We start from the raw sequence: 208,787 nt of genomic DNA on the forward strand, positions 1-208,787 counted from the left end.
CGAGCGGATCACCCGAGGAGAGGTCCGGGACTTTGGGCTGTCCCACCGAATACGACAGATCGACGTCCGAGAATCTGCTGACGCGCGTGCCAGGCGCGGGCTCGACGGCCATCACCTGGTCGACCGGCAGCTCGTTGTCGTAGGTCGGCTTCTCCACCACGTCCAGTCCGGCGTCTTCGATCGCCTCGGTCGCTGCCACGCGGTCCATCCCGTTCAGTTCCGGAACGGTGGTGAAGCGACCCGACCCGAGCCACCACCCGGCGACGCCGAGCGTCGCCGCGAGCAGCACCACCACGAGCACCCAGATCAGCGCATTGCGGCGCGACTTGCGCCGGCGTTCCTCGAACTCGGCTGCATGCGACAGCAACATGGGTGAACCGGACGGCGGGCCCTGGGCGTAGGCGGGTGGGGGCGTCGGTGGTTGAGGCGGTCCGTGACCTTCGGGATGCCGGGTGTCCGGTGGAAGTGTCTGCACACGAGTCGGGTTACGGACATCGGGTTGCGCGGCCGCCCTCGCCGGCAACGGGTCGGTGAGGTCCGGGTCGACGGCGGCCCCGGGACGGTGTTGCTGACGGTCGCGAAACGCGACCATGGTCTCGCGTTCGGCGGAGCGGGTCGGCGCCGGGACGGTGAACGCGGGCAGCTGCAGATCGTCCGCGATCTCGTCGAGTACCTCGCGCATGTGATGTCCGTCGCGGTAGCGATCCGCAGGGTTGCGTGCGGTCGCGGTGAGGACGAACTCATCGAACTCGCGGGGCACACCTGGGATCACCGAACCCGGCGGCGGGACGTCGTTGTGCAACCGCTGGTAGGCCAGACCCAGTGCGGTGTCACCGGTGAAAGGTGTTCGGCCGGTCAGCATCTCGAACACGAGAATGCCTGTTGAGTACACGTCGGAACGAGCATCGGCCGACGCGGTTTCCACCTGTTCGGGGGAGAGGTAGGCAGCTGTTCCCAGGATCACGCTGTTGGAGGTGATCCCGGCGGCCGCGATCGCCCGGACCAGCCCGAAGTCGACGACCTTCACCTCCCCGTCGTCGGAGATGAGGACGTTCTCGGGTTTGACGTCGCGGTGCACCAGCCCGGCACGATGCGCGGCACCGAGTGCTCCCAGGACCGGCGCCGCGACCGCGGTGACCGCGTGGGGTGGCATCGGTCCGCGCTCACGTAGCAACTCGCGCAGGGTGCCGCCCTGGACGAGTTCCATCACCAGGAATGCGTAGTCGCCGTCCGCGCCCTGGTCGTACACCGCGACCAGGCCGGGGTCCTTCAGCCGGGCAACGGACCGGGCCTCGAACTCCAGGCGGGCAAGGAACTGTGGGTCGGCCGAGAAACGCGGATCCATGACCTTGACCGCCACCGGACGATCGAGGCGCAGATCCATGCCCAGGTACACACTCGACATCCCCCCGCGGGCGATCAGCGCATCGATCCGATAGCGACGCTCGATCAGGACGCCGAGCAACACGTCGGACGGGGCGTTCACCAACTTGGGCCTTTCTCGGCAGGGCGGGACACGAACAACGAGTCCACCCTAGCGAGGGAGTGTCGAGAAAAGATCACGGAACATGTGTGGCGCCCGCGCCCGGAACGGTGATTCGACGCGTCGACCATCGCCTGGGTACCCTCGTCCCCGTGGGTTCCGTACCGCTTTCCGAAGACACGCTGCCTGCTGACGTCGAAGTGTTGTCGGTGTCACAGGTCTCCTCCCGAATGGGATTCTCGAACAGCAAGATCCTCAACCTGATCACCGACCACCAGTTGCTCGCGGTTCGCCGTGACGGGCAGGTGGCCATTCCGGCCCTGTTCTTGGACGGCCCGGAGATCACGAAACATCTTCCCGGGCTCATCGACGTCCTCCTCGACGGCGGCTTCAGCCGCGACGAGGCCTTGCGTTGGCTGTTCACGCCGCACGACGACCTCGACATCACCCCGGCTCAGGCACTGCACGGTCATCAGGCCCGTGAGATGGTGCGTCGGGCCCAGGCAGAAGCGTTCTGACCGGTCCCTCCTGATCAGGCCGGTCGGGTACCGGTGCCTAGGACCGAGCAAGCGTGCGGCCCCGGGTGCTCACGGCACGGGCCACGTGACCGAGGCGGGCCGGTTTCGACACCCGCACGCGTTCGGTGAGTACGCGGTAGCCGCTACGTTCGACCTCGTCGAGGATCGCGCGGTACATGGTGAATGCTGCTCGGATGCCCGGCCGGCTCGACGGCGACAGCATCTCGATTCCTGGTTCGGCCCGGCGGTATTCGGCACGGGTCAACGCGATCAGATGCGCCAGGGCGCGGCGTAGTTCACCCGGTACCTGACCTGTGCGTCGGCATCGTCGCAGCATGGATTCGTCCACCCCGAAGACCGCGAGTTCGTCGGTGGGTAGATAGATGCGGTCGCGATCGAGGTCTTCGCCGGCGTCCCGGATGAAGTTGGTCAGCTGGAACGCGTCGCCGAGCGCTCGCGCGGGCGTGATGGCGACATCCCCGGCGACCACCGTGCCGAGGATCGGCAACATCTGCAATCCGATCACGCTTGCCGACCCGTACATGTAGTCGCGCAGTTCAGCCATCGTCCGATACCGCGCGACGTGGATGTCGCTGTCGGGGATGTCCATCCTCATCGAGCGCATGAACGCGTCGAAGTACCGGTGGTCGATGTCGAATGTGGTGATGGTGTCCGCGACCGCCAGCACTTCGGGCCGGCGGGGGAGATGCCCCGGATCGGACAGAGCCGCGTGCAGGTCGGCCTCGATCGCGTCGAGTGCGGACAGTCGGTGTTGCCCGGATCCCGTGTCGACGATGTCGTCGACCATGCGCGCGAAACCGTAGAGCGCATAGACCCCGGCGCGTTGTCGCCGCGAGAGCAGTTGCGTACCAAGGTAGTAACTGCGGCCGTGGGTGGCGGTGAGCTTGCGGCAGTGCTCGTAGGCGGGTTCGAGTCGCCCGTCACCGATCATGCGGGCGCTCCGGTGACGGGGGCCGGGGAGGGTCCACGGGTCACCCGGCGCAGACGCAAGGGGTCCTCGCGGATCAACGACCAACCCGCAAGTGCCGAGAGGGCAACGGCGACAACCACATCGGTCAGCTTGTACATGAAGATCTCGTCGTCCGGGCCGAACACCTGGAGGAGGAACACCGAATAGAACACGATGGCCGCCACTGCCCATCGCTCGATGGTGAAGGCGGCAGCCAGCACAAGCGCCCAGGTGTAATACCAGGGCAGCGTGGACGGTTCGAGTAACAGGACGGCGAGCATGGCCCACGCCATCCCGGTGACCGCGGCACGCTCACCTCGTCGAAACCACAACCAGAGACCCACCAGGGTGAGCGCCAGGACAACCGACCCCACCGCGCGCGTCACCTCGAGCACCGGCAACAGCGGCAGGGCGGTGAATGGTGATGCGGCAAAAGTGATGAGGTGCGCCACCGCGGTGGGAATGGTCAGCCAATTGATGATCTTTGCGGCCCACGTCAGCCCCAGCAGCCAGCCGAACCCGTGGCCGACGAGCAACGTCAGCAGCCCGAAGACGGCCACGGACACCCCGATGATCGAGGCGAGAACGCGAGCCACGTCCTTGGCACGGACGTCACGCTCATCGCGGATGTGGGACAACCAGATCCACAACACGAAGGGGATGGCGACACCGGCGGTGATCTTGATCGACATGGCGAGGGCGAGAACGCCGGCGCCTGAAACGTGTTTGCGTGTCACCACGAGCGTGACCCCGGCAATGAGGACGCCCATCATCAACAGCTCGACGTGCGGTCCTCCCACCAGGTGCACCAGCACAAGAGGATTGAGGACCGCGAGCCAGAGCGCCAGAGCGGGGTCGGTGCCGAAATGTCTGGCCAGCTTCGGAAGCGCCCACAACGTCAAGAACAGCCCGGGCACGAGGACCAGCCGCATGACCAGCACACCCACGACGGGCTCGTCGCCGGTCACCCGGGTGACCGCGCCCGTGAGCGACATGAACGCGGGACCATAGGGAGCTGTGGTGGTCGCCCATACCTGGGCCATCGAGTCGAGCAGGGCCCCGGGCTGTACAGCAGGCCCATCGGCATACGGGTTGAATCCGTCGCGTAACAACGCCCCCTGGGCGAGATACGCGTATACATCCCGGCTGTAGAGCGGCACGGCGACCATCAGGGGCGCCGACCACGCGATGGCCGCCCAGCCGACTGTGCGGGCGGCGCCGTCGGTCGGGGTTGCGGCGCGGAGCGTGCGACCCACGCGTACCCAGGCGACCACCATCACCGCCACACCCAGCCAGAACGACATTCCCGCCATGGTTTTACCGTGTCCGAACGACAGCCACGACAATCCCAGATCCTGCAGTGAGGTCTGGTTCCGAGGGATGTCGCCGACCCCGAAGCTCCCGATGGTGACGAGCAATGATCCGGCGAAACCGAGCAGGACGGATCCGCCGATCGCCGTCGCACCGAACTCACGCAGCCGACGGATGTTGTCGCCCACCGACGTGTGCGGACGTGCGGTGTCAGAGCGAGCCATTCAGGTCTGCCGCCGGGTCATGGCCGTTGCCAGGTCCGTCAATTCGGACTTGGCGGCCGGGGTCGCGTTGCTGGCGGCCAAGGTCGTCAGAGCCGAGTCGACGAGACCGTCGATCTGCTGCTCCACAGCCTGCACTGCACCACTGTTCTCGATGATCCCGGTGATCTCCGCCAAGTCCGCTGGACCGAGGTCGTGCCCGATCCCGTCCCGAAGCTTCTGTGCGGCAACCGGATCGTTGGTGTCGGCGAAATCGAGTGCGGCGGCCAGCAGTGCGGTGCGCTTGCCTGCCCGGAGGTCGTCACCCGCCGGCTTACCGGTCACCGACGGATCGCCGAACACCCCGAGCAGGTCGTCGCGAAGCTGGAACGCCACGCCGATGTCGGTGCCGAACGAGCGCAGTGCATCCACCAGGGCGTCATCGCCGCCACCGATCACGGCGCCGAGCTGCAGCGGCCGTTCCACGGTGTACGCCGCCGTCTTGAACCGCATCACCCGATGAGCAGCGGAAGGAGATTCGTCCCCCGACGCCTCGGTCCGGATGTCCAGCAGCTGCCCGGCCAGTACCTCTGTCCGCATCCCGGACCACACCGGTGTGACCTGGCCGAACACGTCGGGGCCGAATCCGGCGCCCGCGAGCAGATCGTCCGCCCACGCGAGTGCGAGATCGCCGAGCAGGATGGCCGCGCCTTCGCCGTAGTGGTCCGCCGCACCGAGCCAGCCGGCAGCCCGATGTCCTTCTTCGAAATGGCGGTGGATGGTGGGGTGACCCCGGCGGGTGTCGGAACGATCGATGATGTCGTCGTGAATCAGGGCGCAGGCCTGTACGAGCTCGAGGGCCGCGCACACGGTCAGCATCTCGTCGGGAAGTGTCCGGGCCGGGCCGGCAGCGCGGTAACCGGCCCAGGCAAAGGTGGGCCGGGCCCGTTTACCGCCACGCAGTACAAAAGCCTCCATCGCATCCACCGCTTCGGCGAAACCCGGGGAGATGGCAGTCACCGTGGGCCTGCGATCTTCGAAGACCTGCCGCAACAACTCGGTCGTCGCCATCGGGACGTCGCGCAGGAACTCGATTGCCACGGCTTCACCTTAGCGGTGGCGCGATCGGTGTCGTGTTGTCGCGGGTTGACCACGTCCGTGGCACCACATGGTCTCGACCACGGCGCCGACCGTATGCTTGTCAGGTGAGTTCGCAGCAATCCCACCCGTCGATCGTGCAGCGACTGGCCGAGCCACATCCGGGGCCGGTGCCGTTTTCGGTCGAGTTCTACCCGCCCCGCGATGAGCAGGCCGAGGCGCGTCTGTGGCGTACGGTGCGGATCTTCGAACGAATGGGCCCCGCTTTTGTGTCCATGACCTATGGGGCGGGCGGGTCCACCCGCGACCGCACGTTGCGTATCACCGGCCAGCTCGCCCGGGAGACCACATTGCTGCCGGTGGCGCACCTGACCGCGGTCGGCCACAGCGTCGCCGAACTGCGCGCGATGATCGGTGGGTACGCGGACAAGGGCATCACCAACATCCTCGCGTTGCGCGGTGACCCCCCGGGCGATCCGCTCGGCGAGTGGGTCAAGCACCCCGAGGGCGTCGAGTACGCCGAGCAACTGGTGCGGCTCGTGCAGGAACTCGGCGACTTCAACGTCGGTGTCGCGTCGTTCCCGGAAGGCCATCACCGGGCGCCCGACCTCGACCACGACACCAAATATCTGGTGTCGAAACTCCGGGCCGGAGCCCAGTATTCGATCACGCAGATGTTCTTCGACGTCGACGACTTCCTGCGGCTGCGCGACCGGGTCACCGCCATGGACCCCGAACAGGGTGCCAAACCGCTGATTCCCGGGATCATGCCGATCACGTCACTGGCGTCGGTGCGGCGGATGGTCGAGCTGTCGGGGTCGGTGCTGCCCGAGGCCGTCGACCGGCGGCTCGCCGCGGCGGCGGGCGACGGTTCGGAGGAGAACCGTGAAGCTGTGCGGGCCGTCGGGATCGACCTGGCCACGGAGATGGCCCAGCGGTTGATCGATGAGGGCGTGCCGTGTCTGCACTTCTGCAGTCTCAACTTCGCCAAGGCCACCAGCGAGGTCCTCGAGCGCCTCGGTATGAACGTGATGGCTGCCTGACAGTCCGACCGGCTCGCCTGTAGATCAGCGTGGCGAGAGACCGCGACCTTTCCAGTCGAGTGTGCCGCGCCGGCGGGCTCGCAGTGAGTCGCCCACCGCTGCAACGGCCAGTGCGGTGGACACCGGATGTGCGACGGCCGAGACGATGTCGACCGGGCTGAGCGCTCCGGTTTCGGCATGTCGGGCGACCATTCGGGACGCAGACGCCGCGGTCAGCGTCAGCAACGCACGGGACCGTCGTCGACCCCGGACCAGGTGCACCACCGGCAGTACATAAACGGCACCGGCGACCAAGGCGACGATGCTCGCGCCCGCAGGGCTTCCGAACTCGGTGCTCAGCCACCGCCGGTATCCGCCCCAGGTGTCTGCCGCACCCTCGTACATCCGGCACCAGACGACCCCACGACCGCTGCGGATCGCCGACGACATCCCGGCGGAGCGGTAGCGGCGGGCCAACGCGAGGTCCTCGGTGATGGTGGCGCGAACCGCGCTGTGGCCGCCGGCGCGGCGGTAGTCATCCAGCGACGTCACCAGGAACTGCCCGTTTGCCACGGCCATCGACCGGGGTAGCAGACGCTCGGAGATAGCCAACGGCACCGAGCTGAGCCAGGACCAGCTGAGCAGTGGTTGAACCAAGTACTCCAGCAGCGATCCGGCCTGCTGCGACGGCCACACGGTGAGGAGTCCGCCTCCCGACCTGGCCAGTGTGCCGATCGCGCGGTGCAGTGCCGCAGGGCCCAGACGTACGTCGGCATCCACGAACACCAGGGTTCCGTCGGTGATCTGGGCGGTCAAGAGATCCAGGGCGTGGTTCTTGCCGGTCCATCCGGCCGGTGGCGGCTGTTGGTTGCGGACCACCGTGAAACGCGGATCATCGGCCGCTGCTGCGACGGCAACTTCCGCGGTGCCGTCGGCGGAATCGTCATCACAAATCAGCACGCGCAGGTCCGCGATCGCGTGCTGGACTTTCAAGTCGTCTACCAGGTCGGCGATCCGCTCGGCCTCGTCGCGTGCCGGCACGCACACCCACACCGCCCCGACCACCGGGTCGGCGTCGGCTGCGAGATCGGTGAACCGCCGGGTGTTCACCACTGTCAGAACAAGATTGACGATGGGCACCGCCGCCGCGAGGTTGCCGATCAGCGGGATGATCCCTGTTTGTCGCGTGGTCTCTTCGCCGGGGCACCTGGACGGGGGGACTGGTCCCGGTTGACCCAGGCCAGGGCGACGACGAGGACGGTCACCGCCAGAGCGATGCCGGCCATCAGGCCAGTCCAGCCGGTGAAGGCCGCCGTACCAGGTTCGTCGTAGCGCGCTTCCGCGGTCATCGGGGAGGCCTTGCCGATCTCCGGCTTCCACGACACCGCGTCGTCGCCGTCCTGTTGTCCGTTGGTGGCGCTGACCGGCCCGGCGAACTGGACCGAGAACTCGACATAGTCGCGGCCAGGCGCCAGACCCAACAGGTCGGCGGTACCGCGGAACGTGACCGCGTCGCCGCGACGCTGCGCCTGCAGGTCCATGGCCACGGCCGCGTCGGGATATGCATCTTCGACGAGTTCACCCAGCTGGGTGAACTGGCCCAGAGTCGCCTCGGTGAATGTGGCACGGGTGCCGATCAGTCCGTCGCGTTTGAACTCGGTCGCGCTGACCACGGTCTCCAGCGACTGGGGCACGTCGATCTGGGGACCCTTCTCCTGGCCGACATCCTTCTCCGCGAGGACAAGAGCGCCCCACATGCGGTCACCGAACTGGGCGGGGGAGTCCGAACACGCCGCCAGGAGTGGGACCCCGACGAGGGCCATCAGCAGCATGACCAGCGTGAGGCCGCCGGTACGGCGACCACGGGGGCGGGTTTGGATCACAGGCACGCGATCATCTTTCCATCAGGCCAGTGCATCCGGGCACCGGTGCGCCATTTGCACTCACAGCGTGTCCCGCGAACGGTTTCGCGTCCGCCGCCACAGTGCCGACCCGGCAGGCACACCGAGTACTCCCATCACTGCCAATCCGTAGGGCACCGCAGGTGGCAGGTCCGGATCATCGAGGAACACCAGAAAGGCCAGGGCCGAACCGAGCCAGGTCCAACAGAACCAGCCGACCGGGGTGATGGGGGCCGGCGGCGTGGTGTCGACGGGTTCGCGATCGAGTGTGGCGAGCAGTACGAACATCAGCGCAGCCACGCCCGCCCAACCCGCATAGTTGGTCAGTGGGATCTGGTCGACTCCGGGTAGCCCGCTGTCGCGGTCATCCCACGTCCACAGGCCGGCACTGACCATCTGAGGGTCCAGATAGAGGTCCCAGCCCACCATCCCGACGGTCGCGAGTGGAATCCGCAACGCCGGGTTCGAGGTCACCAGCGAGCTGACCCACCACATGCAGTAGCCCCCGGCCGTCCAGGCCAGGCCGATGACAATCGGTACGTCGAGAACGGATGGGCCGATGCGCCCGGTTGCGTACTCGTACGCCCCGAACGGGAAAGATGTTGCGGTGCCGATGATCTCGGCAGTCCAGCCGACACCGGCGGTGGCCGCGAACACACCCACGGTGCGCAGAGCGCCCAGCCGGGCTGCCGAATGGGCGATCATGGCTGCCGCGGAGGCCAGCACCACCACCACGGTCGCGCGGTCGCGGCCGACGCCCTCCACCAGGGGGTAGACGATCTGGGCGGCTATGGATGTTGCCAGCAATGCGGTGGACAGCCACAGCAGTGCTGCGCCCGGAGTCGACGCCCGCGCCGGGGTGTCGTCGCCGGATGTCATCCCCATCGGCCGCGAGTGATCCTCGCGAGGGGCGACCGTCGATCGACGAGTACGGCAGATGCCGCGATCCTGCCGCTTGCGCCGCAGACGCCGCCGCCGGGGTGGGTCGAGGCGCCTGCAAGGAAGAGCCCGGCCGCACCGGGTACCCGGTGACGGGCCAATTCGGGATGGGGGCGCCAGATCATCATCTGGTCGAGCGACATCTCGACGTGCATGATGTTGCCGCCGGTCAAACCGAGCTCGGACTCGAGATCTGCGGGTGTCTGGACATGGACGTGCTCGATGGAGTCGGTGAAACCCGGTGCGTGGCGTTCCAATTCGGCGATGATCGCGTCAGAGGCCTCGCCGGCGTGGTCGGTCCAGCTGCGCCCACCCGACAACCGGTAGGGGTGCCACTGTGCCCAGAGGCTGGTCATGTGGCGTCCCGGCGGTGCCAGCGTCGGATCGATCGCGGAGTAACTCATCGCGATGAGGGCCGGGCGCGTGGGTAGATCGCCGGCGGAGGCGTCTGCGTACGCCCGCGCGAGATGCCCCCGGTCGGTGACCAGCAGACCGAGTGCCGCGTGTACGTCGGTGTCCGCAGGCAGGCCCGGGTAGGTCGGTACGTCCGTACCGCCGAGCCGCACCGCCATCCCGATGCCGTTGCCGATCCGGATCTGCGATCGCCAGCGGTCGAGTGCCGTGCGATCGAAACCGCCGGCCCGCAACAAACCCAATGTGGTGAGTACGTGGCAGGCGCTCACCACGGTTCTGGTGCGGTGCTCGCCGCCGTCGGCGCTGCGGACCAGCCAGCCGTCGCCGCGGGGCTCCAGAGCCGTTGCGGCAGCGGACAGGAGCACCTGGCCGCCGTCGGCGTCGAGTTTGCGCAGTAGCGACTCGCTCAGTGCTCCGCTGCCGCCGATGGCCCGGCCGGGCGGAATGGTGTGCATCGCAGCGCAGAAGCCGACCATCGGTGCACTTCCGGGCTCGTTCATCGGAGGCCCGGATTGTGCCCCGAACCAAGCCAGCGCAGCCTTGAGGTGCTCGGACTCGAACCAGTTGTCCAGCAACGCATTCCCAGACATCAGGAATTCCTGGGACAGGCCGATGCCGGCTGTTCCGCCTCCGCCCGGTATCCGGCCGGTCAGTCCCCAGAAGGCCCGGCCCAGGGCCATCGGCGAAGGCGAGGAGGTGAACGCCGACATCATCGCGTCCGACCTGGGCCCCCACACGGCCACGAAGCGTCGGTAGGCATCGGCGTCAGCCGCACCGCACGCCGCCTCGATCGACGCACACGTCCGGTCGAGACTCTGGTGGAAGACGATCGGCGGCCCATCCGCGGTCCCGGGGGAGAACGCCCACGGATCGCAGTCGACGTAGCGCAGTCCGTGGTCGGCCAAACCCAGCTCGTCGATGATCGGTGTGTGGCGGATCATCAGGTGTGCCGACGACCCGCGGTCGACCTTGTAGCCGGGGAATCGCTCCACGGTGGACACCGCACCCCCGGGCACACTGTCGCGTTCGAGCACCACGACCCGTTGTCCGGCCGCGGCAAGGTAGCACGCCGCGATCAATCCGTTGTGCCCCGCGCCGATGACGACAGTGTCGATCATGCCGGCGGTCATCGGCCGAGGGGGAGGGTTCGGCCGAGGACCGCAAACGGCCTGGGATCTCCCGAAAAGGTGAAGCTGCGCAACACGTCCACGAACCCGAGCCGTCGGTAGAGCCGCCACGCGCGGTTGTTCTCCTCGGTCACCTCCGGGGTGGACAGCAAAACCTGAGGTTCCGGCCGGTCGGACAGGAGTCGGGACAACATGGCTTCTCCCAGCTGCCGCCCTTGGGCAGACGGATGGACGTGCAATTCGGTCAGTTCGAAATAGTCGCCGGTGATCGCTTCGATCCGTTCTGGACTGCAACCGGCCCGAGCCAGCCCCGAACGTACCTGCTGGTTCCACCATTGGTCTCGTGCACCGCGGTAGCCGTACGCGATGCCGACCAGCCTGTCGCGGGCTCCGGCACGGTCGGGCGAGTCGACGGCAGCGACCGCTTTCCACCCGGGCCGGTGCACGTGGTCTTCCCACAGCGGAGAACGCTGCATCTCGGTGCCGGGGGGATAGTTCATCGCTGTGACGTACACCGTCAGGGCGTCGGGGAGCCACGTCCGAGCATCTTGGGCCGCGAGGTCCACGAGCCGGATGGCCACTGAAGTTTCCGCCTTCTTCGCTTGAGGGTTCACACCGTCGTAGGTATATTGAATATGTCGAACGGGTGTTCGAGGCTTCAACCTCCGCAAAGGCTACGCCGCATCGTTGCCCGCACGACGTGAGGACGGTCCGATGGTCGACGAGGGAAGCGTGGGCCATCGGACCGAACCCTCCACAGTTCACCTCCGGGAGAAGGGAGTAGAGCAGATGTCGCCGACAAACACCCAGCGTTCACGTGGCACAGCTCGCAACCGGACGTCCGAAGCCTCGAGGCTCGAGCCGTCGCAGATCATCGCGGCACGCGATCTCCTGGAGCGCGCCGAGGTTCGGCTGCGCGAGTCCGACATCGTCGCAGATCCCACCGACGGGTTCAGTGCCCTCTATCAAGCCGCTCTTCGGGGCGCCGGCGCCGCGCTTGCGGTGGCCGAACGGCCCACCCGTCGTCGCGGCTCACGCAGCGCCTGGTCCCGTCTGCCGCATGCCCTCCCGGAAATGACCGGTTGGGCAACCTACTTCGCGGGACTGTCGCGGCTACGCGCTGACGCCGAAGCCGGCATCCGGGCCGTCGATCCAGCCCAGATCGACGAGTTGCGCGCCCGTGTCGACGAGTTCCTCCACGTTGTCGAGATGGAAATCGTGCGTCGCGAGCAAGGAAAGCCGTCAAATTTTCCGGCCGGAGCGGCTTGATGTCGCAAATTTCGGCCGTTCAGAGCCTTCTTCACCAACTCGTGCCAGGGAATGGTGGTCGAGAATCCCAACACCTCGTATCATTTCAGGTGAGCCCACCACAGTGGACTCGGGCAACCGGAATCTGCCTCCCCGTGAGCCCTACCGAAACCATGTGCTGAAGGAGGGGCGGGTGCCACTCTCAGAGCACGAGCAGCGCATGCTCGAACAGATCGAAAACGCTCTGTACGCCGAAGACCCGAAGTTTGCTTCGAACGTACGGTCGCGTCGCTTCGGCGGTTCCACTGCTCGGCGTCGTCTACAGGCCTCTGTGTTGTTCCTCGTGGGCTTGTTCCTGCTGATCGGCGGAGTTGTCGTCGAGGTTCGACTCGGCGGCTTCCCCATCATCAGTCTGATCGGCTTCCTCGTGATGTTCGGTGCCGGACTGCTGGCTCTGTGGGGATCGCGTGCCGGATCAACTCCGACTCGTGATGCTGCTTCGGGACCCCAGTCGCCACGTGGTGGCTCGTCCGGACGGGAGCAACGGGGGAGGAAGTTCTCCGAGCGGATGGAAGAGCGTTTCAATCGTCGGTTCGAAGAGGAGTAGGCCGCAAGCCCCTCGGTAGACCTCAAAACCGCGTATCGCATCAGCGATACGCGGTTTTTGTTTGTCTTAAAGGGCTGAACGCCCACTCTCCACCCCATTCCCCACTTTCTCCCACCGTGGCCGACTTTTCCTGCAGTTGTGACTGGAGGGGCGCCTGTGTCGCGCTTTCGAGCTGGTCAACGGGCTCTGACACGCCGTGAGAGGTTTCGCCCCCCACCGTCGATTTGGTTTTCACCTGCACGTTTGGGTGAGCAGTCGGGCTCGGCGCGGACTTTGGGGTGGAAAGTGGAGTGTTGTGGGGTACAGTGGTGATCGTTGGTGGGAGAGAACCGGACTTTCCCCACTGACCTCGGGCTGGAGGTGTCGACATGGCTGACGCTATGTTTCTCGGCACCTACACGCCCAAGCTCGATGACAAGGGGCGGCTCACGTTGCCCGCGAAGTTCCGAGACGTACTGGCAGGAGGCGTGATGATCACAAAAGGTCAAGACCGCAGCCTCGCCGTGTACCTGCGAGATGACTTCTACGAGTTGGCCAAACGAGTTCTGGCCGCCTCGAAGAACGATCCCGCTGCCCGGGCCTTCCAGCGGCAACTCAGTTCGGCGACCGATGAGCAGCGCCCCGACGGGCAGGGCCGGATAACCCTGTCGGTCGACCACCGCAGATATGCGGGGTTGGCCAAAGAGTGTGTGGTGATCGGCAACATGAGCCACTTGGAGATCTGGGACGCGCAGACCTGGCGCGATTACCAGGACGAGCACGAGGAGAACTATTCGAGCGTTGGGTTCGACGCTCTGGACACGGTTCTGTAGGCCGGGACCAGAAGAGAACTCACGTGGGTGCATCGAGGCCTCTGCCCGATCCGACCCTGACGCACTTCCCCAGCGCCAGGTTCGCCGATCGGGCAGGGACCAGGATCCACCCGCCACTCGAGCTTCGGCTCTACGCGGAGTTCGGCATTCCATCGACGCCGCGGTGCCGGTCCTTCCGGTACCCACACCGCACGAAGGGCAGCAGTACCGTGGATCACGTCGAGGGCCGATTCGGGCATGTCCCGGTGATGGCGACGCGAATGGTCGAACTCCTCACTCCCGCACTCACCCGTCATCACGATGACGGCACAGGCGCGACCTATCTGGACGGCACCCTCGGGGCCGGCGGCCACACCGAACTCGTGGCCGAGACCTTCCCCGGTGTCGCGATCATCGGTATCGATCGTGACGAGAATGCTCTCGAACTCGCCCGCGACAGATTGTCGGCGTTCGGTGACCGCATCACTTTCGTTCACGAGCGCTACGACGCCGTGGCCGAAGCGCTCCGGCAGGCGGGTGTCGAATGGTACGACGCGGGATTGTTCGATCTCGGTGTCTCCTCCATGCAGCTCGATCAACCCGAACGTGGGTTTGCCTACTCGGTTGACGCGCCCCTGGACATGCGGATGAACCCGTCCGACGACCTCACCGCCGCCGACGTGCTCAATACGTATTCACACGGGGAGATCGCGCGCATACTCTCCGAATTCGGCGATGAACGGTTCGCAGGCAAGATCGCTTCGGCCATCGTGCGCGAGCGTGAGACCGAGCCGTTCACGACGAGCGGACGGCTCGTCGAATTGCTGTACCGTGCCATCCCCGCAGCCACGCGTCGAACCGGTGGACATCCCGCCAAACGCACATTCCAGGCACTGCGGATCGAGGTCAACAGTGAATTGACGTCGCTACGCAACGCTCTGCCGGCCGCCTTGGACAACTTGGCCGTCGGGGGACGGCTGGCCATCATGTCTTACCAGTCACTCGAGGACAAGATCGTCAAACGCGAGTTCGTCGCCAGGACCACATCGACGTCGCCCCGTGGGCTGCCCGTCGACTTGCCCGGTACCGCACCCGAATTCGAGCTCATCACCCGCGGAGCTGAGCGTGCCTCGGACACCGAGATCGAACAGAATCCGCGCTCGGCCTCGGTGCGTGTACGTGCAGTCGAACGAATCGCCAGGAGGAATCCGTGACCGTAGTCGATGATCAGCCCGGTGCCCGGAGCCGTCGTACGGCCGAGCCCGATACCCGGCAGCGATCGGCGGCCGCGCAGAGGGCCCTCGAGCGTCGACGCAAACGCCTTGTGCGCGAGCCGAATGCGTCAGAGCGGTCGCGTGACCGACGCGATGCCCTGCGGGGGTCGGGTGAAACCGTTGCGAATGAACGAGATTCGAATGTCGTCGCTCGCCTTTTCACGTCGCCGATCAAGGCCGCACGGCGGATCCCCTTTGCGGTGGTGGTGGTGGGGTTGCTGTTGGCCGGTTTGGCCCTCACCTTGTGGCTGTCGACGAAATCGGCTCAGGACTCGTATCAACTCGGTGTGGCCAGGGAGCAGAACGAGCAGCTGTCGGACCGTCTCAACGCCCTCGTCAAGACCTACGAGTCAGGCGATTCCGCGCCCGAATTGTCCGACAAGGCAGGGCGTCTCGGGATGATCCCCGTCACAGACGTACCGCGCCTGGTCGTCGGCACCGACGGCAGATCGACGGTTGTCGGCGACATAACGCCTGCGGACGGTCCAAAAGCGCCCTCGCTCAACGACACTCCGCGTTCGACCTCCCCGGCGACTTCGGACCGATCGCCTGAGTCGCCTGCCCCGACTCCGGGCCAGCAGGGTACCCCGGTTCAACAGGGCACCCCGGTTCAACTGGGCGCTCCGGTCGAGCAGGGTGCCCCGGTGAACGGTGCGTCGCCGGAGGAGCCGACCGGCGGCCCGATACCGGCCCAGCCGCAGACTCCGGCAAATCCGGCCACCACGCCCGGATTCACCAATGTTCTTCCCCCAACCGGCGGCGCGCCGGGATCAAATTCGGGGCAAACCCGTTAGCGGAGCAGAGAATTGACAACCATGACGTGCTCCCGAGCGACGAACGCCACCGCCGACGGGCGTCGTGGCCCCGGGTGCCCGCGATGACGCGCCCCACACGCGATCACGATCGGCGCGCCCGTCAGCGGGCCACCGGCCGAGACCGCGCCGGGGCGGCCCGGCGGCCCCGGGGTCGGCAAGGCAAGAGTGGAACTGGTGCCCGCGAGGGCGACAATGTGGCGGCGGGTCGGTCGGCAGCAACTCGGACCGGCTTCCCGATCGGCGGTTCCCAGCATTCGAATCAACAGGCGCTTCGGGCCGGACGCCAGTTCCTGGTGCGGCATCGACTCGCCAGCCTGGTGATCGTCCTGATCGTGGCGGTGGTCGCGATCAAGATGGTGATGCTGCAGGTCGTGGATGCCTCGGGATTGTCTGCAGAGGCGGCGAGTCAGCGGGCGGTCACCGAGGTGCTCCCGGCCAAGCGTGGCGCGATCGAGGACCGCAACGGGAAGGCGATCGCGTACACCGATGACGCCCGTGCCCTGACCTTTCAGCCTGTGAAGGTCCGCAAAGAGATCGAAGAGACGAACAAGAAGAACCCCAGTCTGCCCGGTGTCGACGAACGCATCGACCAGATCGCGGCGGGCATCAGTGGGGAACTGGGTAGTGAGTACGACCAGGATTCGATCAAAGAGTTGTTGCGCAGCAACGAAACTTTCGTTTACCTCGCCCGGGCAATCAGCCCCGAGGCGGCAGGCAAGATCATCGACGAATTCCCGGAGGTGGGATCCGAGCGACAGGACGTGCGCCTCTACCCGGGTGGGTCACTGGCGGCGAACATCGTCGGCGACGTCGACTTCGACGGCAACGGACTGATCGGGCTCGAGTCGTCCATGGATGCGATCCTCTCGGGCACCGATGGATCGCGGACCTACGACCGCGGCTCCGATGGCGCAGTGATCCCCGGCAGCTCGAGGAACCTGCATCCTTCGGTCGACGGTGGCACCGTCGAACTCACCATCGACTCCGACATCCAGTGGTACGTCCAGAACGAGGTCGAGAAGGCCAAGAAACTGTCGAAGGCCAAGAACGCCTCGGCGGTGGTGCTCGACGCGAAGACGGGCGAGGTCCTCGCGATGGCGAACGACGGCACCTTCAACCCCGCCAAGCCGCTCGATGAGCAGGACAACGCGCAGCTGGGTGACCTGCCGATCACCTCGCCCTTCGAACCGGGGTCGGTGAACAAGATCATCACGGCGGCTGCTGCCATCGAATACGGGATCACCAACCCGACCGAGGTGCATCAGGTGCCGGGCAGTATCGACATGGCCGATGTCACGGTGAAGGACGCCTGGTCGCACGGTGTCGAGCCCTACACCACCACGGGAATCTTCGGTAAGTCGTCGAACGTCGGAACACTCATGCTCGCCGATGAGGTGGGTGAGGACCGATTCGCCGACATGGTCAAGCGTTTCGGCCTCGGTCAGCGATCAGACGTCGGGCTCCCCGCCGAAAGTGCCGGCGTGGTGCCGGCACGGTCCCAGTGGTCGGGAGGCACCTTCGCGAATCTGCCCATCGGACAAGGCCTCACGATGACCTTGCTGCAGATGACAGCGATGTACCAGGCGATCGCCAACGACGGTCTGCGCGTTCCGCCCCGCATCATCAAGTCGATCGAGGGGACAGGCCAGGACGGCCAGCTGCCGGCGCCCGAGGGTGTGCAGGTGGTGAGCCCGCAGACAGCTCGGACGGTGCGGGACATGTTCCGCGCGACCATCCAGAACGACCCGATGGGCGTTCAGATGGGTACGGGCGCCAAAGCCGAGGTCCCGGGCTATCAGATCAGCGGGAAGACGGGTACCGCCCAGCAGGTCGACCCCGATTGCGGTTGCTACTCGCAGTCGAGCTACAACATCACGTTTGCCGGGATAGCCCCGGCCGACAACCCCCGGTACGTGATCGGGATCATGCTCGACGCGCCCACCCGCAGCAGTGACGGCACCGGCGGTCAGAGTGCTGCTCCGCTCTTCCAGAGCATTGCGTCCTGGATGCTGCAGCGCGAGCAGGTGCCGATGTCGGCGCAGCCGACGCCGCCGCTGGTGCTGCGAGCCGAGTGACCCGCCGGCGGTATGTTGATCGAATGTCTTCTTCCGATGACTCGGTGTTGCGCCCTGCCGTGGTCGCCCCGACCGAAGTGTCGGTGCTGTCGGCTGCCTGCCACGCACGGATGGATCTGATCGGTTCGGTCGACGAACGCACGCCGGTCACCGGGGTCACCCTGCGTGCCCAGGATGTGCGTCGTGGAGATCTGTTCGCGGCGTTGCCCGGCAACCGTTTCCATGGCGCCCAGTTCGCCGCAGATGCACTGGCAGCCGGCGCCACCGCTGTGCTCACCGATCCGGCGGGCAGCGCGATCATCCAGGGTCTCGACGGCCCGCTGGACTGTGTTGTGCTGGTACACCCCGATCCGCGGCAGGTTCTCGGCGATCTGAGTTCCCGGATCTACGGGCAGCCGTCGCGGCGTCTGACCGTCATCGGGATCACCGGGACCTCCGGCAAGACCACCACCAGCTATCTGACAGAAGCAGCGTTGATGGCGTCCGGGCAGTCGGTGGGGCTGATCGGAACGGTCGAGACGAGAATCGCGGGCATTCGGCAGCCGAGCGCCCTGACGACCCCGGAAGCACCGGAACTGCAGGGCCTTCTCGCCGCGATGGTGGAGCAGGGGGTGGACTCGGTGGTGATGGAGGTGTCCAGCCACGCGCTGGCACTCGGCCGGGTCGACGGCTGTGCGTTTGCCGTAGGCGCGTTCACCAACTTGTCGCAGGATCATCTGGACTTCCATCCGACGATGCGTGACTACTTCAACGCGAAATCCCTGCTTTTCCAGCCTGATTCACCGGTACGCGCCCTGCGGTCGGTGGTGTGTGTCGACGACGAGTGGGGCAGGGAGATGGCCGGCGTTGCCGGGCCTGACGCGATCACCCTGTCGACCACCGGTGTCGCGGCCGACTGGCACGCGTCCGACTCGCAGGTCGCCGCCGACGGCAGCCAGAGCGTCACCGTCACCGGCCCGTCCGGCGACACCTATTCGATGACCGTTCCGATGCCTGGGCGCTACAACGTCGCCAACGCGTTGACCGCGCTGGCGATCTGCGACCACATCGGCATCTCGGTCCGGACGGTGATCGACGCGATCGCCGGAGTCGCGGTGCCCGGGCGGGTGGAGAAGGTGGATCGCGGCCAGGCTTTTCTGGCCGTGGTGGACTACGCCCACAAGCCCGCAGCGCTCGAGGCGGTGATCGCCACGTTGCGGAGCCAGATCGACGGGCGGCTGGCCGTTGTGGTCGGGGCAGGCGGTGACCGGGACACCGGGAAACGGCCGTTGATGGGCGCAGCTGCGGTTCGTGGCGCCGAACTCGTTGTCATCACGGACGACAATCCACGCACCGAACGTCCCGACGACATCCGCGCGCAGGTGCTGGCGGGGGCTCACGAAGTGGCAGAGGCCGAACGGCCGGCCGGCGCCGCGCCGGTGCGCGAGATAGGGGACCGGCGTGAGGCAATCCGCGCTGCGGTGGCCTGGGCGGAACCGGGCGACGTGGTTCTGATCGCGGGCAAAGGCCATGAGGCGGGGCAGGAGATCGATGGCGTCAAGTACCCGTTCGATGACCGGCAGGTGTTGGCCGAGGCCATCGACGACCTCGTCATCCGGCCGGATTCACCGCCGGGAGGTGGGTCATGACATCGGGTGCGTTTGACACCGCAAGCGTGCGGGCGGGGTTGCGACAGCTCGCCGATGCCGTACATGCAGCACCCGGTCGGCGCAGCTGGGCCGTGCTGGGCGAACTCGACAAACCCGCCGGGTTCGACCCCGACGATCGATCCGCGATGACGTCCTGGGTTGTCGCCCACGACGAATTGGGACGGCTGGCCGTGCGTCTGGACATCGGTCAGATCATCTGTGTGGGGACATCCCGGGCCATGCACGGCCTGCACCAGGGTGCGGTCATGGAAGGATCGTGGGGCTCTGAAGCGGTCCTGGTGTCGGCAACGGAGCAGGCGATGGAGATACTGGACGCTCAACTCGGCGAGCACGACGTGGTGCTGGTGATGGGTGGACGCGAGTTGGGGCTGGTCGAGGCGTTGGACGAGCACGTCCCGGCCGACAAACTCCTGATGCGACAAGGGTCCGAATAACTGATGGCATTTGAACAGGTGAGGACTTATAGGTGAGGCAGATCCTGATTGCGGGCGTGATCTCGCTGGCTGTGGCGATTCTGCTGACGCCGGTGCTGATCAAGGTCTTCTCGAGGCAGGGATTCGGCCAGGAGATCCGGGTCGAGGGCCCCAAGAGTCATCAGACCAAACGCGGTACGCCCTCGATGGGCGGCGTCGCCATTGTCGCGGCACTCTGGGCGGGCTACTGGGGCGCGCATCTCGTCGGTCTCCTGACCGATGGGAGCGGACCGACGGCCTCTGGTGTCCTCGTGCTGTCGCTCGCGACGACTTTGGCCATCGTCGGTTTCCTCGACGACTTCATCAAGATCCGTAAGCAACGCAACCTGGGCCTGAACAAGACGGCCAAATCGGTCGGCCAGCTGATCGCGGCCCTGCTCTTCGGCATCCTGGCACTGCAGTTTCGCAACGAGGCCGGCTACACGCCCGCCAGCACCCAGCTGTCGTATGTGCGTGACATCGACGCCATCACGATGAGTTCGGTGTTGTTTGTCGTCTTCTGCTGGCTGGTGGTGTCGGCGTGGTCGAACGCGGTGAACTTCACCGACGGTCTCGACGGTCTGGCCGCAGGATCGATGGCGATGGTCCTCGGCTCGTACGTGCTGGTCACGTTCTGGCAGTACCGAAATGCCTGCGTGGGTGGACCCAAGACGGCCGAACCCGGCTGCTATACGGTCCGCGACCCTCTGGACCTGGCGTTGATCGCGGTCGCCGGTGGCGGCGCGTGCCTCGGCTTTCTGTGGTGGAACGCCGCTCCGGCCAAGATATTCATGGGCGACACCGGATCGCTCGCGCTCGGAGGGATGCTGGCCGGGCTGTCCATCACCACGAGCACCGAACTGCTGATGGTTGTGGTGGGCGCACTGTTCGTCGCCGAGATCATCTCGGTTGTCATCCAGATCGCAGTGTTCCGGACCACCGGTAGACGAGTGTTCCGAATGGCGCCGTTCCACCACCACTTCGAACTGTCGGGGTGGGCGGAGACAACGGTCATCATCCGGTTCTGGTTGCTCACGGCCATCGCCTGTGCCTTGGGATTGTCGCTGTTCTACAGCGAGTTCCTGGCGGCCAGCGGAGGATGACCGTGCCCGTCTCCGGCACCGGCACGCCGTGGGGACAACGTGTCCTGGTGGCAGGCGCCGGCATTGCCGGCGCTTCCGCTGTCCGGTTCCTGCTCGGCCAGGGCACATCGGTGACGGTGTGCGACAACAACAGCAAGGCCACACGTCCACTCGTGGAGCTCGGAGCCGCAGCATCCACGGTGGACGAGATCCTCGCGCGGGACGCGTGGGTTGATGACTTCGATCTCGTGGTCACCTCTCCGGGCTTTCGTCCTGACAATCCGATGCTGGTCGCCGCGGCGGATGCCGGTCTACCCGTGTGGGGTGAGGTCGAACTGGCCTGGCACGTCGACCGGTCCGGCATCACCGGGCCGCCGCGGCAGTGGCTCGTGGTGACCGGGACCAACGGCAAGACCACCACCACAGGCATGGTCGAGGCCATCATGACCGCTGCGGGCGCGTCGGTGAGCGCGTGCGGCAACATCGGTCTGCCGGTGCTCGATGCCCTGGTGGCCGAGCCGCGATCGGACGTCCTGGCGGTCGAACTCTCGTCGTTCCAGCTGTACTGGGCGCCATCGGTGCAACCGACCGCAGGTGCCGTGCTCAACATCGCCGAAGATCACCTCGACTGGCACGGTTCCATGTCGGCTTACATCAAGGCGAAGTCGGTCGCGTTGTCCGGGCCGATTGCCGTTGTGGGGCTCGACGACCCGGTCGCCGGCATCCTTGCCGCAACAGCCGAAGGTGCTCGGACCGTGGGGTTCCGGCTCGGCACCCCGCACCCTGGCGAGCTCGGGGTCTCCAACGGACAACTCGTTGATCGGGTGGACTGGGACGAGAGCGGCGACAACTCTGTTGTCGCGTTGATCGCCTTGGACAAGGTCCGGCCGACCGGCCCGTCGGGACAGTTGAATGCGCTGGCAGCGGCAGCACTGTGCCGGGCTATCGGTGTCGGACCAGAGGCAGTGGAAGAGGGCCTCGAATCGTTCACCGTCGGCGGTCATCGCAGCACGCCGATTGCGGTCATCGACTCCACGACCTTCATCGACGATTCCAAGGCCACCAATCCTCACGCCGCGCTCGCGTCCATCAGGGGACATCGCCGTGTTGTGTGGCTGGCCGGAGGGCTCCTCAAGGGGGCTTCGGTGGACGACCTCGTCGTCGCGGTTCGCGATCGGCTCGCCGGGGTGGTGATCATCGGAGCCGATCGCGACATCATTGCCGACGCAATGACACGACACGCCCCTCTGGTACCAACAGTCACAGTAGTAACAGGGGAAGATGGGGCGGTGAACACTGCTGACCCCACTGCCGTCATGGCCAGGGCGGTGCGCGCCGCCTGGGAGATGTGCGTTGCCGACCCGGACACACCGGACGCGGTCCTGCTGGCTCCCGCCGCGGCCTCACTCGACATGTTCGCCGGTTACGGAGTCCGTGGTGATGCGTTTGCCGCCAGCGCTCGCGCCCTACCGGGTGCGCGTGTGTTGGGGGCATCCTGATGCCGCGCGGACTCGATCCCGAAGAACCCACAACAACCGGGCTTTCGCCCGACGATCAGGCTGCCGACGACTCGACGTTCGACGAGGCCGCCGATGCCGACGGCACGGAGTCGGATTCAGCGACCGGTGAGAAAGATTCTGCCGGAACGGATTCTGTCGCCGACGACAAGCCGGCGGCCGGTGCATCGACTACCCGCAGTCGTCCCGAACGCAGGGTCATCACGTTCGCCGAAGGCATCGGCAACGTCGTCACGGCGATCTCCGGAGTCTTGAGCCGCCCGCTCGCCTCGTTCCATCTCATTGTCACGCTGACCGTGCTGTTGACCTCGTTCGGTCTGGTGATGGTGTTGTCGGCTTCCTCGGTCGAGGGGTACTCGAAGACCGGATCGTCCTATGGGCTGTTCACCACGCAGCTGGTGTTCGCCGCGCTCGGTGTGGTGCTGTTCTACCTCGCCGTCCGGATGCCGATCAGGTTGATGCGCAGGTTGGCTGCGCCCGCCATGATCGTCGCGACGATCATGCTCATGCTCGTTCTGGTGCCGGGCATCGGCAGTCTGGTCCAGGGTTCGCGGCGGTGGTTCACCGTCGGTGGCTTGTCGGTCCAACCGTCGGAACTCGCCAAAGTCGCCCTGTGTGTATGGGGCGCTCACCTGTTGGCGTCGCGTCGGCGTGACAACGCATCGCTTCGCGAATTGCTGGTCCCGCTGATTCCGGTCTCCTTCTTGGTCTGCGTGCTCATCATCCTCGAGCCGAACCTGAGTACCACCATCACCATCGCGGTCATCGTCGGTGCGCTGCTGTGGTTTGCCGGCCTGCCGGTGAAGGTGTTCTTGTCATTTGCCGCCACCGGTGTGCTCGCGGCCGGTGTCCTGGCGATGACCGCCGGATACCGAAGTGAACGCGTGCAGAGCTTCCTCGGACACATCGACGACCCGCAGGGCGCGGGATATCAAGCGCGACAGGCAGGTTACGCCCTCGCCAACGGAGGTGTCTTCGGTGAAGGACTCGGCCAGAGTCGCGCCAAATGGAACTACCTCCCGAACGCCCACAACGACTTCATCTTCGCGATCATCGGTGAAGAGCTCGGACTCATCGGCGGCGTTGTCGTCCTGCTCCTGTTCGGACTTCTCGCGTACGTGGGTCTGCGCATCGCCTCACGCTCGGTGGACCCGTTCCTGCGGCTGCTGACAGCAACAATCACCGTGCTGGTCACTGCCCAGGCTTTGATCAACATCGGTTACGTTGTCGGTCTCCTGCCGGTCACAGGTATCCAGCTGCCCCTGTTGTCGGCCGGTGGCACGTCCACTTTCACCACGTTGGTGATGTTCGGCCTGCTCGCGAACGCAGCACGACACGAACCCGAGGCGGTTGCCGCGTTGGCTGCCGGGGGAGATGGTCGTTTCGGTCGGATGTTGCGACTGCCCAATCCGGTCCCGTACTCGCAAACGCGCGCCGAGGTGCTCCGCGAACGACTCGATCGTCGCAGGGGGAAGCAGGATTCACGCCCGGCCGCCCGCGCCCGTAGGGCCGCGGTCGCCGAACCCGCTCGGCGTCGGACCCGTGGTACGCAGCCGCCACGCAGTTACCCGCCACCACAGCGGGCCGGGCGCGGGCGTGGGGTCCCGAGGCAGCAGGACTGGGGATATGGCGGTACCGCCAGCCCACCGCAGACACGGGCTCGGCCCCTGCGCAAGCCTGCAGATGCCTCGGCCGCCAGCCCACCGCAGACACGGGCCCGACCCCTGCGCAAGCCTGCAGATGCCTCGGCCGCCAGCCCACCGCAGACACGGGCTCGGCCCCTGCGCAAGAATGACCCGTATGCCCGACAGCGTCAGCAACAAGATCCTCGCCGTGGGAGCACCCCGGCACCGCGTTACCGGGATCCGGAACGGTGGCGGTGACCGGACCCGCATCTGCGGCGGTACCCGAAGTGAGTGAGTCGACCCGTCCGTTGTCGATCGTGGTCGCAGGCGGTGGGACCGCCGGACACATCGAGCCGGCGATGGCTGTCGCCGATGCCGTGCGCGACCTCGATCCGGGTATCGAGGTCACAGCGCTCGGCACCGCTCGCGGTCTGGAGACCACCCTGGTCCCGGAGCGCGGCTACCGGCTCGAACTGATCCCGCCCGTCCCGCTGCCCCGCAAGCCCAACGCCGATCTGGCCAGGCTGCCGCTACGGCTTCGCGCTTCGGTGGCGGCCACCCGTCGAGTTCTCGACGAGGTGAACGCCGATGTGGTGATCGGATTCGGCGGATACGTGGCGCTACCGGCCTATATCGCTGCCCGGATGCGCCCGCGTTCGCGGCGGGTGCCGGTGGTCATCCACGAGGCCAATGCACGTGCAGGCGTGGCCAACAAGGTCGGCGCTCGGCTGGCACAGCGGGTGCTCGCCGCCGTGCCCGGCTCGGGTCTGGATGCGGAAGTCGTCGGCATTCCGGTACGGGCATCCATCTCGGACCTGGACCGCGCAGGTCTTCGTGCGCAGGCCCGTGAGTTCTTCGGACTCGACCCCGATGCACCGACCCTGTTGGTGTTCGGGGGATCGCAGGGCGCCCTGAGTTTGAACACTGCGGTGCGGGGCGCCGCTGAGGTGTTGGCGGACAACAAGATCGGTGTGTTGCACGCTTACGGCAAGAAGAACACGCTCGAACCGTTCGAGGCCGAGTGTCCCTATGTGGCGCTGCCGTACATCTCGCGGATGGATCTGGCCTACGCCGCCGCAGACCTGGCGATCTGTCGATCGGGAGCGATGACGGTTGCCGAGGTGTCGGCCACCGGACTCCCCGCGGTCTACGTGCCCCTGCCACATGGCAATGGGGAGCAGCGGTTGAACGCAGCACCGCTGGTGTCGGCCGGTGGCGGGATCTTGGTCGACGACGCCGATCTCACGCCTGACTACGTGGCCCGCACCATTCCACCCCTGCTGACCGATCCCGGCCGGCTGGCCGCGATGTCGAAGGCTGCGGCCGGCGCAGGAGCTCGGGGTGCTGCCCAGGCCGTGGCTAGGGCCGGCATCGAGCTCGCACAGGCGCATCGCTCCGGGGGGTCGACATGAATGAGACCTCGACCACCGATGTCGAGCAAGCTCTGCCACCGCAACTCTCACGTGTGCACATGGTCGGTATCGGTGGGGCCGGAATGTCCGGGTTGGCACGCATCCTGCTGGCGCGCGGGGGACAGGTGTCGGGTAGTGATGCCAAGGATTCACGCGCCGTCATCGATCTCCGGACTCGCGGCGCCAAGATACAGATCGGTCACGACCGCTCGGCACTCGAATTGCTCGAGGGTGGGCCCACCGTGGTCGTCACGACCTTCGCGGCGATCCCGAAGACGAATCCCGAACTCGTCGCCGCGCGTGAACTGGATATCCCGGTGCTGCTGCGGCCGGCGGTGTTGGCGACGCTCATGGAAGGTCATCGCAACCTGCTCATCGCGGGCACCCACGGAAAGACGTCCACCACTTCGATGGCCGTGGTCGCGTTGCAGCACTGCGGCTTCGAGCCGTCGTTCGCCGTCGGAGGCGAGCTGAACGAGTCCGGTACCAACGCTTATCACGGCTCCGGCGACGTGTTCGTCGCCGAAGCCGACGAGAGCGACGGCTCGCTGCTCCAGTACAGCCCGGACGTCGCGGTCGTGACCAACGTTGAGTCCGACCACCTCGATTTCTTCGGGACCACCGAGGCCTACGTGCAGGTGTTCGATGACTTCGCCGACCGGATCAACCCCGGTGGCGCTTTGATCGTGTGCCTGGACGATCCCGGCTCGGCTGCGCTGGCCGGCAGGGTGGCTGCGCGGATGGCCGAGCGTGGGGTGTCCGTGCTCGGATACGGCGAAGGTACCCAGGCGCACCTGGCCGGTGGTGTGGGACTCACCGTCCAGTTGCTCGATTGGCAGAGCCGGGCCAGCGGTGGCATCGCGAAGGTGCGGTTCACCGATGTCGACGGCGATGTACAGGAGCGGTCCATCATCCTGACCGTTCCCGGCAAACACATGGCGCTCAATGCAATTGCCGCGATGATCGCGGGTGTGTGCCTGGGGGCGCCGGTCTCGGGCGTCATCGAGGGTGTCGAGGGTTTCGCCGGAGTACACCGTCGTTTCCAGCTCCGTGGCCGAGTCGGACGCATACGCGTCTTCGACGACTACGCCCATCACCCCACCGAAGTGCGCGCTGTGCTCACCGCGGCCCGGGACATGGTGGACGCAGACGGCGGCCGCGTGGTGGCGATATTCCAGCCGCACCTGTATTCGCGCACCGAAACCTTTGCCCGTGAGTTCGCCGAGGCGCTGAGTCTGGCCGACCAGGTGATCGTGCTCGACGTCTACGGTGCTCGGGAGGAACCGATCCCGGGCGTCTCGGGTCTGACCATCGCCGACCAGATCACCAAACCCGTTGCCTTTCAGCCCGATGTCTCGGCGCTGCCCGGTCAGGTTGCCGACATGGCTGCTCCCGACGATGTGATCCTGACCATCGGCGCCGGCGATGTGACGATGCAGGCCGCCGAGATCGTGGAGGCTCTGCGTGATCGGGGGCATCACAGAGCTGATGGCGGGACGCCGAAAGGTGGCCGATGAGCGAGCGGCGCCGGCCCCACCGGGGCAGCGGCAGACGCGGCGATCATCGAGATGCCAAGGGATCGGGCGGCGTTCCGGTGGACCCGAAGGGCCAGTCGCACCCTGACGAACTGACCGAGCCCGACGATCTCACGGACCTGGCCGACGTGACAGTCGACGGTGGAACCGACCGCGAACCCGACGAGCCGGCCGACCGCGACGAACCCGGTTCGGTCGAGCGGAAGCCTCGCCGAGGAGCCGGAGCCTCCCGTCGCGCACGGGGCGTCAGTGGTCTGCGACTACTGCTGCTCACAGTGGGCGCCATCGTCGTGGTGATCGCACTGACGGCAGTGGCCTACTTCTCTCCTCTGATGTCGGTTCGAACCATAGAGGTGACGGGTAACTCGATTGTGCAGTCTCCGGAGATCGTTGCCGCAGCAGCACTTTCGAAGGGCGAGCCGCTGATGCAGGTGGACACCGCAGCTGCGGCCCAAAGGGTGTCGATGATCCCGCGCGTGGCCACGGTGCGGGTCAAGCGCGAGTATCCGTCGACCATCACCGTCTCCGTGGTCGAACGCCAGCCGGTGGTCTTCACCGAGCGAGACGGCAAGCGATACCTGATGGACAAGTTGGGCTTCGAGTTCGCGCAACAGGATCCACCGCCGGGCCTGGCCGAACTGGTCACGTCGAATCCCGGTTCCGGAGATCCTTCGACCCGCGCGGCGCTCAGTGTGATGACCGGGGTCCCCGCCTACGTGGCCGACCAGGTCGCCCGTATCGAGGTCACTTCGCCGGTGAACATCGTGCTGCAGCTCAAGGACAATCGCACCGTGGTGTGGGGCGACGACGAACGCAACGGTGAAAAGGCGGAGACACTCCGGCACGTTCTGGGGCAGGAAGGCACCGAGTACAACGTGTCGAGCCCACAGAATCCGACCTTCAAGTAGATTTCGAGCCCGATTTCTTCGGTTCTTGGCGACACGCCGCAGCGCTTGCTGGCTCCGCAGTCCGATGGTGCCTAGCGTTTCCCCCAGCACGTGACTACTTGACATAACTCTAAGCCTGTGGTTTAGGTTGAGGGTTTTGGTCCCGGTGGGTGCGAGCAGTAGAGCCAGATGGTTCGGATCGAAACAAAAGGAAGGCGAGCGCTATGACGCCCCCGCACAACTACCTTGCCGTGATCAAGGTCGTCGGTATTGGCGGCGGCGGAGTCAATGCCGTCAACCGCATGATCGAACAAGGCCTCAAGGGGGTCGAGTTCATCGCGATAAACACCGACGCACAGGCCCTGCTGATGAGCGACGCCGACGTCAAACTCGACGTCGGCCGCGACTCGACGCGTGGCCTCGGCGCCGGCGCCGATCCGGAGGTGGGACGCCGCGCCGCCGAAGATGCCAAGGATGAGATCGAGGAACTGATCAAGGGCGCCGACATGGTGTTCGTCACCGCGGGTGAGGGTGGCGGTACCGGAACCGGTGGCGCTCCTGTCGTCGCGAGCATCGCGCGCAAACTGGGTGCACTCACGGTCGGTGTCGTGACCCGCCCGTTCTCCTTCGAGGGAAAGCGCCGTGGTGGCCAGGCAGAGGTCGGTATCGCCGCACTGCGTGAATCATGCGACACCCTCATCGTGATCCCCAACGACCGGCTGCTCCAGATGGGTGATGCCGCAGTCAGTTTGATGGATGCCTTCCGCAGCGCCGACGAGGTTCTCCTCAACGGTGTGCAGGGCATCACCGATCTGATCACCACGCCGGGTCTGATCAACGTCGACTTCGCCGACGTCAAAGGTGTGATGAGCAATGCAGGCAGTGCCCTGATGGGCATCGGTTCGGCGCGGGGCGAGTCGCGGGCGACGAAGGCCGCCGAGTCGGCGATCAACTCCCCGCTGCTCGAGGCCTCCATGGAAGGTGCTCACGGCGTGCTGATCTCGATCGCCGGCGGAAGCGATCTCGGCCTGTTCGAGATCAATGAGGCAGCGACGCTGGTGCAGGAAGCCGCACACATCGACGCGAACATCATCTTCGGCACGGTCATCGACGACAACCTCGGCGACGAGGTGCGGGTGACGGTGATCGCCGCCGGCTTCGACAGTGGTTCGCCCGCACGCAAACCGGTCGAATCTGCTGCGACCGCTGCCGCACGTACGAGTGGCTCGGTCGGTTCGGCACGTGCCGGGTCGGTGTCGGCAGGTGGCAACACCACCGAACGGCGTGACCCGCTGTTCGCGCAGGTGCCCGCCGGTGACCCGTTCACCGACGACCGCTCGTCGCGCAACGGCTCGTCGCGTCCGGCTCACGGTCTCGACGAGGCCGACGACGAGGTGGATGTCCCACCGTTCATGAAGCGCTGAGCCCCGCAGTGGGGATACGGATCAGGCGGGTTGTCACCGCCCGGTCCGGTGGTGTCTCCACCGGTCCGTACGCGTCGTTCAATCTCGGTGACCACGTGGGCGACGATCCGGATGCGGTGCGCCGCAATCGGCTTCGCCTCGCCGAGAAGATTGGCGTGGACCCGGCACGCATGGTGTGGATGGAGCAGATCCACAGCCGCAACGTGACTCGGGTAGACGAGCCGGTGACGGGCGCAGTGCCTGCCACCGATGCGTTGATCACCACCACGCCCGACCTCGCGTTGGCCGTCCTCAGTGCTGATTGCGTGCCGGTGATGCTCAGTGACGAGACGGCGGGTGTGATCGCCGCGGTGCACGCCGGCCGGGTCGGAGCGCGCATCGGGATCATTCCCCGCACGCTCGAGGCCATGGAGGAAGCCGGCGCCAAGGTGAGCCGGATCGGTGCGTTCCTCGGCCCCGCCGCCAGCGGTCGTCAGTACGAGGTGCCCGCGCAGATGCAGGCAGATGTCGAAAAGCACCTCCCCGGCAGCGCCACCCGCACCGCCAAGGGGACTCCCGGACTGGACCTGCGTGCCGGGATTCGCCGTCAGCTCCTGTCCTCGGGCGTCTCGGCGGTGGCCGAGGACCCGCGGTGCACCATCGAAGACCCGGCGCTGTTCAGTCATCGCCGCGACAATCCCACCGGCCGGCTGGCCTGTGTGATCTGGATGGACAGTGGCAGTGCCTGATCAGGAGCCGGTGTCCCCTGCACGGGCGTCGCAACTGGCGGCCAATCTGGCCGGCGTCCGCCTGCGGGTGGACGAGGCGTGTGTCGCGGCCGGTCGTTCTCCCGCCGATGTCGCACTGCTGCCGGTGACGAAGTTCTTCCCTGCAGCGGACGTGCTGGCGCTGATCGAGGCCGGTGCCAGCGAGTTCGGTGAGTCCCGTGAACCCGAGGCCGGCCGGAAGGCCCAAGATGTGCGGACCGCCACCGGCCGCACGGACCTGCGCTTCCACATGATCGGTCAACTGCAGCGCAACAAGGCCAAGTCCGTTGCGCGCTGGGCTGATCGAGTGCATTCGGTGGACAGCCTGAAGTTGGCGCAAACCCTCGACCGCGCCACCGGCGTCGCCCTCGACAATGGTGACCGCGCTGCCGCGTTGGAGGTGCTGATTCAGGTCGGCCTCGACGATGACGAGGCGAAAGGCCGTGGGGGAGTAGCGGAAAGCGACCTCGCCGAGCTGGCCGAGTCGATCGCCGAACTACCCAACCTGGTGCTGTGCGGGCTGATGGTCATCGCTCCGCTGCACGGTTCGGCGGACCGATGGATGGCGGCGTCAGCAACCATCCATCACGATTTCGTGGCGCAGCACCCCGAGGCGCGGGAGCTGTCCGCCGGTATGTCGGGGGACCTGGAGATCGCAGTGCAACACGGATCAACCTGCGTGCGTGTCGGTACCGCGATCATGGGGGACAGGCCGCTAATCTCGCCATAACGGTTAGTCACATCAGTAACAGCGACAACATGACTAACAGTGGCAACAGGACTGCAGGAGTTGTCGAGTACCGGCCGCGGCTGAAAGAGGAATTGCGATGAGCACCATCCACAAGTTCAAGGCGTACTTCGGCATGGTCCCTCCCGGTGACTACGAAGACGACTACCTTGACGATCCCGCTCCGGCGCGGTCGCGCCGCTACGAGCGCGACTACCGTGACGAGGCAGACTTCCGCGAGAGCGATTACCGCGCCGAGTATCGCGACGACGTGGACGACCGCGACTACCGCGAAGCTGACTTCCGGGACGGTGAATACGAGCGCGTTCCCGAGTACGCCTACGCCGGCTCCCGGCGCCCGCAGTTCGAATCGATCGACCGTTACGCGGCTGCCCCCGCGCCGGCACGGATGACGGGCCGCCTCGAACCGCTCGCCACACGCACGGTCGGCACCCGGCCCTCCGCGGTCGGTGGCCCCTCCACCCGCGGCGCCCTCGCCATCGACCCGCGCGCAGAACTCGACCGGGTCTTCGAAGAAGGCAACCCGCTCGGCAAGATCACCACTCTGCGGCCCAGCAGCTACGCCGAGGCACGCACGATCGGCGAGCGGTTCCGCGACGGTAGCCCTGTGATCATGGATCTCGTGGAGATGAGCAACGCCGACGCCAAGCGCCTCGTCGACTTCGCCGCCGGCCTCGCGTTCGCGTTGCACGGCTCGTTCGACAAGGTGGCCACCAAGGTGTTTCTGCTGGCTCCTGCCGACATCGACGTCTCGCCCGAGGATCGCAAGAGGATCGCCGAAACCGGTTTCTACAACCACCAGTAGGTCGGCCGACGGGCCCGCCGGCCTGTCGTTTTCACATCCGGGACCGAAATCGGGCAGAGTTGTGGCGTGACGATCGCACGCGAAATTATTTACTACCTCCTTTTCATCTACTGGCTGCTTCTGCTCGGTCGGTTGGTGATCGAATTGGTGCGAACCTTCGCCCGAGAGTGGCGACCCACCGGAGCCTCGGTGGTGGTCATCGAAACTGTCTTCACCACGACAGACCCACCCATCAAGGCCCTTCGCCGAATCCTGCCGCCGATCCCGCTCGGACCCGTTCGCCTGGACCTCTCGCTGATGATCACGATGATCGTTGTTCTCATCGCGATGTCGTTGGTCGCCGCTTAGTCGGATTCGACTGCGGGTCGTACCCCCGGATGGCAAGCGGGGGCATTAGTATCGAGTAGGTTGATAACGAACGGGTCACAAACTCGGGACGCGCCGAAGTAAATAGTGCGTTTTGACACCCGTTTGATTTCGACATAGCAACCAAAGGGTGCGACGAACGGTTCTAGTGTGACAGGATGGACGCCAGTTACAGGCTAGATGTCGATCGTGAATAATATGGCTGACTGATCCATGATCTGGGTCGCGTCAGAAGTGAATTCATGGGCGGTGACTACGCCAGCCAGCACCTCCAGACAAGCAGACCAATGTTCGATACAAGGTATAAGGGGACCGACCAATGCGGCTGACACCAGCTGATGTGCACAACGTCGCGTTCAGCAAACCGCCGATCGGTAAGCGCGGCTACAACGAGGACGAAGTCGATCAGTTCCTCGACTTCGTAGAAGCTGAACTGGCGCGTCTGATCGAAGAGAACTCCGACTTGAAGCAGCGCGTCGAGGAGCTCGAAGGCGAGGTGGACCAGGCCAAGAAGGCTGCGCCCGCGCAAGAGCCCGCGACACAGACCTTCGCCAAGCAGCAGCCCCCCGCTCCTGAGCCGGTGGCGCAGCAGCAGCCACAGCAGTCCTCCAACGAGGACCAGAGCATCCGGGCAGCCCGCGTGCTGGGCCTGGCCCAGGAGACCGCGGATCGTCTGACCAACAACGCGCGCAGCGAATCCGAGGCCATGGTTGCCGACGCACGCGCACGTGCCGATGCTCTCGTCGGCGACGCCCGCTCGAAGTCCGAGGCGATGCTGAGCGATGCCCGTCAGCGCTCCGAGGCGATTCTGGCCGACGCGCAGTCGCGCGCCGAGACCCAGACCCGGCAGGCGCAGGAGAAGGCCGACGCTCTGCAGGCCGACGCCGAGCGCAAGCACACCGAGATCATGGGCACGATCAACCAGCAGCGCTCGGTGCTCGAGGGTCGAATCGAACAGCTCAAGACGTTCGAGCGTGAGTACCGCACGCGGCTCAAGACGTACCTCGAATCCCAGCTCGAAGAGTTGCAGCAGCGTGGAAGCGCCGCACCGGTGGACAACGCACGTGGTGGCGACGCTTTCTCGTCCGATCCCGGCAATGGTGGTTTCACCAACTCCGGCGGATTCAGCAAGCCGAACAACTGATTCTCGTCGGGGTCTGATCCGTGCTGGTGCTGGCGCTGGGCGCCACCCTGGTGGGATTCGTCCTGTTGGTGGCGGCGCTGATCAGCGGGGTCCTCTGGCTCGCGGTCGCGTGCATCGTGGTGTGCGTGATCGGAGTCGGATTCCTGCTGGCTGACCTGATCGGGCTCGGCCGCCGGTCGAACTCTGATGAGGCCGACCACGACGCCCGGCCAGAATCGGGCGCGGACGACCAGGCAAGTCCCGGGTCCGCCGATAAGGTGCGAGACCAGAGCGGGCATCAGCAGGACTCGGATGCACAGGGTCACTCGGATGTGCCGGGTCACTCGGATGTACAGGGTCACCGTTACGACGATGACCCGCCCACCGAGGAAATACATCTCGACAAGCCGCGTTAGACTTGTCATCAGCGTTGATCCGGCCATCACCGGGGAGCTCTCGGAAGAACAGGACAGCCCTGGCGGTCCCCAGTAGAACCGGGCGGGTGAGGTCCGTCAACGCCTCGACGATTACCGGCGTCTCGCCGGCAGATCGACCGAGTGGCGTCCCACGGACGCAAGCGGGGTGGTACCGCGGCCGATGAATCATCGGTTCGTCCCCGTGCCAGGCAGCAAAGCCGACGCACGAGGAGACGGTAGTGACCACACAGGACCCGATATCAGCCCCATCGACGAGTGGCTCAGCAACTCGCGTGTACCCGCTGGTCGATCTCACCGGGGGAACCAAGGCCGGAGCGCCGTCTTTTCCCGAGGTCGAGAAGCGAGTACTCGACTACTGGCAGGCCGACGACACGTTCCGGGCGTCGATCGACAACCGGGCCGACGCGCCTGAGTTCGTCTTCTACGACGGGCCCCCCTTTGCCAACGGGCTGCCGCACTACGGCCACCTCCTCACCGGGTACGTGAAAGACCTCGTTCCGCGTTTCCAGACGATGCGAGGCAAGAAGGTCGATCGCCGCTTCGGCTGGGACACCCACGGCCTGCCTGCGGAACTGGAGGCCGAACGCCAGCTCGGGATCACCGACAAGTCCCAGATCGAGACCATGGGCGTCGCAAAGTTCAACGACTACTGCCGCGCATCGGTGCTGCGCTACACCGACGAGTGGCGGGAGTACGTGACGCGCCAGGCTCGATGGGTCGACTTCGACAACGATTACAAGACCCTCGACATCGACTTCATGGAATCGGTGATGTGGGCGTTCAAGGCGCTCCATGACAAGGGCCTGATCTACCAGGGCTACCGCGTGCTGCCGTACTCCTGGTACGAGCAGACTCCGTTGTCGAATCAGGAGAGCAAGCTCGACGACGCCTACAAGATGCGCCAGGATCCGGCTGTCACGGTGCGAATGACCCTGCGTCCCAGCGATACCGGTCCTGCTGCGCTCGACGGGGTGGAAGCCCTGATCTGGACGACCACACCATGGACACTGCCGTCGAACCTGGCCATCGCCGTCAATCCGGAGTTCGAATACAGCCACGTTCGCGGGGAGGACGGGCAGCAGTACCTGCTCGCCACCGCGTTGCTCGGCAGCTACGCACGTGAGTTGGGTTCGGAGCCCGAGGTTCTGGGGACCTACCTGGGTGCCGAACTGGAGAACGTGCACTACACCCCGCCATTCGACTTTTTCGCGGGTCATGAGGGTGCGCACCGTGTTCTGCTGGGTGACTACGTCACCACCGACAGCGGTACCGGAATCGTCCACCTCGCACCGGCTTTCGGTGAAGAGGACATGGAGCTCGCGACCGCGTACGGCATCGAGGTGGTGCAACCGCTGGATGCAGGCGGGCGATTCACGAGTCTGGTAGCTCCCTACGAGGGCCTGCAGGTCTTCGACGCGAACCCGGTGATCATCAAGGACCTCAAAGCCGCGGGCAAGATCCTGCGCCACGAGACCATCGAGCACTCCTATCCGCATTCATGGCGGTCGGGAAAGCCGTTGATCTACATGGCGGTGCCCTCCTGGTTTGTCGCGGTCACCACATTCCGCGACCGGATGGTGGAGCTCAACAAGCAGATCGAGTGGTCGCCGGAGCACATCCGGGACGGCCAATTCGGTAAGTGGCTCGAAGGGGCCAAGGACTGGAACATCAGCCGCAACAGGTACTGGGGTGCGCCCATCCCCGTATGGGTGTCCGACGATCCCGAGTACCCGCGGGTCGACGTGTACGGCAGTCTCGACGAGCTCGAGCGTGACTTCGGCGTGCGTCCCGACAACCTGCACCGCCCGTTCATCGACGAGCTCACTCGCGCCAATCCTGATGACCCGAGCGGTGAGTCGACGATGCGCCGGGTTCCGGAGGTGCTGGACTGCTGGTTCGAGTCCGGTTCGATGCCGTATGCACAGGTGCATTACCCGTTCGAGAACACCGATTGGTTCGAGGGAACGGACTCTGTACCGGAGACGGAGCGGAGCGGAGCTCGACCAGCTGTACCGGGCCACAGCCCGGGTGACTTCATCGTCGAGTACAACGGGCAGACGCGCGGATGGTTCTACAACCTGCACGTCCTGTCGACCGCACTGTTCGACCGGCCGGCGTTCCGTACCGTCGCCGCCCACGGCATCGTGCTGGGCGACGACGGCCAGAAGATGTCGAAGTCGAAGCGCAACTACCCCGACGTGAACGAGGTGTTCGACCGTGACGGCAGCGATGCCATGCGGTGGTTCCTGATGGCCTCTCCGATCCTGCGGGGTGGCAACCTGGTGGTGACCGAGCGCGGCATCCGCGAGGGTGTTCGGCAGGCGTTGTTACCGCTGTGGAACGCGTACAGCTTCCTGCAGTTGTATGCGGACCGGCCTGCGCAGTGGAGTACCGGCTCGGCCAATGTGCTCGATCGGTACATCCTGGCCAAGGCAGCCGCCACTCGCGATGTGATGACCGGGCAGATGGAGACCTATGACATCGCGGGGGCGTGCGACGAGTTCCGTCACTTCTGCGACGCCCTCACCAATTGGTATGTGCGCCGGTCCCGTTCGCGTTTCTGGGCAGGCCAGGACGATGCGCCCGAGGCCTTCGACACGCTGTACACCGTGCTCGAGGTGGCCTGCCGCCTTGCGGCGCCGCTCTTGCCACTCGCCACGGAGGCGATCTGGCGGGGCCTGACCGGAGGTCGCTCGGTCCACCTCACCGATTGGCCGGCCGATGACGAATTGCCGGCCGATCCTGATCTGGTTGCGGCGATGGATGATGTGCAGGCCGTCTGCTCGGTGGCCTCGAGTCTGCGCAAGGCGAACAAGCTCCGGGTACGCCTGCCGCTGCCGTCGTTGACCGTGGCATCCGCCGATGCCGAGCGGTTGCGGCCGTATTCCGATCTGATCGCCGACGAGATGAACGTGAAGTCCGTGCGTCTGACCGATGATGCGGACCAATACGGCCGGGTCGAGCTCGCGGTGAACGCCAGAGTTGCCGGACCCCGTCTGGGCAAAGACGTCCAGCGCGTCATCAAGGCGGTCAAGGCGGGCAACGTCACGATCGACGAGCGTGATGGTGTCGACGTGGTCAGTGCTGACGGCATCGAGCTGCTCGAAGGTGAGTACACGCGCAAACTCGTTGCAGTGCAGCCGGAGTCGACCGCAGAGCTGCCTGCCGGGGCGGGTCTGGTGGTGTTGGACACGTCCGTCACCGAGGAACTCGAGGCCGAGGGCTGGGCCAAGGACCGCATCCGCGAGCTGCAAGAAGCGCGCCGCGCGGCAGGGTTGGACGTATCCGACCGCATCCGTGTGACACTCGCAGTGCCCGACAACCATGTCGAGTGGGCGCAGCGGCACCGCGATCTGATCGCCAGGGAAGTTCTTGCGGTCGAGCTCGACCTGGTGGCCGGTCACGACGGCAATGCCGCCGGCGAGTGGGTGGCCTTGGGTGACGGTGTGCAAGCGACGCTGGTGAAGGCGAACAAGGCCGATTAACCAACTGTCGGCTGCGCGTGGCCGAGTCCGATCCGATCGAGTACGCCGCCGATCTGGAGGTCGAACAGGACCTCCGGATCGGTTGGCGGTTCGGATCCGAACTGGCCGAACACTTCCAGGCTCGTCAGCCCAACCGTGGTGGCCCACAGCAGGATCGCCGTATGAACGTGCTGGTCGTCGATGTCGAGGGCGAACTCGTCTCTGATCGGCGCGAAGCCGGCACCTGGTAAATCGCCGTAGCTCGGTTGATCTCCGATCCGCCCGGCAGTTGCCGCCTGCTGCAACGTCTTCAGCAGCAGGCCGACAACGCGCGTGCCCGGCTCGGTGGTCAACTCCGCGGGTGCCTGGTAGCCGGGCACGGGGCTGCCGTACAGCAGTGCGTAGCGGGCCGGTTCGGCCACTGCCCATCGTCGGAAAGCTTGGCAGCTGACCATCAGTCGTTCCCGGAATGCGTCCGAGGCGGCCGATTCGTGGGCTTCCACCACGTGGTCTGCCAACTCGGTGTACGCATCCACCACCAGCAGCGTCAACAACTGGTCGCGGTTGGCGACGTACCGGTAGACGGCGGACGAGACCAGGTCGAGGTCGCGTGCGATGGCACGCAGCGACAGCGCCGCAGCGCCATATCGAGCCAGATGAGCGCGGCCGAGTTCGAGGATGCGTTCCTGGGTACGGGCACGGGCCATCGCGCGCGGTGTCGACTCCGTCGCGGTCTTCTCTCGGTGGGGCGATTGCGGGGGCACTCGTCCATCCTCACACAAAAGAGAGCAGTGCTCTTGCATTCTCGGCGACTGGGGCGCACACTCGGAGAAACAGAGAGCAGTGCTCTCATCGACTCGAGACACCCAGGAGCCACCATGACCGCCACGACCCACTACAACAAGCCTGGTAAGTCCGTTGCCGTGTTCAACTCGGTTGTCGCCTGGATGGCTGACCGTGGGATCACACTCGCCGGCGCCCGCACGCTCGAGGTCCGGGGTCGCAAGACCGGTGCGATCCAGCGCATCCCGGTCAACCCGTTGCGTCTGGACGGCCGGACATTCCTGATCGGTGCTCGCGGAGAGACGCAGTGGGCGAGGAATGTGCGGGCGTCGGGGGAGTGCACGCTGCGCGGTGGCCGGACTTCGACGACCTACCGCGTCACCGAGCTGGCCCATGCGGACAAGCCGTCGGTACTTCGCCCATATCTCAAGCGCTGGGGTTGGGAGGTTGCGTCGTTGATGCCCGTCAAGATCTCCGCAGGCTCGAGTGATGACGAACTGACCGCTGCGGGCCCGGCCATTCCCGTGTTCGAGCTGACGCCGGTGCACGTCCGCTGATCAGCCGGACGGGGCATACCATCACTGTGTGCGGGTGCAGGACGGGAACATCAGTTCCCGGTGGGTGATGCATATCGACATGGACGCGTTCTTCGCATCCGTCGAGCAGCTCACCCGTCCAACACTTCGAGGCCGCCCGGTGCTGGTCGGGGGACTGGGCGGCCGAGGAGTGGTCGCCGGCTGCAGCTATGAGGCGCGGGTCTTCGGAGCTCACTCGGCAATGCCGATGCACCAAGCGCGCCGATTGGTCGGTCCGGGCGCCGTCGTCCTCCCGCCCCGCGGATCCGTCTACCGGGCGGTGAGCCTGCGTGTCTTCGGCCTGATTCGCGCCCAGGTTCCTGTCATCGAGATGTTGTCGTTCGATGAGGCTTTCGCCGAGCCGGTCGAACTGGCAGGCGCGCCGGCCGACGTCGCCGCAGCTTTTGCCGAGCGCCTCCGGGCCCGTATTCGGGACGAGCTGGGTCTGGCCGCCTCGGTCGGCTTCGGGAGTGGCAAGCAGATCGCAAAGATCGCGTCGGGTATGGCGAAACCGGACGGTGTGGTGGTGGTGACGCCGGGGGAGCAGCGCGAGTTCCTCGCCCGGCTGCCCGTGCGCAAACTCTGGGGCATCGGCCCGGTCGCCGGGGAACGATTGCAGCGCTTGGGAATCGACACCATCGGAGACCTCGCTCGGATGTCGACGCTGGAAGTGTCGTCGGTTCTCGGTGCCACTGTGGGGCCCGGGTTGCACCTGCTGGCTCAGGGGATAGATGACCGGCCGGTCGCTGAACGGGCATCGGCCAAGCAGATCAGCGCCGAATCGACGTTTGCCGAGGACATCACCGACCTCGGGCATCTGCGCGGTGCTGTCGAGCGGGCTGCGACGTCTGCGCATCGGAGGCTGCTCGCCGACGGGCGGGGCTCGCGCACGGTGGTGGTCAAGCTGAAGAAGTCGGACATGTCGGTGCTGACCCGGTCGACCACGCTCGCTGCGGCGACCACCGAATTACCCGTACTCGCTGCTGCCGCGCAGCGGCTGGCGTTGGACCCCCAGGAGATCGGGCCCATCCGGCTTGTCGGCGTCGGTTTTTCGGGATTGACGGCGGTGCAGCAGTTTGCGATGTTCCCAGAGCTCGACTCCACCTTCGACGCCCCCGAGTCGAGCGCGGAATCGACATCGGAGGAGATGTACCACCCGGGCGGTCGCGACCCCAACGCCGACCGACTGCGTTGGACCACCGGTAATGACGTGCACCATCGCGAGTTCGGGCACGGGTGGGTTCAGGGCAGCGGTCACGGACGGGTCACGGTCCGGTTCGAAACACGAAGTCGCGGTCCGGGATTCGCCAAGACGTTCTCGCTGGACGATCCGCAGCTGGAAGTGGCGGACCCTCTGCTCAGCCTGGATTGGCCTGAGGAATTCCTCCGGTTTGCGAACGAAGACGAGTAGTGGTTACTGCTCGGCAGCTGCGTGTAGGTGGACAAACACCGCGTCGGTCAGCAGAGCCTCCACGTTTGTCTCGAACACGTCGAGCGCACGAGTCGCGGTCAGCATGGCGATTCCGTGTATCGACGCCCACAGCAACAAGGCTCGGCGGCTCGTCTGCTCGCGCCCGACACTGTCCGCAAACAGTTCTTCGACGGTTGTGAGCATGGGGATCGTCGTAACGCGCAGGTTTTCGCCTCCGCCTTCGAGTAGATCGTGGCGGAACAGGAGTTCGAACATCCCGGGTCGGCGTGCGGCGAAATCGACGTAAGCGCGAGCCATCGCTGACAGTCTTGTATTCGGTGAAGTAGACGGCTCAGAATCTGACTCCGCCATAGCTGTTTTCAGATCGTCCAGGCCGACCGCTGCGATTGCCGCCAACAAACTTCGGTGAGTGGGGAAGTAGCGCCTCGGCGCTCCGTGTGACACGCCCGCGTGTCGCGCAATCGATCTGAGTCCGACCGAAGCGAGACCCGCAGTGTCGACGAGTTCGATGCCTGCCTGCACCAAGAGCGCCCTTGTATCTGGAGGATCCGCCATGTAGACAGTGTCTACCAGCGATGTAGACACTGTCTACAGGAGGAGGGTCAATCCATGTGGTACTGGCTTTTCAAATATGTCCTGATCGGCCCCTTCCTGCGGCTCGTCGCCCGTCCACACGTCGTCGGGTTGTCGAACTTCCCCACCACCGGACCCGTCATCGTGGCGGCGAACCACTTGGCGGTGGTCGACTCTCTGGTGATGGTTCTCGTGTTGCCGCGCCGGGTCACCTTTGTCGCCAAGGAGGAGTACTTCACGGGCACGGGTATTCGCGCTGTGTGCAGCGGTGGTTCTTCTCGGCCACCGGACAACTTTCCATTGACCGCCGAGGGGGTGTCGCGAGCGTCTCCGCACTCGATGAAGCTGTTTCCATCGTCGGTGCCGGCGGCGTGTGGGGCATCCACCCTGAGGGCTCGCGGTCGAGAGATGGGCTGCTGCACCGGGGAAGAACCGGCGTGATGCGTGTCGCCTTGGCGACGGGTGCGCCGGTTGTGCCTCTGGCACTCAAGGGAACCGACCGCGTGAATCCTCCTGGCGCGCGGCTGTGGCGGCCTGGCAAAGTGCACGTCGTCGTCGGGCAGCCCCTCGTATTGTCGACATTCTCCGCTGATAGTCCAACGGATGTCCGTGAGGCCACGGACCATCTGATGGCGACCCTCTCGCGATTGTCGGGCCAGCAGTACGTCGACAGCTACACGCAACGCGCTGCTTGAATATTCTCTCTGTCAACACATTTGATTCTCTCCCAACGCGAATAGGCGATCGAGACGGGTTCGAAAATATGTTCGACAATGTCGGGTTCTGTTGGTAGACTTGGTGAAAGGGGTTCGAGGGCTGGGGGGCTTGTCGATGAGTGATTCTGTGACGGTGGATCCACCGCCAATGCCGGTGTTGGTGGGGTTGTATCGCGATCTCGATGCGGTGTTGCAGCGGATTGCTGGTGCGTCATCAGCTGATGTTGATGATGTGCAAGTTGCTGAGTTGGTGCGGGTGAACGAGAGAGTTGTTCGGGCACTTGCGTTTCAGGGTCTCAAGCGGTTGCAGGAGGTGAATGATCGGGGTTTGTTTCGTAAGGCTGGTCATTCGACGTTGCACCGGTTTGTGATGAGTGAGCTGCGGGTGTCTCGTGGTGATGCCTCGTCACGGTTGAAAGCGCTCGATGCTGCCGGTGTGTTGTTGTCGATGCAGGGTGAGGCGTTGCCACCTAAGTGTCCGGCCGCATCCCAAGCGTTGGCCGACGGTGCAATCGGGTTGGCGCACACGGACGTGATGCTCAAAGTCCGCGACAAAATCCCGCACAAGTCAGCGCCAGAAGTGTACGACCTGGTCGACGCGTGGATGACCGACAACGCCCGCACCCTGGGCCCCACCGAACTCGAGGTGTGTGGGCGGGAAGTGTTGGCCCGGGTCGATCCGGACGGGACGCTCACCGATGACGTCGACCGCAAACGCAACCGGGGTTTGTCCGACGGTCCCCAAGGGTTGGACATGATGAGCAAGCTCTCCGGAAATCTGGATCCGGCGACGTTGGCGCTGTTTCGGACGGTGATGGATGTGTGGGCAGCACCCGGGATGAACAATCCTGACGACCCGAACTCACCCACCGGGGCCGTCGATGACCCGACCATGGACCCAGCAATCATCGAGGCCGCGGCCGGGCGTGACACCCGCTCCCGTGCCCAACGTCAACACGACGCGTTCAAAGCAATCCTCAAAACCATCCTCGAGTACAAACTGCTCGGCACCTCCCACCGTGGCCTGCCAGTGCAGGTCATCATCACGATGACCAAACAACAACTCGACGAGGCCGCCGGGATCGCCCACACCGCCTCCGGCGTCGACCTGCCGGTCAAAGATGCTCTCGAACTCGCCTCCCGCGCGGAGTGGTCGTTGGCGGTGTTCGCCAACCACTCCGCCGACGTCCTGTACTTCGCACGCGCCAAACGCACCGCCCAACAAGGCCAACGGATGGCACTGTTCGCCAAAGACCGAGGCTGCACCAGCCCGGGTTGTCGTAACCCGATCTCCTGGACCGAAATCCATCACACCACCGCCTGGGCCGACGGCGGACACACCGACATCGACGAACTGGCCCCGGCCTGCATCCCGCACCACGCGATGATCGGACCCGGCGAGGATCAATGGCAAACCATCATGCTCCGCGACGGACCCGACGCCGGCCGAGTCGCATGGATCCCACCGAAATACATCGACCCGGACCAACAACCAAGAATCAACCGAGCCCACCACACCGACCACACCATCGAAGCGGCATGGCAAAAAATCATCGCCGAACGCCAACAGGCACTCAACGAACGGGAACAACGCATGCAGCTCCAGCAACACAACCCGGCCGAGGCAATGGCGAACCCAGAGAGCAACGGCACGGGTGACTGCGACGACACGGGTGACTGCGACGATTCAACGAATTGATCCGAGAAGTAAGCGGCCCGAGCGCACATGAGGCACGGCGCGCGAGCTCCGGGGCCAGACGTCTATTCCGCGGCGAAAAACGCCGCGACATCGGCATGCCCTGCGCCACCGGCGAGCAACGCCTGCAAGGTAATTCGCGCCTGGGGCCCCCGCAACCACGGCGAGATGATCGCACCACGGGCGGCCAGATCAACAGCGCCACCGCCGCCGCTATACGTCGCGACGATCTCTCCCCGCGGAACACGGGAAGACACGACCACCACAACGCCACGGCCGATGACGTCGGCCACCGCATCCACCACCCGCGGGTGCGTGTTACCGGAACCCGTGGCAATCAACACGATTCCCGCCGAGCCCGCGTCCGCGCACCAACCAACGATCGAGGGGTCGACGCCGGGATACAACATCACGATGTCCACCCGCGTGCCGGCGATGAGAGCCGGCGTGAGCAGAGGCCGCGGGAGATTCGGACGCACGGTGGCAAAAGGAGCATCTGCAACGCTGTCGAACTTGGCGGTGCCACGAGCCGGTACCAGCGTGCCACCCATCGCGATGAGAACTCCGCGGTCGCGAGACACGGGATCGACCGCCGCAGCGATGGCAGCAGACAGGTTCGCCGGACCATCGGCGTCAGGTGAATCCGCCGGACGCTGGGCCCCGGTCATGATCACCGGCCGGGGATCGGCGTGCATCAGATCGATGAGCATCGCCGTCTCCTCCATGGTGTCGGTGCCGTGAGTCAGCACCACGCCCGTCACCGATGGATCATCGAGCTCGGCCACCACCGCCGACCGCACCGCGTCGAGGTCCTCCGGCAACAGAGACGATGAATCGAGGTGGAGTACGTCGCGGGTCCGAAGCTCGAGACCCGCCTCGGTGTGGTGTGCCACCAGCGCTTCTGCGGCGACCGCCGGACGTGCGCCATCGGCGAATCGACGACTGGCGATGGTGCCACCAGTGGTGAGAATCGACACCAGAGGTTGTGTTCTGACCACGCCGCCAGCTTCGACGGCTAAACCGCTATGCGTCAACTCGGCATGTTTTTGGCATAGTGGGGCAGGACCGACGGCCCAAGCGGCCGACCGACTAGTTCTCACGGCCTCCATTTCGGTGGTAGCGGTGACAATGAGTAAGGACGGATTTTGAAGCTTCGCAAGTTCGTGACCGCCGGCGTCGCACTATGCGCCTTTGTTTCCATCGCTGCCTGTTCAGACGACGGCGGTAGCGACGACCCCACCACCACAACGACCACCACCTCGGTCGCCGGGCCGAGCGACTCGGCCGACCCTAGCGGCGCTCCGGGCCTCACCGACCCCAAGAAGCCGCCGACGGCCGCCGCGCTCAATGACATGTTGACGGTGGCGCTCGATCCCAACATCCCGAATACGGAGAAGACCGAACTGGTCGAGGGATCGGATGCGGATCCAGAGATCTTCGACAAGCTGATCGCGGGTATGAAGGCCAACCCCGACGTCACCTACGAGATCGTCGCCCCCGTGCGTCCCGCCGGAGCCAACCAGGCCAAGGCCAACGTGAAGATCAACTTCCCTGACCAGCCGCAGACGCAGGTCGAGGCGCTGATCGCCTATAACGAGGGACGTTGGAAGCTGTCCAAGACGACGGTGTGCCTGCTGCTCAGCGGAGCCAACGAGAAGAGCCCGATGTGCCCAGCAACTAGCTGACACCCACATCAGAACAAGAAGCGCCGCAGACTAACGTCTGCGGCGCTTTTTCGTGTCGGCGTCAGTTGGCCGGCGACCACGCCGAATCGAACCCGAGAAGCTGACTGAACGGTTGTGCTCCCTCGGCGCCGACGAGGGTCCGGCCCCCTGAGATCTTCAGCTGGCCCGAAACCGGCACGCCCCTGGCCAGGTCGATCACCACTGAACCGGCCCCGGTCATCGAGTAGGCGTCGATGGTCAACACCCCACCATCGGGGAGCCGGAACGCTGAGTCGGTGGGCGATTCGTCGATGCTGTAGTCGATGGTCAGCCGCTCGCCCTCGCGGGCGGTGAGAGTGGCGGTGATCGTCTGACGCACCGTCGCCCCGGCGTTCACCGTCCGCACGGCCTGCCAGCGCGCCCCGACCCCGATCGGCTCGGTCGGCAGGGTCACAGACCGCTGCAGCGTCGCGACCAGCGCTTCTTCGACGGCCTGACGGGCACTGTCGTCGGCTTTCTCGGTAGGCAGGATCCGCAGCGAGATGGGCGCCACGCCGGGCCCGATGCTCATGCCCGCCCGCGAGCCGTTCTGGGCCTCGAGCGCCTGGTCCAGGGCAGTGTCGGGGGAACCTGCATCTCCGATCCGGAGATCGATGTCGGTTGCGTCCGTGCAATTGACCCTGACCGTCATCGGCAGATCCACTGTGGTCGCGCCCGACTCGGCATCCTGCTGCCCGCTCGCCGAAGCAAACGTCGACGTGGTGACCAACTTCGCCGACTGCGCGGTCCCGCGATCGAATCCCGCCACCGGCACCGACCTTGGCTCGGCGCCGTTCGTCTCCACCGTGACCTTCGCCGGAGGCACCGGCAAGAGCGCCGCAGAGCTGGAACCGGCCGTCGAATCGGTGGCGCACCCCGACGGCGGCGGAGGCGGCGGTTCGTCATCGGAACCGCAGCCGGCGAGCCCGATCGCCACAACCGTCACCGCCGAGATCACAACCGGCGTGTTGAGCAGACGGGACGACAGGGGGCCGGAGGTGGCGCGGGCGAGAGCTGGATGGGACACGGCAGCCAGCGTATCGACCGGGTCATGGATGATGGACAGGTGACAAGCGAGAAAGGGTCCAGACCGTCGAGCGAACCCCGACCGTCGAACGAGCCCTCCCCGTCGGACAACCCGGCCGACAGCACGTCGGGCAACCCCACCCGTCCCAGGATGTGGTTGATCCTCTTGGTCGTGGCGGTCACCGTGCTGGTTGCCGATCTGATCACCAAGATCGTCGCGGTCGCCCTGATCGAACCCGGCGACCCGGTGGAGATCATCGGCGACACCGTCACCTTCAAGCTCGTACGGAACAGTGGCGCCGCATTCTCGATGGCCACCGGCTATACGTGGATCCTTACGCTGATCGCGCTCGCCGTGGTCGCGGGCATCATCCGCTACAGCCATCGGCTCGGATCGATCTGGTGGGCGCTCGGTCTCGGTCTTGTGCTCGGCGGTGCTCTCGGTAACCTGATCGACCGCATCTTCCGGGCGCCAGGCCCGCTGCGCGGCCATGTGGTCGACTTCGTGTCGGTGGGCTGGTGGCCCGTGTTCAACGTCGCCGACTCCGCCGTGGTGTGCGGCGCGATCGGTCTGGTGGTGCTCACCCTGTTCGGATTCGAGTTCGACGGAACGCGTTCGGGCGGAGCAGAAGACGCCGTCGACCCTGCCCGGTCCGACTCCAACTCCGACACCGCGACCGGCTCGGCGCAGAGCGACCGTCAGGCACCCGATGCGTGAATCACGGTCGATGCCGATCCCGGATGGGATCGACGGAATGCGCACCGACGCAGGCGTTGCCCGCATGCTCGGATTGTCGAGGACGGTGGCGGCTCAACTCGCCGACGACGGGGACATCAGCGTCGACGGTTCGCCGGTCGGCAAGTCCCACAAGCTTGTCGGCGGTCAATGGCTCGAGGTGCTGTTACCGGCACCGGCCCGCGTGCTCACCATCGAGGCGCAGCCGGTCGAGGGCATGGAGATCATCTACTCTGACGACGACATCGTGGTGGTCGACAAACCGGTCGGCGTCGCGGCACACGCGTCGGTGGGATGGACCGGACCTACGGTGATCGGCGGACTGGCTGCCGCAGGTTTCCGGATCTCCACATCGGGGTCGCACGAACGGCAGGGCATCGTGCACCGCCTCGACGTCGGGACTTCCGGGGTGATGGTCGTCGCCACGTCGGAACGGGCCTACACACTGCTCAAACGGGCGTTCAAACAGCGAACTGTGGACAAGCGCTATCACGCTGTGGTGCAAGGTCATCCGGACCCGCCCACCGGCACCATCGACGCCCCGATCGGTCGTAGTCGTGGCAACGACTGGAAGTTCACGGTGTCCGCGGCGGGCAAGCCCAGCATCACCCACTACGACACCATCGAGATGTTCCGCGCGGCAAGCCTTCTCGACGTTCATCTGGAAACAGGGAGGACGCACCAGATCAGAGTGCACTTCTCGGCTCTCCATCATCCGTGCTGCGGCGACCTCACCTACGGTGCCGATCCGGTACTGGCCAAACGGCTGGGGCTGGAGCGCCAATGGCTGCACGCTCGCGCCCTGTCGTTCGCCCACCCCTCCGACGGTCGTTTGGTGGAGTTCACCAGCCCATACCCCGACGACTTGCAGCATGCACTTGATGAATTGCGTGCCGGCTAGCAGGTGAAGGTCCCAGCTCGCACCACCGTCCTGGCGGTCGCCGTCCTGGTGTTCGTCGTCGGCGGCCTCTATGTGGTCGGGCGGCTCAATCCTGCGCCGTCCGCCCCGGTCACCACCGACATCTTGGGTCCTGAGAATGGCGAGCAGGTGTCGGACTACATCGTTCGGGCCGCGCAGTCGCTTGAGGGGACGAGTTCGCCGGACTCGGCACGCTGGGCCATGGTTTCGTTGTCGGCGCCGGTGAGTGTCGGTGCAGCGTGGGATCTGGTCGGTTCCAGGCAACGGGTCATGCTGTCGCAGAACATCTTCAACGTGCCGATCGATCGCGTGCAGACGCCCACCGTGGTGGTGCCGACCGGCAACACCAGCGAGTCGTTCGCGGCGTCGGTGCAGGTGGGCGCGCAGGCCGTGACGAGTCGGACACCCGGTACGCCGAGGGCCGAGCAGGTGAACGAGGTCGCGGCGCGACGGCTGCAGGCGAGCTGCTCATGCCTGATCGGAATCGTCGTGAGGGCAGACGTCGCGCAACTCCGATCGATCGCTGGGAAACCGGGTATTCGCGCGGTCCAGGCACTGCCCCCTGATGCGCTCGCCGGCTTGTTCACCGTCATCCCGCTGCTGCCCTCGGCCACCACGGTGGTCGGTCCGGGGCCCGACGATGGCGAGGTCCCGGCCGCCTAGGTCGTTATATGGTGTCTTCCGAAGACGGCCCTCCGCGGACGGAGGCCGGTTAGGGGAGATCATGTTGCAGCCGGGATCCTGGATAGCGGGGTACCGGGTGGAGCGCGCTCTCGGTAGTGGCGGCATGGGCGCCGTCTACCTGGCCAAACACCCCGAACTTCCCCGCAGCGATGCCATCAAGGTCCTCGGCGAGCAGGTCGGCGCCGACGAACAGTTCCGCAAGCGATTCCTGCGCGAGGCCGAAGTCGCGGCCGGACTGGACCATCCCAACATCGTCACCATCTACAACCGCGGCCGCGACGACGGCATGCTGTGGATCGCGATGCAGTACGTCCCCGGCACCGACTGCGCGCAGGAACTGCATCGGGCACAGGAAAAGGCCGGTTCGGACGTCGGTCTGCCCCCTGCGCGCGTGGTGCGGATCGCCGGTGAGATCGCCAGAGGACTCGACTACGCCCATCGCAAGGGTTTGTTGCACAGGGACATCAAGCCGGCCAACATCCTCCTCTCGGAGGTGGAGAGCGACGAATACGGCGACGGTATCGAGCGGCGCTACTCGCTCCAGGATGACGAGCAGCGCGTGCTGCTCACGGATTTCGGCGTGGCAAAGGCAGCCAACGAAACCGAGTCGCTGACCGTGGTGGGCACTGTCCTGGCGACACTGTCGTACGCCTCACCCGAACAACTCAAGGGTCAGCCCGTCGATCCGCGCACCGACCAGTACTCGCTGGCCGCCACCGTCTTTCATCTGATCGCAGGCCGAGTGCCCTTCCGTGGCGACAGCACGGCGGACGCGATCAGTGGTCATCTGAGCAAGCCGGTCCCGAAGCTGTCGGAACTGATTCCTTCGGTGCCGCCTGCCGTCGACTCGGTGATCGCGAAGGCCATGGCCAAGGAAGCCGATGACCGTTTCGCGAACTGCCGCCAGTTCACCGATGCGTTGCAGTCCGCGTTGCGGCAGGCAAACGGGCCCGTCGGGTACCCGGCCCAAGCGGCACGCCGACCCATCACCTCCACGCCACCTCCGATGCCCGTCGCACGCCCTGACTCTGGAACGCCCCCGACCCACCAGCGGTTTCAGCCGTCACCGCCCGCGCAGCATCTCGTCTCCCAGCAGTACGATCAGGGATTCCAGCAAACCCCGGCCCCGACGGCTCATGGAAGGTCCGTGCACCCGCAGGCAGGCCAAGGCACTGCCGGACACGACACCGGTGCGCCGTCGGGTTCCAATGCGGTGATGATCGCGCTGCTCGTGGGACTGGTGGTGGTTGCGATCGCGATACTGATCGCCATCCTGCTCGTGGCCTGAGTTGTCACATCTGCACCATGCGTCACCACTACGGGAGGCGTCGGACGCGCCTGCCCGCCGGCGTCGGTACCCCCGCCTAGACTGAAGACCTTGCGTCACGGCCCCGTCTCCGGTGGCCGGCGCAGGCGTTCGAGAGTTCGAAATGAGAGGCGACGCGTGTCGGATTCGTTTGTGCATCTGCATAACCACACTGAGTACTCGATGCTTGACGGGGCGGCGAAGGTCAAACCGATGATCGCCGAGGCCACGAGGTTGGAGATGTCCGCGATCGGCATGACCGACCACGGAAACATGTTCGGCGGCAGCGAGTTCTACAACGTCGCCACCGACATGGGGGTCAAGCCCATCATCGGTATCGAGGCCTACATCGCGCCCGAGTCGCGCTTCAACACCAAGCGGGTCCTCTGGGGAAGTCGAGAGCAGAAGGGCGACGACGTCTCGGGTTCGGGCGCCTACACCCACATGACGATGGTGGCCGAGAACGCCACCGGTCTGCGTAATCTGTTCAAGCTGTCGTCGCTGGCATCCATCGAAGGCCAGCTCGGCAAGTGGTCACGTATGGACGCCGAGCTGATCGCGGCTCACGCCGAGGGCATCATCGCTACCACCGGCTGCCCGTCCGGCGAGGTCCAGACGCGTCTGCGTCTCGGCCACGAGCGTGAAGCGCTCGAAGCCGCCGCCAAGTGGCAGGACATCTTCGGGAAAGAGAACTTCTTCCTCGAATTGATGGAACACGGCCTCGAGATCGAAGGCCGGGTCCGCGACGGGCTGCTGGAGATCGGCCGCAAGCTCGGGATCCCGCCGTTGGTCACCAACGACTGCCACTACGTCACCAAGGGCCACGCGGCGAGCCACGAGGCCCTGCTCTGCGTGCAGACGGGCAAGACCCTGTCCGATCCCACGCGCTTCAAGTTCGACGGCGATGGCTACTACCTCAAGTCGGCCGCCGAGATGCGCGAGTTGTGGGACAAAGAGGTGCCCGGCGGCTGCGACAACACCCTGCTGATCGGCGAGAGGGTGCAGAGCTACGCCGAGGTGTTCGAACACCGTGACCGGATGCCGGTGTTCCCGGTGCCCGAGGGCGAAACGCAGCAGACGTGGTTGCGCAAAGAGGTGGCCCAAGGTCTCAAGACCCGGCGGTTCCCGGACCGCGAGGTGCCGCAGGAATACCTCGAGCGAGCGAACTATGAGCTGGACGTCATCATCCAGATGGGCTTTCCCGCGTACTTCCTGGTGGTCGGGGACCTCATCAGGCACGCCAACGAGGTCGGCATCCGGGTGGGGCCCGGTCGTGGTTCGGCCGCCGGTTCGCTGGTGGCCTGGGCGTTGGGCATCACCAACATCGACCCGATCCCGTACGGGTTGCTCTTCGAGCGATTCCTCAACCCCGAGCGTGTGTCGATGCCCGATATCGACATCGATTTCGACGACCGCCGCCGCGGCGACATGGTGCGTTACGCCACCGAGAGGTGGGGTAGCGACAAGGTCGCCCAGGTCATCACGTTCGGAACCATCAAGACCAAGGCCGCGATCAAGGACTCCGCCCGCGTCCAGTTCGGTCAGCCCGGATACGCCATCGCCGACCGCATCACCAAGGCGCTGCCGCCGCCCATCATGGCCAAGGACATCTCGATCGCGGGCATCACCGATCCCACACACGATCGGTACAAAGAGGCCAGCGAGGTACGCCAGCTCATCGAGACCGATCCCGATGTCAAGAAGATCTACGACACCGCACTGGGGCTCGAAGGGCTGATCCGGAACGCCGGTGTGCACGCCTGCGCGGTGATCATGTCGTCCGAACCGCTGACCGAGGCGATCCCGGTGTGGAAGCGTCCGCAGGACGGCGCCATCATCACCGGCTGGGACTACCCCTCGTGTGAGGCCATCGGCCTGTTGAAGATGGACTTCCTGGGGCTGCGCAACCTCACGGTCATCGGCGACGCGATCGACAACCTCAAGCTCAACCGCAACATGGATCTGGACCTGGATTCGTTGCCGTTGGATGATCCCAAGACCTACGAGTTGCTCGCCAGGGGAGACACCCTCGGCGTGTTCCAGCTCGACGGCGGGCCGATGCGTGAGCTCCTCAAACGTATGCAGCCCACGGGATTCGGCGACATCGTTGCGGTGCTCGCGCTGTACCGTCCCGGCCCGATGGGCATGAACGCCCACAACGACTACGCCGACCGCAAGAACAACAGGCAGCCGGTCACCCCCATCCATCCCGAGCTCGAGGACCCGCTCAAGGAGATCCTGGCCGACACCTACGGCCTGATCGTCTACCAAGAGCAGATCATGCAGATCGCCCAGAAGGTCGCCGGTTACTCGCTCGGACAGGCCGACCTGCTCCGTCGCGCCATGGGCAAGAAGAAGCTGTCCGAGCTGGAGAAGGCCTACGCCGGCTTCCGACAGGGAATGCTCGACAACGGATTCTCCGAAGCCGCGATCAAGGCACTGTGGGACACCATCCTCCCGTTCGCCGGATACGCCTTCAACAAGTCGCACGCAGCCGGCTACGGGCTGGTGTCGTTCTGGACCGCCTACCTCAAGGCCAACTACCCGGCCGAGTACATGGCCGGTCTGCTCACGTCGGTTGCCGACGACAAGGACAAGGCCGCGATCTACCTGGCCGACTGTCGGCGCCTCGGCATCACGGTGCTGCCGCCCGATGTCAACCACTCTCAGCAGAACTTTGCGGCCGTCGGTGACGACATCCGATTCGGACTCGCTGCGGTGCGCAACGTCGGAACCGGAGTGGTCGCTTCGATTCTCGCTGCGCGCGAAGAGAAGTCGAACTTCTCGAGCTTCTCGGACTACCTCGCCAAGATCAACGTCACGGCCTGCAACAAGAAGGTCACCGAGTCGCTCATCAAAGCAGGTGCCTTCGACTCGCTCGGTCACGCCCGTAAAGGGTTGTTCCTGGTCCACGCCGATGCGGTCGACGCTGTCCTGGGTACCAAAAAAGCCGAAGCCGTCGGCCAATTCGACCTGTTCGGCGACGCCGGCGGTGACGGCGGCGCAATGACCGACGACGCCTTCGCCGTCAAGGTCCCCGACGAGGAATGGGACACCAAGCACAAGCTCGCGCTGGAGCGAGAGATGCTGGGACTGTACGTGTCCGGCCACCCACTCAACGGTGTCGAGCACGTCATCTCTGCCCAGACCGATACCTCGATCAGCTCGCTCCTCGAGGGCAACGTCAAGGACGGGGCCCAGATCGTGATCGGCGGCATCATCTCCGCGGTGACCCGACGTGTCAACAAAAAAGGCGAGTCCTATGCGGTGGTGCAGATCGAGGACATGGTCGGTGGGGTCGAGGTCTACTTCTTCCCGCGCGCCTACCAGGCGTACGGCATGGACATCGCCTCGGACGCGGTGGTGCTGGTGAAGGCACGGGTCAATCTGCGCGACGACAGCATGATGATCTCCGCCAACGACCTCGCGGTTCCGGACTTGTCTCACGTGGGCGTCGGGAAGCCGATCTCCCTGACGATGCCCACCAGGCTGTGTACCGCGGACCGCGTCAGTGCGCTCAAGCAGGTACTGGTGCGCCATCCCGGCACCGCCGATGTGCACGTGCGCCTGATCAGCGGCGACAAGGCCACCACCCTCAAACTCGACGACCAACTGAGGGTCAACCCCACGTCGGCTCTGATGGGTGACCTCAAGGCGCTGTTGGGGCCCTCCTGCCTGGCTACCTGACCTTGCCGGGGGAATAACCCCCCGCAATCTCGAGGTTGTAGCTGCTCGAACCGTAATCTCTCCACCGGAAAGAAGAAAAGCTGATGCCACTTCAGGGCGAGTACGAACCCGGTCCCAGCAATTGGGTGCGCGAGCAGACCGAGAAGATCGAGGCCTCCGGCGGAACCGAGGGAAACGAACTCAACGGTATGCCGGTGGTGGTCCTGACGTCGGTGGGTCGCAAGTCCGGCAAGCTCCGCAAGTCCCCTCTGATGCGTGTGGAGCACGAGGGAAAGTACGCCGCAGTCGCCTCTCTCGGAGGCGCACCGAGGAACCCGGTGTGGTACCACAACGTGGTGGCCAATCCACATGTCGAATTGCGTGACGGCACGGTGGTCAGGGACATGGTCGCCCGCGAGGTCACCGGCGATGAGAAGGCCGAATGGTGGGAGCGCGCCGTCGCAGCTTTCCCGCCCTATGCCGAATACCAGGAGAAGACCGATCGGCAGATCCCGGTGTTCGTGCTCGAACCCGCTGAGTAATTCCCTGGAAGTTCAGTGAGACCATAGGGAACGTGACCACACGACACACCACTGACCCGACGCCGCACGCCGCCGCTCCCGATCTGGACGCCGATGCGATCGAGGCGGCGGCGGAGCGAATCGGCAACGTGGTGGTGGCGACCCCGCTGCAGCTCAGCGAGCGGTTGTCGGCGAACACGGGCGCACAGGTCTACCTCAAACGGGAAGATCTGCAGTCGGTCCGTTCGTACAAGATCCGCGGTGCCTACAACGTGATGTCGCTTCTCACCGAGGCCGAGCGTGCCGCCGGTGTGGTGGCGGCGAGCGCGGGCAACCACGCCCAGGGCGTCGCCTACGCAGCGCGCACGATGCAGATCCACAGTCGTATCTACGTTCCCACGAACACGCCGAAGCAGAAGCGGGACCGTATCCGTTGGCACGGAGGCGCTTTCGTGGAGCTGATCGCGGTGGGGGACACCTATGATGCCGCGGCTGCGGCTGCGCAGGCCGATGTGCTGGAGACCGGCGCGACCTGGATCCACGCGTTCGACGACACTCGTACGGCCGCAGGTCAAGGCACCATCGCCAAGGAAATCGTCGAGCAACTCGGCGTCACCCCCGACCTGGTGGTGATACCGGTCGGCGGTGGTGGGGCGCTCGCAGGCATGGTGACGTATCTGCGTGCGCACAGCCCGCAGGTCCGTATCGTCGGGGTGGAACCCACCGGTGCGGTGTCGATGTCGGCCGCTCTTGTCGAGGGCGGCCCGGTCACCCTGACCGACATCGACCCTTTTGTCGATGGTGCTGCCGTCAAACGCATTGGTGCACTGGGTCATCGGGTGATGGCGGACGCCGGGGCAACGGTGGCCCAGCATCCCGATCTGCCACCGTCCGGCACCGTGCATCGAGGGCACGAGCAACTGCTCGCCGGAGCCACGCACATCACACACGTCGACGAGGGTGCGATCTGTTCGGCGATGCTCGAGCTCTATCAGAACGAGGGCATCATCGCCGAGCCCGCCGGGGCACTCGCGGCGACCGTACTCGAAGATCTTCCGATCGAACCCGGCTGGAACGTGGTGTGCCTGCTTTCCGGCGGCAACAACGACGTGTCGCGGTACGGCGAGATCATCGAACGTTCACTGGTCCACCGTGGCCTCAAGCATTACTTCCTGGTCGACTTCCCGCAGGAGCCCGGTGCCCTTCGCCGGTTCCTCGACGAAGTCCTCGGACCCGACGACGACGTCACCCTGTTCGAGTACGTCAAACGGAACAACCGTGAGACCGGAGCCGCGCTCGTGGGTGTCGAACTCGGGGCACCGGAAGGTCTCGGCCCGCTGCTCGCCCGGATGGACGCTTCGCGACTCAAAGGCGAACGGCTCGAACCGGGTTCGCCTGCATACCGCTACCTCACCTGACCGCCTGTCGGGCAGTCAGATGAGGCCGCGCTACGTCAGTCGCGCCGGATGATCAGCACACTGTGCCCGGCCAGGGTCGGTGACGTGACGTTCCTGCCCGGTTCGATCCCATCGGACACGCCGTTCTCGAATGCGAGCAGAACGGTGCCCGAGAACGGTGGTTCCGCGGGCGCTTCGGTCAGGGTCACGATCGTCGAGAGTGCTCCACGGTGCATAGCGAACCAGGTGTTGCTTTCGTCGAAATCGATTGCGACCGAGTCGAAGTCGTCGTCGGAGTACTCGAGCTGACTCTTGCGGAGCGTGATCAGGTCGCGATAGAACCCCAGCAACGCGGCGTGTGGCTGCTCGGTGAGTTCGTCCCAGTTCAGTTTCGACCGCGAGAAGGTCTCCGGGTCTTGCGGATCAGGCACGTCGGCCGCATCCCACCCGTGCTCGGCGAACTCGGCCTTGCGGCCGTTCGCCGTGGCCTCACCGAGTTCTGGTTCGGGGTGGGAGGTGAAGAACTGGAACGGGGTGCTGGCTGCCCACTCCTCACCCATGAAGAGCATCGGCGTGAACGGTGAGGTGAGCACCAGCGCTGCCTTCACCGCCAGCTGGCCCGGATCGAGGTAGTGCGAGGGCCGATCGCCGATCGCGCGGTTACCGATCTGGTCGTGATTGCAGGTATAGACCACCAGCGACGTGGTGACCACCCGTTGATGGTTGATGGGCCTGCCGTGCCTGCGCCGCCGGAAGGACGAGTAGGTGAGGGCGTGGAAGAAGCCTTCTCGCAGAACCTTCGACAGGCATTCGAGACTGCCGAAGTCGGCGTAGTAACCCTGTCGTTCCCCCGACACGGTGGTGTGGATCGCATGGTGGCCGTCGTCACTCCACTGGGCGGCGAGGCCATACCCGCCGTCATTGCGGGAGGTGATGAGTTTGGGATCGTTCAGGTCGCTCTCCGCGATCAAGGACAGCGGCCTGCCGACCCGGTGTGACAGGGTGTCGGTACGCATCTGCATTTCCTCGAGGAGATGCAGCGCGGTGCGGTCGACCAGGGCGTGCACGGCGTCGAGTCGCAGTCCATCGACATGGAACACCTCGAGCCAGCGCAGTGCCGAACCCAGGATGAACTCGCGGACCTCGTCGGAGTCGGCTTCGTCCAGGTTCACCGACTGTCCCCACGAGGTGGCACCTTCGGTGAGATACGGGCCGTAGTTCGGAAGGTAGTTGCCGGACGGACCGAGATGGTTGTACACCGCGTCGATGATCACGCCGAGCCCCCGCAGGTGGCAGGCATTGACGAAGCGAGCGAGAGCGTCGGGACCCCCGTAGGTCTCTTGTACCGCGTACCAGCCGACGCCGTCGTAGCCCCAGTTGTGGGTGCCGTTGAAGGTGTTGACCGGCATCAGCTCGACGAAATCCACGCCGATGTCCACCAGGTGGTCCAGTTTGGCGATCGCAGAATCGAGGGTGCCGTCGGCAGTGAACGTGCCGACGTGCAATTCATAGATGACTGCGCCTGCAACGGGCCGGCCTTGCCAGTCCGAATCAGACCAGATGTCCGGGTCGATCTCGTGCACCTGGGACAGTCCGTGGACGCCATCGGGTTGTCGCGGCGAGCGAGGGTCAGGGAGTGGGTCGGTGCTGTCGTCGATGAGATAGCCGTAGCGGGCGCCGGGCGACGCAGGTACAGGACTTTCCCACCAGCCATCCCCGGTCTCGCGCATCGAATGGATGTCGCCGTCGATCGTCACTCGCATCTGCTGCGCCGTCGGCGCCCATACCGGTAGGGAGGTCACCTCTAAACCGTAGGTGCTATCCATCCGCGACGCCGTGGTGGTCTCCCGGCGCGTCCATGATGTGGACCGCGCGGATCGACGCCGAAACGGCTTAAGTTAACGACAAATCACGGCAATGGTAGGACTGCGAGAGCTTTTGGGCTAATGTGAGCACGCGCGCTTCCAGATCGTGGTGAACACGATCGTCGCTGCGTACGGCAGCGGTGGGACGAAAGAACATCGTGTCGGGTCGGAAACGTTGGTTCGTCGGCGATTTCGTTTAGCTATATGGCACTATGAGCGAACTCATACGCAGGGTGGCGTATGACGGGGATCACTGAGGCAGGGTGTGAGTACAGAAACCGCGGCGTCACGCAGCAGGCGAACAGCCTCGGCTCGTAGTGCAATGCTGCCCGCCAAGCGCTGGTTCCGCGGCCACGTGATCGCATCGTTCGAGACCTTCGGGCGGCAGATGACGCTGTTCCTCGAGGTCTTCAAGGTGCTGATCGTCGACATCGTCAAGCGACGGTTCCCATTCGGTGAGTTCATCCGCCAATGCGCGTTCATGGCCAACACCTCCGTCATCCCCACTCTTCTGGTTGCCATCCCGGTCGGTGTGATCGTCTCCATCCAGGTCGGCAACATCGCCAACCAGATCGGTGCCACCTCGTTCTCGGGCGCGGCAACCGGTCTCGGCGTGATCAGGCAGGGCGCTCCGCTGGTCACCTCTCTTCTGCTTGCCGGCGCGGTCGGGTCGGCCATCGCTGCCGACCTGGGCTCGCGAACCATCCGCGATGAGATCGACGCGATGCGGGTGATGGGAGTCAATCCCACCCAGCGGCTCATCTCGCCGCGACTGCTGGCCACGATGGTCGTGAGTTTTCTGCTCTGCGGATTCGTGTGCTTCATCGGCTTCGTCACCGGCTACGTCTTCAACGTCTACTTCCAGGGAGGTACGCCGGGTAGTTACACCGGCACCTTCGCGTCCTTTGCATCCCCGGCCGACCTCGCGTTCGCCATCACCAAAGCAGTGATCTTCGGCGCGATCGTCGCCGTGGTGGCCTGCGACCGCGGGCTCACCACGAAAGGGGGACCCTCAGGTGTCGCCAACTCGGTCAACGCGGCGGTGGTCAATTCCGTGATCCTGTTGTTCACGGTCAACGTCATCCTCACCCAGATCTTTGCGGTGGTCGTCCCGGCCAGGGTGGTCTGATGGTCGCCTCCAAGTACACGCCGCCGGCCCTCAAGCCAATTGAATGGGGCAAGAAGGTCTATCAGTCACCCCGCGACACATTGGTGTTGATGGGCCATCAGGTCACCTTCCTGGTCCGGTCGGTCGGTGCGGTCCCGATTGCCTTCAAGCACTACAGCAAAGAGATCTGGCGACTGCTCTCCGACGTCACCTGGGGTAACGGCGCCATCGTTGTGGGCGGCGGAACGATCGGCGTGATCATCCTGCTCGGCATCATGGGCGGTGCAACCGTGGGTATCGAGGGCTATACAGCCCTCAACCTGTTGGGCATGTCGCCGGTCACCGGCGCCATCTCGGCATTCGCGACCACCCGCGAATTGGGACCCCTGCTGGCTGCGGTCGCCTTCACCGCGCAGTCCGGGTGTCGATTCACCGCTCAATTGGGCTCGATGCGGATCAGCGAGGAGATCGACGCACTCGAATCGATCGCGATCCGGCCGATGCCGTACCTCGTCACCACCCGCATGATCGCCGCCGTGATCGCCATCATCCCGCTGTATTCGGTGTCGCTGGCCGCGAACTACCTGGCCTGCCAACTCATGTTCCAAGTGCAGAGCGGGCAGGGCCGCGGCGCATACCTGTCGTACTTCTACCAGTTCATCCTGTCCAAGGACATGGTGTTCTCGGTGATGAAGGTTGTGGTGTTCGTACTGCTCACGACGTTCATCCAGTGCTACTACGGCTTCTTCGCATCAGGCGGGCCAGAGGGTGTGGGGGTGGCAGCCGGCCACGCAATTCGGCTGTCGATCATCGTGCTGGTGTTCGCGAATCTTCTTCTGACACTTGTTTTCTGGGGCCTGTCGCCCGGCATCAGGATTTCGGGGTAACGCATGTTCGTCGACACGACCGGACGCAATCCGTCTGTGACCCAGTACTTTCTGCGCGGCGTCGCATTTGTTGTCGCGCTCGCGCTGATCCTGTTCGTCCTCATGCTCAGGTACCAGGGCACTTTCGAGGAGAAACTCGAGGTGACGGCGACGCTCGACGACGTCGGCGACGGTCTCACGGGCCAGGCGGACGTGCGGTACAACGGTGTCATCATCGGCAGCGTCACGTCGATCGAGACCGCGAACAACGACCTGTCCGACGTCCTCATCGAGGTGGCCCCTGAGCAGGCGCAGGGCGTACCCGCCAACGTGACGGCACGAACGGTGCCCAGCAACCTGTTCGGCGTCAACTCGGTGGAACTCATCGCACCACCTGATCCCAAGGGACACCTGTCGAACGGGAGCAAGATCACCGCGGACGAGTCCAAGGAGACCATCGCCCTGCAGACCGTGCAGAACGATCTACGCGAGCTCTTCGTCGCCGTCCCGCCGGAGGAGATCGGTCGCGTCCTCGGGACCATCGCCGATGCGCTGCGTGGCGGTGGAAACGTGTTCTCTGCCTTCGTGGGCACACTCAACCAGTACTGGCAGCAGATCAATGCCCAGTTCCCCGATGGCGCACCTCCCGGATTCGACAACTTCAACCGGGCCATGCAGGGGATCGAACAATCGACACCTCAATTACTCGACACCATGGGGCGTGCGGTGATCCCGTCCATCACGATCATCGAACGCCAACGCGACCTCGCGAGCACGCTCACCGCGGCCCAGTCGATGATCGACCGGATCCAGGAGTTGTTCGCGCGCAACGGTGATTCGGGCATACAGATCGTGCAGAACCTGAACACGATGACCGGTGCGGTGGCCGTGGACTCAGAGGCGCTCCCAGGCGGCATCCGTGCACTCAACCAGCTGGCCGGCAAGGTCCTGACCGTTTTCACCGGAACAAATGGGAAGCCGCAGTTGAACATCGGCGTCAGCCTCAGCCCGTTCTTGCAGTACAACCGACAGAACTGCCCTGTGTACAACGGTGGCGAGTACGGCATCACCCGGGGACCGGGATGTACCGGGCCCGGGACCGGTACCGGACCGACGAACTCCGGACCCCTTGTGGTGCGGCCCGCCGGAGCCGAAACCGGGACGAACACCAACGAATCCTCACTTCCCAGGGCGGTCACGACGGGCACCGACAACGAGACGCTGCGCGCAGCACTCGATCGCGAACCCTCGGCAGCCGACACACTGATGCTCGGCCCGCTGGTCCAGTCGGTGCGGGTACAGCAGAACACCGGCGGTGAGGGCTGATGGGTTACCGCAAGCCTCTCATCGGGTTCAGCCTGTTCGCCGTGCTGGCGCTACTGCTCACGTACACGATCTGGTCGACGCTGGAACGAGCAGTGCCGGGTCAGACCAACGAATACACCACTTATTTCAGCGATGCCTCGGGGCTGCACTCGGGTGACGACGTGCGGATGGCCGGGGTCCGGGTCGGCCGCGTCTCGGACATCGCCCTCGATCGAAACCGGGCCAAGGTGACGTTCGACCTGCAGACCGACCAGACCATCTTCTCCAACACGCAGGCGTCGATCCGCTACCAGAACCTGATCGGACAGCGCTATCTGGGACTCGACCTCGTCGAAGGCGCAGAACAGAAGAAGCTCGAGCCGGGGTCCACCCTCGAAGAACCGTCACAGGATTCGTTTGACGTCTCGGCGTTGCTCGCGGGCTTCCAGCCGGTGTTCGACACCCTCGAACCCGAGCAGGTCAACCAGCTGTCGGAGAGTCTTGTGCAGACCTTCCAGGGCAACCAGGTATCGCTCAGCTACACGATCGAACAGATCGGAAAGCTGGCCGCAGACTTCGGAAATCGAGATCAGGTCATCGGAGCCCTCATCACCAATCTGAGCGCGGTGATGGGAGACCTCAGCTCGCAGGGCGATCAGATGCAGGTACTGGTGAAGAACCTCGCTGGATTGATCGAGGGGCTGAACGGCAACTCGACGTCGCTGGGTGCCTCGGTTGACAGTATCGGTGACGCGACGAGCCGCCTCGGTGGGCTGCTCGGCCGGATCCGTCCTGATGCCGAGCAACTCGGGCAGAGCTTGCGGGACACAACCGGCCGGATGATCGGCATCGGGTCCAAACTCGACCAGCTGGCAATCGATCTGCCGCTGTTCCTGGTGCACTTTCCCATGGTTATGGGACAGGGCGCCTACCTGAACATCTACGCCTGCGAACTGGACGTATCAATCGGTGGTGTTCTCTTCCCGCCGGGGTTGATCAGCCAGATCGGCGGCACCCAGCACTCGGTGGTGTGCCGATGAGCCCCGGGGAGGCACATGCTGTGAAGTCGAACATGTTGCGCCGCAGCTGGTCCGAGCATCGATATTTTTGGCTCGGAGCTATCGGGTCGGTGGTGCTGGTCTTGATCGTGGTGTCCACGTTCGCGATCTCGGAGTCGGGAATCGGTAAGCGGGAGTACACCGCCGACTTCTCCCAGGCCGGCGGTATCCGCCCCGGTGACAAGGTTCGCGTTGCCGGCATCGACGTGGGGGAGGTCTCGAAGACCACCTTGGCCGGCGACCACGTCGCAGTGGCCATGGAGGTCGAGAAGGACGTCGAGGTGATGTCGGACGGTTCCGCCGAGATCAAGCTCTCGACGCTGCTCGGACAGCGTTACGTCGACATCAAGGTCGGTGAATCGACGGCTCGACTCAGTGGCTTGAGGATCGCCCGCACCCAGGTGCCGTACGACCTGCAGGAGACCATCGAGCGTGGGACCCCGATCCTGTCGGGGGTGAACGCCGAAAGCCTCAGCGACAGTGTGGATGCGCTGAACAAACAGTTGGCCGGCGCGCCGGGGATCACCCGCACCACGTTGGATTCCCTGACCGAGATGTCCAGGGTGATCAGCAACCGCAGTGATCAGATCAACCTGCTCATCAAGGACACCAATTCCGTCACCGAGATCGTCAACAGCAGCCAGTATCAGCTGTCGGTGATCGTCGGTCAGGGCCAGCTGCTGGCTCAGAAGATCGCCACCCGGCAGCAATTGGTGATCAAGATGCTCGATGGCGTCGCGGACCTGTCGAACCAGATGTCAGCCATGGGCGCGGAGAACAACAATCAGTTCGCGCCCCTGATCGCCAACCTCAACACGATCTCGGAGGGTATGGAAAAGAACCGCGACAACCTCCGTCACATGCTCGAGGTCCTGCCGCTCACCGTCCGGGCGATCGCCAACACCACCGGATCCGGTCCTTACGCAATGGGTTACCTCCCGTGGGGCATCTTCCCCGACAACTGGCTCTGCGCGGCGAGGGTGGTCGACGGATGTTGAGCACCCAGCATGTCTCGCGCCGGGGCGCGAGCACGATACGCCGCTCTGTGGTGATGACGGCTCTGCTCATCACCACCGCACTTCTCGGCACCGGATGCACGCTGATTCCCGCCGAATGGCGCCACGCAGCGGGCGAGTCGATCAAGCTGACCGCCTACTTCGACAGTGTGGCAGGGCTTTACAACGACAACGACGTGGATGTGTTGGGCATGCCCGTGGGTCGGGTCCTGTCGATCACGCCTCAGGGCGACCGGGTCAAAGTGGAGTTCACCGTCGACAATTCGATACCCATCCCGGCAGACGCCACCGCCGCCATCATCAACACCTCGTTGGTGACCACCCGCCACATCGAGTTGTCGCCCACGTACACCGAAGGTGCGAAGCTGGAAGACGGTGACACCGTGGCCAATGCAAAGAGCCCGGTGGAGATCGGAGAGCTCTTCGACACCGTGGACAACCTCGTGGAGGAGTTCCAGGCAGACCCGGATGGCAGTGGACCGCTCGGCGACATGCTGACGATCTCGTCGGGGATCTTCGGCGGCAACGGCGAGCGGATGGCCGTTGCGCTCGAAGAACTCAACAAGGTCGCGCAAGTCGGCGTCGACAACGGGGATGCACTCGTCGAGATGATCAAGAAGATCTCGATTCTGACGACGGCGCTGGTAGACAACTATCCGAAGATGACGGCGTTCTCGTCGGCCATCACCCAGGTCTCGCAGATGCTGGGTGACCAGTCGCCGGGTCTGCAGGCAACCATGCAGGCGCTGAACCAGACATTGAACAACACCGCCACCTTCATGGAGGGGAACGTCAACGTCGTCGACAGCTCGATGGGCCGGCTCGCCGCACTGATCAGCAATCTCAGTGACTACTCGCGTCAGCTGGTCGACACGATCGATGTCGCGCCGTTGGCTTTCGACAACTTGGCCAACTCGGTATCGGTGGAGCAGAGAGCGTGGCGCGCCCAGTTGCTGATCGACAAGTCGTTGCTCGACACCGAACTCCTGTCCACGTTCTGTGAAGCAATCAACTTGCAGGAAAACGGCTGCCGAACCGGCAAATTGAAGGATTTCGGCCCCGATCTGGGTGTGTTCTCGGCGCTGGTGGAGATGACAAAATGACGCACAGACGATCGGCGATGCAGGTCAGGGGAGCAGTGGTGGCGGGCCTGGCGGCGACGATGTTGCTGTCCGGTTGCGGCTCCATCCCCGGCCTGACGATCGACCAGATCCCGCTGCCGGCGCCGGGAGGGGTCGGTGACGGTTACGAGATCAAGGGTTCGTTCGGCAACGCGCTGAACCTGCCGTCGCAGGCAAAGGTGAAACTGAACGGCAACGACATCGGTCTGGTCGAATCGATTTCGGCGAACAACTACGCGGCCGACGTCACGATGAAGATCCGCAAAGACATCACGCTGCCGGTGGGCACCGGGGCCGAACTCCGTCAGGGCACACCTCTCGGTGACGTGTTCGTCGCGTTGAAGCCACCGGAAGGTGATGACACCCAAGGGTCCATGGCGCCCGGCGACGAACTGTCAGGCGAAACGTCCGAGGCCGCAACCGTCGAGGATCTGCTGGTCACCGCGACCGCATTCGTTGACGGTGGCTCCATCAAGAACCTGACCGAGATCATCAACGAGTTGTCGGATGCGCTCGGCGGCAAGGCGCCGGAGCTGACCGGCGTGATCGAGGGCATGACCACAGGCATCAGCCGCCTCGCCCAGAACACCGTCGAGTTCGACACCGCACTCGAATCGTTCAACGGACTGGCCGAAGACCTGTCGAACGGACGGGAACAGCTGGTCGCCTCCATCAACACGGTCGGCCCTGCACTGGACGTGGTCAACGGGCAGATCCCGGCACTGGTCACAACATTGGACAAGACCAGCACGGTCACCGATGCGCTCAACGATTTCCTCGACACCCAGACCGAGAACGCGGCGGAGATGACCAACAACCTGCTGGTGGACATCGATGCCCTGGGCGAAGCCGTCGGAGAACTCGGTCCGTTGGCCGACAAGCTACGTGTCCTCACTCCGAAGTGGGTCGACGCCACCCCAGGCACGGCGGCCACCGTGAGCGCCAGGCTCTGGTATCTGTCACCAGGATTCGGTTTCGACTCGGGTAGCCGGCTACCGGAGATGGAGGATTTCAATCAGGGTGTCAACAGCTTGAACCAGACGCTCACCCGAGTTCTCGCCCGGCTCACCGGAACCCGCGGATGTTGTGGGTGAGGGGACGATGATGACATTTCTCCGTACTCACCGGATCCTGCTGTCCAACCTCGCCTTGATCCTGGTGATGGTGATCGGGTTCGGCTATCTCACGCTGGGTGTGCTTCGCTGGCGTCCGTTCGACGACAGTTATTCGCTCACAGTCGAATTCGCGAACTCCGGAGGTGTTCAGGAGACTTCCGAGGTCACGCTCCGGGGCTCGCGGATCGGTGAGGTGGACACTGTTCGGGTCACCCCGGCCTCTGTCGAGGTGAAGGTAACGATCGACAGCAAGTACAAGATCAACACCGATTCCGAGGTAAAGGCACTCGGGCTCTCGGCGGTCGGCGAGCAGTACGTCGACTTTCAGCCCCCCACCTCTGACGGCCCGTACTTCTCGAACGGCGACAAGATCTCGTCGGTTCAGACCTCGTCGACGGTTGCTTTCCCGAAATTGCTCGAGTCGACGGTCGGAGTGGTCAAACAGATCGATCCGGTCAAGCTGAAGACGACGATCGACGAACTCGACATCGCACTCGACGCCGGTGGCAAGAACCAGCTCCGCGCCTTGTTCAACAGCGGCGGCGTGATCTTCGCTGACCTCTACCGTGTGCTGCCCGAGACGGTCACGTTGATCCAGAACACCGGCACCATCCTGGAGACCACAGCAGACATTCAGCCCGATCTCGGCCGGCTCACCGGCGGGATGAGCGGGCTTATCGACGCCCTGGTGGCCTCGGACAACGAACTGCGTACGTTCCTCGGTACCGGGCCGGCGCGGCTGACGACACTGGCGGGCTCACTCAATCAACTGCAGGATCCGCTGACCGATGTGCTCAAACAGTTCCTCGACATCGCCCAGCAAGGCGCGCTCCGTGCTCCCGCGATGGTGAACCTGCTCCCGTCGATCCGTGATGGTGCCACCACCGCGCAGGCGATGTTCCACGACGGAGCGTGGTGGGCTTTCGGCTCGATCTATCCGCGGCCGTATTGCGAGTACCCGACGATGCCGCAGCGGCCGACCCAGATCCTGGAGAGCTCGGTTCCGGTGAATATGTACTGTGTCACCGAAGATCCGACTCAGCAGATCAGGGGAGCCGCGAACGCACCACGGCCGCCGGGCGACGACACCGCCGGGCCACCGCCCAACATGGACCCCAACGCGCGCACCGCTCCGCTGGGCTGACAGCCGACCGCTTCACGGTCCCGGCAGATGCCGTCACCGTTCTCGAGACCTGTTGTGAGGTAGAAACGCCGTTATGGCAGACAAAGATGTATCAACGCCCACCGGCGACGGCGATGACGCCGACACACCGTCGGCGAAGAGGGTGCCATCGGGCAAGTCCCGCCGGGCGAAGCCGGTTGTCGCCGAGTCCACCGCCGGAACATCGGGATCGGCCGCGTCGTCGTCCGCGAAGAGTTCTGCCGCCTCCTCCGCGGCGTCGACCGGAGCGGACACCAAGCAGGCCAGGCAGATAACCATCAGTGTCTCGGCAATCGGCAAGGTGGCAGCCGGAGCATTGCTGATCGCCCTGATCGCGGTGACGGTGTTCTTCGGGCTGAAGTGGAAATCCGACCAAGACAAGATCGCGGCGGCCGAAGATGCCAAACAGGCCTCCGACTACTTCGTCACCCAGTTGCTCAACTCCATGAACACCACCACCGCGGGCGAGTACGTCGACACGATGTCACCGCTGACCACCGGTCAGTTCAGGGACAACCTGCTCAAGGAGCGGGAGAAGACCCAGGCCGACATCACGCAGATGCAGTTGAAGATCACGCCGTCGATCTGGTCGTCGGGTGTGGTGTCGGCCGAAGGGGATACGGCGACCACACTGATCATCGCCGAGATCACCGGAACCAGCAGCGTTGCCACCACACCGGTGACCAACGTCGGCATGTTCCGTCTGACGTTGGAGAAGCACGACGGTAAATGGCTGGTGTCCCAGATGGATCCGGGTCCGTCCAGCTCAGGTGCGGGATCGGCGGATTCGGGAGCACCGGTTGATCCGAATGCTCCCGCGGATCCGAACGCTTCGGTCGTGCCGAATGCACCGGTGGAGCCGGCGCCGGTGACCCCGGCGCCCGTCGGCTGACCGCTGATCGTCCAGCGCTAGAGGCTGATCCGCTCGCCGGTCTCGGGATGGAACAGGTGCACCTTTCCGCTGTTCTGCCGCAGCCGGACCGCTTCGCCCAGCTTCGCAGGTGACCGCTGGCCCGATCGTGCCACCAGTGTCAGCGGCCCGCCCTCGAGACTTCTGACATGCGGGTCGTCGAGCGTGGCGTACACGTACGTCTCGCTGCCCAGTTCTTCCATGAGCGCCACCGTCACACCGAGTCCGTCGCCAGCGTCGCCGAGGGAGAGTTCTTCGGGTCGAATGCCTACGGTGACCTCCTGCAGACCGGACTTCTCGATCAGCGTGGTCGAGTCCGCGTCGAGGTCGATTCTGGACCCGGCGACGGTCACTGCACCGTCGCGCACCGGCGCGGTGAACAGGTTCATCGCGGGCGACCCGATGAAGCCGGCGACAAATGCGTTCTTCGGTCGGTCGTAGAGCTCTGTCGGTGTGCTGAACTGCTGCAGCACACCGTTTTTGAGCACCGCAACGCGGTCACCCATGGTCATGGCCTCCACCTGGTCGTGGGTGACGTAGACGGTGGTGGTGCCGAGTCGTCGCTGCAACGCGGCGATTTGGGTGCGGGTCTGCACGCGCAACTTCGCATCGAGGTTCGACAGAGGTTCGTCCATGCAGAACACCTGCGGTTCGCGGACGATGGCCCGACCCATCGCCACCCGCTGGCGCTGGCCGCCGGACAGCTTGCCCGGCTTGCGGTCGAGGTAGTCGGTGAGGTCGAGGACCTTGGCGGCCTCGGCGACCTTGCGCTTGCGTTCCTCGAGCCCGACACCGCGCATCTTCAGCGCGAAGCCCATGTTCTCGCCGACAGTCTTGTTCGGGTAGAGCGCATAGTTCTGGAAGACCATGGCGATGTCACGGTCTTTGGGGGCCACACCGACCATGTTGTTGCCGCCGATCTTGATCGCCCCGCTGTCGATCTCCTCGAGACCGGCGAGCATGCGCAGGGCGGTGGACTTACCTGAACCCGAGGGGCCGACGAGGACAACGAACTCGCCGTCTTCGATGTCGAGGTTGAGTGAGTCGACGGCCAGTGAATCGGCGCCCGGGTAGACGCAGCAGGCGTTTTCGTAGCTGATGGTTGCCATTGTGTGCTCCTGTTTATTTGATGGCCCGGGCGAAGCCCGAATGATGTGCTCTGCCGAAGCTCACTTGATGGCTCCGAAGGAGAGGCCGCGGACGAGTTTGTTCTGAGCGATCCAGCCGCAGATGACCACCGGCAGAGCGGCTATCACCGAGGCGGCGGACAGCTGGGCCCAGAAGAGCCCCTGTCCTGACATGAACCCGGTGAGGGCCACCGGCATCGTCTGGGCGTTGACGGCCGTCATGTTCACCGCGAAGAAGAACTCGTTCCACGAGAAGATGACGCAGATCAGTGCGGTGGCCGCGATTCCGGGAGAGATCAGCGGAAGGATTACCTCACGAACCGAGGTCCAGAGACTGGCACCGTCGATCTCGGCGGCCTCCAACAGTTCGCTGGGTACCTCGAGGAAGAACGACCGCATCATCCACACCGCGATCGGCAGGTTCATCGAGGTGTACAGGACGATGAGTGTCCAGACGTTGTCGAGCATCCCGATCTGGCCCACGATGACGTACAGCGGGATGATGACGGCGACCACGGGAAGCATCTTGGTGCTGATGAAGAAGAACAGGGCATCGCTCGTCTTCTTCACCGGCCGCAGCGAGAGTGCAAACGCGGCTGGGATGCCCAGCAGCAGAACGATGATCGTCGACACCGTCGTCACGAACAGTGAGTTCAGCAGCGCGGTCCCGACGCCCGCGTCGAAGACCGCCTTGAATTGGTCGAGCGTCGGGGTGAATAAGAACGTCGGGGGATTGGTTGCCGCATCGCTCTCCTGCTTGAACGCGGTGAGCACCATCCAGGCGACCGGAAAGAAGAACCCGATGGCGATGATCCAGGTGAAGGCGGTCAGCAGACTCCCGCCTCGATTGCGCCGCTTCTTGATGTCCTTGATGTCGGTATGTGCTTGTGTCGGTGTGTTGTTCACTGCGGTGGACATCAGGCTGCCTCCTCTTTTCCGCTGAAACTCTTGAAGATCAGGCGAAGGGCGAGGCTCGACAAGATGATGGTCGCAATCACGGTGACCACGCCCATCGCGGCCGCCTGTCCGACATCGAAACCGAGGAACGCGCGTTGGTAGATGTAGAAGGGCAAGTTCGAACTGGCGACGCCCGGACCTCCTGAGGTCATCATGTACACGGCGTCGAAGGTGTTGACCAGGTAGATGGCTCCGAGGACAGATCCCAGTTCGATGAACCTGCGCAGGTGGGGCAGCGTCAGTTCCCGGAACAGCCGAAAGCTGGTGGCGCCGTCGACGCGGGCGGCCTCCTGGATGTCCTTCGGCATCGACTGCAGGCCGGCCAGGATCAGCAACATCATGAAAGGTGTCCACTGCCAGACCAGTTCGGCCATCACACTGGCGAGTGGGAACTCGCTGAGCCAGTCGACGTCGCCGAGACCGAACGGGCTCAGCGCCCAGTTGACCAGTCCGTTGGTGGGGGAGAGCAGGCTCGTCTTCCACAGCAGCGCGGCCGCCACCGGGGTGACCAGGAACGGGGTGATCAATAACGTGCGGACAATGCTGCGCCCGATGAACTTGCGGTCGAGGAGGATGGCGAAGAACAAGCCGAGCAGAACCGAGATGACAACGGTCCCGACGATGAGGATCACCGTGTTGAGTGCCACCGTCCGGAACTGGCTGTCGGTGAAGACATCGACATAGTTGTTGAGCCAGTTGAACTCCCGAGACCCGGGACGGACCAGGTTCCATGACTGGGTGGAGTAGTACAGCGTCACGATGAAGGGGATCTGCGTGACGATTATCATGAATATCAACGCCGGTAGCAGCGGCCCCCGTCGTCGCCATCCCTCGGCGCGCGAGATCCTGTCCCGTTTGGACGTTATCGACGGCGGCGCGGAACCCGGATCGGGCTCGGTGCCTCGCTCTGCGAGTGCGGTGGCCATGTCCTCACTGCTCCTTCTTGTAGGACTCGCCGACTACCTCGGCGTACTTCTGGGACTGTTCTAGCGCTTCGTCGACGGAGATCTGTCCGGCGATTGCGGCGCTGATCTGCTGGCTCACCCGGGTGCCGAAGTCTTGGAACTCGGGGATGGCGAGGAACTGGATTCCGGTGTATGGCACGGGGTCCACTGTCGGTTTGTTCTGATCGGCGGCCTGCATCGATTTGAGGGTCGGCTCGGCGAAGGCGCCCGAGATCTCCTTGTACGCCGGCAGGTCATAGGTGGAGAGCCGGCTGCCGGGCGGGACGCTGGCCGCGCCGAGCTGCTCGGCCACCATCTTGATGTAGTCCTTGCTGGTCATCCATTCGATGAACTTCCAGGCGTCGTCCTTCTTCTTGCTGCTCTCGGGGATACCGAGCGACCAGGCGTACAGCCAGCCGTTGCCGCCCTTGGCCATGCTGGGAGCCATGGCGTACCCGACATTGCCCGCGATATTGCTGTCGTCCGGGCTCTCGAGCACCGAGACCGCTGAGGTCGCGTCGTACCACATCGCAACCTGGCCCTGTGACATCAAGTTGGCGCATTCCTGGAAACCTGTTGAGGCAGCACCGGGTTCGCCATACTGACGGACGGTGTCGACGTAGAACTCGACTGCTTCTCTGACCTGGGGACTGTCCAGCTGAGCATTCCAGTCCTCGTCGAACCAACGTCCACCGAAGGCGTTGATCACGGTGTCCAGCGGTGCCAGGGTCTCACCCCATCCCGGCTTGCCGCGCAAGCAGATCCCCGACACCTCGCCCTTGTTTAGGGTCTTGGCGGCCTCCTGGACCTCGGGCCACGTCGGCTCCGCGGGCATGTTGATGCCCGCGTCGGCGAGCATCTGCTTGTTGTACATGAGGAACGAGGACTCACCGTAGAACGGTGCCGAGTACATGTTGCCCTCGTAGGACAGCGCCTCGCGGAGGGTCGGGATGAAGTCGTCCTGGTCGTAGCCGGGGCTGGAGACCATGTACGGGGTGAGATTGACGAGCCACCCGTTCTCGGCCCAGGTCGCCGTTTCGTAGTTGCTGATCATCACCACGTCGAACTCGCCGCCGCCGGTTGCCACCGAGGCGGTGATCTTGGCGCGTGCCTCGTTCTCGGACAACGTGACGAACTTGAGCTTGACGCCGGGGTTCTCCTTTTCGAATTGCGGAGACAATGCGATCGCATCTTGCATCTGGGAGTTGGAGACCAACGCGATCGTGACCGCTTCGCCACCGCCGTCAGTGAAAGATCCGGCGCCACTGCAGGCGGAGGCCGTCAGCGCAACGGTTCCCGCGAGGGCAAGGGGCGCAAGGGCTCTCCGCCATCTCGCCCGTGTTCTTGGCTTCGTCGAGTCAGTCATCTTTGACCTTTCTCTTGCGTGATGAGCCAGTGCGCAGTGCCCAGATCGGTGATCAGTGTGGTGGCGAGGCCACCTCGGAGGGCGCCCAGGATCGACTCCCGGCGGTGGTTTCCACCGGAGATGAGCATGGTGGTGGGGCAGGAACGGACGGCCTCGAGTGGAACGGAGACCGTGCGGTCGACGAGCGAGGATTCGACGGTGACCCCGTCCTTGTCGTAGAACCGCCCGCCGATCTCGCCGACCGCCCCGAGTCCGGTCAATTCGTCGAGGATGGCGGCGTCGATGTACGCCCCTTCGAAGAGGGTGGTGGACGTGGTGACCGACCCGACACCGAACACCATCACATCGGCTTCTTCGGCGGCTTTGAACGACTGCGACAGGATGGAGTCCCGCTGCAGCGCCTTCACGGTGTCGGGATCGGCGTAGAGCGGGGCAACAAGCCGAAGTGGTTGTGCGCCCAGACGTTCGGCGAATCGGGACAGTGCGTGATCAACGCCGGTGTGGTACTCGACAGACGTCATGGAGCCGTCCATCTGCACCACCCGCCGGCAGCTGGCAGAGCGGGGAGTGATCGAGTCGGCCACGGCGACCGTTTCCGGCCCCCATGTGAAGCCGAGTGTGCTGTTCGGCTCGAGTCTGCGGATGAGAACCGACGCTCCAGCCCGTCCGAGCGCGGAGTCACCCGTCTGCGTCCCGTCGGCGAGCTGATCGATGATCAGGGCCTCCTTGAGCCCGAACGCGGTCTCGAGATCGCGCTCCTCGTCGGTGTGGATGGAGCCGGCCAGATGCGGGGGTGCGTCGATGACCACACGCACCAGGCCCTGGGCACGCGCCCTGGCAATGAGTCGGCCTGCGGTGGGACGGGAGAGGCCCAACCGCGCGGCGACCTCCGCCTGGGTGAGCCCTTCGAGGTGGTACATCGTGGCCGCACGAACAAGTAGGCGCAGGTCTTGCCCGGTGTCGGCGGTGGGCTCCAGCGGTGACGCGTTCACGCGCCCTCCTCATCGAGGTGTGTGAGCAAATGCTCACTGGTGGTGCATATGCTCAGTAAGCTAACATCCTGAATGTGACCCACGCAACACCCACAGAGGACCGGCGAATGACTCCAGCCACCATGACCGCGAGTGTCCTGACCGCACCCGGCAGTCTGACCGTCGAGCAGCGAGAGGTTCCGTCGCCCGACCCCGGCGACGTGTTGGTCCAGGTGAGCGCGGTAGGGGTGTGCGGATCCGACACCCACTACTACCGACATGGACGGATCGGTGACTTCGTCGTGTCGTCGCCGTTGGTGCTGGGACATGAAGCCGCCGGGCGGATCGTGGCGGTCGGCAACGGAGTGCCGGAGTCGCGGATCGGGGAGCGGGTGTCCATCGAACCCCAACGACCGGACCCCGACGACGAGCCGACGCGACGCGGGCAGTACAACCTGTCTCCGCACATGCGTTTCTACGCAACTCCACCGGTGGACGGTGCGCTCGCCGAGTTCGTGACCATCGGGTCGGCCTTCGCCCACCCTGTGCCCGACTCGGTGAGCGATGAGGCGGCCGCGTTGTTCGAACCACTGTCGGTGGCGATCGCCGCTTGTCGCAAGGCGGAGGTCGGGATCGGTGACGGCGTGTTGATCACCGGTGCGGGTCCCGTCGGGCTGCTCTGTGTCCAGGTGGCGCGGGCGGCGGGTGCCACCCGGATCGTGGTGACCGACGTGAACCGCACACGACTCGCGGTCGCGGCCGGATTCGGGGCAACGGACGTGCTCACCCCGGATGAGCTGGACACCACGATCGGCGTCGACTCCTTCATCGACGCATCGGGTGCGGAATCGGCGATTTCATCCGGCATCGCCGCCGTCCGGCCCGGTGGCCGCGTGGTCCTGGTGGGCATGAGTGCGAACTCGACGATGGCGTTTCCCATCTCGCTTGTCCAGAATCGGGAACTCGTTGTGACAGGGGTGTTCCGGTACGCCAACACCTGGCCGATCGCGCGCGAGCTGGTCACCTCGGGCAAAGTAGATCTCGACTCGATGGTCACCGGGCGTTTCGGTTTGTCCGAGGTGGCCGAAGCCCTGGATGCCGACCGGCAACCGGGCAGTATCAAAGCTGTTGTCTACCCGGGCAGGCTCGGTGGATCGGCAGGGGCGGGGGCATCGTGAAACTGGACAACGCAAGTCTGGCCGATCTCGTGGCGGTGCCGAAACCCGAGTACGACCGGACCCAACTGGGCTGCGGCATCGTGCATTTCGGTGTCGGCGGATTTCATCGTGCTCATCAGGCCATGTACGTCGACGCGTTACTCACCTCGGATCCTGCCTCGCGGAATTGGGCGATCTGCGGCGTAGGAGTGCTACCGGGTGATGTGCACATGCGAGATGCGCTGGTACCGCAAGATGGGCTCTACACGTTGACCCTCAAGCATCCCGGCGGGGCCGTGCAGACCTCGGTTGTCGGCTCCATCGCCGAGTATCTGTTCGCACCCGACGACCCGGCAGCGGTGATCGACAAGCTCGCCGACCCGGCCACCCGAATCGTGTCGCTCACCATCACCGAGGGCGGGTACAACTTCTCGTCCGCGACAGGGGAGTTCGATCTGGCCAACCCGGCGATCCAGGCCGATCTCCAGCCGGGTGCTGTTCCTTCGACGACGTTCGGCCTCGTCGTCGAGGCCCTCGGCCGTCGTCGCGACGCCGGGCACCGCTCGTTCACGGTGATGTCGTGCGACAACATCGAGGGCAACGGAGACATCGCACGTAGAACATTCACGGCCTTCGCGTGCAGCAAGGACCCCGGTCTGGCCGAGTGGATCAGCGAGAACACCGCTTTCCCGAATTCGATGGTCGACCGGATCACCCCGGCCACGCCACCCGAACTCGGCGATGAGGTGCAGGCGCGCACCGGCATCACGGACCGGTGGCCCGTGGTCGCCGAACCTTTCACCCAGTGGGTTCTCGAGGACTCGTTCTCGGCCGGCCGTCCTCGACTCGAGTCTGTCGGTGTACAGGTGGTTTCCGACGTGGGTCCGTACGAGCTGATGAAGCTCCGGCTGCTGAACGCGGGTCACCAGACCCTGTGTTACTTCGGCCATCTGATGGGCTACCGGCTTGTGCACGACGCAGCGCAGGATCCGTTGATCCGCCGTCTCCTGCTGGGCTACATGAACAACGAGGCTCGGCACACGCTGTTGCCCTTGGCCGGTGTGGATGTCGATGCCTACATCGAGACGCTGATCGAAAGGTTCTCCAACCCGTCGATCGCCGACACCATCGCGCGGCTCTGCCAATACTCGTCGGACCGGATACCGAAGTGGTTGTTGCCCGTAATCCGTCAGCAGCTCCAGGCCGGTGGTGACGTGGTGTTGGCTGCGGCGGTGGTGGCCAGCTGGACCCGCTACGCAGAAGGGGTGGACGAAGCAGGTGAGCCGATCGACGTGGTCGACCCGCTCGTGGATTCGTTGGTCCCCCTTGCGGTCCGGAGCCGCAACGAGCCGCTGGCGTTTGTGCAGAATCGTGAGCTGTTCGGTGACCTCGCCGACGAGAACCGATTTGTGCGCCCCTACCTGTGGACGTTGGAATCGTTGCGCCGCAACGGCGCTCGGGAGACGTTGCAGCAACTGCTGGTGGAGAACAACGACCCCCGAGGAGTCTGACGGGGCCGCCTGGAGTTACTCGGATGCCGCGTCGTCGTCGTGGCTGACGATGTTGATGACGTTGCCGTCGGGTGCCCGGACGAAGAACCTGCGCACGCCCCACGGTTCCGTGGTCAACGGGTGGACGATCTCGAACCCGCGTCGTTGTGCTTCGGCATAGGCCTCTTCCACCTGGTCGCCCACGTGTACCGAGATCACCGAGTCGACAGGTGAGGTCGCATCCTCGGTGACGAGCTGAATCGCCGCCCGGCCGTCTGCGGACTGGTAGTTGGCCACCCAGCCCAGATTGAAAGCCTCGATACCGAGGCCGAGGTAGTCAGAGTAGAAGTCGCGCGCAGCGGTGATGTCGGGCACCGACAGATTCGCTGTACACCGGTGGGTTTCATGGGCACTCCTTCGGCTGTGTTGTGGTGACAGTGTGGGGCGAAGGGCCTGTGAGGGCAAGGGTCCCCGCTCTTGACGTCAAGTCGCGTTGAGGTCCTATCGTTGACCTGATGATGAACACGCAGCCATGGTCTGCTGACGATCCGCCCGAGCAAGGGCTCGGACTCATGCGATTGACGGAGGCGGGTACCGACCCTGATCGTGATCCGACGGCGGTGGTGCATGCCGCACTGGACGTCGGCGTGACCCTGCTGGACACCGCCGAGATGTACCGCAACGAGGAACTGGTCGGGCGTACCATCGCCGGACGCCGCGAAGAGGTCATCCTGTGCTCGAAGTTCGGTGTCAGATGGGGTGATTCAGGTCGATTCGATGACTGGAGTGTGCACGCCGACGCCGCGACGGTGGTCTCCTCGTGCGAGGGCAGCCTGCGCCGCCTGGGGGTTGAGGTCATCGATCTCTACTACTTGCACCACCGCAGTGAGCACACCCCGATCGAGGAGACGGTCTCGGCCATGGCCGGGCTGATCGAGGCGGGCAAGATCCGCTCGATCGGCCTGTCGAACGTCACTGTGGAGGACGTTCGCCGAGCGCACGCGGTCCATCCCGTCCTCGCTGTGCAGGAGGCGTGGTCGCTGTCGACACCCATACCCGGGTCGATGTCGGAAACATTGGCGGAGTTGGGTATTGCGCTGGTCGCGCATTCACCGACCGGCCACGGCGCGCTGCGTGCGGAAGATTCCACATCTCTCGGTGTGGCGCTGGGCCACATCGCCCGACACCGCGGGGTGTCGCCGGGGCAGGTGGCCCTGGCCTGGGTGCACTGTCAGGGCCGGAGACGAGATGAGGTCGTCGTACCGCTTCCGGGGACCACGAGTGTGCGCCATCTGCACGACAACGTGGCCGCCATCGGCATCGAGCTCGATGACAGCGAACTCGATCGGCTCACCGAAGCGGCAGCGCCGACATCAGTCGCGTGAGAGGTAGCCGAGGGCACCATGCCCTCGGCGCGTAGCCACGGGGACTATTTCGGTGTGGGTGCGCGGTCGGTCCCAGCCGGCGGTCAGTTCCGGCCGACAGTCAGTCCGGATGCCTCGTGGTACTGCTCGACGACGTGAGGGGTCGGATCGGCCTCGTAGACACGTTCGTCGGCGGCCGACCAGCGAGGTGGTTCAGACGTGGGGTCGAGCGACCAGGCGGCCTGACGGGCGGCGCCGAGCGCGACGTATTCGCCTGGTTCCGGGACCACGACGGGGCGGGCGAAGATTGCCGGGGCCAGCTCCCGGACGGCTGCAGAGCGCGCGCCGCCACCGACGAGGATGATCCGGTTGATCTCGATGCCTTGGTCGCGAATCCGGTCGGCGCAGTACTGCAGGGAACACAGCAGACCTTCGACGCCCGCCCGGGCGATGTTGGCGCTGTTCAGGTTTCGTCCGGTCATGCCGTGCAGGGCTCCGCGCGTGCGCGGCAGGTTGGGGGAGCGTTCCCCTTCGAAGTACGGAACCAGGGACAGCCCGTCGGCGCCCGCAGGTGCAGACAGGGCAAGGTCGGACAACGTGTCGAAGTCGACGTCGAGCATCCTGGCCACAGCCGCCAGTACGGGGGCCCCGTTGAGAGTGCACACCAGCGGCAATTGCCGGCCCGTGGCGTCGGCGAAACCGGCAACCAGTCCGGCGTAGTCGGTCGGCGCACTGTCACTGACCGCGCTGACAACTCCAGAGGTGCCGAGTGACACGATGCAGTCGCCGGGGGCGGCGCCGAGCGCCAGCGCCGCCGCTGCGTTGTCGCCGGCGCCCGCGCCGATGCCCGCGCCCGACCGCATGGCGCCACCGTTCTGTGCTGGGCCGACGATCCGGGGCACCATCGGCGCCCGGCCTCGCATCGCCAACTCCAGCAACCGAGGCTGGTACTCGTCGGCCGCTGCGCTGAAATAGCCTGTGCCACTTGCGTCGCTGCGATCGGTCCACAGGTCGGCCAGGTCGGTACTTCCGGTGAGCCTCCAGCTGAGCCAGTCGTGGGGGAGACACACCGCGGCGGTGCGATCGGCGTTGGCGGGCTCGTTGTCGGCGAGCCACCGCAGCTTGGTGGCAGTGATCGCCGCGACCGGGACCACCCCCACCTCGTCCACCCACTGCTGCGGCCCGCCGAGGTCGGCGATGAGCTCGTCGGCAGCGGGACCGGAACGGGTGTCGTTCCACAGCAGCGCGTCTCGCACCACCTCACCGGCCTCATCGAGACACACCATGCCGTGTTGCTGCGCTCCCACGGATACCGCCGCGACGTCGTCGAGACCGCCGGCTGCCTCGACCGCTGAACCCAGGGCCTGCCACCAACGATCTGGATGCACTTCGGTGCCTGCCGGGTGCGGCGCGCTACCCGAGCGCACGACGCGGCCGTCGGCTACGTCGCACACCACCACCTTGCTGGATTGGGTCGACGAATCGATTCCTGCGACCAACATGGTGTCCAACTCCTCAGTGCGCGCTCGCGTTGGTGAAGCCCGCAACCAGGACGCTGGTCACTCCCTCACACGCTCGAAAATGCCGACCGGCGTGGCCAGCCCCGACAGCGTCACATTACCGTCGACGTCAGTGCCGGTGATCTGCTCCCGCCACGTACCGGCGGGGAGATCGAGATGGGTCTGGGCCCATTGCTCGGCGTCGAGGCCGACGGTCCAGCGAGCTGCCGCGACGATCACTTCGATCACCCCGGCCGTCGAGGTGCGACCGAAGGCCACCAGATGATCGGCGGCCGGACCGGTGCCCGACAGCGGCTCGTACCCACCGTAGACGAACACCTCCGGTCGGCGCCGGCGAAGGGTCAAGGCCGCCCGCACCATACGAGTCTTCGGGTGTTCGCCGTCGCGGGTGTAGTCCACCGCCCGGCGATTGTCCGGGTCGACGAGGGAATCGTCGAACCACTCGGTGCCCTGATAGACGTCCGGGATTCCGGGCAGCAACGACGCCAGCGCCTTCTGCGACAGAGCGTCGGATTCGATGTGAGGCAACATCTCCTGTACGAGCTGGGTGTACTCGGGCGCACACCGGCCGTCGAACGAGGCATCGATCCACGCATGTACGGCGCTCTCGAACTGTTCGTTCACGTCGGTCCACGTGGTGCCCACCCCGCCTTCGCGGATCGCCTTTGTGGCGTACTCGTGGAAACGGGTACGAAGGGCCCCGGTGATGACGCCGTCGACCGGCCAGATCCCGAACAGGTTCTGTCGCAAGAAGAGTCCGGTGACCCCGGCGGGCGCGGGGTTGCGGGACTCCGAGCGGTCGACAAAGTCGGTCCACCTCTGCGGGATCTGGGACAAGATGCCGATGCGTGCCCTGACGTCCTCACTCCGCTTGGTGTCGTGAGTCGACAATGAGGTCAGTGCCCGCGGCCAGTTCTCCGCCCGGGTCACGTTGGCGGCGTGGAAGTCGTCGATCAATTCACCGAAGGCAGCCGGGTCGCCGCCGACCTCCTGCAGGCTGACCAGCCGTGCGGTCCGGTAGAACAGGCAGTCCTCGACGCTCTTCGCGGTGACGGCGCCGCACACCTGGGCGAGCCGGCTGCGCGATTCGTCGTCGGTCGCCACTGCCGATGCGAGCAGTTCGAAAGCAGTTGCCAGGGCCGGCAACCGTTCTCGCTCACTTGCGATGACCGAATCCAGAGTTCCGGCGAGTATCGGATAGTCGGCGCGATAGACGCCCAGACCCGCGATCACCGCGCCGATCGCCGAATCGAGGTCGTCGTTCGAGAACACCTCGCCATCACGGGCCGTTGCGGTGATCGCTCGTCGCAGGCGGGCCCGTTCGGCAGGGAAGGTCTCGTCGAGGATCGACAGCTTGAGCTGTCGTTCCGCCGCGTGCAGCCACAGCTTGTCACCGCGATCACCGGTGTATTTCTGATGCAGCTGCCCGAGACCCGATTCACCGGTCGGGTCGATGAGCACCGCGCCCACCGACCGCATCGTCTCGTAGCCGGTGGTGCCGTCGACCGGGAGGCTCGGATCCAGAGGCTCGTCATGGGCAAGGATCTTCTCGATCAACAGGATCCGGTCCGGTCCGATGTCGGCACGCAGTCGGCGGAGATAGTCCTGGGGGGCCGCCAGACCGTCTGGGTGGTCGACGCGAAGACCGTCCACGAGGTCTTCCGCGACGAGTTGACGGATCAGGTCGTGGGTGGCCTGGTAGACGGCGGGGTCTTCCTGTCGCAATCCCGCCAGACCATTGACGGAGAAGAAGCGGCGATAGCCGATGACGCCGATGTTCCACGGCACCAGCCGGTAATGCTGCCGGTCGTGGACTTCCTGGGCCGATTGGCCGCCTTCGGTGCCGGGGGCGAGAGGGAACCGGTGGTCGTAGAACGAGAGTTCTGGCTCGTCCCCGCTTGTGTCCACCTCGAGTGATGCCACGTCGTCGGCGGACCCGAGAACCGGCAACGCGATCTTGCCGTCGGCCCCGTTGTCCGCCGACCAGTCGATGTCGAAATAGTCGGCGTAACGAGACGTCCGACCGTTTCGCAACACGTCCCACCACCACGGGTTCTGCCGTGGGTCCTCGACGCCGGTGTGGTTGGGGACGATGTCGACGATCACACCGATGCCGCGTTCGGCTGCCGCCGAGCGCAGATCCCGCAATCCCTCGATTCCACCGAGCGACTCGGCGACCGCCGGCGGCGGAACCCAGTCGTACCCGTGGGTCGACCCCTGTTGGGCGGTCTGGATCGGCGACAGGTACAGATGGCTGACGCCCAGCCCTTCGATGTGGTCGAGCTGTTCAATTGCGTCGGCGAAGGTGAACTCGCCGTGCAGCTGAAGCCGGTAGGTGGCCGTCAGCGGCAGGATCATGGGTACTCCAGCGGTTGTCGAGTTTGGCCGGTATCGGTGTCCGGCCAAGGCGGTGGCACAAGATCGAAGATCAATTCACTTTGCGGAGTACCAACAACGACCGTTCCCTAACCAACAGTGCGCTGCCGGCTTTCGCGTTGACCGTGCTCGAGCCGGTCGGGTGGGCGGTGTCGAGTTCGCCGGTCCACTCGTTGGCGTAGAAATCGGTCGGCACCCGGAAGACGATCGGTTCGTAGTGCGCGTTGAAGCACATCAAGAAATCGTCGTCGACAACCAGCCGTCCACGGACGTCCTTCTCGTTGATGCCGGATCCGTTCAGGAAGACGGCCAGGGATTTGCCGAAACCGCTGTCCCAGTCCTCCTCGGTCATCTCCTCGCCGCTGGGTGTGAGCCACGCGATGTCACGTGCCTGGTTACCCGACCGGATCGGCCGACCGGCGAAGAATCGGCGCCTGCGGAACACCGGATGTGACGATCGCAGGGCGATGACCCGTCGGGTGAACTCGAGCAGATCCGAGTTCTTCTCTGCCAGTTGCCAATCCATCCATGCGATCGGGCCGTCCTGGCAGTAGACGTTGTTGTTGCCGTTCTGGGTCCGGCCGATCTCGTCACCGTGGGCGATCATCGGGGTGCCCTGGCTCAACATGAGGGTGGCCAGAATGTTGCGTTGCTGTCGCGCACGAAGGCGCTCGATGTCGGGGTCGTCGGTGGGACCTTCCACACCGCAGTTCCACGAACGGTTGTGACTTTCTCCGTCCCGGTTGTCCTCGCCGTTCGCCTCGTTGTGTTTCTCGTTGTAGGACACCAGGTCTCGCAGGGTGAAGCCGTCGTGCGCGGTGACGAAGTTGATGCTCGCGCTGGGGCGGCGCCCGGTTGCCTCGTAGAGGTCTGACGAGCCTGTCAGCCGCGATGCGAACTCTCCGAGTGTCGCGGGCTCGCCGCGCCAGTAGTCACGCACGGTGTCGCGGTACTGCCCGTTCCACTCGGTCCACAGGCCTGGGAAGTTGCCCACCTGGTAGCCGCCCTCGCCCACGTCCCACGGCTCCGCGATCAACTTCACCTGGCTGACCACGGGATCCTGTTGCACCAGATCGAAGAAGGCTGACAACTTGTCGACGTCGTGCAGCTCGCGGGCGAGTGTCGAGGCGAGGTCGAAACGGAAACCGTCGACGTGCATCTCGAGCACCCAGTAACGGAGCGAGTCCATGATCAGCTGCAGCGTGTGCGGATGGCGCACGTTCAGACTGTTTCCGGTACCCGTGTAGTCCATGTAGTGCCAGGGTTCGCCGTCGACGAGTCGGTAATACGCCGCATTGTCGATGCCGCGGAATGCGATGCTCGGACCGCGATGGTTGCCCTCGGCAGTGTGGTTGTAGACCACATCGAGGATCACCTCGATCCCGGCCTCGTGGAATGCCCGCACCATCGCCTTGAACTCCGGAACCGCACCGCCGGCCCGCTGGTTGGCCGCGTAGTCGGCGTGGGGTGCCATGAAGCCGAAGCTGTTGTACCCCCAGTAATTTCGCAGACCCTGATCAAGCAGGGTCTGGTCCTGCAGGAACTGATGCACGGGCATCAGTTCGATGGCTGTGACACCCAACGAAGTGAGGTGGTCGATGATCGCCGGGTGGGCGAGCCCGGCGTAGGTTCCGCGGAGCTGTTCGGGCACTTCGGGATGGGTTGCCGTCATGCCCTTGACGTGGGCTTCGTAGATGATGGTCTCGTAGTACGGGCGATTAGGAGACCGATCGTGCTGCCAGTCGAAGAACGGGTTGATCACCACCGACGTCATCGTGTGGCCCAGCGAGTCGAGCCTGGGAGGTTCGCCGAACAGGGGGTCGGGCGTAGATTCTGGCCGCGGTCGGGGTGTGCGCTCCTGTGCGGGTGCTGCCGTGCCAGGGACTGTGTCATCCAGGGACTTGGGAGTGGTTGCGTCCGAGTCGGTTTCGCTGTCGGCGGACGAGTCTGTGAGCTGGTCTGACGGGGCGGCGTCGTCTGTCGACGCAGCGACATCAAGCGAAGCCCGCGTGTCGGTGTCGGTGTCGGTGTCGGGCTGAGGACTCGGGTCGTTGCCGCCGTCCGTGTCGGCCGTGGGCTCGGTCAGCACCTGTTCCTGCGGATGTTCCTCCAGCACGATCGGGTACGAGTACAGGGAAGCGTCGCCGTCGAACTCGCCATGGAATGCCTTGCCGTACGGATCGACCAACAGCTTGGAGGGGTCGCAGCGATGGCCCTGACGAGGGTCATAGGGGCCGTGGACCCGATAGCCGTAGAGCTGACCGGGCGATATCGACGGCAGGTACGCGTGCCAGACGTAGCCATCGACCTCCTCGAGGGGTACGCGCGTCTCAGACCCGTCAGGACCGATCAGGCACAGGTCCACGGCGGTGGCCACCTCGGAGAAGAGCGAGAAGTTGGTACCCGCTCCGTCGAACGTCGCGCCGAGGGGATATGCACTACCCGGCCACACCATCAGCTCCTCGATCACGCCGCCCGTGGCGCCGGCGGTGGTGCCGTGAACCGCCACCGCGACGTCGTGAGAGGCGGTCGAATCGTCCACGGTTCTGGCGGACGACGCGTCGCTTCTGGGGGTTGATGTCATGGGCACCCTCGCATTTTCATGTTGATGACCCTACTGTTCGCGGAGGCCCGCGGCACTGTCAGTGCGGAGCCATCGCACCAGATCACCGGAAGAGTAGAGGGTGCTTCAGGTCCAGGGCAGCGCGGCTTGCATCTGACGTTGCAGTTCGGCTGTGAGACTGCGCACATAGGTCGCGCTCAGGTGATGCCAGTCGTGGTAGACGGTGATGTTCCCGACCACGGCAGGGCAGGTCGTGTCGTTGCACATGCCGTCCGTCAGGTCGAGCGGCAAGACGTTCGGGTGGTCCGCGACGATGTCGAGCGTGGGGTTCGTCGGCGCGAAGGAGGCGGAACGCGCGGTGTCGCAGTTGTCGCTGTCGCGGGTGTTGGCCAGGCAGTCCGGGGTGTTGATCGGTCCGTCGGCGTTGTGGGGCCACGAGCTGTCGCGTATCCCGAGGATGGGGATGTTCGCCTGGGCGAACTGGTCGAAGATCGGCAGGTAGTCGCCGGGCACCCAGTCGCCGGGGCCGTCGTCGCGCGGCCGGGTTGTGTTGGTGAACAGTGCATCCGGCTTGTCGGCGATGATCTGCGGGACCACTTTCTGGACCCAGTCATGACACTGCGGATAGGGAACTCCGCGTTGCTTCGGCACCAGCTCGGTGGACAGCGGACAGCCCATCTTCAGATATGTCTTCACCTTGAAGTGGTTCTGTTTGCCGATGATGTCGAGCGCCGTGATCCAGTATTCCGCGTGCGAGCCACCTGCAAGCGCAATCGTCTTGGTGGCCAACGGATCGCCGTACACCCCGACGTGCACCCCGGTGTCGTCGAAGTCGCTGATGTGGCCGTTGAACGAGGTCACCGGCAGGTCGTTGACGACCTGTAGTGCAGATGGCTGGGGGTCGACGTGGGGGACCGGGGCGTTGTCGAGGAGCGCCCGGGCACCGGGATAGACACGGGGATCGAGCTTCGTGGTGTCTACCGTCATGTGGGTGACGTGGTAGTCCCAGGCCTTGAAACCGACCGTCATCACCACCGCGCTCACGATCAGCACGCTGGTCACCACGGTGGTGTAGTCCAGGAGTCTGGACCGCCACGGGTTCACCGTGGCTGCGTGCGCCGGGTGGTGTTGACGCGTCGGGGTGCCCTTGTGCGGCGGATCTTCTTTGTGGATCGACACCGACCGGGGTGCTCGCAGTGGCTCTTCGATGTACCGCTTGGTCAGCCACGCCATCGCGATGGACACCGCGATGAGAGCGGTTCCCTCGACGATCGACGCATGGTTCTTGTCACGCCACGTCAGGTAGAAGATCAGCAGCGGCCAGTGCCACAGGTAGAGGGAATAGGAGATCGACCCCAGCCACACCATCTGTCGGGCGGACAGTGCGTGATTGACAACCGGTTGTCCCGACTTCGGGCCGTGCTGCAGCGCTGTCGCACCCGACCAGATGATGGCGAGCGTCGACAGCACGGGAACCAGCGCCCACGGTCCGGGATACTGCTCGACACCCACGATCCACCAGCCACAAGTGATGATCAGTCCCAGGGCGGCGACTGCGACGACATTGCGGATGACATTGGGAACCCGGAACTTCGGCATCCAGACGGCGAGCAGACCGCCGGCGAGCGGCTCCCACACGCGGGAGATGGTGTCGTAGTAGTTGAACTGCTGGTTGACGTCCATCCGCATGTGCGCCCAATAGAACGACACGGCGGCCACCCCGAGGAGCGATACGCCGATCAGGATGCGGATGACCGTGGGGTCGGCCAGCTTGCGTACTCCGGCACGCACCAGCACCGTGATGATCCCGGCGACCGCCAGGGCGGTGAGCATGGTCAGCACGAAGAACTGGCCCTGTACCGACATCGACCACAGATGCTGCAGAGGACTGTTCGCCGAACTGGCCGCCGTGTAGTCCTGCGAATTGAACGCCAGATGCCAGTTCTGGTAGTAGAACAGGCTCGCTATGACCTCTTGGCCCGTCGCCCGCCAGCGGGTCTCGGGGAAGATGAGCAACGTACCGAGGCTGATGACGACCAGGATCGCGACCAGCGCGGGCAGCAGTCGCCTGCCGAGCCGGGTCAGTCGTTTGACCGGGTTGATCGCGGGCCAGAGTCCGGCCTGATCGTTCTGTGCGCTGACGATGACGTGCCGCAGCAGCGAGCCGACAAAGAAGTACCCCGACAGGGTGAGGAACACGTCGACACCGCCGGACACCCGCCCGAACCAGATGTGGAAGCACGCCACCAGGACGATGGCCAGGCCCCGCAGACCGTCGAGGTCGGTGCGGTAACTGGGGACCGTGTCGGCGGGTACCGCCGGTGGCCTCTTCTCAACGCTGGGTGCGGCTGTCAACTGCTCTCTAGTCTCACTTGTCCGGTGGCGCTGAAATCGGTGTCGTCACAGCATCGGGGTGGGCGGTTCCGGCACGTAATCTACCTGCTGCACCTTAGAATCCCCGGCCTGGAACGCCGCGGCGCGCTCATTAGGGTGGGTAGGTGCCCACATTGCCCGAATCTCAGATCAATCGGCCTCCCATGGCGGAAGAACAGATCACCCGGGTCGACTCGGAGATGATCTGGCATCCGTACGGGACCATGCCCCATCCGGACCCCGTTCCCCGCGTCGTCCGATCTGCGTCGGGTGTCCGCCTGACCTTTGCGGACGGGACCACGGTCGTCGACGGTATGAGTTCGTGGTGGGCCGCGATCCACGGCTACCGGAACCCGGTGCTCGACGCTGCGGCACGCACCCAGCTCGACTCGATGGCGCATGTGATGTTCGGTGGCCTCACCCACGAACCTGCAGCCAGGCTCGCCGAGCTGCTCGTGGAGATAACCCCCGATCCGTTGCAGACCGTGTTCTTCTGCGACTCCGGGTCGGTGTCGGTCGAGGTCGCGGTCAAGATGGCCCTGCAGTACTGGCGGGCCCGGGGTGAAGCCGGCCGCACCCGCCTGCTGACGTGGCGCGGCGGCTACCACGGCGACACGTTCACCCCCATGAGCGTCTGTGACCCCGACGGCGGGATGCACTCGCTGTGGACCGACGTGCTCGCCAGTCAGGTGTTCGCATCGGCGCCGCCGTCCGAGTTCAGCGTGGAGTACGTCACAGAGCTCGAAGACCTCGTGTCCGAGCATCGTGGTGAACTCGCCGCCGTGATCGTCGAACCGGTGGTCCAAGGTGCCGGCGGGATGCGATTTCACGATCCCCGTTATCTCGGCGAACTGCGCCGGATCTGTGATGAGCAGGGAGTGCTCCTCATCTTCGACGAGATCGCCACGGGGTTCGGCCGGACCGGAGAGTTGTTCGCCGCCGACCATGCCGGCGTGTCCCCGGACATCATGTGCATCGGCAAAGCGCTCACCGGTGGCTATCTGTCCATGGCAGCAGCGTTGTGTACCCGCGACATCGCCGACACGATCTCGAGGTCCGATGTCGGGGTGCTGGCACACGGGCCCACATTCATGGCGAACCCGCTCACGTGTGCGGTGGCCGTGGCATCCACCGAACTGCTACTCGCGTCCGGGTGGCGCGATCGGGTCGCCCACATCGCCGATCGACTACGGGAAGGACTCGGCCCTCTCGCCGACCTCCCTGGCGTCCGTGACGTCCGGGTGCAGGGCGCGATCGGGGTGGTGCAACTCGATGACCCCGTCGACATGGCTGCGGCGACGAACGCCGCGGTGTCGGCGGGGGTGTGGCTACGGCCGTTCCGCGACAACATCTACACGATGCCTCCGTATGTGTGTACCGACGAGGACCTGGACGTTCTGATCGGCGGGGTGTCGGCTGCGGTCCGTGCCTGCACGACTCAACCCTCGCCCGCCGCAGCCGAAGCGCTGTGAGACTCTGTTCGTCAGTGAAACCACTTGCCCCGACCGACAGAAGCACCGATTCGGACAGCGCCCTGGACTGGCTGGCCGAGGCTGCCGACGTCCGTGAGGTCGCGGGGTTGCACCGCACGTTGGTGCCTCGCGCGGCCGATAACGCGCTGATCAATCTGGCGTCCAACGACTATCTCGGTCTCTCCTGCGATCCCCGGGTCCTGGCCGGCGCACACGCGGCGCTCGACACCTGGGGTGCGGGCTCCACGTCGTCGCGCCTGGTCACCGGCACCACGTCCCTGCACGAGGCGCTGGAGAGGGATCTGGCCGAGTTCCTCGGTTACCCGGCGGCGCTGGTCTTCTCGTCGGGCTATCTCGGCAACGTTGGCGCGGTGGCCGCTCTGATGGGCCGGGGAGACGTGATCATCAGCGACGGTGGCGCCCACGCATCGCTGATCGATGGCTGCCGGCTCTCACGCGCACGAGTGGTGGTGGTCGATCGTGGCGACCACGAGGCCGTCAGGCGCGAGCTTGCCGAACGCAGCGAACAGCGGGCCATGATCGTCACCGATTCGGTCTACTCGATCGACGGTCAGATCGCGCCGGTTGCCGAGTTGTACGCCGCGGCCCGCGAGCACGGAGCGATTCTGTTGGTGGACGAGGCGCATGCGTTGGGCGTCCGTGGCTCCGGCGGGCGCGGCGTGCTGGACGAGGTGGGTCTGGCCGGCGCCCCTGATCTGGTGACCACCACAGTGCTCTCGAAATCCCTTGGCGCACAAGGGGGAGTGGTGCTCGGTACAGAGGCGGTCCGCGACCACCTCATCGACCGGGCCCGTAGCTTCATCTTCGACACCGGGCTGGCGCCGGCCGCGGCGGGAGCCGCCCAGGCCGCCCTCGCGGTGCTCCGCGACGAACCGGGTCTGTCCGAACGGGTACGGGCGAACGCGGCACTGCTGGCGCACTTGTGTGGCGGCGAACCGCCAGAGGCCGCGGTCGTCTCCATCATTGTGGGCGATCCGGCGCAGGCTCTGCTGGCGGCGCAACGGTGTCGCGAACAGGGCGTGCTGGTCGGGTGTTTCCGGCCGCCGTCGGTACCGCCTGGAACTTCTCGCCTGCGTCTCACCGTGCGCGCCGACCTCACCGACGACGACATCCGCACGGTGGCCGGCGCGGTGACCTCCGTGCTGAACGGACTCTGACCCGTGAATCTGGTCATCACCGGTACGTCCACCGAAGTGGGCAAGACCATCACCACTGCAGCCCTCGCCGCGGCGGTGATGGCTCGTGGCCTCGACGTCGCCGTGTGCAAACCCGCCCAGACCGGGGTCGGTCCGGACGATCCCGGCGACATCGATGAAGTCGTGCGTCTCGCCGGGGTCAGGACAACGGCGGAAGGTGCCCGTTTCCGCGATCCACTGGCCCCCGAGCGTGCGGCTCGGAACGAAGACGCCCAGCCGGTCCAGTTGTCCGACATCGTCGCGGCAGTGGACGGTCTGGCCGGGTCCGATCTCGTCCTCGTGGAGGGCGCCGGCGGTGTGCTGGTCCGGCTGGCTGCCGATCTGACCATCCTCGACGTCGCCGCGGCCATCGGTGCGCGTGTACTCGTGGTCGCTGCACCGGGACTGGGGAGTCTGAACCACACCGAGCTCACCGTCCGCGCGATCACCGGGGCGGGACTCGAGTGTGCCGGGGTGGTGATCGGGTCCTGGCCCGTCGAGCCGGATCTTGCCGAACGGTCCAATCTCGAGGACTTGCCGCAGGTCACCGGCGTGCCCATCGTCGGGAAAGTGCCCGCAGGGGCGGGTACTTTAGACCGCCAGGCCTTCGTGTCGCAGGCAGTTGGATGGTTCGATCGCGATTGGCTGACTGCCATGTGTCCCACCCCAAACTGACCGTCCACGGTGATAGGGCACACTGAGACCGCAATACTCATGACAAGAGGGAGGCCCCACGTGACCCAGGCACCAGTACGCACAGACATTCTTGACGTCGCGCGCGAGCAGGTGTTGGAACGCGGTGAAGGGCTCGACAAAGAGCAGACACTGCAGATCCTGCAGCTGCCCGACGAGAAACTGACCGATCTCCTGCAGCTCGCGCACGACGTGCGGATGAAGCACTGCGGGCCGGAGGTCGAGGTCGAAGGAATCATCTCGCTCAAGACCGGCGGTTGCCCCGAGGACTGCCATTTCTGCTCGCAGTCCGGCTTGTTCGCATCACCGGTGCGCAGCGCGTGGATCGACATCCCTGCTCTCGTGGAGGCTGCCAAGCAGACCGCCAAGTCCGGCGCCACCGAGTTTTGCATCGTTGCGGCGGTACGTGGTCCGGACAAGCGCCTGATGACGCAGGTTGCTGCCGGCATCGAAGCGATCCGCGCCGAGGTCGACATCCAGATCGCCTGCAGCCTGGGCATGTTGACGCAGGAACAGGTCGACGAGCTCAAGGCGATGGGTGTACACCGCTACAACCACAACCTGGAGACCGCGCGTTCGCACTTCCCGAACGTGGTCACCACCCACACCTGGGAAGAGCGGTGGGGCACCCTGCGAATGATCCGCGATGCCGGCATGGAGGTCTGCTGCGGCGGCATCCTGGGCATGGGCGAGACGCTTGAGCAGCGCGCCGAGTTCGCAGCGGATCTGGCCTCGCTCGATCCCGACGAGGTTCCGCTCAACTTCCTCAACCCGCGTCCGGGCACCCCGTTCGGTGACCTGGAGGTGCTGCCGGCGGCAGAGGCGCTCAAAGCTGTGGCCGCCTTCCGCCTGGCGCTGCCGCGCACCATCCTGCGGTTCGCCGGTGGCCGGGAGATCACGCTCGGTGACCTCGGCGCCAAGCAGGGCATCCTCGGCGGGATCAACGCGGTCATCGTCGGTAACTACCTGACCACCCTCGGTCGTCCGGCCGAGACCGATCTGGATCTGCTCGAAGAGCTGCAGATGCCGATCAAGGCCCTCAACGACTCGATCTGACAGTTCGCATCTCAAGGAACGCTCCGACGATGACCGACATCCCCGCGCCGCTGGCCGCGCCTCTCACCTTCGGGGTGTACACGGGCGTGCGGTTGGAGCTCGAGCACCCGGACTCGGTGCCCAAGGCCGCGCAGTTGGGTCTGGAACCACCGCGTTACTGCGGGCAGTGTGGGCGCCGGATGGTCGTTCAGGTCCGTCCTGACGGATGGTCCGCGCGCTGTTCACGACACGGCACGGTCGACTCGGTGGAGCTGGCACAGCGTTGACCGGTTCGCGCCGGGCGTTGTCGCCTTCTGCATCGGCGTCCGCGCTGGTCGTGGCGGGGATTGTGTTGGTCGCTAGTGCATGGGGAGTGATCTGGGGCCTGCTCACCCCGGGCATCGACGGTCGGGTGATCGAATCGGACAGGGCGGTGGCCATCGGCGACGCCGGCACCGAGTTCTCCGCCCTGGCGATCTTCTTCTGTGTGGCACTGGCCGCCGGTGTGGTGCTGGCCGTGGTGCTCTGGGCATCTCCGTCACTCCGTGGTCCCTTGGGCGTGGTGGTGTTGACCCTGTCGACGATCACCGCCGGCGTCGGGGCGGTATGGGTGGGCGATGCCATTGCCCGACTGCGCTTTTCGGGTCGAGATGGGGCGGCGGTCGGGCAGGAGTTCACCCAGCCGCCCAGCCTGCGCATCGTCGGTGCCCAGCTCGACATCTCCGGAGGAGTCGGGTTCTCGTGGGCCCTGCTGGTGATCGCGCCTCTGACCGCGCTGGTCACCACCATCTTGTTGGTCGCCCTCGAGCGCGGCGAACCTCGTGAGTCGGCAACCGGCGACGATGCTCCCGTCGAAGCGAGTGTGTCGCACCGAGAGTGATCTGCTGCCAGCACTTGCGTAGAAACAGTTGTAGTTTCACAATAGTTGCGTGACCAAACCAGTCGAGGATCTCAGCCGCAATCGCAAGGTGGCGATTCTCGCGACCTGCTGTCTCAGCCTGCTGATCGTCTCGATGGACGCGACCATCGTCAACGTCGCGATCCCGTCGATCAGGAGTGACTTCAACGCCACGCCCACCGAATTGCAGTGGGTGATCGATGTCTACACGCTGGTGTTGGCCAGTTTGCTGATGCTCGCCGGAACCACCGCGGACCGATTCGGGCGGCGGCGGGTGTTCCAGATCGGCCTGACGTTGTTCGCTCTGGGTTCGCTTCTGTGCAGCCTGGCACCCAGCGTCGAGGTCCTCATCGCCGCCAGATTCCTCCAGGCGGTGGGCGGTTCGATGCTCAACCCGGTCGCCATGTCCATCATCACCCAGACGTTCTCCGGCCGGGTCGAACGTGCTCGGGCGGTTGGCGTCTGGGGTGCGGTGGTCGGGGTCTCGATGGCGCTCGGCCCGATCGTGGGCGGCGTGCTCATCGATCTGTTCAGTTGGCAGTCGGTGTTCCTGATCAACCTGCCGATCTGCCTGATCGCGGTGATTGCCACCATTGTTGTTGTGCCCGAATCGAAGTCGCAACGCGTTCGCGGACTCGACCCCATCGGACAGGGCCTGGCGATCACGTTCATGGCTGGTGTGGTCATCGGGTTGATCGAGGGGCCCGGCATGGGCTGGACCGATTGGCGGACGACCGGGATCTTTGTGGTGGCGATCGTCGCATTCGGCGGTTTCTGTGCCTACGAACTGCGCCGGACCGACCCGTTCATCGAACTACGGTTCTTCCGCAGCATCCCGTTCTCGGCGGCCACCGTCACCGGCATCTGCGCCTTTGCCGCCTATGGCGCGTTCCTGTTCATGATGTCGATCTACCTGCAGGGAATCCGCGGCTACTCCCCGGTCGAGACGGGTCTGATGTTCCTGCCGATCGCGATCGGCACCATCATCTGCTCGCCGATGTCCGGACGCCTGGTGGGTCGCTATGGAACGCGCCCATCCCTGGTGTTCGCGGGTGTGATGCTCGCATTGGCATCGAGCCTGCTCACCCAACTGGGATCGAATACCCCCAACTGGCAGATGCTCATCGTGTTCGGCATGTTCGGGGTCGGTTTCGGAACGGTGAACGCGCCGATCACCACGGCTGCCGTCAGCGGGATGCCACGCGAACGCGCAGGTGCCGCGTCGGCGATCGCATCGACGAGCCGCCAACTCGGGATCAGCGTGGGAGTGGCGCTGTCGGGGACCATTGCCGGATCAGTGATCGCGGCCGGGCCCGAGTCGCCGGTGTCCGTGTCCGCGATGGCTCCGCTGTGGTGGGTGACGGCGGGACTCGCCCTCACCATCGCGGCATTGGGGATCTTCTCCACCACCGAGGCGTCGGCGCGCACCACGTCACGGGTTGCCGACCTGTTCGCCGAGTCGGACGAAAAGCCGATCGACCAGCCGACGCATCACGCACCCACCGGCGGCAGGAGTCGGTGATGGGGGATCTGCGTGACGAGGTGTGGCGCACGATGACGTCGTTGGTGCACAGCAACCGCGAGACGTGGCGTCGCGCGGTGATCGATCAAACGGGGTTGCCGTTCAGTAGATTTCGGATCCTGAGCCGGCTCGACGGCGGTCCGCTCACCATGAAGCAGCTGGCGTCGGCGGCCACGGTGGATGCACCTGCCGCCACGGTGGCCGTGACAGAGCTGGAGCAGCGGGGACTGGTGGACCGTCGAACGGACCCGGCCAACCGGCGCAGCAAGTTGGTGTCGCTGACCGAGGCGGGGCAGGAGATGCTCGACGCGGCACGAGCGGTCGAGGATCCGGCGCCTTCTCCTTTCGACACGCTCAGCGACGACGAGGTCGCTTCCCTCGCGGTTCTCCTGACGAAATTGGCCGAACACACGCGGACCGGGTGAGCGCCTTCGCGGCGGGTCAGGGCGGCGGGCGAAGCGTCGCGAACTCGTCGGTGATGCGCAGTTGTTTGTCGGCAAAACGATAGAGCGCCGGTGGCCGCCCACCCGATGGTCCGGTCCGCCCGACTGTTCCGGTTGCGGTGATCACGCCGCGGCGGGACAAGATGCGCAGCAGATTGGTCGAGTCCACCGGGTAGCCGAGGGCAGCGCAGTAGATGTCGCTCAGTGCCGACATCGAGAACTCGGCGGGCGCGAGTGCGAACGCGATGTTGGTGTACGACAACTTGGCAGCCAGTCTCGACCGTGCCCGTTCGACGATCTGGCTGTGGTCGAAGCTGATCTCCGGTAGTCGTGAGACCGGGTGCCACCGGGTGTCGGGTGGCAGATTGGGCTGTGAGTCGGACGGCACCATGCCGAGATATGAGGACGCGATGACGCGCGGCCCGGGCATCCTGGCGGGGTCGGAGAACACCGACAGTTGCTCGAGGTGGGCGACTTCGCGCACGTCGACCTTCTCGGCCAACTGCCGTAGCGCCGAGGTCCTGAGGTCTTCGTCGGCGCGAAGGCCGCCGCCGGGCAGCGACCACGATCCGGCCTGCGGGTCGAACGCCCGCTGCCACAACAGGACCGAGAGCTGGGGAGCGTCGCATTCACGCGATTCGCGCACCTGGAACACGGCGCAGAGCACTTCATGAAAGACGCTCGGCGCAGGCATGGCTGCGAGTGTAGTGGGTGTGTGGCGCACTGTTTGACCACGTCGACGGGGTTGCGGATGCGGCCTTTCGGCGGCTCGCGGCAGGCGGGTGCTACGATCGGGTCGAGGTTTTCGATCTACAGTCGAAAACCCCAGCCCAGTATCCCAGGCCGGCCACCGTAGGTCGGCTCCACGAACAGGAGGTGGTTGGACATGACCACCACGGAACTCCCGATCGGCTCTACCGCACCTCTCTACACCGGAGTCGACCCCACGCCCGAATGGTTCGCCGAGATCAAGCGCCTGGCCAAGGCACGCAACGCGACCTTGCTGGCCCACAACTATCAGTTGCCTGCCATCCAGGACGTCGCCGACCACGTGGGCGACTCCCTTGCGCTGTCGCGCATCGCGGCCGAGGCCGAGACCGACGAGATCATCTTCTGTGGCGTGCACTTCATGGCGGAGACGGCCAAGATCCTCAGCCCCGACAAGCGGGTGCTCATCCCGGACGAGCGGGCCGGATGTTCGCTCGCGGACTCCATCACCGCCGAGGACCTGCGGGCCTGGAAGGCCGACTACCCGGATGCGGTGGTCGTCTCCTACGTCAATACGACGGCAGAAGTGAAGGGTCTCACCGACATCTGCTGCACGTCGTCGAACGCCGTCGATGTGGTCAACTCCATCGACCCCGACCGTGAGGTGCTCTTCCTTCCCGACCAGTTCCTGGGAGCCCACGTCAAGCGGGTGACCGGCCGCACGAACATGCAGATCTGGGCCGGCGAGTGCCACGTGCATGCCGGTATCAACGGTGATGAGCTGACGGAGAAGTCCCGGACCCACCCGGACGCCGAGTTGTACGTGCACCCCGAATGTGGTTGCGCCACTTCGGCTCTCTACCTCGCGGGCGAGGGCTTCGTGCCGGCGGACAAGGTCAAGATCCTCTCCACCGGTGGGATGCTCGACGCCGCCCGCGCCACCGGTGCAACCCAGGTGCTGGTGGCCACCGAGGTCGGCATGCTGCACCAGCTGCGCAAGGCTGCCCCGGACGTCGACTTCCAGGCAGTCAACGACCGCGCGTCCTGCCCTTACATGAAGATGATCACCCCGGCCGCGCTGCTGCGTTGCCTCACCGAGGGCAAGGACGAGGTGCACGTCGACGCCGCCACGGCCGAGCGCGCCCGGCTGAGCGTGCAGCGGATGATCGAGATCGGCAATCCGGGGTCGGGGGAGTGACGGCGGGCAACCCTGCCGGCACCGCTGAGGTCGCTGCACTGATCGCGACCGCACTGGACGAGGATCTGCGCTACGGACCCGACGTCACCACGGCCGCAACGGTTCCCGAGGGAGCAGTTGCGACCGTGGCCCTCGGCAGCCGGCAATCCGGTGTACTCGCCGGCCTCGACGTTGCACTACAGGTGTTCGATGCGGTGATCGGCACCGGCGCATACGAGGTGCTCGACCGCCTCGAGGACGGCGCGGTGGTCGAACCGGGCACGGTCGTCGCGACATTGCGGGGCCCGGTCGGCGGACTACTTGTCGCCGAACGCACCGCGTTGAACCTGCTCTGTCATCTGTCGGGGATCGCCACCGCCACCGCGCAGTGGGTCGCCGAGCTCGACGGCACCGGCGCCAAGGTCCGTGACTCCCGAAAGACGTTGCCGGGCATGCGATTGCTCCAGAAGTACGCGGTGCGGTGTGGCGGGGGCGAGAACCACCGCATGGGGTTGGGCGACGCTGCACTGATCAAGGACAACCACGTGGCCGCTGCGGGTTCTGTCACGGCCGCCCTGCAGGCGGTGCGTGCCGCGTCCCCGGACCTGCCGTGTGAGGTCGAGGTGGACTCGCTCGAACAGCTCGACGAAGCGCTGGGGCTGGAGGCGGAGCTGGTTCTGCTGGACAACTTCCCGTTGTGGCAGACCCAGATGGCGGTGCAGCGCAGGAACTCGCGGTCGCCGAAGACAAAACTCGAGTCCTCGGGTGGTCTGAGTCTTGATGTCGCCGAGGACTACGCCCGAACCGGTGTCGACTACCTCGCTGTCGGAGCGTTGACCCACTCGGTGATCGCACTCGACCTCGGGTTCGATTGGGTCGGCGACTAGTTCCCGCAAAGGCCGGACTTGCGTCCGTCCGCAGGTTCTGGAACTCCTGCACGTGAACGCAAGGCCTGAGCTCGCGCTGACTCGGCGCACGGGGCCGGGGACATATGCGCCTGTACGATTCAATACGGCGCTCGACGCCATTCATCGAACCACCCACGCCACTCCCCTGGAGGTAGAACACGTGCCGACCGTCAACGCCTACGCCGCGATGTCCGCGACGGAAGAGCTGGTCCCCACCACCATCGACACTCGTGAGGTGGGTCCGCACGATGTTCGCATCGTGGTTGCGTACGCCGGCATCTGCCACTCGGACATCCACACCGCTCGCAACGAATGGGGAAACACCGCATACCCCGTCGTTCCCGGTCACGAGATCGCGGGAACCGTGTCGGAGATCGGTTCCGAGGTGACGAAGTACCAGGTCGGCGACCGGGTGGGCGTCGGGTGTTTTGTCGATTCATGCCGTGAGTGCGAGGCCTGCGTCCTCGGCCAGGAGCAGTACTGCAGGCGCGGGATGGTCGGCACCTACAACTCGACCGGTCGCAACGGCGAGCCGACCACCGGTGGATACGCCCAGGAAGTGGTGGTCGACGCGAATTACGTGCTCCGCATCCCCGACTCCTTGGGGCTCGATGTGGCAGCTCCGCTGTTGTGCGCCGGGATCACCACCTACTCACCGTTGCGGCACTGGGGTGCGGGGCCGGGCAAGCGGGTCGCGATCATCGGGCTCGGGGGACTGGGTCACATGGGCGTCAAGATCGCTGCGGCCATGGGCGCCGAGGTGAGTGTGATCTCGCAATCCCTCAAGAAGATGGAAGACGGATTGCGGCTCGGCGCGCAGCACTATTACGCCACCGACGACCCGGCAACGTTCAAGCAGCTGCGCGGAAAGTTCGATCTCATCATCAACACGGTGTCGGTCAACTTCGACATCAACAAGTACATGGGCATGCTCGCGCTCGACGGCACGCTCGTAGAACTCGGGCTGCCAGAGAAGCCGATCTCGGTCCGGGCGATGTCCTTGACCGCGAACCGGCGTTCACTGGCCGGCTCGATGATCGGCGGCATCGCCGAGACCCAGGAGATGTTGGACTTCTGCGCCGAGCACGATCTCGGTTCGGAAATCGAGGTCATCCCCGCACAGCAGATCAACGAGGCCTACGAGCGGGTGATCGCTTCCGACGTCCGCTATCGGTTTGTCATCGACAACTCGACGCTGTGACACCGCCGGTCGTCATCTGAACGTCTGACGCGCCTGTCTGCGGTCCCTTGATCTGCGATCGGGAACAAGCGCGCCGAGCAGGAAGTTGACGATCGAGATGATCACCGACCCCCACACTGCGGTCCAGAACCCGTCGATGCTGAGCCCGAACTCGGTGGAGTCGGTGATCCACGCGGTCAGCAGCAACATCAAAGCGTTGATGACCAGCGTGAACAAGCCCAGTGTGACGATCAGCAGGGGGATCGACAGCAATTTCACCACCGGCTTGATCGCGGTGTTCACCACGGTGAACACCAGCGCGATGAACAGGACGATCAGGACCTGTGCGGACGTGTCGCGGCCGTCGGTGGCGATGGAGATGCCGGTGACGAGCGCCCCGGCCATCCAGATCGCAATGGCGTTGATCAGCAGGCGGACGACGAAGACCATGTGCTGATCCTAGGGCCGCCGGTGAAAACGGCTGGCCGCACCGCATATCCTTGAACCCGGATCCATAGCGCACTGTGGATCGCCGACCCACCCGTCAGGAGTATTCGCCGATGCTTGCCCGCACCGACCTACGCGGTGCCCGTGCCACCACTGCTCAACTGCGCCGGGCGATGCCGCGCGGCGCGACCGACGTCGACGCAGTCCTCGGACAGGTCAAGCCGGTGATCGACGCGATCCGAGATCGCGGGTCCGAAGCGGCCCTGGAGTACGGGAAGAAGTTCGACGGCGTCGCACCCGACACCGTGCGGGTCCCGACCGAGCTGATCGACCAGGCCCTGGCCGCCATCGACCCGGACGTCCGCGCCGCACTCACCGAATCCATCGACCGGGCTCGCAAGGTGCACGCCGACCAGCGCCGCACCGATGTGACAACTGAGGTCAGTCCAGGTGGAACGGTGACCGAGCGCTGGATACCGGTGAGCCGCGTGGGTCTGTACGTGCCCGGCGGCAACGCCGTGTACCCGTCCAGCGTCGTGATGAACGTGGTGCCTGCCCAAGAAGCCGGCGTCGACACCCTGGTCGTCAGTTCCCCGCCTCAGGCACAGTTCGGCGGCAGGCCACACCCGACCATCTTGGCGGCATGCGCGCTCCTCGGGGTCACCGAGGTGTGGGCGGTGGGCGGCGCGCAGGCGGTTGCACTGCTCACCTACGGCGGCACCGACACCGATGGCACCGACCTCGAGCCGGTCGACCTCATCACCGGCCCCGGCAACATCTATGTCACCGCCGCAAAACGGTTGTGCCGCAGCGTTGTCGGGATCGACTCGGAAGCAGGCCCCACCGAGATCGCGATCCTCGCGGACGATTCGGCGAACCCGGTCAATGTGGCCGCCGATCTCATCAGTCAGGCCGAGCACGATGTGATGGCTGCGTCCGTCCTGGTCACCGACAGCACGACTTTGGCCGATTCCGTGGACGCTGAACTCGAAGTACAGATCGAGCGCACCACACACAGCGAACGGGTACGCACCGCTCTGGGCGGATCGCAATCAGGTGTGATCCTCGTCGACGACATCGAACAGGGGCTGCGGGTCGTCAACGCCTACGCGGCCGAACACCTCGAGATTCAGACCCGAGACGCCAAAGGTGTTGCGGCGCAGGTGCACAGTGCCGGCGCCATCTTCGTCGGCGACTTCTCGCCGGTCAGTCTGGGTGACTACTGCGCAGGTTCCAATCACGTGCTGCCCACGTCGGGGTCGGCCAGGCACAGTTCGGGACTGTCGGTACAGACGTTCCTGCGTGGGGTCCACGTCATCGACTACGACGAGGCCGCGCTCAAAGAGGTCTCCGGGCATGTGCAGACACTTGCGCGTGCCGAGGATCTGCCCGCCCACGGCGAGGCTGTCCGACTGCGGTTCGCCGGCACGGTGGACAGTACCGGCGGCGAGCAGCGGTGAGCGCTCCCAGCAGCCGCATCGGGTTGGACGACCTTCCGCTCCGCGAATCGCTGAGGGGTCAATCACCCTACGGCGCACCGCAACTGGAAGTCCCATATCGGCTCAACACCAACGAGAACCCGCACCCACCGTCGCAGGCATTGGTCGACGACCTGGCAGAGTCAGTGCGTGCAGCGGCAAGTCAGTTGCACCGCTACCCCGATCGCGATGCCGTCGCCCTGCGCACGGATCTGGCCGCATACCTCACCACCCGGACCGGCATTCGGCTCGGTGTCGAGAACCTGTGGGCAGCAAACGGATCCAATGAAGTGCTGCAGCAGTTGTTGCAGGCCTTCGGCGGACCGGGACGAACGGCACTGGGATTCGTACCCTCGTACTCGATGCATCCGATCATCTCCACGGGTATCGACACCACCTGGATCGAGGCCAAGCGCAGCGCCGACTTCTCGTTCGACCTCGACGTGGCACTGGCCGCGATCGAGGAACTGCGGCCCGACGTGGTGTTCCTGACGTCGCCGAACAATCCGACGGGTGGCTCGATACCGCTGGACGAGATGCGGGCAGTCGCGGCGGCGGCACCCGGCATCGTCATCGTCGACGAGGCCTACGCGGAGTTCTCCGCGGCGCCGAGCGCTGTGGCGCTCATCGAGGAGTTCCCGGCCACGGTTGTTGTCAGCCGAACCATGAGCAAGGCGTTCGCGTTCGCCGGAGGGCGGCTCGGTTACCTGGCCGCCGACCCGGCGATGATCGACGCCCTGCTGCTGGTCCGTCTGCCGTATCACCTCTCGGTGATCACGCAGGCTGCCGCGCGCGCGGCACTGCGGCACGCCGACGACACCCTCGCGGGAGTCGCGGCCATCGTCGCCGAGCGCGAACGGGTCACCGCCGGACTGACCGACCTCGGCTTCCACGTGGTCGACTCCGACGCCAACTTCATCCTGTTCGGCGACTTCTCCGATGCCACAGCCAGCTGGCAGCACTACCTCGACGGCGGTGTGCTGATCCGGGACATGCACATCGCCGGGCATCTGCGTGCGACCATCGGCCTGCCCGCCGAAAACGACGCACTGCTGGCACGCAGTGCCGAACTGGCCGGCTCCGACCTCGTAGGAGGACAACAACAATGACATCCCAGGCTCGCGTCGCTCGGATCGAGCGCACCACCCGCGAATCAGCCATCACCGTCGAGATCAACCTCGACGGCACCGGCAACACCGAGATCTCCACGGGAGTGGCCTTCTACGACCACATGCTCACCGCGTTCGGGGCACACGGCAGTTTCGACCTGACCGTCGCCGCGAAGGGCGACGTGGAGATCGAGGCGCATCACACCGTCGAGGACACCGCAATCGTGCTCGGCCAGGCGATTCGACAGGCGCTGGGAGACAAGTCGGGTATTCGTCGCTTCGGCGACGCATGGATCCCCATGGACGAGACACTCGCGCAGGCGATCGTCGACGTCTCGGGCCGGCCCTACTGCGTGTTCACCGGAGAACCCGACCACCTTCTCACCAGCACGATCGGTGGAAATCCGGGTGTGCCGTACCACACGGTCATCAACAAGCACGTGTTCGAATCCCTCGCGATGAACGCACAGATCGCACTCCATGTCCGCACGCTGTACGGTCGCGACCCCCACCACATCACCGAGGCGCAGTTCAAGGCAGTGGCACGCGCTCTGCGGGCTGCGGTGGAACCAGACCCACGGGTGACCGGGGTTCCCTCGACGAAAGGTGCGCTGTGAGCAACACCGAGAGCGGCACCGAAGGCCGCACAGTCGCCATCCTCGACTACGGATCAGGCAATCTGCGCTCGGCGCAGCGAGCGCTCGAGCGCACCGGTGCCGACGTCACCGTCACCTCGGACGCCCACACGGCCCTGGAGGCCGACGGACTCGTCGTGCCCGGTGTCGGAGCCTTCGCGACATGCATGGAAGGGCTGCGCGAGATCAAAGGCGACCGCATCATCGATGATCGGCTCGCCGGCGGTCGCCCGGTGCTGGGCATCTGCGTCGGGATGCAGATCCTGTTCGAACGGGGCGTCGAGTTCGGTGTCGAGGCCGACGGGTGCGGACAGTGGCCGGGCACGGTCAGCGCGCTCCCGGCACCGGTGCTTCCACACATGGGCTGGAACACCGTTGAGGCCGAACCGGATTCGGTCCTGTTCGAGGGCATGCCCGCCGATGAGCGGTTCTACTTCGTGCACTCCTATGCGGCGCAGACGTGGGAACTGCACTCCGAGGGGCATTTCAAACCCGCCAAGCTCACGTGGTCCGAACACGGTGGTCGATTTCTCGCCGCCGTCGAGAACGGGCCACTGAGTGCGACCCAGTTCCACCCGGAGAAGTCCGGTGACGCCGGAGCCCGGCTCCTGCGCAACTGGGTGCGGTCGTTGAAGTGAGCCCGACCTGCCCGACCGCGATCACCCGCGGACGGCGATGAGCCCGGCGCGCCAGTTCTCTTTTGCCCGGCTCGCCGTGTTCGCGCTCGGCGCCGGCACGGCGGTTCTGGTGCTCTCGGTGCCCGTGGTGATCTGGTTGGCGCAGGTCGCACCCCTGGCCGCCCTGGTCGTCGCGCTGCTGGCATTGGTCGTCGCGGTCGCGGCGATGGGTATTGTGGCCAACCGGATGGTTGATCGGGCAGCCCATGCCGATGACGCCGAGATCGACCCGAAGAACACCGAAAGGGATTGACACACAGCATGAGCTCACGACTTGAACTGCTTCCGGCGGTCGACGTGGCCGATGGCCAGGCGGTCCGGCTGGTGCAGGGCGCCGCAGGCAGCGAGACGTCCTACGGTTCTCCGCGGGAGGCCGCACTGACGTGGCAGCGCGACGGTGCCGAGTGGGTGCATCTGGTGGACCTCGACGCGGCGTTCGGCCGGGGCAGCAACCGCGAGTTGTTGGCCGAGGTGATCGGTGAGCTGGACGTGAAGGTCGAACTGTCGGGCGGCATCCGCGACGACGATTCCCTCAGGGCGGCGCTCGCCACCGGCTGTGCGCGAGTGAACCTCGGCACCGCTGCACTGGAGAACCCCGAGTGGTGCTCGCGCGCGATCGCCGAACACGGTGACCGGATCGCGGTGGGCCTGGACGTCCAGTTCGTTGACGGCTCGTACCGGCTGCGCGGACGGGGATGGGTGTCCGACGGCGGCGACCTGTGGGAGGTCCTGACCCGGCTCGAGCGCGACGGCTGTAGCCGCTACGTTGTCACCGACGTGACCAAGGACGGCACCCTCACCGGGCCCAATCTCGACCTGCTGCGCGAGGTCACGTCGAAGACCGACGCGCCCGTCGTGGCCTCAGGTGGGGTGTCGACTCTCGACGACCTCGCCGCGATCGCTGGACTGGTCGACGGTGGCGTCGAAGGGGCCATCGTGGGCAAGGCGCTCTATGCCGGGCGGTTCACCCTGGTGGAGGCGCTTGCGGCGGTGTCGTCATGAACGTCGCACCCGCATGACCGCCACCGACGTCCCCGATTTCCCGGCCGACCTCGATCCGAACCGCCTGCTGGCCACCGCGGCCGACGTGCTCGACTCGGTCACCGCCCGCTTTCGCGATGGCCTGGGTGCACCCAGCGCGATCACCAAGGGGCACACCGACTTTGCCACCGAGTTCGATCTCGAGCTGGAACGGATCATCTCGGCGGAACTGCAGGAACGCACCGGGATCGGTGTGCACGGCGAGGAGTACGGCGGACCCGACCTCACCGAAGGCACCGTCTGGGTGGTCGATCCGATCGACGGCACGTTCAACTACTCGGCCGGGGTGCCGGTGGCCGGGATCCTGCTGGCACTGCTCCACAACGGACTGCCGGTGCTGGGACTCACCTGGCTCCCGCTCTCGGATCTGAAGTACGCCGGGTTCGTGGGTGGCGGTCTCACCTGCAACGGCAAGCTGCTCGATCCGCTGCCGACCCTGCGGCTCGACGAAGCAATGCTGGCGTTCGGTGCGTTCAACCTCGACAGCCGCGGGCGCTACCCGGGATCCTTCCGGGTGGAGTTGCTCGGCGAACTCAGCAGACGGACCGCTCGACTGCGTCTGTTCGGCAGCACCGGCTTCGACCTGGCCCTGACCGCCGGCGGCCAGATCAACGGCGCGATCAGCTTCGGCCACCACGCCTGGGACAACGCGGCGGGGGCCGCGCTGGTGCTCGCTGCGGGTGGCCAGATCAGTGACCTCGCGGGCGACCCGTGGACGGTCGACTCGCCGTCCATCCTGGCCGCCGCGCCAGGGGTGCACGGAGAACTGGTCGAGCTCATCTCGCAGCTCGGCGATCCACGTGCATTCGAGGTTCCGAAGGAGAAATACCGATGACGGTCGCCGTACGGGTCATCCCGTGTCTGGACGTCGATGCCGGCCGTGTGGTCAAAGGGGTCAACTTCCAGAACCTGCGCGACGCCGGCGACCCTGTGGAACTGGCCGCCGCATACGACGCGGACGGGGCCGACGAGCTCACCTTCCTCGACGTCACCGCCTCCAGTGGAAACCGCGGCACCATGCTCGACGTGGTCAAGCGCACCGCCGATCAGGTGTTCATCCCGCTCACCGTCGGCGGAGGTGTCCGCACGGTCGCCGACGTGGACAGACTGCTGCGGGCCGGTGCGGACAAGGTGGGTGTGAACACCGCCGCCATCGCCAACCCCGATGTGCTCGGCGAGATGAGCCGGCACTTCGGGTCGCAGTGCATCGTCCTGTCCGTCGACGCCCGCACTGTGCCTGACGGCGAGTCACCGACCCCATCGGGGTGGGAGGTCACCACCCACGGAGGCCGTAAGGGCACCGGGATCGACGCGGTCGAATGGGCCAGACGCGGCCAGGACCTCGGGATTGGGGAGATCCTGCTGAACTCGATGGACGCGGACGGCACCAAGAACGGTTTCGATCTCGACATGATCACCGCGGTCCGAGCAGCGGTACAGGTCCCGGTGATCGCCAGCGGTGGAGCGGGCGCGCTGGAACATTTTGTGCCTGCGGTGCGTTGCGGGGCAGACGCGGTGCTGGCCGCTTCGGTGTTCCATTTCGGCCAGCTCACCATCGGCCAGGTCAAGGACGCGATGCGGGCCGAGTCCATCCCGGTTCGCTAGCGCGCGGCCCGTTTCAACCCCAGGAGTTCCCATGTCGCTCGACCAGGAGACAGCCGGCAAGCTCAAACGCAATGCCGACGGTCTGATCTGCGCGGTGGTGCAAGAAGCCGGGACCGGCGATGTCTTGATGGTCGCGTGGATGGATGACGACGCACTCGAACGAACCCTGACCACCCGCGAGGCCACGTACTTCTCCAGATCACGCGGCACCCAGTGGATCAAGGGTGCCACCAGTGGCCACACCCAGAAGGTTCTCGAGGTGCGCTTGGACTGTGACGGTGACACCGTGCTGCTCACGGTCGAGCAGACCGGCGGGGCATGCCATACCGGCGACCACAGTTGTTTCGACGCGGACGTTCTCTTCACCTCCATCTCGTGAGCGGGTCCCGTCAGAACCCACAGCGACCGCACAATCCCAGCGACGCAGAACCCAGCGAAACAGTGAGGCCGACATGCCGTTGATCCAGATCTCTCAGACCCCGGGGCTCAGCGACCGGGTCAAACGCGAGACCATTGCCGCGGTCACCGAGGCCTACGCCCGCGCGACCGGAAAGAACCCTGATTCCGTGTGGGTCACGATCACCGAGGTACCACGCACGCAGTGGGGTATCGGTGGGGAACCGCTCGGTCAATAGCGGCGGCCGACCGGGACGAAGTCCGTTGATGAAATGATGGTCGGGATGCCGAACAAGACCACAGCCGCCGCACCTGCCGGGGGTTTCTCAGACACCACCACGCTGGCCGAGTTCCTCGACCTCGCCGCCGACCATCGGGTGGTCCCGGTGACCCGCAAGGTTCTCGCCGACGCGGAGACCCCGCTGTCGACGTACCACAAACTGGCCGGTGACCGGCCCGGGACCTTCTTGCTGGAGTCGGCGGAGAACGGGCGCTCGTGGTCACGATGGTCGTTCATCGGGGCGGGTTCACCGTCCGCGTTGACCTCCGTGGACGGTGAGGCGACGTGGTGGGGGACCAGGCCGGCCGGCGCACCTTCAGGTGGCGACCCACTCGCCGCGCTCGCCGAGGCGTTGAAGATCCTGGCGACGGACCGGCTGCCTGGTTTGCCTCCGCTGACCGGCGGGTTCGTCGGGTTCTTGGCGTACGACGCCGTTCGGCGGCTTGAGCGTCTGCCCGACACCACCGAGAACGATCTGCACCTGCCCGAGATGCTGATGATGCTCGCCACCGACATCGCAGCGGTCGACCACCACGAGGGCACCATCACGCTGATCGCCAACGCGGTCAACTGGGACGGCACCGCCGAACGCGCCGAGCTCGCCTACGCCGATGCGCTCGCCCGGCTCGACACGATGACGGAGGCGCTCGCCGCTCCGGCGCCCTCGACGGTGTCCACTTATCGGCCGGTCGAACCCGAATTCACTGCTCAGCGCACCCGTGAGGAGTACGGCACCATCGTCACCAGCCTCGTGTCGGAGATCGAGGCCGGCGAGGCATTCCAGGTTGTTCCGTCCATGCGTTTCGAGATGCAGACCGATGCCGATCCGATCGACGTGTACCGCGTGCTGCGCACCACGAACCCCAGCCCGTACATGTACCTTCTGCGCATCCCCGGCATCGGACGCCCGGACTTCACCATCGTCGGATCCAGTCCGGAAGCGCTTGTGACCGTAAAAGATTCGGTGGCAACCACTCATCCGATCGCGGGTACCCGCTGGCGCGGGGACACCGAGGCGGACGACCTGCTGCTCGAGAAGGATCTGCTGGCGGACGAGAAGGAGAACTCCGAACACCTGATGCTCGTGGATCTGGGACGCAACGATCTCGGCCGGGTCTGCGAACCAGGGACTGTGCAGGTCAGCGACTACCGGCACATCGAGCGGTACAGCCATGTCATGCACCTGGTGTCCACGGTGTCGGGCCATCTGCGTAATGAGAGCACCGCTCTCGACGCGGTGAACGCGTGCTTTCCGGCGGGGACCCTGACCGGAGCACCCAAGGTGCGCGCGATGGAACTGATCGACGAGCACGAGAAGACTCGGCGTGGTCTGTACGGGGGTGTGGTCGGTTACCTCGACTTCGCCGGCGATGCGGACACCGCCATCGCGATACGCACCGCGGTGATGACCGAGGGGCGGGCCTACGTGCAGGCCGGAGGAGGCGTGGTGGCCGACAGCCAGGCTGACTACGAGTACAACGAGGCGAGCAACAAGGCGCGAGGTGTCCTCAAGGCCATCGCCGCCGCGGAGACGATGTCACGAGTGGGTGGCGACCGATGACCGAACCCGGCGATACGACGAACCCCGGCGAACTGCCGTCCGATGAGGGGATGGCCGGCCCGCGCGGTGGTGGACGTGGCCGGCGGCTCGGCGTGATCGCCGTTCTGCTCGGCGTGGCGGCGGTCGCGTTCTGGGCCGCCTCTCGCATGACGTGGGCCGAACTGATCGCCGCAGACGGAATGGCACCGCCCCGCACGTTCACGGTCAAAGGGTCGGACTGGACGCTGCTGTTGACCCCGCTCGCGATTGTCCTGCTGGCCGGGATCGCTGCGGCCGCTTCCTTGCGTGGGTGGGCGCTGCGGATCGCCGCCGTCATCGTGGCGGCCATTGCCGTGCTCGGGATCCTGCCCGCGATCACCCTTCTCACCGGCGATGACCACACGACCTACGCCGCGAAGGTGATCGACATGCCGGCGCGGTATCAGCCGCTCGAGGTCGACACCTCGGTGCTGCCAGGCATTGTGGTGCTTCTCGGTGCGCTGGCAGCAGTACTCGGGGCCGTGGTCATGCTGCAGACGGCCGCGCTGGATGCCCCCATGTCGTCGAAGTACAAATCGCCTGCGGCACGCCGGGCCGAGCTCGAGGAACAGGTGTTCGCCAAGCGGAAGGCGGACAAGAAGTCGGGGCGAGTCTCCGGCTCGAACGACCCCCAGGAGGGCGGACGCGCCTCGTCCACCGAGGCGGCCGCGGACGGCGCGCCGAACAACGAACGCATGCTTTGGGACGCCCTCGACACAGGCGATGATCCGACCGTCGGTCCGTCCGATCGGCAACCGTGACGCGTCTCACGTACCGGCCCGGTACCCCGAATCCGGACGGTATGGCAGCGCAGCTACCCTTTGTGTACGGAAATCACGAGCAGCTGTGGCCGTTAGCGTGTTGCGCGCAACCTCGCCAGTAGCGTGAGAAAGGGGTTGATCATGAGCACGCAAACCGTCCTTGACTCGATACTTGCCGGGGTGAAAGCAGACGTCGCCGCGCGTGAGTCCGTGATCGACTTCGCGTCCATCAAGGCCGCCTCGGCCAAAGCGCCGGAACCCAAGGACGCCCAGGCCGCATTGCGGGAACCCGGTATCGGCGTCATCGCCGAGGTGAAGCGGGCCAGCCCGTCCAAGGGCGATCTGGCCGACATCATCGATCCGGCCGCACTGGCCACCGCTTACGAGTCCGGCGGCGCCCGGATCATCAGTGTGCTCACCGAGGAACGAAAGTTCCGCGGTTCGCTCGCGGACCTCGACGCGGTTCGTGCTGCGGTGCAGGTGCCCGTCCTCCGCAAAGACTTCATCGTGGGGCCCTACCAGATCCACGAGGCGCGGGCTCATGGCGCCGACGTCATCCTGCTCATCGTCGCCGCGCTCGAACAGAACGTCTTGGCGTCGCTGCTCGACCGCACCGAGTCTCTTGGGATGACGGCGCTGGTGGAGGTCCACACCGAAGAAGAAGCCGACCGGGCCCTACAGGCCGGTGCGTCGGTGGTGGGCGTCAACGCCCGCAATCTCAAAACCCTCGAAGTCGACCGGGACAGCTTTGCTCGCATCGCTCCCGGGCTGCCCACCGAGGTCATCCGGATCGCCGAGTCCGGAGTACGCGGCACCGCCGACCTGCTGGCCTACGCCGGCGCCGGCGCGGATGCCGTGCTGGTCGGGGAGGGGCTGGTCACCTCGGGTGACCCGCGCGCCGCGGTATCCGAACTGGTGACCGCCGGAACCCACCCGTCCTGTCCCAAACCAGTCCGTTAGGCCTTCGCCGCAACATGACGTCTTCGTCCTCATCTGCTTCACCGTCCCAGTCGTTCTCGGATCTGCCCCCGGCCAGTGCCGGGCTCGCCTCCCGGACGTCGTTCGAACCGGATCGCGGCGGGCACTTCGGTGTCTACGGCGGACGGCACGTGCCCGAAGCCTTGATGGCCGTCATCGAGGAAGTGACCGCCGCCTACGAGAAGGTGCGTTCGGACGACGAGTTCCTCGGGGAACTCGACCGGCTCCAGCGCGACTACAGCGGTCGCCCCTCACCGATGTACGAAGCGCGGCGCCTCTCCGAGCTCGCGGGCGGTGCACGTATCTTCCTCAAACGAGAAGACCTGAATCACACGGGTTCTCACAAGATCAACAACGTGCTCGGCCAGGCGTTGCTCGCAAAGAAGATGGGCAAGAACCGCATCATCGCCGAAACCGGTGCCGGCCAACACGGTGTGGCCACCGCGACCGCCTGCGCGATGCTGGGCCAGGAATGCATCATCTACATGGGTCGGGTCGACACCGAACGGCAAGCGCTCAACGTCGCCCGGATGCGACTGCTCGGTGCGTCGGTCGTGGCGGTCGAAACCGGCTCTGCGACTTTGAAAGACGCCATCAACGAGGCGATGCGTGACTGGGTGACCAACGCCCACGACACGTACTACTGCTTCGGTACCGCGGCCGGTCCACACCCGTTCCCGATGATGGTCCGAGACCTGCAACGAGTGGTCGGGCTCGAGGCGCGCCAGCAGATCCAGCAAGCGGCGGGTCGACTGCCTGACGCGGTCGTCGCGTGTGTCGGCGGGGGGTCGAACGCGATCGGCATCTTCCACCCGTTCCTCGAGGACACCGACGTTCGGTTGATCGGTTACGAGGCGGCCGGCGACGGCGTCGACACCGGCCGGCACGCGGCAACGTTCACGGGCGGAACCCCGGGCGCCTTCCAGGGTGCGTACTCCTACCTCCTGCAGGACAGCGACGGTCAGACCACCGAGTCGCACTCCATCTCGGCCGGACTGGACTACCCCGGAGTCGGACCCGAGCACGCACACCTCAAGGACATCGGGCGGGCCGAATACCGACCGATCACCGATACAGAGGCGATGGACGCACTGGCGCTTCTGAGTCGCAAGGAGGGCATCATCCCGGCGATCGAATCGGCGCACGCCGTCGCCGGTGCCCTCAAACTCGGCCAGGAACTCGGTTCCGACTCGATCATCGTGGTCAACCTGTCCGGACGTGGTGACAAAGACGTCGACACCGCCGCCAAGTGGTTCGGACTCTTCGAAGTGGATGGTCATGTCTGAATCCCCGACGGCCCACTCCCGGCTCGGCCCCCTTTTCGCCCGTTGCCGCGAGGAGAAGCGCAGCGCGCTCATCGGGTATCTGCCGGTGGGCTACCCGGACCTTCCGGGGTCGCTGGACGCGATGCGCACCATGGTCGACGCCGGCTGCGACATCATCGAGGTCGGGGTCCCCTACTCCGACCCGGTCATGGACGGACCGACGATCCAGGACGCGGCCGACCAGGCATTGCGGTCGGGCGTGAGGGTCCGGGACGTGTTCTCAGCGGTCGAGGCAATTTCCGACGCGGGCGGCAGTGCAGTGGTGATGACCTACTGGAACCCGGTTCTCCAATACGGGGTCGATGCGTTCGCGCGTGACCTCGCCGGCGCAGGGGGCCTGGGCTTGATCACCCCGAACCTGATCCCTGAGGAAGCAGACAGCTGGATCGCTGCGTCCCACGAGCACCATCTCGACCGCATCTTCTTGGTGGCACCGTCGTCCACCGAGGAGCGGTTGGCCATGACACTCGAGGCCAGCAGCGGCTTCGTCTACGCGGCCTCCACGATGGGCGTCACCGGTGCCCGCGACAGCGTCTCCACCATGGCCCCGGAACTCTGCGCCCGCATCCGTCTGCACTCGGACATCCCGATCGGGGTTGGACTGGGTGTACGCAGCAAGGCGCAGGCCACCGAGATCGCCGGATACGCCGACGGCGTGATCGTCGGATCCGCTCTGGTGAGCGCGTTGGCCGAGGGCGGCGACGCGCTTCGTGCACTGACTGCCGAACTCGCCGAGGGCGTCCGGGCGACGTACGCCGGGCAAGACCCGGTGTCGACCGAGGTTCCTTCGTGACCACTGAGCTGCTGACGTACATCCCCAGCCCGTCGCAGGGTGTCTGGCATCTCGGTCCCTTCCCGCTGAGGGCCTACGCGCTCTGCATCATCGTCGGCATCGTCGTCGCGATCTGGTGGGGCAACCGACGCTGGATCGCACGCGGCGGCCGCGATGGCGAAGTGCTCGACGTGGCAATCTGGGCGGTCCCGTTCGGTCTGATCGGTGGCCGCATCTACCACGTGATCACCGACTGGAACACGTACTTCGGCGACGGTGCGAAAGAGCCGGTCGACGCCTTCAAGATCTGGGACGGCGGACTGGGTATCTGGGGCGCCGTGGCATTCGGTGCCCTCGGCGCATGGATCGGAGCTCGCCGCGCCGGGATCAAGCTTCCGCCCTTCGGCGATGCGATCGCTCCACCGATCTTGCTCGCCCAGGCCATCGGCCGGCTGGGCAACTGGTTCAACCAGGAACTCTACGGAGACCGGACCGATCTACCCTGGGGCCTGAAGATCTACGAGAGGTCGGATTCCTCGGGCTTCACCAGCCCCAACCTCATCGACGGCAAGTCCACCGGCGAGGTCTACGCGATCGTGCAGCCGACGTTCCTCTACGAGCTGCTGTGGAACCTGCTGATCGTGGCCGCGCTGATCATCATCGACCGTCGGTTCCGGATCGGCCACGGGCGACTGTTCGCGCTCTACGTGGCTGGTTACTGCGTCGGGCGCTTTGTCATCGAAACCCTCCGGACAGACCCGGCCACCATGCTGTGGGACATCAGAATCAACCTGTTCACCTCTGCGCTGGTGTTCGTGTGCGCTGCCCTGTATGTGGTCATCGCGCCCAAGGGCAGGGAGACGCCGCACGACATCTATCACCCGGGTGCTGCCCCGGAGGCCGGACCCACCGAGCACCCCGTCGACGGGTACGTCGAAGACGAACGCGAACCGGCGACGGTTGCTGCGGCGGGCACCGCGAAGAACTCCGACGACGATTCGACCCGCACCCGGCGCGTCGACCTCGACAAGCCGGCCGACTCGGCTGGACCGGTTGCCGGGCTCGAGTCGAAGGCGCCGTCGGCAGCGGCCGCCCAGGCAACAACGGACCAAACGCTCGAGGAGACCGCACCGGATGCGACCGGCGTAGCCCAGCCTTCGGATGCCGCGGATACCGAGACGGCGGACAAGCCTGCGACTGCAGGAGCCACCGCCGCAAAGGCCACCGAGCCCACTGGTCAGGAAGCCCCGGCAACGGACAGGTCCGAGCCTGAAACGAAGAACGCGGAGACAGCCGAACCCGGCCAAGCCGATCCCGAGACGGCCGGACCTGAAACGGCCGAGCCCGGCGAGTCGGCAACCGAGGCAGAACTGCCTCCGCCGCCCCCGGACAATCTGCCTCCGGATCCCGACATCGAGACCGCCGGGGACCCGAAGCTCGACAAGGCCGCCACGCCGTACCGGAAGCCCAAGCCAGACACCACAACCGGGGCCGACGAGAGCTCGAGCTGACCCGGTCTCTCCTCCACATTTGCTGCTAACATCGGAACTTACGCCACTGTGAAGTTCGCAGCGTCGTGTTCACCCCACGGGCCAGAGACGTCCTGAGGATTGCTGGCTGGTTCCCTCGCGAGGCGGGGGCTAGGCGTGGAGGTCGGATTTGCTGTTCTCTCAGCTCCCCGAAGCCCAGGGTCTGTACGACCCGGACAACGAAGTCGATTCCTGCGGTGTGGCGATGGTCGCCGACATCCACGGACGGCGTTCTCATTCGATCGTCGCCGACGGCCTTCTCGCCCTCGAGAACCTCGATCACCGCGGTGCGGCCGGAGCTCAGACCAACAGCGGGGATGGCGCCGGCATCCTGATGCAGGTTCCCCACACCTTTTTGCGTGAGGTGGTCGACTTCGACCTTCCTCCGGCAAACCTCAATGGCGAGAACACTTTTGCCGCAGGAATCTGCTTTCTTCCTGCCGACCCGGACGCCCGACGACGTGCGATGACCCGGGTGGAGGACATCGCCGCCGAGGAGAACCTCAGGATCTTGGGGTGGCGCGACCTGCCCGTCGAGGTGGATGAAGCCGACATCGGTGAGACGGCGCGGGGCTGCATGCCGTTCATGAGCCAGTTGTTCGTCAGCGGACCACTGAACGACGACGGCATCGCACCGTCGGGGCTGGAGCTCGACCGGCTCGTGTACCCGCTGCGTAAACGCGCGGAGCGGGTCACACCGGACCTAGAGGCCGACGGCAGCGGATTGTATTTCGCGTCGCTGTCCAGTCGCACCATCGTCTACAAGGGCATGCTCACCACCAAGCAGTTGCCGCTCTACTACCCGGATCTGCGCGATGAGCGGGCCGAGAGCGCCATCGCGATCGTTCACTCGCGGTTCTCCACCAACACCTTCCCGTCGTGGCCTCTGGCGCACCCGTTCCGGTTCGTCGCCCACAACGGGGAGATCAACACCGTTCGGGGCAACCGGAATCGCATGCGGGCCCGCGAAGCGCTTCTGGACACCGACCTGATTCCCGGTGACCTCAAGCGGCTGTACCCGATCTGCACCCCGGATGCCTCGGACTCCGCGTCACTCGACGAGGTGTTGGAGCTGCTGCACCTCGGTGGTCGCAGTGTGCCGCACTGCGTGATGATGATGGTGCCCGAGGCCTGGGAGAACGTGCCCGACATGGATCCTCGGCGCCGCGCGTTCTGCCAGTTCCACGCCTCGATGATGGAGGCCTGGGACGGTCCGGCTTGCGTCACCTTCACCGACGGCACGATGGTCGGTGCTGTGCTCGACCGCAACGGACTGCGGCCCGGGCGCTGGTGGCAGACCCGCGACGGACGGGTGGTCCTCGCTTCCGAAGCGGGCGTACTCGACATACCCACCGACGACATCGTCGCCAAGGGCCGTCTCGAGCCGGGCAAGATGTTCCTGATCGACACCGCAGAGGGCCGGCGGATCGCCGATGAGGAGATCAAGGGTCAGCTGATCGGTGAACAGCCGTACGAGGAGTGGCTGCACGCCGGACTGCTCGAACTGGCGAGGCTCCCAGAGCGTCCTCGGTTCCTGCCGACCCACGAAAGCGTGGTCCGCAGACAGGTGTCGTTCGGGTACACCGAAGAGGACCTGCGGGTATTGATCACCCCGATGGCCGCCTCGGGGTACGAGGCGCTGGGCTCGATGGGCACCGACACCCCGATCGCCGTGCTCTCACAGCGTTCGCGTCTGCTCTACGACTACTTCGTGGAACTGTTCGCGCAGGTCACCAATCCGCCGCTGGACGCGATCCGCGAAGAAATCGTGACCTCCATGGCTCGGGTGATGGGTCCCGAGCAGAACCTGCTGCACCCGAGTGCGGCGTCGTGCCGGCAGATCTTGTTGCCCTGGCCCGTGTTGAACAACGATGAGCTGGCCAAGATCGTGCACATCAACGACGACGGGAATCATCGGGGCCTGGCTGCCAAGGTGCTGCGCGCGCACTATCCGGTCGCCGAAGGGGGACCGGGTCTGGAACGCGCGCTCGAAGAACTGCGCCGGCGAGCGAGTGAGGCGATCGCCAACGGCTATTCGACGCTGGTGATCAGTGACCGCGAGGCCGACCGGGACAACGCGCCGATCCCGTCGTTGCTCGCCACGTCTGCCGTGCATCACCATCTGATCCGCACAAAGGAACGTACGCGGGTCGGTCTCGTCGTCGAGACCGGTGATGCGCGCGAGGTGCATCACGTCGCGCTGCTCATCGGCTTCGGGGCTGCGGCAGTGAACCCGTATCTGGCTTTCGAGACCATCGAAGATCTTGTTCGTGAAGGCGAGCTGACCGGCGTCACCCCGTCGAAGGCGGTCCGCAATTACTTGCAGGGACTGGGCAAGGGTGTGCTCAAGGTGATGAGCAAGATGGGTATCTCGACCGTCGGAAGTTATACGGCCGCACAGTGTTTCGAAGCAGTAGGACTCTCCGGCGACCTGGTGAAGGAGTACTTCACCCGTACGGTGTCGCGGATCGGCGGGGTCGGTCTGGACGAACTGGCCGAAGAGGTCCGCATCCGTCACCACCGGGCCTACCCGCCCAACCCCACCGAGCAGGTCTACCGCCGGCTCGAGGTGGGTGGCGAATACCAGTACCGCCGCGAAGGCGAGCTACATCTGTTCAGCCCGGAGACGGTGTTCTTGTTGCAGCACGCCAGCAAGTCCGGCCGAACCGACGTCTATCGCAAATACACCGACGAGGTGAACCGGCTCTCCCGCGAGGGCGGCACACTTCGTGGGCTGTTCGAGTTCGACACCGAGGGTCGCGAACCGATCCCACTCGACGAGGTCGAATCGATCGAGTCGATCATGACGCGGTTCAACACCGGCGCGATGAGCTACGGGTCGATCTCCGCCGAGGCACACGAGACGATCGCCATCGCCATGAACAGCATCGGTGGACGGTCGAACTCGGGGGAGGGCGGCGAGGACACCGATCGGCTCTACGACCCCACCCGTCGTAGCGCGGTGAAGCAGGTCGCCTCGGGCCGCTTCGGTGTGACCAGCGACTACCTCGTCAACGCCACCGACATCCAGATCAAGATGGCGCAGGGTGCCAAGCCGGGTGAGGGCGGACAGCTGCCCGCATACAAGGTGTATCCGTGGATCGCCAAGACCAGGCATTCCACGCCGGGCGTCGCGCTCATCTCGCCGCCGCCGCACCACGACATCTATTCGATCGAAGATCTGGCCCAACTGATCCACGACCTCAAGAACGCCAATCCGCAGGCGCGCATCCACGTGAAGCTGGTCAGCGCGATGGGTGTGGGTACGGTCGCGACCGGTGTGTCCAAGGCCCACGCCGACGTGGTGCTCATCTCCGGCCACGACGGCGGGACGGGTGCGTCCCCGCTGACCTCGCTCAAACACGCGGGCACCCCGTGGGAGATCGGTCTTGCCGATGCCCAACAGACGTTGATGCTCAACGGTTTACGCGACCGGATCACCGTCCAGTGTGACGGGGCGCTGCGCACCGGCCGGGACGTCATGGTCGCGGCTCTGCTCGGTGCCGAGGAGTTCGGATTCTCCACCGCCCCGCTGATCGTGGCCGGCTGCATCATGATGCGGGTCTGCCATCTCGACACCTGCCCTGTGGGTGTGGCGACACAGAATCCCAAGTTGCGAGCCCGGTTCACCGGCAAGGCCGAGCACATCGTGAACTTCTTCAAGTTCGTCGCCGAGGATGTCCGCGAACATCTTGCGATGCTCGGATTCCGGACCCTCGATGAAGCGATCGGACGTTCCGATGCGCTCCACACCGCGCCGGGGGTGGCGCACTGGAAGTCGAAGGGTGTCGACCTGTCGCCGATCTTCCACACGGCCGACACCGACTCGCCGAGGCGGCGGACCCGCGAGCAGTACCACGCCCTCGACAAGGCGCTGGACCAGACGTTGATCCAGCTGGCAGAGGGGGCGCTCGAAGATGCGCACCCGGTGACCCTGGACCTGCCCGTTCGCAACGTCAATCGCACGGTCGGAACGCTGCTGGGGTCGGAGGTGACGCGACGGTACGGCGCAGATGGTCTGGCCGAGGACACCATCACGGTGTCGCTGACGGGCTCTGCCGGCCAATCGCTCGGGGCGTTCCTGCCGCCGGGTGTCACGTTGAAACTCACCGGCGACGCCAACGACTACGTCGGAAAAGGTCTGTGCGGCGGAAAGATCATCGTCCGGCCGCATCCCGACGCACTGTTCATCGCCGAAGACCAGGTCATCGCCGGCAACACCATCCTGTACGGGGCCACCAGCGGCGAAGTCTATCTGCGCGGCCGAGTCGGCGAACGGTTCTCAGTCCGCAACTCCGGTGCCACCGCGGTGGTCGAAGGCGTCGGCGACCACGCCTGTGAATACATGACGGGCGGGCGGGTTCTGATCCTCGGGCCCACCGGTCGCAACCTTGCGGCAGGGATGTCCGGTGGCATCGCCTACGTGTACCGACTCGATCCGGGCATGGTGAACCAGGCGATGGTGGCGCTGCAGAACCCGGACCCCGACGACCTGCTGTTCCTGCACGAACACATCAGCAGACACGTCGCGCTCACGGGGTCGGCGGTGGGGGCGTCGATGCTCGCCGACTGGCCTCGGCGAAGCCTCAAGTTCACCAAGGTGATGCCCACCGACTACCAGCGGGTGCTCGACGCCGCCCGGATGGCCGAAGCGGAAGGACGCGACGTGGAAGCTGCGATCATGGAGGCGGCTCGTGGCTGATCCGCGCGGATTTTTGGAGGTCGGCAAAACCGAGGCCCCGACCCGGCCGGTATACGAACGGGTCAACGATTGGCGTGAGGTCTACGTCGACAAAGACCCCGACAAAGAGAACCAGCACGTCTCCGAGCAGGCCCGCAGGTGTATGGACTGCGGAATCCCGTTCTGTCACTCCGGATCTGCGGGCTGCCCGCTGGGCAACCTGATCCCCGAGTGGAACGACCTGGTGCGCCGTGGCCGGTGGGATGCGGCCAGTGACCGTCTGCACGCCACCAACAATTTCCCCGAGTTCACCGGCAAGCTCTGCCCGGCGCCCTGCGAGGCGGCTTGCGTGCTGTCCATTTCGCACGCCACCACCGGCGGCAGCGTCACCATCAAGCGCATCGAGAAGACGATTGCCGAAGAAGCGTGGCGAGAGGGACTCGTCGTCCCGCAGACCTCGGCGACACTGTCCGGCAAATCGGTCGCAGTGGTCGGTTCGGGGCCCGCTGGTCTGGCGGCCGCGCAACAGCTCACCCGAGCGGGTCATGCGGTGACCGTCTACGAACGAGACGACCGTATCGGCGGTCTGCTCCGCTATGGCATCCCCGAGTACAAGATGCAGAAGTCGGACATCGATCGGCGAATCGCCCAGATGGCGGGGGAGGGCACCGAGTTCGTCACCAACTGCAACGTCGGAGACGACCTGACCGTCGCCGAGCTGCGCGATCGTCACGACGCCGTCGTTCTTGCTGTCGGCGCGCTGAAGGCCCGCGACAACCCCGAAGTACCCGGACGTGAACTGGGCGGTGTCCACCTCGCCATGGAGCATCTGGTGCCCGCCAATCGCGAATGTGAGGGCGACGGCGCATCACCGATCTCCGCGCACGGCAAACACGTGGTGATCATCGGCGGTGGCGACACCGGAGCCGACTGCCTCGGTACCGCCCACCGGCAGGGTGCTGCGTCGGTCACCCAGCTCGACTACAACCCCGAGTTGCCACCGGAACGGGACGAGAACCTCTCACCCTGGCCGACATGGCCGTTGATCTTGCGCGACTCCGCCGCGCACATCGAAGGTGGCGAACGCAAGTATCAGGTTGCGGTGCAACGTTTCCTTGGCGATGACAACGGCAACGTCACCGCGATGGTGCTGGCCGAGGTCACCGTCGAGCGCGACGGCAGTGGCAGGCGACACGTCGTGCCGGTGGGTGACGAGTTCGAAATGCCCTGCGAAATGGCGCTTTTCGCGATCGGGTTCGAGGGTGTCGAACGCACGACGCTGTTGACCGACCTCGAGTTGGAACCCAACGGCCGCGGCGCACTGTCCTGTGGCAGCGACTGGCAGACCGACACGCCCGGGGTCTTCGTCTGTGGCGATGCCCACCGCGGGGCCTCGCTGGTGGTGTGGGCGATCGCCGAGGGACGGGCGGCAGCGCGTGGTGTCGATGAGTTCCTGATGGGCGAATCGGATTTGCCCTCACCGGTTCATCCCGCGGCGCTTCCGCTCTCGGTTCGCTGACGACGCACTGCCGCAGAGCCACCGATATCGGACCAAAGGCGGAGTTCGACGTAATTTCACGTGACGTCTTGGGTGCTTACGTGGAGGAGATGGCCGGCGCGGACTAGGCTCGGCGGAGTGAATCGACGTACCAAAATCGTGTGCACCCTGGGTCCTGCAACTGCAACCGACGAGCGCGTGCGTGAGTTGGTAGAGAGTGGCATGGATGTGGCCCGGCTGAACTTCAGCCACGGCAAACACGAAGACCACCGAGAAATGTACGACCGCGTGCGCAAGGCCTCCGACACCACCGGACATGCGGTGGGCATCCTCGCCGACCTGCAGGGTCCGAAGATCCGGTTGGGGACGTTCGCCGACGGACCGGTGCAATGGCCCGCGGGCAAGCAGGTCCGCATCACCGTCGATGACTGCGAAGGCACCGCCGAACGCGTGTCGACCACCTACAAGCAGTTGGCTGTCGACGCCCGGCCAGGCGACCGACTGCTCGTCGACGACGGCAAGGTGGGGCTGACGGTCACCGACATCGACCAGAACGACGTCATCTGCACGGTCACCGAAGGCGGACCCGTCAGCAACAACAAAGGTGTCTCCCTCCCGGGGATGAACGTCTCGGTGCCGGCGATGTCCGACAAGGACGAAGCCGACCTCGAGTTCGCCCTGAAGCTCGGCGTCGACCTGATCGCCCTGTCGTTTGTGCGGTCGCCGGCCGACATCGAGCTGGTCCACACCATCATGGATCGCGTGGGCCGCCGGGTCCCCGTCATCGCGAAGCTCGAGAAGCCCGAGGCCATCGACAACCTCGAAGCCGTGATCCTGGCATTCGACGCAGTGATGGTCGCCCGCGGTGACCTCGGCGTCGAGCTGCCCCTCGAAGAGGTCCCCCTGGTGCAGAAGCGGGCCATCCAGATGGCCCGCGAGAACGCCAAGCCGGTGATTGTCGCCACCCAGATGCTCGAGTCGATGATCGAGAACTCACGGCCCACCCGCGCCGAGGCGTCAGACGTGGCCAACGCGGTACTCGACGGAGCAGACGCGGTCATGCTCTCCGGTGAGACCTCGGTCGGCAAGTACGTCATGGAAACCGTCCAAACCATGGCCCGCATCGTGAAGGCAGTGGAAAGCGGACCCCGCGACGTCCCGCCGCTCTCACACGTCCCGCGCACCAAACGCGGCATCATCTCCTACGCCGCCCGCGACATCGGCGAACGCCTCGACGCCAAAGCCCTCGTCGCGTTCACCCAGTCCGGCGACACGGTCCGGAGGCTCGCGCGCCTGCACACCCGACTGCCGCTGCTCGCGTTCACCCCGCTGCCCGAGGTACGCAGCCAGCTCGCAATGAGTTGGGGCACAGAGACATTCATCGTCCCGCGCGTCGAATCCACCGACGCCATGATCCGCCAGGTGGACCAAGCACTCCTGGAAATCGGGCGCCTCAAGGTCGGTGACCAGGTGGTCATCGTCGCCGGAGCCCCTCCCGGCACCGTCGGCACCACCAACCTGATCCATGTCCACAGGATCGGCGAGGACGATCACTGAGTTATCTGCTCGCTCCGCTCGCTTTGTCGGTGTGGCCGTCATCGCGCGTTCTTCCCTCCTCTTCACATCGCTGGCGCTCGTTCATCGTCAGTCCAGAACGCGCGTGGCCACACCTCCCGGGTCGCATCGGTCGCTTGCGCTCCCTCGCGAGGCTTGAGTGAACGAGCGAAGCGAGTGATTGTCGCGGGTGGCCCCGCGTGCTCTGGACAGAGGAGCGAGGGAGCGCAGCGACCGAGTCGACGAAGGAAGAGCGCGTGACCCCGGGCCACCCCGCCCGCGAGCGGAGCGAGCCAAATCAGCACAGCTAGCATTCGTCCTGTGACTGATGCCCCCGGCTCGACGTCCGACCTGAACAAATTGCTGGCGCTCTTCGATCTGGAGGAACGCGAGACCGACGTCTTCATCGGCGTCCACCCCGCAGAGGTGGGGCCGCGCACGTTCGGCGGTCAACTGCTCGGGCAAGGTGTGGTGGCTGCCGGGCGCAGTGTTCCGCGGCCCACCCCCGTGCATGCGTTGCATGCGCACTTCATCCGTGGCGGGGATGTGACCAAACCGCTGGAGTACCACGTCACCCGTCTGCGAGACGGAAAGCCGTTCGCCAATCGTTTGGTCACCGCATTGCAGGGCGGCGAGGAAATCCTGTCCATGCTGGTCGCCTTCCAGGACAACAAGGCCGGCCTGGAGCATTCGGTCCAGATCCCCGAGGTGCCATACCCCGAGGACCTGCCCACCCTCGGCGAACACTTCAAGGGGTTCGAAGATCGCATCGCCATGTTCGTGAATGCGTTGCATCCCATCGACATTCGCTTCGCCAATGACCCCACGTGGAAAGTGCGGGAGTCCGGCGACACCCTGGAACACAACCGGGTGTGGATGCGTACCGACGGCCAGATGCCCGACGACCCGCTTCTGCACATCGCCGCGCTCTGCTACGCCTCGGACACCACAGTGCTCGATTCGATCCTGACGACACACGGGTTGTCTTGGGGCATCGACCGGTTGTTCGCCGCCACCGTCAATCATTCGATGTGGTTCCACCGCGAGTTCCGATTTGATGACTGGTTGCTGTACGCGAGTGAATCGCCGGTCGCGGCCGGCTCGCGTGGGCTGGCTTCGGGACGGTTCTTCACCCGCGAGGGATTGCTGGCAACGACCGTGGTCCAGGAAGCGCTCATCAAGTACTTCCCGCCACGCGGCTGACCTGGCGGGCCGATGAGGCAGACTTGAATCATGTATCCCGCCCAGCAAACGCCGCAGTACTGGCTGGCGCCCGGACCTGATCTGCCGCCCCGCACATGGCAACGGCGCACGCGGACACCGATCATCATCGTCAGTGCCGTCGTCGGTGTTGTGCTCGCCGTCATCGCGCTCGGTGCCATGGCCTGGGGTGTGCAGGGCCGCGACTTCACCGCCGAAGGCGAGGTTGTCCTCACCGGCGGTCAGTATGCCGTGTCCTCCTCTGACATCTGCGGTGGCACAAGCGAATTCGAAGACCTCAAGGTCGGTGCTCGAGTCCGCATCCTCGACGAAGAGCTCACCATTCTGGAAGAGGGCACACTCGGCGCACCTGAACTCACCGACAACCGATGCCGCCTCGGATTCGCGGTCTCCGGGGTACCGGAGGGCCGCGGCCGCTACGTCGTCGAGATCGGGACAACCGTCCGGCACGAGGCGAGCGAAGGCGTACTCGAACGCGGCATCACGTTCGAGTTCTGAGCGGAAGGCTCAGAGCTCGCGGTCCACGAACTCCGGGGTTGTTCGCTTCATGCCGGCTTTCCGGGCAATGGCGTGGTTCTTGCCGCGAAGCAGCCGCAGTTGCAGCACCTGCTCCACCGGGAACGAGAATCGGGGAGAGCGCGACCAGGTCTTCTCGAGCAACGACTTTGTAGACGCCACCGAATCGGGGGAGCGGGACGCGATCTTCTCGATCAAGGCCATTGCCTCGGCCATCGGATGCTCGGCGACGCCGGTGACGAGGCCGATCTCCTTGGCGTAGTCCGCGGAGAACATCTCGCCGGTCATGGTCAGTCGCTTGGCGATGTCGATGGTGGTGAGTTGAGCCAACGCGGCCGATGCCGACATGTCGGGGATCAATCCCCACTTCGCTTCCAAGACGGAGAAGTCGGCGTCAGGCGTGGCGAACCGGAAGTCGGCTCCCATCGCAATCTGCAGCCCGCCGCCGTAGCAATGGCCATGCACCACCGCGATGACGGGAACGGGAACCCGTCGCCATTCCCAGGCCGGGTCCTGAAAACCGTTGGAGCCCTTCAAAATGTTCGGGACGAAAGTCCGGTAGATGCTCTTCTCTTTGCCCTGGAGGCTGGCGAAATCGAGTCCGGCACTGAAGGATTTGCCCGCGCCACTGATGATGACGGCGCGCAGGGTGCGGTCCTTGGCCGCTTGCCGGGCTGCTCTGGTGAGTCCGGCGAGCAACGGCAGGGTGAGCCCATTGTGCTTGTCGGGCCGGTTGAGCTGCACATGCGCGATGGGACCGAAGGGTGTCTTCTCCACCCGGTAGGTCACCGAATCGTCAGCCGCGGGGCGGGTCTCAGGGTCCGCGGCAATGGCCAGAGATGCGGGACGTGAGGTGGCATCGGTCGAGGACATTCGGATCTCCTTCGGTGCGTATTCGCTTCGAGGGTACGCCCGAGGCCCTGACCCGATGGACCGGCATCAACCCCTCCAGAGCTGCCGGCGGTGGGCGGGCTCACACTGCGGCGGCGCCGTGACCTGCGTCCTCGTCGGGTTCCGAGCTCGTATCGCGCTCGTCGAGAATGAAGAAGGCGAGGGTGACGGCAAGAAAGCCGGCGGGCAGCCAGGCGGCGTGCACACCCATCCACTCCGTCGCGAAGGCGCCGACCGCAGCGCCCAGGAAGAACGAGCCGATGACTTTGGAGTAGATGGCAAGCGCGCGTTTGGACGTCTCGGATCCGGTGGTGAGGACGCCGTACGCGGACTCGACGGTGCGCATCAAATTACCGGTGGTTGCGACCACCATGTAGTTGAGATCGCCGATCGAGCGGAACAGCTCGATCTGCATCGCGGCCATGAAAGAGATCGGCACCGTGACGTACATGTGGGGGACCGTCTCGGGAACGAATCCGATGGCGGCCAACGACAGGGCCTGGATGCCCATCGTCCATCGGATCGGATGGGTCACCACCGAGTCGAGGCGTCCGGTCTTGATGTGGGTGGAGAGGGTGACACCCAGCAGGAACGCGACGATCGGCCAGATCCGCGCCACAGCGTCGGCGTAGTGCTGTTCGGACAGGTTGATGAAGAAGAAGATGACGTTCCCCGTCTGCACATTGGCGAACACGCCGCCGCGAACAAGGAATGTGTACGAGTCCAGGAAGCCACTGGCGCAAGTGACGAGCAAAGCGAACCGCAGCGTTGTCGTCGTGGTCGTCGGCATTGTTCTCCCGCCCGGAATCTTTTGTCCGAGGTGATGTTACGGCCGAGGCCCGCTCTCCGGGTGCCAAGCGGCGCGGGCAAGTGGGTTGGGGGTGCTGCGTCGTGGTCGCCACATTGCACGTGGCTGTCGGCTGTCCGATTTGTCGGGTCATCGGCGAATCGCCTTCGGGAGCGGCGCGGCAGCGCTAGATTCTGATCACAGCCGTGTTCATGATGCGTCGCGACCAACCGCCGGGAGAACAGATGAGCGAGAACGCCACCGACGTCGTCTTTCACCACGCTTCGGGAGTCGCCGTGCACACCACGGCCGAAGCGTTTCAGCAGACCGCCAAGATGCACCCCGATCGTGTCGCGCTGCGCACTCCGGGCGGGATCCAGGAGATCACCTGGCGTGAGTACGCGCGTCGTGTGGAGGCGATCGCACGAGGCCTCGTGCGTCTCGGCGTCACGCGTGGCGACACCGTCGGCCTGATGTTGACCAATCGCCCCGAATTCCACCTGGTCGACACCGCGATCGTTCACCTGGGAGCAATCCCGTTCTCGGTGTACAACACCAGCGCACCCGAGCAGCTCGAGTACCTGTTCACCGACGCTGCGAACAAGATCGTGATCACGGAGCAGGTGTTCATGCCCGCCATCAAACAATCCGGCGTGGCGCTCGAGCACATCATCAGCGTCGACGGTCCGGCCGACGGGGTCATCGAACTCAAAGACGTGGAGGCTCAGGGCGACGAGGAGTTCGATTTCGAAGCGTCCTGGCGGGCAGTCAAGCCCGATGACCTGGTCACGTTGATCTACACCTCGGGAACCACGGGACCCCCGAAGGGCGTGGAGATCACGCACAGCAACGTGATCGCCGCGGCGGAGTCGGTGGCCGACGAACTGCAGTTCGGATTCGACGACCGGATCATCTCCTACCTGCCGTCCGCACACATCGCCGATCGGGTGTCATCTCACGGTGCCAGCCAGATGCGTGGAATCCAGATCACGTCGGTGGCCGATCCGCGAGAGTTCGCTTCGGCGCTGCCCGATGTACGGCCGACCGTCTTCTTCGGGGTTCCCCGTGTGTGGCAGAAGGTGAAGGCCGGCATCGAAGGCAAGCTGGCCGAGGAGACGAGCCCGGTGAAAAAGAAGCTTGCGGGATGGGCGCTCGACGTGGGCCGGCGTGCAGCCAAGGCCGACTTGGCGGGCACGCCGAGGGGCAGGGCCCTCGCTGCTCAGCACCGCGTGGCAGACACCCTCGTGCTGTCGAAAGTCCGTGCGGCGCTGGGACTGGACGAACTGAAGGTGGCCATCTCGGGTGCGGCGTCCATTCCGGCCGAGGTGATCGAGTTCTTTGTCGGGATCGGCATCCCCGTCATCGAGGTGTGGGGTCTGTCCGAGACGACCGGAGCTGCGACGAAGACGACCACGGACAATCTGAAGGTCGGCACGGTCGGCAAACCCGTGGACGGTGTGGAGATCAAACTGGCCGACGACGGCGAAGTGCTGGTCCGGGCTCCGATGGTCATGCGCGGTTATCGCAACAAGCCGGAGAAGACGGCAGAGGCGATCGATGCCGATGGGTGGTTCGCCACCGGCGATGTGGGCAAGATCGACGATGAGGGAAACCTGACAATCGTCGACCGCAAGAAGGAACTCATCATCAACGAGTCCGGCAAGAACATGGCGCCGAGCACGATCGAGAACGCGGTGAAGGCGTCCTCGTCGCTGATCAGCCAGGTGGTCGCGATCGGCGACAACAAGCCGTACATCAGCGCCTTGGTGGTCCTTGATCCCGACGTCGCGACCATGCGTGCAAAAGCTTTGGGCGTCCCCGAGGCGCAGATCGCGGATCTTGCCGAGAACCCCGAGATCATCGAAGAGATCACGCTGGCAGTGAAGGCAGGCAACTCGAAGTTGTCGCGGGTGGAGCAGGTCAAACGGTTCGCGCTCGTGCCATCTGCCTGGGATCCGGGCGGCGACGAACTGACTCCGACGATGAAATTGCGGCGCAAGCCGATCGCAGGCAAGTATGCCGACACGATCGTCGATCTCTTCTCGAACCCGCCGGGTGCAGGAGTCATCGACCTCGGGTGACTGCGCGCGGACTCATCGCGCAGGCGATGATGGTGCAGTGACTGCAGCAGTGATCTTCGACATGGACGGTGTGCTCATCGATTCCGAGCCCATCTGGGAACAGGTGCGCCGGGATGTGGTGGCCGAACACGGCGGTCGGTGGCTCGACGAGGCGCAGACCGCACTGATGGGCATGAGCACTCCGGAGTGGGCGAGTTACCTGAGTGAGGACCTCGGTGTGGGCAAGCCACCGAATGAGGTGGCGCAGATCGTGATCGACAAGATGGTCGAGCGGTATGAGGACCATCTCCCCGTGTTAGCGGGCGCCGATGACGCAGTGCGACGGTGTGCCGGGCGGTGGCCATTGGGGCTGGCCAGTTCCTCGCCCAGGCAACTCATCGATGCTGTCCTGCGGACGGCGGGATGGACCGACCTTTTTGCGGTGACCGTGTCGACCGAGGAGCTCAGCCGAGGTAAACCCGCGCCCGACGTCTACCTCTCGGCGGTGCGGGCGTTGGGGTTCGAGCCCGCAGAGTGTGTTGCGGTGGAGGATTCGTCGAACGGTATGCGATCCGCGACCGCCGCCGGACTGGTGCTCATCGCTGCACCCCGGCCGGAATACCCGCCGGCCCAGGACGCCATCGCAGGCGCAGCTGTTGTGCTCGACGATCTCGACGGGCTCACCGAGGATCGCGTCGCCTCACTGGCTTGAAGACGCCACGGGCGCCTCGACTGCACTGACCACTCTGTGGTGTGGTTGATACGCACGATTGGGTACCCGTCTGAGGTTCGACTCCTCCACTTGAACAGTCGAGTCCATACCGAATGGAAGGCAGCATGAGCGATTCACCTCCGAACGAGCAGCCTGGCAGTACCGACGAGCCGGGCAAAACCGTCGATGATCTGGAAGAGAAGATCAGTCAGGAACACGCAGACTCAGGCAAAGCAGGGCCACCCATCACCGAGAGCGACCCCGGTGACAGCGGCGATTCAGATTCGAGTGGCTCGGATCCGAGCGGTGACACCAGCACCGCGCAGGGGTCGGCAACCGGGGAACCACCGGACTGACAATCCGAAAGCCGCCCGATCATTCACGATTCGGCTTCGCGTCGACGATCGGACGGTTTTTGCTCACGGCGTCACACCAAGGCCGGAGCCAGACGACGCCACTGCTCCCTCGGGTACACCTTGGGGTCGGTGTCGAGCACCTGCACACAGACGTGGTCGGCACCGGCGGCAAGGTGTTCTTGCACCCGGGCGGCGATGGCGGCTTCGTCGCCCCACGCGATGATGGTGTCGAACAACCGGTCGCTCACCGATGTCAGATCGTCTTCGGTGAAACCCGAGCGCAGCAGGTTGTTCGCGTAGTTCGGCAGCCCAAGGTAGTTACGCAGCCACTCGGTTCCGATCGAGCGGGCGTGGTCGGCGTCTGTGGTCAGGATGGCGGTCTGCTCCGGGAGCAGCAGCGGGCCGGTGCCCAGGGACTCGCGCGCCCGGGCGGTGAAGTCCGGTGTGACCAGGTACGGGTGTGATCCGTTCGCGCGAGTTGCGGACAAGTGCAACATCTTTGGTCCCAGCGCGGCGAGGACGCGGGCGTCGACGGGGACAGGCTGTTCGGTCGCGTCCAGAGCCTCGAGGTACGCCTTGGTCGCAGCCAGCGGCTTCTTGTATCGGCCCGGGTCGCCCGCGTCGATGAGTGGAGCGTGGCTCACGCCGATTCCGAGCAACAAGCGCTCTCCGTGCGCGGAGACCATCGACTGGTATTTGGCGGCGACGTCCACCGGTTCGTGCATCCACAAGTTGAGGATGCCCGTCGCGACGACGGCTCTGCTCGTGGCTCCGAGAAGATTCTCCACGGCGTCGAACAGCGGCCCCCCGACGTCAGGGATCCATAGTGCGGTGTATCCCAGGTCCTCCAGTTCGGCGGCAGCTTCAGCGGATTCAGCGGCATTGCCGTAGCGCAACTGCGAACTCCATACGCCTACACCTGCGAGTTGCATGGTCATCTCCTCGGTGACGCGCGAGGGCGTCGTCGGCGCTCGTGAGCGCGTGGTGTGATTCGAGATCTGCTGTTCACGATGCTAGTCGATCGCTTGATCGGCGCGACCGGTCGCGGTGGAGTAATGTTCGAGCGTTCGCGAGTAAACGGCCTCATGCATCGCCGAAATACGCTGCCGCTCAATCTGTCTCGAGGATCTGCTAGCCGCCGATGTGCTGTCTCGTTCGGCGTGTGTGGCCCTCAAGGCCTCGGTCAGGCTGGTGGGATCGAATCTGTCCAATCCGAAACCGTATGTTCGACATGGCTTTTGATCGGCGAAGTAGCCGCAGTCCGGAGCGATCACCGCGGTCCCCAAGTCGTAGCACGCTTCCAGCCATCCCGAATGTGTTCCGAATCGGTAGGGGAGCACACTGACATCGATCTCGGTCAGGTACTGCCAGAGTTCGTTGTCGTCGAACCGATTGTGAATCCTGAGGTCCACACTGTGCCCGGTCGCGTAGTCGGTGATGATCGCGGCGAGGTCGGCCGTCCGTTGATCGGCACCGGGGTCGAAGACGTTGGAGTCCAGGTCCACCCGCACACGCGTGTCGGGGAGACCTGCCGCCGCGGTCACGATGGTGTCGAGCACGGCAATAGGATCGAGATTGGCCCGGAGACTCTTTGCGTGGAGGCCGACAACGAACTCTGGTCGGCGATCACGAGGCCGGCCGATCATGCCCAAGGGAGCTACATGTGGGTGGGGGATGACAGTGGCCTCGATGCCCCAGCGCTCGACGATCTCCCTGGCCGCTCCGGGAGTCAGGGTGATGACCTCGTCGGCGCCGCGCACCAGGACCTTCAGCTGTTCGAGGTGGAACGTGTTGTCCCGAAAGTGAGGGTTGTGCAGGTCGTGGGCGGTGAACACCAGCGGTTTGTTGTGGCGGCGGAGCAAGTCGACGACTTGGTGGAGTCGTTCGGTGGGGATGGCATCGAATCCGAAGTGCAGGTGAAGCACGTCGAAGTCATCGATGTGGTCGCTCAGCCAGGCGGGTTCGAGCCACCGCGGTGGCCACCACCGATCGTTGGAGTCGGCGCCTTCGGGCACCGGGTCGGGAAGCCGTCTCACCCGCGAATCGCCGGCGTGGAGGTGGGCTACATAGCGGTGGTCGGTGGGCACCGAGGCGACGGTGATCAAGTCGATGATTCCTTCGTGCGCAATTCGGATACCCGGTGTTGTGGCGACCCCGCCCGGCTGTTCGAGAGGGACGCGTCCTGACATCAAAGTACTATCGCGGCGCCCAGCCGATATGCAGGGTCCGACGACGGTGAGCAGAAGGGCAGAAGTGGACGGACGTACCCGGCACTATGGAGAGTTCTACGGTGTCGCCGACACCGCGACGACGGATGATCGGCAAATTCTGGTCGTGTGGGGCAACTGTCAGGCCGAGGCACTGCGGATCGTCTTGTCGGGTTCGCGCGACCTTCCTTACCGCACGGTCCGGGTTCCCCCTGTCCACGAATTGGAGGCGTCCGACATTCCCCGGGTAGAAGATCTGATCCGTCAAGCCGGTGTCATCGTGTCGCAGCCGGTGCGTGAGGGATACCGGGGCCTACCGATCGGCGGTCCCGATCTGGCCGACATGGCACCCTCGGCGCAGCGCATCGTGTGGCCGGTGATCCGCTACGGAGGGCTGTACCCCTTCCAGGTCATCGTTAGGCACCCGGCAAGCCCGGCTGCGGTGCCGGCGGCCGTTCCCTACCACGATCTCAGGACTGTTCTTGCGGCTCGCGACGGACGAGAGTCCTTCGAGGACTGGGACGTCGAGGTCACGCCTGAACGTGTTCGTGAAGCAGCGCGGTGGAGTATCGCTCAGCTGTCGGCCCGCGAGAGCCGGCATTGCGACGTCTCGATTTCCGATACCCTGCTCGACCTCGGGGCAGATGCCGCGCACACGATCAATCACCCCGGCAACAAGACGTTGATGGTGCTCGGCGAGCGAATACTCGACGCACTCGGTGCACCCGCGCCGATCGCGCCGGATCGCGAGTTGCTCGGAAACACCCGGGCTCCACTGGAACAACGTGTGATCGAGGCCTTGGGTGTGCAGGCCGCCGCCCGGCTCTCGTGGTCGGTGGACGGGGCGCAGGTGAGTGAAGAAGATGTACACAAACGCCAAATGCTCTGGTACGCCGACCATCCGGAGTACATCGACGCGGCCCTGGAACGGTACCGGGAGCTGGTCTCCATATTGGGTCTGTCATGACGAGACCGATTGGTCACCTCGCCGTCGGGCCTCGAGCGCATGGTGTTGTTCGCTACGCGCATTCGGTCTTCGATGCTGCGATCGCGGAGGGCGCCGACCATCGACTGCACCACCTGGATGGCCCGATTGTCGACGACCCGACCACTGACGTCCGAGACATGTTGGACGACTGCGCGCTTGTGCATCTGCACGTGACAGACCGCCTGTTCGGACGTACGCCGACCGAAGCCCGCCGCACGGTCTTGTCGATGATCGAGAATCTGAGTCGGCCTGTGTCGGTGACCCTCCATGACCTTCCTCAGCCGTCGGACGGTCAGGCCATGCCTGCCCGGGTGGAGTTCTACCGGTCGGTGGCGCGAGCTGCCTCGGGGGTGATCGTGTCGAGCCGCCATGAAGCGACACTGTTCGCCGACTTCGTCGACCGAGACATCGTCGTCGAAGTGGTTCCGCTGATGTTCGACGATGTTCGTGTCGAAAAGCCGGTTCCGACTGCACGATTGACGGTTGCAGTCCTGGGTTTTCTCTACCCGGGTAAGGGGCATGGCGAAACCCTGCAAGCGATGTCGGGGCTTGATCCGTCTGTTGGCTTCGTCGCGCTCGGTCGTCCTTCACCGGGCCATCAACACATCGCCGATGAACTCGAGGTGATGGCGGCGGATATGGGTCGAACGTGCGAGATCACCGGCTTCCTGTCCGATGACGAACTTCGCAGGCGAGCGGCCGAGGTCACCGTGCCGGTGGCCTTTCACAGACACATGTCCGCATCCGGCTCCATCAACTCATGGATTTCGGCGGGCCGCCGGCCACTGGTACCGCGGACCGCGTACACCGAGGAGATCGCGACACGGTCCCCTGGCGTGGTCGCCTTGCACGCCGACGACACCAATTCGCTGCGAGCCGCGATCCATCGTGCCATCGCCGATCCTGGGAGCACCTGGATCGATTCGGCGGCAAAGCCGATGCCGACGCCCGCGGACGTGGCAACGACGTACGAGCGGCTACTGCGGCGGTGGAGTGCGTGAGCGCGATTCCTCTCGACGACGGACGGATGATCCTGCCGGACAATCGGTGGGACCTCGTCGGGTACTCGTCGGATACGCCGTTGGTGAGTGTTGTCATCCCGTACTACAACCAGCGACGTCAGCTGGACCTCGTGCTGAAAGCATTGACGGCGCAGACATATCCACGAGATCGGTTAGAGGTGGTGATCGCAGATGACGGGTCCGCGCAGGCACCCGATCTCAGCGAGTGGGCCTCGAAGCTGTCGGTGACAGTGGTCAGTCAGGAGGACAGGGGGTTTCGCGCGGCGGCCGCTCGCAATCTAGGCGCGTCGTCGTCCACGGGGTCGATCTTGTGCTTCCTCGATGCCGATACCGTGCCCACACCCGACTACATCCGCCTGGCCGTCCGATTGCCCGCGGTGGCCCCGGACACCATCGTCGTCGGAAGGCGTAAGCACGCAGACCTCGCGCAGGTCACTGCGGACTTGGTCGTCAGCTGGTTGTCCGACAACGCGCACAAAGAACAGGCGCACGGCCACGAACCGCAATGGTTGGTGGACGGATACGACCGCACCCTCAACCTTCTCGCGCCCGGCTGGGATGGGTACAAATATGTGCTCAGTGCTGTGATGACTTGCAGCCGTAATCTTTTCGAAGCCATCGGCGGTTTTGACGAGTCTTTTGTGCAATACGGGGGAGAGGACTGGGAACTGGCGAACCGTGCCTTCATGATGGGCGCCGTATTCGCGCATGAACCCGCAGCGGTGGCCTGGCACGACGGGCCTGACTGGGCGGAGCGGTCGGTGGCGGACCGGGCGGCGGAAAAGAACGCCGAAGCACTGGCCCTGGCGCCGTTGCTCACCGATCCCGCCGCCAGGACCACGGGTCTCGGGTACCTCATCCCAGACGTGGCCGTGGTGATCTCGACCGATGGTCACACCGCGCCGTCGTTGCTGCACACCGTGTCCAGCGTGCTCACGGGCGTCGACAGTGCGGTGTGGTTGACCGGACTCGACGCAGGCGCTCTGCTTCGCGAACTGGGTATCCACGACTCCCGGGTCCGGATCGGCGAGCCGGACTCAAAGGTGCTGTCGCGGTGCCGGTTCGTCGTCGAGGTGACCGGCCGCGCCGTCTTCTCCGCTGACAGTATTGCAAGCCTCACTGCTGAGGTGGCCCCCGGTGCGGCCGGGCAGGTGGTTGTCGAATTCGGCTCGGGGTCCTCGGCGTCGGTGACGACGTGGTCGTCGCGTGCGCTACACAGGTCACGACGATGGTCAGAAGAAGCAGGGCTGACCGCCGAGGAGCTGATCGAGATGTTGTTCGGCGTTCGACACGTCGAGTCCGGAAGTGTCGGAATCGTTGTCGCCGAGGATGAACCGTCGTTGAGCTGGTAGCCCTGTGGTCAGGGCAGCAGGATCACCTTGCCTGCAGCGTGACCGTCCTGGAGGTACCGGTGGGCGTCCTCTGCGTGTGCGAGCGAGTAGGTCCGGTCGATCTCGACCCTCAGGCTGCCGTCGCCGGCCAACCTCGCGAGGTCAGCGCGTGCGGCATCACGAATGGCGGTGCCGGGGTCGGCTCCGGGCCCGTTCCCGAGGAGTTTGATCCCGGTCCCGTCGGTTTTTCCGAAGCCGGCGATGGTCGCGATCCGGCTTTGATCCGAGACCAACTCGAGCGATACCGATATTGCTTCGTCCGTGCCCACGGTGTCGATGGCGGCGTCGACGCCCTCCGGTGCGAGGGAACGGACGCGGTCGGCCAGGCCCGACCCGTAAACGACAGGCACAGCACCCAATTCGGTCAGGACACCGTGCCTGCGATGGCTGGCGGTGGCGACCACCGTGGACCCGCGCAGCACCGCCAATTGGACGGCGCTGAGCCCAACCCCACCTGCACCACCGTGGATCAACAACGTCTCGCCCGCCACAGGGTGGACGGTCTCGAGCAGATGAACTGCGGTTGCACCGACGAGCATCAGACCCGCCGCTTGTTCGAACGAAATCGTGGCGGGCTTGGTCACCACGTTGGAGGCCGACGTCAGTACCTGCTCTGCATAGCCACCTTTGACCCGGAAGGCGATCACCTCGTCGCCGACGGATAGTGGACCTGAGATGCCCGCGGCATCGGGTCCGACGGCGGCGACCACACCCGACACCTCCATGCCCAAGTGCAGAGGGAGCTTGCTCGGGTCGGTACCGAAGGCGCCGCTGTAGAGCTTGAGGTCAACGGGGTTGACGCCTGCCGCTCTGACGTCGATCAGCACTTCTCCGGGCCCCGGGGAACCCAGGTCGAGACCTTTGACCTGGAGGACTTCCGGACCGCCATACGCGCTTGCGACTACTGCCTGTGTCATGAGCGCCATCGTAGATCCGAGTTCGAGGTCCGCAAGCGGCGACAACCGTCAGCTTGTGAAAGGAGTTGGGCCAAAGCGGCACTTTCACGCCGCGGCGGGGTCAAGGCCACGGGTACTGCTGCTCAACCCTCGGCGGTGGCGATGTGTTCAGCTATACGAGTCAGCGTGGAGCGAAGGCGGTCCGCGGCGGCGATTGCGGCGAGCGCAGTGCGCTGTGACGGGTGGGGTGTGGACACCAGCCGATAAAGGCCTGGCAACTCACCCGCCCACAAGGCGCGGGTGAGTCCTTGCAACGCAGGCTTTCCCACGGCCACAACGACTTCAAGCACGGGAAGCTGGTCGAGCACGGCGATCAACATGGGTCGGGCGGCATCGATGTCGGCGAGAGTGGGTGCCCGAGTGTGCGACACCCAAGGAACGACGTTCCACTTGACACATGCCGAGCGGGCCAAGCCGACCTCATCCATCATCGACCGCATGGTGCGGTTCGAGCGATCGGCGTTGTCCAAAGAGCAGAATGCTGCCGCGCCCATTTCAGCAGTGGCAGGGGCAGGGGACTCCATCAAAATCAGGACTCTCGCTGCTGTTCCCGCGTCATCGGGATCGAACCACGGGACCACTGGACTACCAGCGCCTTCACGCCACTGCCTCACCATTGCGTTCAACGTCGCAACATGTGGGTGTTCGAGCCGCGCGCTCTTTGACTCGAACTGGGGCGAAGAGTGGGTGGCAGCCATGCCACCATCATGGCCTGCGAACAATCGGACTGGTCGTACCGGAGAACTGGCCCGCGCGAGCCGTGGGCCCGGATGGGACATCCTGCGCTAAATCCAATTAGCGCGGCTTGGAAACCATGCATCTGCGCAAATGGATAACCGAGGGCAACAGAAGGGTGCTGGGCAGTGGGGAAGGTGGTGGCACCATGACAATGACGGGGGATCTGGCACTGTCTACGACCGCACGGTGGGGCCGCGGCCATCCTGGATCGCTAAAGCGTTCGCCGAGACGTATCCGAAACGGTCTACTGCCTGTCGACGATGGTTCGGTCGTGAGGACCGACGAAGACTGGGACGCGGCGAACGGTGACCCGGTCGGGAAGCTGTCGACCAGACAGTCCAAGGCTGTTCGCGCAACGAAGAGGCCTGGCTCGTCTGTCAGCCATCATTGCGTATGACGCTGGGGCCCTCGCTACGAATGCTTAAGCCGCGATTGACAACAGTCGTCGGTGTGGCGCTGCGTGGGTGCTGGTTGCGACCGCGACAACGATGCACGCTCACACCTGCGACACACCTTCCTCGCTGTGACGAACGGGAGTACTGCTGGCAGGATCGGCCCGGTTCGGCCTTGTTGTCCAACGACCTGGGGCGCCGGGTCATTCCTCAATGGCGGTGCATGTAGCGGGATCGTCCAAACTGTCGTCGGTTTCGAGTAGCGTTCAGGGGCTGTCAATCGGGAGGTCTGTTCGTGCAGCTTGAAGTATTGAAGTCCGGTCTGCGAATCGACGGGGTCATTCCCAACGAGGTGGTCACGGTCATAGCGGCGCAGTGGCACGGCGTCGACGCGCTGGAACTGACCTACAAAAACGCCGCGGGCGGGCTTGGACAGCAAGTCGTGTTCCGGAAAGACCAGGACAATCTAAGAGTTGCTCAAAGTGGTAGCCGCGCCTTCGATGCCACCGCGAGCGACTTCAAACTCGTCGCCGAGGCCCAGCGTATTTCACTGGCCGGGCTGTTCGATCCCATGCTTGCCGTCGCCACTAGCGATGTTCAACCGCTGCCGCACCAGATCCGCGCGGTATATGGCGAACTCCTGCCCCGCACCCCACTGCGATTCCTTCTCGCCGACGACCCGGGCGCCGGCAAGACGATCATGGCTGGCCTCTACATCAAGGAGCTGCTACTGCGCGACGACGTCAAGCAGTGTCTTATTATCGCGCCCGGCGGACTGGTCGAGCAGTGGCAGGACGAACTGTTTTTCAAGTTCGGGCTCCGCTTTGATCTCCTGACCAACCAGCTCATTGATGCCCAAGCTAACTTCAACGTCTTCGAGACCAACCCGCTTCTGATCGCACGGATGGACCAACTCTCCCGCAACGAGCAGCTCCAGGCTCAGCTCAAAGAGACCCAGTGGGACCTGATCATCGTCGACGAGGCCCACCGGATGGGAGCGCACTATTTCGGGGGAGAGCTTCGCAAGACGAAACGGTTCCTGCTGGGCGAAATCCTCGGCCAGATCACCCGCCACTTGCTCCTGATGACAGCGACCCCGCACTCAGGCAAGGAGGAAGACTTCCAGCTTTTCCTGACCCTGCTCGACCGGGACCGGTTCGAAGGCAAACGTAACAAGAGTGTCGACGTGAGCGGTGTTATGCGCCGCATGGTCAAAGAAGACCTCCTGACTTTTGACGGTAAGAAGTTGTTCCCCGAACGTATTGCAGAGACCGTCCCCTATGAACTGACCGCTCGCGAGTATGACCTCTACGAAGACGTTACAAAATACGTCCGGGAGGGGATGAACCGCGCTGATCGCATCGGTGGCAAACGCAAGAACACCGTCGGTTTCGCACTCACTGTCTTGCAGCGACGACTCGCATCCAGTCCAGAAGCGATCTACAAAAGCCTCGTACGACGCTCAGAACGCCTCGAACGCAAGAAATTCGAAATCCAAAACGGTACTTACCGCGACGGTGAACCGACTGTCGATGTTGGCGCCATCGACGACGACGAGTACAACGCCGATGAGCTCGAACAGATCGAAGAAGAACTCCTGGATGCAGCGACCGCTGCCCAGACAGTCGAAGAGCTCAACGCAGAACTCGCCGAACTCAGCGACCTCATCAAAACCGCACGACTCGTCCGCGAAGCTGGTACTGACCGCAAGTGGACCGAACTGTCAAATATTCTCCAGGACAACGCGCTCACCACAGATCCAAACGGCTGGCCACGCAAGTTCATAATTTTCACCGAGCACCGAGACACCCTTGGCTACCTCCAGACCAAGATCGGCTCACTCCTGGGCAAGCCCGACGCAGTGCGCGCCATCCACGGCGGCGTGCGTCGCGCCGAGCGTCGCCAGATCACCGAAGAGTTCACCAAGAACCACGACTGCCAGATCCTCCTGGCCACCGACGCCGCCGGTGAAGGCCTCAACCTGCAGGCCGCCCACCTCATGGTCAACTACGACCTCCCCTGGAACCCGAACCGAATCGAACAACGGTTTGGCCGCGTCCACCGCATCGGACAAGATGAAGTCTGCCGACTGTGGAACCTCGTCGCCGCCAACACCCGCGAGGGCGAAGTCTTCACCCGCCTACTCGAAAAACTTGAACAAATGCGACAGACATACGGCGGCAAAGTGTTCGATGTACTCGGTGAGGCCTTCGCCGACACCCCACTGCGAAACCTGCTGCTCGAAGCCATCCAGTACGGCGAGCGGGCCGACGTCAAGGCCAAGATGCACGAAGTCATCGACGCTTCCATCGGCGACGGACTCAAAGACCTGCTCGACGAACGCGCCCTCGCCTCCGAACACCTCGCCGACGCTGACCTCCGCGCTCTAAGAGCCGCAATGGACGACGCCCGCGCCCGCCGGCTCCAACCGCACTACATCGAACTGTCCTTCAAAGCCGCGTTCACAAAACTCGGCGGCCGCATCGTCAAACGAGAAAAAGGACGCTACGAAATCAGCAACGTTCCACAACACATTCGCTCAGCCGGCACTGGCCCGATCGCAACAAAGTACGACCGCGTCACCTTCGATCTCAGCTTCGTCCAACCCGGCGACCTCACTCGCGCCGATCTCCTAGCACCGGGACACCCACTCCACGACGCGGTCATGAGCGAGGCGATCCGAACTTTCGGCGGCGCCCTCAACCAGGGAACCACCCTGGTCTCTGCCACACTCGAAGAGCCCCAACTCCTCGTCGGGGTCGTCGAAGAGATCACCGACGCCACCGGCGGATCAGTCAACCGGCGCTTCGGCTACGCCTACGTCGACCAGTGCGGCACCGTCAAACCCGCCGGACCGGCGCCCTACCTCGACTGCGTCGCCGCACCCGCGAGTCCAGCCGTTGACGCAGCGCGGAGTCTCGCTTGGCTTGGTGACGCGGAAGACAAAGCAATGAGCTGGGTCATTGCCAACCAGCTCCCGGACTACCTCGCCGAGATTCAGCCACGACGACTTACAGAGCTCGGGAAGGCCCGCGAACTGGTGACTAAACGGCTCAGCTCCGAAAGCGAACGAATCCTGCTCGACGCTGCGGTGGCATCAGAGAAAGAGCAGAAAGGCGAAAGACCCAGAGAGTCTTCCGACAGCCTCAATCGCAAAGCCGTAGAGCTCGATGCGCGGCTGCGCAAACGCTTAGCCTTGCTGGATCAACAGCAGCTCATGTCGACCAAGCCCCCGCATATCGTCACGGCCGCTTTAGTCCTTCCGATCGGACTGCTGGACGACGACATCCCAGCAACCGCACCTATCCACGCTAAAGAAACCAAAGAAGTCGAGCGCCGCGGAGTTGACCTCGTCCTGTCCTGCGAGTACGAGCTAGGACGCAGACCGGTCGAACAAGCCTTCAACAACAAAGGATTCGACATCCTTTCGGCAGACGCCAAAGGCGACACCTACAGGATCGAGGTGAAAGCGCGCATCGAAGGCGCCAAAGACTTCTTCGTGACCCACAACGAAGTCATGACCGGCAAGAACGCCGTTCCGCGGTACCGCCTCGCTCTCGTCAAGGTCGACCCTCGCGGTCCGCAGTACGACGAGGTCCGGTACCTCGACAATCCCTTCGCCACCACCGATCTCGGCGACTTCGAGGCCACCGGAATCCGAGGCAACTGGGGCAAGACCTGGGCTAAAGGCATGTCGCCGTTCTGACGTCCAGATACCTGTACCGGCGACTAGTGTTCCACAGCGTCGGGCTCACCGCGTAGGTTCATGTCCAAAAAGAATGCCGCGACAGTGGCGATGTTAGCCCGTGATTCCGGGCACGGAAGATCGAGGGATCTGTGTACAAGCGCAAGCTGATCGAAGTGGCACTGCCATTGGACGCGATCAACCGAGAAGCGGAGCGCGATACCCCGAAGCGATCAAATCACCCGTGGAGGATGCATTTCTGGTGGGCACGCCGAAAGCTGGCGACCGCGAGAGCCGTCCTTTTCGCACAGTTGGTCGATGATCCGTCATCGGATCCAGAGCGGTTTCCGACCGTCGAGGACCAGCGGGCTGAGCGGGAGCGCTTGCACACGCTCATTGAGCGACTTGTCTGTTGGGACAACGCGCGAGATCCGCGGCTCTTGGCCGAGGTTCGCGCAGAAATCAAAAGATCGGCGGGTACTTCTCTCCCAGCCATCTTTGATCCGTTTGCGGGTGGAGGCAGCATTCCGCTGGAGGCTCAGCGGTTGGGCTTGGAGGCACGTGCGTCGGATCTCAACCCCGTCGCGGTGCTGATCAACAAAGCTCTCATCGAGATTCCGCCCGCATTCAAGGACCAGGCTCCCGTATATCCCGCGCTAGCGGACTCGCAGATCCGTAATTGGAGGGGCGCCCAAGGGCTTGGTGCTGATGTACGTGCCTATGGCTCTTGGATCAAAGAGCGGGCCTTGGATCTCCACAAAAATACCTATCCAAGTGAAAGCGGAAAGTCCCCGATTGGGTGGCTGTGGGCGCGGACCGTACGTTGTCCCAACCCTGCTTGCGGCATTGATATGCCGCTCGTGAAGTCGTGGTGGGTAGCGAAGAGGTCTACTCGTAAAGTGTTCATAGTTCCTACGGTTGTAGACGACCCCACACATTCCTCGGGCATGCGAATTGAATACAGCGTTAGCGAACGGCCGATAGAAGCGCCTTCGGACGTTGATGACGGCACCGTAGGACGACGAGGCGCCAAGTGTGTGTCGTGCGGCACAGCGGTGCCACTGACTTATATTCGAGAAGAGGGCCGTGCTAAACGGCTCGGCCAACAACTCCTGGCCACGATTGTAGACGGCGGGCGGAGGCGCGACTACATTTCGCCAACTGCCGCCCAGGCAGTGGCGGCGGATGTCATCCGACCGGCTGAGACTATACGAGGTGAAGTCGGCTTCTATCCGCGAGACCTAAAGGCGCCGACTTACGGCCTGACGGAGTTCGCAGATCTTTTCACCGCGCGCCAGTTGACGGTAATAACGACACTTAGCGACCTGGTGCAGGAGGTCCGAGACGCGGTCGTCGGCCACGGAGGGGCTCTCAATTACGCCGACGCTGTCGCCACCTACCTCGGCCTGGCTGTCAGTAGAGGGACTGATTACCAGGCGAATGTCACCACTTGGCACTACCAGAATGAACAGATTCGCAACGTCTTCGCCCGGCAGGCGATCCCCATGGCGTGGGACTTCTTTGAAGTGAACATCCTGGGGACGGGTTCGGGCACCTGGGCGTCGCAGGTTGAGTTGGCGGCGCAGGCCCTTGACGGGCTCGTAATCGACACCCCGGCCACGGCCCGGCAACAGTCGGCGCAAGATGCGTCACGGCAGCCGCTCGTCATGTCGACGGACCCGCCCTACTACGACAACGTTGAATACGCCGAACTGTCGGACTTCTTCTATGTATGGCTCCGACGAACCCTACGGGCGGTGCATCCGGATCTCTTGTCAACCCTTCTCGTCCCTAAGGCTGAAGAACTGGTGGCGAACCCCTATCGCCACGAGGACAAACAAGGAGCCAAAACGTTCTTTGAGGACGGTTTTCGGACGGTTTTCGCAAACGCCCGAGAAGTCGCGTCGCCAGACTACCCAATTACGGTTTACTACGCCTTCAAACAGAGCGAGACTGACGCCGACGGCCAAGCTTCTTCAGGTTGGGAGACTTTGCTGGAGGGAATGATCCGGGCCGGCTGGATGATCACCTCGACGTGGCCGTTCCGGACTGAGACCGCGTCGCGCATGCTGGCACAAGGTAAGAACGCGTTGGCATCGTCGATCGTGCTCTCCCTGCGACCACGTCCCGGCGGAGTGACCACCACAGATCGACGGGGTTTCATCGCTACGTTGACTGCAGAACTCCCCGCAGCCCTCCGCAAGCTCCAACAGGGGCAGGTCGCGCCCGTTGACCTTCCGCAAGCAGCCATTGGGCCTGGCATGGCGGTGTTCAGTCGCTACTCAGCTGTTATTGAATCCGACGGAAGCAGGATGACCGTTCGAGCAGCCTTGTCACGTATCAATGAGATTCTTGACCAAGTCCTGAACGAGCAGGAGGGTGACTTCGATGCGACTTCCAGATTCGCAATCGCGTGGTACCGCCAGCACGGCTATGGGGTTGGCAAGTTCGGCGACGCTGACAACCTCGCTCGTGCACGGAATACCAGTGTGGACGCGATGGACCGCCAAATGATCTTAACGAGTCGTGCTGGAAGCGTGCAGCTCATCAAGCCCGCCGGTCTCTCGTGGGACTACGACGTTCTCAAGGACCCGCACTTTAGCAACTGGGAAGCGCTGCACCACCTCATCAAAGTCCTGGAGCGAGATGGCATCGCCCCAGCGGGCGGCTTCCTCCATGCCGCGTTCAGTCGTTCGGACGGCGCGATCGATGGTGACCTGGTCAAGGAACTTGCTCACCTGCTCTTTCGCATCGCCGAGGGCAATGGTTGGACAAAGGACGCACTCAGCTTCAACACTTTGGTGACTAGCTGGCCTGAAATCTTGGAAATCGCTCGAAGCGCGGGCAAGCCAGTTGTTAAGCAGGGTGCGTTCGACTTTGACGAAGGAGACGAGTGATGCGGAAGCTGACTGCGCACGAGCATCCACTACGAAAGGTCTTCTCAAGTGACTTTGAGTTCCATATCCCTGAATACCAGCGACCATATCGGTGGGGGAGAGACCAGGCGCTCCAGCTTCTGGACGATCTGGAGGAAACGCTTGATCGTGATCACGACGAGCCGTACTTCCTGGGCTCGCTTGTGCTAGTTGAACGAGCCGACGGGTCCTACGACGTCATCGACGGTCAGCAGCGCCTCACAACAATCACTTTACTGTTCTCCGTTCTCCGAGACGTTGTTGAGGGGGACGAGTTCGCACGCAACCTCAGTGCCAGAGTGTTGGACCCGGGTAACGAACTGGATGGCATTGCGTCGCGTCCGCGGCTGACTTTGCGTGAGCAGGACGCCCCGTTTTTCCGCAAGTATGTGCAGGACCCGGGGAATATATCGACGCTGGTGACCCTGACCGACGCTGCCGCAGAAACAGAGCCGCGGCGCGCGATACGCGACAATGCGGCAGCGTTTTGGACGCGGTTGAGCGGATGGCCAGACGAGCGTCGCCGAGCGCTGGCGACGCTTGCAAGCACGCGAACCTACCTTGTCGTCGTCAGCACCCCGAGTCTCGACAGCGCCTACCGCATCTTCAGCGTGATGAACGCCCGAGGTCTCGACCTCACGCCGGCCGATATCTTCAAATCGCGGGTGATTGGCCAGGTCGCTGATCTTGGCGGGAACTCGAAGCGGTGGGAGCTCGCCGAGGAAGCGCTCGGGAGCGACGACTTCACAGAGCTTTTCCGTGATATCCGGACGGTCGTGAGTGGGGAGCGTGCCCGCCGTGAACTACTCGTAGAGTTCCCCAGTCAGGTACTCGATCCGTATCTTGACAATAACGCTGCCGCAGACTTCGTCGACTCTCTGCTTCTGCCCTACGCCAGAGCATTCGAGCGGACTGTCGCGTTCGATTTCGGGCCCGGTGACGAATGGAAACCGGTCAATCACTGGCTCAAGAGGCTGGACATGGTCGACAACAAGGACTGGCGACCCTGCGCTCTGTGGGCCATGGTGGAGCACGCCGACGACGCAGTCTTCCTCACTGCGTTCTTGAAACAGCTGGAGCGCCTCGCAGCCAGCTTCCTGCTGCGCCAGGCCTACACCACTCCGCGAATCGGGCGCTATCTCGAACTACTCAACCAACTCAAGGCCGGCGCCGGACTCGATGCCACCGCATTCGACCTCAGCGATGAAGAACGCGAACTCTCACTAGCAGCACTGCAGGGCGACATCTACAAAATGCAACCTCGCCGGGCACGCTACGTGCTGCTCCGCCTAGACGAGCTGCTGGCAAAAGACCCTGGAGCGACCTACAACCACACAATCATCTCTATCGAACACGTACTCCCACAAAATCCAAAAGACCCGAGTCAATGGCGACTGGACTTCACCGACGAGCAACGAGCTGAACTTACCCACAAGCTGGGCAACCTGCTGCTGCTGAACCATCGAAAAAACTCACAAGCCAACAACTACGACTACTTGGCCAAGAAAGCCAAGTACTTCACGACATCGACCGGCTCAGCAGTATTCGCTTTGACCACACAGGTGCTCGACCAGCCCACCTGGACGCCCGAGGTCATCGCTACTCGTCAGCAGCAGCTCACAGACATGCTGGCACAGGAATGGGAGTTGATCAGGAATGGCTCTAAGTAACCGCGACCGCATTGACCGCATGTTCCAGGTACTCGCCCCGGCACTCGATGACTTCATCTCCACTGTCGTCGGGCAAGGCGACCCAGCACTCGGCGCTGTCTGGACCACACTCGTTCAGGCCAAGGACAGCAAGAACGGTGCGCCTTCAACGAAAACGTACGACGCCCTGGACCCACAGGTGCAATTTAGGATCCTGACGGAAGGCAACATCACCGCCGGGTTCAAGCGCGGATGGTATCCGTTCCAACAGGTTATCGGCCGCAGCGGAGAAACGTTCGCCAGCGAGCTCCGCGAAGTGCGCAACGAGTGGGCCCACAACCGCACATTCACCGACGACGACGCCTACCGCGCCCTCGACACCGGCGAACGACTCCTCAAACTAATCGGTGCCCCCAAAGACGCGGACCAAATCCGAAGTATCCGCCTGAACCTCCGCCGTGTTACCGCCGACAAAGACGACAAGAAGGTCCTGAAAGCCGCGGTGGACAACCCCGAAGCTACGGGTCTTCGCCCGTGGCGTGAGGTCCTCCAACCCCACGACGACGTAGCAACCGGCAACTTCCACGCATCGGAGTTCGCAGCCGACCTGTACAAGGTCGCTACCGGCGGCGAGGTCGATGCCGACTACGCCGACCCCGTCGAGTTCTTCCGCCGGACCTACCTGACCGAAGGCCTTCGCGACCTCATCGGACGGGCGGTTCGCCGCCTCGGCGGAGACCCCAACGTGTCGCCGGTCATCAACTTGCAGACCAACTTTGGTGGCGGCAAAACCCACTCCATGTTGTCGCTGTGGCATATCGCTGCAGGTCTCTCCGTTGGAGACTTTCCACAGGAGACACAAGAGCTACTCACCGCCAGCGGATACACCGGCACTAAGATCAACCGCGTCGCCATCGTCGGAAACCACTTCAGCCCATCCGGTGTCACCAAAGACGACGGCACTCATGTGAACACCATGTGGGGTGAACTCGCGTGGCAACTCGGTGGACCGCACGCCTACGCGGTCGTCGCCAACGCCGACCACGACCGCACCCATCCCGGCGACGCCTTACACGAGCTGCTGGCCACGTACGCACCCGCCGTCATCCTAATCGACGAATGGGTTGCCTACGCACGATCACTCGTCGGGCGAGACGACCTGGCCGGAGGCACCTTCGACGACCAATTTACCTTTGCCCAGTCCCTCACCGAAGCCGTTAAAGGCACCCCGGGCGTCCTGCTGGCCATCTCGATCCCAGCCTCAGAAACAGGCGACGCCAACGACAAGGTCGTTGCAGGCAACGCCGAAGAGGTCGGCGGCCAGAACGGACTCGAGGCGCTCAAGCGCCTGCAAAACGTTGTTCGGCGGGTCGCCGACCAATGGCGCCCCGCCTCCTCAGACGAGGCCTACCACATCGTCAAGCAGCGGCTATTCACCCAGCCCGATGCCGCAGCGCTGGCCGCGATCGGCGCGACCGCCCGTACTTACGTCGAGATGTACCGCAAATTCTCCGATGACTTTCCCCGCGAGGCCCGCGACAGCACCTATGAGGACCGGATCAAACGCACCTACCCCATCCATCCAGAGCTGTTCGACACCCTCTACGAGGAATGGTCATCACTGGAGCGTTTCCAACGCACGCGAGGTGTTCTGCGCCTGATGAGCACCGTCATCCACGCCCTGTGGACCGGCGAAGACCAGTCCCCGCTCATCATGCCCGCCTCCATCCCGCTTGCCACGTCGAACGTCAACTCTGAACTGACGCAATACCTTCAGGACTCCTGGAAAGCCATCATCGACGCCGACGTCGACGGCGCGAACTCCGAGCCGGTGCGTATCGACAAGGAGAAGCCACTGTTCGGTCAGCGAGCGTTGACCAAGCGGCTGGCGCGCACCGTTTTTTTCGGGGCAGCTCCGACGATCGCACCCGGATCGGTCCACAAAGGTATCGCCGCCCAACGGGTCTTTCTGGGCACCGCCATCCCAGGCGACATCCCCGGCAACTTCCACTCCGCGCTCAATCAGCTCGGCGACCGAGCGACCTACTTCTACTCCGGATCAGGGAAGTACTGGTACGACGTCCAACCCAACATCACCCGCACCGCAAAAGATCAGGCCGAACGTCTCCACAAGGAAGACGTGTGGGCCGAGATCGTCCGACGCCTACAAGATCAAGGCCGCAAGCGAGGCGACTTCGCCGGCGTCCACGTCTGCCCAGAGACGAACGCCGACATCCCCGACACCGATGAGACGCGGTTAGTAGTCCTGCACCCGAAGGTTACCCACAAGCGGGGAGCGGAGTCTGCGGCAAAGGATTTCGCCCACAAGGCCACTGAACACCGCGGAAGCTCCAACCGAGCACATCGCAACGCACTGGTCTACCTCGCTGCCGACGCCGCCCGCCTCGAGGAACTTGAGAGCGCAACCCGTGACTACCTCGGCTGGACACACGTCTTAGCCAGCGAAGTCGACCTCGACCTGACCCAAAACCAGAAGAATCAGGCCTCACAGCGAGCGGCGCAGGCCGACCAGACGGTCACCGCCCGTCTGCTGCAAAGCTTCACCTGGGCACTGGTCCCCAACCAACCTGACCCAGGCGCGCCGTTTCTGATCAAAGAAACCAAAGTCGAAGGCCAGTCCGACGCTCTCGCAGACCGCGTCTCACGCCGCCTGGGCAACGACGGCGACCTCTCGACGCGGCAGGCAGCGGCAACGATCCGACTCGCAATCGGCAAAGTTCCACAGATCTGGAAAGACGGCCACGTGTCCTTGGGAGCGCTATGGGGACTGTACTCGCAGTACCCGTACATGCCGCGCCTACGCGATCGGTCCGTTCTCGACGCGGGTATCCTCGACCTGCCGATGATCTGGCAGACAGACGCCTTCGCCCTGGCAGCCGGCTATGAGGAGTCCACAGGCCGATACATCAGCCTCTGGACACCAGAAGACACCGAGAACTCGCCAGTGGTCACTGATTCATTGCTCCTTGTTCGGCCCGACGCTGCAGAAATGCAACGTTCAGACGAACCTGGCCCTCGACCAAAGCAGGGCAGCGGGACGGGCCCCAAGCCAGGTCCCGGACCTAAGCCAGGTCCCGGTCCGGCGGACGACAACGACTGGCCGACACGCTTTTACGGAGTGAAGACGTTGAACTCCGACAAGATCGCGTTGGAGTTCAAGAACGTTGCCGACGAAGTCCTCGCGCACCTTCGGTCAGGTGAAAACACCAGCGTGACGGTACGAATCGAGATCGAAGCAAACGACTCCGACGGCTTCAACGAGAGTCGGGTTCGTACCGTCTCCGAGAACGCCAAGACACTCAAGTTCGACCAGTCCGGATTTGAAACTAGCTGAAATAGGCAGCTCGCCGCCGCCTGGGGGATCAGCAGGCCCAGCGGTGGTGGATTCTGCGCACCACCACCGATCAAAGGCCGAGACTTATGGGGCGAGAAGAGCGAGTACATCTAACGACGCTTGCCGATGAGGCATCGATGCTCATCAGCACAGCTCAACAGGTCCACGCAACTCGTCAAGAAGTTGGTACTGCCGGCTCGGAGGCCGAGGCGGGTCTCCGGCGACGCGTCATCGACCTACACCTCGACGAGGACGGCGGTGTACGCGTCCTACCGCTGCGGCACGGGGACCTCAAACTTCTTGCCGCCATTGCCCAACGGGCTGCGCTCGCCGAGTTGAATGCTGACGCCCAAAACATGGTCACGAGCCTGACGACCGATGTAGCGCGCGCAGTCAACGACGCCCGGTCATTCGTCGGCGCACGCCGCCTGTTGATGCGCAAGGGCGCCCGGGAAGCAGGCCGTCACGCGGGCGTGTTCCTCGAAAATTACATGCGCTGGGCTCACGCCGAGAATGTCCCGTACAGACTCTCCGAGCTACTCGGCGCGGCAGCGGCCACAGTCGACATCAAGGATATGGACACTGCGTTGGGTCAATGGTTGGCCTCCGCGCCGGAGACTTTTGCATGGGGCACAGCAACCGTCGTCGACGGTGCCCCGGCCAAACACTTGGCCCGCGCATTGACGACCATCGAACGTGCCGTTGCCTCAGAGGCGGAAGCGAAAGCCACAGCGCTCCAAGCCGGCACCGCCGTGCGCCGCACCGATACAGACAAACTTGTTCACGCGATGCCGGTCGGAAGGCTCAAGGACGCCACTCGTGATCGCCTGCGTGTGAGCGCACTGACGGACGCCGGCATTGACACCGTCGGACAAGTGCTCAAGAACCAAGCCATCCTCGAGTCCTTGCCCGGCGTCGGACCCGCTACCGCCACCCGCATCCGCGGAGCAGCTCAGACGCTATGGCAAACCACATACGACGAAATGCCAGTCCGCATCGACATCAACGATCGTTCACCGCGTGCGACGAACCTGCTTCGCGCACTGGGGCGTTGGAGAGCCCTGCGAGCCGCCCAACCCCCAGCGAGGGAGCTTGCACTGCTCAAGCCGATGGCCAAGTTAGCCGCGGCTGCATCGGAGGCTCCCGCCCGACTAGCAATCTTTGCACCGCACACCACCCACACGCCGCCCGAACTGGTTCGCGACCTAGAAGCCATACAGTCGCGCGCTCGAACAATCGCCGCTGCCGATGCCCCGATCACAGACCTGTGGGACCAATTTCTGGCCTACCCCGCCGATTACTACGCGCTCCTCTCGGAACTGGGCCTCTTGACCGAGGACGAGAACCGAATATTCGGGGATCTCCCCGACGACATCGTCGCGGCCGTACGCCAGCAAGAACTCAATACCGAACACCTCAACGCGTCGTTGCGCGGATACCAGAGTTTCGGCGCACGATTCGCACTCGCACAAAAGAAGGTCATCATCGGCGACGAGATGGGCCTGGGAAAGACAATCGAGGCGATCGCCGTCATCGCCCATCTGCGCGCCAAGGGTTCCCACCACTCACTAGTGGTCTGCCCAGCAGCAGTGGTCACCAACTGGATTCGCGAAATATCAACCAAGTCCACGATCCGCCCACATCGGCTCCACGGACCTGCACGGCACAACGCACTGCGCAGTTGGTCGCGCACCGGCGGAGTCGCGGTGACCACGTTCGAGACACTGCCATGGCTAAGTACCCAGCAGTCTTCGCCCGCCGACCTAGGCTGCGTGATCATCGACGAAGCGCACTACATCAAGAACCCGCAGGCCCAGCGTTCACAACGTGCGGTGCAATTGATGAACGGTTCAGCGCGAACGATCCTACTGACCGGCACCCCCCTCGAGAACCGGCTCGACGAGTTCAAAAACCTAGTCCAATACGTCCGACCGGACCTTACCGTTGACGCCACCGAACTCTCGCCACGACGGTTCCGACAGCAAGTGGCACCTGCATACCTGCGACGAAATCAAGAAGATGTGCTCACCGAACTCCCGGAACTGGTAGAGGTCCAGGAGTGGGTTCCGATGTCGCCCGATGACTTGACCGCCTACCGGAACGCAGTGCACGACGGAAACTTCATGGCTATGCGACAAGCAGCTATGACCCAAGGTAAACAGTCACAAAAATTGACGCGACTCATCGACCTCGTCGCAGAGGCTGAGGCCAACGAACGACGCGTGATCGTATTCTCACACTTCAGGTCTGTCCTCGACGAGGTTGTCCGGGCGCTGCCCGGCGAGGTCGTCGGTCCACTGACCGGATCGGTACCCGCAGCGCGGCGACAGGAAATGGTGGACCAATTTACCGCCGCTGGACATGGTGCAGTGTTGGTATCTCAGATTGTTGCAGGCGGCGTAGGGCTCAACATTCAAGCGGCCTCGGTCGTCATCATTTGCGAGCCGCAGCTCAAACCCACCACCGAATGGCAGGCGATAGCTCGCGCCAGGCGGATGGGTCAACTTGAGTCGGTACAGGTCCATCGGCTTCTCACCGAAGAAGGAGTCGATCTGCGCATCACCGAACTACTGGTACGCAAGCGTGAGCTGTTTAACGACTTCGCACGTATCAGCGACATCGCCGAAAGCGCACCAGAAGCCGTCGACATATCCGAAGCAGAACTGGCCCGCGAGGTGATCGCCGACGAGCGGCAACGCCTATTCGCTGAAGAACAACTTTAATACAGAAAATCCGTACATTCACCAGTGAGAGTCCGTTTTAACAGGGGCGCGGACGCATCGCGAAGCCGAACAGCTTTAATACTCGCGAGCAGCCTTGCTGTGATGCCTCGCATGTCAGTGACGTGCGGGTACGGTTCTGTCTGTGTTCGCAATTTGGAGAAGCTGTCAGCATTTCGCAACGCCAGATTCGATTCCCGATGCCATCGCATCCAAATTAGAGGTAGTTCTGGGAGCTTCGGAACAGTTGCCGTCGGCTGGCAGGGCTCGTCGTTTCGTTGCCCGACGCACTGACAGGGGACAGTGGCGCAGCGTCGGATTCGTAGCGAACGGCTCGTTAATCGAAACGACTACATCCGCTCAGCTCCGAAAATACGAGCGCGTCAGAGTCGGTGAGTTGACCTGGTCTAACGACAGTTATCGCCCGTTGTCCGATAGCGACCATCCCTCACGTACGGTAAACCTCGACGAGAGATAGCGTGCACCCGAGACACGCTGCTTCAGCAGAATTTGTAGTGTGAAATGACGTCCTGTTGCCCGATGCAGCAGGAACTGGGTGTTCGTGAGGGTTGTTAGTCGATGCCGCAGCAGCCGAAGTGAGCCACCCAAGCTCCCAGGATCTCTTTCGATCGCTCCCGGTAGCGTGCGTTGTAGCGATGCCTGCCTTCAATGAGTAAGTACGGGTAGCCCGAGTCGGGTTCATGGATGACGAATACAGGAGGAAGGTGCACCCCCTCGCGGATGCTGCCCCGGATGTCGTCGATCTTCGCTTCACCGATCGCGTCTCCCTGATCGTCCGTCAATTGTGACCGATTGATCGCGATTGTAGGGATCGCCTTCATCGCCCAGCACTCGTGGTGTTCGCTGACGCCGTACCCGTTCTCGACGTTGTCTGCGGTGGAATCGTAGGCCTTGTCCGGACAGATGCGGCAGGCCATAGCGAGTGAGACCAGCTCCTGGGATTCCGCATCTTGCGGTCCAAAGCCGTCAGCTTTGACCATTGCGAGCCCAATCGTCCGGATGGATCACGTGCTTTAGCTTAAAGCGCCACTCGAGTCGAGCAATAGCGAACCAGAGACCTGGCGGGGACCGCACCTCCCAGTAGCAAAACATCATCTACAGGTCGCGGCGTCTTCGAGCCTCCTCACCGAGCGGTTTTGCATGCGGCAGACCTGCCTCCTACGCCACCGACCAGATGGTGCACGACACGTCAACAAACGGGCCCCTGCCGGTGTGAACGGGATAGCATTCAGACGAACGCAGAACGCGAAGCTGCGACAGACACCGATGGGGAACGTGATGGCGCCTGCGGGCTGGCAATTCTGGCAATTACGACGCGTCGACGACGGACGTGTCCAGTGGCTAGCAGTGACCAAGCCTGGGGCACGATCGGCTATTGACCAGCATAAAGTTTGGACGCTGGTTCCGAGGTTAGCTGTATTCGTTGCCAACCGGTATGTCACGCAGGACCACCACGGGGAAGTGGGGAACGAGTGGGTCCACGAAAACATTGACATTGAACAGGCACGTACGGTCGTCATTGACTTACCTGAACCTGAGCCGGCCGAAATCAAGCGGTTCACACACCCTGAAGCTGAGCTGACGCTCCAACAAATCGACCGTTACCCAGCCGCCAAAATACTAGGCAAGCGAGTCGCAACGACACTGACGTCGCGTTGTTGAGCAGAACAGCAGGAGCCTCTGACATATTCGTCTACACCGCTCCATCGGGCACAGTTCTAGCGTAGGTTCCCAAACCGTTTCCGCATCCCGTCTTCCACCACCCGTGCCCGTTCTTCGCTAACTGGTTCGTAGCCGTCCGCGAACTTCGTCTTGCGAGCGACGGCGGAGAGATACTTCCACTGGCCGAGTCTCGGTTGAAATTGTTCACCTTCGCCGCTGACGTCATCGACCCGTATCAGCCCATTGTCGTCGCCATCGGCGTAGAACGTGAAACCCATGTCGGCCTTCCGGTATGACAGCATTCCGCAGCTCTTCAGACATAGCACAGCAGAGATCATTTGCTATGCCAGGGCTACCGCACCTAGCGCAGCTTCATGCAACCAGCTACTACCGCACTAGACCCGAGTCCCTTCCCCAACGCTGGTCATCGTTAAGCCTGTCGTGCACTTCGCATGCCGCGACTGTTTGGTCGAGCGGCAGTGCGCCATGGTGTGCTATGGATAGCTGCGCATCGACGCGGACGCGAGTCCGGGTATCGGCGGTAGATTCGCTGTCCGAATCGGACAGCCAGCTTTAACGTTTGAGAGTCGGACTAAATGCCTGTGAGAGAGTCATCCGATTACATCTGAGCGCGAGCCCGCACTGGTTGACGTGGGCATAGTGATTCTCGAGGCCGTAGCGGTGCTGCATTCGCGTAGTTACCACCGTCTTCGGATACTGCCTGGTATGTCGTCGTCGGGCGTGCATTGGCGACTCGCTGTCACCGCGGCCGAGAACATGGTCGACGAAGGCGGCAATCTTAGTCTCCATGATTGGGAAGCGGCGTTCACCTACACGACGGGCACAGGGGCCGAGATTGCCGGCAGGTCCGTTACCGGGGCCACCACGCCAGCGGAGATAGCTGACGTCATCGTCGAATCACTACCAAGTGCCATAGGCGACGCCGCCGACCAGGCGTACGTCCAGTGGTATGCGCGGCTGTTGGACCTCGTGCACCACTATCACGCGCTTCCTGTTGCCTACGCTGACTGCTCCAATCCAGCAGACGGCTGGGAAGTTGGGTGGGGTGGCAACGTATACGTGTCTACGCCTCCTCCCATCCCGAGTGCAGGTTGCACTCACTGAGTGCCTAGCTCTTCGCAATCGTCAACCGGCTCGCGAGACTGAGCACCTACTGACGGCCCCATCCGGGTGAGTGTTTGACGTACAACGTGCCGCGAGTAGCCGTTGTAGTTGAGTAACCGTTCTAGGCCGGTATCGTCGCTCCCATGCCAGCGACCCCGAACCGTTCTGTGCCGGAGTGGAAACCGGACGCTGACGTCGCGCTGTGGGCGGAGCAACATGGCTATGGACCAGCTGTGGAGATGACCGACGGCAATCTTCGAGACTTTGCCAAACGGCATGCTGGTCGACCGGTTGGATTATATCTCTGGGAGGGCGAGCAGCATGAAATTTATATCGGCATCTCCTCGACATCAGTGGTGGGGCGCCTGCGTGATCATCTCAAAAGCTTCGCCCACGCCAACATTCAGAGTTTCCGCTTCTTTGAGCACCACGGCGACCGTAGCCAGCTGCGAGACATCGAACGTCAGCTGATTGGGAAGCGATCTGGGCGGGCTTCACCGTGTTCAACAGCGAGCACACTTCTTCCATATATGGTGCATCGGAGTTCGACGAGCTCATTGCGATCGAGGACCAACTTGCGTGGTTTGAGGACCCGGCGGCCAGCAACCTCACATCGGCACACGATGTGCACCCCATCGACAACAACCAGCGAGCAAGGTCGCGGAAGAACTGGGCCAAGTTCACGAGTCGGCCCGACGCACACCAGGTACTCGATGCAGTCTCGCTGAATCTTCGCACCTGCACTCCGTTCCCCTTCCAGACCCAGATTCACTACTGGGGTGTGTCCTGTTTACCCAACACGCGTCTCGGGCGCGGCTACAAGCGACTCAGCACAGTCAGTATGGGAGTACTCGAAATGCTCTGGATTAATCAGACACCGTCTGGCCCGGTAAGCGTTCAAATGGGTACCGACTACCGGCTTCTCCCACCCGACTTTGAGCGCGAGCTCGCTACGTGCGACGTTGCTATGGCTGGCGTTATGCACGTGAACGGGGGAGCCGCTGAGGAGGTCCTCACGTTCCCAACGATTAGTGCGTTCATCGGCGCCATGCATCAGTTCGCGCCCATCCGGATGGCTGCTGCCAGGTTTGCACTGGATCGCATGCGTATGAGCAAGCTAACGCGCCACAAGGACGCCCATAACTTCCTGTTTGCCCAAAAGGCCCTGCATCGCGTCGACAAGTGGAGCATCACTACAGAACCACTCGACGGCCTCAGCGAAGTAATCACTGCCCTGCGAGAAGGGCCAGCAACAACGAAACACCCCAGCAGTAGCAGTCGTCAACGTGACGCACGCCGGGAGTAGCCGACGACTGCCTCTCGTTCAGACCCAGTCTGCTGTCGCATAAGTTCTTTCCGTCGAATCTGGAAGTGCGCTACTTCACCGCAATAGGCAGTCCGCTGGATCGGCGGAGGCGTCCAACGGCGCCTTGCTAGTGATGTTCGATCATCACGAAGTCTTTGAAGACGAGCTCTCGGAGCTGTCCCGGTATGCCCATTCCTCCGCCGAATCCACCGAAAAGCGCTTTCTCGAGCTCGTCTCGGCTTGCGAACTGCTCGCCGTCGTGGTCGATCAACGCCAGAAGGACGTCGGCAAATTCGGCCCACCGGAACATGTCGTCAGCAGATGCCGTCGGGATCCGACCTTGCACAAAATCAGGGGCGAACGACCATGGGCGCAGGAACTCGCGGAAGGCGCTGGAACGGACACGGTACCGAGTGGACATGAGCAGAGGATAGGACAAGCGGGTCGCGGCAGCGTCTGTGCGCGGCTAATGATGTGGCCCGCCGGTGCATCCTCGAACGACACGACACCCCCGGATCAGATCACCGACCCCCGCAGCGCTCCGAAGACCTGCTCGCTCAGATCGACTAAACGGCAGGTCCATTCTTTGGGTACCCTCTGTTACTGCAACCGGCGCGCGCGTAGCCAGTCACAGACGATTCGGTCGGTGTCGGGCGGGTGGCGTAGCTTGACCGCATGGCCAACGGTAATCAGATCGAGCCCGCAACGAAGTTCGAGCAGACGCTGCGGGCTTCGGCCCAGATGCCCGGGGTGCGGATTAATAGGGAGGCGTTCCTCCGTAGGGAGTTGAAACGATTTTGCTCCGACGACCAGATCGGGCGCGCGATCGCCACGACCCCTGCCGAAGCGGGCGTGTCGATCGACGTGGTCGACCAAATCGCCAACAGCGTGATCAAATATGAGACAGGCAAAGTAACGACCATCTCGGCTGTGGCCGGCATTCCGGGAGGGTTCGCAGCATTCGGCACGGTCCCGGCCGATATCGCGCAGTACTACGGCCACTTGCTGCGCGTCGTTCAGAAACTTGCCTACATCTACAGCTGGCCGGACCTATTCGATGACGACGGGGACGGCATGGACACCGCGACCGAGAGCATGCTCACATTGTTCATCGGTGTCATGTTCGGCGTGAACGCGGCGCAGGCCGGCGTGGCGCAGGTGTCGGCGTTGATCGCGAAACAGGTGGCAAAGAAACTCCCGCAGCAAGCACTGACCAAAGGCACGGTTTACCCGATAGTCAAGAAGGTCGCGACAGTCCTTGGCGTCCAGATGACCAAGCAGATCTTCGCGAAAAGCGCAGCGAAAATTGTCCCGCTGGTAGGCGCCGTCGTCTCCGGCAGCCTCACGTTCGCCACATTCATGCCCATGTCCGTGCGGCTCCGTAAGCACCTCGCGAGCTTGCCGTTGACCAAGCCGGGTGCGAGCGGCCCGGAGTTCTTCGAACCCACGCCCATCGCGGAGTAGTCCACTTGTCCAGTGGCGCGACCGAAGAACACGATGAAGAAGAACAAGACGAAACAGACTAAGAAACTGGCTGCGGAGTTACATCGCATCACGACTGCTGGCCGGCCGCTATCTTCTGCCGATGTACGGGCTCTTGACGCCCTCCTAGGAGATTTGGCAGTTCGAGCGACTACGGACCGTACGGTACGACTTCTTTGGCTTCGGGCCAGCTTTGTCCAAGAACACCTATCTAGTCAGCCAAGCGCATCCACCCGCGACGGAAGTGGCCTACCAGCTGCAGCTGATGTTGGCCCCGTGCACGGCCTGAGCCACGCTCGACGCGAAGTCTTGGGCGGGCTTCCTGGATCTCGTCGTCAGCGCTGATAGAGCTCGTTTGCAGTTCGACCACACCGTATCCAGGGCGTTTTCGCTACGCCGAAGACGCGAGTTGCCAGAAGCAAAAGGGGTCGGCCGGGCCGGCGTTGCCGCCGCTTTCGTGAATACGTCATGCGGGGGCACCGGCTAACCGGCTGCTGTACCTTGGGCCGTCGAGGTGATCTCGCCGTTTGATGGCGGATCGTTTGGAGTGGGGTCGAAGTTGGTCGCCTGAGGTCTGCGGTTCACCACGATGGGCGCAAAACCCGTTCATGAGGGCGGCGACCCGGACTGCCCGCAGTCCGGTGGTGGGCTTTACGCGAATGCCGTGTAAACGCTCAGCGCCAAAGTGATCGTCGCGGCATTCATCAAATCGGGTACGTTGCGACACTGGTGACGAAAAACGTTGCGCTGCAACAGTATAGATACTGTATCGGCGCCGATGATGCGGAAGTAGCCACGGCCACGGCCACGGTCGCTGGCTGGTCCTAGGCGGGCAAAGAAGAGGGTGAGCCGTTCGGATGCGGAACCTTGGGCCGGCTCGACCAGCTGTACCGTGCACGATGCTTCGCTACCGGTGCCGCAGCCACACCACAGCCCTCCGACCCGCATCCCCAGTCCCCACCGTTGATCGAGGAGCGCTTCGGTGAGCTGGCGGTGATCGACTGGTACTGGGGGCGCGATTTCCATCCACACCTTGATGGACCTCCCAAAATCGGTGTAGATGTACGTCAGATGAGCGTTGCTCTTTTCGGTGAAGACGGCAATCCGGCGCGGCAGCCGCGAACCGAGTCCGAACCCGCCGCCAGCGGCAGGTGAGACTTCGATTTCTTCAGCAACCAACGCGGGAGTGCTCCACAGAGGTGTTTCATACGCGGTGAGTTGACGACGGCGTGCCTCAAGATCACCGTTCCAGTGAGTGCCGGTTGCACCGCGAAGCACCACATGCGCTGCAGTGCGAGCACAGTAGGCGATGCCCAGCACGAGATCGTGTTGCGAGTCGTCTCGGCACCCTCAGTGGCCGGCGGTCTGGACGTATCGGGCCGCCCTGACTAGTCCTCGGCGCTTATGTGGGCGGTGCGTGCGGCGGTGAGTTCTGCCCAGTGCGCTTGCAATCCGGGCAGCGTAGGACCGACACCGAGGCTTGCCAGTGGTTGAGAGTGCCCATCGATGTAGCGGCACGCTTCCTCGAAAATTCGGTTGACGGTGTCGATCGCGGCCGGCAACGCTGCTGATTTGATTTTCGGCAGATTCGTCATGCGGACGTTGGGTTGGTAGCGCTGAGTCACGCCCTGCAGTAATTCGGTTTCGGTGAACACTTCGCACCACGCCCGGATCCAGTCGTAGCCGGTGCGCACCAGTGCCGCGCGAGCATCGCCCTGCTGAGTCCTCGCCGTCTCGATAGTCTCGTTGATGTTCTTCTTGAGGCTGGTGAGGGTCCCACCGTGGCCCGGTGGCTCTGGTGATCTCACCCTTGCCGGACTCGTCGGTGACCTGGAAGTAGCGGCAGCGTTTGGACGATTCCATGAGCAGTAGCAGCGTGGTTGCGAACAGGATGTCGTGAGTGAAAACGATGACCTGATTGGTCTCGGCGAGCAACGCGATGCGCTGGGCAACTTCGTTCACTCGTCGGTGATCGAGGCTTGAGACGGGATCGTCGAAGACGACGGGTGCGGTGATACCAGCGAGCCTGGCCTCTGCAAGAAAGTCGGCCATCGCAATCACCTTTTGCTCACCCTCAGATAGTACTGCCGACGGTTTGTGATTGCCGCTGAGCACTTTTCGGCGATGAGCGCGACCCTGGCGCCCGACGAACTCCACCCGCAGGGCTGGTGCCCGCAAGGCTCGGCACTCGTCGTTGAACAGCGAGTCGAAGCTGTCGTTGACCATCTGATCGCTGGCGGTTTTGGCGAGCCCAGTCACTGTGCGCAGTAGGCCAGGCATGGGCTTAGCAAGCAGAGTGAGCCGCTCGGCCTGTTTGGCGTTGAGTACCTGTGATTCGATGAGGCTCCACGACTTCGTGAGTTCGGCTGCGGCTTCGAGCTCGACGAGGTCGCGCTTCTTTTCGACGGTGGTGTCCGCGCGCGTAGCGGCTTGGTGCTGTAACACGGACAGCGCTTTGGTGGTGGACTTCTGGGCAGCGGCAAGGGCTTTCGAGTCGGCGGCTGAGGTCGCGAGTAGCGAAGGCAGGACTGTCGAGGTCGACTGCAGCTGCATCTTCAGCTCGGAGAACGTTGCTACGGTGCGATCAAGTTCGCGGTGGAACGGCGGCTTTTCCTCGGCAGCGGAATAGTCACCTGCAAAGGTTGAGGCGTCTGCGACCGGCATGTTCACGACCGCTTCCACGAAGGTGCGCAGGCCCTCCTTTGTCGCCGCGATCTCGCCGCTGATCGCGTCTTCAAGGTACGACGAGTATTTGCTGACCAGGGCGTGTGCTGTCGGGGTGAGCGGCTGGCGACAGTAGATGCAGCGTTGTGCGTCGTGAACATCGAGGCTCGAGAGGTGCGTCCGGTAGTCCTCGCCAGCTTCGATGAACGCACTCCAAGTGTCGTCCGGGGCGGTGGGCAGATCAGCCGCTTCGAACAGGGTTCGGCGAAAGTCGCGGAAGTCCTGTTCGAGGGAGATTAGCTTAGTCCTTTCGTGTTCGTAGGCGTTCGCGTCGAACTCGGCCATCGTGGTGGCAACGGCTGTCGCCTGCGTCAGGACTCGTTCGAGGTGTTGGTGCAGCTTGATTTCAGCAGTAACCGTGTCAGCTTCGAGTGCTGCGACTGTTCGACGTAGTCCGGCGATACGGGCGTCGATAGTCGGGTCGGGATCGGCGAGCTTTTTCAGTTGCTCGAGGTCGGTGGCAGCGCCCAGCGTCTCGATGAGGGGGTAGGCCGAGGCTCCGCGAGCAAACCTGGAGAGAATGCCTGTGGATGAGGTCGTGAGGGTTGTGACGGCATGGTCGATGTGTGTCTGTACTGCCTTGATTGCATCGATGACGTGGTTGAACAGTGCCAGAGATGCTGGTACGTAAACATATTCGAGGTCGGCGTCGACATGGAAGCTCACCGAAGGGCTGTCGAAGATCGACATCCGCGTAAACGGGGACAGACCTAGTTGTCCCTTCCAGGTCAGGCTCTTAGCCTCAGTGCCAAGCTTGTACTCGATGACGGCAGATTGTGGGTAGGGCACCGTTGCGTCGATGTCGCCGAGGATGACGTCCGCCGTCCGGCTGGCAGCGAGTGCTTTGAAGATCCTGGAGTATCCGGTTTTGCCGGTTCCGTTCTCGCCGAACAGGATGGTCAGACCTTCATGCGGCTCGATGACGCCGCCCGGGACGAGCGCGTTGACGCCGGTCACCCCCGACACCGACGTCACCGCGAGTGGTTCGATGGCGTCGTCGTCGTGGTGGGGAGTCGATAGCGGCTGCTGCGTGGGTAATACGCGGGGGTCAATGGCTTTCTCTTGCCGGAAGAGCTCGTAGGTGTGTTTTTTTTCGTCGTCGGTGAGCTGGCGTCCGCCAGCGACCACCTGACCAACGATGTACCGCACCCATTCGTCCGAGGAGTTCGCCCACTGACTCAACAGAACACGAGGGTGCACGAGGAGATGGGTAGTGGTGTCGTCAGCCACGGTCAGCCTTTTCGCCGGCGAGCGCCCAGTCGGTGGTGACCGTGCTGCTCGCTCCGGATCCTATGGCACCGGGGTACGGCCGGACCCGCATTCGCGTCCGGCTGTTGTGGTGCGTAGCCGGTGTAGACCAGGTCTGACCTGCGTAGACCGTTTCTACCTGGTGTTACCTCCATCTAAAAGGCGGAAGGTCAGCTGGTGGTGCGAAATCCGATAATCGGTAATCACGTGGCATCAGTGCGTTTAGATACCCGATCCGAGGGACGAGGCGCTGCTAAAACCAGTTAGCGCGATACGACTCCGATCCACGGCGATCGGGTGCAGGTACGTTGTCGCGCAACCAGCGTTGGCAGTCTGCGCTGCTTTTGCGAACCAATCCGGTTGCCTCGATCACGCTGAAACCATCCCCTGATGAGTGACAAATGCAGATCAGTCGGTCGAAACGATCACCTTCCCGATCATCGACCCGCCCTCCACCGCCCGATGCGCTTCCCGGAGGTTCTCCGCGTTGATTGGGGTGAGCCGCCGGCTGACGGTGGTCTTCAAGACACCGCGGTCGACCAGATCGGAGATTCGATTCAGGACATGGTGTTGACTGTCGCTTTCTGGTTCGTACAGCGGCACAGTGAACATCAGTTCCCACTGCCAGGACTGACTCTTTGATTTCAGAGGAAGAATGTCGAGTCCCGCAGGTTCGTCGATGGCGATCACCGCTCCGCGCACCGCCATGATCTGAGCATAGGTCTCGACGTTCCCGGCCGAGAACGGCGAGAAGATCCAGTTGATGCCTTGCGGAGCAACGTCTGTCGCCTCTTCGGCGAGGTTGTGGTGGTTGATGACGTGGTGCGCGCCGAGGTCGCGGGCCCACTCCATGGACTCCGGTCGCGACGCCGTCGCGATCACGGTGACTCCGGTCAGCGCCCTGGCGAGTTGGATCATGACCGACCCGACCCCGCCGGCGCCGCCCATCACCAGCAACGTCCCCGTCGAGGCAGTCTTCAGCCCCATTTCGGTAAAAAGGGCCTCCCACGCCGTGATCGAGGTTAGCGGCAGCGCCGCGGCGTCGCCGAACGGCAGCGACACCGGCTTACGACCGGCCATACGTTCGTCGACCACATGGAACTGGGTGTTGCTGCCGGAACGTCCGATCGATCCGGCGTAGAAGACGTCGTCGCCGACCGCGAACAGTTCGACGTCAGATCCGACCGCAATCACTGTGCCCGCGGCGTCGTAGCCGAGTACCTTCGGCTCCTTCTGTGGTTGGAATCCCGAACGCTGTTTCACATCGACCGGATTGACAGACACTGCTTTGACTTCGACCAGCAGGTCGCGGCCATTGATCTCCCCGACCGGGAGTTCGATTTCGACAAACGAATCAGGGGCGTCGACGGGGCCCGCCTCGAGGGCGGCAACGGTCGTGGTTGTTGTTGGAATCGTCATGACACGACGGTATGCGTGGACCCCTAGTTACCCGCAAGGGTTTCTAGTACCCTTTAGGTACCATTGCGATAGAGGGTGAAGGTTTCTCCATGACCACCAGACACCGAGGCGACGTGTACTCCGCGACCTGCCCTTGCCGACCGATTCTCGACCTGCTGGCCGATAAATGGAGTGCGCTAATCATCGGCGCACTCGAGGGCGGTCCGATGCGCTTTGGCGAGCTGAAGGCTCGGCTGCAGGGCGTCAGCCCTAAGGTCCTGACTGCTGCACTCCGGCGACTCGAATCCGGCGGTTTCCTCACACGGACCGTGCTACCGGAGGTTCCGCTCCACGTCGAATACGAATTGACCGACCTCGGTCGAGGGGCCAGTGAACCGCTGGCCGCGTTGCGTGATTGGGTCGATGGAAACCTGGACCGGTTCGGTATCACCGGTGAAAGTGGTGGGCGATCGACGGTCAAAAAACTCGGCCCTGGTTAGCCAGCGGGTTCCTAACTCGCTGGACTGACGCACGGTCACACGCAACTGTCTGGACTGGATGGACCCAATCAGATCCCCGGACCGGTGAGCTCCTGATTACGGACTGGTTGCGACGCTGCGTTGTCAAGGAGAGGAAGATCGACCACAACGCTACTGCCGGCGGCCATACTAGAAACTCTCATGGTCGGGGAGTGAGTAACCCGCCTACTTCGCTAAGTACGCCTTAGCCTTTCTCAGCGCGTCAGTCGGAGGGTGACTAGATGTGCGAGGAGAGCGGCGAACCTGGTTTTCACACCTACGGCAGCTTCTTGGATCAGTTGGACACGCACAGCGCCAGGCCTTCCGTTTGACCAGCTCGGCCCTCGTGGGTCGGCCTATCGAAGGAATGTTCTAGTAAATCGTCTACGCACAACAACATTCGGACTCTACCTGGTTTGCTGGTGTTGCTCTCCCGTCCGGAAGAATTTCCGACGTTCCTGGTGAGGAAGCCTGCACGATCGGAGATCAATATCGGCAACTTCATGTTCGTACATCGCCATCCGCGATGACCGTCTGAACTGATCCCACTGCTGCCGAACGATCGTGGCGGTCCCGACATGCGGACTCGCGCTCCGCCTATTAGCGCGTGCCCGGATGATCGGCAGTGCTAGATCGGACCCAGCCCGAGAATGGGTGCGCCCCTCCATCGCTTGCGCCGATTTCGCAATAGTGGCCCGGCACCACGCCAACGGCTTTATAGTGTAATGGTAGTCATAGTTGTGACGGGCGATCTTGATGCTGGCTTCGCGCTGAGGAGCCTGGGATCGGCCGCAAGCGACACGGTTGGAAGCGAGAGGATCAAGTAATGCAAGAGGACATCGCGCGGCACCTATTGGACCGATTGGAAATCCAAGACCTACAAGCGCGATACGCAATAGGGCAGGACGAACATCAGGGTAGTGATGGCGACGTCGCAGAACAGTGGCGAGAGGTCTTCGCGGCGGATGCAGAACTTGACTACTCAAGCGGCGGCTATCCGGGTGTTAGAGCGACCTACCCCGAGTTAATCGAGTGGATGCGTGGAACTGCCGGTGAAGGAGGTGTGATGAACGTCTTTGACAACTGGCAGCACATGCTCGGTCTGCCCACAGTAGCGATCGATGGTGATGAGGCGACCGCGCGAACCGACCTATTGGCGACCCACAAGGGAAAGCCAGGTCCTCGCGGCGAAAGTTGGAATCTGATGGACGCGTGCACGTTCTACGACACCTTGCGGCGGATCGACGGCAAGTGGCTGATCACACATAGACGCTTGGAGGTGCACTGGCTCGAAACGTTCGCAGGCGTTGCACCGCTGGCGGGCGAGTTCTGACCGCGATGATGTCAGCAAGCGCCCCTCAACTTCAAAGGAGCCAGTGTGAATCAGTCGCTACTTGGTAAGACGGCGTTGGTGACCGGAGGCGGCCGCGGAATTGGACTTGCAGTCTCTCGCGCGTTGCTCGAGGCCGGCGCGGCGGTGACGATGGTAGGACGGACCGAATCTACGCTCGAGATGGCCAGCTCTCAGCTCTCTGCAGCGGGTTCGAAGTTGGCCTATTTTGTCGGCGACGTTAGTGACGAGGCAACCGTAGAGAACGCCGCGGCTCTCGCGCGTAGAGAGTTTGGTCGGATCGACATCCTTGTGAACAACGCGCAGGTGATTGCAGTCGCGTCACTCATGGATTTGTCGAGAGACGACTTCGAGGCAGCGTGGCAGTCAGGTCCCATGGCAGCGCTGGCCTTCATGAAGGAGTGTCACGCTGATCTGTGCGACGGAGGTGTCGTGATCAATATGTTGTCTGGGGTCGGAATACGCTGGGATATGGACAATTACGGTGCGTACGGAGCCGCGAAGCAGGCGCTGGCAACCATAACTCGCACGGCTGCCTGTGAGTGGGGCCCGGCAGGAATTCGGGTTGTGGGAGTCATGCCAAATGCTGCAACCGATGCGTGGGTTGACTTCGAAGTGAACTATCCTGAGGCAGCGAGCGATTACGTTGCGCGCCTGCCACTTCGCCGCATGGGTAGTCCAGACGAAATCGCTCGCGTGATCGCCTTCCTGGCAGGCCCCGATGCCGGTTTAATTACAGGGTCGGTAGTCAAGGTTGACGGTGGGTTTGCTCCGTGACCGCGCCACAATCCTCTGCGCCCTGCCATGGCAATTTTAGGGATGGCGTCCAGTCGAACCAAGTTGCAACCCAGCGCCGAAGGTTCCGATTTGGTCGAACGAGTCGTCGATCAGCGGACCGAGGTCAGAGTTCATTGGGAGGTCATCGACGGCAAGTAGTGAAGCGTCAACGGCCGCCAATGCGAGGCCGGAATAAAGCACAGGCAGTGTGTCCTTGGGTCCTGACCCCATTCGTGTGGACAGTGCTGCCGCGATGACCGCTCGCCACTCGTCTTGTTTAGTGAGGTGGCGAGCTCGTAGGGACGGGTTGTTCCGGTTGAGTCTCAGTACAGACCGCCACCTCGGTTCTCGCTCCGCAAAGTCGTGAACGAGAACATCGAGGCTGCGGCGAAGGGCGAGTGCAGGGGTCTCGCCAGGGGGCCGGGCGGCCAACTCTCGACCGATTGACGGCCCGATCGCCTCGACCGGTTGCAGCACAGCATCTTCCTTGGACGCGAAGTACCGAAAAAACGTGCGTCGCGATACCCCCACGCTGTTAACGATGTCGTCAACGGTGGTCGCGTCAAAGCCTCGTTCATGAAACAAGGCCGAGGCGGTGTCGGCCAACTCGGTCCTTATCTGCTCACGCATCCGTGCCGGGGCGGTCGCTCTGACGGAACTCTCTGTCATGAGAGTCAACGTACCCGACAGATTGATCTGCTGACACTCAGTGTTACACTGACATTGAGTGCCACGGCGGCATTCGATGACAGGAGCGAGCTATGACGTCGATTAAAGTCGGTAAGTTTCTCATTACTGAGCTAGCAGACGGGGAAGGACACCTTCCGCCGATGTTCTACCCAGGCGCGGATTTCGCCAGCCAACCCGAGCTCCTGCACGACGACGGGACCTATCACATTCGAGCAGGCGCATACCTGATTGAAAGCGAAGGCGTAGTTGCGCTCGTGGATGCAGGTTCGGGGCCCGACGACATGTCGTTTCCGGCTGAAGTCGCCGCAGCGGCTGGCATGGTGACCCCGCCGGCGAATATCATGACATCGGGCCGCCTCCCGGATTCCATTGCGCAAGCGGGAATTACGCCGGACAGCGTGACTCATATCGTTCTGACTCACCTTCACAGCGACCATGTCGGATGGGTTGCGCCGCGAGGTGAGAGCCTCTACTTCCCAAACGCTGAGGTCTACTACGGTGAGGCGGATTGGCCGGCGCTAATCGAAAACGCAGGTGCGGGCGACCCAGCAAAAATCGTGATGGAGTACGCCAGCACCCACGGCGTGCTCCATGCAATGACAACACCTACTTTCGATATTGTGCCCGGTGTGCGCGCGATACACGCCCCTGGACATACGCCTGGCTCATACATCGTTTCGGTGGGTGATGGCGATAACCAGGTGTATCTCACCGGCGACGTAATCCAGCACCCAGACCAACTGTCCCAGAGGGGAATTCATTTTCTTACAGATGGGGACCGCGACCAGGCGACTAAAACTCGCGAGCAGCTAATAGAAACAATCACAGCGAGTGGGTCGCCCATCGCGACGTCACACATCCCTTCGCCGGTCTTTCGCAAGGTTGGTAAGGATGGCGACTGGGAACCAGCCGCGTAGACGCAGTTAGATCACGACACAATCATTCGAAAACGCGAGGTCAAAGACATGGCGGAGTTCAAACGGTTAAACGCGTACGGAGGAACGCGACCGCTGTCATGGGCGGTGGTCGCAGGCGAAACCGTCTATGTTGCCGGAATGGTCGGAGCGCCCATCGATTTCGACGCTACGACACCCGGCGAGCTAATCTTTGACAGCAGTGTCGAGGAACAAATGCGGCAAACCTATCGGAATATCGGCGTGATCCTGGAGCGCGCGGGTTCGTCGCTGCTACGCATCGCGCAGCAGACGGTGTTCTTTACTGGTGACAGTCGGGAGGTCATGGCAGCCAACCGGGTCGTGCGGCGAGAGGTCTTCGGCGACCATTCACCGGCGAGCGCGATGGCAGGTGTGCAGAATCTATTCGATCCTCAATGCCGCTTAGAAATTCAGGCGATCGCGTACAAGTTAGAGACCACGCCAGTTCAGCAATAGATACGTCCACGTCCGCCACTCGCTGGTAAGTGGCACGCACGGGTGGACCACGTGCTCGTTGGCGGACGTCCAAGGCGGTGAAGCGCAGATCGACCTCGGATCGGGCGGCATCTTTCCGACCGAGCACGAACGGCTCGCTGGCAGCTCGATCGTCGTCCTCATTGCCGTCAGCCGTTGCTCCTTCTGAGCAACAGCTGTCGCCATCTTAAGTAGATCATCGTCCGGTTGGATGCGGTGGGCGCGCTAAAACGCACTGAAGCCTTGACATCCAGTAGTCAAGTAGAACTACCATAAGCATGGTTGCTGTAACACGGATCACATCTCGATGGACTGTTTCGACGGGGCACCGCACCCGCGCGGTCGATTGGCATCTTTCAGCGGCAACTGCGGGCAACCCCGAAGTCAGTCGGGGCCCCCTGACCCGATACCGAGACAAAGGGAGACCGTGCAAGCTTCAATCCGGGCTGAGAACGTTGCAATAATCGAAAGAGTCTACGGACTATTACAAGCCTTTGATGTCGAGGCTTTCGCGATGCATGTTCATCCAGACTTCACCGTCGACGCACCCAATTCTTTGCCCTACGGAGGCCTCACCAGAGGAACCGAAGAAATGAAAGACCGAATGTCGTCCTTCGCGCGATATTGGGACGAGCCGACCTTCAATGTGCACGCCATCACCGCAGACGACGAAGCTCTGGTCACAGCTCATGTAACCCTCTGCGCCGTCGGCAAAGCAACCGGGGAGCGACTCGAGATGGAGGTTGTCGAAGTTTGGTCGATTGAAGGGGGAAGAATATCAAGTCAGCGTACTTTCTATTTCGACCCCGTGGTGGCCCGGCGTGCTGCTGGCGTCACTTCCGAACCGAGTACCTAGCGATTTAGAAGTCGGCGATACGATACGACCACCACCCAGGCCGTCTCATTCCGAGGGAGCGCCTATGTCTATTTCTGATGTCCCAACGAAACACCTCAGTTTCCAAGCTGATTCGTTCATTGATGATCGGTACAGTTTCGTGACGGTCGATGGAAACACCGCGACTGCTGCCTCCTACGACAAACAATTTATGTCGACAGCAGACTTGGCGACGAGAATAGTACCTGCCCAGTTTATGGGCGCGTTCACCACCGGTACGTCCGCGACGAACAAACTAGGAAACTACACCACGCACGTCTAGATTAGATACATCACACAAAAAATATAAAGGTTATGGGGCCCTCGTTGGCTTGTTTGGTCGAGAGGGTTTGAATCGATGCAGACTAGGAATTCTAGAATGAATGAACGTCTTCAGGGTAAAGTTATCGCTATCATCGGGGGTGCATCCGGTATTGGACGAGCAACGGCGGAGCGCTTGGCTTCGGAACATGCTGTTGTAGCGATCGGCGATCTAAACGAGCAGGGGGCCGATGAGGCAGCCCGCGAGATCAATGACGCCGGTGGCACGGCGTGGGGATGTCGAGTGGACATTTCAATCGAGGCGCAAGTTGCCGATTTCCTTGACCGTGCGGCGGACCGCTTTGGAGGACTCGATGGACTCTTCAACAACGCGGCTGACTTGCGCCCCTCGATGCAATCACAGGACACTGATGCCGTTGACATTCCACTCGCGATATGGAACCACACGCTAAATGTAAATCTGACTGGTTATCTGTACGGAATACGTCATGCAGTACCTCATCTGCTTTCGAGGGGCGGCGGAAGCATAGTCAACACAGTGTCTGATTCTGTTTATCTCGGCGAGACCGTTCGGTTGGCTTATGCAGTAAGTAAGGCAGGGATAGTTGCCCTATCGAACAACACGGCTGCGCGATGGGGCCAAGAAGGGATCCGGAGTAATTGCCTCTCGCCCGGCGTAACACTAACCCCCGGCGGAGAGAAGCTAATGCCGATAGAGTGGCAGGAAAGCATGTTGCGGGGCATGCCGACTCCTCGGCTTGGGAGGCCTGCGGACCAGGCTGCGGTTGCAGCGATGTTGCTCTCGGATGACTCTGAGTTCTTAAACGGTCAAACCATACGGGTCAATGGGGGAAACCTGCTAGGCACGACCACCCTGGGAAAGTGACGAGGGGGTTGAGGTATGAATCCACCTAAACGCGAGCCGGCGCGCTTCGCGAGAGAGGACTGTGGTGATGCCGGACTCTACCGGGGCGGACGTTAACGTGATGAACGAAGATGCAGGGCCGACTCTAGGACTCCGCTGGCCAATAAAGCGGACTTTTGTCAACTATGTACGGGGTATGACCGACGGTAAAGGTTCAGCAACCCACGGTGCGTCAGTGACTGGCTCGATGGAGTTCCTGTACGAGAATGATCCTGGCTTCAGTTCGACAGATGAGTGGCGGTTTCGAGGTGATGTCAGGTTTGCCGGGCACTCAGGGTTGCTGTTCGTGAAGATTGCCGATCCGCGGATAACAGTTGTCGGCGCCGATGGCGTTGCGGAGTTGACGGTCGTCGACCCGTACGGTTCGGACACACGCCTCAAACTCGCGACTCTCCGCGTCTCACCGCAGCACCGGCCAGACGGCATCCAGATGTGGACCGGCACGGACGTCCGGCTTTCCGCAGAGGGGGTCGGACTCTTTAATGACGTGTACCAGCCGGGGGAGGAGTTCGATTCGCTCGAGATTCTACAGAGGCTGCCCCGTCAGAAATAGATCGCTACCCGGGGTGGTCAGGAGATGCAGACTGCTCTGACGGCGCTCAACTTGCAATCGGGCTGGGATCAGGTGATGTCCAGGCAACTTGACGGCCGTTGTGATGCTTATTACAGTGATCATGATAACACTACTTTCGGAGGCCGTCGTGACCAATCTGACCACCCCGCACGTCCAGATAGAGGACCCGCAGTTCTACCTGGACAACCCTTGGCCCACCTTCCGCTGGATGCGTGAAAATGACCCGTTTTACTACTACGAGTCGCTAGATACATTTGTGGTGACCCGGCACGCAGACATCCGTGAGATCGTCAACCACCCCCACGTCTTCGTGAGCTCGCGCGGAATCTTCCTTAACGATTGGAAATACGCAGGGCAGCAGGCGGGCGATGAGACCCTGACGGACAGCTTCTTTCCAAAGGGCGGTGAACAGGTCGGCACAGCCGATCTGCCCAGGCATACCGACCTTCGGAGGGTCATCGCGCCGGCGTTTTCGCCGCGCGCAATCGGGCGAATCGCAGAGTCGCTAGCGCTGGAGGTCGCCGAGATGGTCGAAGGCATTGAGCCTGGCGCAGTGACCGATTGGCTACCTTTTGCGAGTCTCGTGCCGATTCGAGCAGCTACGAAACTGATTGGGCTGCCGGACACGGACATCGACCGTGTTCAGTTCTGGAGTGACGAACTAGAAAAACTCGGCGGCGATCTGACGCTTGAAGAGCTTCAGGCCGCTGCTCGCGAGTTCCAGAGCCTGCAACAGTTCATCATCGAGAACATCGAGGTGCGGCGAAGGAACCCAGGTACCGACGACCTATTAACCGTTCTGCTGAATGCGGAGTTGGACAACGACAAGGTGTCGGAGGCGAACGTAGTCATGTACGCCATGACAATGATGGCTGCTGGAGGCGACACCACGCGATCCCTGTTGGCGGGGATCATCTACCACCTAGCCCAGCACCCCGCTCAGTGGGAACTACTGCGCGGCGATCGGACCATAATCCCGCGGGCCATCGAAGAGGCGCTGCGGTATGTCACGCCTGCTCGTGCGTTCGGCCGAACTGCGGTACAAGACATCACCGTCAACGGACAGGAAATCAAAGCCGGCCAGCGTGTCTACCTGATGTACATGGCTGCCAACAGGGACGAAGAGGTGTTCCCCGACGCTGAGAAGTTCGACATCACACGCAAAGAAAGTGCCCAGCAATTGGCCTTGAGCGGGGGAGCACATATCTGTGCTGGGGCTCGTCTCGTCAGGTCGGAGGCTGCGATCGTTCTGAACGCATTGCTAGATCGGTTCGCCCGCGTCGAACTCGCGGGTGAAGCGGTACCAGTCGTGCATGTCATTCGAAATGGTTGGAGTACGATGCCCGTCAAGTTTCATATTTAAGGCATTCTCGAACCAGTCAGATGAGGTCCGGCGCTGGCGAACGCTTGGGTGGTTCCGAGTATTGCTACTCGGTGCCTTCCACGTCGCCAGATGGCCATCGCTGGTTATGGATGGCGCCTCGGTTCAGGCTGCGTCATGGTGACGTGCTGTTCACGGGTATTTCTCTTCGTCCGAGGCGGCCTTCCGTTCGGAATCCTGGCTCCTGTGACCTCGCATTGTTCTGGAGGATCAGAGAACGTCGACCTTTGGCTGCGATATCCATGTCGCCGGACCCCAGCGTCAGATTGGCCGGCGACGAACCACGCGCAAGGAGGCGTTGCTAACCACTAGCGCCGATGGTGTTGGCCGTCGGTTGCTTTGCAGGGGGCAATTTAGTCGAGAAAGTCGGCCGAGTCGGTAGGTTACCGCCGGGCATTAGGACAGACGGAAAGGGCGAAGGTCAGATGTTGGTTGATGACCGCGCTGGATCAGGCTCCCGCGAGCCAGGAAACGTCACAGGTCTGCACATCGTCGTGACGGGTGGCGGCCGCGGGATCGGAAGAGCCTGTGCAGCGTCTCTAGCTGCCGCCGGCGCACACGTCACAGTCGTCGCTCGCACGCGAGTTCAGGTGGAGGAAACGGTTCTAGAAATTAGAGAGCGTGGGGGAAGCGCCAAGGGCTTCGTCTGCGACGTCACGGTTCCGTCGATGGTTCATGATGCTTTGTCCGCTGCTAGTGGCTGGCGCCCGGTGGATGTTCTGATCAATAACGCTGGAATGAACTCAGCTTTTGGTCCGTTGGGTGAAGTTGATCAAGATTTGTGGTGGGCCGACATTACCGTCAACCTACGCGGTTCCGCCCTTTGTTCAGCAGCCCTTCTTCCGAAGATGGTGGAAAGAGGCAGTGGCAGAATCATCAACATTGTCTCCGGCGCGGCCGGGCGGGCATTTCCCTTCGACACGGCGTACGGAATCTCGAAAGCTGCGATCGTTCGTCTGACGGATAGTCTCGCTGCTGAAGTTGCCTCTGCTGGGGTCTCAGTGTTTGCGCTAGGGCCGGGCAATGTGGATACCGGCCTGAGTCGGTCCTTCCTGACCTCAGGTGTTATCCATCGTTACTCTCCCGACGCTGTCGGACGTTTCTCACCAGAACCCCCAGACAAAGCAATCGCAGCCATTTCTTTCCTGTCCGGGGGTGCTGGCGACATGTTAAGTGGACGGTGGGTTGACGCTGCGGACGATTTGCAGCAGTTAGTAGCGCACGCGGAAGAGATCGTTGCAAGGGACCTCTACCAGCTCAGACGAACGAAGCTGTAGTAGATCGTGCTGCCGCCGCACCCGGTCGCTTGGTTTGCCAGCCACTATCGCTGATGGGGTCAACTTCTAGTCACCAAGTTATATGAGTGGCCACGGTGCCAAAGCGGACTGTGTAGCAAGCGGTCACGCGCGTTGCAGGACGCGCCGAAGTGTGCACGTTCATGGGGCGTGGGCTGTCCACGGGGTCGGGTGGATCAGCATCGGTCGATTCGAGCGGTGATCGCTCATTCGGCTATTGCCTCTTCAGTAGCAACGTGCGGTCAACGGTGGTGACCAGAACTAAAGCAACCGAGCAGACGAGCATGACCACAGCCAGATTATGTAGACCTGGTGTGTCGGCACCATCTGGGAAGCATGCAGCAATTGCGACTGCTGCAAACATGGCACCCATGTACGTAAATGTGCGGAGGAGGCCAGCGGATGAGGCGATCCGGGCCGCAGGAGACTGTCTGTACAGGGCGTTCTGATTTGCCAAGCTAATGAGAGCCTGTGCAAGGCCCATCAGACTCGCGATTGCGATGAAGATCCATAAATTGGTGGATGTATTCACGAACAGCATCAAGCTGCACCCAGCCACCATTGCGGCTCCACCGATGGCGAGCTTGCTGACTATCCCCGGCCGCATGCCGGTGATTGCGGAGCCAAGAATCGCAACGCCGAACAGCGGCATCATGATTAGCCCCGAGACGGCTGGCTCTAGGTTTCGAGAGCTATCGAGCCACTGCACGAACCCATAGAGAAAGCCATACGACGACATGTACGCGAGCGCTTGGCGGAGATAGGTCAGGAGCAGAGGTATATTGCCGGCAATCACTCGCACGTCGAGAAACGGATTGGCAGCTCGGCACTCACGGATCACGAACCCGGCGAACACCGAGGCAGCGATAGGGAGTATGTACCAGTTCGACGCCCGCGGGGCCATTAGAAAAGACATCAAGGCCGTCAGGGAGATGCCGAACAGCAACATGCCAACGACATCGATCGACCTCGAGTGCGCCGTGAATGCGGGATCTCGCAGAGGATTGCCGCGAGGCATCCTTCTGAATCCAAATACTAGGCTTACAATCGCAAGAGGCACGTTAAGCGCAAAGATGAGACGCCAACTACCAACCCCTTGTAACGCGCCTCCAAGGGAGGGCCCGATCACGGCAATTGTTTGAGTTGAAATTGCGAGCAGAGTGAGAACGGCCTGCGGACTGTCTCGCCCTGTTCGCTTGGCCTCGCTCCGAATTAAGTACATCGCGGCGGGATACCCGGCGCAGGTCCCGATTCCGATGACAACCCTTGCAACTACAAGGACGGTCAGTGACGGGGCGCAAGCCCCGAGGAGCCCAGCAGCTCCGACGAGAAGTGCGCCTGCAATGTACAAGGCGCGGGGACCAAATAAGTCAACCAGACGGCCAACAACCGGCTGGCCCACTGCCGTCGCAAGATACAAGCCTGTCACCAACCAGGCTGTCTGAGCCGGGTCGGCATTCAGTGCCTGGCCGATGGGAATCAGAGCCACGGCGATGAGGGATGAATTGACTGGATTGAGGATGGACCCGAGCACCATCGGCGCTAATAATCGTCGTTCGAACGATCCATCGTCGTTTGTCGATGCACGTGTACGTATGAGTCTAATCACCAACTTCGTAGTCACGAACGCCTCATTTTGGACATCTGTGAGTAGTTCAACCCAAATGCATGGGTTCGGACTGCAAAAGCTTGCTCTCCAGCTAGCTGCTGGATCTCCGACGATCCGCTATTGACGCCGGACCGAACGCTGCCTTGACTGCGGACTATCTGGAAGCGGAATACGCACTGGGCATTCTCGATTGTGCACAAGAGCTTGAACTTTTCGGGCCTCACAGCAAATCCCAGGTGCCAGAAATACTCGTGCTCAACGCATAACGCGTCGTTCGCCCGCTCCTGCACGGGTGTAAAGCCCGGGGTCATGGATGGCGCACCAGCTAGCTAGTCAGTCAACCCGGTTCGCCGGATCCCTCACCAATCCAAGGACTTGAGGACCAACCGACGGAGGTGGCGAGGACTGCTGCCAACTGTGCCTGAGCGCGCGTGCTGCAACGCGAGATTGTCCCAGACCACCAGATCGCCGACTGTGTAGTGGTGCGAGTAGGTATTCGATTGGGCGTACAACGCTGAGAACGCTTCCTGAAGGAGCGCTTCGCCTTCGTCTGAGGTGGGTCCGAACTCGACAATGTGACTCGTGTAAAACTCACTTACGAAGAGAGACTTACGACCGCTGTGCGGGAGCGTTACGACCACCGGGTGGACCGCGTGCCGTACGTCTTGTAGGAAGCGGCCACGCGGGAAGTCCGCTTCACGGACGCGATAGGCCTCCTGCTTTGGGTCGTCTAAGTCGAGAATATGGACCGCAGTAAGCTTTTCGAGATCCGTCTGAATGCTACGAGGTAGGCTCTCGAACGCGTGGACCCCACTCGCGAAACTCGTGGGCGGCGAGGTAGGCGAGACATCAATAGCATAAAGGGATGTCCCCGCCCGTGGCCGCTCGCGGTATGCGCCGTCGTTATGGAAGAGAAGGCGTCCAGCACCTGCGGGGCTTTTGTTCTCGATCTCGACGTTGGTCATGTACTCGAAGTAGCCTCCAGCGTCGAACTGATGAAGGGGCCCAAGATACTTGACGAATCGGTCGTGGTCGTCGCCCTCTAGCGCTTGGCCGCGTACAAGGACGAGCAGATGATCCTGGAAGGCGCGCCGGAGTTGATCAATGTCGGTGTCGGGCAGCGGCTTAGTTAGATCCACGTCGAGCAGCTCGACTCCAATGGAGCCTTCGAGGGGTGAGAGCCTCATGATCATCCAATTCTGATTATATTTATTGGGGTTGTGATGAGGGTAACGTCGTGGGGTGGTGGAAGTCAACAGGTTACCTGTCGGTCTTCCGTCTGTGTGCTGACGGATTGCGTGTTTCAGGTGCTGCCTGATCTCAGGGCCGGCAGTCAATGATCTCGCTGACAGGGATCTTCGTGTAGGACGAGGTCGCCGGGTCGGCAGCGGCTCGCTCAACGTAAAAGTGGTTCCTGTCGGAGAGAACGCGTTTCGGTTTGTGGCCCAACATGCTTGCCGCCACGTACATAGCGCTCAGGCTCGTTACATCACATATCGCACCCAGTCGCAGTAACGACCTCGTCTCAGCGATGGCCTCGTGTTCACCAGCACGTATGACCAGTCTAATTGAGGGCGAAACCCTCTGTGCGGCAAGTGCGACTGCGACGTTATCTAGATCGTCCGAGCCGACAGCGGCGAGCGCCATCGCGCGCTTCACGCCAACCCGTTTCAAGATGCCTCGATCGCCTCCATGTCCGACGATTGTGGGGATGTTTAGCGAGCGAACCAGTCGGAGATTCTTTGCCTCCGGGTCGCGTTCAATGCCAACGACCGGGACGCGAAGTGCTTGGAGCTCGAGGCACAAGCGGAGCCCAACCTGTCCTAGCCCGACGACGACAACGTGTCCGCTGCGGGGCAGCACCCGGCGTCCAATGAGACCTACAAGTCTACGACCCAGGATGCGGTCAACTACTCCTGCGGTAAACATGGCCGTGAAGATGACTGTGACGAGCATGGCTACGGATGCAAACAGTGCGTAGGGAGAACTGCCGTGGGTGTCGGTGGCTGGACCAACCGTTGTAACGACTCGGACTGCCTCGTTGAATGCGTGGAGTGGCGGCAGATGCAATGCAATCACGAGCCAGAGCCAGTCTGCGACAAGCACCGCGAAGAGTCCGGTCAAGCCTGCCAAGAGCATGTACGTACCGAGATCGTGCGAACCGAGCAGTCCGGTCACGCTGGTGAGAACGCGCCGCCACCATGCCGGTCGCGGAAGCTGCACCAATGAGTTTTGGAGCCTTCCATTTTCAGCCCGAGTCTCGAGCATCTGAGCGCCTACCTGCTGAGCCGCAATCAAATTGGGGTCGAGGCAGGGGCCAGCGAGGGCCGGTGCCGCGAGGTCCGCGGGAGTTGTGACATCGCATTGCGGCAGCATCTGGGCCAGATGGTCGGCGATCGTTCGATCGAATATGGTTACGAGTAAGTGGGTGTCGGGCGAGATATGCGCAATTGCCAAGGCGTATCGGAGTGCTAGGACGTCGTCGTGAACCAAAACTGCCGCGCCGCGCAGGTCGCCAGTTATCGTGAGTCGCAGGTCGCCGTCAGTTGGTTTGAACTGATGGGCTACTCGGTTCCCCCTCTCACGCAGGGCAGAACAGACCCGACGTGCGAGAATCGTCTCTCCCACGACCAAATATGAATCAGGCATGTCAGGACCCCTCTCGAGGGCGTGGTGCTTGACCTGTCGAGTTCGACGGCCGATCGCAGGAGGAAATCTTCCTCTGTCTTGCAGAAGCGTGTGCTCGCCGCCGCTCAAAAAGTCGAGCTCACGTCTTTGCCCCAACGCCTCACAAACTATGCCTAGGATAGGCATGTATGACTCTAGCTCTTGCAGATCAATGTCACTGGTGGGAGGCACGGAGAACAATGGATAGCCAGCGCCACGCAGGGAAGACCGTCGTTGTAACCGGCGCAGCGAGTGGCATCGGTCGCGCCGCGGCACTGCGATTCGCACGTGAGGGCGCGATCGTCGTCGGCTGCAATGTGAGCGATCGCTCGCGAGCGGCCGCAAGCAAGTTCTTCGCCGAACAGGGTGTCGAGGTTCGCTTGATGAAGGCAGATATCTCGATTCAGTATGACGTAGACGCGTTGTTCGAATCGCTCGAGGCGGGAGTGGACGTCCTCGCGAACGTTGCCGGGGTGATGGACGGGTACATGCCACTCGGAGAAGTCGATGATGACACCTGGACGCGCGTCGTCGACGTGAACCTCACTGGATTGATGCGCGTATCGCGAGCAGCCCTGAAGTCGATGCTCGACAACGGCGGAGGGTCGATAGTGACTGTCGGGTCTCGTGCATCGCTTGGGGCAGGGCCGGCCGGAGTTGCCTACGCGACAACCAAGCACGGCGTGCTCGGGTTAGTAAAAAGCATCGCTTGGTATTACGGCCCACAGAACGTCCGCTCGAACGCCGTACTCCCAGGTGGCGTGCACTCTGAAATGCACAAATCCTCAGACCGAAGCGGATGGGCGTTTGAGCGAGCATCGATAGCTAAGGCGCCGATGCCACCGAAGGGTGAAGCAGACGATATTGCGGCAGCAGTGTCGTGGGTGGCGAGTACTGAAGCGGCTTACGTCAACGGTGCAGTCGTCAGCGTGGACGGAGGATGGTCGGCTGCGTAGGTGATTAGCCCCGCTGCCGCTCCATCATGAGATGTGGCGCACAACCTTCGTTGACAACCATACCTATGTTTGTCAGCATTACTTCGCAGCATACTCATTGACAGTCGGAGGAACCGTAGTGAAGTCGCGAAGCAGTCGTAGCTGGCACATCTCAGGTATCGCGGTACTCGCCGCGGCTGGCCTATTCGCCACAGCGTGCGGGGGCAGTGAATCCGCGACTGCAACTCGGCCGAGTGATCCGTCGGCTGCCGCGCTCTTCGATGCTGCACAAGAGAAAGACGAAATCTTCGTTTACTCAGTCTTGCAGGGTGAGCTCAACGACCAGCTGGAAGCTGGGTATGCGTCAACTTATGGCACACCGCTCACTATCGAGAAGATCGCGGGATCAGCGTTGTCGGCACGCTTCGAGTCTGAGGCCGCGGCAAACGCAGATAAGTCTGACGTGGTCATCAGCAGTGACTGCACGTTCATCCACGATCAAATTGCCAAGGGCACGATGGTCTCCATTGCCGGAGCGGGCGTCCCTGGGTACCCGGGCGACTACCCTGCTGAGTTCCAGGTCGATGAGGGCGCGGTCCCGATTGTTCAGATGAACCCTCTTGGGATCGGTTACAACTCGTCCAAAGTGAACGAAGATGATGTGCCCACCAGCTGGGATCAATTGATTGACCCTAAGTGGAAGGGCAAAATCCTCATGGTCGGGCCTAACAGTTCGGCCGCCCAGACCCAAATGTGGAACTATCTCATTGAGTCGCGGGGCGAAAGTTTTGTAAAGCAGTTGGCAGGCCAAGCGGCACAGTTCTTTCCGTCTACGGGGCCAGCTTCGGAGGCTCTCGCAGCAGGTGAGGGCGATCTGCTGATTCCGACCGCTGCACAGGTTACGAACACGACAGCCCAAACAGGTGCTCCGACCGCGTTTCAGCCAGTCGAAGAGACCACGAGCGCGTGGCTGTGTGTTGGTCTTCCCGCCAAGGCGCCGAATACCGAGGGTGCGAGATTATTCCTGAGCTACTTGCTTTCTCCCGCGGGCAGTGAAGCGCTGAACGGCAACAAAGAGACCGGTAGCGTTGGACCCTTCGGCACGGGAGTTCAGATGCCGACGGGCTACGTACCTCCGTCGACGGTCACACCCGAGCTGACGGCCAACGTCGCAGGCATCGTGGGAATCTCGTAGCAGTCACAGTGATGGATTTGTGCACCCGATTCTGAACCACTATCCCCGTAGACGTGACGAAAGGCCGACATGAGCAGTCTGTCTGTTGTGCCGAAGCGCTTCTGGCAACGCCGGTTAGCGCGCCCGAGCACATTCCAGATCATCAGCACCCTAATCATTGCCGTCGTGGCCGTGCTCGTTGCGTACCCATTTGTACGCGTGGTTGGAGGCATGTTCTTCGAGGACGGGCTTCCTAGCGTCGAACCCATAAGACGTGCAGTCACCGCCCCCGGCGTGGGTGAGTTGCTGTCTAATTCTGTAGTGATCGTCAGCGGATCGGGAATGCTTGCAGTAGTTGTGGGCTCATTGCTGGCCTGGCTGAACGAACGCACAAACGCTCGAATTGCCGGACTTACCGACTTTGTGCCGTTAATGCCGTTTATTCTCCCCTCTATCGCCCTGGCAATCGGATGGACCCTCCTGTTGTCGCCGGGAGCGGGAATGATTAACGTGCTAATACGCGCCATATTGGGCTGGTTCGGTATCGAAATTGAGAGAGGTCCGTTCGATATATATACGCTGTACGGAATGATTTTTTGCTACTTCATCGTGTTGGTCCCTTACGTGTTTCTGTTTGTGACCGCAGGTCTGCGCAACATGCCCGGCGATTTGGAGGAGGCTGCGAGGATCTCGGGAGCGGGTGCGTTTAAAACATTCTGGAAGGTGACACTGCCAGCGCTGAAACCCAACATTGCTGGCGCCGCAGTGATTGTGGTCTGGTTCGGGTTTGCGATGTTTTCCATTCCATTAATCATCGGCACTGGAGCGCAGATTGATGTGCTGACTGTCCGGATTGTTCGGTTGATCAACTTCACGTACCCACCGCAGACTGATCTCGCCGTGAGTCTCAGTCTGTTCATCCTTGTTATCGTCGGTGGTGCGTGGCTGATTCAGCTACGCATCATGCGCGGTGGTCTCTTTGTGCAAGTAGGAGGCGGGAAAGGTGCACGGAACTCGAAAGTCGATCTGGGGCCCTGGTGCTGGCCCGCGCGAATCTTCTTAATCGGCTTCCTGCTCATCTCGGGACTTTTTCCACTAATTGGGCTGTTAATCACTGCACTAAATGGATACTGGAGCGCAGACATTCAATGGTCAGAGCTCGGGTTTTCTGCATTTCAAAGGGTTCTTGAAAATGAACAAAACCTGGTGGCTCTTCGTAACAGCCTGCTCTTGGGTCTCATCGCCGGGACCGGGATCGTCCTGTTCTCAGCTCTAATGTCGACCTATATGCAGAAGTCCGGCGGTGGGCCGTTCAAGCGAGTACTCGAGGCAGCGATCCGAGTTCCAGTGGTTGTGTCCGGTTTTGTACTTATAGTAGGCATGATCATCGCGTACTCCGGAGCCCCGTTCTTCCTGCAAGGTACGTTCCTGCTATTCGTCATCGCATATATGGCTACTGCAATCCCTCAGGCGTCGCTAATATCTGACTCGGCGGCAGCGCAAATTAGTAAAGAGATGGCAGAAGCCGGCTCAATATCCGGTGCTCGTGAGGGAAAAATATTCTCGCGAATCCAGTTGCCGCTGATGGCGCCAGGACTGGTTGCAGGATGGACGCTGGTATTCGTCAATATTACTGGCGATATGGAAGTCGCAGCCATGCTGGCTTCCAGTTCGCAACCAGTGGTCGGTTTTCAGATTCTCGAGACCTACAACATCGGAAGGTTTGCAGATCTCGCCGCGATGGCGTTGATGCTCACGATTCTGACGACGGCGTGCGTGGCGATCGGTACCATTCTTGGTCGGTTGCTCGAAGGCCGATCTCGGAAAGCAACGTGATGAAGCCTACTAAAAGGATTAGATCGATGACTCAAAAGACGGCACCTGTGGTCGAGGTTACCAATCTCATCAAGACCTTTCGTCGACGAGACGGCGTGGTAGTAAGTGCTGTAGACGATGTGTCGCTGGCTGTGCACCCGGGTGAGTTCGTGGTTCTACTGGGTCCTAGTGGGTGCGGTAAGACAACCCTTTTGCGATGTATCGCGGGCTTGGAGCATCCAGACTCCGGGACCGTGTCGGTTCACGGCAAGGTTCAGTTCGGCAACGAAGGTAAAGTTCGGGTTTCAGCGGAGGGACGCCGATTAAGCATGGTCTTCCAGTCCTATGCGCTCTGGCCGCATATGACTGTGTCGGATAACGTTGCTTTTCCTCTGAAGAACCGAAAAATTGGAAAGTCGGAGATCCAGCGCCGCGTCGGGGGTGCTCTTGAGAAAGTTGGCGTTGACAGCCTCGCCAAGTCGTACCCATCACAAATCAGCGGCGGACAACAGCAGCGCGTAGCCCTTGCCCGGGCGTTGGTCTCCAACGACGGACTCATTCTCTTTGATGAGCCGTTGTCAAATGTCGACGCCCGGGTTCGTGACGAGCTCCGCTTCGAAATCCTTGAAATGCAGCGCGAGATTGGATTTGCCGCGCTGTACGTCACGCACGACCAAACCGAGGCCATGGCAATGGCCGATCAGATCGCTGTACTCGGTGGCGGTAAAGTCCGACAACTGGGATCGCCGGACGAGATCTACCTACGGCCGACGTCTGCATACGTTGCCAAGTTCGTCGGAACAGCGAACGAGCTCGCTGGCACAGTCGTAGAGGTCGATGCCGACGGGCGGTTATCTGTCAATACTCACCTTGGGAAGGTGTCAGCGGTGTCGGGTGACGGGTTGTGCGCCGCCGGCGACGATGTAGTACTGGTCTGGCGCCCCGAGGATGCGCAAGTCGTGACCGGAGAACGCAGCGACGAAGCGGCCAATGTATGGACCGGCCGGATCCTTGCCTCGGTATTTGTCGGCGCGCACATTGAGGCTGATGTCTCGTTCGGCGATGTCAAACAGCGTCTGTGGAGCATGACCGGGGGGTTCCCATCCGCGGGCAGTACTATCTCAATCTTCGTTCCTCCTCGCTCCGTTCGAGCTTTTAGGCCTTGAAGTGCGCAAATGGGCGTTGAATCCTATTGGGCGTCGTCGGGAAGATCGCATTGAGCCGGCGAAAGCGCACTTCGCCTCCAGTGAAGAGAAACCGCTACGTGAGCGGGGCGACCTGTTCTCTGGGAGCTGCGAGTCGACCTACGCATGGGAGTGGAGCCCTAAGTTGGCGGCTCAATGTGTAGTCATGGCGGGACCGGACCAGATTCATGCGGTCGGCGCCGCGGGATTCGACGTGGTCTCCTTTGCGGATCACCATCATCTCGACGCATGGCTATGGTTAAGTCTCCGAGACAATTGGCCACCTCCCGAAACGGGGGAGGGGTAGAGGTCTGCGGTGCTGGTGTGACCTTGTTGCGGTCACCGATGATCGTGACACGTGGTCGTAGAAGTTGCGGTTCTGGGCTACCGAGAAGCCTTCTCTAGGATATCAAGGCCGCACCCATCAAGCCGGGGCCCGCAGCACTTAGTGCTGCGGGCCACTGAGCGTTCCGGGCTAGCGTTAGTGGGGCTTGAGGACGCGATCGGGCTGGTTCATGCCAGGCGCGACGCCGGGATAATATTTTCCTAGTCCGGGACGTTCAATGGAGGAATTGCACGCCTCAAAGAAGATTCCTAGTGGACCTGAAAAGAATGCGGCACGTGACTCAGGAACGGTCTTTCCGCCCTTGTGCATCCAGTTGCACTCACGCAAGCGATCCTGTTCGGCATTGACGTTGTCAGTCCAGTAACCCATATGATGAAAAATCGTCCCTGATGCGGGTTCATTCGGAGTGCCCGGGACGTTCTCAAAAAGTTCGAGAGCCACGGGACCCTGAGCCGAAAACACCAGACGGGTATCGAGCGTGAACAGCTTGCCGTCGGCGTCCATGCTCTCGCCGACATAATGCTTGATGGGATTCCATTCGACCTGGAGAGCGTCGCCGAACTTCTCCATAGCTTCTTCGAGATCGTCAACTGAAAACGCTACGTGCCAAATCATTATGAAGCTCCCGGATAATAGGCCTCAAGGCCTGGCCGTTTAGTCAATGCGTTGCATGCTTCGAGCAGTATTCCGTACGGACCTTCGTTCAGCATGATCCTCCGCAGGCCCGCCTCATCATTACGGAAGTAAACACAGGGCATCCCGAGTTCGTCCAAACGCTGCTCTTCCGATACGAGATCGTCGGACCAGTAGCCTAAGTGGTGAAACGCGCTGTCCCCACGGCGCACGTTCGGGGTGCCAGGCGAAGGCTCGATCAACTCGATAGCGAGGGGCAGGTCAGTCGAGAACACCACCCGTGTCTTTAGCGGGAACGTCGAGCCGTCGGGACGCTCCATATCGCTGTCTACCTCGTGGATCGGGGCCCACTGGAGGCCTAGGGCGGTGGAAAGATCGTCCATCCCGTCCTCAAGGCGCTCGACGAGCAGACCTACATGCCAAAGCTGACGTGGGCCAGCGTTTAAACTAGTCATAATAACTACAATAAGGGTGATGCCGACCACATGTCCACCCGAGGCTGCCCGCGATAGTTGGTGATGCCAGGCACTTGCTGAAGCGTACGTGACGCAGTTAACATGTTTACTGTGATTACAGTTAAACCTATGTCGGGCGACACGACGGTGCTCTCGGTCGCCGGGTTGTCCAAGACCTTCCCGGGTGTCAAAGCGCTCGATGATGTGGACATCGAGGTGCAGGCAGGGGAAATTCATGCTTTGGTGGGCCAGAACGGGTCGGGAAAGTCCACCTTTATCAAAGTGCTGGCCGGCGTCTACACAGCGGACTCAGGTGCAACTGCTGTGGTTCGGGGCCGAGCACTGAATGCCGGTGACCCACAATCTGCTCATGAGTGTGGACTGCGTTTCGTCCACCAAGACCTCGGCCTGATCCCAAATCTAAGTGCGGTGGACAACCTGGCCATGGGGTTTGGGTACGCAACTGGTCGCGTCGGTCGGATCAAGTGGAAAGCGCAGCGTGAACGGGCACAAGAAGCGCTGGCTCGAGTTGTAGAGAACTTTCCGCTACGGGTCGAGGTCAGCAAGCTGACTGTGTTCGAGAAGACGGCACTTGCGATCGCGCGTGCCCTCCAAGACTGGGATGAGCATGGCGCTTTGCTGATCCTTGACGAGCCCACCGCGGCGATGCCACGTCAGCAGGTCGAGCATCTGTTCTCGCTACTTCGGCGCATTCGTGATCGGGGCATGTCAGTCCTCATCGTCACGCACCACCTCGAGGAGGTCTTCGCAATCGCTGATCGAGTGACGATCTTTAAAGACGGCCAACGAGTGACGACTGAGGCCGTGTCCGACTTGGACGCGGGCGCGGTGACATCGTTGATGACCGGCGGCCGGACGAAGCGACTTTCGGACCGACGGACGGTGAAGCCTGGCGAGGTCGCATTGGGCGTTGTAGATCTTCAAGGAACGACTGTGCATGGCGTCGACCTATCGGTTCGCACGGGTGAGATTGTCGGCGTCGCGGGTCTTAGCGGGTCCGGTCGAGATGAATTGTGTGAGTTGCTGTTCGGTGCCGTACAGGCAAAGGGATCGATCGAAGTCTCTGGAGTTCCGCTTCGACCGGGTCGACCGGATCTCTCCATCCGAGCTGGCGTAGGTCTTGTTCCCGCTCACCGGCACCGCGACGGGTTGATTATGACGCACTCGGTACTACGAAACCTTTCCCTCGGTGGACTTCGATCGCTGGCGCCGCGCGGGCGGATTCATGTTCGGCGCGAGCGAGAGGAGGCTAAGCGCTGGGTGGACAGGCTCGGCGTGAAGACGCATTCGGTCGAAGCGGGTATTGCGTCGCTGTCGGGGGGAAACCAACAGAAAGTCGTCGTTGGAAAGTGGCTCAGACTTGAGCCCAAGGTGCTCCTGCTGGATGAGCCTACCCAGGGAGTGGACGTCGCTGCTCAAGCCGATCTTCATGAACTGCTCGTCCAGGCCGCAGACCGTGGTGCCGCACTGGTCGTGTGCTCGTCCGACGAAGTCGAATTAAGCAAACTCTGCGACAGAGTCGTCGTGTTACGTGAAGGCCGGGCGGTCATCGAGCTGCACGGCGACGAAGTCACTGCTCACCGGATAGTTGTCGAAACACTCAATGCCGATACGCAATCTGAAAACAAGGAACTAGCCTCATGACCACACTGGATGCAACCTCTCCCCACACCAGCGGCGGTGAACCCGAACCGAATCCGGCACCGCACCGCCCGGCGACACGCAAAAGATCGCTCGTGCACTGGTTGGCGATCGATCGCTTCTCCGGGATCTACATCATCGTGGTGCTGATCGCCCTATTCATGCTGTGGATTCCTGAGACTTTTGGAACCTCCACGAACGGGCGGGCGCTCATTGCCGGACAGGCGATCACCGGCGTTATTGCCTTGGCGGCAACGATCTCTTTGATCTCTGGCGTATTCGACCTGTCAATCGCAGCGACGATGGCAGTGTCGATCAGCGTGTGCGGCCAGTTGCAGGCAGTGGTCGGGTTGAATCCTTGGCTTACCGTGTTGTGTTGCCTCGGCATTGGAGCAGTCATTGGCGTAATTAACGCGATCATCGTGACCAGGTTGCAAATTGATCCTGTGATCGGAACGCTCGCAATGTCGGCCATACTCGCTGCCGTCACCTACTGGGTGGCTTCCGGACAATCAATTCTCTACGGCTTTGACCCCGGCTTTGTCAAGCTCGGTGCGTCCGAGCCGTTCGGGATTCCGTTTACTTTGATCATTCTAATCGTGCTTGCCGCTCTTCTTTGGTATGTGCTCGAGCAGACTCCTATCGGGCGCTATCTTTATGCTGCCGGCGCGAACCCGCAAGCTGCAAAATTGAGTGGTGTTCGAGTTGGGCGGCTGACCTGGGGTGCCCTGATCACGTCGGGCATTCTTGCAGCCGCCGCTGGAGTTGTGCTTACCATGCAGGTCGGCTCGGCCCCGTTCCAAGGTGGTCTGCCTTACCTGCTACCGGCGTATTCGGCGGCGTTTCTCGGAGCCACTCAGATCCAACCGGGCCGCTTTAATATTCTGGGTACCTTGGTCGCGATTTACGTGGTGGCCGTCGCGGTCAAGGGCTTGCAACTCAAGTTTCCTGAGTCCCCCTGGGTTACCGACCTGGTCCAAGGAACGATCTTGCTGATTGCCGTGAGTTTTGCTGTGTGGGCGACAAGGCGTCGAGCGTCGAGTTCCTGACTTAGGAAGCTAAACCGCTGGCACGACTCCGACGGGGAGTTGTGCCAGCGGGGGGCTCACCAAGAAAGTCTGAATGGGACTCGAAGGCAAGTCTTAGCTACCTATAATTGATGGCCACAGTTTTGCGGCGCCCGCAGATATTGCGACCTCTGTCAAGTAGTCGTCCCAGCTGCGAACGGATCCGAAGTCTGAGCGCCAAGACAACAACCGATTGGTGTGGCGGTGGAGTTCATGTTCAGCGGTGAAGCCGATAGCACCCATTGCCTGATGCGCGTTTCGGACGACCGTTGAGGTTGCATGTCCCGCCATTGAGAGTGACGCGGCAATTGCGAAACGGCTGTGAGAGTCGCTGAAACCACGCTCATGAACGAGGTGGGCAGCTGCCTCTGCACCCGCGCGCGCAACTTCAGCCTCTGAGGCCAAATCGGCGACAAGTTGTTGTACTGCTTGGAACTTGGCGAGGGGACGACCGAACTGGACACGAACTGTGGTGTGTTCAACGACTAGTTGTTGGATCCTGCTCATCGCGCCGACGATGAGATGTGCCCGCGCCAGACCGCCGCGAAAGTGGAACTCGCGGACTGCTCCTTCGTCGACTTGGATGCCAGATAGCCCGGACAATTCGAACCCCATGTCGTCGCGAGGCTCACCGGCGTAATTAACTCCGAGGGAAGCCTCCGCCAGCGGCACTGGGACGTCGGCTACGAACCAAGCGTCCGAACGTGGGTAGAGGATCACGACTCTGTCGACCGCTCGCCCCCACGGCACTGCTCGAGAAAATCCCCGTGCGTCTGTGACCGCGGCGGTGCGGATGAGATCGTCGTCCGCTTGAATCGCCGCATTGTCCAGAAGCCAACCTGCAAGCAGATCATTCTCGGCGATCGGTGCGCGGGCGGCGTCTCGACCCACCGCTTCGAGTAGGTACATCGACTCGATCCAGCTGCCACCACTGCCGTTTCGGCTCTCCCCGCCCGTCAGTCGGTCAAGGCCGAGGCTCGCGAGACGTTTCCACAACTCGTAGTCTACGGAAGCTTCGTCGCGCTCTTCATTCGTTCCGCGGTTTCGTGAAAATACCGATGCCAACATGTCCACGAGCTCTTTGTAATCGTCGTTCATCGCATCCCCAATCCACGAGAAATAACTCCGCGAAGCACCTCGGAGGTGCCCCCGCGAAGGGTAAAACCGGGTCGTTGCATCAGACCAGATGTCAGCAAACTGTCGAACGCCGGCGAGGTTGTTGCCTGACTGGTCCAGACTGAATCCACCACCTCAACAATGTCGCCTTCCGTTCTGGTTCCGACGTGCTTGACGATGGAAGCGTCAAGATCGGCGTTGAGGCCACCGGAGAGCTGCACAGCAACTTGCTGGGACATGTGGTGCAGCCCGAACAAGCGGCCCATCATCTGGCCAAAGGAACTGTCTGGTGGCACTGCGTCGGAGGCAATCTGGTCGCATGCTGCAGCCAGAAGGGGAAAGGTAGACATGAAGCGCTCTGGTCCGCTTCGCTCAAATCCGAGCTCTGACGTTACTTGGCGCCATCCATCTCCGATCGTCCCCAACACCATGTCATCTGGAATAAAGACGTCGTCGAGCAGCACCTCATTGAAATGGTGATCACCAGCCATAGTGAGAATTGGCTGGACCTCGACACCGGGGCTGTCAAGGAGGACGATGAACTGACTCAGTCCGGCGTGCCTACGATCAGGATCGAGCGCAGAGGTTCGGGCTAGAGCAAATAGCGCTGTCGCATGATGGGCACCAGAAGTCCAGAGCTTTGTCCCAGATATCCGCCAGCCGCCTTCGACCTGGACGGCTCGAGTCCGGACGCTAGCAAGATCTGAACCGGATTCAGGTTCGCTCATGCCAATTGCCCATGAGATGTCGCCGGTCGCGATTCCGGGAAGAAACTTGTGCCGCTGAGATTCGGTGCCGAAAGCTAACAACGACGGCGCAGCTTGGCGATCGGCCACCCAGTGTGCGGCCACGGGCGCGCCTATCGCTAGCAACTCCTCGGTGACAACGAATCTCTCTAGGAAGCTGCGTCCGTGGCCGCCGTAGGCGGCGGGGATCGTCATGCCGATCCATCCGCGTTCTGCGAGCAGTCTGCTGAAGCCGGCATCCCATCCCGTCAACCAGGCATCGACGGCGGGGGCAAACTGGCCGCGAGCGATGGACTCGGTAAGGAAGTCCCTAACCTCATGGCGCAGATCCTCAAGGATCGGGTCGTCAATGTGCATGATCAGCCACCTGTGTAGACGCCGTCGCGACGCTCCATGAACGCCGACAGGGCCTCGCGATGATCGTCACTGTGATGCGACATGGCCTGCATGGCGGCGGACAATTCAAGGAAGGAGTCGAAGTCCTGACGTCCGGATTCGCGCAGTAACCTCTTCGTCAGACGCACTGACACGGGCGGGTTGGCAGCGATCTTCTTGGCAAGGCCGATGGCCTCACCCATTAGATCTCCTGGAGCAACAACTCGCGAGACAAGGCCCCAGCGCATCGCGGTGTCGGTGTCGATTCGATCGCCCGTGAAGGCCATCTCGGCGGCTCGAGCGGGACCGATCGCGCGTGGCAGCAACCACGCACCACCATCGCCGGGGATGATTCCAAGTTTTACGAAACTCTCGGCGAAGAACGCCGTCGACGAGGCGATTCGGAGGTCACACATCAGCGCAAGGTCGCATCCGGCTCCGATGGCTGGTCCGTTGATCGCAGCAATAATGGGGACGTGGCAGCCGTACACCGTGCGCGCTAGATGTTGGATACCCCGCCGATACGCCGAGAACATCTCGTGCGGCTTGCCTTCAAACATGCCAGTACGGTTGGCCATCGCCGTTACATCACCGCCTGCTGAAAATGCGGGGCCCGCGCCGGTGAGAATCGCAACCCGGATGTCTGGGTCGTTGTTCGCGTTGTGCACGAGAGTTGTCAGTCGTGCGACAACGGCGTCGTGTGAAATCGGGTTGCGCGTGTCCGGCATGTTCAGTGTCCACGTCGCTATGTGATCACTGATGTCTGCCAGCACGACATCATCGGCGGTTGACAAGAATCTCACCCCTCGGGAGTCTGCAGAAGGTAAAACTTACAAACATAATCATAGTAACAGGGAGTATTGAGACATACCCTGTTTCCTCGAAACTGCTGGAGTTCAGAGCCGGTTGGGGAGCTTACGATCGAACACCGTCAGCGCGAGCACGACGATGGTGACAGTGATGAGGATGTCGGCGATTGAATGCAAGCCAGAATCGGTTGCGCCATCTTGAAACACAACACCGATGATGCTGCCTGATGCGATTGCACCGACGTACGTCGACGTTCTCAGTAGACCCGCCGCAGTCCCGGTTTCGTCGGATCGTGCCTGCGCGAACACGGCCGATTGGTTGCCGATTGATGCTAGACCGATGGCCAGACCTGCAACTGCGGTCAAGGCAACCGAGAAGGCAGGGGAGGTCCCCGTATTTAAGAGTCGGAGGCCTATCGCGGTAATGATCGCGATCACCGCGCTCGCGAGCAAAGGTGCCCTCACGAGGTTGCGGCGCGAGACAGGCCGGGTGATGAGGGCGCCGGCAATACTCATCGGGACTACGAGTAGGCCAGTGACAGTCGCGGAAAGTCCCTGTGCCTCCTGGAGCCATTGCGTGAGACCGTACATGACGCAGTACGCGACGAGCATGGTTCCGGCGCTCCGGATGTACGTGTGAGTTAGAGCCCGGTTTTCTATCAGCGAACGAATGTCTATAAACGGGTGACCCGCCTTAAGCTCCCAGAGGAGCAGGCCTGCTAGGCATGTCGCAGAAACTGCGAGCGAAACCCATTCGAAGTAAGGCAGAGCTGTCAAGAACACCACCAGGGCGGTGAGCATTGCGCCGAACAAACACATGCCGGCCAAGTCGAGTGCACGCAGAATCTCACGCCAGTTCGGCGAATGGATGCGCGGCGGATCAGAGGGGAGCCACTTCAGCGCCATAGCCAAAACAACAAAGGCGATGGGGATGTTGATCCAGAAAGTAGCTTGCCAGCCGGCCACGCTGACCAGGATCCCTCCTAGTGGCAGGCCTAGCAGAACTGTCACTTGGCTCGATATCACAAGATTTCCGAGCACCCCACCGGGCGCGACGCCCGTATTGGCCGCGCGCTGCCGAATCATTAACATCGACGCGGGAAATCCGGCAGAAGTACCCACGCCCAGGAGCACCCGAGCGAGTACGAGAACGGCAACGTTGCCCGCAAGCGCACCGACCGTGCCGCCGGCGATTACGAGGAGCGCTCCGACTACGAATATCTTCTTGGCGCCGAACTGTTCTGCGCACCTGCCCATGGCCGGTTGTGCAATGGCGCTCGCGACGTAAAGGACCGTTACGAGCACTGCAACTTGGCCGATGGAGACATCCATCGCTGCAGCGATGGGCACGAGCGCTGTAGCGATGATCGAGCTGTTGATGGGATTGAGTCCAGAGCTGATGACGAGCGGGGTCGTGAAGCGCCACCCAAACGCGTTGTCGCTCGATCCGGCCACCGACGCCTCTGGCCGTGGGGTCACCTCGTAGATTCGGGCAGGGACCGGCTGATTTCATCAGCCCTGATGTCTGCCAGCTTGGTTAGTATTCCGATTGCAGCAGAGAGTGTTTCGCGCTCCTGGGCAGAGATGGCGTCGTCGATTGCATGCGCGAGCCAATCGTTGCGCGATTGAACAATAGACTCAATGAGCCGCTGACCAGCGACGGTCGCGGACACCAGTTTTTTGCGCCCATCGTTTGGATCCGGCGTACTGACAATCAGATTCTCTTGCCTCAACGCGCCAATGGTCTCAGCCATAGATTGCGCGCGGACGTGTTCGGACTGCGCAAGATCGGCCGCCGTGATCTTTCCCGACTCGACAATCCGGCCTAAGGCCGATAGTTGCGACACGGTCAATTCCTGACTGATTCCGGACTGCTCGACGCGAAGCCTCGCCCTCAACCTTGCAATGGCCAGCGAGAGCTCGTGGGCGATAACCGGTGTGGGTTTGTCGTGCTGCACACGAAGAAGAGTAGCATCGATCGGGAAACTGGGCAGTTTGCCTGTCTATACATCGTCGGAGACTGAGGTGACCTGTGGATGCTGAACTACTGACAGTCGATCGTGGACACGTCCGGACCTTCACCCTGAATCGGCCCAAGCGATTAAACGCACTATCAACCGCTCTGCAGTATGAGTTGGCGGACAGGCTGATCGAAGCTGACCTAGACGAATCGGTCCGCGTGGTGGTCGTCACCGGCAGCGGCGACAGAGCCTTTTGCCCAGGAATCGACCTCAAAGAGCTGAGATCGGCGCCAAGCGGCGTGTGGCGAGGACCGTATGCCCAACCACGAAAGGCGCTATGGGAAGTTTTATTCGAGGTTTCGAAGCCAACCATCGCCGCGTTGAACGGCCTAGCGGTTGGCGGAGGATTCGAGCTTGCACTTGCTTGCGATCTAGTTGTCGGGGTATCGGGAGTGTCGGTGGGCCTACCGGAGGCAAAACTCGGATTGGCAGCGTCTTTCGGGTCAGCACAGCTGAGTCGCAGAGTTCCCTACGGCGTAGCATGCGACATACTCTTCACCGGACGACTGCGTCCCCTTGATGAACTAGTGCAGTGGGGCCTGGTCCAGAAAGTTGTCGGCCGCGGGCAGCTAGAGCGAGAAGTATCTGAACTGGCAGCGACGATTGCCGCGAATGCGCCGCTCAGTGTTCGGCGCATGAAGGCGACAATGGCCAAAGGGGCCGATCTGCCCCTCATGTCGGCGGTCAGGCTCGGTGCCGGACCAGATCCGTATATATCCAAGGATCGTCACGAAGGAGTGGCGGCTTTTCTAGAGAAACGTTCACCGCGGTGGACAGGAAAGTAGCGGAAGGGGGTCAGAATCCGTTGCGTCCAGATGCCGCCATCGACGCCGCCCAAGGGCGGCGTGGCAGGTCACGGTAGGCGGCTTTCCACGCCTTGTTACCTTCATCGAGGTGACGCCGCATTTCCTTTTCTGCGGCCTCAGCGCTTCTTGCCGCCAACGCTTTGATGATTCGCTCGTGGGCCTTGATGGCGTTTGTACGATGCTGGTGGGTGAAGTCGCCGGCAACGACACCGAAAGCTAAACCGTCAGCGACGGATTCGAGCATCGCGGTAAGCAACTCGAGCACCGGGCTATTGGCGGCGGCAGCAATTACCTCGTGAAATTCAACATTCTTCGCCCTGAAGACATCGCGATCATCAATGTTATCGGTGATCTCCTTATTGATACTTTTGAGCCTGGCGATGGTTTCGTCGTCAATATTCGATGCCGCCATACGGGCCAGCATGGGCTCTAGCGCCTGCCGGGCCTCGAACAGTTTGGAAAACGGTACGTCCTGGTACTGCATCAAGAGAGTCAGGGCTTCGCCGAGATCGGCCGCGCGCGGTTGGCGAACGATTGGCCCCCCGTCCCGGCCGGCGCGAATGGTCAGGATGCCTCGACTCTCGAGCAGGCGTAACGCCTCGCGGAGAGTGCTTCGGCCCACTTTGTAGGTGTCGAGCATTTGCCGCTCGTTCGGTAACCTAGTTCCCTCCGCCAGTGCCTCGTTGACGATCTGATCGGTGATCGCACGTGCAACGATCTCGGACTGTTTGATCGGTCTTTGCACTCCGCCAGTCACTGCCCCTCACTCCCCGGTCCGCCGTTGTGGCGTCCATTTGCACTTCGGCTTCCAAGCCGCCAGTTCTGACATCGTTAGATCGGCGACCGTAACGCAGCGAGTGCGACCTTACTGATGACCACCGTCTCTATGACCACCATTCACACAGTTTAGGTGAGCGGTGGAACTTCCGCGGCGCCGACCCGCCGATAGGCGGTGCGCGGGCGCTTCTGCGTCCGGTGTGAGTGGGTGGGTGTTGCACATCACCCCAAAGATGCTTACTGTGATCATCATCATCGATCAGTAGTGCTGAACGTCTCCCGGCGGATGCCCCTCCCCGCGGGACCGATACCCCTCCCTTGGAAGGAAAACACCATGAAAGCCATTCCCCTCGACGCACCTGTGGGCGTCGAACTCCACGACCTCGACATGAGCGTGCCGTTTACCGAGGAGGAGATCTCGGTCCTTCGTGAGGCCTTCGACACCGGTGGATTCGTGCTGGTGCGTGGGCAAGAACTCGCCGACGAAGACCAGGACCGGTTCGTCACGTCGCTGGGCGAGCTGCACACGTTCCGCTGGGGCACCACAGTGGAATACCTGTCCAACGTCATCGAAAACAACCCATCGCTGGCGGGAAGTCGCCGGCTGCTGTTCCACAACGACGGTGCGTACCGCCAAGACATCGCCGCAGGCACCTGCCTCTACGCCCAGGACGTTTCACCGACCTCACCGCCCACTGCATTCGCCAATACTGTGCGCGCCTACGAAAACCTGCCCGAGGACATCAAAGACAAGATCGAGAACCTGCACGCCTACAACATGTTCGACACCAACGACACCGACGCCGAACAAAAACGCATGCGCCTGTCGAACTACCCCGAGGACGCGGATCTATCGACCGTCCAAGCCACCGAACACCCCATCGTCATCACCGTGCCGCACAGCGGCAAAAAGGCACTCTTCGTCAACGAGTTCAACACCAGCCACATCGTGGAGTACGGCCCACGATCCGAGGAAGGCGAAGAACTCCTACAAACCCTCTTCGCGGCCATCTACGACGACGCCAACACCTACATGCACCACTACACAAACAACGACCTTGTCCTCTTCAACAACCTCGCCGTCCAACACGCCCGCGTCGGCCAAATCGACAACAACCCCCGCACCCTGCGCCGCCTCGTCCTCAAAACACTCAACTGGTGAGCAAGCGAACGGCTGGCCGCGATGTCTGTTGTAGGCCAATCCGGGGTGTACGCAGCGAGTACTTCTGGCATCGTCGCATTAATGACCAGCACTGACTTCGTGGAACTTGCGACTGAGCTCCGAACCGCCGCCGGCCAGCTGATTCGGAAAATTCGCCGCGAGAGTGGTGAAACCGAGCTGACCTGGTCTCAGAGTCTTCTGCTAAGCAGTGTCGCTCGTCGCGGGACGGCGACTGCGAGTGAGCTAGCGGTCGAGAATGGCCTTCGAACTCAGACTGTGTGGTCGAGCCTGTCGACGCTCGAGCGACGCGGATTGATCAGCAGGGAACGGGATCGGTCCGATCGACGAAATGTGTTAGCGACGCTAACGCCTGCCGCCCACGATGTGCTTGCAGCGCGCCATGAACGTGAGGTATGGCTCGCTATCGCACTGGAGCGCGACTTCAGTGCGGAGCAGATCGATGTCCTTCGGGAGGCGGTGCCATTGTTGCTTGCCTTGGCTGCAGCGGCGCCGGTTGGGTCGGCCAATGACACCCCAGACGACTAAAGCCAGCTAACACCAGCGCATATTTGTGGTACTACTCACATTCCTATATACTCTGCGCATAGTAGATACATTTACTCGGCGAGCCGGCGGGCTGGCATGACCTGGAGCAGCGAATGCTTATTTCAAATCTTGGATACATCACTCTGAATGTTCTCGATCTCGATCAAGCGGTTGAGCTGTTCGAGGTGAGCGGTCAGCTTCAGCTAAACCGCAGAACGTCGGACAGCGCACACCTTGGTGGTGCCGGCCAGCATCATTGGATCGAACTCCGGAGCGATCCGTCGCGGCCTGAGGGGCTTCTGAAGATGGCCTTCCAGATCGATGGTGAGACAACGTTCGACGACGTCGAGAAGGCGCTCGCTGGAGGCGGTGTCGCCTTCGAGCGATCCCAAAGTTTTCGCGATGATCTAGTCCGTGAAGCGATTCGGTTCACCGATATGGACGGCACCGAGGTCGAGATTTTCGACGGTCTCGCAGAAGTTGCTGGTGGGGAGCAGCCAAAGTGGGCTCACCTGGATCGATTGCTGCATGTTGCAGTTTCTGCCTCTGACTTCGATGCGGCATTGGACTTCTATACGAACATCCTGGGGTTCGGGGTGTCCGACTTCATTGAGGACACAACGGCTTTCCTGCATGGCTCGGATGGTGCGCACCACTCACTCGTGCTGCAGCGACTGCCGGACACGCCCCGTGTCGTCAACCACGTGTGTTTCGAAACCAAGACATTCGATGACGTCATGCGTGCTCGGGCTATCGTCCGTCGCGCCGGCCTCGAACTTCGCGATGACCTCATCCGACACGAAACGTCGGGTTCGATAGGGTTCTACTTTGAGGGTCTGCCGGCGGGCCTTGGGATCGAGTTCTGCTACGAGCACGGACGAGTTGATCCGAAGGAACACCGCCCGCGCACATTTGTCCGGACGATCCGTGCAAAAGACGTCTACGAGCCCCCTGCCGGATTCTGAGAAATAGGGCATCAGCATGGTTAAAACCAATCCGGACGCACACACTGCTAGCGTCGGACCGCTTGGCGCAGTTCGTGTTCTCGATCTCACTGGAACGATGTCTGGCCCCTTCTGTACGCTGCTGCTTGCTCAAATGGGTGCCCAGGTCGATAAGATCGAGCCGCCGCGGGGTGATGTAGTGCGGCACTTGACCGCTAGCAAGACGGCTGGCATGTCATCAATCTTCCTCGCACTCAATGCAGGTAAACGCTCGATCGTTCTGGACTTCTCCACCGAAGAGGACCGCGACTTGCTCCGGGCGCGGCTTCCTGACTATGACGTGGTAGTTCACAACATGCGTCCTCAGGCGGCCGGACGCCTTGGGCTTACCGAGGACGACTTCGCAGCGGCGGGATCATCGGCGTTGCTCTGTGAGCTGGTTGGTTTTGGGCCCGGCCCCTATGAGGCGATGCCTGCCTACGACGACACCATTCAAGCCATGTCAGGGCTTGCGTGGGTGCAAGGAAACGGGGACGAACCGTCATATGTCCGTACCGCGATTGCGGATAAGACAAGCGGAATGTACGCCGCGCTGGCGATCTGCGCCGCACTTGCAGCAAGGGCGATGGGAGATGGACCGAAATCGGTGAAGATACCGATGTTCGAGACGATGGCAGCCTTCACAACCGCGGAACAGATGGGAGGCCTGACCTACGACCCGCCGGCCGGCCCAGCGTTGTACCCGCGGACGGCGTCTCCCCACCGCCGTCCATTCTCTACTGACGACGGCTACATCAGTCTGATGCTCTACACCGATAAACACTGGGAATCATTTCTGAGGCACATTGATCGCGCCGACCTCGTCGAGGATCCGCAATTCTCCTCCATCGCGGGGCGGACAGCAAACATCGACGAAATTTACTCCTTCGTCGCCAAAGAACTGTTGAAACAGTCGACGGGCCACTGGTTGAAAGTATTAGACGAGATTGACGTACCCCATGCCCCTGTGAAGTCGATCGAGGACTTGCTGGAGGATCCGCACCTCAGTGCTGTCGGATTGATCCAGACGGCGGTCCACCCGTCCGAGGGGACGGTACGTACTTTTCGTGCGCCGTTCCTTTTCGACGGACTTAGGCCGACCGATCTGAGCCCCGCTCCGACACTGGGACAAGACACCGAGCCGTTCAAAGGTCGTACACAGACTTCTGAGGAATTCAAAGGCAACTTCTCCGTGAGGAACTCAACATGAACGCAACCAGAGACGCTGATGTCACGAGAGCGCCTGCTGTCGCCACAAAGGCGTGGGACCCGGACAGCTTTATCAAGTTGACCGAATATCGTGAAGTCGAAGAGGTGCTGAAGCGCGGTCGTGACTTCGTTCTCGAGGGTACAAAGAACGAATCCCAGGAATTTATCGGCGGCACGCTGGTCGCGATCGATGGACGCGCGCATATGGCTCGACGTCGCTCGTTGATGAAAATGATCGGACCCAAACAACCATGGGGTGCCGAAGGCCGCATGTTCGAGGATGTATTCGCGGAAACCATGGAACGCATTCGGGGTGATTCGGAACCGGATTCGGCGAGCGTTCATTTCGATCTTCTAGAGTTTGCGCGGATTGTTAACTGGCGACTGACCGCGGCCTTGGTAGGTGTAGACGGTGTCGATAACGCCGAAGCGGTGGCACACTTCCAGGAGTTAGCTGTTCCTGTGTTGCATGGCTTGACCGTCGAATACTCGCCCGAAGAGAAACAGCGAAAGGCGATCGTTGACGCCGCTCGCCTGGCACGTCAGCAGTTTCGCGCCGAGATGTTCGATCCCGCCTTTGCTAGGCGCCGAGACCTGGTGACAGCTGCAGGAGATGATAAAGCGAGGAAGGATGCGCTACCAGGTGACCTTCTGACTAGCTTAATCATCGCTGCCGGCGACGAAGAGCCCGATACCGAGCATATCTTCCGCGAAATGATGGCATTGCTTGCGGGAGCTATTAACAATCCTGTGGCGCAAGCAGCGTTTGCTCTTGACGACATCATTCCGTGGTTGACGGAACATCCCGAAGACCTTGCCAACACAGGCAAAAAGGAATTCCTCAATCGGGCCGTTAAAGAAACGCTGCGACTGCACCGGGCGACTCGCCCGTATCTGGTTCGAATCGCCCCGAATGACGTCAAGCTTGAGTCCACAGGTCGCGAGATCCCTGCCGGTTCCTGGGTCGCCGGATGGATCGGGCCAGCAGATCTCGACACGAACGTGTTTGGTGACGATGCGCGGCAATACAACCCGTACAGGAAGCCAACGGAAGCTGATGCTTCCCCTTTCGGCCTCTCCTTTGGGGCCGGGCCCCATGTATGCATCGGCCGGCCGATGCTGCTGTGGGAACAGGGAGGTGAAGAGGCACAGGGCAGCCTGACCAAGATGCTGCGCCTGTTGCTGGCTAACGGTGTCCGCCCAGACCCCGACGGGAAGCAGATCCTCGAAGAGGGCCCTGAAGGCGGTCGACGGTGGACGCGCTACGACGTCGTCATGCCGCTCCGACCCTGATCAGATCGAATGGTTGCACGACATGCGTTGTCATAGTGACCTTCCAGAAATCGTAGAAAGAAGTTTCCTATGAACAACACTGGATCGATAACCCGCCACGCAGTTCGCGTCGCCGATCGTCTGGAGATCACTCCTGACGTGGTCATGCTTCGACTCGAGCCAACCGAGAGTGCAGCGTTGCCTGCTTGGGATGCAGGTGCACACATTGAACTCCACCTACCTTCGGGTCTGTCGCGCCATTACTCGCTATGTAGTGATCCACGCGACACGAGCCAGTACACCGTGTGCGTATTACGCGAAGAACAAGGGCGCGGAGGATCGTTGGAGATTCACCGCGATGTATCGGTCGGTACGAAGCTGATCACGAAAGCTCCGAAGAACCTCTTTCCTCTTATCGAGGACGCAAAATCATACCTGTTTATCGCCGGGGGAATCGGCATCACCCCAATCAAGGCAATGATAGAGGCGGTGGCTCGCCGCGGCCAGGACTGGAGACTGATCTATGGTGGTCGCAGCCTTTCTTCGATGGCGTTCGCCGACGAGTTGAAGGCCGAGTACGGTGACCTCGTCACTCTTGTTCCGCTAGATTCAGCTGGCTTGATTGATGTGTCGCGAGCCGTAGCATCAGTGGGCGAGGGATCCCACCTGTATTGCTGCGGTCCCACTGGGCTTCTTAATGCGGTGACCGCGGAATGCGAGTCTGCCGGTATCGGGCCGGCGCTGCATATCGAACGGTTCACTGCCCCGGACGACAAGCGCGAGGAAGTCGAAAACGACCCCGCTGGCTTCGACGTCGAGTTGCGCGAGTCTGGGGTCACCGTGCATGTCGGTGCTGATGAAAGCATTCTGGACGCGGTTATGACAGTCCGCGAAGATATCGATTCGTCGTGTCACGAGGGTTACTGCGGAAGTTGCGAATCTCGCGTCCTTGAAGGCGTTCCGGAGCACCGCGGAAGTCTGATGACGCCCGAGGAGCACGATGAAGAAGGCACGATGCTGATATGTGTTGGTCGGTCGAAAACGCCGAAGTTGGTACTAGATCTGTGAACGCAGACCAGGCGAGTGCCGCCGTGGTGACAGCTCCTCAGACGGTTGAGATTCGGACTTTCGACCGGCCAATCATCGGCGAGAATGATGGCTTACTCGAGGTCGAGGTGAACGCGCTCTGCGGATCGGACCTCGATTTCTTCAACGTCGAGCTACCTGGTTATCCGCTGCCCATGGTCATCGGTCACGAACCGGTAGGTCGCGTCGTGGAGATCGGCCGAGAGGCTAGTCGTCGGTGGGGTGTCAAGGCCGGTGATCGGGTGGTGGTCAACTCTGCGATTCGATGTGGGGAATGCGCTGACTGTTTGGCTGGGCGCGACTGCCGTGCGCGATCGTACGGGACCCTCTCGCCCAGCCTCAGCCCAGGATTGTGGGGTGGAATCGCGACTCACATGTATCTGGCCCCCGGATCGACGGTAATTCCATTGGCCCAGGATGTGTCGCTGGCTGCAGCTGCCTTTCACAACCCCATGGCAAACGGATTCGAGTGGGCAGGCGTTGCGGGGAATGTGCACTCGGAAACGACTGTCGCAGTCTTGGGTGCAGGCCCCCGCGGCGTCGCCACTGCTGTCGCGGCGACGATGCTCGGATCAACGGACGTCACCATTCTGGGTCTGGAGCAGGATCGACCAAAACTCGACGTTGCGCTGGCGCTAGGGGTTCACCGCGCGGCAGTGTTGACCGGAACTGATGCTGCAGAACTGCGGGACTTGCTCGGTGATGACGTGGACGTCGTCATCGACACCACCCCACGAGCAACTTCGACTGTGAAGCAGGCACTCGTGGCGCTTGCAAGAGGAGGTCGGCTGGTCCTGGCAGGAATCAAAGGTCCGAATCGCTCGATCAATCTACAGATTGATCAGATAGTGACGGGCAGGCTGACCCTGGTGGGGCCGCTGAGCAAAACCGAGAAATCCCTACGCCGAGCAGTGCTGGCCATCAATGAGCAAACGGTCGATCTCGATCGCATCAGCTCGCGTGCATATCCCCTCACAGCGATCGGTGAAGCTCTCGCCGACCTGGGACGCAATGACGCAGACCGTCCATTGCAGCTGCGGATCGAACCCCAGCTGTGAGCCCCCTATATACCGTTGTCGCAGTTCGTGATTCGTTCTATCGGCCTTGCTAACGACGTTAAGGAGAAGAAGTGAAGGTTGGAATTATTGGGCTGGGCAACATGGGCGAGCAGATCGCCCGGGCCATCGCACGCGCAGGTTTCAAGACTCACCTGTACGACGTTCGGCCGGAAACTGTCGAGCGGCTGGCTTCGGAAGAGAACATGGTGGGCTGCTCGTCAGTGAAAGAGCTCGCTCAAGAGTCGGATGCCATCGGCGTCGTTGTACTTAACGAAGCGCAGGTCGCTTCGGTCGCAGACGAGGTGGTTGCGACAGGTCTACCGAGAACCCTGATAATTCACAGCACTGTAACGCCGGCGTTCGTGCAGGAGCTTGCGGCCGCCGTGGCGCCAGCTGGGGTAAAGGTAATCGACGCAACTGTCGCAGGTGGGGTGGCGCGCGCCAAGACAGGGCAACTCACGGTCATGGTGGGCGGCGACGACGCGACGGTCGGGTCTGTGCGCGAGGTTCTTGAAGCGATCGCCCGCGATGTCTTTGTCGTGGGACCCGCCGGTGCTGGCTCGGCAATGAAGTTGGCGGTCAACTTCATGACCATCTCCTCATACGCACTCGAGATGGAAGCCATGGAATTCGTTCGAGCTCACGGTATTTCGGAGGATGCGTTGAGTTCGGTTCTGACCACGAGCTCCGCTGACTCAAGAGCTGTGCGCACGTGGGGCTTTCACGACCGGCTTCGCCGTAGTGCGCCCCCGGGGACGGCGCCTTCCCAGGTTGTCATGCGCAAGGACGTCTCCTCTTTCGCCCGAGCTGGTGCGCGCGCCGGGTCTCTTATGCCGTTAGCGACCATTGCGGCTGAGACTTTGCTGCCGAAGATCGCCGAACGCGACGCTTACTTGGACTCGCTCGGTGAGATTGATGCGGTCCCGCGGTGTGCACGTTGCACGTTAGAGCTGATCCCGCCATTCCGTGAGGCGGGTGCCCATCCTGAGTGCGCTGACATCTGACAAGCCATAATCGCGCGGCCCGCGAGTATCACGGGCCGCGCGGTCGCTTGCCAGCTAGCTCGGCGGCTCGATTCCCATGAAGTAGTCCTCGAGGGGCAAGTGTCTCCAGGTCAAGTGTTGGCTATTCATATAGCGGACGAGTGCCTCCAAAGTGGGCCGGTTTCGTTCGACACCGTAGGGCCAATAGTCGGTGCCCATCAGAGCGGCCTGGTCTTCGACAGCTGCCAACGTCCATGGCAGAGTGGGATATGAAACACTTGTGGACCAAAGCTTGTTCTGCGCGGCGATCTTGCTCTCGTTGAAGATCGTGAACACTTTCTGTGCAAGACCCGGCTCGGACTCCACGAGCTGCCTCTTCATCACCAACACGTGCATGACTGGGAAGATGTTAGTGCGGAAGTAGAAATCTCGTTCCTGTTCTGTCGCATTTAGAAACAACCGGCGAACGCCAGCGGGCCGCGGCGCACTACCTGCTCCGATCCAAGCATCTATCGAGCCATCCCTAAGCTGTTCGGGCAATGAGACCCCTTCTGGGGCGGATGTGATGTCGACATCGGCTGGATAGATGAGCGTTTCGGGATCCAGGCCGGTCGGGGTCCGGTGTGACACCCATTGCACATCTCGTGGCAGCAGGCCGTAATCGTCGGCAAAGATTCCGCGCAGCCACACGGCCATCGTCATCCCGTACTCGGGTAGACCTATCCGTTTACCCCTGAGTTCGGACGGGTTCGTGATGTCGGATCCGTCGCGTACGTAGATGTTGGAGTGCCGGAAAGCGCGAGACACCCATACGGGCAAGGCCACGAGTTCACAGCCGGCCGGATCCTTCGAATATTGCGTCATGAAGAACGACGCCGACATCTCCCCGCCTGCGACGTCCGCGGAGTCGCGAAGAGCCGCGAACGCGTCCTTCGGGCTGGGCAGTATCTCGGTCTCGATTGAAAGACCATGATCTGCAGCCACTTTCCCTATGTTCGCTACGCGGTCATACGCACCGCCGAACAAGAAGGTCAATGGTTTTGTCACCTGGTACTCGTCTCGTCGATGGTTGATCCTCCAGCGACAATAACGGTCAGCACCTTGCCTCGTTGCGTTAACATAGTTACCATGAACATATTCTAATGGATAAGTGACGGTGCCAACAAGCACCCGCGGCATTGGGATGAGTTGCTCAGTGCCCGGTCAAACGGTCTACATCGAGCACACGGTCGGAACCAACGTTCTCGGTCAACAGTTCGGCAGGGGCTCCGGATAATGGTCGTGCGGTTCGCCGGATGGGTCGACTCCCGCACGTGTCTCGGCGCGCCTTGTGTCCCACATGGCCGGTTCGTGAGTCACCGGTCGGCGGTGCTCGCTGTGCGTTCGTTATTCAACGAAAGGAATCGATATGGGACAGATGGATACGGTGTGGGTTGATTTGCTGGGTACTGCCTACGAGCAACGGTTTTACGACGTCGATGGCGTCAGGACCCGAAGCATCGAGGCGGGAGAGGGCGACCCGATCGTGTTTTTGCACGGTGGTGGCGGGCACGCAGAGACGTGGATACGAAACCTGGAGGCGCATTCGCCGCATCGCAAGTCGTACGCGATTGACATGCTTGGACATGGTTTCACCGATGCGCCGGAATCATCTGACTACACCACAGCTGATGTCCTTAACCACGTAGTCCGGTTCTTGGATGTTGCGGGAATCGAAAAAGCCGACTTTTGCGGGGAATCTTTTGGGGGACGAATTTCTGCTTGGATGGCGATCAATCATCCCGATCGCGTCAACAAGCTCATACTGAATACCTCGGGCGGGTTACCTGCCACCAAAAAGCATCAGTCGGACGATGTCAGCGACCTCCTTGCACGGACAACGAACTCGCTTCAGCAGACGAGCGATGAAGCTGTGCGATCACGGATCGAATGGCTGTTTGCGGATCCGTCCCAGGTGCCCGAAGAGTTCGTCAAGATCCGGCAAGCGATCTATCGTCAACCAGGGATCAAAGAATCGTTGACCAAGCTGTTCAGCAGATTGTTTGACCCTGAGGACGCTAAAAACTACTGGTTGACCCCGGAGCGACTCGCTGGCATCACGGCGCCCACGTTCGTCATCTGGAGTGACCACAATCCCATCCATAGCTACGACGACGCGAAGGAAGGGTTCTCACACATACCAGATGTCCGATTCCATCTGATTAAGAACGCAGCACATTGGCCTCAATATGAGCAAGCGGAAGAGTACAACAGGGTGCAGGTGTCGTTCTTGTTGGACGGCGAGCCGTCTCTAGCGACCGTTGAACCCATTTCTGTTGGAGGGAAGAGCTGACATGCTGCGACACGTCGTGCTGATGAACTGGAATCATGAACTCTCCGTCGAGGAGGCCGCCGAAGTAAAGCGTGTCCTCGATGACCTCGGCGCTCAGTCCCCTGACGTCGTTGCCTTCTCCCACGGACCCGATGTCGGCGTTCGCGCCAACGGTAGTGACTATGCTCTGGTTGCCGATTTCGACAACGCGGACGGCTGGAAGGCTTACAGCAAGCATCCTGCCCACGACGTTGTTCGTGGCGTGATGGGCAAGATCGTGAGTGACCAGGCCATCGTTCAATTTCAGATTGCTGACAGCATTGCGGGGTCGCAGTGAGCATCTTGAGTCGGGCCGGTCTGCAGTTCATCGGGAACAGTTGGGTCGAGTCGACCTCGAGCGCCAAGGTTGTTGTGCAGAATCCGACGACCGGAGCCGTCATATCCGAGGTGTGTCATGGAAGCGTCGCAGATGTGGAGCGGGCGGTGGCTTCGGCGGGTGCAGCGTTTGCAACGTGGTCTGTGGCACCGGTCAAGGAGCGAGTAGACATCCTCCGGAAGGTCGCTCAATCGCTCCGGCACGACGTTGATGAAATCGCCGAGATCATCAGCTGCGAGGTTGGAACGACTCTGGATGTGTCGGTGGCAGTCCAGGTGAGCAGACCAATCGAGGTTCTGGAATCGCTGTGTGACTCGGCGCTAGCCTTCGGATGGACCGAGCAGATTGGCTCAACTTTAGTCGTTCGCGAGCCGATAGGAGTAGCCGTCGCAATCACGCCATGGAACTTTCCCCTTCACCAAGCAATCGCAAAGATCGGTGCGGCAATCGCCGCAGGTTGTACGGTTGTCTTGAAACCCTCGGAATTGGCGCCGCACAGCGCCTATGCGCTCGCTAACGCATTCATCGACGCGGGCGCTCCACCCGGAGTGTTCAACGTCGTTACCGGACTTGGCGATGTGGTCGGAGATGCGTTGGTAAGCCACCCGGGCGTAGGAGTGATTTCGTTCACGGGCTCCACCGCCATCGGTAAGCACCTCGCATCCGTTGCAGGGCAATCGATTAAGCGCGTGGCGCTCGAACTCGGCGGAAAGGGACCTTCTGTCGTCCTGCCCGGCGCCGACGTTGCCAAGGCAACCGCAGCCACCGTTGCCCGATGCTTCACCAACTCTGGCCAAGTCTGCGCAGCGTTGTCACGCCTTATCGTGCCGCGCGAAGACCTACATGTGGCCGAGAAGATAGCGAAGGAAGCCGCTGAAGCTTTTCAACTCGGCGATCCTCTTGAGCCGGCAACCACCATGGGTCCGGTCATATCAAAGAAGCAGAAGGACAGCATCCTCGAGCACATTGCGACCGCAAACGCAGAGGGTGCAAGACTCCTCACGGGTGGTAAGGATGCGACGGTTCCAGACGTGGGCCACTTTGTGGCACCTACCGTATTCACGGAAGTCACGAAGGGCATGGCCATAGCCCAGCAAGAAGTGTTTGGCCCCGTGCTCGCCATCATGCCCTATGACAGTGTGGATGAGGCGGTCGACATCGCCAACGCATCTGACTACGGCCTCGTCGGTGCCGTGTTCGGGCCCGACGTGAAACAGTCCGCCAGCGTCGCGGCGCGAGTCAAAGTCGGCATGATTGGTGTGAACGGTGGCCGGATCAACGTCAATGCACCGTTTGGTGGCTACAAGCAGTCGGGCCTGGGACGTGAGTTTGGCGCGTACGGAATCGAGGAGTACGTGGAGATCAAATCCGTGAACTTCACAACCCCCGATGCGATCGAGTGGCCGTAGCTTCACCGGATTTGCAAGACCAGCGTCCGCTGAAGGGACTGCCCGGTGAGGGCGGTCCCTTGAGCGTCGGCGCAGTCGGTTGACGGCTGGTGTCTCGTAGCGATTGGTGCCATAAAAGTCTTGCTTTGTGATTGATGCCACTACTACAGTAGAGGTGTCATGATAGTTATCATGCGCATATTCAGCTCATGCCTCTCTAGGACAACCCACGCTCGACGTCATCCCGCTAGTCGATGACAAGTGTGCAGCGATGCGGGGTGCCGGACAGGTCGAGCAGCTACTGGAAGGTCAGATGCCGAGTGTGGAACATGAACCGAGGACGAGCAATTGAGCCGTCCCCAAGGCGGGCGAGGATCGTAGCGGTTGCTGCATCGGCGCTTCTAATTGGTGGGGGCTTGGCCGCATGCAGCGATGACTCGTCGTCAGGCGCCGCAGGCGCCGGGTCGCAGGAGTGCATAACCGCGGCCGATGAGTTCTTGCAGCCATGGAATGAGCTCCCGACATCGCTACCGGCGTCTCCACCGGGTGGCTACGTTCCACTGAGCAAACCGGCCCAGCCTGGGGGCTCTATAGTCTTCTTGGCGAGCCCCATTCCGTCGGTCCAGGACGGCGCTAAGGGTATGGCCGTAGCTGCCGAGTCGATCGGTTGGTCCTCCAAGACACTGAACTTCGACGGGAACTTGCCCGACATGCTGGTGAAGTTCGATCAGGCAATCGCCGAGAAACCCACTGCAATCTGGGTTCAGGCGTTCCCTGCCGCTGGCATGCAAAAGCAGCTAGATGCCGCTAAGAATGCAGGAATTGTCGTGGGGATGACCTCAGTCGCTGACGAACCCACATCGGTGCCCGGATTCGCTGCAGTAAGCAACGGCCCTGTCACTGCGGAGGAAATCGGCGAACTGCAAGCGAATTTGGTGATGCGAGACTCTAAGTGCACTGCCAATGTCGCGATGTTTACCCTCCCATTTCCGATCATTGAAGCAACCGACAATGCCTTCACGAGCACACTGAAAGAGAAGTGCCCGGATTGCAAAGTAAGCACCACATTGGTGCAGCCGCAGGACTTAGGAACACCGAAAACAGCGAGTGCCATCGTATCGAAGCTACAATCGGATCCTACAGTCAAATACGCCTACACCGTTATCGGAAATGTTGCGAACGGCGTGGCGCCGGCCCTCCGCCAGGCAGGCCTCAAGGACATCAAGATCTTCGGCAATACGCCTGACGCCGATTCGATTGCCTCACTTCGTGACGGAACCAACGCCTGGTGGGTCAACCAGAACCCGACCCTTCAAGCGTGGGGACTGATCGATTCGGTGCTCCGAGCCATTGATTCGGGAGCGCCTCACCCCGATGGTGGCCACTATCCGCTCGCAGTGCTGACGCCAGAAAACGTCCCTGATGGCACCGGTGTACCAGCGCTACCAACAGATTACCAAGCCGAGTTCGAGGCGCTGTGGGGAGTCAGTTAGGTGAATTTGGCGTGCTGAATGCGGCCGCCCCGGTTGGGTGGCCGCATTCGGCGTTCAACGCCCAGCGCATAGTCGCGCCAAAGTGGGCATGCTAGTGGCGTGAGATGCGTGGCTCCAAGGGTCTAACAGACTCGGATTCCGGCAGGACTTGCGCGGACGTTCTCAGATGGCGCTGGTTTGGATCCTCAGCAGCCGCGGTGGGACAGCGTGATAGCTCGCAATCTATTGTCAAGACAGGCGCTTTTGGGTATCGACAATGTGAGACTGCCGGGCTAGCGTCAGTGCCACGCCATCCGCTGCCGCACGCACCGCATCCACATGCTGACGGGGGTTGAAGCGGTGCGCAGGTCCAGTCACGCTCAGCGCGGCGATTGGGGCTCCGGCGCCGTCAAGAATCGGCGACGCGAGACAGACGATCCCTAGCGTCGATTCCTCGACCTCAAACGCCACGCCTTCCTTGGCTATGTTCCCAAGCTGACGGTAAAGCATGCCGGGGCCGACTATGGTGTGCCGGGTTCTTCGTTCGAACGGGCGAGTGAGATAGTCCTGAATGAAACGATTGTCCGAAGAAGCGAGAAGAACCTTACCAATCGCAGTGCAGTACAGAGGCATACGGCCACCTACGCGCGACGGTGAAGCCGCTTGGCGGTGCCCGCCTATCTTTGATACGTAGATCACCTCGTCGCCATCGAGTAGCCCGAGATGGACGGTCTCCGTCGTACGGACAAAAAGGTCTTGCATGAATGGTGTGGCTACCTCCAGCAGCCCACGCTCGGGCGAGGCTCGCATTCCGAGCTCGAAAAGACGATTACCAAGTCTGTAGCCGGCGTCCGACCGGGCTAGAAGTTTTTCTGAGACTAAGTCATTGGCAATCCTATGGACCGTTGTTTTCGGAATCCCGGTCCGGGATGCGAGTTCGGACAGAGGTACTACGCGGCCATCGGCCTGAAACGCGTCAAGAATCGCGATGGCTTTACCGAGCACAGAGTTTGGGTCGAGGTGTTGTTGCAACGCTGCACTCCCTGCTCGTCACGCGGGCTAGACGCATTCCACTCAGTGGAACCAACTGTTCGACTTACAGCGTAATCCATTACGAAGATGATCATGATAGTCGCAGACAATCCGAAAGTAGCTATGAGCTCAAACATCCCCATCAACCCCGGATCGGCTCCTGTCGATCCCAACATCGAAGCAGCAGCTGAAAGGCTCACTAAGGCGTTTCTTTCAGGTCAGCCGTGCGCTCCGATCATCGACCTCATCAAGGCCGATGATGTCGACTCGGCGTACCAGATCCAGACTCTGTTCAATACGGCCAGACAGTGGCAGGGCACGAAGGTCGTCGGCCGGAAGATTGGGGCGACGTCTGAGGTGGTCCAAGTCCAGCTCGGGGTCGATCAGCCTGATTTTGGGGTCCTTTTCGAGGACATGCAGTACGCAGACGGAGACACGGTGTCGATGGAGCGGCTGCTGCAACCAAAGGCTGAGGCTGAGATAGCTTTTGTACTCGATCGAGATCTCGCCGACGGAGACCTCGACGTCGAGCAGTGCAGGGCGGCCGTAGCCTACGCGACGGCCGCCTTAGAAATCGTCGACAGTCGAATTATGGACTGGGACATATCTTTTGCCGACACTGTTGCCGATAACGCTTCGAGTGGCGTGTACGTTCTCGGTTCGATCCGTAAGTCGCTGGCCGAGTTTGTACCGGTCGAAGCGCAGATGACTATGACAATCGACGATGAACTGGTGTCAGCTGGCGACGGGGCGGCCTGTCTTGGCGATCCACTTCACGCGTTGACCTGGCTGGCGCGTCGAGCTCGAGAGTTCGGAGAACCCTTGAGGGCAGGGCAGGTCGTCCTTTCCGGAGCCCTTGGGCCGATGCGGCCAGTGAAGCCCGGGTCCGTGGTCACCGCTCATATCACAGGGCTCGGTTCGGTTACGGCTCGATTTCCAACGATGTCAACAGATTGAGGAGTTCACTATGAGTGTTAGGCCCAAGACAGGTCCAACACGGACAAAGGTTGCGATCATCGGGTCCGGAAACATCGGCACCGACCTTATGATTAAGGTGATCGAGCAGTCGCAATACCTTGAGGTAGCAGCGATGGTCGGCATCGACCCGGCATCGGATGGTCTGGCGCGTGCAGCTTCCAAAGGTGTTGCCACTACCCATGAGGGCGTCAGCGGATTGGCTCGGATGAGTGTCTTCGATGAGATTGAGATCGTATTCGACGCGACTTCGGCAAAAGCTCACGAGGCGAATGACGCGATTTTAAGCCCTTTAGGTAAGCGGTTGATCGACCTAACACCAGCAGCTCTGGGGCCGTTCGTCGTACCCGCCGTGAATCTGGGCGACCACATCGATGCACCGAACGTCAACATGGTGACCTGTGGTGGTCAAGCAACGATTCCCATCGTTGCGGCTGTCTCCCGCATCGCGCCTGTCGCCTATGCCGAGATCGTGGCTTCTATCTCATCGCGATCTGCCGGACCGGGTACGCGCGCCAACATTGATGAGTTTACCGAGACAACGTCTGAGGCTATCTGCTCGGTGGGCGGTGCGGGTCGTGGCAAAGCAGTCATCATTTTAAATCCCGCCGAACCACCCCTCATAATGCGGGACACGGTGTTCTGTTTGGTTCATGCCCCAGATTCCGCGACTCACGACGAGATTCGAGCGTCGATCGAGAAAATGGTGGGAGACGTAGCAGCGTATGTGCCGGGGTACCGACTAAAGCAAGGTGTCCAGATCAACGCTATTCCGAACGACCAACCGGTGCACACGCTGCTCGATTCCGGGACGCAGGAGGCGCCGACACATCAGGTGTCTGTGTTCCTCGAAGTAGAGGGCGCAGCACATTACCTGCCTGCGTACGCCGGCAATCTCGACATCATGACCTCGGCCGGTCTGCAGGTAGCTGAACGAATTGCTCAGAAGAAAGAGGATGCATCGCATGAGTGAGACAACGATTTTCGTGCAGGACGTGACGTTGCGCGACGGGATGCATGCAGTGCGGCATCGCATTACCCCGGAGAACGTGGGCAAGATCGTAGCAGCCCTGGATGCCGCTGGTGTCGACGCGATTGAGGTCGCACACGGCGACGGGCTAGCCGGTGGGTCACTGAACTACGGCCCCGGGTCTAACACTGACTGGGAATGGATTGAGGCCGCGGCCCAGAACATCACGAATGCTCGCTTGACGACCCTCTTGCTTCCAGGTGTTGGAACTATAGAAGAGCTCGAGCGAGCATACGATCTCGGCGTTCGCTCAGTTCGCGTGGCCACGCACTGCACGGAGGCCGACGTGTCCGCGCAGCACATCAGCAAAGCGCGCGAGATCGGGATGGATGTCTCCGGATTTCTAATGATGAGCCACATGGCAGAGCCTGAAGTTCTCGCCGCGCAGGCCAGAATGATGGAGAGCTACGGCGCGCATTGCGTGTACGTCACAGATTCGGGTGGCCGACTAACGATGGATGGTGTTCGCGAACGGGTGCGGGCGTACCGCGACGTCCTGGACATCGAAACTGAGATCGGTATCCACGCCCACGAGAATCTCTCCCTTTCGGTCGCCAATTCGGTGACCGCGGTAGAGAACGGGGTCTTCCGCGTAGACGCCTCGCTCGCAGGACACGGCGCTGGAGCGGGCAACTGTCCCATCGAAGCGTTTATCGCTGTCGCCGACATTCTAGGTTGGAGGCACGGGTGTGATGTATTTGCACTGCAGGATGCAGCGGATGACATAGTTCGCCCATTACAGGACCGCCCTGTTCGCGTCGATCGAGAAACTCTAACTTTGGGGTACGCCGGCGTTTACTCAAGCTTTCTTCGTCACGCGGAAGCCGCGAGCGTCCGCTACGGAGTCGATGTTCGCACCATCTTGATGGAAGCCGGACGACGCAAACTAGTTGGAGGTCAGGAAGACATGATCGTAGATATTGCATTGGATCTCACAACGCCTGTTGGTGCGCAGGCAAGTTGATCTGACTCAGACAAGGGCAAAGGGACGGCCGATGGGCCGTCCCTTTGCGTTTCGAAGCATTGAACGCGATTGGCAACAGGTTAAAGCGATGCCGCCCACGATTTCGCGCTAACAACGTCGGCGTGAGCGGGGAATACTTTCTCCACCAAGATATTGTGAACGTCTTGGTCAGTGTCTGCGCACGCATCGGCGAGAACCGTCAATTCAAAATCGGCGTCGCTGGCGTGACGCAGGGTCGAGAGAACGACCCCGCTGGTCGTAAGACCGGCCAGAACGAGATGGGTGACACCGAATCCACCAAGGACGGCTGACAAATCGCTACCCGCGAAGGCACTCATCCGGCGCTTGGTGACGATGGCTTCGTTCGGCGCGGGGTTGAGGCTTGGATGGACCTGCGCAGTCGGCTCGCTCTCAACGAACACGTCGCCATAATTGGCCAGCGGCGCAAAGCCTTTGTTGTCCGGATTAATCTCAGGATAGCCGGCGCGGAAGGCGACACGTACGAAGATGACCGGGACTCCGGCGTTGCGAGCAGCGTCAACAGCAGTCTGCGCAGCAGCCAGTGCAGGACTGTCCTCCCCACCGACTGACCCTAGGATCACTGGCTGATAGTCCATGACCAGCAAAGCTTGGTCGCTCATATATACTCCTTGTTACTTCAATTGATGTTGAATGAGGTTCTGATCCCTGGGGTTAACCCAAGACCGGCCCAGCGTCCATGCCGCCATCGACAAGAAGGTGTGTTCCGGTCACCCACGAACTTTCTTCGCACGCCAAGTACAGCGCCGCATGGGCGATGTCTCGAGGCTGGCCCATCCGAGGTATGGGCATTTTGGCGAAGAACGCTGGGTCCGGCGAGACCCCCGCATTACGTGACATGGGGGTGTCGATTTGTCCGGGCACGACTGAATTTACCCGGATACCGTACTGGCCTAGATCAAGGGCAGCGCATTGGACTAGCGCGGAGGCGGCGGCTTTGCTCATCGAGTATGGTGCTAAACCGGCTACTCCATAGCTAACGCCTGCCATCGACGTGACGATGACAATCGACCCGCGCCGCGCCCCTTTCATACCAGGGACGACTGCTTGGATCCCGAGGAAGTTTCCGAGAGCGTTGACCTCGAACGCGAGGCGGACGGCTTCTTCGTTCGTGGTGTCAACTGCACCACCGACCATCACTCCTGCAACCTGGACGAATACATTGGGAGGAGTTCCAAAGCGGTTTTGGCTTGTGTCGACGGCCGCTGCCCAGTCGCGGGCGTTACGCACGTCGACCTCTGCGAACTCGGCGTGGATCCCTAATGACTCGGCGACCTTCTTCCCTTCAGACTCAGGTCGATCGGCGATGATCACCGAGGCGCCTTCGCTGACGAACAGCTGCGCCACCGCGCGGCCGATTCCACCACCACCACCGCCAATAAGTGCGACTTGACCGAAGAGCCGGCCCCGGCCGCCGACCGCAGTAACCGGGGCCGCGGGCTCGGATTCGGGCTTTCCGCGGCGAAGTGCACCGGTCGGGTTAAACATGCCTATGTTAGGACTATTCATGGTGACTCACGTTACACGTTGGTGGGCGTCGCCGAAAGGCCGGGCAATATTTCTGTCAGGGTCGTGTTTGAGGGCCCCGGGCGGTTAGATTGATATCGCGCCGCCGTCGACCCTAAGAGTTGATCCTGTGGTGAAGCTCGATGAATCGCTGGCGAGATAGACGACGGCTGAGACGACCTCGTCGCCGCGGCCCAGTCGTCGCATCGGCGTCCTGTCGAGGTGTTGCTGCGTGTGTTCGAACGAGATCGCGGCTCCCATTCCGACCTCCATGGCGCCAGGCGCGATTGAGTTCACTCTGACTCCTGCGCTGGCCCATTCCTTCGCCAGAACCATGGTGGTGGCTTGCATGGCGGCTTTCGACGAGCGGTACAGGAGAGACCCGACTCCGCTATTCCACAGCCCGATCGAGACGATGTTGACAATGCTTCCGCGCCCGTGGCGGCGCAGATGGGGGTACGCGTCTTGGCATAGGAAGAACGCACTCTTTGTGTTGACATCGTGTACCTGGTCGTAGAGTTCTTCGGTAATCTCGGACGCCGGAGACCGGCGTGCAACACCGGCGTTGTTGATCAAAATGTCGAGGCTCCCGAAGGCGGCGACTGAGGTCGCGACGATATGGCGGCGGTCCTCGGGACTGGTGATGTCCGCGGCGACAGCGATAGCTCGTCCACCCGATTGCTCGATCTCTCGCTGGATCTGCCTACATTGCGTGATGGACCGACCAACGATTACGACCGACGCGCCGTGGTCGGCCAAGCCCCGAGCGACGGAATTCCCCAGCCCTCCCGTCGCTCCGGTGACTACAGCAACTCGGCCAGCCAGGTTGAACGCTTGCGGGCTCGGCTTGCTCACCAGTTGAGTGTTTTGAGGACGAGGCGGCGCAGGGTGCGGGGGTTGTTGTCGATTTGGCCGACGCGGGCGTGTTGGACGGCGAGGTTGTTGAAGAGGACAAGGTCGTTGTTTGTGTAGTGGTGCATGTAGGTGTTGGCGTCGTCGTAGATGGCCGCGAAGAGGGTTTGTAGGAGTTCTTCGCCTTCCTCGGATCGTGGGCCGTACTCCACGATGTGGCTGGTGTTGAACTCGTTGACGAAGAGTGCCTTTTTGCCGCTGTGCGGCACGGTGATGACGATGGGGTGTTCGGTGGCTTGGACGGTCGATAGATCCGCGTCCTCGGGGTAGTTCGACAGGCGCATGCGTTTTTGTTCGGCGTCGGTGTCGTTGGTGTCGAACATGTTGTAGGCGTGCAGGTTCTCGATCTTGTCTTTGATGTCCTCGGGCAGGTTTTCGTAGGCGCGCACAGTATTGGCGAATGCAGTGGGCGGTGAGGTCGGTGAAACGTCCTGGGCGTAGAGGCAGGTGCCTGCGGCGATGTCTTGGCGGTACGCACCGTCGTTGTGGAACAGCAGCCGGCGACTTCCCGCCAGCGATGGGTTGTTTTCGATGACGTTGGACAGGTATTCCACTGTGGTGCCCCAGCGGAACG

At 62.9% G+C, this 208,787-nt stretch carries 180 protein-coding genes and 2 pseudogenes (1 of these 182 running past the window's edge); 125 read left to right on the plus strand and 57 right to left on the minus strand.

Going from position 1 to position 208,787, the window contains the following annotated elements; translation table 11 throughout:
• Window positions 1–1,486, minus strand: partial view of a Stk1 family PASTA domain-containing Ser/Thr kinase gene (gene pknB, locus CSW57_RS20575; RefSeq protein WP_099384320.1) — the 5' portion only. 749 nt of this gene lie to the left of the window's left edge; the window shows 1,486 of its 2,235 coding nt (coding positions 1–1,486); its start codon is at window positions 1,484–1,486; its stop codon lies off the left edge, out of view.
• Between the two features lie 149 nt (window positions 1,487–1,635).
• Here pknB and CSW57_RS20580 point away from each other — a divergent pair, with 149 nt between their 5' ends.
• Entirely contained in the window at window positions 1,636–2,001 is a 366-nt protein-coding gene (locus CSW57_RS20580; protein WP_030171473.1) for an Rv2175c family DNA-binding protein, read from the plus strand.
• A gap of 37 nt (window positions 2,002–2,038) precedes the next feature.
• Here CSW57_RS20580 and CSW57_RS20585 read toward each other — a convergent pair whose 3' ends face one another.
• From CSW57_RS20585 to CSW57_RS20595, 3 genes are read right to left on the minus strand one after another with little or no spacing between them, the layout of a single operon-like run.
• Window positions 2,039–2,953, minus strand: a complete 915-nt coding sequence (locus tag CSW57_RS20585) for a phytoene/squalene synthase family protein (protein WP_099384321.1) — start codon at window positions 2,951–2,953, stop codon at window positions 2,039–2,041.
• Window positions 2,950–4,506 (minus strand): alpha-(1->6)-mannopyranosyltransferase A, encoded by a 1,557-nt coding sequence (locus tag CSW57_RS20590; RefSeq protein WP_099384322.1) that lies wholly within the window; start codon window positions 4,504–4,506, stop codon window positions 2,950–2,952. The genes CSW57_RS20585 and CSW57_RS20590 overlap by 4 nt, the downstream gene beginning before the upstream one ends.
• On the minus strand, window positions 4,507–5,583 hold the full coding sequence (locus CSW57_RS20595; RefSeq protein ID WP_370624000.1) for a polyprenyl synthetase family protein: 1,077 nt from the start codon (window positions 5,581–5,583) through the stop codon (window positions 4,507–4,509). It abuts the gene before it with no gap.
• 104 nt (window positions 5,584–5,687) lie between these two features.
• Between CSW57_RS20595 and CSW57_RS20600 the strand changes: the two genes are divergently transcribed.
• The gene (locus CSW57_RS20600) at window positions 5,688–6,623 is read left to right on the plus strand and encodes a methylenetetrahydrofolate reductase (RefSeq protein ID WP_023953714.1); all 936 of its coding nucleotides are present in this window, start codon (window positions 5,688–5,690) and stop codon (window positions 6,621–6,623) included.
• A gap of 24 nt (window positions 6,624–6,647) precedes the next feature.
• Here the strand turns inward: CSW57_RS20600 and CSW57_RS20605 are convergent, their stop codons facing one another.
• From CSW57_RS20605 to CSW57_RS20620, 5 genes are read right to left on the minus strand one after another with little or no spacing between them, the layout of a single operon-like run.
• Window positions 6,648–7,742, minus strand: coding sequence for a glycosyltransferase (locus CSW57_RS20605; protein ID WP_189339337.1), 1,095 nt, complete (start codon window positions 7,740–7,742; stop codon window positions 6,648–6,650).
• A 20-nt stretch (window positions 7,743–7,762) separates the two neighbouring features.
• Window positions 7,763–8,491 (minus strand): LppM family (lipo)protein, encoded by a 729-nt coding sequence (locus tag CSW57_RS24535; RefSeq protein ID WP_189339338.1) that lies wholly within the window; start codon window positions 8,489–8,491, stop codon window positions 7,763–7,765.
• 54 nt (window positions 8,492–8,545) lie between these two features.
• Entirely contained in the window at window positions 8,546–9,388 is an 843-nt protein-coding gene (locus tag CSW57_RS20610; protein WP_223249367.1) for a carotenoid biosynthesis protein, read from the minus strand.
• Entirely contained in the window at window positions 9,379–10,974 is a 1,596-nt protein-coding gene (locus tag CSW57_RS20615) for a phytoene desaturase family protein (protein ID WP_099384666.1), read from the minus strand. Before CSW57_RS20615 ends, CSW57_RS20610 begins: the two co-directional genes overlap by 10 nt.
• Window positions 10,975–10,982: 8 nt before the next feature.
• Window positions 10,983–11,564, minus strand: coding sequence for a GNAT family N-acetyltransferase (locus tag CSW57_RS20620; RefSeq protein WP_189339339.1), 582 nt, complete (start codon window positions 11,562–11,564; stop codon window positions 10,983–10,985).
• Window positions 11,565–11,697: 133 nt separating this feature from the next.
• Between CSW57_RS20620 and CSW57_RS20625 the strand changes: the two genes are divergently transcribed.
• The 22 genes from CSW57_RS20625 (at window position 11,698) to ileS (ending at window position 37,086) form a co-directional block, all read left to right on the plus strand.
• The gene (locus CSW57_RS20625; protein ID WP_223249368.1) at window positions 11,698–12,252 is read left to right on the plus strand and encodes an SAV_6107 family HEPN domain-containing protein; all 555 of its coding nucleotides are present in this window, start codon (window positions 11,698–11,700) and stop codon (window positions 12,250–12,252) included.
• A 172-nt stretch (window positions 12,253–12,424) separates the two neighbouring features.
• Window positions 12,425–12,838 carry a DUF3040 domain-containing protein gene (locus tag CSW57_RS20630; protein ID WP_099384669.1) on the plus strand — a complete coding sequence of 138 codons (414 nt, stop codon included), beginning with the start codon at window positions 12,425–12,427 and terminating at the stop codon, window positions 12,836–12,838.
• A gap of 380 nt (window positions 12,839–13,218) precedes the next feature.
• Window positions 13,219–13,650 carry a division/cell wall cluster transcriptional repressor MraZ gene (gene mraZ / locus CSW57_RS20635; protein ID WP_023953698.1) on the plus strand — a complete coding sequence of 144 codons (432 nt, stop codon included), beginning with the start codon at window positions 13,219–13,221 and terminating at the stop codon, window positions 13,648–13,650.
• 248 nt (window positions 13,651–13,898) lie between these two features.
• Window positions 13,899–14,843, plus strand: a complete 945-nt coding sequence (gene rsmH, locus CSW57_RS20640) for a 16S rRNA (cytosine(1402)-N(4))-methyltransferase RsmH (protein ID WP_370624012.1) — start codon at window positions 13,899–13,901, stop codon at window positions 14,841–14,843.
• The gene (locus CSW57_RS20645; protein ID WP_099384324.1) at window positions 14,840–15,697 is read left to right on the plus strand and encodes a hypothetical protein; all 858 of its coding nucleotides are present in this window, start codon (window positions 14,840–14,842) and stop codon (window positions 15,695–15,697) included. The genes rsmH and CSW57_RS20645 overlap by 4 nt, the downstream gene beginning before the upstream one ends.
• A gap of 83 nt (window positions 15,698–15,780) precedes the next feature.
• Window positions 15,781–17,793: a peptidoglycan D,D-transpeptidase FtsI family protein gene (locus CSW57_RS20650; protein ID WP_099384325.1), complete on the plus strand. Its 2,013-nt coding sequence runs from the start codon at window positions 15,781–15,783 to the stop codon at window positions 17,791–17,793.
• 23 nt (window positions 17,794–17,816) lie between these two features.
• Window positions 17,817–19,421: a UDP-N-acetylmuramoyl-L-alanyl-D-glutamate--2,6-diaminopimelate ligase gene (locus CSW57_RS20655; protein WP_099384326.1), complete on the plus strand. Its 1,605-nt coding sequence runs from the start codon at window positions 17,817–17,819 to the stop codon at window positions 19,419–19,421.
• The gene (locus CSW57_RS20660; RefSeq protein ID WP_099384327.1) at window positions 19,418–19,876 is read left to right on the plus strand and encodes a UDP-N-acetylmuramoyl-tripeptide--D-alanyl-D-alanine ligase; all 459 of its coding nucleotides are present in this window, start codon (window positions 19,418–19,420) and stop codon (window positions 19,874–19,876) included. Before CSW57_RS20655 ends, CSW57_RS20660 begins: the two co-directional genes overlap by 4 nt.
• 32 nt (window positions 19,877–19,908) lie before the next feature.
• On the plus strand, window positions 19,909–20,997 hold the full coding sequence (mraY, locus tag CSW57_RS20665; RefSeq protein ID WP_023961086.1) for a phospho-N-acetylmuramoyl-pentapeptide-transferase: 1,089 nt from the start codon (window positions 19,909–19,911) through the stop codon (window positions 20,995–20,997).
• Window positions 20,994–22,475, plus strand: coding sequence for a UDP-N-acetylmuramoyl-L-alanine--D-glutamate ligase (gene murD, locus CSW57_RS20670; protein WP_099384328.1), 1,482 nt, complete (start codon window positions 20,994–20,996; stop codon window positions 22,473–22,475). Before mraY ends, murD begins: the two co-directional genes overlap by 4 nt.
• On the plus strand, window positions 22,475–24,376 hold the full coding sequence (ftsW, locus tag CSW57_RS20675; RefSeq protein ID WP_099384329.1) for a putative lipid II flippase FtsW: 1,902 nt from the start codon (window positions 22,475–22,477) through the stop codon (window positions 24,374–24,376). The genes murD and ftsW overlap by 1 nt, the downstream gene beginning before the upstream one ends.
• Before the next feature lie 29 nt (window positions 24,377–24,405).
• Window positions 24,406–25,530 carry an undecaprenyldiphospho-muramoylpentapeptide beta-N-acetylglucosaminyltransferase gene (gene murG, locus CSW57_RS20680; protein WP_099384671.1) on the plus strand — a complete coding sequence of 375 codons (1,125 nt, stop codon included), beginning with the start codon at window positions 24,406–24,408 and terminating at the stop codon, window positions 25,528–25,530.
• Window positions 25,527–27,047 carry a UDP-N-acetylmuramate--L-alanine ligase gene (gene murC / locus CSW57_RS20685; protein ID WP_099384330.1) on the plus strand — a complete coding sequence of 507 codons (1,521 nt, stop codon included), beginning with the start codon at window positions 25,527–25,529 and terminating at the stop codon, window positions 27,045–27,047. The genes murG and murC overlap by 4 nt, the downstream gene beginning before the upstream one ends.
• Complete coding sequence (locus tag CSW57_RS20690; RefSeq protein WP_099384331.1) at window positions 27,044–27,973, plus strand: cell division protein FtsQ/DivIB; 930 nt, start codon at window positions 27,044–27,046, stop codon at window positions 27,971–27,973. Before murC ends, CSW57_RS20690 begins: the two co-directional genes overlap by 4 nt.
• Window positions 27,974–28,176: 203 nt before the next feature.
• A complete protein-coding gene (ftsZ, locus tag CSW57_RS20695; RefSeq protein ID WP_099384332.1) occupies window positions 28,177–29,376 on the plus strand; it encodes a cell division protein FtsZ in 1,200 nt (399 codons plus the stop codon).
• Between the two features lie 14 nt (window positions 29,377–29,390).
• Window positions 29,391–30,104, plus strand: coding sequence for a peptidoglycan editing factor PgeF (gene pgeF / locus CSW57_RS20700; RefSeq protein ID WP_051721856.1), 714 nt, complete (start codon window positions 29,391–29,393; stop codon window positions 30,102–30,104).
• Entirely contained in the window at window positions 30,097–30,852 is a 756-nt protein-coding gene (locus CSW57_RS20705; protein WP_223249369.1) for a YggS family pyridoxal phosphate-dependent enzyme, read from the plus strand. The genes pgeF and CSW57_RS20705 overlap by 8 nt, the downstream gene beginning before the upstream one ends.
• A 97-nt stretch (window positions 30,853–30,949) precedes the next feature.
• The gene (locus CSW57_RS20710) at window positions 30,950–31,675 is read left to right on the plus strand and encodes a cell division protein SepF (RefSeq protein ID WP_099384333.1); all 726 of its coding nucleotides are present in this window, start codon (window positions 30,950–30,952) and stop codon (window positions 31,673–31,675) included.
• Window positions 31,676–31,741: 66 nt separating this feature from the next.
• On the plus strand, window positions 31,742–32,023 hold the full coding sequence (locus CSW57_RS20715) for a YggT family protein (RefSeq protein WP_023961068.1): 282 nt from the start codon (window positions 31,742–31,744) through the stop codon (window positions 32,021–32,023).
• Between the two features lie 337 nt (window positions 32,024–32,360).
• Window positions 32,361–33,185 carry a DivIVA-like cell division protein Wag31 gene (wag31, locus tag CSW57_RS20720; protein WP_023961064.1) on the plus strand — a complete coding sequence of 275 codons (825 nt, stop codon included), beginning with the start codon at window positions 32,361–32,363 and terminating at the stop codon, window positions 33,183–33,185.
• Window positions 33,186–33,205: 20 nt separating this feature from the next.
• Window positions 33,206–33,580, plus strand: a complete 375-nt coding sequence (locus CSW57_RS20725) for a hypothetical protein (RefSeq protein WP_099384334.1) — start codon at window positions 33,206–33,208, stop codon at window positions 33,578–33,580.
• Window positions 33,581–33,819: 239 nt separating this feature from the next.
• Window positions 33,820–37,086, plus strand: a complete 3,267-nt coding sequence (gene ileS / locus CSW57_RS20730; protein ID WP_317615614.1) for an isoleucine--tRNA ligase — start codon at window positions 33,820–33,822, stop codon at window positions 37,084–37,086.
• Here ileS and CSW57_RS20735 read toward each other — a convergent pair.
• Window positions 37,083–37,829: a TetR/AcrR family transcriptional regulator gene (locus tag CSW57_RS20735; protein ID WP_317615615.1), complete on the minus strand. Its 747-nt coding sequence runs from the start codon at window positions 37,827–37,829 to the stop codon at window positions 37,083–37,085. The genes ileS and CSW57_RS20735 overlap by 4 nt on opposite strands.
• 114 nt (window positions 37,830–37,943) lie before the next feature.
• On the opposite strand from CSW57_RS20735, the gene CSW57_RS20740 reads away from it, so the two are divergent.
• Window positions 37,944–38,405 (plus strand): nitroreductase/quinone reductase family protein, encoded by a 462-nt coding sequence (locus CSW57_RS20740; protein WP_099384336.1) that lies wholly within the window; start codon window positions 37,944–37,946, stop codon window positions 38,403–38,405.
• Between the two features lie 67 nt (window positions 38,406–38,472).
• The gene (locus CSW57_RS20745; protein ID WP_099384674.1) at window positions 38,473–39,834 is read left to right on the plus strand and encodes a DNA polymerase IV; all 1,362 of its coding nucleotides are present in this window, start codon (window positions 38,473–38,475) and stop codon (window positions 39,832–39,834) included.
• Between the two features lie 3 nt (window positions 39,835–39,837).
• On the opposite strand, the gene CSW57_RS24820 is transcribed toward CSW57_RS20745, so the two are convergent.
• Window positions 39,838–40,152, minus strand: coding sequence for a TetR-like C-terminal domain-containing protein (locus CSW57_RS24820; RefSeq protein ID WP_317615618.1), 315 nt, complete (start codon window positions 40,150–40,152; stop codon window positions 39,838–39,840).
• Window positions 40,153–40,251: 99 nt separating this feature from the next.
• Window positions 40,252–40,410: pseudogene (locus tag CSW57_RS24825) on the minus strand (TetR/AcrR family transcriptional regulator); the annotation flags it as partial.
• A 54-nt stretch (window positions 40,411–40,464) separates the two neighbouring features.
• Here CSW57_RS24825 and CSW57_RS20755 point away from each other — a divergent pair.
• Together CSW57_RS20755 and CSW57_RS20760 are read left to right on the plus strand one after the other, a co-directional pair.
• Window positions 40,465–41,123 (plus strand): annotated as a pseudogene (locus CSW57_RS20755) (lysophospholipid acyltransferase family protein).
• A gap of 154 nt (window positions 41,124–41,277) precedes the next feature.
• Window positions 41,278–42,843, plus strand: coding sequence for an HNH endonuclease signature motif containing protein (locus CSW57_RS20760; RefSeq protein ID WP_189339341.1), 1,566 nt, complete (start codon window positions 41,278–41,280; stop codon window positions 42,841–42,843).
• 62 nt (window positions 42,844–42,905) lie between these two features.
• On the opposite strand, the gene CSW57_RS20765 is transcribed toward CSW57_RS20760, so the two are convergent.
• On the minus strand, window positions 42,906–43,838 hold the full coding sequence (locus CSW57_RS20765) for an asparaginase (RefSeq protein WP_223249370.1): 933 nt from the start codon (window positions 43,836–43,838) through the stop codon (window positions 42,906–42,908).
• Window positions 43,839–43,985: 147 nt separating this feature from the next.
• Between CSW57_RS20765 and CSW57_RS20770 the strand changes: the two genes are divergently transcribed.
• Window positions 43,986–44,525 carry a hypothetical protein gene (locus tag CSW57_RS20770; protein WP_223249371.1) on the plus strand — a complete coding sequence of 180 codons (540 nt, stop codon included), beginning with the start codon at window positions 43,986–43,988 and terminating at the stop codon, window positions 44,523–44,525.
• A gap of 61 nt (window positions 44,526–44,586) precedes the next feature.
• On the opposite strand, the gene CSW57_RS20775 is transcribed toward CSW57_RS20770, so the two are convergent.
• Window positions 44,587–45,570 (minus strand): hypothetical protein, encoded by a 984-nt coding sequence (locus CSW57_RS20775; RefSeq protein ID WP_099384340.1) that lies wholly within the window; start codon window positions 45,568–45,570, stop codon window positions 44,587–44,589.
• A 24-nt stretch (window positions 45,571–45,594) separates the two neighbouring features.
• On the opposite strand from CSW57_RS20775, the gene lspA reads away from it, so the two are divergent.
• The 7 genes from lspA to ilvA all read left to right on the plus strand — a co-directional run bounded on the left by lspA (window position 45,595) and on the right by ilvA (window position 54,819).
• Window positions 45,595–46,287: a signal peptidase II gene (gene lspA, locus CSW57_RS20780; RefSeq protein ID WP_099384341.1), complete on the plus strand. Its 693-nt coding sequence runs from the start codon at window positions 45,595–45,597 to the stop codon at window positions 46,285–46,287.
• Entirely contained in the window at window positions 46,280–47,206 is a 927-nt protein-coding gene (locus tag CSW57_RS20785; protein WP_030172828.1) for an RluA family pseudouridine synthase, read from the plus strand. Before lspA ends, CSW57_RS20785 begins: the two co-directional genes overlap by 8 nt.
• Before the next feature lie 3 nt (window positions 47,207–47,209).
• Window positions 47,210–47,887 carry a hypothetical protein gene (locus CSW57_RS20790; protein WP_099384342.1) on the plus strand — a complete coding sequence of 226 codons (678 nt, stop codon included), beginning with the start codon at window positions 47,210–47,212 and terminating at the stop codon, window positions 47,885–47,887.
• A gap of 61 nt (window positions 47,888–47,948) precedes the next feature.
• A complete protein-coding gene (locus CSW57_RS20795; RefSeq protein ID WP_099384343.1) occupies window positions 47,949–49,196 on the plus strand; it encodes a serine/threonine-protein kinase in 1,248 nt (415 codons plus the stop codon).
• Between the two features lie 156 nt (window positions 49,197–49,352).
• Window positions 49,353–52,901 (plus strand): DNA polymerase III subunit alpha, encoded by a 3,549-nt coding sequence (gene dnaE, locus CSW57_RS20800; protein WP_099384344.1) that lies wholly within the window; start codon window positions 49,353–49,355, stop codon window positions 52,899–52,901.
• An 83-nt stretch (window positions 52,902–52,984) separates the two neighbouring features.
• Window positions 52,985–53,422 (plus strand): nitroreductase family deazaflavin-dependent oxidoreductase, encoded by a 438-nt coding sequence (locus CSW57_RS20805; RefSeq protein ID WP_099384345.1) that lies wholly within the window; start codon window positions 52,985–52,987, stop codon window positions 53,420–53,422.
• A gap of 23 nt (window positions 53,423–53,445) precedes the next feature.
• Window positions 53,446–54,819 carry a threonine ammonia-lyase IlvA gene (gene ilvA / locus CSW57_RS20810; protein ID WP_099384346.1) on the plus strand — a complete coding sequence of 458 codons (1,374 nt, stop codon included), beginning with the start codon at window positions 53,446–53,448 and terminating at the stop codon, window positions 54,817–54,819.
• A 35-nt stretch (window positions 54,820–54,854) separates the two neighbouring features.
• Here the strand turns inward: ilvA and treZ are convergent, their stop codons facing one another.
• Entirely contained in the window at window positions 54,855–56,600 is a 1,746-nt protein-coding gene (gene treZ, locus CSW57_RS20815) for a malto-oligosyltrehalose trehalohydrolase (protein WP_099384347.1), read from the minus strand.
• A 385-nt stretch (window positions 56,601–56,985) separates the two neighbouring features.
• Between treZ and CSW57_RS20820 the strand changes: the two genes are divergently transcribed.
• From CSW57_RS20820 to CSW57_RS24540, 9 genes are all read left to right on the plus strand, one after another.
• Window positions 56,986–57,792 carry an MlaE family ABC transporter permease gene (locus tag CSW57_RS20820; RefSeq protein WP_099384348.1) on the plus strand — a complete coding sequence of 269 codons (807 nt, stop codon included), beginning with the start codon at window positions 56,986–56,988 and terminating at the stop codon, window positions 57,790–57,792.
• Window positions 57,792–58,658: an ABC transporter permease gene (locus tag CSW57_RS20825; protein ID WP_099384349.1), complete on the plus strand. Its 867-nt coding sequence runs from the start codon at window positions 57,792–57,794 to the stop codon at window positions 58,656–58,658. Before CSW57_RS20820 ends, CSW57_RS20825 begins: the two co-directional genes overlap by 1 nt.
• Window positions 58,659–58,661: 3 nt before the next feature.
• Window positions 58,662–59,963: an MlaD family protein gene (locus CSW57_RS20830; protein ID WP_099384350.1), complete on the plus strand. Its 1,302-nt coding sequence runs from the start codon at window positions 58,662–58,664 to the stop codon at window positions 59,961–59,963.
• Complete coding sequence (locus CSW57_RS20835; RefSeq protein WP_099384351.1) at window positions 59,963–60,982, plus strand: MCE family protein; 1,020 nt, start codon at window positions 59,963–59,965, stop codon at window positions 60,980–60,982. The genes CSW57_RS20830 and CSW57_RS20835 overlap by 1 nt, the downstream gene beginning before the upstream one ends.
• Window positions 60,979–61,998, plus strand: a complete 1,020-nt coding sequence (locus tag CSW57_RS20840) for an MCE family protein (RefSeq protein WP_223249373.1) — start codon at window positions 60,979–60,981, stop codon at window positions 61,996–61,998. The genes CSW57_RS20835 and CSW57_RS20840 overlap by 4 nt, the downstream gene beginning before the upstream one ends.
• A complete protein-coding gene (locus CSW57_RS20845) occupies window positions 61,992–63,119 on the plus strand; it encodes an MCE family protein (RefSeq protein WP_099384352.1) in 1,128 nt (375 codons plus the stop codon). Before CSW57_RS20840 ends, CSW57_RS20845 begins: the two co-directional genes overlap by 7 nt.
• Window positions 63,116–64,231 (plus strand): MlaD family protein, encoded by a 1,116-nt coding sequence (locus CSW57_RS20850; protein WP_099384353.1) that lies wholly within the window; start codon window positions 63,116–63,118, stop codon window positions 64,229–64,231. The genes CSW57_RS20845 and CSW57_RS20850 overlap by 4 nt, the downstream gene beginning before the upstream one ends.
• Window positions 64,232–64,241: 10 nt before the next feature.
• Entirely contained in the window at window positions 64,242–65,396 is a 1,155-nt protein-coding gene (locus CSW57_RS20855; protein WP_370624013.1) for an MCE family protein, read from the plus strand.
• Window positions 65,397–65,469: 73 nt separating this feature from the next.
• Complete coding sequence (locus tag CSW57_RS24540) at window positions 65,470–66,306, plus strand: hypothetical protein (protein WP_189339342.1); 837 nt, start codon at window positions 65,470–65,472, stop codon at window positions 66,304–66,306.
• A gap of 17 nt (window positions 66,307–66,323) precedes the next feature.
• Here CSW57_RS24540 and CSW57_RS20865 read toward each other — a convergent pair whose 3' ends face one another.
• From CSW57_RS20865 to CSW57_RS20885, 5 genes are read right to left on the minus strand one after another with little or no spacing between them, the layout of a single operon-like run.
• On the minus strand, window positions 66,324–67,433 hold the full coding sequence (locus CSW57_RS20865) for an ABC transporter ATP-binding protein (RefSeq protein WP_099384354.1): 1,110 nt from the start codon (window positions 67,431–67,433) through the stop codon (window positions 66,324–66,326).
• A gap of 60 nt (window positions 67,434–67,493) precedes the next feature.
• Entirely contained in the window at window positions 67,494–68,369 is an 876-nt protein-coding gene (locus tag CSW57_RS20870) for a carbohydrate ABC transporter permease (protein ID WP_099384355.1), read from the minus strand.
• Window positions 68,369–69,334, minus strand: a complete 966-nt coding sequence (locus CSW57_RS20875) for a carbohydrate ABC transporter permease (RefSeq protein WP_099384356.1) — start codon at window positions 69,332–69,334, stop codon at window positions 68,369–68,371. The genes CSW57_RS20870 and CSW57_RS20875 overlap by 1 nt, the downstream gene beginning before the upstream one ends.
• Window positions 69,335–69,338: 4 nt before the next feature.
• A complete protein-coding gene (locus CSW57_RS20880; RefSeq protein WP_099384357.1) occupies window positions 69,339–70,718 on the minus strand; it encodes an ABC transporter substrate-binding protein in 1,380 nt (459 codons plus the stop codon).
• The gene (locus tag CSW57_RS20885) at window positions 70,715–71,710 is read right to left on the minus strand and encodes a sugar-binding transcriptional regulator (RefSeq protein WP_223249374.1); all 996 of its coding nucleotides are present in this window, start codon (window positions 71,708–71,710) and stop codon (window positions 70,715–70,717) included. Before CSW57_RS20885 ends, CSW57_RS20880 begins: the two co-directional genes overlap by 4 nt.
• 107 nt (window positions 71,711–71,817) lie before the next feature.
• Here CSW57_RS20885 and CSW57_RS20890 point away from each other — a divergent pair, with 107 nt between their 5' ends.
• Window positions 71,818–72,867: an NAD(P)-dependent alcohol dehydrogenase gene (locus CSW57_RS20890; RefSeq protein WP_223249375.1), complete on the plus strand. Its 1,050-nt coding sequence runs from the start codon at window positions 71,818–71,820 to the stop codon at window positions 72,865–72,867.
• Window positions 72,864–74,357 carry a mannitol dehydrogenase family protein gene (locus CSW57_RS20895; RefSeq protein ID WP_099384359.1) on the plus strand — a complete coding sequence of 498 codons (1,494 nt, stop codon included), beginning with the start codon at window positions 72,864–72,866 and terminating at the stop codon, window positions 74,355–74,357. The genes CSW57_RS20890 and CSW57_RS20895 overlap by 4 nt, the downstream gene beginning before the upstream one ends.
• 15 nt (window positions 74,358–74,372) lie before the next feature.
• Here the strand turns inward: CSW57_RS20895 and CSW57_RS20900 are convergent, their stop codons facing one another.
• Window positions 74,373–74,711 (minus strand): VOC family protein, encoded by a 339-nt coding sequence (locus tag CSW57_RS20900; protein ID WP_262982256.1) that lies wholly within the window; start codon window positions 74,709–74,711, stop codon window positions 74,373–74,375.
• A 140-nt stretch (window positions 74,712–74,851) separates the two neighbouring features.
• On the opposite strand from CSW57_RS20900, the gene CSW57_RS20905 reads away from it, so the two are divergent.
• The gene (locus tag CSW57_RS20905; RefSeq protein WP_223249376.1) at window positions 74,852–75,721 is read left to right on the plus strand and encodes an aldo/keto reductase; all 870 of its coding nucleotides are present in this window, start codon (window positions 74,852–74,854) and stop codon (window positions 75,719–75,721) included.
• Between the two features lie 83 nt (window positions 75,722–75,804).
• Here the strand turns inward: CSW57_RS20905 and xylB are convergent, their stop codons facing one another.
• From xylB to CSW57_RS20925, 4 genes are all read right to left on the minus strand, one after another.
• Window positions 75,805–77,202 carry a xylulokinase gene (gene xylB, locus CSW57_RS20910; RefSeq protein WP_099384360.1) on the minus strand — a complete coding sequence of 466 codons (1,398 nt, stop codon included), beginning with the start codon at window positions 77,200–77,202 and terminating at the stop codon, window positions 75,805–75,807.
• A gap of 57 nt (window positions 77,203–77,259) precedes the next feature.
• A complete protein-coding gene (gene treY, locus CSW57_RS20915) occupies window positions 77,260–79,578 on the minus strand; it encodes a malto-oligosyltrehalose synthase (protein ID WP_099384361.1) in 2,319 nt (772 codons plus the stop codon).
• Between the two features lie 70 nt (window positions 79,579–79,648).
• On the minus strand, window positions 79,649–82,051 hold the full coding sequence (glgX, locus tag CSW57_RS20920) for a glycogen debranching protein GlgX (RefSeq protein ID WP_223249421.1): 2,403 nt from the start codon (window positions 82,049–82,051) through the stop codon (window positions 79,649–79,651).
• A gap of 234 nt (window positions 82,052–82,285) precedes the next feature.
• Entirely contained in the window at window positions 82,286–84,514 is a 2,229-nt protein-coding gene (locus tag CSW57_RS20925) for an acyltransferase family protein (protein WP_099384363.1), read from the minus strand.
• Window positions 84,515–84,696: 182 nt separating this feature from the next.
• Here CSW57_RS20925 and CSW57_RS20930 point away from each other — a divergent pair, with 182 nt between their 5' ends.
• From CSW57_RS20930 to CSW57_RS20965, 8 genes are all read left to right on the plus strand, one after another.
• Complete coding sequence (locus CSW57_RS20930; protein ID WP_099384364.1) at window positions 84,697–86,004, plus strand: adenosylmethionine--8-amino-7-oxononanoate transaminase; 1,308 nt, start codon at window positions 84,697–84,699, stop codon at window positions 86,002–86,004.
• Window positions 86,005–86,018: 14 nt separating this feature from the next.
• Window positions 86,019–87,182: an 8-amino-7-oxononanoate synthase gene (locus tag CSW57_RS20935; RefSeq protein WP_099384365.1), complete on the plus strand. Its 1,164-nt coding sequence runs from the start codon at window positions 86,019–86,021 to the stop codon at window positions 87,180–87,182.
• Window positions 87,183–87,185: 3 nt separating this feature from the next.
• Window positions 87,186–87,875, plus strand: coding sequence for a dethiobiotin synthase (gene bioD, locus CSW57_RS20940; protein WP_099384366.1), 690 nt, complete (start codon window positions 87,186–87,188; stop codon window positions 87,873–87,875).
• 60 nt (window positions 87,876–87,935) lie between these two features.
• On the plus strand, window positions 87,936–88,949 hold the full coding sequence (gene bioB, locus CSW57_RS20945; protein WP_189339343.1) for a biotin synthase BioB: 1,014 nt from the start codon (window positions 87,936–87,938) through the stop codon (window positions 88,947–88,949).
• A gap of 29 nt (window positions 88,950–88,978) precedes the next feature.
• Window positions 88,979–89,215: a biotin synthase auxiliary protein BsaP gene (gene bsaP / locus CSW57_RS20950; RefSeq protein WP_030172909.1), complete on the plus strand. Its 237-nt coding sequence runs from the start codon at window positions 88,979–88,981 to the stop codon at window positions 89,213–89,215.
• A gap of 65 nt (window positions 89,216–89,280) precedes the next feature.
• Window positions 89,281–89,808 (plus strand): DUF2567 domain-containing protein, encoded by a 528-nt coding sequence (locus CSW57_RS20955; protein ID WP_189339344.1) that lies wholly within the window; start codon window positions 89,281–89,283, stop codon window positions 89,806–89,808.
• 49 nt (window positions 89,809–89,857) lie between these two features.
• Window positions 89,858–91,348, plus strand: a complete 1,491-nt coding sequence (locus CSW57_RS20960; RefSeq protein ID WP_099384369.1) for an MFS transporter — start codon at window positions 89,858–89,860, stop codon at window positions 91,346–91,348.
• Complete coding sequence (locus CSW57_RS20965; RefSeq protein WP_189339345.1) at window positions 91,348–91,773, plus strand: MarR family winged helix-turn-helix transcriptional regulator; 426 nt, start codon at window positions 91,348–91,350, stop codon at window positions 91,771–91,773. Before CSW57_RS20960 ends, CSW57_RS20965 begins: the two co-directional genes overlap by 1 nt.
• Before the next feature lie 16 nt (window positions 91,774–91,789).
• Here the strand turns inward: CSW57_RS20965 and CSW57_RS20970 are convergent, their stop codons facing one another.
• Window positions 91,790–92,485: an NUDIX hydrolase gene (locus tag CSW57_RS20970; protein WP_099384681.1), complete on the minus strand. Its 696-nt coding sequence runs from the start codon at window positions 92,483–92,485 to the stop codon at window positions 91,790–91,792.
• Between the two features lie 192 nt (window positions 92,486–92,677).
• Between CSW57_RS20970 and nadA the strand changes: the two genes are divergently transcribed.
• The 3 genes from nadA to CSW57_RS20985 all read left to right on the plus strand — a co-directional run bounded on the left by nadA (window position 92,678) and on the right by CSW57_RS20985 (window position 95,785).
• Window positions 92,678–93,697, plus strand: coding sequence for a quinolinate synthase NadA (gene nadA, locus CSW57_RS20975; protein WP_023960993.1), 1,020 nt, complete (start codon window positions 92,678–92,680; stop codon window positions 93,695–93,697).
• Window positions 93,694–94,563: a carboxylating nicotinate-nucleotide diphosphorylase gene (gene nadC / locus CSW57_RS20980; RefSeq protein ID WP_099384371.1), complete on the plus strand. Its 870-nt coding sequence runs from the start codon at window positions 93,694–93,696 to the stop codon at window positions 94,561–94,563. The genes nadA and nadC overlap by 4 nt, the downstream gene beginning before the upstream one ends.
• Window positions 94,564–94,771: 208 nt before the next feature.
• Entirely contained in the window at window positions 94,772–95,785 is a 1,014-nt protein-coding gene (locus tag CSW57_RS20985; RefSeq protein ID WP_189339385.1) for an NAD(P)-dependent alcohol dehydrogenase, read from the plus strand.
• Between the two features lie 12 nt (window positions 95,786–95,797).
• On the opposite strand, the gene CSW57_RS20990 is transcribed toward CSW57_RS20985, so the two are convergent.
• Window positions 95,798–96,214, minus strand: a complete 417-nt coding sequence (locus tag CSW57_RS20990) for a phage holin family protein (protein WP_099384373.1) — start codon at window positions 96,212–96,214, stop codon at window positions 95,798–95,800.
• Between the two features lie 110 nt (window positions 96,215–96,324).
• Between CSW57_RS20990 and hisD the strand changes: the two genes are divergently transcribed.
• From hisD to CSW57_RS21095, 21 genes are all read left to right on the plus strand, one after another.
• Entirely contained in the window at window positions 96,325–97,671 is a 1,347-nt protein-coding gene (gene hisD, locus CSW57_RS20995; RefSeq protein ID WP_099384374.1) for a histidinol dehydrogenase, read from the plus strand.
• On the plus strand, window positions 97,668–98,798 hold the full coding sequence (locus tag CSW57_RS21000; RefSeq protein WP_099384375.1) for a histidinol-phosphate transaminase: 1,131 nt from the start codon (window positions 97,668–97,670) through the stop codon (window positions 98,796–98,798). The genes hisD and CSW57_RS21000 overlap by 4 nt, the downstream gene beginning before the upstream one ends.
• Window positions 98,795–99,415: an imidazoleglycerol-phosphate dehydratase HisB gene (gene hisB / locus CSW57_RS21005; RefSeq protein ID WP_099384376.1), complete on the plus strand. Its 621-nt coding sequence runs from the start codon at window positions 98,795–98,797 to the stop codon at window positions 99,413–99,415. The genes CSW57_RS21000 and hisB overlap by 4 nt, the downstream gene beginning before the upstream one ends.
• On the plus strand, window positions 99,412–100,071 hold the full coding sequence (gene hisH, locus CSW57_RS21010) for an imidazole glycerol phosphate synthase subunit HisH (RefSeq protein ID WP_223249377.1): 660 nt from the start codon (window positions 99,412–99,414) through the stop codon (window positions 100,069–100,071). Before hisB ends, hisH begins: the two co-directional genes overlap by 4 nt.
• Before the next feature lie 37 nt (window positions 100,072–100,108).
• Complete coding sequence (locus tag CSW57_RS21015; RefSeq protein WP_023960977.1) at window positions 100,109–100,363, plus strand: hypothetical protein; 255 nt, start codon at window positions 100,109–100,111, stop codon at window positions 100,361–100,363.
• An 8-nt stretch (window positions 100,364–100,371) separates the two neighbouring features.
• Window positions 100,372–101,112: a bifunctional 1-(5-phosphoribosyl)-5-((5-phosphoribosylamino)methylideneamino)imidazole-4-carboxamide isomerase/phosphoribosylanthranilate isomerase PriA gene (gene priA / locus CSW57_RS21020; protein ID WP_099384377.1), complete on the plus strand. Its 741-nt coding sequence runs from the start codon at window positions 100,372–100,374 to the stop codon at window positions 101,110–101,112.
• A 13-nt stretch (window positions 101,113–101,125) separates the two neighbouring features.
• Complete coding sequence (locus CSW57_RS21025; RefSeq protein WP_099384378.1) at window positions 101,126–101,986, plus strand: inositol monophosphatase family protein; 861 nt, start codon at window positions 101,126–101,128, stop codon at window positions 101,984–101,986.
• Complete coding sequence (gene hisF, locus CSW57_RS21030) at window positions 101,983–102,756, plus strand: imidazole glycerol phosphate synthase subunit HisF (RefSeq protein WP_099384379.1); 774 nt, start codon at window positions 101,983–101,985, stop codon at window positions 102,754–102,756. Before CSW57_RS21025 ends, hisF begins: the two co-directional genes overlap by 4 nt.
• A gap of 31 nt (window positions 102,757–102,787) precedes the next feature.
• A complete protein-coding gene (hisI, locus tag CSW57_RS21035) occupies window positions 102,788–103,135 on the plus strand; it encodes a phosphoribosyl-AMP cyclohydrolase (RefSeq protein WP_099384380.1) in 348 nt (115 codons plus the stop codon).
• 73 nt (window positions 103,136–103,208) lie between these two features.
• Window positions 103,209–103,391 (plus strand): tautomerase family protein, encoded by a 183-nt coding sequence (locus tag CSW57_RS21040; protein WP_099384381.1) that lies wholly within the window; start codon window positions 103,209–103,211, stop codon window positions 103,389–103,391.
• A gap of 33 nt (window positions 103,392–103,424) precedes the next feature.
• On the plus strand, window positions 103,425–104,993 hold the full coding sequence (locus CSW57_RS21045; RefSeq protein WP_370624002.1) for an anthranilate synthase component I: 1,569 nt from the start codon (window positions 103,425–103,427) through the stop codon (window positions 104,991–104,993).
• Window positions 104,990–105,772: a Trp biosynthesis-associated membrane protein gene (locus CSW57_RS21050; RefSeq protein WP_099384382.1), complete on the plus strand. Its 783-nt coding sequence runs from the start codon at window positions 104,990–104,992 to the stop codon at window positions 105,770–105,772. The genes CSW57_RS21045 and CSW57_RS21050 overlap by 4 nt, the downstream gene beginning before the upstream one ends.
• 141 nt (window positions 105,773–105,913) lie before the next feature.
• Entirely contained in the window at window positions 105,914–106,732 is an 819-nt protein-coding gene (trpC, locus tag CSW57_RS21055; RefSeq protein WP_030172965.1) for an indole-3-glycerol phosphate synthase TrpC, read from the plus strand.
• A gap of 14 nt (window positions 106,733–106,746) precedes the next feature.
• The gene (gene trpB, locus CSW57_RS21060) at window positions 106,747–108,036 is read left to right on the plus strand and encodes a tryptophan synthase subunit beta (RefSeq protein WP_099384383.1); all 1,290 of its coding nucleotides are present in this window, start codon (window positions 106,747–106,749) and stop codon (window positions 108,034–108,036) included.
• Window positions 108,029–108,868: a tryptophan synthase subunit alpha gene (gene trpA / locus CSW57_RS21065; RefSeq protein ID WP_099384683.1), complete on the plus strand. Its 840-nt coding sequence runs from the start codon at window positions 108,029–108,031 to the stop codon at window positions 108,866–108,868. The genes trpB and trpA overlap by 8 nt, the downstream gene beginning before the upstream one ends.
• Window positions 108,865–110,358, plus strand: a complete 1,494-nt coding sequence (gene lgt / locus CSW57_RS24735; protein ID WP_223249378.1) for a prolipoprotein diacylglyceryl transferase — start codon at window positions 108,865–108,867, stop codon at window positions 110,356–110,358. Before trpA ends, lgt begins: the two co-directional genes overlap by 4 nt.
• A 148-nt stretch (window positions 110,359–110,506) precedes the next feature.
• Window positions 110,507–115,078 carry a glutamate synthase large subunit gene (gltB, locus tag CSW57_RS21075; RefSeq protein ID WP_099384384.1) on the plus strand — a complete coding sequence of 1,524 codons (4,572 nt, stop codon included), beginning with the start codon at window positions 110,507–110,509 and terminating at the stop codon, window positions 115,076–115,078.
• Window positions 115,071–116,576: a glutamate synthase subunit beta gene (locus tag CSW57_RS21080; RefSeq protein WP_099384385.1), complete on the plus strand. Its 1,506-nt coding sequence runs from the start codon at window positions 115,071–115,073 to the stop codon at window positions 116,574–116,576. Before gltB ends, CSW57_RS21080 begins: the two co-directional genes overlap by 8 nt.
• Before the next feature lie 117 nt (window positions 116,577–116,693).
• The gene (pyk, locus tag CSW57_RS21085) at window positions 116,694–118,112 is read left to right on the plus strand and encodes a pyruvate kinase (RefSeq protein ID WP_099384386.1); all 1,419 of its coding nucleotides are present in this window, start codon (window positions 116,694–116,696) and stop codon (window positions 118,110–118,112) included.
• Window positions 118,113–118,430: 318 nt separating this feature from the next.
• Window positions 118,431–119,312: an acyl-CoA thioesterase gene (locus tag CSW57_RS21090; RefSeq protein ID WP_099384387.1), complete on the plus strand. Its 882-nt coding sequence runs from the start codon at window positions 118,431–118,433 to the stop codon at window positions 119,310–119,312.
• A 30-nt stretch (window positions 119,313–119,342) separates the two neighbouring features.
• A complete protein-coding gene (locus CSW57_RS21095; RefSeq protein WP_099384388.1) occupies window positions 119,343–119,828 on the plus strand; it encodes a hypothetical protein in 486 nt (161 codons plus the stop codon).
• 9 nt (window positions 119,829–119,837) lie between these two features.
• Here CSW57_RS21095 and CSW57_RS21100 read toward each other — a convergent pair whose 3' ends face one another.
• Both CSW57_RS21100 and CSW57_RS21105 read right to left on the minus strand, forming a co-directional pair.
• Window positions 119,838–120,635: a crotonase/enoyl-CoA hydratase family protein gene (locus tag CSW57_RS21100; protein WP_223249422.1), complete on the minus strand. Its 798-nt coding sequence runs from the start codon at window positions 120,633–120,635 to the stop codon at window positions 119,838–119,840.
• A gap of 184 nt (window positions 120,636–120,819) precedes the next feature.
• Window positions 120,820–121,527, minus strand: a complete 708-nt coding sequence (locus CSW57_RS21105) for a YoaK family protein (protein WP_099384390.1) — start codon at window positions 121,525–121,527, stop codon at window positions 120,820–120,822.
• A 242-nt stretch (window positions 121,528–121,769) separates the two neighbouring features.
• Between CSW57_RS21105 and CSW57_RS21110 the strand changes: the two genes are divergently transcribed.
• The 3 genes from CSW57_RS21110 (at window position 121,770) to CSW57_RS21120 (ending at window position 124,652) form a co-directional block, all read left to right on the plus strand.
• A complete protein-coding gene (locus CSW57_RS21110) occupies window positions 121,770–123,605 on the plus strand; it encodes an AMP-dependent synthetase/ligase (protein WP_099384684.1) in 1,836 nt (611 codons plus the stop codon).
• 37 nt (window positions 123,606–123,642) lie between these two features.
• Window positions 123,643–124,296 (plus strand): HAD family hydrolase, encoded by a 654-nt coding sequence (locus CSW57_RS21115; RefSeq protein ID WP_223249379.1) that lies wholly within the window; start codon window positions 123,643–123,645, stop codon window positions 124,294–124,296.
• A gap of 125 nt (window positions 124,297–124,421) precedes the next feature.
• Complete coding sequence (locus tag CSW57_RS21120) at window positions 124,422–124,652, plus strand: hypothetical protein (protein ID WP_143696586.1); 231 nt, start codon at window positions 124,422–124,424, stop codon at window positions 124,650–124,652.
• A gap of 71 nt (window positions 124,653–124,723) precedes the next feature.
• On the opposite strand, the gene CSW57_RS21125 is transcribed toward CSW57_RS21120, so the two are convergent.
• A complete protein-coding gene (locus CSW57_RS21125; RefSeq protein WP_099384686.1) occupies window positions 124,724–125,584 on the minus strand; it encodes an LLM class F420-dependent oxidoreductase in 861 nt (286 codons plus the stop codon).
• Window positions 125,585–125,665: 81 nt separating this feature from the next.
• Window positions 125,666–126,841 carry a glycosyltransferase gene (locus CSW57_RS21130; protein ID WP_099384392.1) on the minus strand — a complete coding sequence of 392 codons (1,176 nt, stop codon included), beginning with the start codon at window positions 126,839–126,841 and terminating at the stop codon, window positions 125,666–125,668.
• Between the two features lie 46 nt (window positions 126,842–126,887).
• On the opposite strand from CSW57_RS21130, the gene CSW57_RS21135 reads away from it, so the two are divergent.
• The 3 genes from CSW57_RS21135 to CSW57_RS21145 are packed head-to-tail and all read left to right on the plus strand — an operon-like array spanning window position 126,888 to window position 130,221.
• Window positions 126,888–127,826 carry a WcbI family polysaccharide biosynthesis putative acetyltransferase gene (locus CSW57_RS21135; RefSeq protein WP_223249380.1) on the plus strand — a complete coding sequence of 313 codons (939 nt, stop codon included), beginning with the start codon at window positions 126,888–126,890 and terminating at the stop codon, window positions 127,824–127,826.
• On the plus strand, window positions 127,823–128,848 hold the full coding sequence (locus tag CSW57_RS21140) for a hypothetical protein (protein ID WP_099384394.1): 1,026 nt from the start codon (window positions 127,823–127,825) through the stop codon (window positions 128,846–128,848). Before CSW57_RS21135 ends, CSW57_RS21140 begins: the two co-directional genes overlap by 4 nt.
• Entirely contained in the window at window positions 128,845–130,221 is a 1,377-nt protein-coding gene (locus CSW57_RS21145; RefSeq protein ID WP_189339346.1) for a glycosyltransferase, read from the plus strand. Before CSW57_RS21140 ends, CSW57_RS21145 begins: the two co-directional genes overlap by 4 nt.
• Window positions 130,222–130,229: 8 nt before the next feature.
• Here the strand turns inward: CSW57_RS21145 and CSW57_RS21150 are convergent, their stop codons facing one another.
• Together CSW57_RS21150 and CSW57_RS21155 are read right to left on the minus strand one after the other, a co-directional pair.
• The gene (locus CSW57_RS21150) at window positions 130,230–131,177 is read right to left on the minus strand and encodes a quinone oxidoreductase family protein (protein WP_099384688.1); all 948 of its coding nucleotides are present in this window, start codon (window positions 131,175–131,177) and stop codon (window positions 130,230–130,232) included.
• Between the two features lie 122 nt (window positions 131,178–131,299).
• Entirely contained in the window at window positions 131,300–131,914 is a 615-nt protein-coding gene (locus CSW57_RS21155; RefSeq protein ID WP_189339347.1) for a uracil-DNA glycosylase, read from the minus strand.
• Between the two features lie 727 nt (window positions 131,915–132,641).
• Between CSW57_RS21155 and CSW57_RS21160 the strand changes: the two genes are divergently transcribed.
• The 5 genes from CSW57_RS21160 to CSW57_RS21180 all read left to right on the plus strand — a co-directional run bounded on the left by CSW57_RS21160 (window position 132,642) and on the right by CSW57_RS21180 (window position 146,673).
• Window positions 132,642–136,052 (plus strand): helicase-related protein, encoded by a 3,411-nt coding sequence (locus CSW57_RS21160; RefSeq protein WP_099384396.1) that lies wholly within the window; start codon window positions 132,642–132,644, stop codon window positions 136,050–136,052.
• Between the two features lie 131 nt (window positions 136,053–136,183).
• Entirely contained in the window at window positions 136,184–138,928 is a 2,745-nt protein-coding gene (locus CSW57_RS21165) for a DUF1156 domain-containing protein (RefSeq protein WP_099384397.1), read from the plus strand.
• Complete coding sequence (locus CSW57_RS21170) at window positions 138,928–140,616, plus strand: DUF262 domain-containing protein (RefSeq protein WP_099384689.1); 1,689 nt, start codon at window positions 138,928–138,930, stop codon at window positions 140,614–140,616. The genes CSW57_RS21165 and CSW57_RS21170 overlap by 1 nt, the downstream gene beginning before the upstream one ends.
• Window positions 140,603–143,950: a Swt1 family HEPN domain-containing protein gene (locus CSW57_RS21175; RefSeq protein ID WP_099384398.1), complete on the plus strand. Its 3,348-nt coding sequence runs from the start codon at window positions 140,603–140,605 to the stop codon at window positions 143,948–143,950. Before CSW57_RS21170 ends, CSW57_RS21175 begins: the two co-directional genes overlap by 14 nt.
• A gap of 137 nt (window positions 143,951–144,087) precedes the next feature.
• Window positions 144,088–146,673 carry a DEAD/DEAH box helicase gene (locus tag CSW57_RS21180; RefSeq protein ID WP_223249381.1) on the plus strand — a complete coding sequence of 862 codons (2,586 nt, stop codon included), beginning with the start codon at window positions 144,088–144,090 and terminating at the stop codon, window positions 146,671–146,673.
• A 569-nt stretch (window positions 146,674–147,242) separates the two neighbouring features.
• Here CSW57_RS21180 and CSW57_RS21185 read toward each other — a convergent pair.
• Entirely contained in the window at window positions 147,243–147,671 is a 429-nt protein-coding gene (locus CSW57_RS21185) for a ParB N-terminal domain-containing protein (protein WP_099384400.1), read from the minus strand.
• Window positions 147,672–148,409: 738 nt separating this feature from the next.
• A complete protein-coding gene (locus CSW57_RS21195) occupies window positions 148,410–148,655 on the minus strand; it encodes a hypothetical protein (protein WP_099384401.1) in 246 nt (81 codons plus the stop codon).
• A gap of 1,322 nt (window positions 148,656–149,977) precedes the next feature.
• Here CSW57_RS21195 and CSW57_RS21205 point away from each other — a divergent pair.
• A complete protein-coding gene (locus CSW57_RS21205) occupies window positions 149,978–150,784 on the plus strand; it encodes a hypothetical protein (RefSeq protein ID WP_099384403.1) in 807 nt (268 codons plus the stop codon).
• A gap of 127 nt (window positions 150,785–150,911) precedes the next feature.
• Here the strand turns inward: CSW57_RS21205 and CSW57_RS21210 are convergent, their stop codons facing one another.
• Window positions 150,912–151,205, minus strand: a complete 294-nt coding sequence (locus CSW57_RS21210) for a hypothetical protein (RefSeq protein ID WP_099384404.1) — start codon at window positions 151,203–151,205, stop codon at window positions 150,912–150,914.
• A gap of 254 nt (window positions 151,206–151,459) precedes the next feature.
• On the opposite strand from CSW57_RS21210, the gene CSW57_RS21215 reads away from it, so the two are divergent.
• Window positions 151,460–152,248 carry a hypothetical protein gene (locus tag CSW57_RS21215; RefSeq protein ID WP_099384405.1) on the plus strand — a complete coding sequence of 263 codons (789 nt, stop codon included), beginning with the start codon at window positions 151,460–151,462 and terminating at the stop codon, window positions 152,246–152,248.
• 669 nt (window positions 152,249–152,917) lie between these two features.
• On the opposite strand, the gene CSW57_RS21220 is transcribed toward CSW57_RS21215, so the two are convergent.
• From CSW57_RS21220 to CSW57_RS21230, 3 genes are all read right to left on the minus strand, one after another.
• Complete coding sequence (locus CSW57_RS21220) at window positions 152,918–153,586, minus strand: hypothetical protein (RefSeq protein ID WP_099384406.1); 669 nt, start codon at window positions 153,584–153,586, stop codon at window positions 152,918–152,920.
• 30 nt (window positions 153,587–153,616) lie between these two features.
• The gene (locus tag CSW57_RS21225; protein WP_223249382.1) at window positions 153,617–156,220 is read right to left on the minus strand and encodes an AAA family ATPase; all 2,604 of its coding nucleotides are present in this window, start codon (window positions 156,218–156,220) and stop codon (window positions 153,617–153,619) included.
• Window positions 156,221–156,646: 426 nt separating this feature from the next.
• On the minus strand, window positions 156,647–157,657 hold the full coding sequence (locus tag CSW57_RS21230) for a zinc-binding alcohol dehydrogenase family protein (RefSeq protein ID WP_099384407.1): 1,011 nt from the start codon (window positions 157,655–157,657) through the stop codon (window positions 156,647–156,649).
• 89 nt (window positions 157,658–157,746) lie between these two features.
• Here CSW57_RS21230 and CSW57_RS21235 point away from each other — a divergent pair, with 89 nt between their 5' ends.
• The 3 genes from CSW57_RS21235 to CSW57_RS21245 all read left to right on the plus strand — a co-directional run bounded on the left by CSW57_RS21235 (window position 157,747) and on the right by CSW57_RS21245 (window position 160,282).
• Window positions 157,747–158,136, plus strand: a complete 390-nt coding sequence (locus CSW57_RS21235) for a winged helix-turn-helix transcriptional regulator (protein ID WP_099384408.1) — start codon at window positions 157,747–157,749, stop codon at window positions 158,134–158,136.
• An 844-nt stretch (window positions 158,137–158,980) separates the two neighbouring features.
• A complete protein-coding gene (locus CSW57_RS21240) occupies window positions 158,981–159,487 on the plus strand; it encodes a nuclear transport factor 2 family protein (protein WP_099384409.1) in 507 nt (168 codons plus the stop codon).
• A 45-nt stretch (window positions 159,488–159,532) separates the two neighbouring features.
• A complete protein-coding gene (locus CSW57_RS21245; protein ID WP_099384410.1) occupies window positions 159,533–160,282 on the plus strand; it encodes an SDR family NAD(P)-dependent oxidoreductase in 750 nt (249 codons plus the stop codon).
• Window positions 160,283–160,318: 36 nt separating this feature from the next.
• On the opposite strand, the gene CSW57_RS24890 is transcribed toward CSW57_RS21245, so the two are convergent.
• Entirely contained in the window at window positions 160,319–160,951 is a 633-nt protein-coding gene (locus CSW57_RS24890; protein ID WP_099384411.1) for a TetR family transcriptional regulator, read from the minus strand.
• A 92-nt stretch (window positions 160,952–161,043) separates the two neighbouring features.
• Here CSW57_RS24890 and CSW57_RS21255 point away from each other — a divergent pair, with 92 nt between their 5' ends.
• The 7 genes from CSW57_RS21255 to CSW57_RS21285 all read left to right on the plus strand — a co-directional run bounded on the left by CSW57_RS21255 (window position 161,044) and on the right by CSW57_RS21285 (window position 167,694).
• Window positions 161,044–161,889 (plus strand): MBL fold metallo-hydrolase, encoded by an 846-nt coding sequence (locus CSW57_RS21255; protein ID WP_099384412.1) that lies wholly within the window; start codon window positions 161,044–161,046, stop codon window positions 161,887–161,889.
• A gap of 48 nt (window positions 161,890–161,937) precedes the next feature.
• Complete coding sequence (locus CSW57_RS21260; RefSeq protein ID WP_099384413.1) at window positions 161,938–162,363, plus strand: RidA family protein; 426 nt, start codon at window positions 161,938–161,940, stop codon at window positions 162,361–162,363.
• Between the two features lie 445 nt (window positions 162,364–162,808).
• Window positions 162,809–163,237 carry a nuclear transport factor 2 family protein gene (locus CSW57_RS21265; protein WP_189339349.1) on the plus strand — a complete coding sequence of 143 codons (429 nt, stop codon included), beginning with the start codon at window positions 162,809–162,811 and terminating at the stop codon, window positions 163,235–163,237.
• A 397-nt stretch (window positions 163,238–163,634) separates the two neighbouring features.
• Complete coding sequence (locus CSW57_RS21270) at window positions 163,635–164,423, plus strand: SDR family NAD(P)-dependent oxidoreductase (RefSeq protein ID WP_189339350.1); 789 nt, start codon at window positions 163,635–163,637, stop codon at window positions 164,421–164,423.
• 67 nt (window positions 164,424–164,490) lie between these two features.
• The gene (locus tag CSW57_RS21275) at window positions 164,491–165,015 is read left to right on the plus strand and encodes an HtaA domain-containing protein (RefSeq protein ID WP_099384416.1); all 525 of its coding nucleotides are present in this window, start codon (window positions 164,491–164,493) and stop codon (window positions 165,013–165,015) included.
• Between the two features lie 148 nt (window positions 165,016–165,163).
• Window positions 165,164–166,399: a cytochrome P450 gene (locus CSW57_RS21280; RefSeq protein ID WP_189339351.1), complete on the plus strand. Its 1,236-nt coding sequence runs from the start codon at window positions 165,164–165,166 to the stop codon at window positions 166,397–166,399.
• A 443-nt stretch (window positions 166,400–166,842) separates the two neighbouring features.
• On the plus strand, window positions 166,843–167,694 hold the full coding sequence (locus CSW57_RS21285; RefSeq protein ID WP_189339352.1) for an SDR family NAD(P)-dependent oxidoreductase: 852 nt from the start codon (window positions 166,843–166,845) through the stop codon (window positions 167,692–167,694).
• A gap of 232 nt (window positions 167,695–167,926) precedes the next feature.
• Here CSW57_RS21285 and CSW57_RS21290 read toward each other — a convergent pair whose 3' ends face one another.
• The 3 genes from CSW57_RS21290 to CSW57_RS21305 form a co-directional block, all read right to left on the minus strand.
• Window positions 167,927–169,336, minus strand: a complete 1,410-nt coding sequence (locus tag CSW57_RS21290; protein WP_223249383.1) for an MFS transporter — start codon at window positions 169,334–169,336, stop codon at window positions 167,927–167,929.
• Window positions 169,337–169,680: 344 nt separating this feature from the next.
• Entirely contained in the window at window positions 169,681–170,508 is an 828-nt protein-coding gene (locus tag CSW57_RS21300) for a TauD/TfdA dioxygenase family protein (protein WP_189339353.1), read from the minus strand.
• 133 nt (window positions 170,509–170,641) lie between these two features.
• Entirely contained in the window at window positions 170,642–171,970 is a 1,329-nt protein-coding gene (locus tag CSW57_RS21305) for an NAD-binding protein (RefSeq protein WP_099384691.1), read from the minus strand.
• A gap of 218 nt (window positions 171,971–172,188) precedes the next feature.
• Between CSW57_RS21305 and CSW57_RS21310 the strand changes: the two genes are divergently transcribed.
• The 4 genes from CSW57_RS21310 (at window position 172,189) to CSW57_RS21325 (ending at window position 177,078) form a co-directional block, all read left to right on the plus strand.
• Window positions 172,189–172,944 (plus strand): SDR family NAD(P)-dependent oxidoreductase, encoded by a 756-nt coding sequence (locus tag CSW57_RS21310; RefSeq protein ID WP_189339354.1) that lies wholly within the window; start codon window positions 172,189–172,191, stop codon window positions 172,942–172,944.
• 118 nt (window positions 172,945–173,062) lie between these two features.
• Window positions 173,063–174,118 carry an ABC transporter substrate-binding protein gene (locus CSW57_RS21315; RefSeq protein ID WP_189339355.1) on the plus strand — a complete coding sequence of 352 codons (1,056 nt, stop codon included), beginning with the start codon at window positions 173,063–173,065 and terminating at the stop codon, window positions 174,116–174,118.
• 69 nt (window positions 174,119–174,187) lie between these two features.
• Window positions 174,188–175,933 (plus strand): ABC transporter permease, encoded by a 1,746-nt coding sequence (locus CSW57_RS21320; protein WP_099384424.1) that lies wholly within the window; start codon window positions 174,188–174,190, stop codon window positions 175,931–175,933.
• Window positions 175,934–175,959: 26 nt separating this feature from the next.
• Window positions 175,960–177,078, plus strand: a complete 1,119-nt coding sequence (locus CSW57_RS21325) for an ABC transporter ATP-binding protein (protein ID WP_189339356.1) — start codon at window positions 175,960–175,962, stop codon at window positions 177,076–177,078.
• A 499-nt stretch (window positions 177,079–177,577) separates the two neighbouring features.
• Here CSW57_RS21325 and CSW57_RS21330 read toward each other — a convergent pair whose 3' ends face one another.
• Both CSW57_RS21330 and CSW57_RS21335 read right to left on the minus strand, forming a co-directional pair.
• On the minus strand, window positions 177,578–178,057 hold the full coding sequence (locus tag CSW57_RS21330; RefSeq protein ID WP_099384426.1) for a VOC family protein: 480 nt from the start codon (window positions 178,055–178,057) through the stop codon (window positions 177,578–177,580).
• Window positions 178,057–178,560 (minus strand): VOC family protein, encoded by a 504-nt coding sequence (locus tag CSW57_RS21335; protein ID WP_189339357.1) that lies wholly within the window; start codon window positions 178,558–178,560, stop codon window positions 178,057–178,059. The genes CSW57_RS21330 and CSW57_RS21335 overlap by 1 nt, the downstream gene beginning before the upstream one ends.
• A gap of 81 nt (window positions 178,561–178,641) precedes the next feature.
• On the opposite strand from CSW57_RS21335, the gene CSW57_RS21340 reads away from it, so the two are divergent.
• Both CSW57_RS21340 and CSW57_RS21345 read left to right on the plus strand, forming a co-directional pair.
• Window positions 178,642–180,195 (plus strand): sugar ABC transporter ATP-binding protein, encoded by a 1,554-nt coding sequence (locus CSW57_RS21340; RefSeq protein ID WP_189339358.1) that lies wholly within the window; start codon window positions 178,642–178,644, stop codon window positions 180,193–180,195.
• Window positions 180,192–181,241, plus strand: a complete 1,050-nt coding sequence (locus CSW57_RS21345; RefSeq protein WP_099384428.1) for an ABC transporter permease — start codon at window positions 180,192–180,194, stop codon at window positions 181,239–181,241. Before CSW57_RS21340 ends, CSW57_RS21345 begins: the two co-directional genes overlap by 4 nt.
• A 93-nt stretch (window positions 181,242–181,334) precedes the next feature.
• On the opposite strand, the gene CSW57_RS21350 is transcribed toward CSW57_RS21345, so the two are convergent.
• The 5 genes from CSW57_RS21350 to CSW57_RS21370 form a co-directional block, all read right to left on the minus strand.
• Entirely contained in the window at window positions 181,335–182,357 is a 1,023-nt protein-coding gene (locus tag CSW57_RS21350) for an acyl-CoA dehydrogenase family protein (RefSeq protein WP_099384429.1), read from the minus strand.
• The gene (locus CSW57_RS21355) at window positions 182,354–183,478 is read right to left on the minus strand and encodes an acyl-CoA dehydrogenase family protein (protein ID WP_099384430.1); all 1,125 of its coding nucleotides are present in this window, start codon (window positions 183,476–183,478) and stop codon (window positions 182,354–182,356) included. The genes CSW57_RS21350 and CSW57_RS21355 overlap by 4 nt, the downstream gene beginning before the upstream one ends.
• A 2-nt stretch (window positions 183,479–183,480) precedes the next feature.
• Window positions 183,481–184,290, minus strand: coding sequence for a crotonase/enoyl-CoA hydratase family protein (locus CSW57_RS21360; protein ID WP_099384693.1), 810 nt, complete (start codon window positions 184,288–184,290; stop codon window positions 183,481–183,483).
• Window positions 184,291–184,392: 102 nt separating this feature from the next.
• Window positions 184,393–185,760 carry an MFS transporter gene (locus CSW57_RS21365; RefSeq protein WP_099384431.1) on the minus strand — a complete coding sequence of 456 codons (1,368 nt, stop codon included), beginning with the start codon at window positions 185,758–185,760 and terminating at the stop codon, window positions 184,393–184,395.
• Window positions 185,761–185,780: 20 nt separating this feature from the next.
• The gene (locus CSW57_RS21370; RefSeq protein WP_189339359.1) at window positions 185,781–186,263 is read right to left on the minus strand and encodes a MarR family winged helix-turn-helix transcriptional regulator; all 483 of its coding nucleotides are present in this window, start codon (window positions 186,261–186,263) and stop codon (window positions 185,781–185,783) included.
• A 74-nt stretch (window positions 186,264–186,337) separates the two neighbouring features.
• Here CSW57_RS21370 and CSW57_RS24895 point away from each other — a divergent pair, with 74 nt between their 5' ends.
• Window positions 186,338–187,111: an enoyl-CoA hydratase/isomerase family protein gene (locus CSW57_RS24895; protein WP_099384433.1), complete on the plus strand. Its 774-nt coding sequence runs from the start codon at window positions 186,338–186,340 to the stop codon at window positions 187,109–187,111.
• A gap of 10 nt (window positions 187,112–187,121) precedes the next feature.
• Here the strand turns inward: CSW57_RS24895 and CSW57_RS21380 are convergent, their stop codons facing one another.
• The gene (locus CSW57_RS21380) at window positions 187,122–187,889 is read right to left on the minus strand and encodes a FadR/GntR family transcriptional regulator (protein ID WP_099384434.1); all 768 of its coding nucleotides are present in this window, start codon (window positions 187,887–187,889) and stop codon (window positions 187,122–187,124) included.
• Between the two features lie 354 nt (window positions 187,890–188,243).
• Here CSW57_RS21380 and CSW57_RS21385 point away from each other — a divergent pair, with 354 nt between their 5' ends.
• The 8 genes from CSW57_RS21385 (at window position 188,244) to CSW57_RS21420 (ending at window position 196,229) form a co-directional block, all read left to right on the plus strand.
• The gene (locus tag CSW57_RS21385; RefSeq protein ID WP_189339076.1) at window positions 188,244–189,071 is read left to right on the plus strand and encodes a TauD/TfdA dioxygenase family protein; all 828 of its coding nucleotides are present in this window, start codon (window positions 188,244–188,246) and stop codon (window positions 189,069–189,071) included.
• Between the two features lie 81 nt (window positions 189,072–189,152).
• On the plus strand, window positions 189,153–189,617 hold the full coding sequence (locus tag CSW57_RS21390; RefSeq protein WP_189339360.1) for a MarR family winged helix-turn-helix transcriptional regulator: 465 nt from the start codon (window positions 189,153–189,155) through the stop codon (window positions 189,615–189,617).
• A gap of 113 nt (window positions 189,618–189,730) precedes the next feature.
• Complete coding sequence (locus tag CSW57_RS21395) at window positions 189,731–190,582, plus strand: VOC family protein (protein ID WP_099384436.1); 852 nt, start codon at window positions 189,731–189,733, stop codon at window positions 190,580–190,582.
• 16 nt (window positions 190,583–190,598) lie between these two features.
• Window positions 190,599–191,810, plus strand: a complete 1,212-nt coding sequence (locus tag CSW57_RS21400) for a CaiB/BaiF CoA transferase family protein (protein WP_099384437.1) — start codon at window positions 190,599–190,601, stop codon at window positions 191,808–191,810.
• On the plus strand, window positions 191,807–193,102 hold the full coding sequence (locus CSW57_RS21405; protein WP_099384438.1) for a cytochrome P450: 1,296 nt from the start codon (window positions 191,807–191,809) through the stop codon (window positions 193,100–193,102). Before CSW57_RS21400 ends, CSW57_RS21405 begins: the two co-directional genes overlap by 4 nt.
• 69 nt (window positions 193,103–193,171) lie before the next feature.
• Window positions 193,172–194,149 carry a PDR/VanB family oxidoreductase gene (locus CSW57_RS21410; RefSeq protein ID WP_099384439.1) on the plus strand — a complete coding sequence of 326 codons (978 nt, stop codon included), beginning with the start codon at window positions 193,172–193,174 and terminating at the stop codon, window positions 194,147–194,149.
• Window positions 194,104–195,225: a zinc-dependent alcohol dehydrogenase gene (locus CSW57_RS21415; protein WP_099384440.1), complete on the plus strand. Its 1,122-nt coding sequence runs from the start codon at window positions 194,104–194,106 to the stop codon at window positions 195,223–195,225. Before CSW57_RS21410 ends, CSW57_RS21415 begins: the two co-directional genes overlap by 46 nt.
• Before the next feature lie 71 nt (window positions 195,226–195,296).
• Window positions 195,297–196,229 (plus strand): NAD(P)-dependent oxidoreductase, encoded by a 933-nt coding sequence (locus CSW57_RS21420; protein ID WP_099384441.1) that lies wholly within the window; start codon window positions 195,297–195,299, stop codon window positions 196,227–196,229.
• Between the two features lie 54 nt (window positions 196,230–196,283).
• On the opposite strand, the gene CSW57_RS21425 is transcribed toward CSW57_RS21420, so the two are convergent.
• Entirely contained in the window at window positions 196,284–197,192 is a 909-nt protein-coding gene (locus CSW57_RS21425; protein WP_143696590.1) for an ABC transporter substrate-binding protein, read from the minus strand.
• 424 nt (window positions 197,193–197,616) lie between these two features.
• On the opposite strand from CSW57_RS21425, the gene CSW57_RS21430 reads away from it, so the two are divergent.
• The 4 genes from CSW57_RS21430 (at window position 197,617) to CSW57_RS21445 (ending at window position 201,776) form a co-directional block, all read left to right on the plus strand.
• Window positions 197,617–198,540 (plus strand): alpha/beta fold hydrolase, encoded by a 924-nt coding sequence (locus CSW57_RS21430; RefSeq protein WP_099384443.1) that lies wholly within the window; start codon window positions 197,617–197,619, stop codon window positions 198,538–198,540.
• Window position 198,541: 1 nt separating this feature from the next.
• Window positions 198,542–198,856: a Dabb family protein gene (locus tag CSW57_RS21435; protein WP_099384444.1), complete on the plus strand. Its 315-nt coding sequence runs from the start codon at window positions 198,542–198,544 to the stop codon at window positions 198,854–198,856.
• Window positions 198,853–200,304 (plus strand): aldehyde dehydrogenase family protein, encoded by a 1,452-nt coding sequence (locus tag CSW57_RS21440; protein WP_223249384.1) that lies wholly within the window; start codon window positions 198,853–198,855, stop codon window positions 200,302–200,304. The genes CSW57_RS21435 and CSW57_RS21440 overlap by 4 nt, the downstream gene beginning before the upstream one ends.
• Before the next feature lie 620 nt (window positions 200,305–200,924).
• Complete coding sequence (locus CSW57_RS21445) at window positions 200,925–201,776, plus strand: sugar ABC transporter substrate-binding protein (RefSeq protein WP_189339362.1); 852 nt, start codon at window positions 200,925–200,927, stop codon at window positions 201,774–201,776.
• 228 nt (window positions 201,777–202,004) lie between these two features.
• Here CSW57_RS21445 and CSW57_RS21450 read toward each other — a convergent pair whose 3' ends face one another.
• Window positions 202,005–202,787, minus strand: coding sequence for an IclR family transcriptional regulator (locus CSW57_RS21450; RefSeq protein WP_099384446.1), 783 nt, complete (start codon window positions 202,785–202,787; stop codon window positions 202,005–202,007).
• Between the two features lie 123 nt (window positions 202,788–202,910).
• Here CSW57_RS21450 and CSW57_RS21455 point away from each other — a divergent pair, with 123 nt between their 5' ends.
• The 3 genes from CSW57_RS21455 to dmpG are packed head-to-tail and all read left to right on the plus strand — an operon-like array spanning window position 202,911 to window position 205,756.
• Complete coding sequence (locus tag CSW57_RS21455) at window positions 202,911–203,744, plus strand: 2-keto-4-pentenoate hydratase (RefSeq protein WP_189339386.1); 834 nt, start codon at window positions 202,911–202,913, stop codon at window positions 203,742–203,744.
• A 10-nt stretch (window positions 203,745–203,754) separates the two neighbouring features.
• Window positions 203,755–204,735, plus strand: coding sequence for an acetaldehyde dehydrogenase (acetylating) (locus CSW57_RS21460; protein WP_099384447.1), 981 nt, complete (start codon window positions 203,755–203,757; stop codon window positions 204,733–204,735).
• Complete coding sequence (dmpG, locus tag CSW57_RS21465; RefSeq protein ID WP_099384448.1) at window positions 204,728–205,756, plus strand: 4-hydroxy-2-oxovalerate aldolase; 1,029 nt, start codon at window positions 204,728–204,730, stop codon at window positions 205,754–205,756. The genes CSW57_RS21460 and dmpG overlap by 8 nt, the downstream gene beginning before the upstream one ends.
• A gap of 80 nt (window positions 205,757–205,836) precedes the next feature.
• On the opposite strand, the gene CSW57_RS21470 is transcribed toward dmpG, so the two are convergent.
• The 4 genes from CSW57_RS21470 to CSW57_RS21485 form a co-directional block, all read right to left on the minus strand.
• Complete coding sequence (locus CSW57_RS21470) at window positions 205,837–206,397, minus strand: cysteine hydrolase family protein (RefSeq protein ID WP_099384449.1); 561 nt, start codon at window positions 206,395–206,397, stop codon at window positions 205,837–205,839.
• Window positions 206,398–206,449: 52 nt separating this feature from the next.
• The gene (locus tag CSW57_RS21475) at window positions 206,450–207,304 is read right to left on the minus strand and encodes an SDR family NAD(P)-dependent oxidoreductase (protein ID WP_099384450.1); all 855 of its coding nucleotides are present in this window, start codon (window positions 207,302–207,304) and stop codon (window positions 206,450–206,452) included.
• An 84-nt stretch (window positions 207,305–207,388) separates the two neighbouring features.
• On the minus strand, window positions 207,389–208,156 hold the full coding sequence (locus tag CSW57_RS21480; RefSeq protein ID WP_189339364.1) for an SDR family NAD(P)-dependent oxidoreductase: 768 nt from the start codon (window positions 208,154–208,156) through the stop codon (window positions 207,389–207,391).
• Window positions 208,153–208,787: TauD/TfdA dioxygenase family protein (locus CSW57_RS21485; protein ID WP_143696591.1), on the minus strand; the 635-nt coding region annotated here is incomplete at its 5' end. The genes CSW57_RS21485 and CSW57_RS21480, both read right to left, overlap by 4 nt.

This window comes from Williamsia muralis (genome assembly GCF_002735905.1).
GTDB classification, from domain to species: Bacteria; Actinomycetota; Actinomycetes; order Mycobacteriales; family Mycobacteriaceae; genus Williamsia; species Williamsia muralis_A.

Excerpts from the sequence above, each read along its gene's own strand:
- CSW57_RS21240 (WP_099384409.1), top strand. The coding sequence starts at position 158,981 with ATGCAAGAGGACATCGCGCGGCACCTATTGGACCGATTGGAAATCCAA.
- trpC (WP_030172965.1), top strand. The coding sequence starts at position 105,914 with ATGAGCACGCAAACCGTCCTTGACTCGATACTTGCCGGGGTGAAAGCA.
- CSW57_RS20990 (WP_099384373.1), bottom strand. The coding sequence starts at position 96,214 with ATGGTCTTCGTCGTCCGCCTGCTGATCAACGCCATTGCGATCTGGATG.
- CSW57_RS20805 (WP_099384345.1), top strand. The coding sequence starts at position 52,985 with ATGCCACTTCAGGGCGAGTACGAACCCGGTCCCAGCAATTGGGTGCGC.
- CSW57_RS20985 (WP_189339385.1), top strand. The coding sequence starts at position 94,772 with ATGTCCGCGACGGAAGAGCTGGTCCCCACCACCATCGACACTCGTGAG.
- hisF (WP_099384379.1), top strand. The coding sequence starts at position 101,983 with ATGACGGTCGCCGTACGGGTCATCCCGTGTCTGGACGTCGATGCCGGC.
- trpB (WP_099384383.1), top strand. The coding sequence starts at position 106,747 with ATGACGTCTTCGTCCTCATCTGCTTCACCGTCCCAGTCGTTCTCGGAT.
- CSW57_RS21140 (WP_099384394.1), top strand. The coding sequence starts at position 127,823 with ATGACGAGACCGATTGGTCACCTCGCCGTCGGGCCTCGAGCGCATGGT.
- hisI (WP_099384380.1), top strand. The coding sequence starts at position 102,788 with ATGTCGCTCGACCAGGAGACAGCCGGCAAGCTCAAACGCAATGCCGAC.
- CSW57_RS21105 (WP_099384390.1), bottom strand. The coding sequence starts at position 121,527 with ATGCCGACGACCACGACGACAACGCTGCGGTTCGCTTTGCTCGTCACT.
- CSW57_RS21325 (WP_189339356.1), top strand. The coding sequence starts at position 175,960 with ATGACTCAAAAGACGGCACCTGTGGTCGAGGTTACCAATCTCATCAAG.
- CSW57_RS20660 (WP_099384327.1), top strand. The coding sequence starts at position 19,418 with ATGACATCGGGTGCGTTTGACACCGCAAGCGTGCGGGCGGGGTTGCGA.
- CSW57_RS21405 (WP_099384438.1), top strand. The coding sequence starts at position 191,807 with ATGAACGCAACCAGAGACGCTGATGTCACGAGAGCGCCTGCTGTCGCC.
- CSW57_RS20690 (WP_099384331.1), top strand. The coding sequence starts at position 27,044 with ATGAGCGAGCGGCGCCGGCCCCACCGGGGCAGCGGCAGACGCGGCGAT.
- CSW57_RS20880 (WP_099384357.1), bottom strand. The coding sequence starts at position 70,718 with ATGACTGACTCGACGAAGCCAAGAACACGGGCGAGATGGCGGAGAGCC.
- CSW57_RS21415 (WP_099384440.1), top strand. The coding sequence starts at position 194,104 with ATGTGTTGGTCGGTCGAAAACGCCGAAGTTGGTACTAGATCTGTGAAC.
- CSW57_RS24820 (WP_317615618.1), bottom strand. The coding sequence starts at position 40,152 with ATGGCTCGCGCTTACGTCGATTTCGCCGCACGCCGACCCGGGATGTTC.
- CSW57_RS21120 (WP_143696586.1), top strand. The coding sequence starts at position 124,422 with ATGAGCGATTCACCTCCGAACGAGCAGCCTGGCAGTACCGACGAGCCG.
- CSW57_RS20850 (WP_099384353.1), top strand. The coding sequence starts at position 63,116 with ATGACGCACAGACGATCGGCGATGCAGGTCAGGGGAGCAGTGGTGGCG.
- CSW57_RS20615 (WP_099384666.1), bottom strand. The coding sequence starts at position 10,974 with ATGATCGACACTGTCGTCATCGGCGCGGGGCACAACGGATTGATCGCG.
- CSW57_RS21210 (WP_099384404.1), bottom strand. The coding sequence starts at position 151,205 with ATGTCCACTCGGTACCGTGTCCGTTCCAGCGCCTTCCGCGAGTTCCTG.
- CSW57_RS20825 (WP_099384349.1), top strand. The coding sequence starts at position 57,792 with ATGGTCGCCTCCAAGTACACGCCGCCGGCCCTCAAGCCAATTGAATGG.
- lspA (WP_099384341.1), top strand. The coding sequence starts at position 45,595 with ATGGATGATGGACAGGTGACAAGCGAGAAAGGGTCCAGACCGTCGAGC.
- CSW57_RS21285 (WP_189339352.1), top strand. The coding sequence starts at position 166,843 with ATGTTGGTTGATGACCGCGCTGGATCAGGCTCCCGCGAGCCAGGAAAC.
- treY (WP_099384361.1), bottom strand. The coding sequence starts at position 79,578 with ATGATCCTGCCGCTGACGGCCACCTACCGGCTTCAGCTGCACGGCGAG.
- CSW57_RS21300 (WP_189339353.1), bottom strand. The coding sequence starts at position 170,508 with ATGAGGCTCTCACCCCTCGAAGGCTCCATTGGAGTCGAGCTGCTCGAC.
- CSW57_RS21155 (WP_189339347.1), bottom strand. The coding sequence starts at position 131,914 with ATGGCTGCCACCCACTCTTCGCCCCAGTTCGAGTCAAAGAGCGCGCGG.
- CSW57_RS20740 (WP_099384336.1), top strand. The coding sequence starts at position 37,944 with ATGACCGCCACGACCCACTACAACAAGCCTGGTAAGTCCGTTGCCGTG.
- CSW57_RS21150 (WP_099384688.1), bottom strand. The coding sequence starts at position 131,177 with ATGACACAGGCAGTAGTCGCAAGCGCGTATGGCGGTCCGGAAGTCCTC.
- CSW57_RS20655 (WP_099384326.1), top strand. The coding sequence starts at position 17,817 with ATGTCTTCTTCCGATGACTCGGTGTTGCGCCCTGCCGTGGTCGCCCCG.
- CSW57_RS21015 (WP_023960977.1), top strand. The coding sequence starts at position 100,109 with ATGAGCCCGGCGCGCCAGTTCTCTTTTGCCCGGCTCGCCGTGTTCGCG.
- hisD (WP_099384374.1), top strand. The coding sequence starts at position 96,325 with ATGCTTGCCCGCACCGACCTACGCGGTGCCCGTGCCACCACTGCTCAA.
- CSW57_RS20840 (WP_223249373.1), top strand. The coding sequence starts at position 60,979 with ATGAGCCCCGGGGAGGCACATGCTGTGAAGTCGAACATGTTGCGCCGC.
- CSW57_RS21470 (WP_099384449.1), bottom strand. The coding sequence starts at position 206,397 with ATGAGCGACCAAGCTTTGCTGGTCATGGACTATCAGCCAGTGATCCTA.
- CSW57_RS21310 (WP_189339354.1), top strand. The coding sequence starts at position 172,189 with ATGGATAGCCAGCGCCACGCAGGGAAGACCGTCGTTGTAACCGGCGCA.
- CSW57_RS21400 (WP_099384437.1), top strand. The coding sequence starts at position 190,599 with ATGGTTAAAACCAATCCGGACGCACACACTGCTAGCGTCGGACCGCTT.
- CSW57_RS21275 (WP_099384416.1), top strand. The coding sequence starts at position 164,491 with ATGCCGGACTCTACCGGGGCGGACGTTAACGTGATGAACGAAGATGCA.
- CSW57_RS21180 (WP_223249381.1), top strand. The coding sequence starts at position 144,088 with ATGCTCATCAGCACAGCTCAACAGGTCCACGCAACTCGTCAAGAAGTT.
- CSW57_RS20965 (WP_189339345.1), top strand. The coding sequence starts at position 91,348 with ATGGGGGATCTGCGTGACGAGGTGTGGCGCACGATGACGTCGTTGGTG.
- murD (WP_099384328.1), top strand. The coding sequence starts at position 20,994 with ATGACCGTGCCCGTCTCCGGCACCGGCACGCCGTGGGGACAACGTGTC.
- CSW57_RS20820 (WP_099384348.1), top strand. The coding sequence starts at position 56,986 with ATGCTGCCCGCCAAGCGCTGGTTCCGCGGCCACGTGATCGCATCGTTC.
- CSW57_RS20930 (WP_099384364.1), top strand. The coding sequence starts at position 84,697 with ATGGCGGAAGAACAGATCACCCGGGTCGACTCGGAGATGATCTGGCAT.
- CSW57_RS20865 (WP_099384354.1), bottom strand. The coding sequence starts at position 67,433 with ATGGCAACCATCAGCTACGAAAACGCCTGCTGCGTCTACCCGGGCGCC.
- CSW57_RS20795 (WP_099384343.1), top strand. The coding sequence starts at position 47,949 with ATGTTGCAGCCGGGATCCTGGATAGCGGGGTACCGGGTGGAGCGCGCT.
- CSW57_RS20710 (WP_099384333.1), top strand. The coding sequence starts at position 30,950 with ATGAGCACCATCCACAAGTTCAAGGCGTACTTCGGCATGGTCCCTCCC.
- CSW57_RS21040 (WP_099384381.1), top strand. The coding sequence starts at position 103,209 with ATGCCGTTGATCCAGATCTCTCAGACCCCGGGGCTCAGCGACCGGGTC.
- CSW57_RS21390 (WP_189339360.1), top strand. The coding sequence starts at position 189,153 with ATGACCAGCACTGACTTCGTGGAACTTGCGACTGAGCTCCGAACCGCC.
- CSW57_RS21025 (WP_099384378.1), top strand. The coding sequence starts at position 101,126 with ATGACCGCCACCGACGTCCCCGATTTCCCGGCCGACCTCGATCCGAAC.
- CSW57_RS20745 (WP_099384674.1), top strand. The coding sequence starts at position 38,473 with ATGCATATCGACATGGACGCGTTCTTCGCATCCGTCGAGCAGCTCACC.
- CSW57_RS21045 (WP_370624002.1), top strand. The coding sequence starts at position 103,425 with ATGATGGTCGGGATGCCGAACAAGACCACAGCCGCCGCACCTGCCGGG.
- CSW57_RS21430 (WP_099384443.1), top strand. The coding sequence starts at position 197,617 with ATGGGACAGATGGATACGGTGTGGGTTGATTTGCTGGGTACTGCCTAC.
- CSW57_RS21320 (WP_099384424.1), top strand. The coding sequence starts at position 174,188 with ATGAGCAGTCTGTCTGTTGTGCCGAAGCGCTTCTGGCAACGCCGGTTA.
- CSW57_RS20625 (WP_223249368.1), top strand. The coding sequence starts at position 11,698 with ATGGTCGACGAGGGAAGCGTGGGCCATCGGACCGAACCCTCCACAGTT.
- CSW57_RS20875 (WP_099384356.1), bottom strand. The coding sequence starts at position 69,334 with ATGGCCACCGCACTCGCAGAGCGAGGCACCGAGCCCGATCCGGGTTCC.
- murC (WP_099384330.1), top strand. The coding sequence starts at position 25,527 with ATGAATGAGACCTCGACCACCGATGTCGAGCAAGCTCTGCCACCGCAA.
- CSW57_RS24890 (WP_099384411.1), bottom strand. The coding sequence starts at position 160,951 with ATGACAGAGAGTTCCGTCAGAGCGACCGCCCCGGCACGGATGCGTGAG.
- CSW57_RS21455 (WP_189339386.1), top strand. The coding sequence starts at position 202,911 with ATGAGCTCAAACATCCCCATCAACCCCGGATCGGCTCCTGTCGATCCC.
- CSW57_RS21460 (WP_099384447.1), top strand. The coding sequence starts at position 203,755 with ATGAGTGTTAGGCCCAAGACAGGTCCAACACGGACAAAGGTTGCGATC.
- ftsZ (WP_099384332.1), top strand. The coding sequence starts at position 28,177 with ATGACGCCCCCGCACAACTACCTTGCCGTGATCAAGGTCGTCGGTATT.
- CSW57_RS21395 (WP_099384436.1), top strand. The coding sequence starts at position 189,731 with ATGCTTATTTCAAATCTTGGATACATCACTCTGAATGTTCTCGATCTC.
- mraZ (WP_023953698.1), top strand. The coding sequence starts at position 13,219 with ATGTTTCTCGGCACCTACACGCCCAAGCTCGATGACAAGGGGCGGCTC.
- CSW57_RS21215 (WP_099384405.1), top strand. The coding sequence starts at position 151,460 with ATGGCCAACGGTAATCAGATCGAGCCCGCAACGAAGTTCGAGCAGACG.
- CSW57_RS21125 (WP_099384686.1), bottom strand. The coding sequence starts at position 125,584 with ATGCAACTCGCAGGTGTAGGCGTATGGAGTTCGCAGTTGCGCTACGGC.
- CSW57_RS21260 (WP_099384413.1), top strand. The coding sequence starts at position 161,938 with ATGGCGGAGTTCAAACGGTTAAACGCGTACGGAGGAACGCGACCGCTG.
- CSW57_RS21330 (WP_099384426.1), bottom strand. The coding sequence starts at position 178,057 with ATGATTTGGCACGTAGCGTTTTCAGTTGACGATCTCGAAGAAGCTATG.
- CSW57_RS20905 (WP_223249376.1), top strand. The coding sequence starts at position 74,852 with ATGATGAACACGCAGCCATGGTCTGCTGACGATCCGCCCGAGCAAGGG.
- priA (WP_099384377.1), top strand. The coding sequence starts at position 100,372 with ATGAGCTCACGACTTGAACTGCTTCCGGCGGTCGACGTGGCCGATGGC.
- CSW57_RS21385 (WP_189339076.1), top strand. The coding sequence starts at position 188,244 with ATGAAAGCCATTCCCCTCGACGCACCTGTGGGCGTCGAACTCCACGAC.
- CSW57_RS20650 (WP_099384325.1), top strand. The coding sequence starts at position 15,781 with ATGACGCGCCCCACACGCGATCACGATCGGCGCGCCCGTCAGCGGGCC.
- CSW57_RS20610 (WP_223249367.1), bottom strand. The coding sequence starts at position 9,388 with ATGGGGATGACATCCGGCGACGACACCCCGGCGCGGGCGTCGACTCCG.
- dmpG (WP_099384448.1), top strand. The coding sequence starts at position 204,728 with ATGAGTGAGACAACGATTTTCGTGCAGGACGTGACGTTGCGCGACGGG.
- CSW57_RS20785 (WP_030172828.1), top strand. The coding sequence starts at position 46,280 with ATGCGTGAATCACGGTCGATGCCGATCCCGGATGGGATCGACGGAATG.
- CSW57_RS21355 (WP_099384430.1), bottom strand. The coding sequence starts at position 183,478 with ATGCACATTGACGACCCGATCCTTGAGGATCTGCGCCATGAGGTTAGG.
- trpA (WP_099384683.1), top strand. The coding sequence starts at position 108,029 with ATGTCTGAATCCCCGACGGCCCACTCCCGGCTCGGCCCCCTTTTCGCC.
- CSW57_RS20870 (WP_099384355.1), bottom strand. The coding sequence starts at position 68,369 with ATGTCCACCGCAGTGAACAACACACCGACACAAGCACATACCGACATC.
- CSW57_RS21230 (WP_099384407.1), bottom strand. The coding sequence starts at position 157,657 with ATGACGATTCCAACAACAACCACGACCGTTGCCGCCCTCGAGGCGGGC.
- CSW57_RS21095 (WP_099384388.1), top strand. The coding sequence starts at position 119,343 with ATGTATCCCGCCCAGCAAACGCCGCAGTACTGGCTGGCGCCCGGACCT.
- CSW57_RS21130 (WP_099384392.1), bottom strand. The coding sequence starts at position 126,841 with ATGTCAGGACGCGTCCCTCTCGAACAGCCGGGCGGGGTCGCCACAACA.
- CSW57_RS20585 (WP_099384321.1), bottom strand. The coding sequence starts at position 2,953 with ATGATCGGTGACGGGCGACTCGAACCCGCCTACGAGCACTGCCGCAAG.
- hisB (WP_099384376.1), top strand. The coding sequence starts at position 98,795 with ATGACATCCCAGGCTCGCGTCGCTCGGATCGAGCGCACCACCCGCGAA.
- CSW57_RS21235 (WP_099384408.1), top strand. The coding sequence starts at position 157,747 with ATGACCACCAGACACCGAGGCGACGTGTACTCCGCGACCTGCCCTTGC.
- rsmH (WP_370624012.1), top strand. The coding sequence starts at position 13,899 with ATGGCGACGCGAATGGTCGAACTCCTCACTCCCGCACTCACCCGTCAT.
- CSW57_RS20845 (WP_099384352.1), top strand. The coding sequence starts at position 61,992 with ATGTTGAGCACCCAGCATGTCTCGCGCCGGGGCGCGAGCACGATACGC.
- CSW57_RS21170 (WP_099384689.1), top strand. The coding sequence starts at position 138,928 with ATGCGGAAGCTGACTGCGCACGAGCATCCACTACGAAAGGTCTTCTCA.
- CSW57_RS21445 (WP_189339362.1), top strand. The coding sequence starts at position 200,925 with ATGGCCGTAGCTGCCGAGTCGATCGGTTGGTCCTCCAAGACACTGAAC.
- CSW57_RS21350 (WP_099384429.1), bottom strand. The coding sequence starts at position 182,357 with ATGAACGACGATTACAAAGAGCTCGTGGACATGTTGGCATCGGTATTT.
- CSW57_RS21050 (WP_099384382.1), top strand. The coding sequence starts at position 104,990 with ATGACCGAACCCGGCGATACGACGAACCCCGGCGAACTGCCGTCCGAT.
- CSW57_RS21255 (WP_099384412.1), top strand. The coding sequence starts at position 161,044 with ATGACGTCGATTAAAGTCGGTAAGTTTCTCATTACTGAGCTAGCAGAC.
- CSW57_RS24540 (WP_189339342.1), top strand. The coding sequence starts at position 65,470 with ATGGCAGACAAAGATGTATCAACGCCCACCGGCGACGGCGATGACGCC.
- CSW57_RS21175 (WP_099384398.1), top strand. The coding sequence starts at position 140,603 with ATGGCTCTAAGTAACCGCGACCGCATTGACCGCATGTTCCAGGTACTC.
- CSW57_RS21345 (WP_099384428.1), top strand. The coding sequence starts at position 180,192 with ATGACCACACTGGATGCAACCTCTCCCCACACCAGCGGCGGTGAACCC.
- CSW57_RS20835 (WP_099384351.1), top strand. The coding sequence starts at position 59,963 with ATGGGTTACCGCAAGCCTCTCATCGGGTTCAGCCTGTTCGCCGTGCTG.
- CSW57_RS21270 (WP_189339350.1), top strand. The coding sequence starts at position 163,635 with ATGAATGAACGTCTTCAGGGTAAAGTTATCGCTATCATCGGGGGTGCA.
- CSW57_RS20830 (WP_099384350.1), top strand. The coding sequence starts at position 58,662 with ATGTTCGTCGACACGACCGGACGCAATCCGTCTGTGACCCAGTACTTT.
- CSW57_RS21195 (WP_099384401.1), bottom strand. The coding sequence starts at position 148,655 with ATGCTGTCATACCGGAAGGCCGACATGGGTTTCACGTTCTACGCCGAT.
- nadA (WP_023960993.1), top strand. The coding sequence starts at position 92,678 with ATGACCACCACGGAACTCCCGATCGGCTCTACCGCACCTCTCTACACC.
- CSW57_RS21305 (WP_099384691.1), bottom strand. The coding sequence starts at position 171,970 with ATGCCTGATTCATATTTGGTCGTGGGAGAGACGATTCTCGCACGTCGG.
- wag31 (WP_023961064.1), top strand. The coding sequence starts at position 32,361 with ATGCGGCTGACACCAGCTGATGTGCACAACGTCGCGTTCAGCAAACCG.
- CSW57_RS20970 (WP_099384681.1), bottom strand. The coding sequence starts at position 92,485 with ATGCCTGCGCCGAGCGTCTTTCATGAAGTGCTCTGCGCCGTGTTCCAG.
- CSW57_RS21475 (WP_099384450.1), bottom strand. The coding sequence starts at position 207,304 with ATGAATAGTCCTAACATAGGCATGTTTAACCCGACCGGTGCACTTCGC.
- CSW57_RS20890 (WP_223249375.1), top strand. The coding sequence starts at position 71,818 with ATGACTCCAGCCACCATGACCGCGAGTGTCCTGACCGCACCCGGCAGT.
- xylB (WP_099384360.1), bottom strand. The coding sequence starts at position 77,202 with ATGTTGGTCGCAGGAATCGATTCGTCGACCCAATCCAGCAAGGTGGTG.
- CSW57_RS21435 (WP_099384444.1), top strand. The coding sequence starts at position 198,542 with ATGCTGCGACACGTCGTGCTGATGAACTGGAATCATGAACTCTCCGTC.
- glgX (WP_223249421.1), bottom strand. The coding sequence starts at position 82,051 with ATGGTGTGGCCGGGTAGTGCATATCCCCTCGGCGCGACGTTCGACGGA.
- bsaP (WP_030172909.1), top strand. The coding sequence starts at position 88,979 with ATGACCGACATCCCCGCGCCGCTGGCCGCGCCTCTCACCTTCGGGGTG.
- ftsW (WP_099384329.1), top strand. The coding sequence starts at position 22,475 with ATGCCGCGCGGACTCGATCCCGAAGAACCCACAACAACCGGGCTTTCG.
- CSW57_RS21410 (WP_099384439.1), top strand. The coding sequence starts at position 193,172 with ATGAACAACACTGGATCGATAACCCGCCACGCAGTTCGCGTCGCCGAT.
- CSW57_RS21185 (WP_099384400.1), bottom strand. The coding sequence starts at position 147,671 with ATGGTCAAAGCTGACGGCTTTGGACCGCAAGATGCGGAATCCCAGGAG.
- CSW57_RS21110 (WP_099384684.1), top strand. The coding sequence starts at position 121,770 with ATGAGCGAGAACGCCACCGACGTCGTCTTTCACCACGCTTCGGGAGTC.
- CSW57_RS20590 (WP_099384322.1), bottom strand. The coding sequence starts at position 4,506 with ATGGCTCGCTCTGACACCGCACGTCCGCACACGTCGGTGGGCGACAAC.
- CSW57_RS20855 (WP_370624013.1), top strand. The coding sequence starts at position 64,242 with ATGACATTTCTCCGTACTCACCGGATCCTGCTGTCCAACCTCGCCTTG.